We start from the raw sequence: 168944 nt of genomic DNA, 5'->3' as shown, positions 1-168944 counted from the left end.
TCCCCCACGCCCGGTCCCGTCCGGACCGTTGACGGCCCCGCGCTCCGGCCACAAGGATGTCCCCGACGCGCTTGGGAGCGCTCCCACTCCGACGCGGCGGCGCATCGGAGGGCCGAACCCCCCCCCCACGAGGAGCGGACGTTGAACCGACGCAGAACCGCCCTGCTGTCCCTGACGGCCCTGCTGGCGGCCGGCCTGAGCGCCGTGCCCGCGGGCACGGCCGGGGCGGACGAGGTGGAGCAGATCGTGAACGGCACCTTCGACGACGGCACCGCCCCCTGGTGGACGAGCGGCGTCACCGCCGGCCCGGCCGACGGCGGGCTCTGCGCCGACGTGCCGGGCGGCACCGTGAACCGCTGGGACGCCGGGGTCGGCCAGAACGACCTCACGCTCGCCGCGGGCGAGACGTACCGCATCGCCTTCCGCGCCACCGGTACCCCCGCCGGACACTCCGTCCGCGCCGTCGTCGGACTCCAAGTCGCCCCGTACGACGCCTACTACGAGGTCGTGCCGCAGCTCAGCGTCTCCGGCGACAGCTACGCGTACACCTTCACCTCCCCGGTCGACACCACCCAGGGGCAGGTCGCCTTCCAGCTCGGCGGCGCCGCCGACGCCTGGCGGTTCTGCCTCGACGACGTCTCCCTCCTCGGCGGGGTGCCGCCGGAGAAGTACGAGCCCGACACCGGCCCCCGCGTGCGGGTCAACCAGGTCGGCTATCTGCCCCGGGGCCCCAAGAACGCCACCCTCGTCACCGAGGCGACCACCCGGCTCCCCTGGCGCCTCGACGACGCGGACGGCACCGCCGTCGCGCGCGGCTGGACCGTCCCGCGCGGAGTCGACGCCTCCTCCGGGCAGAACGTCCACTCCATCGACTTCGGCCGGCACCGGTCGCGCGGCACGGACTTCACCCTCACCGTCGACGGCGAGACCAGCCACCCCTTCGACATCGGCACCGCCGCGTACGACCGACTGCGCCTGGACGCCGCGAAGTTCTACTACACCCAGCGCAGCGGCACCCCCATCCGCGAGGACCTGCGCCCCGGTTACGGCCGCGCGGCCGGCCACGTCGGCACCGCCCCCAACCAGGGCGACACCCGAGTGCCCTGCCAGCCCGGCGTCTGCGACTACACCCTCGACGTCTCCGGCGGCTGGTACGACGCGGGTGACCACGGCAAGTACGTCGTCAACGGCGGCATCTCGGTCTGGCAGCTGCTCTCCACCTACGAACGCGCCCTGCACGCCCGCACCGGCGACTCCGAGGCGCTCGGCGACGGCACCCTCGCCCTCCCCGAGAGCGGCAACGGCGTCCCCGACCTCCTCGACGAGGCCCGCTGGGAGCTGGACTTCCTCCTGAAGATGCAGGTCCCCGACGGCGAACCGCTCGCCGGCATGGCCCACCACAAGATCCACGACGAGCAGTGGACCGGCCTGCCGCTGCTGCCCGCCGACGACCCGCAGAAGCGCGAACTCCACCCGCCGACCACGGCCGCCACCCTCAACCTCGCCGCCACCGCCGCCCAGGCGGCCCGCGTCTACGAGGAGTTCGACCCCGCGTTCGCGGCCACCGCCCTGACCGCCGCCCGCAAGGCCTATGCCGCGGCCCTCGCCCACCCCGACGTCCTCGCCTCCGACAGCGACGGCGTCGGCGGCGGCACCTACGCCGACACCGACGTCTCCGACGAGTTCTACTGGGCCGCCGCCGAGCTCTACCTCACCACCGGGGAACGGCGGTTCAAGAACCACGTCCTCGGCTCGCCCGTCCACACCGCCGACCTCTTCGGCCCCGTGAGCTTCGACTGGGCGAGGACGGCCGTCCCCGCCCGCCTCGACCTCGCCACCGTCCCCAGCCGCCTCCCCGGCCGCAACCGGGTCCGCGCCTCGGTCCGCGCCGGAGCCGACCGCTACCTGGCCACCCTCAAGGCCCACCCCTACGGCATGCCGTACGCCCCCGAGGGCCAGCGGTACGACTGGGGCTCCACCCACCAGATCCTCAACAACGCCGTCGTCCTCGCCACCGCCTACGACCTCACCGGCGCCGCCGCCTACCGCGACGGCGCGGTCCAGAGCATGGACTACGTCCTCGGCCGCAACGCCCTGAACCTCTCCTACGTCACCGGCTACGGCGAGGTCAGCGCCCGGAACCAGCACAGCCGCTGGTACGCCCACCAGCTCGACCCCAACCTGCCGCACCCGCCCGCCGGTTCGCTCTCCGGCGGCCCGAACTCCGACATCCAGGACCCGCTGGCCCAGTCCAAACTCCAGGGCTGCACCGGCCAGTTCTGCTACATCGACGACATCCAGTCCTGGTCCACCAACGAACTCACCATCAACTGGAACTCCGCCCTGACCTGGATGGCGTCCTTCGTCGCCGACCAGGGCTAGTCGGCCCCCGCCGCCCGCCCCCGCCCCCTGTGCCCGGAAGGCGCGCCGGTAGGCGGCGGGGGTGGTGCGCAGACCCGCACCCCCGCCGCGGGTCCTACTCCTCCCCGGCGGGCGGCTCGTCCCAGTCCCAGGCGCCGATGTACGCGGCCGTGCCCGTGCGCCGGGCCTCCGCGAAGGCGGTGAGGCGGGCGAAGTCGCGCGGGGGCATCAGCGGGCGCCAGTCGGGGAGCGGCAGGACACGCACCTCGTCGTGTTCGTCCGGGTCGAGGACGAGGCCCGCGATCTGCCGGTCGGTGAGGCGCCCGCCGTCGAAGACGTACCCGGCGGTCGCCAGCGGCCACGCGGTCCCCGGCAGCCCGAAGACGGCGGCGAGGAGCCGGGGCGGGCCGGGCACCACGAGCCCCGTCTCCTCCTCCGTCTCCCGCACGGCCGTCCGCCACGGCCGTTCCCCCGCCTCGGCGGTGCCGCCCGGCAGCTGCCAGGGGTGGCCGGGGCTGTAGACGGCGTGGAGCTGCACGGGCCGGTCGTCCAGGTCGGTGAAGTACACGGCGCCGAAGAGGGTCGCCTTCGGCAGCGTCGCGACGAACTCGTCGACCGGGAGCATCGCCCGGCACCCCGCCGCGGCGGCGGCGGGGGCGGGGGAGGGCAGGGGGTGCATGTCGGGCCTCCGGGGTGGGGGAGTACGGGGCGGCTTCGCCGGGTTCAACGAGCCCGCCCCGTCCCGCGTGCACAGCGATTTCGGCCGCGCGGCCGCCCGCCACCTGCGCATACCGGAGAGTAGGGTGGAGGGCGCGTCCGACCCGCCACGACTCCGAAAGGCCGCCCATGAGCGAGCAGACCGTCGCCCCCGTCGTCCGCCGCGTCGACGAGCGCCACCGGTACGAGATCCTCGTCGACGGCGCCCGCGCCGGGCTGACCGCCTACCGGGACCGCGACGACCGCCGCGTCTTCTTCCACACCGAGGTCGACGAGGCCTACGCGGGCCAGGGCCTGGCGGCGATCCTCGTCAAGGAGGCCCTGGACGACGTACGCGCCTCCGGCATGCGGATCGTGCCGGTCTGCCCGTACGTCGCCAAGTTCCTGAAGAAGCACGAGGAGTACACCGACATCACCGACCCGGTCACCCCCGAGGTCCTCCAGTGGCTGGACGCCCGCCTGGGCCGCCAGTCCTGATGCGGACGGCGGTGGCGGCTCAGGCCCCGCCCGGGCCCGGGATCAGCCGGGCGCGTTCGTTGCGGTCCCAGCCGGACCACAGTTCGTCGTCACCGCAGTGGACGCAGTCCGGGCCGAAGAAGTACCCGCGCGCGTTCTCGTCGGCCATCAGCCAGAACCGCAGCCACGCCGTGGTCGGGGCGCGGAAGGCGCCGCCGTCGCCGATGGACGACAGGTGTCCGGCGCCCCGCACCTCCCCGTACACGGCCGGCAGGTGGTCCGAGTCGCGGTACAGCGCCTTCACCAGCGCCGGCCACACCGTCAGGTTGCGTTCACCGGCCAGGTAGAAGACCGGTACGCCCGTGAGGTCGGGGTCCGTCAGCGGCCCCGGCTGGATCGGGACCGCCGTGTCCACGCGCGCGTCGACCGCCGCGTTCAGCGCCGCAGCCCCGCCCTGCGAGTGCCCCGCCGAGCCGATGCGCGCCAGGTCGACCCGGCCGAAGTACGGGCTGCCCGGGTCGGCGTTCCGCCGCTCCAGGACGTCGATGCCGGCCCGCATGCTGATCGCGAAGTTCGAGGTGGGCGTGTTGGCCGCCGCGACGATGAAGCCGTGGCTCGCCCAGTGCCGCAGCAGCGAGCTGTAGATCCCGGGCACGGCCCCCGTACCGTTCCCCCAGATCACCACCGGGTGCCGCTCGCCCGACGCGCCCATCGCGCGCGGGTGGTAGAAGGTGTGCACCGCCTCGATGTCGACGTCCACCTCGTAGGGGCCGGGCCGGTCCCAGTCGGTGCCGACCGACGGGATCCCCGACGCCGTCACCGTCGCTGCCGTCGCTGTCGCCGTCGTCGTCGTGGCGGGCTCCGCCGTCGCGCCCTGTGTCGTGCCGAGCGTCAGCAGCACGCCCAGCAGCAGACCGCCCAGCAGGCGGCTCGTTCTCCCTGGCATGGAACTCCTCCGTCGTCCGGTGGGGTCGCGCGTCCTCGCGACCGTGGCCAGGGACATGGTGGATCGTTCCGCCCCGGCTGTCTGTGCGCGCGGGCCCAGTCCTGCGGGGCCCGGACTGTGCACCCGCCCAGACGGCGGGGCGTCAGCCGCTCGCGCCGGCCCGTCGTGCCCGCAGGGTCAGCGCCGTGTACAGGCGCCGGCGACCACGAGGCCCACGAGCCACCCGTAGGCGTCGAGCGGCGCCAGGAACGACGGCAGCAGCACGAGCAGTTGGGCGATGCCGCAGTGTCCCCGGTACCGGAGCCGAACCCGATGCCCCCTGCGGCCCCGGTGCCCCCTGTGTCCCCGGTGTCCCCGGTGACCCCTGTGCGTACGGATCCGGTGAAGCGCTCACGACGCTTCCCCCACAGGCCCCTGGTCGTACTCCTGGGATCGTCCCACGAACTCCTTCCCGGGGCCCCGGAGTCCGCGTTGACGCTCGTCGTTGACTTGTGTGACGGCAGAGGCGGGTTGTCAAGAGGGGGCCGATGGAGTGGAGGTGGCCGGAACGCATGCCGTCCGATCGGGGCGCCGGGGCACCCCGACGCCCCCACCGGCCCGCTTCCCGTCCCACCCTCCCCGCACCTGGCGAGAACTCGACCGACCAGGTCGTAAACCGGCCCGCGAACAAGATCACTGCATCGAGGTAATGCCCCTCGGCTACCCGGGCGCGGCCTGCTGACGGGCCGTTACTGTTCCCCGGGTCTGGACGGACGGCATGACCACCTCCCCCAGACCACCTCCCTCCGTACCCTCTTCCTCCCCTTCGACCGGTCCGGCGTGCCGCCGTGCCCGGTCACCACCCTCGCTAAGGAGAGACCGGTCCGATGACCGTCGACACCAGCCCGGAAGCCCAGGCGGCACCCCCGCAGCAGTCCCTCAGCACCCACGCCGCGCGGAACCTCGCCTCCACCACCAAGTCCGCCCCGCAGATGCAGGAGATCACCTCCCGCTGGCTGCTGCGGATGCTCCCCTGGGTGGAGACCAAGGGCGGCGCCTACCGCGTCAACCGCAGGCTCAGCTACACCGTCGGCGACGGCCGGGTGGAGTTCGTCCAGGACGGCGCCACCGTCCGCGTGATCCCCCGCGAGCTCGGCGAACTCGCCCTGCTCCGCGGCTTCGACGACGTCGACGTGCTCACCGCGCTCGCCGACCGCTGCGTCCAGCGCGACTTCTCCGCCGGCGAGATCATCGTCACCCGCGGCAACCCGGCCGGCGAGATCCACCTCCTCGCCCACGGCCGCATCGCCCAGACCTCCGAGGGCCCCTACGACGAGGAGGTCGCCGTCGCCGTCCTCGGCGACGGCGACCGCTTCGGCGAGAACGCGCTGCTCGACGCCGACGCCACCTGGGACTACACGGCCACCGCCGAGACCTCGGGCACCCTCCTCACCCTCTCCCGCGCCGACTTCGCCGCCGTCATGGCGAACGCCCCGGCCCTCCAGGCCCACATCCACGACTTCTCCAGCCTCCCCGACCAGGCGCAGAACAAGCACGGCGAGGCCGAGATCGCCATGTCCTCCGGGCACGTCGGCGAGGCCGTCCTGCCCGGCGCCTTCGTGGACTACGAGCTCAAGCCGCGCGAGTACGAGCTCTCCGTCGCGCAGACCATCCTCAAGGTCCACACCCGCGTCGCCGACCTCTACAACGGCCCGCACAACCAGACGGAGGAGCAGCTCCGCCTGACCATCGAGGCCCTCCGCGAGCGGCAGGAGCACGAGCTCGTCAACAACCGCGAGTTCGGCCTCCTGCACAACGCCGACTTCAAGCAGCGCATCCAGACCCACTCCGGCCCGCCCACCCCGGACGACATGGACGAGCTGCTCAGCCGCCGCCGGGGCACCAAGCTCTTCCTCGCCCACCCGCGCACCATCGCCGCCATCGGCCGCGAGTTCAACGCCCGCGGGCTCTACCCGGACCACGTCGACCTCGGCGGCCAGTCCGTGCCGGCCTGGCGCGGCGTCCCGATCCTGCCCTGCAACAAGATCCCGATCACCAAGGAGCAGACCAGCTCCATCATCGCCATGCGTACCGGCGAGGAGAACCAGGGCGTCATCGGCCTGCGCCAGACCGGCATCCCGGAGGAGTTCGAGCCCGGCCTCTCCGTCCGCTTCATGGGCATCAGCGAGCAGGCGATCATGTCGTACCTCGTCACCACGTACTACTCCGCCGCCGTCCTCGTGCCCGACGCCCTCGGCGTGATGGAGAACGTGCAGATCGCCCGCCGCCGCGACTGACGCCCCCGTCCGTCCCGTTCCGGGACGGACCACCCCACCCAGCAAGGAGCTGACGGATGCCCGACCCCGGGCTCTCCCCCCTGCCGGCGCACCCGCCCGCGGCGGCGGCCCGCCTCGGGGCCGACGTCCTCGCCGCGGCCCTCGCCGGCCCGGCCGCCGAGGCGCCCGCGCCGGCCGCCGCACCCCGCTGGATCCCCGGCGGACCCAGCGGGCTCGGCACGACCGCCCTCTCCCTCGCCCGTCCGGCGGCGGTCCCGGAAGCGCTCCCCGCGCCGGTCCCGGCGCCGGACGCCCTTCCGGAGCCCGCCGGGCCGCCCTCCGCCGCCCCCTCGGCGGCGGAGGGCCGGCCCATCCCGGGCCTCTACTTCCACCCCGTCCCCGACCCCGACCCCGTCCGCGTGGACGAGGTCAGCCGCCGGATCAAGGACTGGGCCGTGGACGAGGTCCAGCTCTACCCGGAGGAGTGGGAGGGGCAGTTCGACGGCTTCTCCGTCGGGCGCTACATGGTGGCCTGCCACCCCGACGCCCCGACCGTCGACCACCTGATGCTCGCCACCCGGCTCATGGTCGCCGAGAACGCCGTCGACGACTGCTACTGCGAGGACCACGGCGGCTCGCCGATCGGCCTCGGCGGCCGTCTCCTCATGGCGCACACCGCGCTCGACCCCCTCCACACCACCCCGGAGTACGCGCCGGCGTGGGCGGAATCGCTCGGCTCGGACGCCCCGCGCCGCTCGTACCGCTCCGCCATGGACTACTTCGTCCGGGCGGCCTCCCCCTCCCAGGCCGACCGCTTCCGGCACGACATGGCCCGGCTCCACATGGGCTACCTCGCCGAGGCGGCCTGGGCCGAGACCGACCACATGCCCGAGGTGTGGGAGTACCTGGCCATGCGCCAGTTCAACAACTTCCGCCCCTGCCCCACCATCACCGACGCCGTCGGCGGCTACGAACTGCCGGCGGACCTGCACGCCAGGCCGGAGATGCAGCGGGTCATCGCCCTCGCGGGCAACGCGACGACCATCGTCAACGACCTGTACTCCTACACCAAGGAGCTCTCCAGTCCCGGTGTCCACCTCAACCTGCCGGTGGTGCTCGCCGAACGGGAGAAGCTCTCCGAGCGCGACGCCTACCTCAAGGCGATCGAGGTCCACAACGACCTCATGCACGCCTTCGAGGCCGCCGCCGCCGAGGTGGCCGCCGCCTTCCCCGCCCCCACCGTGCTGCGCTTCCTCAAGGGCGTCGCCACCTGGGTCGACGGCAACCACTACTGGCACCAGACCAACACCTTCCGATACAGCCTGCCCGACTTCTGGTAACCACCGTCCCGCAAGAAATGGATTTCTCTGTGACCATCGACGAGCTGACCACCCTCGGCGCCTCCGCCATCGTCCCCGGCCCGGCGACCCCGTACCAGGGCGACATCGCCCGCTACTGGAACGCCGAGGCCCGGCCCGTGAACCTGCGCCTCGGTGACGTGGACGGCCTCTACCACCACCACTACGGCATCGGCGCCGTCGACCACGCCGCGCTCGGCACCCCCGAGGACAGCGAGTACGAGAAGAAGCTCATCACCGAGCTGCACCGCCTGGAGTCCGCCCAGGCCGAAGTCCTCCTCGACCACCTCGGCACCGTCACCCCCGGCGACACCCTCGTCGACGCCGGCTGCGGCCGCGGCGGCTCCAGCGTCATGGCCCACCAGCGCTTCGGCTGCAAGGTCGAGGGCGTCACCCTCTCCTCCACCCAGGCGGAGTTCGGCAACAAGCGCGCCCGCGAGCTCGGCATCGACGACCACGTCCGCGCCCAGGTCTGCAACATGCTCGACACCCCGTTCGAGAAGGGCAGCATCACCGCCTCCTGGAACAACGAGTCCAGCATGTACGTCGACCTCGACGACCTGATGGCCGAGCACTCCCGCTTCCTCAAGGTCGGCGGCCGCTACGTCACCATCACCGGCTGCTGGAACCCCAGGTACGGCCAGCCCTCCAAGTGGGTCTCCCAGATCAACGCCCACTTCGAGTGCAACATCCACTCGCGCCGCGAGTACCTGAAGGCGATGGCCGACAACCGCCTGGTGCCCCAGGCCGTCATCGACCTGACGCCCGACACGCTGCCCTACTGGGAGCTGCGCGCCACCTCGTCGCTGGTCACCGGCATCGAGGAGGCGTTCATCGAGTCGTACAAGGACGGCTCCTTCCAGTACGTGCTGATCGCCGCCGACCGCGTCTGATCCCCTGCGCGGCCGGTCACCGGGCCGGGCCCGTCCACCGCGACGGGCCCGGCCCTCAGCGCTGCCCGGCCCGCGCCGCGTTCCAGCCGGCCAGCTCCGCCGGACGGTCCGTGATCACCCCGTCCACCCCCAGATCGGCCAGCGCCCGCCAGCGCGCCGGCGCGTCGACCGTCCACACGTTCACCGCCACCCCGGCCGCCCGCAGCTCCGCCACCACGCCCGGACGGGCCGACAGCCCCCGGTCGGAGACGTGGTACGCCGCCAGGCCCAGGTCCCGCGCCACCGCCACCGGATCCGCGTCGAGCCGGTCCCGCAGCAGCGCCCGCGGCAGCTCGGGCGCCAGCTCCCGCACGTACCGCAGCGACACCGCGTCGAAGCTCTGCACCACCACCCGCTCCGCCATCCGCTGCTCCCGCACGTCCCGGACGATCCGCGCCACCTCCGCCCGGGAGTGCGCGCCCTTCACCTCCAGGAGCAGCCGCCCGCCCCGCTCCCGCAGGTCCGCCAGCTGCGCGGCGAGCGTCGGCACCCGGGCCCCGGCGAAGGACGGCGCGAACCAGCCACCGGCGTCCAGGGCGTCCAGCTCCGCCGAGGTCAGCTCCCGCACCGCGCCCGAGCCGTCGGTCGTCCGGTCCACCGTCGCGTCGTGCACCACGTACGGCACCCCGTCCCGGCTCGGCCGGACGTCGTTCTCGATCCACTCCGCCCCGCCCCGGCGCGCCACCTCGCCCGCGACCAGCGTGTTCTCGGGCGCCGCCGAGGACGCGCCCCGGTGGGCGATCACCGTGAGGGTACGGGCCGGGGCCACGGCCGGCGCGGGGGCGGCCACCAGGAGCGCGGCCAGCGCGGCACCGGCGAGCGCGGCGCGGCGGCGGAGGCGTACGGGAGTCACGGCCGGAGACCCTACCCCCGGCTTCCGGGCCGCCGGGGCGCGACGCACCGGCACGGAACCCTTCGGTGATGCGTCCGGGCCTGCGGCATCGCGGGAGGGCGCCCGGAGCCGTGCCCAGTGGCGGACCGCGGAGGGCTCCGGCGGCGTCTACGTCGTCGGCCACCGCGTCGTCGGCATCTGATCACACCTCAAGAACGCCTGAGGGCCGCGCCGGTGACCCGGCACGGCCCCACCTCGTGTCCCGGCTCAGACCGCGTCGGGCGCGCGCAGCTCGCCCGAGCGGGCCACCCCCGCGTACCAGCGGGCGCTGGTCTTCGGGGTGCGCCGCAGGGTGTCGTAGTCGACGTGGACCATGCCGAACCGCTTCGCGTAGCCGTACGCCCACTCGAAGTTGTCGAGCAGCGACCACAGGAAGTAGCCGCGGACGTCGATGCCGTCGGCGATCGCCCGGTGCACCTCCGCCAGATGCGCGTGCACATAGGCGGTGCGCTCCGGGTCGTGCACCCCGCCGTCCTCGCCGACCACGTCCTCGTACGCGGCGCCGTTCTCGCTGATCACCAGTGGCAGGCCCGGGTACGCCTCCGAGGTCCGGCGCAGCAGGTCGTACAGGCCGCTCGGGTCCACCGGCCAGCCCATCGCCGTCCGCTCGCCGGGCGCGCGGTGGAAGGCGACCGAGTCGGCGCCCGGCCACGGAGAGTGGGCGCTGTCGCCGTGCCCGTCGTCCTGCGGCTTCTCCTCGCCCTCGGCGACGTGCGCCACGAGCGTGGGCGCGTAGTAGTTGATGGCGAGGAAGTCCAGCGGCTGGTGGGCCGTCGCCGTGTCACCGGCCCGCACGAAGGACCAGTCGGTGAGGTGGCGGGTGTCGGCGATCAGGTCCTCGGGGTAGGCGCCCTCCAGCATCGGGCCGAGCCAGACGCGGTTGCCGACGGCGTCGATCCGGCGGGCCGCCTCCAGGTCCTCGGCGGAGGCGCTGCGCGCCCGCACCTCGTGCAGGTTGAGCGAGACCGCGATCTGACGGTCCGCCGGCAGCGAGGCGCGCAGCGCCTGGACGGCGAGGCCGTGGCCGAGGTTGAGGTGGTGCGCGGCGCGCAGCGAGGCGACCGGGTCGGTGCGGCCGGGGGCGTGCACCCCGGAGCCGTACCCGAGGAAGGCGCTGCACCAGGGCTCGTTGAGGGTGGTCCACCGCTTGACGCGGTCGCCGACGGCGTCGGCGACGATCCCCGCGTACTCGGCGAACCGCTCGGCCGTGGCGCGCTCGGGCCAGCCGCCCGCGTCCTCCAGCTCCTGCGGGAGGTCCCAGTGGTAGAGGGTGAGGGCCGGTTCGATGCCGGCGGCGAGCAGCTCGTCGACGAGCGAGCGGTAGAAGTCGAGGCCCTTCTGGACGGCGGGGCCCCGGCCGGTGGGCTGGACGCGGGACCAGGAGACGGAGAACCGGTAGGCGTTCAGGCCGAGTTCGGCCATGAGCGCGACGTCCTCGCGGAAGCGGTGGTAGTGGTCGACGGCCACGTCCCCGGTGTGGCCCTCGAAGACCTTGCCGGGGGTGTGGGAGAAGGTGTCCCAGATGGACGGGGTGCGGCCGTCCTCACGGGCCGCCCCCTCGATCTGGTAGGCGGCGGTCGCCGCGCCCCAGAGGAAGTCGGAGGGGAACGGGCGGGTGGCGGTGAGCGGCCGGGTCTCGGACGCGGTCATAGGAGAGGGCTCCCAACGCGGGGTACGGGTCGGTCCGTTCGGGTCCGGCGACTGCGGCGGACCCGGGCGGGGCCGAGGGAATTGCGGTACGGGGAAGGGCGGGACGGTCGGTCGGCGCTCGACCGACCGGGGGCGGTCGGGTCTCGACCACGGGGTGCGGTCAGCTCTTGACCGCGCCGGCGGTGATGCCGCCCACGATGTGCTTGCCCAGGAAGGCGAAGACCAGCAGCAGCGGCACGGTCGATATCAGCGCGCCGGTCAGGACGATCGCGTGGTCGACGGTGTGGTTGCCCGCTCCGAGGCCGGCGAGCGCGACCTGGAGGGTCGGGCTGCCGTCCGGGGTGAGCGCGATGAACGGCCAGAAGAAGTCGTTCCAGGACTGCACGAAGACGAGCATGCCGAGCACCGCCATCGCCGGGCGGGCCACCGGGAAGACCACGTGCCAGATGATCCGCAGGCTGTGCGCCCCGTCCATGCGGGCCGCCTCGACCAGCTCGACGGGGAGCGCCTCGACGAGGAACTGGCGCATGAAGAAGACGCCGAAGGCCGCGACGAGGGAGGGCAGCACGACCGACTGGAGCTGGTCGAACCAGCCGAGGTCGGTGATGATCTGGTACAGCGGGATGACGCTGAGCTGCGGCGGGATGGTCATCGTGGCGACCACGAGCGAGAGCAGCATGCCGCGGCCCTTGAAGGGCAGCTTGGCGAAGGCGAAGCCGGCGAGGGTGGAGAAGAGGACGGTGGAGGCGGCCACCAGGCTCGCCACGACCGTGGTGTTGATCAGCGCCTCGCCCATGTCGACCTGGTCCCAGGCGAAGCTGAGGTTGTCGAGGAGGCGGGAGCCGGGCAGCAGCGGCGCGGGGGCCTGGACCACCCGGTCGCCGGTGTGCGAGGCGGCGACCACGTTCCAGTACAGCGGGAAGAGCGAGACCACGGTGGCGATGACGAGCAGCACGTAGGTGAGCGGTCCCGCGTGGTGCTGCCGGCCCGCCGTCTGGCGGAATCCGCGGCGCGGCGGGCGCCCTCCGGTCGTCTTCGGTTCGACGGCGGGCGTGGTGTCGAGGGTGCGGGCCATGGGTCAGTCCCCCAGCTTCTTGCGGTTGCGGCGGGAGACGAGCGCCTGGATGCCGCCGATGAGCAGCAGGAGCGCCAGCATGACCCAGGCGATCGCCGAGGCGGAGCCCAGCGCGCCGGTGATCCAGCCCTTTTCGTACATCAGGAGGCTCAGCGTCTGGAACTGGTGGCCGCTGCCGCCGCTGATGCCGACGCTGCCGCCGTAGAGCATCGGCTCGCCGAAGAGCTGGGTGGCGCCGATGGTGGAGACGATGATCGTGAAGAAGATCGTCGGCCGGATGGAGGGGATGGTGACGCTGAGGAACTGGCGCCAGCGGGAGGCGCCGTCGAGCGAGGCCGCCTCGTAGAGGTCCTGCGGCACGGCCTGCATGGCGGCCAGGTAGATCAGCGCGTTGTAGCCGGTCCAGCGCCAGGTGACGATGACGGAGATCGCGATCTGCGCCGGCCACTTGGAGGTGTTCCAGTCGATCGGCCCGATCCCCACCCAGTCGAGCAGGCTGTTGATCATGCCGTAGTCGGTGTTGAAGAGCTGGGCGAAGACCAGCGTCGCCGCCGCGATGGAGGTGGCGTACGGGGCGAGGACGGCGACCCGGAAGAAGCCGCGGCCGCGGAGCTTGTAGTTCAGCAGGTGGGCGAGGCCGAGGGCCATCAGCAGCTGCGGGACGGTGGAGATGACACCGATGGTGAAGGTGTTGAGGAGCGCGTTCCAGAAGAACTCGCTGGTGGCGAGGTCGGTGTAGTTCTCCAGACCCTTCCACTCGGCGGTTCCGCCGAGCTCGACCCGGTTGAGCGAGAGCCACCCCGTGTAGATCAGCGGGAAGAGGCCGAAGGCGGCGAAGGTGAGGAAGAAGGGGGCGATGAAGACGTACGGGATCGCCTTGACGTCCCAGCGGTACAGGGTGCTGCGCCAGCCGCCGGGGCCGGGGCGGCGGCGGCCGCGCGGGGCGGCCGGGGAGGGCGGTGCGGGGGGCGGCGGGGTGCCGCCAGGCTCCGCCCGTACGGAGGTGGCCACGGGTGGCGTCCTTCCAGGTCGATGCGTGCGGTGGTGCGGACGGCGCCGGCCCGCCGCCGGCAGGTGGCGGCGGGCCGGCACGCGGTCCCCGCTACTGGTCGATCTTGTCGTCGACCAGCTTCTTGACGTTCTCCCAGGCCTCGGCCGGGTCGGTGCCCCGCTGCTCGATGTCGAGGATGCCGTTGTCGGTGAGGAAGGTCTTCACCTGGCCGTCGTAGCGGCTGATCGCGGCGGGGGTGATGCCGGCCGCCGCCGAGGAGAAGATCTTGCCGACCGGGGTGTCGCCGAAGTACGGCATCTTCGCGTCCTGCACGGCGGGCGAGAGGAGGGTGTCCTTGGTGGACGGGATGTTGCCGTTCACCGCGAAGACCTTGGCGTGCTGCTCGGGGGCGGTCAGCCAGGCGGCCAGCTCGGCGGCCTCCTTGGTGTGCTTGCCCGCCTTGGGCACGGCGAGGAAGGAGCCGCCCCAGTTGCCGGCGACGGGCGGCGCGGCGATGTCCCACTTGCCCTGGTTGGCGGGGCCGGCCTGGTCCTTGATGATGCCGGTCATCCAGGAGGGGCAGGCGACGGTGGCGAACCTGGAGTTCTTGAAGGCGGCGTTCCAGGTGCCCTTCTCGTCGAACTGGCGCAGCTTGGCGGTGAGTCCGCCCTGGGCGGCCTTGACGCCGAGCTCCCAGGCCTTCTTCACGCCGGGGCTGTTCTCCCAGTCGAGCCGGCCGCTGGAGTTCGCGTACTGGACGGGGTCGCTGGAGAGCACCGCGTTGAAGAGGCCGCTCGCGGAGTCGTGGAAGGCGGTGCCGGCGGGGGCGTTCTTCTTGTACGTCTCGCCGGTCGCGACGAACTTCGACCAGTCGCCGGCCCACAGCTTGGCGACTTCTTCGCGGGTGGTGGGCAGCTTGGCCTTGGCGAAGAGGTCCTTGTTGTAGCAGATGGCCATCGGGCCGATGTCGGTGCCGAGGGCGATGATCTTGCCGTCGCCGGTGGAGGCCTGCTTGATCTTCCAGTCGAGGAACGTGGAGGTGTCGGCACCGCCCTCCTTGCCGAGGTCGACCCACTTGTCGGCCATGCTGGCGCCGGTGGCCTCCGCGATGTAGCCGACCTCGATCGCCTGGATGTCGGCGACGCCGCTGTTCTGGGAGAGGCGCAGCTTCAGGGTGTCCCAGTACTTCTGACCGTCGGAGACGTTCGACTCCTCGATCCTGATGTTCGGGTGGAGCCGCTCGTACTCGGCGTAGAGCTTCGCGCCGGTCTTGTTGTCGTAGCCGAACGAGCCGAAGGTGCCGACGCGCAGGGTGATCTTCTTGCCGTCCTTCCCGGCCTCGTCGTCCTCGTCGCTTCCGCAACCGGTGAGCAGGACCGTCCCGGTCACCACTGCGGCGACCGCCGCGGCGGCCGTGCGGCGTCCGCGTCTGCTGCTGGAAGTGCCCATTCCACTCTCCTCGTCCAAGGTGGTGCTCGTTGTGCGCCAAGAGGTCCGGCCGGCTGCTCGCGGCTCGGCGGGCCCTGCCCGGACCTGATGCAGGCTGTGCCGCCCCCCGATGGGAGCGCTCCCACGTCGTTGCCGGAAGGTTGCCGCCGGGTGGGTGGGGGTGTCAAGACATGAACGCGGATTCGTTACCGGAAGGTGTTCGCCGGGTTTCCCGGGCCCCCGATGCCGGTCTTCACGTCATCTCCTGAACGCGCGCGTGGCGGATTCGCGTCGCCGTACTCTAGGGTGGGAGCGCTCCCATTCCGGTGTGCCGGCTCTGGCGAGCGGCACGAGGTCCGACGAGGGGAGCACGGCGACGGTGAACGGACGGCAGAACAGCAGACCCACCCTGGAACAGGTCGCGGCCCGCGCCGGAGTCGGCCGGGGCACCGTCTCTCGGGTCATCAACGGCTCCCCGCGCGTCAGCGAACAGACCCGCGCCGCCGTGGCCCGGGCCGTCGCGGAACTCGGCTACGTACCCAACCAGGCCGCCCGCGCCCTCGCCGGCAGCCGCACGGACGCCGTCGCCCTCGTCATCCCCGAGGCCGAGGCGCGGCTCTTCGCCGAGCCCTACTTCCTCGACCTCATCCGCGGCGTCAGCGCCGAACTGGCCGAGGCCGACAAGCAGTTGCTGCTCACCCTGGTCCGCAGCGAACAGGAGCGGCAGCGCTTCGAGCAGTACCTCGCCGCCCAGCGCGTCGACGGCGTCCTGCTCGCCTCCGTGCACGGCGACGACCCGCTCCCCGACCGCGTCCGCGAGCTCGGCATCCCGGTCGTCATGAACGGCCGCCGCTCCGAGGCCGAATCCGTCCCGTACGTCGACTCCGACAACATCGGCGCGGGGCGCGCCGCCGTCGCCCACCTCGTCGGCCGCGGCCGGCAGCGCATCGCCACCGTCACCGGGCCGCTGGACATGTACGTGGCCCGGGCCCGCCTCGGCGGCTACCGCGCCGGTCTGGCGGAGGCGGGCCACGCGCCCGACGAGGGTCTGGTCGCCGCCGGCGACTTCACCGAGGACGGCGGCCGCGCGGCCATGCGCGAGCTCCTGGAGCGCCGCCCCGGCCTGGACGCCGTCTTCGCCGCCTCCGACGTGATGGCCGCCGGCGCCCGCGCCGCCCTCCGCGAGGCCGGCCGCCGCGTCCCGGACGACGTGGCGCTCGTCGGCGTCGACGACTCCCCGGTCGCCCGCCTCATGGACCCGCCGCTCACCAGCGTCCGCCAGCCCATCGAGGAGATGGGCCGCACCATGGCCCGCATGCTCCTCGACGCCGCCGCGGACACCCGGGAGGACGTCCCGAAGCGCGTCCTGCCGACGGAACTGGTGGTGCGGGAGTCCTGCTGACGGACGCCTCGCCGATTCTCGTCCCGCTGACGGCATGCGAGGGGCCGGACGGGGTTCCCGGGCCCGTCCGGCCTGTGGTCGCTTCCCCACGGGGGGCGCCGTCCCGGTCCCGCCGGGCCGGGACGGCGCCCCCGGTGAGGGGTGTGTGAGGGGTTACAGCGCGGGGTGCGCGTTCCTCATGAGCTCCTGGAACTGGGCCGAGAACCACTTGCCCGCGATCGGGGCGTCGGGCAGGGCGCCGGACATGCTGTTGCCGTTACGGACGTTGCCCGTGTAGGTCGGGTCGCACATGCGGTCGAAGCCCTTGCCCTCGTCGTTCGGGATCTCCTTCGACGCGCCGTCGGACTCGCCCGGGGGCTTCATCCAGACGTACGCGTCGATGCCCGCGGCGGGAGCCGCCTGAGGCCGCTCGCCGAGGCCGGCGCCGGCCTGGTTGCACCAGTTGCCGGGGTTGATGCGCCGGTCGTAGCGGCCGCCGTCGATGTAGGTGTCGACGTTGGTCAGGGCGCCCGGGCCGGAGGGACGCGCGGTGCCGCCCCAGCCGTTGCGCGAGGTGTCGATCAGCATGCCGAGGTTGCTGTCGAAGCCGATGGAGACGAGCTTGTCGCGCATCGCCTGGGCGTAGGACAGCTCGTCGGCGTACTGGTTCCAGTCGATCCACTTCGACGTGCGCACGGAGGTGCCGTTGACGCTGTCGGAGATCTTGAAGTTGTCCTCCTTCAGGGCGCTGTAGTTGGCCGTGTTCACGATGAAGCCGTGGACGTTGGCGACCGTGGAGCCCTCGGCGGTCGCGGCCGTCTTGAACAGCTCGGCGGAGGGGTCGAAGTTGGAGTCCCAGCCCAGCCAGCCGTGGTGGCCCGCGTCGACGTAGTTGTAGACGTTCGGGATCGCGCCGAGCTTGTTGAGCGCGTAGCCGACGCCCTTGATGTAGTTGCCGTTCGCCTTCATCACGTCGCAGTTCGGGGTCGCGGTGTCGCGCCCGGAGACGTTGGTGACGAGGTTCGGGAGCGAGTCGATCTCGACCGTGGTGACGATCCGCAGGCCCGCGTACTTCGGGTCGGCGAGGATCGCGGCGATCGGGTCGATGTACTCCGTCTTGTAGCGGTCGATCTCCGTCGGGCCCAGCTCGCCGTTGGAGGCGAGCGCGGCGCAGTCGCGGCCGGGCAGGTTGTAGATGACGAACTGGACGACCAACTCGCCGGAGCCCTTCTGCTTCAGGGCCTCGTCGAGGTGGGCGCGCAGGCCCATGCCGCCGTTGACGCCGGCGATGGCCGCGGTGCGGTCCAGCCAGACGCCCGTGGGCTGGTCGGCGATCCGGCTGCCGCCCGGCTCGGCGGCGGCGTTGGCGGACCACTCCGGGTTGACGTACACCTTGGCGCCGGCGTACGGGTTGTCGGCCTTCGTGCCCGGCGTCGTGGGCGGGGTCGTCGGAGGCGTGGTGGGCGGGGTGGTGGGCGGTGTGGTCGGCGGGTCGGTCGGCTGGGTGGCGGTGTTGCAGGTGACGCCGTTCAGCTTGAAGGCGGCCGGGACCGCGTTGGTGCCGCTGTAGGAGGCGTTGAAGCCGAAGGAGGTCGAACCGCCGGTCGCGAGCGCCCCGTTGTAGGACATGCTCTTGGCGGTGACGGCGGCGCCGGACTGGGTGATGGTGGCGTTCCAGCCCTGGGTCACCTGCTGGTTGCCGGCGTAGGACCACTCCAGGGTCCACGAGGACGTCGGGTCGCCGGTGTTGGTGACGACGACGTTGGCACCGAAGCCGGTGCTCCACTGGTTGGTGACGGAGTAGTCCACCTTGCAGCCGGGGGCGGCTGCGCCGGCGGTGGAGCCGAAGACCGTGGCGGTCGCTCCGGACGCTGCGATGAGGCCGAGGGCCGCCAGGAGGGCGGTACGGCTGGTGCGGCTCATGGGGGTGGGGATTCCTTTCCGGGGATTCTTCGGATGTACGGGAGCGGCGGAGGTCACGGGGCGAGGGCGCGCAGGTGGTCGCGCAGCCCGGTGCCGAACGCGGTGGGAGTGCCGTCGTACGAGGTGATCAGCGCGGGACCGGAGTTGCAGTTCCAGGTGTTCCAGGTCCAGCCCAGGTACGAGAGCCCGCGGTCGTCGAACCACTTCATGACGCGGTCGATGAACGCGTGTCCGCAGGTGTTCTCGCCGATCTCGCCCGCGAGGAGGGGCACTTGGGCGGCCACGGGGGCGAGGGTGTCGTTCCAGCACGTCTCGGTGGAGCAGGTGTTGAAGTTGTAGACGTGCCAGGCGGCGGCCAGGTTCGCCGCCGGATCCGTGGGGCGGTACGTCAGCCACTGGCTGAGGTCGTTGGAGTACGCGATGCCCGGGACGAGGACGAGGTTCTTCGCCCCCGTGGCGCGGACCGCGTCCACCAGGTCCTGCATGCCGGCGACCTCGTACCCGATGCCGGGACAGGTGCCGCCGTCGCGCCAGCAGGTCCATGCCTGCGTCGCGGTGGAGGTCGCCCGGTCCGGATAGGGCTCGTTGAAGAGGTCGAGGACGACCCGCTCGTCGTTCTTGAAGGTGTTCGCCACCGAGGTCCAGAACGCCGGGGTGTACTGGGCGTTCGGCATCGGCTTCTGACAGCTGGCGTGCACGTCGGCGCAGCCCGAGGAGTTGCCGGTGTACTGGCCGTGCGTCCAGTGCAGTTCGAGGACCGGGGTCATGCCGTGGGCGAGGACCTTGGTCACCAGGTCCTCGACGGCGTCGACGTAGTTGTCGCCCCGGTACTCGGGCTTGATGTTGTCCAGGCCCAGCCAGCACTCCTCGTTGAGGGGGATGCGGACCGTGTTGGCCTTCCAGTCGGCGATCGCCTTCACGGAGGCGTCGTCGACCGGACCGTCCCAGATGCCGTAGCCCTGTACGCACATGAACTCGCCGCCGGAGCGGTTGACGCCGAGGAGCCGGCGGACCGCGCCGTTCTGGTCGGTGAACGTGTTGCCGGTGACGGAGAGTTCGGGCGCGCCGGAGACCGGGGTGGGCGGCGGCGAGGTGGGCGGGGTGGTGGGCGGTGTCGTCGGGGGAGTGGTGGGCGGGGTGGTCGGAGGGTCGGTCGGGGGAGTGGTGGGCGGGGTGGTCGGAGGCGTACCGGTGGGCGGGGTGGTCGGCCCGTCGTCGGTGCAGGGCACACCGCCGAGCGTGAACGCGGTCGGGGCCGTGTTGGCCCCCGTCCACGAGGCGATGAAGCCCGTCGTCACCTGTGCGCCGGAGCCGAGCTGGGCGTTCCAGCTCTCGTTGACGACGGTCACGGCGGCGCCGGACTGGGTCCACTTGCCGCCCCAGCCCTGGCTGACCTGCTGGCCGGCCGGGAAGGAGAAGCCGAGGCTCCAACCATTCAGCGCCGTGCTGTTGTTGGTGACGGTGACGGCACCCTGGAAGCCACCGGTCCACTGGTTGGTGACCGCGTACTCCACGGTGCAGACGGGTGCGGCCGCGGCTCCTGAGGCCGTACCCACGACGGCGAGCGCGGTGCTCGCCATCGTGACCGCTGCCCCTGCGAGCAGCGCGGTGAGACGTGGGGGTCGTCGCATGAGCGAGTCCTCGCAGCGAGGGCACGCCCCCTACGGCGTGCCGACTGGATGGAATCGCTCCCACTGGTCGGGCAGACCGTAGCGGCAACGGAGGCCAAGCAAAAGAGGAGTTGAGGAAATTGCTCGTCGTTTGCCTTCGACTCTTCACGCATCTTGACGTGGTTGCGTCACGCTTGCACAGTGGGAGCGCTCCCACTGGTTCATGGCTTGTTCACGCACCCCCCGTACGGCCCGCATTCCCGCACCACGACCGCGCTCCGTACGGCTGCTCTTCGCACCACCCGACCTCCCCCGAGCCGCGAGGAGACCCACCCGCATGCAACGCCTGAGACCACGCCGCCCACGCAGGCATGTGACCGCCCTGACCGCAGCGCTCGCACTTCCCCTCGGCCTGCTGGCCGCCGGAGCCGGAGCCGGCACCGCGCAGGCCGCCGCCCTCGCGTGCAGCGTCGACTACAAGACCAACGACTGGGGTTCGGGCTTCACCGCCGAACTCACCCTCACCAACCGGGGCACCGCCGCCATCGACGGCTGGACCCTCACCTACTCCTACGCCGGTGACCAGAAGCTCACCAACGGCTGGAGCGGGGTCTGGTCCCAGTCCGGCAAGAACGTCACCGTCACCGACGCCGGCTGGAACGGCACGATCGCCGCCGGCGCCGCCGTCACGGCCGGCGGCCAGTTCACGTACAGCGGCGCCAACGCCGCCCCGACGGACTTCGCCGTCAACGGCACGTTCTGCGCCGGGGCCCACCAGCCGCCGGTCGCCGTCCTCACCAGCCCCGCCGCCGGCGCGGTCTACGCCCAGGGCGACGCCGTCCCGCTCGCCGCCACCGCCGCCGCGGCCGACGGCGCCACCGTCGACAAGGTCGAGTTCTACAGCGACACGACCCTGCTCGGCACCGACACCACCGCGCCGTTCACCTACAGCGCCGCGGGCCTCGCCACCGGCGCCCACTCGCTCTACGCCAAGGCGTACGACAGCCAGGGCGCCTCCGGCGAGTCCGCCCCGGTCGGCATCACGGTCGCCGCCGGCCCCGCGCTCGTCGCCACCCCCGGCCAGCTGGCCGTCCGCCAGGGCTCCACCGGCACCTTCGACCTCAAGCTGTCGAAGGCCCCGACGGCGAACGTCACCGTCACGGTGGCCCGTACCTCCGGGAACACCGACCTGACGGCCTCCCCGGCCACCCTCACCTTCACCCCGGCGAACTGGAACACCGCCCAGAAGGTGACCGTCACCGCCGCCGCGACCGGCACGGGCGTCGCCGTCTTCACCGCGACCGCCCCCGGCCACGCCAAGGCCGAGGTCCAGGCCACCCAGCTCGCCGCGGACTCCACCTACGACGCCCGCTTCCTCGACCTGTACGGGAAGATCACCAACCCGGCCAACGGCTACTTCTCGCCCGAGGGCATCCCGTACCACTCCGTCGAGACCCTGATCGTCGAGGCCCCCGACCACGGGCACGAGACGACCTCGGAGGCGTACAGCTACCTCATCTGGCTCCAGGCCATGTACGGCAAGATCAGCGGGGACTGGACCAAGTTCAACGGCGCGTGGGAGACCATGGAGAAATTCATGATCCCGACCCACGCCGACCAGCCGACGAACTCCTCCTACAACGCGTCGAAGCCGGCCACCTACGCCCCCGAGTGGGACCTCCCCTCGCAGTACCCGGCGAGGCTGGACTCCGGCGTCGCCTCCGGCTCCGACCCCATCGCGGCCGAGCTGAAGAGCGCCTACGGCACCGACGACATCTACGGCATGCACTGGATCCAGGACGTCGACAACGTCTACGGCTTCGGCAACGAACCCGGCAAGTGCTCCGCCGGACCGACGGCGACCGGCCCGTCGTACATCAACACCTTCCAGCGCGGCCCGCAGGAGTCCGTCTGGGAGACCGTCACCCACCCGACCTGCGACAACTTCTCCTACGGCGGCAAGAACGGCTACCTGGACATCTTCACCGGGGACGCCTCCTACGCCAAGCAGTGGAAGTACACCAACGCCCCCGACGCCGACGCCCGCGCCGTCCAGGCCGCCTACTGGGCCGACCTCTGGGCCAAGGAGCAGGGCAAGGGCGCGCAGGTCTCGGCCACCGTCGGCAAGGCCGCCAAGATGGGCGACTACCTGCGGTACTCGATGTTCGACAAGTACTTCAAGAAGATCGGGAACTGCGTCGGCCCGACCGCCTGCCCGGCCGGCACCGGCAAGGACAGCGCCCACTACCTGATGTCCTGGTACTACGCCTGGGGCGGCGCCGTCGACACCTCCGCCGGCTGGTCCTGGCGGATCGGATCCAGTCACAACCACAGCGGCTACCAGAACCCGCTCGCCGCGTACGCGCTCAGCGAGTACGCCCCGCTCAAGCCCAAGTCGGCCACCGGGCAGGCGGACTGGGCGACCAGCCTCGACCGGCAGCTGGAGTTCTACCGCTGGCTCCAGTCCAGCGAGGGCGCCATCGCGGGCGGCGCCACCAACAGCTGGCAGGGCCGCTACGCCACCCCGCCGGCCGGCACCCCCACCTTCCACGGCATGTACTACGACGAGAAGCCCGTCTACCACGACCCCGCGTCGAACCAGTGGTTCGGCTTCCAGGCCTGGTCCATGGAGCGCGTCGCCGAGTACTACCAGCAGACCGGTGACACCGCCGCGAAGACCGTCCTCGACAAGTGGGTCGCGTGGGCGCTCTCGGAGACCACGGTCAACCCCGACGGCACCTACCGCATCCCGTCCACCCTCCAGTGGTCCGGCGCGCCCGACACCTGGAACGCGGCGAACCCCGGCGCCAACAACGGCCTCCACGTCACCGTCGCCGACTACACCAACGACGTCGGCGTCGCCGCCGCCTACGCCAAGACCCTCACCTACTACGCGGCCAAGTCCGGCCACGCGGAGGCCAAGCGGGTCGCCAAGGCCCTGCTCGACGGCATGTGGGACCACCACCAGGACCCGCTCGGCATCGCCGTCGAGGAGACCCGCGCCGACTACAACCGCTTCGACGACCCCGTCTACGTCCCGAGCGGCTGGACCGGCGCCATGCCGAACGGCGACACCGTGAACTCCACCTCCACCTTCGCCTCGATCCGCTCCTTCTACCAGGACGACCCGGCCTGGCCGAAGATCGAGGCCTACCTGGCGGGCGGCGCCGCCCCCGTCTTCACCTACCACCGGTTCTGGGCCCAGGCGGACATCGCCCTGGCCATGGGCTCGTACGCGGAGCTGCTCGAATAACAGCCCGCCCCGCGAGAGCGGGCTCCGCGTACGACGAGGCCGGGCGGTCCCCGAAGGGGGCCCGCCCGGCCTTCGGGTTGGGCAGGCTTGGATCCAACCTCTTGGATCCAACCTCTTGGATCCAGCCTTCTGGATCCAGTCGCCTGGATCCTGGATCCAACCTCCCGGATCTTGGATGCAGTCCGTCGGTCGTCCATTGACCCGGCGCCGACCCCCCTCTTACGTTCTCGTTCGGACATGCGGCCACTGGTCGAAATCTCGAACGAGAGGATTCTCCGTGTCACTTCCCGAGCGCACCGCCCGCTTCACCCTCGACCCCGACTTCACCGTCGGCCCCGTCGACCCCCGCCTCTTCGGCTCCTTCGTCGAGCACCTCGGGCGCTGCGTCTACACCGGCGTGTACGAGCCCGGCCACCCCGCCGCCGACGCCGACGGCATCCGCACCGACGTCCTCGACCTCGTGCGGGAGCTGGGGGTGACCACCGTCCGGTACCCCGGCGGGAACTTCGTCTCGGGGTACCGGTGGGAGGACGGCGTGGGGCCGGCCGAGGAGCGGCCGCGGCGGCTGGACGTCGCCTGGCGGTCCACCGAGTCGAACCGGTTCGGGCTGAGCGAGTTCATGGGGTTCCTGCGGAAGCTGGGGCCGCGGGCCGAGCCGATGATGGCCGTGAACCTCGGCACCCGGGGCATCGCGGAGGCGATGGACCTCGTCGAGTACGCGAACCACCCCGGCGGCACGGCCCTCTCCGACCTGCGGGTGAGCCACGGCGACAAGGACCCCTTCGGCATCCGCCTGTGGTGTCTGGGGAACGAGATGGACGGCACCTGGCAGACCGGGCAGAAGACCGCCGAGGAGTACGGCCGGCTCGCCGCCCAGACCGCCCGCGCGCTGCGCCAGATCGACCCGGACCTGGAGCTCGTCGCCTGCGGCAGCTCCGCCCGCGACCTGCCGACCTTCGCGGCCTGGGAGGCGACGGTGCTGGCGGAGACGTACGAGGTCGTCGACCACGTCTCGCTGCACGCCTACTACGAGGAGACCGACGGCGACCGGGACTCCTTCCTCGCCTCCGCCGTCCACATGGAGGCGTTCATCGAGGAGGTCGTCGCCACCTGCGACCACGTGGCGGCCCGGCTGAAGTCGGAGAAGCGGCTCACGCTCTCCTTCGACGAGTGGAACGTCTGGTACCAGCGCCGCCCCAACCCCCACCCGTTCGAGGACTGGCAGGAGGCGCCGCGGCTCCTGGAGGACGTCTACACGGTCACCGACGCGGTCGTCTTCGGCTCGCTCGTCATCACGCTGCTCCGTCACGCCGACCGGATCGCCGTGGCCTGTCTGGCCCAGCTGGTGAACGTGATCGCGCCGATCATGACCGAGCCCGGCGGTCCGGCGTGGCGGCAGACGACGTTCTACCCGTTCGCCCAGGCGGCGCGGTACGGCCGCGGGACCGTGCTCGACGTGCGCCCGGTGTCGCCGGCGTACCGGACCGAGAAGTACGGAGAGGTGCCGCTGCTGCACGCGACCGCCGTGCGGGCCGAGGACGGGAGCGTGACGGTCTTCGCGGTCAACCGCGACCGGCACCGGGCGCTGCCGCTCGACGTGACGCTGCGCGGCTTCGGCCTGACGGAGGTGGTGGAGCACAGCGCGCTCGCCGACGCCGACCCCGAGGCGCGCAACACCCTCGCCGCGCCCGACCGGGTGGTGCCCCACGCGGTGGCCGGCGCGGAGCTGGTGGACGGGGTGCTGCGGGCGGTCCTGGAGCCGATGTCCTGGAACGTCGTCCGGCTGGCCTGACCGGCCCTTTGGGGATCCTCTTTTGAATCCTTTCACTGTGGTGGCGTCCGTCCGCCGTTCGAAGCGCTTCGAAAGATCCTGTCCGAAGCGTTGACGTGGCTGACGGGCGAACCTACGGTGACCCAGCAAGCGCTTTCCTGAAACGTTCTAATCACGCGCGGGAGGACGAACTGTGCGTACTCATGGCACTGTCGACCGTCGGAGTCTGCTGAAGATCACGGGTGGCTCGGTGGCGGCACTCGGCCTGACCGCGGCCGGCTGCGGAGGCGGCTCCGACTCCGCCGACGGCACCGTCACCATCCGGTACACCTGGTGGGGTTCCGACGACCGCGCCAAGCGGATCAACCAGTCGATCGCCCTCTTCGAGAAGAAGTACCCGAAGATCAAGGTGAAGACCGACTTCCAGCCGTACGCCGACTTCTGGAAGAAGTTCAACACCCAGGCGTCCGGCGGCAACACGCCCGACGTCTTCCAGAACGCCATCGGCTTCCTGCGCAAGTACGACGCCAAGAACGTCCTCCTCGACCTGCGCGAGCAGGTCGAGGCCGGGAACCTCCGTCTGGAGGGCTTCCGGGCCGGCCTGGAGAAGTTCGGCGAGGTCGACGGCAAGCTCGTCGGCGTCCCCGTCGGCTCCAACTCCATGGCCCTCGTCATCGACGAGACGGTCTTCGCCAAGGCCAAGGTCACCCCCAGGCCCGGCTGGACCTGGGACGAGTACCACGACGCCCTGGCGAGGATCCAGGAGACGGCCGGCCGGGCCGGCGACGCCGGACCCTACGGGATCATGTACCTGTACGACCTCTACCTGCGCCAGCAGGGCAAGGCCTTCTTCACCGCCTCCGGACTCGGCTTCACCGAGGCCGATCTGACGGACTGGTGGAACAAGGCCGCCGAGCGGGTGAAGTCCGGCGCCTACGCCGACCCGAAGAAGACCATCCAGGCCAAGCCGAAGTCGGCCGTCACCGCCGAACTCGCCGGCTGCGAGTTCACCTGGGACAACTTCACCGTCCGCTACACCTCCGAGGGCAAGAGCCGGTACGGCCTCGCGCCCATCCCCACCACCGACGGCAAGCGCACCGGCCAGTACCTCGGCTCGCTCATGCTCAGCGCCTCCAAGCGCACCAAGCACCCCAAGGAAGTGGCCCAGTTCATCGACTTCATGGTCCACGACCCCGAGGTCGGCAAGATCATGGGCTACGACCGGGGCGTCCCCGCCACCGAGGCGCAGAACGCGGCCTACGTCCCCACCGACGAGGTCGGCAAGCAGATCGCCGCGTACGAGAAGCAGCTCGTCGAGAACCGCGTCCTGGAGCCGATCACCCCGCACCCGGCCGGCGCCGACGTCTGCGAGGCGGCCTTCCTGCGGCTGTCCGAGGAGATGTCCCTCGGCACCCGTTCCGTCGCCGACGCGGTGAAGCAGTACTTCACCGAGGCGAACACGGCCCTCTCGGCCTGATGGACGCCGCCGTGACCACCGTACCGAACCCCGCCGCGCCGCGGACCCCGGCGGCGGCCCCGCCGGGGGAGGAGGCCGCGTCCGCGGTGCCCGCCCCCCGGGGCGGGCACCCCCGCCGGCCGGCGGGCCGCGCCCCCGGGCTCCGCAACGCCCGCGAGAACCTCGCCGGTTACCTCTTCATGTCCCCCTGGATCACCGGCTTCCTGCTGCTGACCGCGGGGCCCATGGCCGTCTCCCTCTACTTCGCCTTCACCGACTACAACCTCTTCGACGCCCCCCGCTGGATCGGGCTCGACAACTTCACCGAGATGTTCGGCGACCCCCGCTGGCACACCTCCGTCGAGGTCACCGGCTGGTACGTGGTCCTCGGCACCCCGCTGAAGCTGGCCGCCGCCCTCGGCGTCGCCGTCCTCCTCAACCAGAGCCGGCGCGGACAGGGCTTCTACCGGGCCGCGTTCTACGCCCCCTCGCTCATCGGCGCCAGCGTCTCCATCGCCATCGTCTGGCGCGCCCTCTTCGCCGACGACGCCCCCGTCGACCGGGCGCAGCAGTGGATCGGCCTCGACCCGGGCGGCTGGATCGGCGACCCCGACAAGATCATCTACGCTCTGGTGGCGCTCACCGTCTGGCAGTTCGGCGCGCCCATGGTCATCTTCCTCGCCGGGCTCAAGCAGGTGCCCCGCGAGCTGTACGAGGCCGCGCAGATGGACGGCGCGGGACCGTGGCGCAGGTTCTGGAACATCACGCTGCCGATGATCTCCCCGGTGCTCTTCTTCAACGTGCTCCTGGAGACCATCCACTCCTTCCAGATCTTCGGCTCCGCCTACATCATCGGCAGCCAGGGCAACGCCTGCGGCCCGGCCGACGGCACCCTCGTCTACACCTGCTACCTGTACGTCCAGGGCTTCGAGAACAGCCGGATGGGCCTCGCCTCCGCCATGGCCTGGATGCTGCTGCTCGCCGTCGGCCTGGTCACGGCGGTCCTGTTCTGGTCCCAGCGGCGCTGGGTGCACTACGAGGAGGGGGGCCGATGAGCCTCGTCCGTACCGGGGCGCGGGGCGTCCGCGCCGGGTCGCTCGCCTGGCACCTCGGCTCGCTCGCCGTCCTCGCGGTGGTGCTCTACCCGGTGATGTGGGTGATCGGCGGGTCGTTCAAGCCGAACGACGAGATCGTCGGCAGCCTGAACGTCCTCCCGACGGACCCCATCACCGACAACTACCGGCGGCTCGCCGACGGCATCGCCGACATCCCCATCTCCACCTTCTTCGGCAACTCCCTCTTCCTGGCGCTCGCTTCGGTCGTCGGCGTGCTGGTCTCCAGCTCCCTCGCCGCCTACGCCTTCGCCAAGATCGGCTTCGCGGGCCGCAATCTGCTCTTCACGCTGATGATCGGCACCCTGCTGCTGCCGTACCACGTGCTGCTCATCCCGCAGTACGTGCTGTTCCAGAAGCTCGAACTCATCAACACGTACACGCCGTTGCTGCTCGGCAAGTACCTCGCCACGGACGCCTTCTTCGTCTTCCTGATGGTGCAGTTCATGCGCGGACTGCCGAAGGAGCTGGACGAGGCGGCGCGGCTCGACGGGTGCGGGCACCTGCGGACGTACTGGTCGATCGTCCTGCCGCTGTGCCGGCCGGCGCTCATCACCAGCGCGATCTTCACCTTCATCAACGCGTGGAACGACTTCATGGGCCCGCTGATCTACCTCAACGAACCCGAGAAGTACACCGTGTCGCTGGGGCTCAAGATGTTCGTCGACCAGGACGGCGTCGCCAACTACGGCGGCATGATCGCGATGTCGCTGGTGGCGCTGCTGCCCGTGGTCGCCTTCTTCCTCGCCTTCCAGCGGTACCTCATCGACGGCATGGCCACGTCGGGGCTCAAGTGAGCCGGGACCGCTTCCTCGCCCGGTTCGGCGTCTTCGCCGAGTGCCTGCTGACGGGGGTGTGGATCGCCGTCGCCGCGCTCCCGCTCGTCACCCTGCCGGCGGCGCTCGCCGCCGCCGCGGGGCACCTGCGGCGCACGATCGAGGGCGAGGAGACCGGGCTGCGCGGGTACGCGGGGGAGCTGCGCGCCGCGCTCCGGGGCGGCGGCTGGGCGGTCGGCCCGGCCTACTGGGCCGTACTCGCCCTGGTGTGGGCCGATCTCGCGCTCGTACGGGCGCTGCCGGTGCCCGGCGGCCGTGCGGCCGGGGCCCTCGCGATCCTCGCGGCGCTCTGGGCGACGGTCACCGTGCTCCGGGCGGCCACCGCATGGCGGCCCGGAGCCGCCTGGAGGGCGCTGCTCCCGGGCGCCTGGCGCCGCTCGCTGCGGGACCCGGCCGGCTCCCTGCTCGTCGTCTGCGGTCTGGCGGTCGTCGCCGCCTCCGCCTGGTTCTCCGCCCCGCTGGCGCTGCCCGCCCTGGGCCTCCTGGTCGCCGGGACCCTCGCCGCCGAGCGCCGTACCGGCGCCCTCGCGGCCGCCTGACCCCGGGACCGCCGCGCCGGACGCCCGGCCCTCGCCCCGTGCGCCGGCGCTCCGTCCGCGGGCGGCGCCGGCCCGCCGGACCGCGCGCCCGGCTCCGTACCCCCGTGCCTCCCCTCCCCTCTCCCCCTCCCTCGGGCGTGCCGTAGGCGTGCCCTCGAAAGGAGTTCATGTGTCCTCGATACCTCGTCGTTCTCTCCTCAAGGCGGCGGCCGTCGCCGGTGCCGCCGCCCCGTTCAGCTGGGTGCTGGGGCGGAGCGAGGCGCAGGCGGCGCCCGCCGCCGAACCGGCCGCCGAGGAGCGGCCCGCGAGCATCACGTGGCTGGAGCCGGGCGGGCTCGGGGCGGCCGGCGGGTCGACCTTCGGGGTCGCCTGGCCGAAGGGCGTGCATCCGGGCGACCGGGAGTTCGCGCTCACCACCGCCGACGGCGCCCCCGTGCCCGTACAGACGTGGACCACGGCCCGCTGGCCCGACGGGTCGCTGAAGTGGACCGCGCACGCGGTCGGGCCCGAGGCGGCCGGGGCCGAGCGGTACGCGCTGGCGCCCGGCACGCCCGCGGCCGGGGCGAAGACCGTCACCGTCACCGAGACCCACCGCAAGGTCACCGTCGACACCGGTGTCGTCAAGGCCGTGCTGTGGAAGGACGGCGGCAAGCTCGTCGAGTCCCTCACCCGCGACGGCGTGAAGATCGCCACCGACGGGCGGCTCGTGCTGCTGCGGCAGAGCGACCTCGACGACGGCGACCAGGGCAACGCCAGGTGGGAGCGGTTCGACGGCGAGATCTCCGGCGCCGTCGTCGAACAGTCCGGACCCGTCCGGGCCGTGGTCAGGATCGACGGCAAGCACCGCAAGGGGAGCCGGAGTTGGTTGCCCTTCTCCGTGCGGCTGTACTTCTACGCCGGGTCCGAGGCCCTCCGGATGATCCACACGATCACCTACGACGGCGACCAGAACAAGGACTTCATCCGCGGCCTCGGCGTCCGCTTCACCGTCCCGATGCGCGACGCCTTCTACGACCGGCACGTCCGCCTCGCCGGCGAGGGCGCGGGCTTCCTCACCGAGGCCGTCCAGGGCATCACCGGCCTGCGCCGCGACCCCGGCGCCGCCGTCCGCGCCGCGCAGGTCAAGGGAGAGAAACTGCCCGACCCGGCCACCTGGGACCAGCGGGTCACCAGCCGGCTCCAGTACATCCCCACGTGGGGCGACTACACGCTCTCGCAGCTCACCGCCGACGGGTTCGGCATCCGCAAGCGCACCAAGGACGGTCACGGCTGGATCCCCGCCGGCGGCGGGCGGCGCGCCAACGGCTTCGGCTACGTCGGCGGCGTCAGCGGCGGACTCTCCTTCGGGCTGCGGGACTTCTGGCAGAAGCACCCCGCCCAGCTCGACGTCCGCGGCGCCGCCGGGGACGAGGCCGAGGTCACCCTCTGGCTCTGGTCGCCCGAGGCGCAGCCCATGGACCTGCGCTTCTACCACGACGGCATGGGGCAGGACACCTTCCCCGAGCAGCTCGAAGGCCTCAACATCACCTACGAGGACTACGAGCCCGGCTTCGGCACCCCCTACGGCATCGCCCGCACCAGCGAGCTGATGTTCTGGGCCAACGCCGCCACCCCGACCGCGACCGCCCTCGTCGCCCAGGCCGCCGCCGTCCGCGTCCCGCCGCAGCTCGCCGCGAGCCCCGAGGACCTGGTCCGCGCCCGCGTCTTCGGCGGACTCTTCTCGCCGGTCGACCGCTCCACCCCCGCCAAGGCGCGGATCGAGGACCGGCTCGACTACCTCTTCGCCTACTACAAGGACCAGGCCGAGCAGCGCCGTTGGTACGGCTTCTGGGATTACGGCGACATCATGCACACGTACGACGAGGACCGGCACCAGTGGCGGTACGACGTCGGCGGCTACGCCTGGGACAACTCCGAACTCTCGCCCGACCTGTGGCTCTGGTACGCCTACCTGCGCTCCGGCCGCTCCGACGTCTTCCGCTTCGCCGAGGCCATGACCCGGCACACCGGCGAGGTCGACGTCTACCACCTGGGCCAGTGGGCCGGACTCGGCACCCGCCACGGCGTCCAGCACTTCGCCGACAGCGCCAAGCAGCAGCGGATCTCGACCGCCGTCTACCGCCGTCCCTACTACTTCCTCACCGCCGACGAGCGCGTCGGCGACCTCATGCACGACCTGGTCGACTCCGACGAGACCTTCCTCGTCCTCGACCCCATCCGCAAGATCCGCACCGAGCCCTACACCCCCGACCGCCACGCCCTCTCCATCGGCTTCGGCACCGACTGGAGCGGTCTCGCCGCCGCCTGGCTCACCGAGTGGGAGCGCGGCGGGCCCAAGGCGGCGAAGGCGGAGGCGCGGCTGCGCTCCACCATGGAGACCATCGCCGCCCAGCCCAACGGCTTCGTCCAGGGCACCGGCCTGTACGACCTCGACACCGGCCGCTTCGCGATCGCCGAGCAGCCCGTCGTCGGCGTCTCCCACCTCTCCGCCATGTTCGGCCTCGTCGAGATGTGCGCCGAACTCATCGACCTCGTCGACATGCCGGCGTTCAAGAGCGCGTGGCTCGACTACTGCCGCTACTTCAACGCCTCCAAGACCGAACAGGCCGCCCGCTACGGCAAGAACTTCGGCACCCTGCTCCTCTTCCAGGGCCACTCCCGCCAGGACGCCTACGCCGCGGCCCAGTTGAACGACGCCAAGCTCGCCCAGCGCGCCTGGGCCAAGTTCGACAAGAGCGACGGCTACACGTCCGCGATGGTGTGGGACAAGACGCCCGTCCAGGGGCCGGCCGCCCTCGAACCGGGCTACGAGCACCTCTGGATCAGCACCAACACCACCGCCCTCTACGGCCTCGCCGCAATCCAGAACCTCGCCCTCGTCGGCGACCACCTCCCCAAGTGACGTACAGGAGAAGCCCGATGAAGAGAACCGTGGTCCTCGCGGCGAGCCTGCTCGCGCTCCTCGCCGCCACCGCACCCGCCACCGCCACCCCCGGCACCCCGTACGGCCAGGGCCTCGACCACTGCGCCCCCGTCGCCGAAAGCACCGCCCTCCCCTGCCACTTCGACCTGCCGCCCGGCACGTACGACGTCACCGCCACCCTCGGCGGCGACACCGCCGGCGCGACCGCGATCAGCGGCGAGACCCGGCGCGCCCTGCTCGCCGAGACCCCGACCGGGGCCGGCGAGCGGGTCCGCCGCTCCTTCACCGTCGACGTCCGCGACCCCGAGGGCGAGCCCACCGGCGCCACCGGCACCCCCGGCCTCGACCTGCTGCTCGGCGGCGCCGCCCCGAGGGTGGAGTCCCTCCGGGTCACGCCCGCCCCCACGGCCACCCGCCTGTTCCTGATCGGCGACTCCACCGTCTGCGACCAGCCCGGCGACCCGTACACCGGCTGGGGCCAGCGGCTCCCCGTCCATCTGAGGCGGGGGGTGGCCGTCGCCAACCACGCCGACGGCGGCGAGAGCACCGTCACCTTCCTCGCCGACCCGGCGCTCTTCGACCGGGTGGAGGCCGCGATCCGGCCCGGCGACCCGGTCCTGATCCAGCTCGCCCACAACGACAAGCAGACCGACGCCGCCGCCTACCGGGCCAACCTCACCACCCTGGTGGAGCGGGTACGGGCCCGGGGCGGCGAGCCCGTCCTCGTCACCCCGATCGTCCGCCGCTGGTTCAACGCGGACGGCACCCTGGACAACGGCATCGCCCTGCTCGTCAACGGCCTCGGCGTCGACCACCCGGCCGAGATCCGCTCCCTCGCCGACTCCCTCTCCACCCCGCTGATCGACCTCACGGCCCTCACCAAGGCCCGCGTCGAACAGCTCGGCCCCGAGCCCTCCAAGGCGCTCTACCTGACGGCCGAGAAGCGGGACAACACCCACACCTCGGTCCGCGGCGCCACCGAGTACGCGGCGCTCGTCGCCGCCGAGTTGAAGGCCCAGGGCCTGCTGCCCGAGCGGGCCTTCCGCTGACGCCAGGGCCGGCTCAGACGTCGCGGTGGCGGACCGCCGCCACCGCGACGGCCAGCCCGGCCACCGCCCAGGCACCGAGGACGATCCACGCCTCCGTCACCGTCGCCGGGTACTTCTCCGTCACCGGCAGCGCCGGGTCGCGGACGAGCGTCGACCAGGCGTCCAGGGGCAGCAGATGACCCGTCTCCCGCACCCAGCGGTACGTGTCGCCCTGGAACAGCGCGGGCAGCAGCACGAGCACCCCGATCACCGTGACGGCCGCCCCGGCCGCGTGGCGTACCAGCGCCCCCGCCGCCACGCCCACGAGCCCGCACACCGGCGCGAGCAGCGCGGACGCGGCGACGGCCCGCGCCGCGCCCGCATCCGACAGCGACAGGCCGCCGTGGTCCCGCAGCAGGGCCTGGGTCGCCGCGAACGACGTCAGGGCCACACAGGCGCCGAAGACCAGCAGCACCGCCGTCACCACGACCGCCTTCGCCGCGACGACCGACCGCCGGTCCGGCACGGCGGCGAACGTGGTCCGCGCCAGGCCCGTCGCGTACTCGCCGGAGAGCGCCGCCGCGCCGAGGCAGGCGGCCAGCACCATCAGCAACTGCCAGGCGGGATCGACGAACGCGGTCCCGAGCGCGTCGAACGCGAAGCGCACGACGTCGGGGGCGGCGTCGCCCCCCACCCCGGTGCGCACCCCCGCCCCGGGCCCCGGGCCCCGGTCGAGCCGGTCCGCGTTCGACCGCGCCGCGTTGGCGCAGATCCCGGTCACCACGAGGCCGCCCGCACCGAGGACGTACGGGGTCGAGCGCAGCGACCACAGTTTGATCCACTCCGAGCGGAGCAGGTGCCGGAAGCGCGCCGGCACCTCCGGCGCGGTGAGGCCGAGGACGGGTGCGGTGGCGTTCATCGGGCGGACTCCCCACGGCCGGGCACGGGTACGAGCGGGGACGCGACGGGGCGGTCCGGGCGGTCCGGCTGCGGCCCGGTCGTCCCGGTGGCGCCGAACTCGACGCGGTCGGCGGTCAGTTCCAGGAACACCTCCTCCAGCGAGGCGGTCCGGGCGGTCAGCGCGTGCAGCCGTACCCGGTGCGCGTGCGCGAGGTCGCCGACGCGCTCGGCGCTCACGCCGGTCACCGTCAAGCCGCCGTCGCCCGCCTCCCGGAGCGCCGCCCCCGGCTCGGCCCGCAGCGCGCCGGCGAGGGCCGCCGGGTCCGGGGTGCGGACCGTGACGGTCGTCCCCCCGCCCCGGGCGGCGAAGTCGGCGAGCGGCTCCGCGGCGACGACCCGGCCCCGGCCCACCACGAGCAGGTCGTCGGCGGTGTGCTCCATCTCGCGCATGAGGTGACTGGAGACCAGGACCGTCCGGCCCTCGCCGGCCAGCGACCGGAACAGGCCGCGCACCCAGTGCACGCCCTCCGGGTCGAGGCCGTTGAGCGGTTCGTCGAAGAGGAGGACCGGCGGGTCGCCGAGGAGCGCGGCGGCGATCCCGAGCCGCTGCTTCATGCCCAGGGAGAAGCCGCCGATCCGCCGGCCGGCCGCCGCGGCGAGCCCGACCGTCCCGAGGACCTCCTCGACCCGGCGGGCCGGCAGGCCGTTGCCGTGGGCCAGCGCGGCGAGGTGCGCGCGGGCGGTACGGCCTCCGTGCACCTCGTGGGCGTCGAGGAGGGCGCCGACGTGCCGCAGTCCGCGCGGTCGGTCGCGGAACGGCCGCCCGCCGACCGTGACCGTGCCGGAGGTCGGCGCGGTCAGGCCCAGGATCATGCGCAGGGTGGTGGACTTGCCCGCCCCGTTGGGTCCGAGGAAACCGGTCACCCGGCCCGGCCGGACGGTGAAGGACAGCCGGTCGACGGCCGTGACGGTTCCATAGCGTCTGGTGAGTGCGTTCGCTTCGATCACGCCGTTCACCCTGCCGCCGGACCGCCCCGCCCGGCATCGGCCGGCGGGCGCGCTCCGGGGCCCGCCGTGTCGCCCACGGGCGTAAGCCCCCGGGCCGACGCGCCGTCCCGGGGGCACTTCCTAGGATTCCCGCATGACCCTTCCCCCGGCCGTGACCCGTGCGCTCACCTGGGCCGCCGCCCTCGCCTACCTCGCGGTGCCGACCGTCGTGGTCCTGCACACCGCGGAGCCCACCGGGTCGCGCCTCGTGCTCCCGGTGCTGTCGGCGGCGCTGGTCGTCCCGCTCTTCCCGCGCCGCCCGGGGATCGCGCTCGCCCTGTTCCTCGCCGGCTCGGCCTCGGCCTCGGTCACGGCCTCCTCGCGGATCGCCGCCGTGTACTCGCCCGGCACGACCGCCGGCTGGCAGCTCGGTCAGGCGCAGGCGCTCCTCGCGGCCCTCGCCGTGGCGTACGTGGCCGCCACCCGCCGCCCCCGCGCGGCCGCCGCGGCGGCCGCCGCGGCCCTCGCCGTCCAGGCCTTCTCCCTGGGGTTCGCGCGCACGGGCGCGGACGCGTACGTCTCCCGCCTCGTCGTCCTCGTGCTCACCACCGCGCTGGCCTGGACGGCCGGCCACCTGCTGCGCGAGCGCCGCCGGCACGACCGGGAACTGCGGTCCAGGGAGGCGGCCGAGGCCGTCACGGCGGAACGGCTCCGCATCGCCCGCGAGCTGCACGACATGGTGGCCCACAGCATCGGCGTCATCACCATCCAGGCCGGGGTCGGCCGCCGGGTCGCCGGATCCCGGCCCGAGGAGGCCCGACGGGCGCTCGCCGCGATCGAGAGCACCGGGAAGGACACCCTGGCCGGGCTCCGCCGGATGCTCGTCGCCCTCCGCGCGGACGCCCCCGAGGCCGCCCCGCGCGAACCCGCCCCCGGTCTCGCGGACCTCGACCGGCTCGTCGCGGCCACCGCCGACGCGGGCGTGCGGGTCGGCCTGGAGCGGCGCGGCACGGCCCGCGGGCTTCCGCCGGACGTCGAACTCGCCGCGTACCGGATCGTGCAGGAAGGAGTCACCAACGTGGTGCGGCACGCGCACACCGACGCCTGCCGGGTCGTCGTCGACCTGAGCGGCGACGCGGTCAGCGTCGAGATCACCGACGACGGCCCCGGCCCCCCGGCCCGGGGCGGCGCCGCCCCGGGCGACGGCCACCGGGGATCCGGCGCCGGCTACGGCATCACCGGCATGCGCGAGCGGGCCGCGCTGCTGCGCGGCGAGTTCACGGCCGGACCGCGACCGGGCGGCGGCTTCCGCGTCGCGGCCCGGCTGCCCGTCCCGGAGGAGGCCCGATGACGGCCGCCCCGGTCCGCCTCCTCCTCGTCGACGACCAGCCCCTCATCAGGGCGGGCCTGCGCCTGCTCGCCGCCGAGACGCCCGACCTCGACGTGGTCGGCGAGGCCGCCGACGGCGCCGAGGCGGTCGCCCTGGCCGAGCGGACCCGGCCCGACGTGGTGCTCATGGACGTACGGATGCCGGGCATGGACGGCATCGAGGCGACCCGGCTCATCACCGAAGGCCCCAGCGGCGCCCGGGTGCTGGTCCTGACCACCTTCGACGACGACGAGAACGTGTACGGGGCGCTGCGCGCCGGCGCGTGCGGCTTCCTCGTCAAGGACATGGACCTCGACGACATCCTCGGCGCCGTGCGGGTGGTCGCGGGCGGGGACGCGCTGATCGCCCCGGCCGTGACCACCCGTCTGATCGCCGCCTTCGCCCGGCCGCCCGCCCCCGTCGCCCCCGCTCCCCGGCCCCTCCCGGAGGCCGTCACCGACCGCGAACGGGAGGTGCTCACCCTGGTGGGGCGCGGACTGTCCAACCAGGAGATCGCCGGGGAGCTCTTCATCAGCCCGGCCACCGCCAAGGCCCATGTGGCCCGGCTGCTCACCCGGCTCGCCGCCCGCGACCGCATCCACCTGGTCATTCTGGCCTACGAGTTCGGCCTGGTCGCCCCGGGGCGGTGAGCCGCGGGCGGCCGTAGGATGCGGCTGATCACCGCCGCCGTGCAGGTCACGGCGGCGACACCGCATCCCGGGGGGGGAACAGCCCATGGACGCCTACAACATTCCCGTCGGGCCCGCCGCCGTGCGCGGGCCCCGCTACAGATTCCGCAATCCGGCGGGGCCCGCGCTCGTCGTCCAGTCGCTGATCGCCACCCAGGCGCTCGCCGACGTGTACGTCATCGCGACCGGCGGCAAGAACTCGCCCTGGGTCGCGGAGGACCTGGTCCCCCTCCCGGCGTTGCTCCAGGTGGCGTGCTGGATCTCCTTCCTGGTCTGGTTCCACCGCGTGCGCTGCAACGCCGAGGTGCTCGCCCCCGGCAGCCACACGTACACCCCGCCCTTCGCGCTCGGCGCCTGGATCATCCCGCTCGCCATGTGGTGGCTGCCGCGCCGCATCACCCTCGACATCCGCCGGGCCGGCGGGCCGCCCCGCGACGCCTGGCTGATCAACGCCTGGTGGTTCGTCTGGCTCTGCGACGGGCCCCTCACGGTCGCCTTCCACTTCCTGGTCCTCGGCCACTTCGACTACTACAACCCGGTCGACCAGAGCATCAGCGTCCTCTGCGCGGTCCTCGCCCTCGCGGTGATCCGGCGGGTGACGGAGGGTCAGCCCGCCGGTCCGCTGCCCTACTTCAACATGACCTGAGCGGCGCGAAGGACAGCGAGAAGGACGCCGGGGCCGCCTCCAGGCGGTGCTCCGGAAGGACGCCCGGGCCGCAGGACTGGGACCCGATGCCGTGCAGCCGGTGGTCCAGGTTCAGCCACAGCGTGTCGCCCGGCACCAGGTCCGGGCGGTGCGCGGCGGCGTCAAGGCCGGCGTGCGTCCAGCGGCGGGCGGTGAACCAGAACGACGGCTCGCCCTCGACCCGCAGCCCCGCGCCGCCGCCCGAGAGCTCCAGCCACCGGGTGTCGATCCGGGCACCGTTCTCCTGCGGACGCACGTACGGGGTCTGCAGGCCGTCCACCGTGGACCCCCAGATCCCGAGGCGGGCCGCCGCGCGCGTGTCCGGGTACGCCTCGCCGGGGCCGCCGCCGTACCAGTCGGCCCGGTCGAGCGCGGCCGGAAGGCCGAGCCGGACGCCGAGCCGGGGGAGCGGCACCGGCCACTCGCCCTCGGGCACCACGTCCACGCCGAGCCGCACCGCCGTGCCGTCCGAGCTCCAGCGGTACGTCACGGAGAGCCCGACGTCGCGGGCCGCGGGCGCCACCCGGGCCCGTACCGTCACCCCCTCCCCGTCCACGGCCACCCCGTCCACGCGGTGCCGCATCCGGTGCAGACCGAGCTCCCGCCACAGCCGGCCGAAGCGCGCGTCGGGCTGCCAGGGCGCGCCCTCGTCGTTGTCCGTCGGCGCCCGCCACACGTCGAGGCCGAGGCCCGTGACCGGCTGCCCCGCCAGGAGCAGGGGCGCGCCGGTGCGCGCGTCGAGGACGGCCGGGCCGAGGGAGATCCGGCCCCCGTCCGCGACGGCCGCGACCCGCGCGCCGAGGACCGGGGACCGCCTCGGCGCCGTCACCGGCAGCTGGCCCCAGGCGACCTCGTGTCCGGCCGGCGCCCAGGCCGTGGCCTTCGCGAGCAGCGCGCGTACCGTCCACACGCCCTCCGCGCCGGCCGGGTGCTCCGGCAGGGCCGGCACGGCGGGCAGCTCCACTTCCGCCTGACCGCCGGGGTCCAACGGCGGTACGTCCAGGGCTCCTTCCGCCGCCACCACGCCGTCCGCCAGGAACTCCCACACGAAGGCGAGCCCCGACAGGTCCGCCACGTCGTGGAGGTTGGTGATCCGGGCCGTGCCCGGCCGGCCGCCGGGCACGATCCGCACCGGCTCGATCACCTTCTTGTACTCGACCAGGCCCGGCGAGGGCGTGCGGTCGGGGAAGAGCAGGCCGTCGCAGACGAAGTTCCCGTCGTGCTGCTCCTCGCCGAAGTCGCCGCCGTAGCCGTACCCGTGGACCGGGTGCGCCAGGCCGTGGTCGATCCACTCCCACACGAAGCCGCCCTGGCAGCGCTCGTACCGCTCGAAGAGCCGCTGGTACTCGCTCAGCCCGCCGGGCCCGTTGCCCATCGCGTGCGCGTACTCGCAGAGGACGAAGGGGAGTTCGCGGCGGCGCTCCGGGCCCTCGTCCGCGCGACGGCCGATCTCCTCGACCTCGGCGTGCGGCGGGTACATCCGGGAGTACACGTCGACGTCGGCGCAGGAGCGGTCGCCCTCGTAGTGCACCGGCCGCGACGGGTCCCGGTCGCGGATCCAGCGGGCCATCGCGCCGAGACCGGCGCCCGTGCCGCACTCGTTGCCGAGCGACCACAGCACCACCGACGGATGGTTCTTGTCCCGCTCGACGAGCCGGGCCGCCCGGTCGAGCAGCGCGGGCGTCCACCGCTCGTCGTCCACCGGGTTCCCCCGCCAGCCCAGCACCTCGAAGCCGTGCGTCTCCAGGTCTCCCTCGTCGATCACCCAGAGCCCGTAGGCGTCGCACAGGTCGAGGAAGGCCGGATGCGGCGGGTAGTGCGAGGTCCGTACGGCGTTGATGTTGTGACGCTTCATCGACTCGACGTCCGTGCGCATCGCTTCGAGGTCCAGAGCCCGTCCGGTGTCGGGGTGGAACTCGTGGCGGTTCACGCCCCGGAAGAGGATCCGCCGCCCGTTCGCCTTCAGGACGCCGTCCTCCACGTACACCGAGCGGAAGCCGATCCGCAGCCCGATCCGCTCCCCGCCGGCCGTCAGCTCCCCCTCGTACAGCCGGGGCACCTCGGCGCTCCACGGCTCCACCGGCACCGTCACGGACTCCCCGGCCGCCAGGTCGAGCCCCAGCTCCGGCACCCGCACCCGGGCGGGCACGTCGCAGTCGACCCGCAGCTCGCCGGTCCCCGCCGTGTGGTCGTACGAGGCGTGCACGAAGAAGTCGCCGGGCGCGCCGGACGGCCGGTGCAGCAGCGTCACCTCCCGGAAGATGCCGGGCAGCCACCACTGGTCCTGGTCCTCCAGGTACGACCCCGAGGACCACTGGTGCACGCGGACCGCGAGCACGTTGTCCCGCTCCCGCAGCAGCTCACCGACCGCGAACTCGTGCGCGAGCCGCGACCCCTTGAACCAGCCGAGCTCCGTGCCGTTCAGCCACACCCTGGCGCAGGACTCGACGCCGTCGAAGCGGAGCACCGCCCCGCCCTCCGCGGGCCAGTCGTCCGGCAGGTCGAACCGGCGCAGATGGTCCCCGGTCGGGTTCTCGTCCGGCACGTGCGGCGGGTCGACCGGGAAGGGGTAGAGGACGTTCGTGTACGCGGGCCCGCCGAACTCCCCGCCCTCGCCCTGGAGCACCCAGTGCCCCGGCACGGAGACGGTCCGCCAGCCGCCCGCGTCGAAGCCCGGCTCGGCGAAGGAGGTGTCGGCCGCGCCCGCCGAGGGGGAGAGGCGGAACGACCAGTCGCCGCCGAGCGGCAGGCGCGCGGCGTCCGACGCCGCCCCCGTCCAGGCGCGTGGCGGCAGCGTGCCCCGCTCGGGGGCGAAGGAGGTGTACCAGGGCAGCTCGGTCATGGCGATCCCAGGGAGAGACGGAGGAAGGGAGAGGGGCGGGGGAGAGAGAACACCCGCCGGAAAGCGCTTGCGCGACCGGTTCCATCCCACCGCGCCGCACGCCCCCGCACAACCCCACCCGGGCCACCGGCCCTTGGACTCTTCGCGCCCCGCCTGGACAGTCCGACGAGCGGCCGCTTAGGGTCGGGGGTCCCCGTCGTCGACGGGCACGCCCATCCGTCACGGCCGAGGAGCGCGCACGTGGTCACCCTCGCCGACGTCGCCCGTCACGCCGGTGTCTCCGCCAGCACCGTCAGCTACGTCCTCAGCGGCAAGCGCTCCATCTCCGCCGCCACCCGCGAGCGCATCCAGCTCGCCATCGACGAGCTCGGCTACCGCCCGCACGCCGGGGCCCGCGCCCTCGCCGGCGGCCGGACCAGCATCCTCGCCCTGATGATGCCGCTGCGCACCGGCCTCTACGTGCCGGTGATGATGGAGATCGCCATGGCCGTCACCACCACGGCCCGCGCCCACGGCTACGACGTGCTGCTGCTCACCGGCGAGGAGGGCCCCGAGGCCGTCCGCCGCGTCGAGGGCAGCGCCGTCGCCGACGGCATGATCGTCATGGACGTCGAACTCGACGACCCGCGCCTGCCCCTGCTCCGGGAGGCCGAGCGGCCCTCCGTCCTCATCGGCCTGCCCGCCGACACCGCCGGACTCGACTGCGTCGACCTCGACTTCGCCGCCGCCGGAGCCCGCTGCGTCGACCACCTCGCCGGCCTCGGCCACCGCCGCCTCGCCGTCCTCGGCGAACCCCCCGCCGTCTACGCCCGCGGTACGGGCTACGCCGAGCGCACCCTCGCCGGCGTCCGCGACGCCGCCGCAGGCCACGGCCTCGACCTGCTCCACCGGCCCGTCGACGGCACCTACGCGGCCGTCTCCGCCGCCGTCACCCGGATCTTCGAGGAACGCCCGGGCACCACCGCCCTCCTCGTGCAGAACGAGGCCGCCGTCGAACCGCTCCTCGCCGTCCTGCGCCACCAGGGCCGGGCCGTCCCCGAGGACGTCTCCGTCGCCGCCGTCTGCCCCGACCAGGTCGCCGCGCACGCCTCCGTACCGCTCACCGCCGTCGCCGTGCCCGCCCAGGACATGGGGCGGATCGCCGTCGAGCGGCTCGTCGCCCGGCTGCGCGGCGAACCCGCCCGCGGCACCGAACTCCTCGCCCCCCGCCTCACCGTCCGCGCCGCCACCGCCCCGGCACCCACCGCACCGGGGGACGGCCGTGACCGCCGCTGACCCCGACGGGGAGCGCGACGGCGCCGCCGAGTTCCGGGACTTCTTCGACCGCCACTACGCCGAACTCGCCCGCCTCGCCCACCTCCTCACCGGCGAGACCGACGCCGCCGACGACCTCGCCGCCGACGCCATGCTCGCCCTCTGGCACCGCTGGGACCGGGTCCGCGCCGCCGACCACCCCGCCGCCTACGCCCGGGGCGTCGTCGCCAACCTCGTCCGCACCCGCATCCGCGGCACCGTCCGCGAGCGCCGCCGCATCGCCGCCTTCTGGGACCGCCGCCCCGAGCACACCGAGGACCCGGACGTGCCCGCCGTCGTCGACGTGCGGACCGCGCTGCGCGCCCTGCCCTTCCGCAAGCGCGCCTGCGTCGTCCTGCGCCACGCCTTCGACCTCTCCGAGCGCGACACCGCCCTGGCCCTCGGCGTCTCCGTCGGCACGGTCAAGAGCCAGACCGCCAAGGGCATGGCCGAACTCCAGAGGCTGCTCGGCGGACGGGCCGCCACCGAACTCGCCGCGGGGAGGCGCTGATGGACGAGACGCGTCTGCGCGGCGAACTGCGCGAGGCGGCGGCCGCGCACCGCCCCGACCACGCCCGGATGCTGGCCCGCGTCGAACGCGGCATGGCCGCCCCGGCGCCCCGCCGCGCCGGGCGGCCCCGGCGCCGCTGGACGGTCGCGGCCGCCGTGGCGGCCACCGTCGCCGGGGTCCTCGGCCTCGGCGGCCTGGCCGTCACCGCCCTCCAGGACCGCCCCGCGCCCCCGGCGGGAGCCGCCCCCGCGCCCGGCCCGGCGGCCCGCGCGGCCGGCACCATCGACGCCGGCAGCAACCGCTGGTGGGCACAGAGCGACCTCGCCGTCACCACGGAGACCGAGGTCACCGCCCTCACCGTCGAGCTGCGGGTCGCCCTCACCGGCGGGATCGCGGACACCGGCCACTGGCAGACCCGCCCCGCCGACGACTTCACGGCCACCGTCGCGGAGGAGGACGGCGCCCTCGTCTACCGCTGGACCCTGAAGGAGGGCCGCGCGGTGCCGCCGGGGCCGCACACCTTCGCCGCCCAGTACAACCACGCGGAGGGCACCCGGGACGCCTCGGCCGACGCGTACACCGTCGTCCTCACCGCCCGCGACGGCGGCCGCACCATCCTCAGGGGCGGCTTCGGCTGACCCCGACCGGCCCGGCTCCGGGCGCGCCCGGAAACTCTCTTGAATCGTTTCGATCGACGGGGCAACCCTTTCCCGTCCCGCGGCGACCTACGGCTACCCCCCCCACAGCCACCGAAGGAGCCGCACATGCACGCTCGTCCCGTCCGCCGCCGGACCGTCCTCGGCGCCGCCGTCGCCGCCTCCGCCCTCGCCGCCACCGCCGCCGGGACCGCCGCCGCGGCCGGCTTCGGCTGGAGCGACGACGGCGCGAACTACGTCCTCGACACCGGCGCCGGACTCGTCTTCAAGGTCTCCAAGACCAACGGCGACCTCACCTCCCTCGTCTACAAGGGCAAGGAGTACGAGAGCTACGGCGGCAAGCACTCCCACGTCGAGTCGGGCCTCGGCGCCTCCACCGTCACCCTCAAGCAGGTCGGCGCGACCATCCTCGTCACCGTCGTCCACGGCACCCTGCGCCACTACTACGCGGCCCGCTCCGGCCGCAACAACGTCTACCTGTGGACCGACAAGGCCGACACGTCCTTCACCGCCACCCGCTTCATCGCCCGCCTCAGGCCCGGCGTCTTCCCCAACCAGGGCCCGGACTCCTGGGTCGAGGGCGCCGACACCGTCATCGAGGCCGGCGACGTCTGGCGGCGCGCCGACGGGCAGACCCGCTCCAAGCACTACTCCGGCGTCCGCGTCATGGACTACGACCACGTCGGCTACACCACCGGCTCCGTCGGCCTCTGGATGGTCCGCTCCAACCACGAGAAGGCCTCCGGCGGCCCCTTCTACCGCTCGCTGCTGCGCCACTCCAACGAACTGGGCGTCGGACTCTACGAGATCCTCCACTACAACCAGTCGCAGACCGAGCCCATGCGCTTCGGCCTCCAGGGGCCGTACCTGCTCGCCTTCACCGACGGCGGCGCCCCCGCCCCCTCGCTCTTCCCCGACGCCCACGACACGAGCTGGGTCGACGCCCTCGGCATCCCCGGCTGGGTCGGCGCCGCCGGACGCGGCCGGGTCGCGGGCGTCGGCCTCAGGAACATGGACCCGAACCACCCGTACACCATCGGCTTCGCCAACGCCGACGCCCAGTACTGGACCCGGGCGGCCGCCGGCACCGGCGCGTACTCCTGCCGCGGCATGCTGCCCGGCACGTACACGCTCACCGTGTACAAGGGCGAACTCGCCGTCCACACCACGACGGTGACGGTCACCGCGGGCGCCGCCACCGCCCTGCACACGCTCACGATCACCGGCGACCCGAGCACCGCGCCCGCCGTCTGGCGGCTCGGCGACTGGGACGGCACCCCCGCCGGCTTCAAGAACGCGCAGCTCATGACCGTCGCCCACCCGGCCGACGTGCGGGCCGCCGCCTGGACGGGGAACGTCGTCGTCGACGGCGCGAACCCGTCCGCCGCCGTCCCCTGCTACCTCTGGAAGGGCGTCAACGACGGCTTCCTGATCTACTTCCGGCTCACCGCCGCCCAGGCCGCCGCCGCGCACACCCTGCGGATCGGCGTCACGACCGCCTTCCTCAACGGCCGCCCCCGGGTCACCGTCAACGACACCTGGGTCTCCACGATCCCGTCACCGCCCGCCCAGCCGTCCACCCGCTCCCTCACCACCGGCTCCTACCGGGGCAACAACCACACCTTCACCTACAGCGTCCCCGCGAGCGCGTGGAGGGCGGACCCGTCCCAGTACAACGTGGTCCGGCTGAACGTCGTCAGTGGTTCGACCGGAACAGGCTTCCTGAGCCCGGGCACCGCCCTCGACTGCGTGGACCTGCTCATCTGATCCGCACGTCACATCCCGCCGCGCTCCTCGGTGTCGCGGGCGACGACCGTGTCGTCCGCCTCGACCTCGATGCGCTCCTTGCGGATCTGACCGGTGACCGTCTGCTCCTCGGTCACCTCGTCCGTCACCAGACGGACCCGCTCCATGGGAACCGCCCGGGTCTCGACGACCGGGCGCTCCTCGTGGAGGGTCACCTCGTGTTCGGCCTCGGTGATCTCGGGGCCGGACAGGGCCTCGTCGCGGTTGGCCCCGGTGATCGGCTCACGCACCACGCGCACCTCTTCGTGGTGCACCGGCACGGTCTCCTGGACCTCCTCCGTGTCGATGTACTTGCGCAGCCGGACGCGGCCGGTCTCGACCTGCTCGGTGCCGATGTGCAGCCGCTCCTCGGAGCGGGTCATCGCGTCGGCGGAGGGCCCGAGGTCGCCCTTCATGCCCGTGGCCCCGGCCGTCCCTGCCGCACCGGTCATCCCGGCAGCGCCCGCGGCGCCCGCGGCGCCCGCCGTGCCCGCCGTGCCCGCCATGCCCGTGCCCGCGGCGCCGCCGTGCGCCCAGCCTTCCTCGCCGGGCTGGTTGGCCCGCTGCCAGGCTTCGTCCCAGGCGATGCCGTAGTACTCGTACAGGCGCTGTTCCTCGTGTTCGTCGAGGTGCCCCCGGTCGTCGACGTCGACGTCCGGCGCTCCCTTGACCCGGTCCTTGGGGTACGGGACCTGCAGATGGTCGTGGATCAGGGAAGCGTCCTTGATCGGCACGAAGGACTCGCCGGTGCCGAACAGGCCGGTCTTGACGGTGACCCATTCAGGACGGCCGGTGGCGTCGTCGAGGTAGACGCGCTTGGCGTCACCGATCTTCTGGCCCTCGGTGTCGTAGACGGGATGGTCCAGCACGGTCGGTATCTGTTCCTTGGCGATCATGTCCACCCTCCAGGGGTTGTCGCGGTCTCTCCGGCGACTGTCCGGAGCATCGAGGCGAAAACCCCTTCCGGAGCGGTAAAAATGGTTGGTCCATGACCGGTTGACCATTGAATCGAAACAGGCGGCGGCTGTCAGTCCATCGTCGAGCCGATGGTCGTCGAGCCGGTCGTGAGGAACGTCGTCGCCGGGAGCGAGCCGTCCGCGTCGCGCGCCCCGTACGCGGCGGTCGCGTCGGTGCTCAGGAACCGCGGGGTCGCGACGCCGGCGTCCCAGTTGTTGCCCGCCGAGACCACCGAGGAGCCCTTGTTCACCAGGCCCGAACCGTTGGAGACGGCCAGGTTCTTGCCGAGCCGGGCCGCGCCCGTGGCGAAGTAGTAGCCCCACTTGGCGTTGGCGTAGGCGGTCGTCCGGTTGATGACGATGGCGCCCTTGTTGCTGTTCTCGGTGAAGCCGTTGCCCGCGTTGTCCCAGGCCGCCGAGTTGTTGACGACATGGGCCACGATCTCGCCGTCGCCGCCCAGCTTGTAGCCGTTGCCGTCGCCCGCGAAGGCGGAGTCCGACCAGCGGTTCTTGCCGTTGCCGAAGGCCCAGGTGTGCTCGATCGTCACCGGCGCCGACCAGGACCACAGGTCCACGCCGTCGTCGGAGTTGTTGTAGAGCCGGGCGCCGGTGATGAGGTTGTTGCTCCCGGAGCCGTACTTGATCGCGAGGCCGTCGGCGTTCTCGCCGTGGTTGGCGGCGTCGTAGTGGCCGTACGAGTCGAGGTTCCGCACCACGTTGTCGTGGGTGTCGTCGCCGGTGAGCGTGAAGCCGGAGTCGCCGCCGTTGATCGTACGGATCCGGTTCCACTCGGTGCCCGCGCACGAGGTGCAGACGACCGCGCTGTCGGGGGAGTTCTGGAAGGTGAGGTCGTTCACCGTCCAGTGGTTGGCCGTCAGTTTGAAGATCCACGACCCGGCCGGCAGGTTCGAGCCGTCGATCTTGACGGTCTCCGTCCCGTACGGCCGGAGCGTGATGCGGCTCGACGCCGTGCCGTTCGCGGTCGACTGGAGGGTGGCCGTCGGGTAGTAGGTGCCGCCCCGGATCTGGATGACGGTGCCGGGGGTGGCGTTCCTCAGCGCGTTCGCCAGGTCCGTCGACGTCGAGACGGTGACGGTGGCGGCCTGCGCGGGGGAGGCGAGGGCGGTGAGTCCGGCCGCCGCCAGGACGGCGGCCATGAGGAGCTTCGGGCTACGAGACATGACGTGCGGGTCCTCTCGTACGGGGGGAAAGGGAAGGAAAGGGAAGGAAGGTGTCAGGGGCAGAGGGTGCGGTCCGGGGTCCAGTCGCCCAGGTATGCGGCCGGGGTCGCGGCGGCGGCCTGCGCGGCCGTCAGGAGCGGGCGGTTCTCCGGGACGGCGACCTCCGCGCCCCGGCCCGTGTTGCGGTACTCCGCGAAGCGCTGCTGCTGCCACGGGTACGCGGCCCGCATGTTCGCGTACGGCGCCGCCGCGTCGATCCCCGCGGACAGCACGCTCTCCCGGACCACCAGCGACGGCCAGGCCGTCGTGTCCGAACCGGGCACCCACGGACGGGCCAGCTTGTAGTAGCCGTCCGGGGCCTCGCTGGTCACCCGGCAGCGGGTGGCGAGGAAGCCGTACGGGTTGGCGCGGGCCGTGGAGGGCGCGAAGACGAAGCCGTACGGGGCGCCGGCCAGGTCCGGGCGGACCAGCGTCCGGAAGTGGCAGTGCTCGAAGACGGCCGTGGCCCGCCCGAAGACGAAGTCCACGTCGCCCTCGACGTAGCAGTGCGCGTAGTACTGCCGGGCGAAGGCCGCCAGGGACATCGAGTCCGCGTACAGGGTGTCCTGGTGGCCCAGGAAGCGGCAGTGGAAGAAGGCCGAGCGGTCGCCCTGCGCCTTCAGCGCCACCGCCTGCGTGCCCGGGTTGCCCGGCAGGTCGGTGCGGAGGAAGTCGTTGGCGAAGGTGACGGCGTGCGCGGTGAAGTCCGCCGCCTGCAGGGTGACCGTCGCCGAACCGGTGGTGCCGTACGGGCCGGAGCCGTCCGGCTTCGGGGTGCCCGCGGCGTTGTCGTGGACCACGACCACGTCCTCGGCGTTCCCGCTCGCCCCGATCCACGTCATGCCCGTCCGGGCGGCGGTCACCACGACCGTCTCCCGGTACGTGCCCGGCGCCAGGACCAGCGTCCAGCCGGTGCCGGACGCGGCGCTCACCGCGGCCTGGACGGAGGTGTGGTCGCCGAGGCCGCCGGGGTGGACGTACAGCGTCTTCGCGGAGAGCCGCGCGGCGGGCGAACCGTACCGGCCGAACGGACCGGCGGACACGGAGGCGGCGGCGGGTGCCGCCGGCAGGGCGAGGGCGGCGAGCGCCGCGCCGGCGCCGGTGAGGAACGCACGGCGGCCGGGGGAGGTGCGGGGGTGGTGCGCGGGCATGCGGAAGCTCCTTCGGGGGCTGGGGAGGGAGTGAGGGACCGGGCCGGGGCGGGCGCGACGGGACGGGGGTGCCGCGCTCCGCCCCGGCCCGGGGCAGGGTGGCCCGCTCAGCGCAGGCGGCCGGCGCCGGCGTGGACGCCGACGAGGAACGGGACGGCCCTCGGGTGGTCCACCCGGGTGCGCAGCGTGGGCGTCCAGCCCGCGTCGCCGCGCAGGGTCTCCTCGGGGAACTGCTCGTTGTGGACGGCGAGGAGGTCCACCGGGCGTCCGTTGACGTGGTTGCCGGTGGTGGTGACGGGCGCGTCCTTCCACTTCTTCAGGATCTTCCCGGCGGGCACCTCGGAGCCGAGCGTGAACGCGTTCTTCTCCGCGTACAGCTGCGACTCCTGGCCGATGCCCAGGCTGTACACGTAGTTCGCGTCCGGCACCCTGAAGTGGTTGTTGTACGCGTCGACCTGGCCGAAGCGGACCCGCGGCGCCCGCTCCACCACGTCGTCGAAGAGGTTGTGGTGGAGGGTGACGCGGAGCTTGCCGCGGTCGGTGGCGCCCGCGCTGTCGCTGTTGCCGATCATCAGCGTCTTGTCGTGGTCGGTGAAGACGTTCCACGAGACGGTGACGAGGTCGGCGCCGCGCACCACGTCCAGCTCGCCGTCGTGCTGCTGGTACACCTCGCCGTAGTACCGCGGCAGCGAACTGTCCGGGTGGCGGCCGTCGGTGAAGGTGTCGTGGTCGATCCAGACGTGGGTGGAGCCGTACACGACCAGGCTGTCGTACTCCGAGTTCCAGGCGCCGGTGGCGCCGTCCGTCGGGTCCCACTGCGGGAAGCAGTCGAGCGGGCTCTCCAGCGTCAGGTTGCGGATCACCACGTTGTCGACGCCGGTGACCTGGAGGCTGCCGCCGAGGATCGTCGCGTCCCGGCCGACGCCGACGAGGGTGGTGTTGGCGGGCACCTTGACCTTGATGGCCCGGCCCTGGGCGGTGGCGGAGGCGGCGCGCAGCTCCTCCTGCGGGCCGCTGACCTCGTCCTCGTACCCCCACACGGCGGGGTCGTAGTCGGCGAGGTACCGCTGGAAGTCGTAGCCGGGGGCCTCGAAGGCGGCGCAGCCGGTCTCGACGGCGTCCAGGGTGCCGGCGACCTTGACGATCCGGGGCTCGGTGCCGGGGACGGCGAGGGCGGCCCGCAGCTCGGCCCAGGTGGTGACGGTGAAGACGCGGGAGGCGTCGGCGGCGGCGCCGCCGGTGGTGCCGGCGCCGGCGGAGGCCCAGCCGTCACCGGCGGGGAGGGTGGCGCGGGCCGGGTCGGCGCCCGCGGGGCGGCCGGAGTGGGCGCCGGCGGCGGGGGCGGTGACGGTGAGGACGAGGGCGGCGGCGGCCACCGCCCCGAGCTTCGTGGATCTGTTCACGCGCGGTTCTCCTCAGGATGCGGACGGGACGGCCGGAGGCCAGGTGATCCGGTCGGTGGGGATGTCGTCGTCGAGCCGGCGGGTCTCGCGCGGGGCGAGGACCCGGGTGCGGAGCAGTTCACGGGCCACGAGCCGGGCCACCTCGATCGCGCCGGGCGGGTTGAAGTGGGTGTTGTCCTGCTCGGTGGCGGTCCAGTTGAAGTACGTCTTGGTCGCCTCGGGCCCGAGCCGCTGCCAGAGCGCGAGGGACAGCGCCTCGATGTCGAGGAGCGGTACGCCGGAGGCGGCGGCCACCGCGCGGGCGGCGGCCGGGTAGTCGCCGAGCGAGCGCCGGGCGGTGCCGGCGGCGTCGAAGCGGCGCCGCTCGACGGAGGTCGCGATCACCGGGAACGCGCCCCGGGAGCGGGCGGCCTCGACGAAGACCCGAAGGTTGTCCTGGTAGGCGCCCCAGGGGTCGGCGTACCGGGCGGGGTCGGTGGACTTGGAGTCGTTGTGGCCGAACTGCGCGAGCAGCACGTCTCCCGGGCGCAGCGCGTCCGTGATCGGGTCGAGCCGGCCCTCGTCGAGGAAGCTCTTGGTGGAGCGCCCGTTGACGGCGTGGTTGGAGACGGCGACGTCCCGGTGCAGGAAGAACGGGAGGGCCATGCCCCAGCCGGTCTCGGGGGCCGCGTCGGCGTACTTCTGCGCGGCGGTGGAGTCCCCGGCGATGAACAGCGTGCGGGGGCGGGGGCGGGGGCGGGGGCTTCGGGCGGAGGAGCCGGTGGTGGTGGCGTCCTCGGTACGGGCGGCGGCCGGCCGGGCGGCCAGGGCGAGCACCAGGCCCGCCCCGGCCGCGACCGCCTCACGGCGGCCGAGCGTCACTTCTGCTGCTCCTTCCACTCGGCCTGGGCCGCGTTCAGCTGCTCGGCGAGGCTGTCGGCGAACTCCTTCGCCGTCATCGAACCCAGCAGCACCTTCTGGAAGTCGGCCTCGTTGTCGGCCTTGGAGATGGTGTTCCAGTCGGGCAGGTAGTAGGGCAGCTGGACGATGGTCGCCTTGCCGCTGAAGAGGACCTCGGCGGCGAGCTTGGTCGGCTCGGCCTCCTTGAGCCACGGGTCCTGCGCGGCCTCGGTGTTGGCGGGGATGGCGCCGGCGGACCTGTTCCACTTGGAGTTGGACTCGTGGGAGGCGGCGAACTCGATGAACTTCCAGGCGGCGGCCTTGTTCTTGCTGCTGGAGAAGAGGCCGAGGCCGTCGACCGGGTTGGACACCATCACCCGGGTGCCGTCGTCGAGCGTCGGGTTCGGTATGCCGCGGAACTTCTCGGTGGTGAGGGCCTTCACGTGGTCCTGGTACGAGCCGAGGTTGTGGTTCAGCATGCCGATCTGCCCGCTGTCCCACTGGGCGACCATCTTGGTGAAGTCGTTGTTGACGTCGGCCGCCGGGGTGGTCTTCTTGAACAGGGCGGCGTACTTCTCCAACGCGGCCACGTTCTTCGGGTCGTTGACGGTGGTCTTGTCGCCCTCCCAGAAGCTCTGGATGCCGCTCTGCCCGTACATGGCGTCGAGGGCCTGGGCGATGGAGCCGGCGCCGCCGCGGATCGTGTAGCCGAACCGGTTCTTGTCCTTGGCGGTCAGCTTCTCGGCCGCCGCGTAGAACGCCGACCAGGTGGACGGCTCCTGCAGACCGGCCGCCTCGAAGAGGTCTGTGCGGTAGTAGAGGACGCCGTTGCTGGCGGAGGTCGGGACGGTGAAGAGCTTGTCCTGGCCGCCGGCCGCCTTCACGGACTCGACCATGCCGGGGTTCAGCTTCCCGAACAGGGCGCTCTTCTCGATCCGCTGGTCCAGCGGCTCCAGCGCGTTCTGCGCGGCGATCCCGGCGAGCATCGCCGCGCCGACGCCGCCGACGTCCGGCAGCGCGCCGCCCTGGATGGCGGTGTCGTACTTGGACTGCACCTCCTTGGAGGCGACGCCGACGTACTCGACGTCGATGTCCGGGTTGGCCTTCTCGAAGTCGGCGATGATCTCCTTCCAGACGTCGGTGCGGACACCGCCGTTGTTGTCCCAGAAGGTGATCTTGCCCTTGCCGGATCCCTCGGCGCCTGCGCCGCCCGCGCCGCCACTGCCGTCGTCACCGCAGGCGGTGGCGGTCAGCGCGAGGACGCCGGAGACGGCGAGGGCGAGGGCGGCTCTGCGCCGTCCGGGGAAGATGGTCATCGTCGGCTCTCTTCTCTCGGGGTGGTGCGGGGGGATGGAGGTGTGGGGGAGTGCGAGGGCTCGCCGGGGTTCAGCGAGCGGCGGCGGTGGAAGCGACACGGGACCCGGGGGTGACGCGGAAGTCGGCGAACACGCCCGTCCCGGCGTGCCCTTCACCCTCCGGCGCCGCGGCGAACAGTCCGAGCAGCGCGCCCACCCACCGCCGGGGGGTGGCCGCGAACTCGGGTCCGAGCCGGACGGGTCCCTCGCCGGCGTCGTAGGAGAAGCGGCAGCGGGCGTCGGCGGTGACCTCGATCCGCAGCAGCACCTCGCCGGAGTCCAGGGGTCGGGCGCGGGCCGCGTCCCGCTCCCGGTCGGCGTTGCCCGGGGCGAAGCGGTGCACGAGCAGCAGCCCGCCGTCCGCGGCGCGCTCCAGACCGATCCAGGCGTACGCGTCGCCCAGGACGACCAGTCCGGCGTGCGCCCCGGGCGCCTCGGAGTCGAGCCGCAGCCGGACCTCCACGGCCAGGGCACCGGCCGGCAGCCGCTGCGTCAGCACGTGCGGTACGGACCGCAGGTCGTCGGCGGCCCGCTCGGACCGCAGACAGGCCAGGCGCAGCCCCCGCCCCGCGTGCGAACGCGTCCACCCCGCACCGGGGTTGGCCGTCCACTGCCACTGCGGACCGAACGCACCGCCCGGGAAGGCGTCGTCGACGGCCGGCCGCGAGGGCGCCGCCTCCGGCAGGGCCGGCTTGCGGTGGACGCGTACGGGGAAGCCCTCGTCGCCCATCACCGGCCAGCCGTCCGCGTCCCAGCGCATCGGCTGGAGGTGGACGAGCCGGCCGTGCGCGCCGGTCTGCTGGAAGTGCAGGAACCAGTCCTCGCCCGCGCCGGTGCGCACCCAGCCGCCCTGGTGGGGGCCGTTGACGTCGGTGTCGCCCTGGGAGAGGACGATCCGCTCCTCGTACGGGCCGAAGAAGGAGTCCGCGCGGAAGGCGCCCTGCCAGCCGGTGGCGACGCCGCCGGCCGGGGCGAGGATCCAGTAACGGCCCTCGTGCCGGTACAGCTTGGGCCCCTCCAGGGTGAACCAGCCGGGCAGGAGGTCGGCGTCGACGAGGGTCCGGCCCTCGTCGAGGACCTTGGTGCCGTCGGGGCTCATCCGGTGCCCGGTGAGCCGGTTGTTGAACCCGGCCCGGGACTTCGCCCAGCCGTGCACCAGATACGCCTCGCCGGTCTCCTCGTCCCACAGCGGGCAGGCGTCGATGAGCCCGAGGCCCTCCTTCACCAGGTGCGGAGGACTCCAAGGGCCGTCGATCGACGGCGAGTCGACCTGGAAGATCCCGTGGTCCGGGTCGCCCCAGAAGATCCAGAACCGGCCGTCGTGGTGGCGGAACGAGGGCGCCCACACCCCGCGGTCGTGGCGCGGCAGGGTGAACGCCTCCTCCGGCACGAGCCGTTCGAGGGCGTGCCCGACGAGCGTCCAGTTGACGAGGTCGCGGGAGTGCAGCAGTGGCAGCCCCGGGGCACGGCCGAAGCTGGAGGCGGTGAGGTAGTAGTCCTCGCCGACCCGCACCACGTCCGGGTCCGACCAGTCGGCGGCGAGCACCGGATTGCGGTACGTGCCGTCCCCCAGGTCGCCGGTGACCCCGAGCGGTACGGCCCGGGGCATCACGCCCGCCGTCACGACGCCACCGCCTTGCGGACCAGGGCGGCGGCCCCGTCACGGTCGAGCCGCCCGTCGGCGACGACGGTGACCACGCGCCGTACGAAGGTGTCGCCGGCCGGGACCGCGAGCCGCTCCCCGTACGCGAGGGAGGAGCCGACGCCCGGGTACTCGGCGGCCCGCACGAACCACGGGTCGCGCCGGGTCGTCCCGGTCGCCCCGGCGAAGACCAGCGTCCAGCCGTCGCCGCACATCGCCACCCAGTCGGCGCGGGCGCCGTGCACGGCCTCCTCTCCGGTGGCGTCGGGGCCGAAGACCCCGGGCACTCCGGCCTCCTTGGGGGCGCGCCAGAAGAAGCCGCCGTAGGCGGCGCCCGGGCGTCCGTTGGTGGCGGGGCTGCCGATGGACAGGTCGCGGCCGGAGACGTTGGCGACGGAGAAGGTGAGGTCCAGGGCCCAGGCCGTGTCGGTGAGGGCGACGGCGGCGACCGTGCGGTGCTCGGCGAACAGCCGCTCGCCTCCGCCGGTCCAGGTCAGCTCCTCGACGAAGCCGTCCGGGTCGCACAGCTTGAAGCCGTCGTGGCGCTGCGTGCCGTGGTTGTCGAGCTCGACCGAGCCTCGGCCCCGGACGAAGGTCCGCCCGCCCCAGAAGTTGTGCCCCGCCACGTCCGGGACGGCGACGGAGGCGCCCAGGTGGTGCACGTGGTCCTCGGGCAGCACCTCGGTGACCGCCCGCCCGGCGAGCGTCGTCACCGGGTGCAGGTAGGGGCGCGGGGAGTGGTCGGCGGCGAGCGCGGGCCGGGTCGCGTACCGGGCGACGGTGCGCCCCGCGACCCTCAGCGCGGTGCCGGTCGTCGTGTCGGCGCTCATCGGACCACCGCCGGTGCCGACGACGTCCAGGGGGCGCCCAGCTCCGAATAGAGCCGCAGCCGCTCGGCGCTCGCGTCGACGAGCGCCTCCACGCCTTCCACGACCCGCCGTTCGGCGTTCTCCCCGGGCTCGGTACGCCAGTGGGCGGCGTCCATCGGCAGCGGGTCGGGCGCGGTGCGGACCGCCTCGACGACCCGCATGAACGCGCCGGTCGCGTCCGGCGGGACGAGCAGGTCGGTGCCGTCGGCGACGTGGGCGAGGAGGTTCTCCAGGAGGTCGGTGCGGCCGTACAGGATCTCCTCCGGGCCGTGGCCGGCGCGCTGGAGGAGGATCCGGTCCTCGCGGTACCAGAAGGTGATCCGGCCGCGGGTGCCGTGCACGACCACGTACGGCTCTCCGGTCTTCTCGGCGCAGAGCGTCGCCGCCACGGTCACCGGGAGGCCCGCGGCGGTGGTGACCCGGACGGCCGAGGTGTCGTCGGACTCGATGGCGTGGGCGTGGAAGAGCTCCGTCTCGATGCCGGTGACGTCCTCGGCGCGGGTGGTCCCGGCGAGCGCGAGGGCGGTGGCGACGGCGTGGGCGAGCGGGTTGGTCAGCGCTCCGTCGACGACGTCGAGGCCGTCGAGGCGGCGCCGGCCGGCCCAGGGGGCGCGCCGGAAGTACGCCTCGTCGCGGACCCAGGCGCCGGCCGCGCCGACGCCCCTGACCTCGCCGATCGCGCCGTCGGCGACGAGCGCGCGGACGGCGGGGACGGCGTGCGAGCCGAGCGACTGGAAGCCGATCTGGCAGGCGCGGCCGGTCTCCGCGACCCCGTCGGCCATCCGCCGGAACTCCGCGTAGGACGGGGCGGGCGGCTTCTCCAGGAGGATGTCGGCGCCGTGCCGGGCGGCGGCGAGCGTCATGTCGGTGTGGGTCTGGATGGGGGTGCTGAGCACCGCGAGCTTCGCGCCGGTGGAGGCGAGGAGCGCCTCGAAGTCGTCGGACTGGGCGGGCTCGCCGAGCCCGTCGAGCTCGGCGGCGTCGAGCGGGCGGAGCTCGCAGACGCCGGCGAGGCGGACCAGGCCGAGCCGTTCGAGGCGGTGGATGTTGAGGAGGTGGCTGCGGCCGTGGCCGCGGGCGCCCGCGAGGACGACGGGCAGGGGTTCGCGTACGGACAGAGGTGCGGGGGACAGAGGTGCGGGCATGGGGTTCATCCCTTCACCGCCCCGGCGCTGAAGCCGGTGACGAGCCACTTCTGGATGAAGGCGAAGACGATCACGACGGGGACGGCGGCGATGACACCGCCGGCGGCGAGCGCGCCGAGGTCGACGCTGTCGGCGCCCATCAGGGTGTTGAGGCCGACGGGGATGGTCTGCTTGTCCTGGCTGCTGAGGAACATCAGGGCGAAGAGGAAGTGGTTCCAGGCGTGCACGAAGGCGAAGGAGCCGACGGCGACGAGGCCGGGCCGCAGCAGCGGCAGCACCACGATGAGGAAGCCGCGGAAGCGTCCGCAGCCGTCGACCCAGGCGGCCTCCTCCAGGGAGGGCGGCACGTTCCGGATGAAGCCGCTGATGAGGATCATCGACAGCGGCAGCTGGAAGACCGTCTCGGCGAGGATGACGCTGCCGATCGAGTTGATCATCTTCAGCTCGGCGAAGATCTGGAAGAGCGGTACGAGGAGTAGGGCGCCCGGCACGAACTGGGAGCAGAGCAGGGCCAGCATGAAGCCCTTCTTGATCCGGAAGTCGAAGCGGGCGAGGGCGTATCCGCCGGCCAGCGCGACCACCGTGGTGCAGATGAGCACCGCGATCCCGATGAGCAGGCTGTTCTGGAAGAAGACCCCGAAGCTGCGCTCGGTCCACACCTTCTCGAAGTGCGCGGTCGTCATCGGCCAGGGCAGCAGCGAGGTCGATCCGGCCGGGCGGACGGCGAAGAGGAGGATCCAGTAGAAGGGGACCAGGGTGAAGACGAGGTAGATGCCGAGCGGCAGGTAGATCTGCCAGCGCGGGACCTCGTCCCAGGCCCGGTGCCGGGTGCGGGCGGCGGCGGGCGGGGTGCCCTCCGGTGGCCGCGAGGAGGACACGGGCCCGTCCTCGGGGGCGGTGCGGGTGCGGGTGGCCGCGGCGGTCACTTGCTGTCGCCTCCGAACTTGCTCAGGCGCAGATAGACGATCGAGCAGAAGAGAAGGATCACGAACGCCACCGTGGTGAGGGCGGAGGCGTAACCGAAGTTGTGGGCGTCGACGCTGGTCTCGGCGACGTACAGCGGCAGGGTCGTGGTGACGCCCGCGGGTCCGCCGCCGGTCAGCGTGTAGAGGAGGTCGACGTTGTTGAACTCCCACACCGCGCGCAGCAGCGTGGAGAGCACGATCGCGTCCCGGAGATGGGGGAGCGTGATGTGGAAGAACTGCCGCAGCCGGCCCGCCCCGTCGACCTCGGCGGCCTCGTACAGGTCCTTCGGCACCGACTGGAGGTCGGCGAGGATGAGGATGGCGAAGAAGGGCACGCCGCGCCAGAGGTCGGCGACGATCGCCGCCGGGAAGACGGTGGCGGTGTCGGAGAGCAGCGAGGTGCCGTACTCGCCGATGCCGAGGTCCGCCAGATAACGGGTGATACCGGTCTGGGAGTTGTAGAGCAGCACCCAGATCGCGGAGGTCAGCACGCCCGAGACGGCCCACGGGGAGAAGACCAGGGCCCGGCCGAGGGCGCGGCCGACGAAGGTCTGGTTGACGATGAGGGCGAGCGCCAGGCCGAAGAGCAGCTGGAGCGTCACCTCCACCACGACCCACTTGAGGCTGAAGGTCAGCGTGCCCCAGAAGTGCGGGTCGTCCGTGAAGATCTTCGTGAAGTTGTCGAAGCCGGCGAAGCCGTTCCGCCAGGGCTTGGTCGGGTTGTAGTGCTGGAGGCTGTAGTAGAAGACGCTCAGCACGGGGTAGGCGATGAAGCCCAGCATCAGCAGGCCTGCGGGGGCTATCAGCAGATACGGCAGCCGGCGGGGGGTCGCTCCCGTGCGGCGGCGCCCCCGTGCCGTGGCGGCTCGGGGCGGTTTGGTCACAGCTGTGGCCATGACGGCGGCTCCGTTCTCGGGCGGGTGGTGCGGGGTCCGCGCGCGCTCCACCGTGGGGTGAAGCGCTTCGCGAACGATGTTCGATATGCCGAACAAGGGGGTCGGTGGTCGGGTGGGGCGGGGTGCTCAGCCCGCGTACGGATCGGGAGTCGTCCCCGGCCGCGCCAGGAACTCGAAGTCGCAGCCGGTGTCGGCCTGGGAGATCTGCTCCATGTACAGCGCGCCGTAGCCGCGCTCGTACCGGGCCGGCGGCGGGGTCCACTCGGCCCCGCGGCGCTCCAGCTCCTCGTCCGTGACGTGCAGGTGGAGGGAGCGGGCCGCGACGTCGAGGGTGATCGTATCGCCCGTACGGACCAGGGCAAGAGGCCCGCCGACATGCGATTCGGGCGCCACGTGCAGCACGCACGCCCCGTAGCTCGTACCGCTCATCCGGGCGTCCGAGATCCGGACCATGTCCCGCACCCCCTGCTCCAGGAGGTACTTGGGGATCGGCAGCATCCCGTACTCGGGCATGCCGGGACCGCCCTTGGGGCCCGAGCCGCGCAGCACGAGGACGTGGTCGGCGGTGATGCCGAGCGCCGGGTCGTCGATTGTCCGCTGCATCGTCCGGTAGTCGTCGAAGACGACCGCGGGACCGGTGTGCTGGAGGAACTTCTGCTCCATGGCCACGTGCTTGATCACCGCGCCGTCCGGGCAGAGGTTGCCCCGCAGGACCGCGAGCCCGCCCTCGGCGGCCAGCGGCCGGTGCCGCTCCCGGATCACCTCGTCGTCGTGGACGAGCGCGCCGTCGAGCTGCTCGCGCAGGGTGGCGTGCGCGACCGTCGGCCGGTCGAGGTGGAGCACGTCGGCGATCCGCGACAGGAAGCCGGGCATCCCGCCGGCGAAGTGGAAGTCCTCCATGAGGTACGCCCCGCCGGGCCGCAGGTTCGCGAGGACCGGCACCGTCCGCGCGATCCGGTCGAAGTCGTCGAGGGTCAGCTTCACCCCCGAGCGCCCCGCCATCGCGATCAGGTGGATCACCGCGTTGGTGGACCCGCCGAGCGCCAGGACAGCGGCGACGGCGTCCTCGTACGCCTCCCGGGTCAGCAGCTCCGAGAGCCGCAGGTCCCGGCGGACGAGCTCCACGATCCGCAGCCCCGACGCGGCGGCCATCCGGTCGTGCCCGGAGTCCACCGCCGGCACCGAGGAGGCGCCCGGCACGGTCACGCCCAGGGTCTCCGCCGCCGCCGTCAGCGTCGACGCCGTGCCCATCGTCATGCAGTGGCCGGGGGAGCGGGCGAGCCCGTTCTCCAGCTCGGCCAGCTCGCAGTCGCCGATGGTGCCGGCCCGCCGCTCGTCCCAGTACTTCCACATGTCGGTGCCGGAGCCGAGGGTCTCCCCGCGCCAGTGCCCCGGCAGCATGGGACCGGCCGGCACGAAGACCGTCGGCAGGTCCACCGAGGCCGCGCCCATCAGCAGCGCGGGCGTCGTCTTGTCGCAGCCGCCCATCAGCACCGCCCCGTCCACCGGGTACGAGCGCAGCAGCTCCTCCGTCTCCATGGCGAGGAGGTTGCGGTAGAGCATGGGCGTCGGCTTCTGGAAGGTCTCCGACAGCGTGGACACCGGGAATTCGAGCGGGAAGCCGCCCGCCTGCCACACCCCGCGCTTCACGGCCTGCGCGCGGTCGCGCAGGTGGACGTGGCAAGGATTGATGTCGGACCAGGTGTTGAGGATGGCGATGACCGGCTTGCCGAGGTGCTCCTCGGGAAGGTAGCCGAGCTGCCGGGTCCGGGCCCGGTGGCTGAACGACCGCAGCCCGTCGGTGCCGTACCACTGGTGGCTGCGCAGCTCGTGGGGCTGCTTCTCCGGGTGGCGGTCCGGCTCGTGGGGCCGCTTCTCCGGGTGGCGGTCCGGCTCGTGGCGCCGGCTCGCCTGCTCGCCGGGGTCGCTCATATCGGCCACCCGCCGGCGATCGCCGCGACCTCGGCCCGCGCGTCCTCGGGGAGTTCGCGGCTCGGCGGCCGGATGTCCCGGCGGCACAGCCCGAGCGAGGCCAGCGCCTCCTTCACCACCGTCACGTTGTCCGCGCTGCCGTTGGCGGCGCGCAGCTCCTCGAAGCGGCGGATCCGCTCCCACACCTTCATCGCGGTGCCGTAGTCGCCCGCCCGCAGCGCCGCCAGCATCTCCAGGGAGAGCGCGGGCGCCACGTTCACGAGGCCGGAGGTGAAGCCGGTGGCGCCGGCCGAGAAGTACGAGGGGGCGTACGGCTCCGCGAGCCCGGCCACCCACACGAAGCGGTCGAGCCCCGCGTCCCGGGCGAAGCCCGCGAACCGCGCCGCGTCCGGCACCGCGTACTTGACGCCCACCACGTTCGGGCAGTCCGCGCCGAGCTCGGCGAGCCGCTCCCCGCTCAGCAGCGGGTTGCGGATGTAGGGGACGACGCCGAGCTCCGGCACCGCCTGGGCGATGGCCCGGTGGTAGTCGACCCAGCCGCTCTCGGCGACGTACGGGTGCACCGGCTGATGGACCATCACCATGTGCGCCCCGGAGTCCCGGGCGTGCCGCGCCGCCGCGACGGCGGTCGGCAGGTCGTGCCCGACGCCGACCAGGATCGTGGCGCGGCCGGCCGCCTCCGCGACCGTCGCCTCGGTGAGCGAGCGGCGCTCCTCGGGGGTCAGGGCGTAGAACTCGCCGGTGTTGCCGTTGGGGGTGAGGGTGCGCACCCCGCCGTCGAGCAGCCGGCGCAGCAGCGCCCGGTGGGCGGCGGAGTCCACCCGGCCGTCCTCGGCGAACGGCGTGACCGGGATGGCCACGACGTCGGCGAGGGCGGCCCGAAGGGTCTGATGGGTCATTGTCACTCACTGTCCAGGGGGTTCAGGGGGTTCAGGGGGTTCGCGGGGAAGGCCCGGTCCACGAACGAGGCGATGTGGGCGTGCACCGCCCGACGCGCCCCGTCGGCGTCGCCGGCGGCGGCGAGCCGCAGGATCTCGTCGTGTTCGGCGGCTTCCCGCTCCCAGGAGGGGACGGCGGCCCAGGCGACGGTGGAGACCAGCGCCGCCTGGTCGCGCACCTCGTCGAGCATCCGCCCGAGCAGCGGGTTGCCGCAGGGGAGGTAGAGCGCGCGGTGGAAGGCCCGGTTGGCGAGGGACCGCTGGGCGGGATCCTCGGCCTCGGCGGCCCGGGCGAGCGCCTCGTGGGCCGCGTCGAGGGAGGCCCCGGAGGCGACCGTCCGGCGGACGGCCTCCGGCTCCAGGAGCAGCCGGACGTCGTACACGGCCCTGGCCATGTCCGCGTCCACCATCCGTACGGTGACGCCCTTGTACTGGTTCATCACCACGAGGCCGCTGCCGGCGAGGGTCTTCAGCGCCTCGCGCACCGGAGTCTTGGACACCCCGAAGCGCGCGGCGAGTTCGGCCTCCACGAGGGCCTGCCCGGGTCTGAGGCCCCCGGTGAGGATGTCGTGCTTGATCGCCTCCAGGACGTACTGGGTCCGGGAGGGGATGGGGCTGGGGGCATAGGGCATGGAGCACTCTCAGATCTCGTGTACGACGTCTCGTGTATCGCGTCTCATATATGACGTACGAAGTGCAACGGGCATGAAGCTAGGGCGGCGCCGATGTTTCGTCAATGCTTCGCGCAGGGTTGATAGAAAGCGTTTTCCGTGACGGGTCGTCCTGAGGGGACGGAGGGGCCGATGGGGCCCCCTTTTCGACGAGGTCGCCGCCGGATTCCTGGTGCGGCGGCCGAACGGCGACGTCTGGCAGCGGGACCTCCGGCAGCCCGGCATGGCCCTCGTCGACTTCACGAACCCCGCCGCCCGCACCTGGTTCCAGGGCAAGCTCCGCCCCCTCCTCGACCGGGGCGTCGACTCCTTCGAGACCGACTTCGGCGAGCGGATCCCCACCGACGTCGCCTGGCACGACGGCTCCGACCCCGAGCGCATGCGCAACCACCGCACGCACCTCTACAACCGCACCGACTTCGAACTCCTGGAGAAGGAACGCGGCCCCGACGAGGCCGTCCTCTTCGCCCGCTCGGCGTCCGCCGGCGGCCAGCAGTTCGCCGTCCCCCCTGGGGCGGCGACTGCTGGGCCTCCTTCGAGGCCATGGCCGAGTCCCTGCGCGGCGGCCTCTCCCTCTCCCTCAGCGGCTTCGGCTTCTGGAGCCACGACATCGACGGCTTCGAGGGCACCCGCGAACCCGAGGTCTTCACCCGCTGGCTCGCCTTCGACCAACTCTCCTCCCACAGCCGCCTGCACGGCGGCGACTCCTACCGCGCCCCCTGGGAGTTCGGCGAGGAGGCGGTCGCCGTGGAGGCCCACACGACGGGCGTCCCCGAGCGGCGAGGTCGAGGTGTACGTCCCCGAGGACACCTGGACGCAGTTCCTCACCGGCGAGCGGGTCACCGGCCCGTGCTGGCGCCGCGAGACCCACGCGCTGGACAGCCTCCCCTGTACGTCCGCCCCGACGCCGACCGCCCCGACGACCACGGTCGCGGTCCCCGACCACCGCGTCCTGACGGGCGACTGGGGATCCGCGATGGATCGACCGTGCCGTAGCCGCCCCTAGCCGCGCCTAGGTTCTGTCCGGCGGATCACGACGTCGTAGGCTGCGGCGCATGCATAGGACGCTGACCGAGCACGCCCGGTGTCTTTACGGAGATGAGTACCGTCCGACACCGGAGTGCGAGCAGTCGCACGACGAGCACTACTTCCTGGAGGAGCTCACCTTCGCCGACCCGGACGCCATCCTCGCGATGCTGCGCGAGCTCTGTCCCCACATCGCAGACGGCAACCTCCCCGTGCGAATCCGCAACCTCGCCTACCGGCTCGTCCTCCTCCAGCGTCCAGACGACCCGGCCTTGCTACGGGAGGCGGCCGAAAGCCTGTGGCTGCACGGTCCGGACTGGGACGGCATAGCGGCGGAGCTCACGGAAAGGGCTGAGGAGCTGGAGGCGCGCTGACGGAACCAGCTCGTCAGGGCTTGAGCCACAGGCGGATCGAGGCCACGGTCGCGGTGCCCGTGAACACGTAGGCACGCTTGTCGTATCGAGTGGCCACGGCCCTGGAGTGCTTGAGTTGGTTGATCGTGCGCTCGACCTCGTTGCGGCGTTTGTAGATCTCCTTGTCGAACCCGACCGGCCTGCCGCCTCGACCACCTCGGCGACGGCGATTGGCCCGCTCGTCCCTCGGTTCCGGGATGGTGTGCTTGATCTGCCGTCTGCGCAGGTGGCACCGGCTCCGGCGGGAGCTGTGGGCCTTGTCGCCGCCGAGGTGATCGGGGCGGGTGCGCGGGTGGCCTCCGCCGGGCCGCTCGACCCGAATCCGTTCCAGCCCCTGGATCAGCCGCGGGCTGTCGCCCCACTGGCCGGGCGCGATCAGCAGGGTCAGTGGCCGGCGTCCGCCTTCACCGGCGAGATGGATTTCGCAGCTCAGGCCACCCCGGGAGCGTCCGAGTCCTTCGTCGGGGCGGTGCTGCCGAGGCGTTGATCTTTTTGCGGGACTCGCGGTGTTCTTCGTGAGGCTCCGGCCGCATGCCGGTGGGCCAGGCACACGGTCGAGTCGACGCTGACCATGCTCCAGCCCACCCGACCGTGGGCATCGGCATCGGCATCGGCATCGGTACCGGTATCGGCCAGGACCGCCTGGACGATCCTGTCCCGGATCCCGTCCGCGGACCAGCGCCGATGCCGTTCATAGACGGTCTTCCAGCTCCCGAAGCGCTCGGGCAGATCACGCCACGGAACCCCGGTGCGGACCCGGAGCAAGATCCCGTCGGTCACCCGACGGTGTCGCACCACCGCCGGCCCCGGGCATCGGACTTCGGCAGATGCGGTTCAAGCCGCACCCACTCGTCGTTCGTCAGATCTCCCCGCCCCGCGACCAGAACAACGACCCATCGTCAGACGGTCACAGGATTCGCCGGGCAGAACCTAGTCCCTGACCCGCCTGGACACGGCAGCGGCCCCCGCACGCTGCGGGCTGCTGCCGGGGTCCCGATGGCGCCGTTACGGCTTCGCGCAGATGACGAACAGCTCGAAGTCGGCGTTGCTGCGGCTGTCGGTGGACTGGGCCCACCAGCCGTCCCTCCTGCCGGTCTCCGCGGCCTTGGCGGGCCGGCTGGCGGACAGCGAGGCCCCCACCTCCTCGCGGCCGTTCATCCCGCCGCCGATGACGATCTTCCCGTCCGGGCACGTGAGCAGCCCGCCGACCGGGTTCTCGCCCGATCCGGAGTAGCGGCCGACCGACAGCTCGGGCACGGGTGAGGAGCAGACCGCGTAGGCCGTGGTGGTCACTTGGGCGCCGTAGTCGCTGTGGAGGTTGTAGCCGTCGACCTTCCACTGGTTCGCGGCGGTCGCCCCGGACCCGTAGGCCGGGTAGGACGAGCTGACGCCGGCCGCTTCGCCCTCGGCCCGGCTGCCCCCGCCGAGGATGACCTTCCCGGCCGGGCAGGTCGCCGCGGTGCCCTGCGAAGGGACGGCCGAGGTCACACTGTTGCTGACCACCTCGTACCCGCCGGGCAGCATGGCGCATACGGCGTAGGTCGTGACCGTCATGGGCGCCACGTCACTCCAGAGCCATCGGACGGAGGAGGTCCACCCTGTCGCGTAGCCGGGCTCCCCGCCGCCCATCCGGGGGACGGACTCGACGATGCTCAGATTTTGTGCGGTCGATTCCGCCTTCGCCTCCGTGCCGCCGCTGATGGCCACCCTGCCGCTGGGGCAGGTGACTTCCTGCTGCTCGAAGCTGCCGATCTGCCCGCTGGTCGTGACGATCTGGACGTCGTGGAGACCGTCGTCCCCCGGCTCCCCCGGCGCCGCCGGCGCCGGGGCGCCGGCGGTCAGGACCAGCGTCCCCGCGGCGGCGGTGAGAGCGGCGGCGGACTTGAGCCGTTGCAGAACACCCATGGATTCCCCTCTGAATGATCACAGTTCGAATGCGGGCGTGATCATTGCATGACTCTCCGTGTCCGGCGTCCCTGTTCGAAAGCCCCTGGGGCAGCGCTCATCGCCGGTTCAGCCTCTCGAAGCCCCGCGCGTCGAACGCGGACGGTTTACCCGCTCGAATGCCCGCCCGGCCTACGGCCCCGAGCATGAGAACCCGACCTGGCGCAGCGTCAGGACGCGACAGCGGCCGCCGTGTACCGCAGTGGTCGAGCCGAGCCGGCCCGACGCCCGGACGCTTGTCGACCGCTTCCGGTGCGTGGGAGCATCCGGGCGTGAGCCGAAAGGACTGGGGGGTGCGGGTCGCGGCGCGGGGCGTGGTGCTGCTGTCGACGGCGGTGCTGCTGGCCGGGGTGCCGGCGTGCGCGAGCGTCTCCGTGCGTTGCGGCGAGAGCTGCGCCGGGAAGGAATATCCCCCCGCGGGGCACGAGGTCAGGTATGACGACGGGCTGATCGTCAGCACATACCCCGGTGAATGGGACGAAGACAAGAAGAAGCTCAGGTTCCGCATCGACCTGAGGAACTCAGGGACCGTGCCGATCCCCGGCGGAAGGACGGAGGTCCGACTGTTCGAGTCGAAACGAGCCTGGACCCTGCGGCAACACACCCACGACCACAGCCTTGATCAGGAGATCCCGGCCGGTGCTGTCGTCACGGGTTACGTCGTACTGCGCACCGGAGGGCTGAAGCACCTGGACGTCAACGTCATGGTTCGCCCGCGCGACGGTGACGACATGGCCCGCTGGTCCGTCGTCGTCTGAGCCGGACCGGTGCGGCCGTGGTGCCCGACCGGGCGGCGTCGAGGAGGCCGGCCAAGGCGCGTACGACGGTGACGACATACGACGATGTACGGGAACGGGAACGGGAACGGGGACGGGGACGACGGCGACGGCTTCGAGACCAGCGGGAGGCAGCACCATGGAACAGGCCGACATCGGCGGCCAGGCGGACTTCTTCGCGGCGTACGACGAGATGCTGCGACGCTGGCCCGCGGACGTCACCGGCATCGACGTGCCGTCGCCGTACGGCAGTACCAGGGTCCACGCCTGCGGCCCGGCGACCGGCGCCCCGCTCGTGCTGCTGCCCGGAGGCGGAACCACCTCCATGGTGTGGTTCGGCAACGTCGCGGACCTCGCCCGCGACCACCGGGTGTACGCGGTCGACCTGATGGGCGACATCGGCCGCAGTGTCCACGACGGGGCGCCACTGCGCGGCGCCAAGGATCTGATGGTGTGGCTGGACGCGGTCCTGGAGGGGCTCGGCCTCGGGGAGACGAGGCTGTGCGGCCACTCGTACGGCGCCGCGATCGCGCTGCGCTACGCACTGCACGCGCCCCGCCGCGTCAGCAGACTGGCTCTGCTCGACCCCACCGACACCTTCGCCGGGCTGAGCCCGCGCTATCTGCTGCGCGCGCTCCCCACCCTCCTCAGACCCACCCCCGCGCGACAGCGGGCCTTCCTGTCCTGGGAGACCGGCCGGCCTCCCGAGGACCCCGCGTGGCAGGACTTCCTGGACAGCACCACGTCGGCGGCGCGGTCCAAGGTCGTCGCCCTGCGCCGCCCCCGGCCGGAGGACCTGAGGGCCTGCACCGTTCCGACCCTGGTCCTCCTGGCCGGACGCAGCCGGGCCCACGACGCGCGACGGGTGGCGGCCACGGCCCGCGACCTGCTTCCCGAGGCCGACGTCACCATCCTGCCCACCGCCACCCACCACTCCATCCCCACCGAGCAGCCGGCCGAACTCAACCGCCTGCTGGCGCGGTTCCTGGTCTGAGCGGAGCGCCCGGCGCGCCACGACGCCCACCCGGGTGGCGGGCGGGCGTCTGCGCGAGGGCGGTACGGGTGGTACGGGTGGCGCGGATCAGCAGTTCTTGATCTTCCAGATCGGATCCCAGTTCCACCAGGAGGGAGCGATGGCGGGCGCGGTCGAACTGTGGACGACGCCGCCGGAGGAGTTGTAGAAGCGGGCGACCGTGCCGTTGGTCTGGGAGTTCTTGAAGCCGCCGCCGTCACCGCCGCCGCTCCAGTAGGACAGCGAGTACGTGTTGCAGCGGTACAGGTCGAAGACCTTGTACTTGCCCCGGGTCGGATCCCATACGCGGGCGCACAGGCGCCCGGTCGGGCAACTGTAGGTGCCGTCGGTGACGTAACGGACGCGCTCGGCGGCCGGAGAGATAGTCGGCGCCGTCGCCCTCACGCCCACCTCGGCCGGCGTGTCGGCCGGAACGACGGTGACCGTCGCCGCGGTGTCGCTCACCGACCGGTCGGCGGGAGCGGCGGCCTGGGCCGGCACGGTGGCCAGGAGGCCACCGACGGCCAGCCCCACCCCCGCGACGAGCGCTGCGAGCCTTCGACGTAACTGCATGCGTGGTCCTCCGTGTCATCGTCGGAAGAAGATGCGTACGCGGACCATTGTGTGACGAAACCACCGGACCAACAGGGAAAGTCGGGAGATATGGCGAGAAGGCGCCAGGCGGGCTCGTAGGCCGCGCCCGCGCCCCCATGGCGACCTGGAGCGTGTCTCTTTGATCAACTGATCGGCTGATCGGATGTGTCCGTACGGTTAGTGATCACTGATCCGATCCGTGGACGACGGTGGGCCAACCGCTGCCGAACCGCAGGTGGGCTGGACGGTCTCGGCGGACCCCACCGTCTGCCGGGCTCACCGGCATTCCGCCGGAGCCAGGGGAAAGGGGCGCCCGAGGTTCACCTGGCCAGTGACAGCCGGGCACGACCTGTGTCCGTCCATGTCGCTGCCGGCCAGGCCGGTGACGCGCCGGCCTTCGAGGCGGTCAGGGCCGGCATCCGGATTCCACGAAGCGAGGTCGGCGGACCAAGAACCCGGCCCGCGTTCGTCCTCGCTGAGCGAGCCTGTTCTTCCCGCGAGATCCGTGGGGCGTCTCCGGCGCCGAGGGATCCGGGCCGTCATGCCGCAGCCCGCGGACCAGGTCGGCCACCACTTACGCCGAGGCCGCGCCGGAGGCCGCCCGCCCGGCTTCGCCGTCAAGACGTACAAGGAGCGCAACACCGTTGGACGGTGCATCGCCCGGCTCAAGCAGCGGCGAAACGCGGTGGTCCCGGTCTGGAGACACCCATAGCATCCGCCTGTGACCGAGAACATCAGGATCGAAGGCGACGAGCATGACGCAGAGGCCGAAAGGGAGCTTTCCTGGCGGGCCGAGTCCGTCGGCCTCGCAGCACTCGACATAGGCGACGCCGAACTCATGCACAGCTGGAGATCCGACCCCGTAGCCGCCCACCACATAGGCATCTGGCCACGCTCACTCACCGCCGTGCGCGACCGCATCGAGCGTGACATCGAAGACGACGATCGCGACGACTTCCTCATCTACCCTTCTGGGAGCGCCCCCGTTGGCTACGTCGCACTGACCAGCCAGAACATCGTCAACGGCACAGCCCAGGTCGAGCTGATGCTCGCTGCTCGACATCGCGGGCAAGGCCACGGCACCGCTGCCCTGGACGCCGTGGTGGACCTGGCCTTCGGTGAACTTCCGATGTATCGGCTCACGGCGGAAACGCACACCGACAACGTCCCCGCGCTCGCCGTCCTCGCCAAGTCCGGCTTCACCCAGGAAGGAGTCAGCCGCGCCGCCTGCCTCCACCGCGGCCGCCGCCACGACCTCGCCGTGTTCTCGCTACTCCGCCCCGAGTGGGAAGAGCTGAACCGCCCTCGTGCCTGGGACGCCTGACCGGCGGGGCGCTTGTTCGACACCCGGCCCAGCCACGCGCCACACTCCTCAGAGCATCAAGGAGTCGGGCTCCAGTCCCGGGCCGTCACCGCACCGCCCGGTGAGCCGCGCTCCCGGCCTCCGCCCCCGTGTGTGCGGGTGCGACAGGCGGGGCGGGCAGGCGGGTCGTGTGCCAGTGCCACAGGAGGGCGAGGACGGTGACGGCGGCGGCCACCGGACCGAGCGACGCCGGGGCGAGCCCGAACCAGTCCTGCGCGAGGCCGCCGAGCCCACCGCCGAGCGCGATCCCGACGTACAGCGCCGACGAGTTGAGGCCGAGCAGGACCGGCGCGGAGGCCGGGCCGAGGGCGATGAGCCGGTGCTGCTGCGGTACGACGATGATCCCGACGGTGACACCCCAGACCGCGCCCCAGACCAGGGTGGACGGAAGGGTGCGGACCGCCGGCGGGGTCAGCGCCAGGGCGAGGGCGGCGACGGCCAGGGTGCCGGTGAGGACGCGGGCGGGGGAGTGCCGGTCGACCAGACGGCCCGCCGCGACGTTCCCGGCGAGGGTGCCGAAGCCCATGACCAGCAGGACCAGCGTCGTCCACGACGCGCTGCCGCCGGTGGCGTCCCGCAGGGTCGGGGCGATGTACGTGTAGAGCGTGTACGTGCCGAGGAGGGCGAGCGAGGTGACCGCGAGCAGCCCGAGGACCCGCCCCTGCCCGAGCGGGCGCATCCGGTCGGCCAGGGAGGCGGCGGGCAGTTCCACCCGGGGCAGCGCGACGGCGATCCCGATCGCCGCGAGCAGACCGACCCCGGCGACGGCCCACAGCGCCAGCTGCCAGCCGGCACTCCCGACCAGCGTCCCGAGCGGCAGCCCCAGCGCCGTCGCCAGCGTGAGCCCGCCCAGGACGAACGCCAGCGCCCGGCCCCGGCGTTCCGGCGGCGCGAGGGCCGCCGCCGTGCTGGACGCGGCGGCGGTGATCGCGCTCGCGCCCACGGCGGTGACGACACGCGCCGCCATCACCACCCCGTAACTCGTCCCCAGCGCGGTCACGGCGTTCCCGACCACGAACACGCCCAGCGCGACCAGCAGCGCCGACCGCCGGTCCAGACCGCCGGTCAGCGCGCCCGTGACCGGCGCCGACAGCGCCAGCGTCAGCGCGAAGACCGTGACCAGCTGCCCCGCCGCCGGGGTCGACACGTCCAGGTCCTCCGCGATGGACGGGAGCAGGCCCGCGATGACGTAACCGTCGGTGCCGACGGCGAACGTCGCCAGGGCCAAGGGGAGGAGTCTCTTCAGCACGGGCGCGTGCCGCCTTTCCGGAGCGGTGCGGAGACGGGGACCACCGGCACTGTAGGCAACACATGGATGCTTGTCCATGTATCCATGTATGGCTAGGCTGGAACCCGCCACGGGCGGAGGGAGGAGAGCGATGCGCGAGGTCACCCACCCGGCGACCGGGGCGATCCGGCTGGTCGAGGTGCTGCGCGCCCTCGCCGACCCGGTACGCCTGGAGATCGTGCAACGGCTCGCCGAGACCGGCGAGGAGAGCTGCAACGCCCTCGCCGGGGACCTGGACGTCCACCAGACGACCCTCTCCCACCACTACCGCGTCCTCCGCGAGGCCGGCGTCACTTGGACCACCGTCCAGGGCCGGTCCCGCCTGGTCCGCCTCCGCCGCGACGACCTGGACGCGCGCTTCCCCGGCCTGCTGGCCGCCGTCCTGGCCGGGGCCGGGGCCATCTGAGCCCGCTTCAGCGGCCGCCCTCGGCGGTGACGAGCGCGATGTACTCCAGACACACGGCGAACGTCCTGTGCCCCGTCGCCGCCGCGTGCGCCTCGCACCCCGTCGCGGCGCTCGCCGGCACGGGCTCCGACTCCCACGCGCACCCGCCGTCCATGCAGCACGCCGTCACGGTGACCTCGGACTCCGGCCCGGGGTGCGGCCGCAGCGGGTAGACCGGCAGGGTGCTCACGGCCGCGCGTCCGGGAGCGTCAACTTCGGTGTGGTGTGCGGGTGGTTGCGGATCTCGACCCGGCAGTCCGCGGCGGCGGAGTGGTCCTCCCGGTGGCGGTGGTGCCGCTCCCACTCCGCTGCGAGCGCGCACGGTGCGCAGCCCGGTGCGGGCAGGGCGGGCGGAGGCGGCTCGGCCGACAGCACGACCGGCGGCTCCGGCCAGGTCTGCGGTGCGGGTGGCGGCTCCATGGCCGTGACCGGGCGGGTGAGGATGCGGATCAGTGCGCTCTCCCTCTCGCTCGGCCGCCGCAGGCCTGCGGGCGCGGCCGTCCACTCGGTGCCGCCGCCGGGCGGCTGCAGGTGGAGGAGGGACCCGTCCCAGGCGGTGACTCTGCCGAGCCGAGGGGTTCCCTCGGTGGTGTCTTCCGCCAGGTAGGTGCCGAGGGTGGGGAGGGGGGTTGGGGGGTCGGTTGCGGGCATGAGCTTCCTCTCTGTAGTGAATCCACTACGGGGTGCACCCAGCGTGGCGTACAGTCGAAGAGTCCTCAACGGACGGTTTTCTGGGGGAGAAGCATGGGCTACCGCAAGAAGCTCGATCCGGACGGCGGGCCCCTGGCGGCGTACGGGGCACGTCTGCGCAGGCTGCGTGAGGAGCGCGGCTGGACGCAGGAGGAGTTGGCCGCGCGCACGGGGTACTCAAGTAAGCACATTTCGGGCGTCGAAATTGGTAATCGATCCGCAACTCTCAAATTTTCGGGAGCGGTTGACGAGGCGTTCGGACTGGCGGGAAGCGGGCAGTCGTTCGATCGCGAGTGTCGACGGGTGCGGCACGGCGTGCTGCTGGAGGGCTTTCCCGAGTACGTCGCCCAGGAACGCAAGGCAGTCGAGATCCGGATGTTCGAGATCGGGATCATCCCGGGACTTCTTCAGACACCCGAGTACGCACAGGTTGTGGCGGACAGCTCCGTCGCGCGTGGCGCCACCACGGTGGATCAGGCCGCGGAACGAGTGAGGGTCCTGGCGGAGCGCCAACAGATCCTGGCGCGGGATCGACCGCCGATGCTCTTCGTCGTGATGGACGAGAGCTGCATCCGTCAGTCGGTCGGCGGCCCCGAGGTGATGGCCGCGCAGCTCGACCGGCTCGTCGAGTTCGCGGGACAGCCGAACACCGTCCTTCAGTTGGCGCCGTTCGCCATGGGGGAGAGGCGCTCCCTCAATCGGCCCGTCACCCTCGTGAGCCTGGCTGATCGATCCGTGCTCTCGTATGTCGAATCGCAGGCCCAGGGCCACCTGGAGCGGGGAAGCGGCCCGGTGGCGTCCATGCTCGTGCTCTACCATCAACTAGCAGCGGAATCGCTCTCCCAGGCGGACACCGTGGCCATGATCAAGGAAGCACGAAAGGGCATGCCGTGACGACCGAGTCCCCCCGCTGGTTCAAGTCCTCCTACAGCGCCGACGGCGGGCAGTGCGTCGAAGTCGCCCACAACCTCGTCCCCACCCTCGGTCTCGTCCCCCTCCGTGACTCGAAGGTGCCCGCCGGACCGAGCCTCTCCCTCTCCGCCGCCGCCTTCGTCGACTTCATCGAGTCCGTCAAGCAGTGATACGCGACAGCGCGCAGCGCATCCGTGAAGTCCGGGAGCGGCTGGCGCGCGAGATGGACGTCTGGGTCGCCTCCGCAGGTGCGGACGGTGGGCCGTACCTCGTGCCGTTGTCGTTCTACTGGGACGGGACGGACGTCTGGCTCGTGACGCGGTACGGGAATCCCACCGGGCGGAACCTCGCCGGGAACTCCAGGGCGCGGCTCGCACTCGGGGACACTCGGGACGTCGTGCTGGTGGACGGCGAGGTCACTGCGTACACGCAGGACGAGGTGCCGGGGGACGCGGCGGACGGGTTCCGGGAGAAGACCGGGTGGGACGCGCGCAAGGCGGGGCCGGCGTACCGGTGGTTCCGGGTGCGGCCCGTGGCGGTGCAGGCGTGGCACGAGGAGCCGGAGCTGGCGGGACGGCAGGTGATGACGGGCGGTGAGTGGGCGGACGGCTGACGGGCGCGACGAGTCTGGTAGAACACGCGTATGACCTACAGATTCGTGGCGAACATCGCCTACGGCTGGCACGACGAGCTTCCGCCGGGCGCGTACTGCCCGTCGGCCGGCGTCATCGAATCGGAGGACGAGGAGAGCTTCGCACTCGAATTCCAGAGCTTGATCGAGGAGCCGGACGAGCAGAACGTCCGCCTCGGCTTGGACTCCTACTGCGTCGTGACCCCCGACCAGAACACCGCGTACGGCTGCGTGCGCACGGTGGAGCTGTCAGGAGACCTCCTGCGGGTCACGTTCGACCCCGCGCGCTTGGACGACCTCGGCCTGGACGACCCGGTGGTCGAGGCCGTCCTGAACGCGCCGCCCGAGGACGTCGCCCGCATGCGCGAGGCCCTCGTCCGCATCCTCGCCTACGGCCGCTCCGACGCGCTGCCGATCGTGCTGGCGAGCTGAGTCCGCGGAATTCAGGTGCGGGGAAGCGAGGGGCGGGCATAGCGTGCCCGGCATGGCAAGCCCCGAGGCATCCAGAGCGGGGGGCTCGCGGTCACACCGCCAGCCCCTGGACCTCCGCACACTCTGAGCCGGTGAACAACCGCCGACCGCCGCAGCGCCCCGCGCCGTGCGGCCGGTCGGGCATGCCCGCGCTCTCGCGGAGCGGGCCCGGCGGTGGTGACGCGACGACATCGACGTCCTTCGTCCCTCTCGCCCCGCCTCGGAGCATTCGTGTCCCTTCCGCTTCCTCTGTATCCGCTCGCCCTGGCCGTCTTCGCCATGGGCACCTCGGAGTTCATGCTCTCCGGGCTGCTGCCGGAACTCGCCCGTGACCTGGGGGTGGGGCTCGGCGCAGCCGGTTCGCTCACGTCCGCCTTCGCCGTCGGCATGGTCGTCGGCGCGCCGGCCACGGCTCTCCTCGCCCGGCGGTGGTCGGGGCGGGCCGGGCTGCTCGTGTGCGTACTGGTCTTCCTCGCCGCGCACGTCGTCGGCGCCGTGACGGCCGGCTTCCCGCTGCTCCTCCTCAGCCGGGTCGTCGCCGCCCTCGCCAACGCCGGGTTCCTCGCGCTCGCGCTCGCCGCGGCCACCGCCATGGTCCCGGCGGACCGGAAGGGGCGGGCGCTCGCCGTGCTCCTCGGCGGGACGACCGTCGCCACCGTCGTCGGCGTGCCGGGCGGCGCGCTGCTCGGCGAACTCGCCGGGTGGCGGGCCGCGTTCTGGGCCGTCGCCGTGCTGTGCGTGCCCGCCGTGCTCGGGATCCTGTGGGGCGTGCCCGGCGGAGGCAGTGCCGAACAGGTTTCACCACGCGGCGAGTTGCGCGTCCTCCGGGCGCCCCGCCTCCTGCGGGTCATCGTGCTCGCCGCGCTCGTGAACGCCGCCACCTTCGGCGCGTTCACCTACCTCGCGCCGGTCGTCACCGGGACGGCCGGGCTCTCCGCGGCCTGGGTCTCCGTGGCGCTCGTGGTGTTCGGGGCGGGGTCCTTCGCCGGGGTCACCGTCGCGGGGCGGTTCGCGGACCGGCGGGCCCGGCGGCTGCTCGCCGTGGGCGGGCCCGCGCTGCTGGGCGGGTGGGTCGGGCTCGCCGTGCTCGCCCACCGGCCGACGGCGCTGCTCGGACTGCTGCTCGTGCAGGGCGCGCTGTGCTTCGCCGTCGGCGGGACGCTCGTCGCGCGGATCCTGTACGAGGCGGCCGGAGCGCCCGTGCTCGGCGGGGCCTGCGCCACGGCCGCGCTCAACGTGGGGGCCGTGGCCGGTCCGCTGGTCGCCGCACTGGTCCTGGAACAGCCCACCGGGCCGTTCCGGTCGGCCGCGGCGCTCGTCGCCGTCGCGCTGGTGTGGGCCGTCGTCAGCGGTAGTCGTCGGGGTGGTCCTGCATCCAGGTGTTGATGAAGTCCCGGGTGCCGATGAGCTCCTTCTGGTGCTTCTTCAGGTTCGGGTAGGAGGCGTCGCCGGCGAGCGTCTCGTTCAGCTCCGCCATCCGCGCGATGGGCTCCGGGAAGTGGCCGGGGCCCTTCGGATCGGCCTTCATCGCCATGTCGAGCTCCTGGAGCTCCTTGTGGACGCGGCCGAGGAAGTACGAGCAGTCCGTCGCACAGGAGTCGTTGAGCGTGGCCTGGAGGGTCGCGAAGGCATCGCGGACCTTCTCGCCGGAGGCGGGCGCGGACGGGTCGTACGCGGGCGTGGCGGTGGCGGGCGTGGCATCGTCGGGCAGGGCGTCGGGGCCGTCCGGCGCGGCCGTGGGCTCGGCGGCCTCGGTCGCCTCCGGTGCCGCCGAGGTCGCCGCCGTCGTCGTGGGCCTCGCCAGGTCCTCCGCCGCGGCGTCCGACTCGGGGGTCGCGCCGCAGGAGACGGCCAGGGCCGCCAGGGCGGCGGCGACCAGCGCGGCCCGGCGTACGGGCGACTTGTGGATCATGTGGGTTCCCTCCCCTGTGGCATGGACCGGGCGAGCCTAGCCGGGCCGTGACACAGGGGAGCCGCCCGGGCCCGTCACCCGGCGAAGGCGAGGTGCGCGAGGCGCAGCGGACCGCGCAGCTCGACGCGCAGGTCTGTCACGTCGCGGACGTGACAGGGGGCGCCGACGGTGGTGCAGCTGTACCGGCCGCCGGTCGGAGGCAGCGTCAGGCGGGCGAGTTCGCGGTCACCGGCGGAGAGGATCACCTCTCCCTCCCCGGCCGCCGTCACCGCCACCTCCGTCACCCCGTCGCCGAAGTCGCACGCCCGGTAGAGGAGCGTGCCCGGCACGCCGGGGTCCGCCGGGGTCAGCGCGTCGCCGGAGACGCGGCTGCGGTCGACGATCACCGTGCCGGTCTGCTCGTCGTAGTCGGCGGCCTCCAGGCCCGCCTCCCGGACCGGGCGCGGGCCCGGCGCCTCGCCGGCCAGCTCCACGCGGACGGTGCGGCGGACGTCCGCCGAGGACGGGCCCGCCAGGAACTCGTACGCGCCCGGCTCCACCGCCCACCGGCCGTGCGCCACGTCCCAGTACGCCAGCGCCGACAGCGGCACCGTGAAGGCGAGCGCGGCGGTGGCACCGGGCGCCAGGTGGATCCGCTCGTGGGCGACGAGCGCGCGGTGCGGGCGCGGCACGCTCGGGGCGACGGGCCGCACGTACACCTGGACGACCTCGTCCGAGGCGGCGGCGCCCGTGTTGGTGACGGTGCAGGAGATCCGTACCTCCTCCGCGCCCACCGCCGCCGTCAGGGCCTCGTAGCCGAAGCGCGTGTACGTCAGGCCGTGGCCGAAGGGGAAGAGCGGGGTGCCGTCGAAGTAGAGGTACGTCTGCCGGCTTCCGATGACGTCGTAGTCGAGGAGGTCCGGGAGGTCGGCGTCGGAGGCGTACCAGGTCTGCGGCAGCCGCCCGGCGGGGGAGACGTCCCCGGCGAGGGCGCGCGCGAGCGCCGTCCCGGCGGCCTGGCCGCCGTGCGCGGTCCACAGGAGCGCCGGGAGCGCGGCGGCCGCGTCGGGGACCGCGTACGGGTAGGAGGAGACGAGGACGAGGGCCGTGCGCGGGTTGGCGGCGTGCGCGGCCCGCCACAGGCGGTCCTGGTGCGGCGGGAGCGCGAGGGTCGTGCGGTCCTCGGTCTCGCGGCCGTTGATGTGCGGGTCGTTGCCGGCGACGACGATCACCGTCCCGGCCCCGGCCGCCGCCCGGGCGACCGCGTCCTCGCCCCGCTCGACGGTCTCCACCGTGAGGACTTCGGCGGATTCGCGCGCGGCGGCAACCTTAACGCCGTCGGCGGCGACAGAGACGTAGCCACCCGTCCCGAGGTGCCGAAGGAGGAGCCCGCCCTGTCCGCCGTCGTCATGGGTCTCGAAGCCATGGGTCTCGAAGCGGAACGTCTCCTGGACGACCCAGCCGCCCGGCTCGTCCGCGGAGGCGCGCACCAGGCCGTCCTCGGCCACCGACAGGTACCGGCCGTCGGGGGCGCGCAGCGTCAGCACCCCGTCGCCCCAGTCGATCAGGTCGAGGATCGAACCCTCGGCGTCCGTCGTCAGCGGCGGCAGGTCGGTACGGCCGGCGAGCAGCGCCGGGTCGAGCGCGACCTCCGCTTCCCGTGCGGACTCCCCGGCCGCGGCCGCGGCCGGGGGCTCGGGGACGCGCAGCGCCCGGCCGTCGGCGGTGCGCAGCCGGATCCGGTCCACGCCCTCCGCGAAGTCCACCCGGTCCGCGCCGAACCGCTCCCGGATGCCGTCCAGCGGAGACGAGCGGCGCAGCAGCGCGCCGCTGTACCAGTCGAGCTTGGCGGCGTCGGCGAGCAGCCCGACGACCGCGATCCGGCCGTCCTCCCGCAGGGGCAACAGGGGTGTCTCACCGGCGGGTTCGTTGCGGAGGAGGACGAGCGCCGCCTCCGCCGCCTCGCGCGCCAGCTCGCGGTGGTCCACCGTGTCGTACGCCGTGCCGTACGCCGACTCCTGTGCGTACGGGTCGAGTTCGGGGTCGAACTCGCCGAGCAGCATCCGTACGGTCAACTGGCGGCGGACCGCGCGGTCCACGTCCGCCTGGTCGATCAGGCCCCGCTCCAGGGCCCGTTCCAGCCGTCCCAGGACGATCGTGCTGTCGGTGCCGTGGTCGGTGAAGGAGTCGACGCCCGCGCGCAGCGCCGCCGCGAGGGCCTCCTCGTGGGTGTCGAAGTACGCCTGCGAGTCGCCGAGGTTGCTGGGCGCGCCCGCGTCGGAGCAGACGAGCAGCTCCTGCTCCGTCCACGTCCGCAGCTCCGACTCCAAGTACGGGGAGAGGTGGTTGGGGCGGCCGTTGACCAGGTTGTACGCGGGCATGACGCCGGCCACCGCGCCCGCCTCGACGGCGCCGCGGAAGGCCCGGAGGTCGTACTCGTGGAGCACGCGCGGGCGGACGGAGGCCGAGGAGGTGTCGCGGGCCGTCTCGTTGTTGTGCGCGAGCCAGTGCTTGAGGACCGGCGCCGTGCGCCAGTACGTGGGATGGTCGCCGCGCAGGCCGCGGGTGAAGGCGACGGCGATCGCGGAGGTGAGCGCCGGGTCCTCCGCGTAGCCCTCCTCGCCGCGGCCCCACAGCGGGTTGCGCAACAGGTTCACGGTGGGCGCCCACACGTTGAGGCCGACGCGGTCGTCCTTGGCGCGCATGACCCGCGCCTCGCGGGAGACGGCCTCGCCGACCCGGCGCACCAGCTCCGGGTGCCAGCTCGCGCCGAGGCCCACGGCCTGCGGGAAGACGGTGGCCGGGCCCATCCAGGCGACGCCGTGCAGCGCCTCCTGGCCGGTGCGGAAGGGGGCGAGCCCGAGACGTTCGACGCCGGGCGCGAACTGGTGGAGGAGAGCGAGGCGTTCGCCGGGGGTGAGGCGGCCGACGAGGTCGGCGACGCGTGCGTCGACGGGGAGGGCAGGGTCGCGGAAGGGCGGCCGGTCTGCGGTCACGTACGAGTCCCTTGGACGGCGGCCGCCGACGGGCGGCCGGAGGTTTCGAAGCGCTTCGATGCTTCAGCCCTCCGGAGTGGGTGTCAAGGCGTGGGCTCCCGCCACTTCCCGTCGAATCCACGGGAGTCGAAGGCATCCGGCCCCCTCCGCCTCGGCCCCCGCGTCGCCGGCAGCCGCCTCCCCGCAGGCGGGATCGCCGTCCTCCACGACCGGGACTCCTGGTGGGTCCAGCGCCACGGAGGCGCCCTCTCCGACCGCCTCGACCAGGGCGACCTCGTCCGCATCCGGCACCGCGCCCTCTGGGAGGCCGGCCTCCCCGCCACCCTCGCCCACCCCCGCCACGACCTCACCGCCCACCCCCTCGGCGTCGTCCCCCACCTCCACCTCCTCGACGACGCGGCCCTCGACAACCTGGAGCGGTACGTCGCGGGACGCTGCCGGCTCGTCTGCGGCCCCGGCGAGCACGCCGACGGCGGCACCTTCCACGGCACCCTCTGGTCGAAGGAGCTGGTCCCCACCCGCGGCGCCGAGGGCCTCGCCGCCTACCGGGGCGGCGAGCTCGACAGCCGCCCCGCCGTCCTCCGCCACGGCCGCACCCGCTACCTCTCCACCCTCCCCGAACCCGCCGCGCTCCGCGCCCTCCTCGCGGAAACCGCCGCAGAGGCGGGCGTCGGGCCGGTCCTCGCCGGACTCCCCGACGGCGTCGAGGCCGTCCGCCGCGGAGACCTCCTCTTCCTCCTCCACCACGGCCACGAGCCCGTCACCGTCACCGTCACCGTCGACGTCACCGTCCCGGGCCGCCAGCGCGACCTGCTCACCGGCACCACCGTCGACTCCGCCCTCACCCTCGACCGCTTCGGCGCCGCCGTCCTGGAGGAGCACCCATGACCGGAAGGGCACCCATGACCGGAGGAGCACCCGTGACCGGACCCGTGCACGGCACCTGGGAACCCGCCCCCGCCACCCGCTGGGAGGACGCCTTCCTCACCGGGAACGGCCGGCACGGCGCCCTGGTGTACGGCGACCCCGCCGACGACCGGGTGATCGTCACCCACCACACCCTCGTACGTCCCCACCACCGGCCCGGCGACACCGACCCGCCCCGCCTCGCCGACCGGCTCCCCGCCCTCCAGGACGCCCTCCTCGCCGGCGACCTCACCGCCGCCGAGACCTTCACCGACGGTCGCCCGCTGCGCTGGATCCAGCCCTTCCACCCGGGCTTCCTCACCCGCCTCCGCGCCGCGACCCGCCGGGGGGACGGCGCGACCCGACGCGACGTGGACTTTTCCACCGGCGTCGCCACCGCCACCGCCGGGACCCGCGTCAGCCGGGTGTTCGCCTCCCGCGCCGACGACGTCCTCGTCCAGTACGTGACGGAGCCCGGGCCCCGCGTCGCCGTCGAGCTCGACCACCGCCTCGACGGCGTCCCGCCCGGCCTCGCCACCGGCCGCGGCATCGCCACCGCCCTCGGCGAGAGCCTCCTCACCCTCCACGCCCGCTATCCCGGCTCCGCCCTCGGCTACACCGGCGTCACCCTCGTCGTCGCCGACGGCGGCCGCACCACCCTCACCGACCGCGGCATCCGCGTCGACGGCGCCCGCGGACTCCTCCTCCTCACCCGCGTCCACCGCCACGACGGCCCGTACGACCCCGCCGAGGAAGCCGCCGCCCTCCGCGCCCTCGCCGGGGACGACGGCCCCGCCGCCGCGTACGCCCGCCTTCTCGACCGGCACACCGCCCGCCACACCGCCGCCTACCACCGGGTCGCCCTCGACCTCGACGCCGATCCCGTCGAACGGGCCCTTCCCGGCTCGGAGTTGCTCGCCCGGCCCGCCGGGACCGCCCTCCTCGAACGGCTCTTCGCCGCCGGCCGGCACCACCTGCTCTCCTCCTCCGGCCTCTACCCGCCCCGGCTCTGCGGACTGTGGACCGGAGACTGGGACACCGCCTGGTCCGGCGGCTTCACCACCGACGCCAACCTCGCCCTCCAGACCGCCTCCGCCGTCGCCGCCGACCTCCCCGAGGTCCTCGACGCCCACCGGAACCTCATCCGGGGACAGTTCGCCGACTGGCGGGACAACGCCCGCGCCGTCTTCGGCACCCGGGGCGTCGTCGCCCCCGCCCACACCGACGGCGAGAGCGGCCACACGTACCACTTCGACCGCGAGTACCCCCTGCACCTGTGGACCGCCGCCGCCGACTGGCTCCTCGCCCCGCTCCTCGAAGCCGACGAGGCCGACGGCCGCCGCGACCCCTGGCTCACCGGACTCCTCCTCGAACTCGCCGACTTCTACGAGGACTTCCTCACCCGCACCGGCCCCGACGGGAACCTCGCCGTCGTCCCCTCCTACTCCCCGGAGAACCGGCCGCGCGGCGGCAGCTGGGGCGCCGTCAACGCCACCATGGACCTCGCCGCCGCCCGGCACGCCCTCACCGCCGCCGCCGACCGCGCCCCCGCCGACCGGGCCGCCCGGCTGCGGGCCCTCGCCGACCGGCTCCCGCCCTACCGCGTCAACGGCGACGGAGCCCTCGCCGAATGGGCCTGGCCCGGCCTCGGCGACCGCTACGACCACCGGCACCTCAGCCACCTCTACCCCGTCTGGCCGCTCGACGCCATCACCCCGTACGACACCCCGGGCCTCGCCCGCGCCGCCGCCCGCGCCCTCGCCCTGCGCGGCAGCGAGAACGACTCCGCCCACGGCCACCTCCACCAGGGGCTCATCGCCGCCCGGCTCGGCGACCCGGCCCGCACCGGTGACGCCCTCCGCCGGGTTCTCGACGGCGACTACTTCCACGCCTCCCTGATGAGCGCCCACTATCCGAAGCGGGACGTCTACAACGCCGACGCCGCCCACGCCCTGCCCGCCCTGCTCGTCGAGGCCCTGGTCCGCTCCACCCCCGGGCGGCTCGTCCTGCTGCCCGCGCCGCCGCCCGGGCTCTGCGCCCGCGGCCGGCTCACCGGGGTGCGCACCCGCTTCGGCGCCCGGATCGACCTGACCTGGGCCCCGGGGACGTACCGGGTCGTGCTCCGCCCCGCCCGCGACGCCGCGATCGAACTCTGCGCCCCCGAGGGGAGGCGGCGGCTCGCGCTGCGGGCGGGCGAGGAACACGTCCTCGTCAGTCCGTGAACCGGCGGGCCGGCGGCGGACCCGAACTCTCCCGCACCGTCAGCACCGGGGCGAGCAGCGGCTCCACCGTCGTCTCGTTCGGCACTACGAAGGCGCTGACCGCCGGGCGCTCGTCGAGGATCCGGGCGAGCACCCCGGCGACCGCGATCTCCCGGTGCCCGAGCCCGGCCAGGTGGTCCACGCAGAGCGCCCCGGCGGCGAAGTCCAGGTCCACGCAGTTCAGTCCGGCCGGGCCAGCGGGCAGTCCGACGAGGACGGCCGGCGGCGCGGCCCCCCGCAGCACCGGCAGCTATCCGTCGTCGAGCTGTGGCCCCGGCGCGCGGCTGGTAGCCGAGCTGTTCGATGCCGGCCCGCACGCGCCGCCGGCGACGCGAGATCGAAGCGCTTCGACGCGGTGCTTGTGAGGGGGAGTTCACCCGTGAGCGGACCGAACTGTTCAGTCTTGACAGTGAACCGGTCGGTGTAGTTCCTTCGTGCGAAGCATATGACGAGGCATATGACGAGGGGGTCGGCGGATGTTCGCGGTGGTGTACCGGTGGCGGGTGAGGCCCGGCCGGGAGCAGCAGCTCATGGACGGCTGGCACCGGGTGACCGTGGCCATCCACGAGGAGTGCGGGAGCTACGGCTCCCGGCTCCACCGGGCCGACGACGGCACCTGGGTGGCGTACGCCCGCTGGCCCGACCGGGAGACCCGGGAGAAGTGCGGGACGCCCGACCCCGAGGGCGAGGCGATGATGCGCGAGGCCATCGTGGAGTACTACCCCGAGACCCGCCTCACCCTCGTCGACGACCTCCTCGCCGAACCGGAGGCCGTGGCCGGCTGACGGCCGGGGCCGGTCAGGCGGCACCGGAGGGCAGCAGCTCCGCGGCGAGGAAGGCCCCCGCGAGGGCGCTGCCCGTCGATCCGAGGCCGATCACGGTGACCCTGGAGCAGATCGAGCGGCTCAGTCCGTGACCGGGAAGCGGGCCAGCGGGCCCGGGTCGTGGGAGCCGGGCGGGGACATGGCGGGGGCGCCGTGCCGGGCCAGCTGGTCGAGCACGAGGCGCCCCCGGCGCACCCGTTCGCGCGCCGTGGCGAGCGCGTGCTCGCGCAGATGGGCCCCGTAGGGATAGATGCCCGCGGCCCGGCTCAGGCCGAACTTCAGGTACAAGGGCGCGGCGCGGCGCACCAGTTCGGCGACCTCGTGCAGGCGCACATAGCCGCCCAGGTCGTCCGGGGACTCCACGTACAGGTCCATCGGCGCGCGGCTGACCCGGCGGATCTCGGTGAGGTGGGCCGTCGTCAGATCCGACGGCACGTTGAGGGAGTCGGCGCCGAGCCGCTCGTACACGGCGTACGACGCGGGGTTCACCGGGCCGACGAGGGCCGACACCTTGAACCGCGTCGCCGCCGGAAGGACTCCCGCGGTACGGAGCCGGTGCAGCACCCAGAGCACGCCCTCGTCCGCCACGAGCAGCGACCGCACCCCGAGCCCGGTCGCCCGCAGGGCGTCCTCGACGCACCCCGCGAGCGCGGCGTGACCCCGGGCGCGCGGACCCGCGCCGCCCGAGTCGGTACGGGTCGCCGCCCCTGTGTCCCAGGTGCCGCGCGGGCCCGTGAACAGGCAGAGCTCCACGGCCCGTTCGGCGCAGGCCGCCACCATCTCGGTGATCTCGGCGTCGGTGAGCATCCACACGCCGCTGCCCTGACTCACCCGGTGCACCGGCACGTCGAGCCGCGCGCTCTCCGCGAGGACCGCCTCCAGCGCCTCCGGCCCCTCCACGGACGGCACCTCGGTGCGCCACCGGCCGCCGTCCGGGAAGGCGTGCGGGGAGGCGTCGGCCGGATCGGGCGGCGGGGCGGGGTGGCCGACGAGGCGGAGGGCTTCGGTTCCCGGATGGAGCATCGGAACTCCTCTGTTCGGTGGGTCGGGCGTCGTGCGGAGATGCGGAGATGCGGAGGTGAGGCCACGAGGTCATGAGGACATACGCGTGCCGGCGGGGGCGTACGGCGGGCGGTCAGGGCCGCAGCAGGACCTTGCCGACCGCCGGGTCGCCGCCGCCGACCAGGGCCAGCGCCTCGGCGAAGCCGTCGAGCGGGAACTCGTGGGTGATCAGCGGCGCCGGGGCCAGCACCCCGGTCGCGAAGGCCCGCACCGCCTCCGCCCACGCCGCCGAGGAGGCGCCGAAGACGCTCCGCAGCTCCAGCTGGCTCACCGACAGGTGCACCGGATCGATGCCCGTGGCGCCCTCCGCGAACATCCCGGTGAGCACCACCCGGCCGCCGCGGCGGGCCAGCAGACACGACGAGGCGGCCGTCGGCGGCGCCCCGGCCGTCTCCACCACCAGGTCGAACTCCCCGTGCGCGCCGGTGGCCGCCGCCGGATCCAGGGCGCGGGTCGCGCCGAAGTCCAGGGCCCGGGCCGCGCGGGCCGCGCGCGGGTCGACCGCGGCCAGTTCGGCGGGGGAGTGGGCGGCCAGCCACTGCACGGCGAGCAGCCCCAGCGTGCCGGCGCCCACGACCGCGATCCGCTCCCCGGGGCGGGGCCGCCCGGCCCGTACCGCCGCGGCGACCACCGCCGCGGGTTCGAGCAGCGCCGCCGCCCGCAGGTCCGCGCCCTCCGGCAGGAGGTGCAGGAGCGGGGCGGGCACGAGCAGCCGGTCGGCGAAGGCGCCCGGTTCGGTGAAGCCGGTCTCCGCGTACCCGGCCGTGCACAGGCTCGTCTCGCCGGACCGGCACCGCTCGCAGGTCCCGCAGCGGCGGAATCCCTCGGCGACGCACGGCCGGCCGAGCAGCGCCGGGTCCACGCCGGGGCCGACCGCCTCGACGGTGCCCGACCACTCGTGCCCCGGCACCACCGGGTAGCGCACGAAGCCGGGCGTCCGCCTCCCCTCGTACAACTCCCGGTCGCTGAGGCAGATCCCGGCGGCGGCGACCCGCACCAGGACTTCACCCGGACCGGGTTCGGGGCGGGGGCGGAGCATCAGGCGGTGCGCACCCGGCCGTTCGACGAGCACGGCACGGTCTCTTCCGCCTCTCACTTCGGCCGCCTCTGCTCCCAACCGTCGGCCCACAGGTCGAACCTGGCCTGCTGCTGCGGGAACGCGGCCGCCGCGTCCACGTCGAGCTCGACGCCGAGGCCGGGGGCGTACGAGACAGTGAAGCAGCCGGTCTCCGGGTCGATCTCCGGGGCCCCGCGCACGACCTTCTTGATCTCCGCGTCGGCGAAGTCGTTGAAGTGCTCCAGGATCTTGAAGTTCGGTGTGCAGGCGGCAAGTTGGAGGGAGGCGGCGGTGAGGACCGAACCGCCGACGTTGTGCGGGGCGACGGTCACGTAGTGGGTCTCGGCGGTCGCGGCGAGCTTGCGGGCCTCCAGGATGCCGCCGATGTGCCCCACGTCCGGCTGGATGACGTCGGCGGCCTGGGACTCGAACAGTTCCCGGAACTCGATCCGGTCGTGGATCCGCTCCCCGGTGGCGATCGGCAGCTCGGTCTTCCCGGCCACCTTGGCCAGCGCCTTCAGGTTCTCCGGCGGCACCGGCTCCTCCAGCCACGCCGGGCGGAACGGGGCCAGCTCGCGGGCGAGCCGGATCGCCGTCGCGGGGGAGAAGCGGCCGTGCATCTCCACCATGAGCTCGGTGTCCGGGCCGATGGCGTCCCGGACGGCCTCGACGAGCGAGATCGCGTACCGGGAGGCGGCCGGGTCGAGTTCGAGCCTGCCCGCGCCGAACGGGTCCAGCTTCAGGGCCCGGTAGCCGCGCGCCACGACCGCGCGGGCCGCCTCGTGGTAGCCCTCCGGCGTCCGCTCGGTCGTGTACCAGCCGTTCGCGTACGCGGGCACCCGCTCCGTCACCCGCCCGCCGAGCAGCTGCCAGACCGGCACGCCGAGCGCCTTGCCCTTGATGTCCCAGCAGGCCGTCTCGACGACCGCGATCCCGGACATCACGATCTCGCCCGCCCGCCCGAAGTCCCCGTACTTCATCCGCCGGACGAGGTCCTCGACCGCGAACGGGTCCGAGCCCGCGATGTGGTTCGCCTCCGCCTCGCGCAGATAGCCGAGCAGCGCGTCGGTGTGACCGAGCATCCGGGTCTCGCCGACGCCCGTCAGCCCCTCGTCCGTGTGCACCAGGACATAGGTGAGATTGCGCCAGGGAGTGCCGACGACATGAGTGGTGATGCCCGTGATGCGCACGGTGGATACTCCCGGGATGTTCGTCATGCCGAACAGCGTTCGGCGGTGTGGCGTGACCGTAGGCAGCGGCGCTCCGGGGCGTCAAGCGTCACGGAGGCCGCTCCGGGCCCGTTGCCCGGCTTCCGGTCCGGGGCTAGTCTCTGTCCGCGATTTCGGTCGCGGTACGGCATATCGAACGGCGCGAGGGTGAGGTGGGGGGCCATGGGACGACTCGTACCAGCGGTGACCAGGGCATTCGACATTCTGGAACTCTTCCTCCAGGGGGACGGCACGCTCTCCGCCCCCGAGATCACCCGCAGCCTCCAGCTGCCCCGCACCACCACCCACGAGCTGGTCTCCACGCTCGCCGCCCGCAATTACCTCGTCCCCGTGCCGGAACAGCCCGGCCGCTACCGGCTCGGGGTGCGCACGTACCAGCTCGGCAGCCGGTACGCCGAGCAGCTCGACCTCGCGGCGGAGGGGCGGCAGGTCGCCCACGAGATCGCCGAGACCTGCGGCGAGACCGTGCACGTGGCGCTCCTGGAGGACGCGGACGTCATCTACGTCGCCAAGGTGGACTCCACCCACGCCGTCCGCATGGTGTCGGCGGCCGGCCGGCGGCTCCCCGCCCACTGCACGGCCGTCGGCAAGATGCTCCTCGCAATGCTGCCGGCCGACGAGCTCGACGCGCTCCTCGACGGGCGCGAGCTGGCCCGCATGACCCCGAACAGCATCACGGACCCGGACGTGCTGCGCGCCGCGCTCGCCGAGATCGCCATCCTCGGCGTCGCCGTCGAACAGCGCGAGTCCAACCCCGACGTCTCCTGCGTCGCCGCCCCCGTCCGCGACCGCACCGGCCGCGTCGTCGCCGCGCTCTCCATCTCCGTCCCGGTCATCCGCTGGGACGAGGCCCGCGAGAACGAACTCACCGCCCTCGCCGTCCACGGCGCCACCGACCTCTCCACCCGCCTCGGCCACCGCGGCACGCGCTGACGCGCGGGCGGGTGGGGGTGAGGGCGAGGGTGCGGGTACGGGTGCCAGCGGAGGCACTGCCTTGCACTGCCCGCGCGCGCCCATGCGTGCGTACGCCGGCGCCGGCCCGCCCACCGGCCACGGCCGGAACGGGCCGAACGGCCCGCGCGCGAACACGGCGTGGCCCGCCGGCGTCAGCAGGCCCGCCGCCGCCGTCTTCGGCCGGCAGGCGCCGAACGACCCTCGCGCGCCCACGGTTCCGTACGCCGACGCCGACGCCGACGCCGACGCCGACGCCGACGCCGACGCCGACGCCGTCCCGCGCTCCCGCCGGGCCCCATGGCCGGCCGTGGGCGTCGGCCCGCGCACGGGCCGGGGCTCTGGTCGGGCCTCCGGCTGGGGACCGGGTCGTGGCTCGGGCCGTGGCTCGGGTCGGGGCCGCGGGCGGGGCTCGTGCTCAGCCACCGGCGGCTCCGCCGCCCTTCGTGGCCTTGCGCATGCGGCTGACCGGGCCGAAGACCTCGCGGTCGTCGAGGAAGCCCTCCAGGGCGAAGGTCGCCGCGCCCCGGGTCACGGGGTTGTGCGGGACGGCGCTGCGGCGCAGGGTGGCCGCCCGGTACGGCAGGGCGAGGGCGTGCCGGCCCACCGCCTCGTACGCCGCCGGGAGCAGCCGTTCGCCGAGCAGGTCGACGACCTGGTTGCCGACCACGACGACCTGCGGGTTGACCAGGTTCACGAGGTTCGCGACGGCCGCGCCGAGGTACCGGGCCGTGCGGTCCACCGCGGCCGCGGCCACCGGGTCGCCCGCGTCGGCCGCGCGGGCCAGCGCCGCGACCGTCGCCGCGTCGTCGGGCCCGGTCGCCCGCCCGTCGCCGGGGGCGAGCTCGCGCCAGGTCTCGGCGATCCCGCGCAGCGACACGTACGCCTCGACGCAGCCCCGGTTGCCGCAGGTGCAGAGCCGTCCGTCGAGGGCGAGGCAGGTGTGGCCCCACTCGCCCGCGCTGTTGGTGAAGCCGCGGTACAGCTGCCCGCCGATCGCGATGCCCGCGCCGACACCGGCGCGCAGCGTCAGCACCACCAGGTCGTCGACCTCGCGGCCCGCGCCGAACCACATCTCCGCGACCGTGCTGGCCCGCAGCGGGTTGTCGAGCCACAGCGGCAGCCCGAGCCGCTCGTCGAGCAGCGCCCGCAGCGGCACCTCGTGCCAGGACCAGTACGGCGAGAAGGACGAGACCCCGCCCTCGCGCTCGACCATGCCCGGCACGCTCACCCCCGCGCCGAGGATCCGCGCGCGGTCCGTCCCGGAGGCGGCGAGCAGCTCCTCCACGGCCCCGGCGAGCGTGTCGACGACGTCGGCGGGCCGTACGTCGCCCGGTGGCAGCGGCCGCTCCACGGAGTGCCGGACCGTCAGGGCCAGGTCGAACAGCTCGGCGTGGACGGAGGTCTCGGCGATGTCGACGCCGATCAGCGCGCCGCGCTCGGCGTTCACGGCGAGCCGTGCGCGCGGCCGTCCGCCGCCGGACTCCTCGTGCCCGGCCTCGACGAGGACCCCGGCCTCCAGGAGTTCGGCGGTGAGGTTGGCGACCGTCGCGAAGGAGAGGCCGGTGGCGGCGGCGACGTCCTGCCGGCTCATCGCGCCCGGGCCCGCGTAGACCCGGCGCAGCACCTCGAAGCGGTTGAGGCGGCGAATGTCCTGCGAGGTGCGCCTGATCATCTCTGCTGCCTCCGTCGGTGCGCGGTCATCACCCCCGGATCTTATTCGAAGGGTTGGAAGAAGACGTCCGGGGGTTATTTACAACCGTTAGACGAACCCGTAGTTTTTCCTCCGACCGTGCTGCCGTCCCCCCGCCCCCCGAGGAGAAGCGATGCTCCAGCTCAGCGCCGTGCCCTGCACCCCCGCACCCGGCCGGCTGCCCGAGGGCCCCGTCTGGGACGCCGCCCGCCGGGAACTCCTCTGGGTCGACATCACCGAGGGCCTCGTCCACCGCGCCGCCCTCACCCGGGAGGACGGCCGCACCGACGTCGTGCCGACCGCCGCCCTCCGCTTCGACCGCCCCGTGGGCGCGGCCGTCCCCTGCGCCTCCGGGGCCCTCCTCGTCGCCGCCGGCACCGCCTTCGTCCGCCTGGAGGACGGCCGGCCCCCGGCCGAGGCCGTCGCGCTCGCCGCGCCCGCCCTCCCCGACGACGGCGTCCCGCGCCGCCTGAACGACGCCTCCGTCGACCCCGCCGGACGCCTCCTCGGCGGCACCATGGCCTTCGACGAGCGGCCCGGCGCCGGCGCCCTCTACCGCCTCGACGGCGACGGCCTCACCACCCTCGTCGAGCCCGTCACCATCTCCAACGGCCTCGGCTGGAGCCCCGACGGCACCCTCCTCTACTACGCCGACAGCCCCACCCGCCGCGTCGACGTCTTCGACTACGCCCCCGCCACCGGCACCCTCTCCGGCCGCCGCCCCTTCGCCGTCCTCGACCGCGGCTACCCCGACGGCCTCACCGTCGACGCCGAGGGCAACGTCTGGGTCGCCGTCTGGGGCGGCGGCGAAGTCCTCGCGTTCACCCCCGGAGGCGCCCCGCACGCGCGCGTGGAGCTGCCCGCCTCCCACGTCACCAGCTGCGCCTTCGCCGGACCCGACCTCGACGTCCTCGTCATCACCACGGCCACCCACCACCTCCCCGAGGCCCGCCGCCGCGCCGAACCCGACGCCGGCCGCCTCTTCCTCTGCCGCCCCGGCGTCACGGGCCTGCCCGCCACCCCGTACGCCGACCACCAGTGACCCACCCTCAGGAACCCACCATGACCAGCCCGTACGAGGGGCTGCGCGCCGCCCTGGCCGCCGCCCCCGTCATCGCGATCCTCCGCTCCGCCTCCGCCTCCCGCTTCGCCGAGGTCACCGACACCCTCCTCGCCTCCGGCGTCCGCGCCGCCGAGTTCACCCTCACCACCCCCGGGGTCCTCGACGCGCTCCGCGAGTACGCCGCCGACGCCCCGCCCGGCCTCGCCCTCGGCGCCGGCACGGTCACCACCCCCACCGAGGCCCAGGCCGCCGTCGAAGCCGGCGCCACCTACCTCATCACCCCCGCCACCTGCACCGACGTCATCGCCGAGGCCGTCCGCCTCGACGTGCCGGTGCTGCCGGGCGCGTACACCCCGACCGAGATCCTCACCGCCTGGCGGGCCGGCGCGACCATGGTCAAGCTGTTCCCCGCCGCCACCGGCGGCCCCGCGTACCTCAAGGCCGTCCGCGCCCCGCTCCCCGACGTCCCGCTCGTCCCCACCGGCGGCATCGGCGCCGCCGACGCCCCCGCCTACCTCGCCGCCGGCGCCACCGCCCTCGGCATCGGCGGCCCCCTCGTCGGCGACGCCTGCGAGGGCGGCTCCCTCGCGGCCCTCACCGAGCGGGCGGCGGCCTTCCTGGACGGGATACGGCTCCGATGACGCACCCCGCACGCGCGCGTGGACCGGTCTCCGCATCCGCCCCGGCCCTGGTGACCCTCGGCGAGGCCATGGCCGTCGCCGCCGCCACCACCCCCGGACCGTTCGCCAACGGCGCCCCGCTGCGGCTCGGCTGGGCCGGCGCCGAGGCCACCGTCGCCGTCGGCGTCAGCAGGCTCGGCCACACCGCCGCCTGGACCGGGCGGGTCGGCGACGACGCGGCCGGCGCGATGATCCTGGCCGGACTGCGCGCCGAGGGCGTCGACGTCACCGGCGCTCGCACCGACCCCGACGCCCCCACCGGCCTGATGCTCCGCGAGCGCCGCACCGCCGACCGGCTCCGCGTCGGCTACTACCGGGCCGGCCTCGCCGGCTCCCGCCTCGCCCCCGGCGACCTCGACGAGGCCCGCATCACCGGCGCCCGGATCCTCCACGTCACCGGCATCACCCCCGCCCTGAGCGCCACCGCCCGCGCCGCCGTCGAGCACGCCGTGGCCCTCGCCCGGGCCGCCGGCGTCACCGTCTCCCTCGACGTCAACCACCGCGAGCGCCTGTGGAGCCGCGCCGAGGCCGCCGAGGTCCTCGGCCGCCTCCTCCCGTACACCGACCTGGTCTTCGCCGGCCCCGAGGAGGCCGCCCTCTTCGTCCCCGACGGCGAACCGGAGGAGATGGCCCGCGCCCTCACCCGGCTCGGCCCCGCCGAGGCCGTCCTCAAACTCGGCGCCGACGGCGCCCTGACCGTCACCGGAGGCGCCTTCCACATCCGGGCCGCGATCCCCGTCACCGCCGTCGACCCGGTCGGCGCGGGCGACGCCTTCGTCTCCGGCTACCTCGCTGCCCTCCTCGACGGCTCCCCGGTCCCGGAGCGGCTCCGGCTCGCCGCCCTCTGCGGCGCCTTCGCCGTCTCCGTCCCCGGCGACTGGGAGGGCATCCCGCACCGCACCGAACTCGGCCTGCTCGCCGCCCAGGACATCACCCGCTGAACCCCCCTTCCGAGAAAGCCCCTCCCATGAACCGTTTCTCCGGGCAGACCGCCGTCGTCACCGGCGCCGCCTCCGGAATCGGCGCGGCCAGCGCCGCCCGGCTGGCCCGCGAAGGCGCCGCCGTCGTCGTCGCCGACATCGCCGCGACCGCCGGCGAGGCCGTCGCCGCCCGCATCCGCGAGGACGGCGGCCGCGCCGCGTACATCAGGTGCGACGTCTCCTCCGAGGCCGACTGGACCGCGCTGCGCGAGGAGACCCACGAGCGCTTCGGCCCCGTCTCCGTCCTCCACAGCAACGCCTTCGTCCACACCCCGGCCGCCGCCCACGAACTCCCCGTCGACTCCTGGGACCGCGAGCTCGCCGTCAACCTGCGCTCCCTCTACCTCGCCGCCCGCACCTTCCTCGACGACCTGCGCGCCGCGGGCGGCAGCCTCGTCGCCACCTCCAGCGTCCACGCCGACTTCGGCCTCCCCGGCTACCCCGCCTACGCGGCCTCCAAGGGCGGCATGTGCGCGCTGATCCGCCAGTTCGCCGTCGAGTACGGCCCCGACGTGCGCTTCAACTCGGTGCTGCCCGGCCCGATCCTCACCGACGTCTGGAACGACGTCGACGAGGAGGGCCGCCGCCTCTCCGCCGACGCCACCGCCCTCGCCCGCCTCGGCCGCCCCGAGGAGGTCGCCGCCGCCGTCGCCTTCCTCGCCTCGGCCGACGCCGCCTACATCACCGGCACCAACCTCGTCGTCGACGGCGGCTGGACCGTCAAGAAGGACTCCAAGTGAAGGACCACCAGTGAAGGACCACCAGTGAAGATCACCTCCCTGAAGACGTACCTCGTCGCCCCCCGCTGGTGCTTCCTGCGGATCGACACCGACGAGGGCGTCACCGGCTGGGGCGAACCCGTCGTCGAGGGCCGCGCCCACACCGTCGCCGCCGCCGTCGACGAACTCTCCGACTACCTGATCGGGCAGGACCCGATGCGGATCGAGGACCACTGGCAGGTCCTCACCAAGGGCGGCTTCTACCGGGGCGGCCCGATCCTCTCCAGCGCCGTCGCCGGCATCGACCAGGCCCTGTGGGACATCAAGGGCAAGGCCCTCGGCGTCCCCGTCTGGGAACTCCTCGGCGGCCACGTCCGCGACCGCGTCCGCGTCTACAGCTGGATCGGCGGCGACCGCCCCGACGAGGTCGCGAGCGAGGCCCTGGCCCGCAAGGACGAGGGCTTCACCGCCATCAAGATGAACGCCTCCGCCCAGCTGAGGCTCATCGACACCCCCGCCGCCACCCAGGGCATCGTCGACCGGGTCGCCTCCATCCGCGAGGCCGTCGGCGACGCGTTCGACATCGCCATCGACTTCCACGGCCGGCTCACCCTCCCCATGGCCCGCCGGGTCCTGCCGCTCCTGGAGCCGTACCTCCCCTTCTTCGTGGAGGAGCCCGTCGTCCCCGAGCTGAGCGACCACATCGGCGAGATCGTCCGCGCCACCTCGATCCCCATCGCCACCGGCGAACGCCTCTACTCCCGCTGGGACTTCAAGAAGGTCCTCGGCCAGGGCATCGCCGTCGCCCAGCCCGACCTCTCGCACGCCGGCGGCATCTCCGAGACCCGCCGGATCGCCGCCATGGCGGAGGCGTACGACGTCTCCCTCGCCCCGCACTGCCCGCTCGGCCCGATCGCCCTCGCCTCCTGCCTCCAGGTCGGCTTCGCCACGCCCAACCTGCTCATCCAGGAACAGAGCCTCGGCATCCACTACAACACCGGCTCCGACCTCCTCGACTACCTCGTCGACCCCTCGGTCTTCCGGTACGAGGACGGGCACGTGGCCCTGCCCACCGGCCCCGGCCTCGGCATCCAGGTCGACGCGAAGGCCGTGGAACGGGCCGCCGAGACCGGACACCGCTGGCGCAACCCGGCCTGGCGCCGCGACGACGGCTCCCTGGCGGAGTGGTAGCACACGGATGAAGGGCCGGACTCCGTCGAGGAGTCCGGCCCTTCAGGGGCGGGCGGGCCTACCGGTGGGCGAACCAGCCCGCCGCCGGCAGCAGCCTGCTGTCGTAGCCGAACAGGGCCTGGTTCTCCCAGGCGTTGCCCGACGACGGGTCCGTCGGGTCCCAGCCGTTGCCGGTCACCGCGGTCCAGGCCGGCTCCCAGTAGACGACGCCGAGGCCCCGGCCGCTCGGGACGGCCTCCACCACGTTCATCACGTCACGCAGCCACGCCGACTGGCCCGCCGAGGACGCCGGGTAGCCCGAGACCAGCTCCGACGGCAGGTCGATGATGTTCTCGTGTGCGTCCTTGCTGTCCAGCCGGAAGGGGTACGCCGTCTCCGCGACCATCACCTTCTTGCCGTAACGGGCCGAGATGTCGTCCAGGTTGGCCTGGAGCGAGGACAGCGCCCCGTGCCAGTAGCCGTAGAAGGACAGCGCGATCACGTCGTAACTCACGCCCTGCGCCGTGGCGTTGTCGAACCACGTGCGGTACAGCGTGTTGTCGCCGCCGTTCGCCAGGTGCAGCGCGATCTGGGTCGACGACGACACCGCCTTCGCCGCCGAGATGCCGGAGTTCAGCAGCCCCGCGAGCTGCATCCAGTTGCTCGTCGACCCCTCGGGCCACAGCATGCCCGTGTTGATCTCGTTGCCGATCTGCACCATGTCGGCCGTGGTGCCCTGCGCCTTCAGCGCGTTGAGGACGTCGTACGTGTGGTTGTACACGTCCGTCTTCAGCTGCGTGTACGAGTGCCCCGCCCACGCCGCAGGCTTGGACTGGGCGCCCGGGTCGGCCCAGACGTCCGAGTAGTGGAAGTCCACCAGCAGCTTCATGCCCTGCGCCTTGATCCGCTTCGCGGTGGCGAGGACCTGCGCCTTGGTGTTGTAGCCGTCGGCCGGGTTCACCCACACCTTCAGGCGCCCGTAGTTGGCGCCCGCGCCCTTGAGGAGCGCGACCGGATCGCCGGCCGTCCCCGAGGCGTTCTTGTACGCGGCGCCGAAGTCCTCGTTCTTCTTCAGCGCGGACAGGTCCACGCCCTTCACGGTGAGCCCGGTCGAGCCCGAGGTGAAGGCCAGGTCGTCCACGTTGAGCCAATTGCCCGCGTTGGCATCGGAGTTGATGCTGACGGTGCAGCCGCCGCCGACCACCCTGACCGAGGTCACGACCCGTATCCAGGAACTGGTGGTCACCGGCAGGTCGGTGCGCTGCTCGGCGGACCCGCAGTTGCGCAGGGCGAGATACGCGGAGTTCTGACCGCCGCCGGAACGCACCCAGGCGCTCAGCGTGTACGTGCCGTCGGCGAGCCCGCTGAGGTACTGGTACGTCTCGACCTTGTACGCGGACGACGACCAGTGCGAGAGGCGGTAGCCGCCGCTGCGGCCGCCGGCCTCCGTGAACGAGGCGGCGTTCTGCCCGGCCGCGGAGTACGTCGACCAGCCGGACGGCGTCGCCGTACCGGTGCCGTCGGCCTCGAAGCCGGTGTTGGTGAGCGTGCTCGCGGCCACGGCCTGCTGCGCGGGCAGCGGGGCGAGCAGCAGCCCCGCGCCGAGCGCGGTGGCGAGAGCGGCGGAACGAAGCCGGAACCGGCCTCTGGTGGTACGCATCGTCGAGTCCCTTCGACGGTGACGGACGGGGGAGTGGTGGTGCGGTGGCGCTGTTCCTCGGGGACGGGGACCGGGGTGGTACGGCTCGCCCGGGGGCGGCGCAGCGGGTGCGGGCCGCCCCCGGGGAGATCGGGGGGGAGAGAGCGGTCGTCAGCCGTCGAGGCGGACGACCCGGACACCGCCCGCAGGGACGGTGAGGGTGCCGTGCACCTCGCCGCCGGCGAGCAGCTCCGTGCCGCCGCCGTCCAGCGGCACCTTCGCCTCCTCGGCGGTGTGGTTGAGGACGAAGACGTAGTGGCCGTGGGCGCCGGCGCGGCGGACGACCTCCACGTCGCGCGGGAGCGCGGGGCGGCTCGGCACGCCGGCGTCCTCCGCGGCCGCCGCCACGATCGCGTCCAGCGAGGCCGCGTCCAGGCGGGTGGAGACGTACCAGGCGGTGCCGCGCCCGAGCCGGTGCCGGGTGACGGCGGGCCCGCCGGCGGCGGGGCCGTCCGCGTACGTCCACACGGTCTCGGCGCCGCGCGGGCGGACGAACTCGGTCCACACGTCGCCGGTGAGCGCCGCGCCGCCGGGGCCGGCGAGGCCGACCCGCTCGTGGTCGAGGAGCGGCGACCACTCGTCGACGGTCAGCCCGAGGACGTCCCGCAGGGCGCCCGGGTAGGCGCCGGGGTGGACGGCGTCGTGCTCGTCGACGATCCCGGAGAAGTACGAGACGACGAGCGTGCCGCCGTTCTCCACGTACTCCCGCAGGTTCTGACCGGCCGCCTCCGTCATCAGGTACAGCGCGGGGACGACGACCAGCGGGTAGGCGGACAGGTCGGCCTCGGGGTGCGCGAAGTCCACCGTGAGGTGCCGGTCGTAGAGGGTCTCGTAGAAGCTGTCGGCGCGCTCGCGGGCGTCGTGCGCCTCGTTCGGCCGCCACTCCAGCTTCTGCGCCCACCAGGACTGCCAGTCCCACAGCATCGCCACGTCCGGGACGGTCCGGCTGCCCCGGACCTCCTCCAACGCGCCCAGGTCCGCGCCCAGTTCGACGACCTCGCGCCAGATCCGGGTGTCGGTGCCGCCGTGCGGGACCATCGCCGAGTGGAACTTCTCGGCGCCGCGCCGGCCCTGCCGCCACTGGAAGAACATGGCGCCCTCGGAGCCGCGGGCCACGTGCGCGAGGGAGTTGCGGGCCATCTCGCCGGGCCGCTTCGCCGGGTTGCGCGGCTGCCAGTTGACGCCCGAGGTGGAGTGCTCCAGGAGCAGCCAGGGCGCGCCGCCGGCGACGGAGCGGGTGAGGTCGGCGGCCATCGCGAGGTTGACGTGGGTGCGGCGGCCGTCGGTGATCAGGTAGTGGTCGTTGGTGACGAGGTCGACCTCGCGGCCCCACGCCCAGTAGTCGATCGAGTCGCACTGGCTGAGCGCGGTCATGAAGTTGGTGGTCACCGGGATCCCCGGGGACAGCTCGTGGAGGATGTCCCGCTCCGCGCGGAAGTTCTCGCGGATGGTGGCGTCGGCGAAGCGCCGGTAGTCCAGCTGCTGGGCCGGGTTGCCGACGGTCGGGGTGGTGCGGGGCGGCAGGATCTCCTCGTACGAGCCGTACCGCTGGCCCCAGAAGGCGGTGCCCCACGCCTCGTTCACGGCCTCGACGGAGCCGTACGTGCGGTCCAGCCAGCGCCGGAAGTGCGCGGCGCAGCCGTCGCAGTAGCAGGCGCTGACGGGGACGCCGTACTCGTTGTGGACGTGCCAGAGCGCGAGCGCCGGGTGGCCGGCGTAGCGGCGGGCCAGTTCGGTGGTGATCCGGGCGGCGGACTCCCGGTAGGCGGGGGAGCTGTGGCAGATCGCCCCGCGCGAGCCGTACGCGAGGCGGACGCCGTCCGGGGTGACGGGCAGCGCCTCGGGGTGGGCGCGGTAGAACCAGGCGGGCGGGGCGACCGTCGGGGTGCCGAGGTCGACGCGGACGCCGTGGGCGTGCAGCAGGTCGAGGACCCGGTCGAGCCAGCCGAAGTCGTACCGGCCCGGCTCGGGCTCCAGGAGCGCCCAGGAGAAGATCCCGACGCTCACCATGGTGACGCCGGCCTCCCGCATCAGCCGCACGTCCTCCTGCCAGACGCTTTCCGGCCATTGTTCGGGGTTGTAGTCCCCGCCGAACGCGAGCCGGGTCAGGCCCTTGGGGGTCGTGGCAGACATGAGTCTCTCCTGAGCACCTGTGAAACGGAAGGGGGTGTTCGATCGCCGCAGCTGTGAACGTACACACATCAGATTTCGAAGTGGCAACGCAACATAACCGCACAGGAACAACCATTGACAAGTGTCCGGAACGTTTCTCTACTGTGAACGCTCACAGATGCATGGTCGGCCTCTCCGTCCGATGGAGAGGCCCCTTTCGGTCAGGGAGAACCACCCATGCCCCAGCTCACGCGCCGCAGCCTCGCCGCCGCCACCGCCGTGCTCCTCGGTGCCACCGCGCTCACCGCCTGTGGATCCGACTCCGGCGACGGGACGGGCGCCTCCTCCGGCCCCGTCAAGCTCACCTACTGGGCCTGGGCGCCCGGCATGGACAAGGTCGCCGCCCTCTGGAACGCCAAGCACCCCGACATCCAGGTCACGGTGCAGAAGCAGGCCTCCGGCGACGACCTCGTCACCAAGATCATCACCGCCGCGAAGGCCCACAAGGGGCCGGACCTGGTCCAGGCCGAGTACCAGGCCCTGCCCACCCTCGTCACCAACGACGCCCTCGCCGACATAGGCCGCGAGGTCCAGGGCGCCGAGAAGCAGTTCGCCCCCGGCATCTGGCAGCAGACCACCCTCGGCGGCGACGCGGTCTACGCCCTCCCGCAGGACTCCGGCCCGCTGATGTTCTTCTACCGCGAGGACCTCTTCAAGCAGTACGGCCTCACCGTCCCCACCACCTGGGACGCCTTCGCCGAGACCGCCCGCGCGCTGAAGAAGAAGGCCCCCGAGAAGTCCCTCACCACCTTCTCCGCCAACGACGCCGGCCTCTTCGCCGGCCTCTCCCAGCAGGCCGGCGCCCAGTGGTGGACCTTCGAGGGCGACACCTGGAAGGTCGGCATCGACGACGCCGCCACCAAGAAGGTCACCGACTTCTGGGGCGGCCTCGTCGCCGAGGGCGCCATCGACAACCAGCCCATGTACACCCCCGCCTGGAACAAGGCCCTCGACACCGGCGAGCAGATCGCCTGGGTCTCCGCCGTCTGGGCCCCCGGCACCCTCACCACCGCCGCCCCCGCCACCAAGGGCAAGTGGGCCATGGCCCCCCTCCCGCAGTGGACCGAGGGCGACAACGCCACCGGCAGCTGGGGCGGCTCCTCCACCGCCGTCACCAGCGACTCCAAGCACAAGGAAGCCGCCGCGAAGTTCGCCGTCTGGCTGAACACCGACCCCGAGGCCCTCGCCGCCCTCGTCAAGGAGAGCGGCATCTACCCGGCCGCCACCGCCGCCCAGACCAGCGGCGCCCTCGCCAAGGCCCCCGACTACTTCGCCAACCAGCCCGACTTCTACACGAAGGCCGCCGAGATCGCGAAGACCACCGCCCCCGCCGCCTGGGGCCCCAACGTGAACGTCGCCTACACCGCCTTCAAGGACGAGTTCGGCAAGGCCGCCAAGGCCAAGACCGCCCCCGCCTTCGACAAGGCCCTCACCGCCGTCCGCGACACCACGGTCGACGACCTCGACAAGCAGGGCTTCGAGGTCGCCAAGTGACGCAGCCCCCCAAGGGCGCGCGCCGGTCGTACGGGGTCAAGGCGGCCCCGTACGGCTTTCTCCTGCCGGCCGCCGTCCTCTTCGTCCTCTTCTTCGCGCTGCCCATCGGCTACGCGGTCCGGCTCAGCTTCCACAAGGTCGAGATCAAGGGTCTCGGCCTCGGCAAGGGCGCCAGGTCCGAGGTCTGGGCCGGCCTGGAGAACTACGCCTCCGCCCTCACCGACTCCGAGTTCCTCGCGAGCTCCCTGCGCGTCCTCGGCTACGGCGCCATCGTCGTCCCCGTCATGCTCGGCCTCGCCCTCCTCTTCGCGCTCCTGCTCGACGCCGAGCGCGTCCGGGGCCGCTCCTTCGCCCGGCTCGCGATCTTCCTCCCGTACGCCGTCCCCGGCGTCATCGCCGCCGTCCTCTGGGGCTTCCTCTACCTCCCCGACGTCAGCCCCTTCCACTACCTCCTGGAGAAGGCCGGCCTCCCGCAGCCCGACCTCATGGACGGCGGCCCGCTCTACCTCGCGATGTCCAACATCGCCGTCTGGGGCGGCACCGGCTTCAACATGATCGTCATCTACACCGCGCTGCGCGCCCTGCCCGCCGAGGTGTACGAGGCCGCCAAGCTCGACGGCTGCTCCGAGCTCCAGATCGCGCTCCGCGTCAAGATCCCGATGGTGGTGCCCTCCCTGGTCCTCACCTTCTTCTTCTCCATCATCGCCACCCTCCAGGTCTTCAACGAGCCGATGACGCTCAAGCCGCTCACCAACGGCATCCCCTCCACCTGGAGCCCCCTGATGAAGGTCTACAACGACGCGTTCACCGGCGGGAACATCCACGCCGCCTCCGCCACGGCCGTCGTCCTCGCCCTGGCCACCTTCGCGTTCTCCTTCGCCCTCCTCAGGATCTCCAACCGCCGCACCACGCAAGGAGCCAGCCGATGACCGGGCTCGCCTCCCCGACGCTCCGCGAGGCCGCCCCGGCCGCCGGCAGCACCCCCGGCGTCCCGCAGGGACCCCCGCGCCCCCGCCGCACCGCGCTGCTGCCCACCGCCGCCCTGATCCTCGGCGCCCTCTACTGCCTGCTCCCCGTCGCCTGGGTCGTCGTCGCCGCCACCAAGGCCGACGACGAACTCTTCTCCACCTTCACCTTCCTCCCCGGCAGCGGCCTCGCCGACAACCTCGGCGAACTCACCTCCTACCGCGACGGCATCTACTGGAAGTGGATGGGCAACTCCGTCCTCTACGCCGGCCTCGGCGCCCTCCTGTCGACCGTCGTCTCCGCCTTCGCCGGCTACGCCCTCGCCGTCTACCGCTTCCGCGGCCGCGAGCTCTTCTTCAACGTCATGCTCACCGGCGTCCTCATGCCCCCGGTCATCCTCGCCATCCCCCAGTACCTGCTCATGGCCGAGGCCGACCTCACCGGCAGCTACGCCTCCGTGCTGCTGCCGCTGATCCTCTCCCCGTACGGCGTCTACCTCGGCCGCATCTACGCCGAGGCCGCCATCCCGATGGAGCTCGTCGAGGCCGGCCGCGTCGACGGCGCCGGCGAATGGCGGATCTTCAGCCGGATCGCCGTCCCCATGCTCGCCCCCGGCCTGGTGACGATCTTCCTCTTCCAGTTCGTCGCCATCTGGAACAACTTCCTGCTGCCGTTCATCATGCTCGGCGACGACGAGAAGTTCCCCATGACCGTCGGCCTCTTCACCCTCCTCAAGCAGGGCGCCAGCCAGCCCGCCCTCTACACCCTCGTCATCACCGGCGCGCTCCTCGCCGTCGTCCCCCTGATCGCCCTCTTCCTCGTCATCCAGCGGTTCTGGAGCCTCGACCTGCTGTCCGGCGCCGTAAAGTCCTGAGCACAGGGGATCGAGGGGAAACACACAGCATGAGCACAGCAGCGAGCAGACGCCGACCCGCGACCATCCACGACGTGGCCCGCGAGGCCGGAGTCTCGCGCGGCACCGTCTCCCGCGTCCTCAACGGCGGCCACTACGTCAGCCCCGCGGCCAAGGCGGCCGTCGACGCCGCGATCCGCAGAACGGGGTACGTCGTCAACCGGCACGCCCGCTCGCTGATCACCGGCAAGTCCGACTCCGTCGCCTTCCTCCTCACCGAGCCGCAGGAGCGCTTCTTCGAGGACCCCAACTTCAACGTCCTCCTGCGCGCCTGCACCCAGGCCCTCGCCGACCGCGACATCCCCCTGATCCTGATGATCGCCGGCACCGAGGACGAACGCCGCCGCAACCTCCGCTACATCGAGGCCGGCCACGTCGACGGCGTCCTCCTCGTCTCCAGCCACTCCGGCGACCCCGTCGTCGCGCGGCTCCACGAGGCGGGCGTCCCCGTCGTCGCCTGCGGCAAACCGCTCGGCCAGACCACCCGCGTCGGCTACGTCGCCGCCGACGACCGCGACGGCGCCCGTGAGATGGTCCGCCACCTGTACGCCACCGGGCGCCGCCGCATCGCCACCGTCACCGGCCCGCTCGACACCCCCGGCGGCGTCGAACGGCTCGCCGGCTACCGCGAGACCCTCGCCGAGTGCGGCCTCCCCGCCGACGAGGACCTGATCGTCACGGGCGACTACAGCCGCGCCAGCGGCGCCGAAGGCGCCCGCACCCTTCTGGAGCGGGCGCCCGACGTCGACGCCGTCTTCGTCGCCTCCGACCTGATGGCCCAGGGCGTCCTCGACATCCTCGCCCGCGCGGGCCGGCGGGTCCCCGAGGACATCGCCGTCGGCGGCTTCGACGACTCCCCGGCCGCGCACAACTCCCAGCCGCCGCTGACCACCATCCGGCAGCCCTGGGACCGGATCAGCACCGAGATGGTCCGCACCCTCCTCGCCCGGATAGCGGGCGAGGACCCGGCGACCGTCATCCTCCCCACGGAACTGGTGATCCGCGACTCCGCCTGACCACTGCCGCCTGACCACTGCCGCCTGACCACTCCGCCGTACGTCACGCGCCCCGGACCAGGACGACCTCCAGGGTCCGGGGCCCGTGCACGCCCTCCACCCGGTCCAGCTCGATGTCGCTCGTCGCCGACGGCCCCGAGATCCAGGTCAGCGGCCGCCGCGGGTCGAGCCGCGGCAGCGCCTCCGGTACGGACGCGACGACCTGGTCCTCGCGGACGACGCACACGTGCAGATCCGGTACGAGGGTGAGCGCGCGCCGCCCCTGCCCCGGGCCGCCGTCCAGGACGATCGTGCCGGTCTCGGCGACCGCGAGCGCGCAGCCCGTGACCACGGCGTCGACGGCGTCCAGGGCGGCGGGGGTCAGAGCCGTGTCCGGTACGCGTTCCACGCCCGCTCCAGCCAGCCATCCGTCCGGCAGCCCGTCCGGCACCGCGACGCTCCGCGCCCCGCGCTCCTCCAGCAACCGGGCGATCAGCGCGGGCAGTCCGTCCCGGTCGGCGCGGTGGACGTGGGCCCGGTAGTCGGCGAGGTTCTCGTGGAGCAGGTCGAGGACCGCGTCCGGGTCGTCCGGGGTGTGGCGGGTGAGGTACGTACGGGGTACCTCCGGCGCCTCGGGGGCGTCCGCGACGGCGGAGCGGATCCTGGCGAGGATCCGCTCGCGGGAGTTCTGGCTCATGAGCGGTCTCCTGTGCGGTCTTCCGTGCGGTCTCCCGTGCGGTTCTTCTTCCACCAGTCACGGAAGGGTTCGGCGGGCAGGACGGGCAGGTCCCTGTGGTCCGTCCACGGGCCGACACCAGGCCCCGGCAGCTTCCTGGGGTGCAGCTTGCGGGTCTTCGACGCGACCCGCTCGCCCGCCGCCAGGACGCCGGGGTGGTCGAGCACCCAGCCGGCCGCCCTCATCCCGGCCCGCTCCAGTCGGTGCCCCTTCCCGCCCCGGTCGGCGACCTTCTCCCGCAGGTGCACGAGCACCTCCGGGATGTCGATGGCGACCGGGCACACCTCGTAGCAGGCCCCGCACAGCGAGGAGGCGTACGGCAGGGAGGCGTCCACCTCGCTCGCGGTGCCGCGCAGCTGCGGGGTGAGGATCGCGCCGATCGGCCCCGGGTAGACGGAGCCGTACGCGTGCCCGCCCGCCCGCTCGTACACCGGGCACACGTTCAGGCAGGCCGAGCAGCGGATGCAGCGCAGCGCCTGCCGGCCGACCTCGTCGGCGAGGACGTCGGTGCGGCCGTTGTCGAGAAGGACCAGGTGGAAGGTCCGCGGCCCGTCGGCGTCCGTCGTCCCCGTCCACATGCTCGTGTACGGGTTCATCCGCTCGGCCGTCGAGGAGCGGGGGAGCGTCTGCAGGAAGACCTCCAGGTCCCGCCACTCCGGCACCACCTTCTCCACGCCCACCACCGAGATCAGCGTCTCGGGGAGGGTGAGGCACATCCGTCCGTTGCCCTCCGACTCCACGACCACGAGCGTGCCGGTCTCGGCGACCATGAAGTTCGCCCCGGAGATCCCGACCTTCGCCCGCAGGAACTTCTCCCGCAGGTGCAGCCGGGCCGCCTCCGCGAGCTCGGCGGGGGAGTCGGACAGCCCCTCCGGCGCCGGACGTCCCCAACGGCCCATCTCCGTACGGAAGATGTCGCGGATCTCGCCCCGGTTGCGATGGATGGCGGGAACGAGGATGTGCGAGGGCCGGTCCTCGCCCAGCTGCACGATCAGCTCGGCCAGGTCGGTCTCGTACGCGCGGATCCCCTCGGCCTCAAGTGCCTCGTTGAGCCCGATCTCCTGCGTGGCCATCGACTTGACCTTCACGACCTCCGTCTCGCCGGTCGCCCTCACCAGCTCGGCGACGATCCGATTGGCCTCCGCCGCGTCCGCCGCCCAGTGCACCGTGCCGCCCGCCGCCGTCACCGCCTCCTCCAACCGCAGGAGATGCGTGTCGAGGTGACGGAGCGTCCGGTCCTTGATCCGCTTCCCCGCCTCCCGCAGCTCGGCCCAGTCGTCCAACTCCGCGACCGCCCGCGCCCGCTTGTCGCGGATCGTGTGCGTGGCGTGCCGCAGATTGCGCCGCAGCCGCTCGTCCCGCACCGCCGACCGCGCGGCCTCCGGGAAGGCCGGCATTCCGACGAACACACCGCTCACGTCCAGGGCTCCTCTTCCGTGCTCGCCAGGATCTCCGCCAGGTGCACCGCCCGCAGCGGCGCCCCCTGCCGGCTCAGCATGCCGCCGACGTGCAGCAGACACGAGTTGTCCGCGCCGCACAGCACCCCGGCGCCGGTCGACACCGCGTTCGCCACCTTGTCCGCTCCCATCGCCGCCGACACGTCCGGGTTCTTCACCGCGAAGGTGCCGCCGAAGCCGCAGCACTCCTCCGCCCCCGGCAGCTCCACCAGCTCCAGGCCCTTCACCGCCTCCAGGAGCCGGCGCGGCCGCTCGCCCAGGCCCAGCGTCCGCAGGCCGTGACAGGACGGGTGGTACGTGACCCTGTGCGGGAACCAGGCGCCGACGTCCGTCACGCCCAGCACGTCGACCAGGAACTCCGTCAGCTCGTACGTGCGCGGCCCGAGCGCCGCCGCCTCCGGACCGAAGGCCGGGTAGTGGTGGCGGACCATCGCCGCGCACGAACCCGACGGGACGACCACGTGGTCGTACCCCTCGAAGGCGCGGACCGTGCGCCGCACCAGCGGCCCGGTCTCCCGCCGGTAGCCGGTGTTGAACTGGGGCTGCCCGCAGCAGGTCTGCGCCGCCGGGAAGTCCACGTCCACGCCCAGCCGTTCGAGCAGCCGTACCGTGGCCACCCCCGTCGACGGGAAGACGGCGTCGTTGACGCAGGTGACGAAGAGGGCGACGCGCATCAGCAGTTCCTCGGGGACGGGTCGAATCGGGCGGCGGCCCGGTCCCAGGCGGAACCGTCGCCCTGCGGCTCGTAGTGTCGCAGGGGCTGCGTCCCGACGACCAGGCGACGCACGGACGCCAGATCCCCCACCAGGCCCGCGGCCCGCGCCTGCACCAGCACGTTCCCCAGTGCCGTGGCCTCCACCGGGCCGGCCGTCACCGGCAGCCCGGTCGCGTCCGCCGTCCACTGGCACAGCAGCGCGTTCCGTGCCCCGCCGCCCACGAGGTGGACCCGGCGGACCTCCCGCCCGGCCAGCGCGCCCGCCTCCCGCAGGGCGCGCCGGTGCGCCACGGCCAGCGACTCCAGGACACAGCGCAGCACCGCCGCCGGGGACTCCGGCACCGGCTGCCCGGTGCGCCGGCAGTACGCCGCGATCCTCCCCGGCATGTCCCCGGGCGCCAGGAACTCCGGCGCGTCCGGATCGACCAGCGACCGGAACGGCCGCTCCTGGGCGGCCCGTTCGAGCAGTGCCGGCAGGTCCACCCGGTGCCCCCGCCCCTCCCAGGTCCGGCGGCACTCCTCCCACAGCCACAGGCCCATCACGTTCCGCAGGAACCGCACCGTGCCGTCGACGCCCCGCTCGTTGGTGAAGTTCGCCGCCCGGGCCTCCTCCGTCAGCACCGGGCCCGGCAGTTCGAGCCCGGCGAGCGACCAGGTGCCGCACGACACGAACGCGACGGCCCCGGCCCCGGTGGCGGGCACCGCCACCACCGCCGACGCCGTGTCGTGCGAGGCGACCGCCGTGACCGGCGTGCCCGCCGGAAGCCCGGTGTGCGCCGACACGTACGGCAGCAGCGTCCCCGCCGGATCGCCGGGCGCCCGCAGCACCGGCAGCAGCCCCGGATCGACGCCCAGGCGGCCGAGCAGCCCCGTCGCCCAGGTGCCGGTGCGGACGTCGAACAAGCCGGTCGTCGACGCGTTCGTCTCCTCCGCCCCGACCGTCCCCGCCAGCCAGTACGTGAACAGATCAGGCATGAGCAACAGCGTCCGAGCCGCCGCGAGTTGGGCGGAACCGGCGGCTGCGGCCAACTGGAAGACCGTGTTGAACGGCAGGTGCTGGAGCCCGGTCGTACGGTACAGCTCCGCCGCACCCCCGACCCGCTCCCACACCCCCTCCGCGACCCCGTCCGTCCGCGCGTCCCGGTAGTGGAACGGGGCGCCGAGCAGCGCCCCGTCGGCGTCGAGCAGCCCGTGGTCGACCGCCCAGGTGTCCACCCCGACGGAGTCCACCGGTCCCGAGCGGGCCGCCGTCCGCAACCCGTCCAGGATCCCCTGGAAGAGGCCGAGCGCGTCCCAGCGCAACCCGTCCGGCAGCCGGACCGGCACGTTGGGGAAGCGGTGCGCCTCGGTGAGTTCGAGGACGCCGGGACCGACCCGGCCGACCATGACCCGCCCGCTGGTGGCCCCCAGATCGGCCGCCGCGAACCGGCCCGTGCGTCCGCTCGTCGCAGGAAGGGCGCTCGCAGGAAGAGCGCTCATCGCAGGAAGGCCGCGGCGACGCCCGCGTCGACGGGCACGTGCAGACCGGTCGTGTGGGTGAGGTCCCCGCCGGTGAGCGCGAAGACGGCGTTCGCCACGTGCTCCGGCAGCACCTCCCGCTTCAGCAGCGTCCGCTGGGCGTAGAACTCGCCCAGCTTCTCCTCCTCGATGCCGTACGTCGCCGCCCGCCGCGCCCCCCAGCCGCCGGCGAAGATCCCCGAACCGCGCACCACCCCGTCCGGGTTCACGCCGTTCACCCGGATCCCGTGCTCACCCAACTCGGCGGCCAGCAGCCGTACTTGATGGGCCTGGTCGGCCTTGGTGGCGGAGTAGGCGATGTTGTTCGGGCCGGCGAAGACCGCGTTCTTCGACGCGATGTACACGATGTCGCCGCCCAGGCCCTGGGCGGTCATCACCCGGGCCGCCTCGCGGGAGACCAGGAAGGAGCCCCTGGCCATGATGGCGTGCTGGAGGTCCCAGTCCTCCGCCGTGGTCTCCAGGAGCGGCTTGGAGATCGAGATCCCGGCGTTGTTGACCACCAGGTCGACGCCGCCGAAGGCCAACACCGCCTCCCGGAAAGCGGCTTCGATCGCCGTCTCGTCCGTGACGTCCACCGTCACGGCCACCGCCCGGTCGGGCCCGCCGAGTTCGGCCGCGACCTCCGCCGCGCTGCCGGCGTTCACGTCCGCCACGACCACGCACGCTCCCTCGGCCGCGAGCCGCGCCGCGATCGCCCGCCCGATGCCGCTGCCCGCGCCGGTCACCAGCGCCACCCGGGTCGCCAGGGGCTTCGGCCTCGGCAGCCGCCGCAGCTTGGCCTCCTCCAGCTCCCAGTACTCGATGCGGAACTTCTCCGCCTCCTCGATCGGGGAGTACGCCGACACCGCCTCGGCGCCGCGCATCACGTTGATCGCGTTGACGTAGAACTCGCCCGCCACGCGGGCCGTCTGCTTGTCCTTGCCGAAGGAGAACATGCCGACCCCGGGCACGAGCACGATCGCCGGGTCGGCGCCCCGCATCGGCGGCGAGTCCGGCAGCGCGTGCCGGTGGTAGTAGGCGGCGTACTCCTCGCGGTAGTCGGCGTGCAGCTCCCGCAGCCTGGCCACCGTCTCGTCGAGGGGGGCGGTGGGCGGCAGGTCGAGGACGAGCGGCCGCACCTTGGTGCGCAGGAAGTGGTCGGGGCAGGAGGTGCCGAGGGCGGCGAGGCGCGGGTGTCCGGCGCGGGACACGAAGTCGAGGACGGTCCCGGAGTCGGTGAAGTGGCCGACCTGCGGCCGGTCCTGGGAGGCGAGGGCGCGGACGTACGGGGCGAGCGCGGCGGCCCGCTCCCGGCGCAGCCGCTCCGGCAGCGGCTCGTACCCGTCGACGACCGGCCCGAACGGCTCCGGGCGGCCCCGCTCGGCGAGGAAGGCCTCGGCGGTGCGGACGATGTGCAGCGCGTTGCGCTCGCACTCCTCGGAGGTGGCGCCCCAGGCGGTGATGCCGTGCCCGCCGAGGACGCAGCCGACGGCCTCCGGGTGGGCGGCCCGGACGGCGGCGATGTCGAGCCCGAGCTGGAATCCGGGCCGCCGCCACGGCACCCACGCCACCGTGGCGCCGAAGCACTCCGCCGTCAGCTTCTCGCCGTCGGCGGCGCAGGCCAGGGCGATGCCCGCGTCGGGGTGGAGATGGTCGACGTGGGGCGCGTCGACCAGGCCGTGCATGGCGGTGTCGATGGAGGGGGCCGCGCCGCCCCTCCCGTACAGGCAGTGGTCGAAGGCGGCGACCATCTCGTCCTCGCGCTCCACCCCCGGGTAGACGGAGGCGAGGGCGCGCAGCCGGTCGAGCCGGAGGACGGCGAGCCCGTCCTCGGTGAGGGTGCCGAGGTCGCCCCCGGAGCCCTTCACCCACATCAGCTCCACGTCCCCGCCGGTGGCCGGGTCGGTGGCGGAGCCCTTCGCCGAGGCGTTGCCGCCGGCGTAGTTGGTGACGGTCGGGTCGGCGCCGAGGCGGTGGGCGCGCGCGAGGAGGGCGGCGACCTCGGGGTGGGTGCCGGAAGTCATGAGGGTCTTCTTTCGCGGAGGCGGGGTGGAGGAGGGGGTGCGGGGTCAGGCGCCCCAGCCGGCCTGGGCGCCGCCGACGCGCTCGGCGGCGACGCGCTCCAGGCGTCCGGAGCGGAGGGTGGCGGCCACCGGGTCGGGGTCGAGGCCCTGCTCCTCGCGGAGCTCGCGGAGCAGCGGGCGCACGTCGGTGTCGTACGCGTCCATGAGGACGGCGTTGGCGGCGAGCACGTCGCCGGAGCGCTGGGCGGCGGCGAGCGCGTCGGTGTCGACGAGGAGGGCCTTGGCGGTGGCCTCCTGGACGTTCATCACGGAGCGGATGACGGCCGGGACCTTCGCCTCGATGTTGTGGCACTGGTCGAGCATGAAGGCCACGTTCGTCGCCGGGTCCAGGCCGCCGTTCCCGACGACCTCGTGCATGATCCGGAAGAGCTGGAAGGGGTCGGAGGAGCCGACCATCAGGTCGTCGTCCGCGTAGAAGCGGGAGTTGAAGTCGAAGCCGCCGAGCTTCCCCTCCCGCAGGAGGAACGCGACGATGAACTCGATGTTGGTGCCCGGCGCGTGGTGCCCGGTGTCGACCACGACGCGCGCCTTCGGCCCGAGCCGGAGGCAGTGGGCGTACGCCGTGCCCCAGTCCGGGACGTCGGTGGTGTAGAAGGCCGGCTCGAAGAACTTGTACTCCAGGAGCAGGCGCTGCTCGTCGCCGAGCCGCGCGTACACCTCGGCGAGGCACTCGGCGAGCCGGTCCTGGCGGGCGGTGATGTCGTCCTGGCCGGGGTAGTTGGTGCCGTCGGCGAACCACAGCTTCAGGTCCGTCGACCCGGTGGCGTCCATGATGTCGACGCACTCCAGGAGGTGGCCGACGGCCTTGCGGCGCACCTTCGGGTCGGGGTGGCAGACGCTGCCGAGCCGGTAGTCGTCCTCCTGGAAGGTGTTGGAGTTGATGGCGCCGAGCTCCAGGCCGCGCTCCTTCGCGTACGCGCCGAGGGCTGCGTAGTCGTCGACCCGGTCCCACGGGATGTGCAGGGAGACCTTCGGGGCGACGCCGGTGCGGGCGTGCACCTCGGCGGCGTCGTCGAGCTTCTCGTACGGGTCCCGGGGCACGCCGGGCTGCGCGAAGACCTTGAAGCGGGTGCCGGAGTTCCCGTAGCCCCAGGACGGGGTCTCGATCCGCTGGGCGGCGAGGGCGGCCTTCACGGCGGCGATGTCGGGCATGTCCACCTCGGTGCGTTCAGTAAAGTTCAATGAATCGATTCACTCTGCTCGGAAGCTAACCCGCACCCAAGGTGCCGTCAAGGTTCTTGACCGCGACAGCCACGGGCCCTAGCGTCCAGGACCACGGAAAACTGAAACATTTCAACCCAAGGAGTCGTCATGCAGAGGGTCTGCTTCCTCCTGAAGGTCCGCGCCGACCGCTCCGAGGAGTACCGGGCCCGCCACGCCGAGGTCTGGCAGGAGATGCGCGAGGCGCTCACCGCCTCCGGCTGGCACAACTACTCGCTCTTCCTCCGCGAGGACGGCCTCCTCGTCGGCTACCTGGAGACGCGGGACTTCGAGCGCGCGAAGGCGGCCATGGAGGCCACCGAGGTCAACGCCCGCTGGCAGGCCGAGATGGCCGGCTTCTTCGAGGAACTCGACGGCCGGCGCCCGGACGAGGCGATGCGCCCGCTGACCGAGGTCTTCCATCTCGCGTGAGCGGAGCCGCATAGGATGCGACAGGCGGCGGCGACCCCGGGCGGACGGGTCGGAACGGGCAGCACGAGCAGGACGGACGACCAGGTGGCACGCAGGTGGAACGGGTGACGGACCCCACGCACAACACCGACCCGGCCGAATCGGCACGACCGGCCGCCGGCCGGACGCCCCCCGGGGGCGGGTCCGTCGGGCAGGGGCCCGTCGGGCAGGTGGCCATCGGGCGGACGGTCGGGATCAAGGACGTGGCGCGCGAGGCCGGGGTCTCCGTCGGCACCGTCTCCAACGTGATCAACCAGCCGGACCGGGTCTCCCCGTCCACCCTGGAGCACGTCCGCAGGGTGATCGACCGCCTCGGCTACGTGCGCAGCGAATCCGCCCGCCAGCTCAGGGCCGGCCGCAGCCGGATCGTGGCGCTGCTCGTCCTCGACATGGGCAACCCCTTCTTCGTCGACATCGCGCGCGGCGCCGAACGCACCGCCCGCGCCGCCGGGCTCGGCGTCATGGTCTGCAACAGCGACCAGAACCCCGGCGACGAGGCCTACTACCTCTCCCTCTTCGCCGAACAGCGGGTCCGCGGCGTCCTCGTCACCCCCGCCGACGCGGGCGGCGGCAACCTCCGCGACTTCCGCCGCCACGGCATCCCGTACGTCCTCGTCGACCGGGTCGGCGGGGACGGCGGCGGCTGCTCGGTCTCCGTCGACGACGTCGTCGGCGGCTCGCTCGCGATCCGCCACCTCGTCGCCACCGGCCACCGCACCTTCGCGTACGTCAGCGGCCCCGCCCACCTCCAGCAGGTGCGGGACCGCCGCGAGGGCGCGCTGCTCGCCCTGGCCGAGGCCGGACTGCCCGCGACCGCGCTCCGGGAGCTCCCGGCGGAGCGGCTCGACGTGGCCTCGGGCCGGGACGCCGGCTCCCGGCTCCTCGGCCTCGCCGACCGCCCCACCGCCGTCTTCTGCGCCAACGACCTGCTGGCCCTCGGCGTCCTCCAGGCGCTGTACGCGGCCGGGGTGCGGGTCCCGGAGGACATGGCGATCGTCGGCTACGACGACATCGAGTTCGCCGCGGCCGCGACCGTACCGCTCACCTCCGTGCGCCAGCCGGCCCTGACCCTGGGGGCCCGGGCCGCCGAACTGCTCCTGGAGGAGACCGGCGAGGCGGCGGCCGACCACCGGCACCAGCAGGTGGTGCTCCAGCCGGAGCTGGTCGTCCGCCGCTCCACCCTCACCACCCGCTGACACGCCCCGGGGGGCGCCGCGCTCAGCGCCGTACGCCGAGCAGGTGCTCCAGGGCGAGCTGGTCGAGCCGCTCGAAGGCCATCGAGCGGCTCGCCGCCGCGTCGACGTCGAAGGTCTCGTACGCGGTCGGGTCGGCCAGCAGCTCCGCGAGGCCCTCGGGCGCGGTCGGCACGGCGAGCTCCGGCAGCCGGGAGGCGGCGAGCGCCTCCCGCACCTCGGCGTCGGCGCGGAAGGCGGCGGCCCGCTCCTTCAGCACCAGATAGTTCCGCATGCAGTTCTTCGCCGACTCCCAGACACCGTCGAAACCGTCGGTGCGGACCGGCTTGAAGTCGAAGTGCCTCGGGCCCGTGTATCCGGCCGACTCCAGCAGGTCGACCAGCCAGAACGCCTGCCGCAGATCGCCCGCGCCGAACCGGAAGTCCTGGTCGTACTTGATCCCGGACTGGCCGTTGAGGTCGATGTGGAAGAGCTTGCCCGCCCACAGCGCCTGCGCGATCCCGTGCGGGAAGTTGAGGCCGGCCATCTGCTCGTGCCCCGTCTCCGGGTTCACGCCCACGAGTTCGGGCCGCTCCAGGCGCTCGATGAAGGCGAGGGCGTGCCCGACGGTGGGCAGCAGGATGTCGCCGCGCGGCTCGTTCGGCTTGGGCTCGATCGCGAACCGCAGGTCGTACCCCTGCTCGGTGACGTACTGGCCGAGCAGGTCGAAGGCCTCCTTCATCCGGTCCAGGGCCACCCGCACGTCCTTCGCCGCGCCCGACTCGGCGCCCTCGCGCCCGCCCCAGGCGACGTACACCTTCGCGCCGAGCTCCACGGCCAGGTCGATGTTCCGGATCGTCTTGCGGAGCGCGTAACGGCGGACGTCCCGGTCGTTGGCGGTGAAGGCGCCGTCCTTGAAGACCGGGTGGGTGAAGAGGTTGGTGGTCGCCATGGGGACCTTGAGGCCGGTGCGGTCGAGGGCGTCCCGGAACCGCTTCACGACGGCCTCGCGCTCCGCCTCCGGCGCGCCGAACGGGATCAGGTCGTCGTCGTGGAAGGTGACGCCGTACGCCCCGAGCTCGGCCAGCCGTTCGACCGACTCGACCGGGTCGAGCGCGGGCCGGGTGGCATCGCCGAACGGATCGCGGCCCTGCCAGCCGACGGTCCAGAGGCCGAAGGTGAAACGGTCCTCGGGGGTGGGGGAGAAACGCTCGGACATGGGCGGATCCTTCTCTGGCGGTCGGATTTGTTTTCTGAGATAACTAATACGCCACGGGTGCCCGGGCACGCCAGCCCCCACAGGGCGACGGAGACGAGAGAAAGAGGTGCGGCGCATGCCCGCGAACCGCTCGGCCGCGAACGGCTCAGCCACGGACGGCCCGGTCGTGACCGGCCCGGTCGTGATCGGCGTGGACAGCTCCACGCAGTCCACCAAGGCCGTCGTCGTGGACACCGCCACCGGCGAGGTACTCGGCCTGGGCCGCGCCCCGCACACCGTCACCGGCACGGACGGAGCCCGCGAGAGCGACCCCGAGGAGTGGTGGACCGCCCTGGTCACCGCCGTCCGCACGGCCGTACGCGAAGCGGGCGTCGCCCCCACGAGGGTCACCGCCCTCGCCGTGGCGGGACAGCAGCACGGCCTCGTCGCCCTCGGTGCCGACCACCGCCCGCTGCGCCCCGCCCTCCTCTGGAACGACACCCGCTCCGCCCCCCAGGCGGCGGCCCTCACCGACGCCCTCGGCGGCCCGAAGCCCTGGCTGGACCGCACCGGCTCCGTCCCCGTCGCCTCGATGACCGCGGCCAAATGGCAGTGGCTGCGCGAGCACGAACCCCACCACGCCGAGGCCACCGCCGCCGTCCGCCTCCCGCACGACCTGCTCACCGAACGCCTCTCCGGCGAGGCCGTCACGGACCCCGGCGACGCCTCGGGCACCTGCTGGTACGCCCCCGCCGGCGCCTACGCCCCCGAGGTCCTCGACCTCCTCGGCCTCACCCCCGCGCAGCTCCCGACGGTGGCCCCCACCGGCGCCACCCGCGCGGGAACCCTCACGGCCGCCGCCGCAGAAGCCCTGGGCCTGCCCCGCACGGTCGCGGTCGCGGCCGGTACCGGCGACAACATGGCGGCCGCCGTCGGTCTCGGCCTCGGTGCCGCCGGCCTCCTCGACCACCCCGTCGTCAGCCTCGGCACCTCCGGCACCGTCTTTGCCGCCACCCGCGCCCGCCCCGCCGACCCCGCCCTCGCCGGCTTCGCCGCCACCGACGGCACCCGCCTCCCCCTGGGCTGCACCCTCAACTGCACGCTCGCCGTCGACCGCTTCGCCACCCTCCTCGGCCTCGACCGCGAGAACGCCCTCCCCGGCGGCGAGACCGTCGTCCTCCCGTACCTCGACGGCGAACGCACCCCCGACCTCCCCGCCGCCTCCGGCCTCCTCACCGGCCTGCGCCACGCCACCGACCCCCGCGCCGTCCTCGGCGCCGCCTACGAAGGCGCCGCCTTCACCGTCCTGCGCGCCCTCGACGGCCTCCTCAACGCCTGCGGCCTCGACCCCGCCGACCCCTCCGTACGCACCCGTCCCCTCCGCCTCATCGGCGGCGGCGCCCAAGGCCGCACCTGGACCGACACCGTCCGCCGCCTCTCCGGCCGCCCCCTCGTCCTCCCCACCGCCACCGAACTCGTCGCCCTCGGCGCCGCCGCCCTCGCCGCCGCCACGACCACCGGAGAGGACCCCGTGGCCATCGCCACGACCTGGGGCACCGGAACGGGCACCACTCTGGAGGCGATCCCCCGCGACACCGAGACCTGGGACCGGATCGAGGGGGTGCTGGCGGCAGCGAGGACGGGATTGCTGGCCTGACAGGCGCCTGGATCCAACCTCCACGCTCCTGGATCCAATCTCCACAGGCCTGGATCCAAAATCCCGGATCCAACATCCCGGATCCAACATCCCGGATCCAACATCCCGGATCCGACGTCTTGGATCCAACATCCTGGATCCCGCCTCAACTGGCACCTCTCCCCGCCCCGGCGTGACCATGGGACGGGAAGGAACGACCCGTTCGGGGGCCCGCACACCCTGGAGGCGCCGTACGGCTCCGTCCTCGACGGGTTCGAGCCGGATCCGGACGGGGTCACCGCCCGGCTCCCGAGGGGTACGGCGTGCGTTCGATGCTGCTCGACGACGCCGGGGCCGTCGCCGACGTCCTCGTCTGCGTCCGCTGCCCGGCCGGCGTCGCTACCGCATGTCGATGCGGGTCCCGGGCACCGCGCCCGGAGGGTCCGCCCGGCAGGGGTACGCGGCCGACGGGATCGCGCACGGGCTCGACGGCGACGGCGCCGCACCCGGTCTCGCCGACATCCAGGCCGTGCTCGACCGGCTCTCGCCGCAGCGCACCACGGCGTCCGCGCTCCGCTGGGCCTCGGTGTTCCGGATCAGCCACCGGATCGTGGACCGGTACGGCGAGGGCCGGATGTTCGTCGCCGGGGACGCCGCCCACATCCATCCGCCGACCGGCGCCCAGGGCATGAACACTGGCGTCCAGGACGCGTACGACCTCGCCTGGCGGCTCGTGCTCGCCGTCGAGGGCCGTGCCGCCCCCGGCCTGCTCGCCGATTACGAAGCCGAGCGCCGCCCCGTCGGGGAGGAGGTCGTCGGCCGCACCGTGCGGCACGCCACCGCCGGTGGCGTACAGGCCGCCGCGGACGACTCCGAGACCCTGATGCTCTGTGAGGCGCGGCTGCTCGTCGGATACCGGGGCAGCCCCTTCGTCGATCCGTCGGACGACGGCCCGGGTCCCGGCCCGGGGGACCGCGCCGCCGACTGCGGCGGCCTGCGCGGTCCCACCGCCACCTACCCCGTCCGGCTCTTCGACGTCCTCCGCGACCGGCCGACCGTCCTTCTCCTGTACGGGACGGGGTACGGCTCCGGGGGCGTGGCCGGCCGCGACGAACTGGCGGCGACGGCGTGGCGCGCCACCGGCGTCGCCCGCTAGGCGACCGGAGGGGGCCGGAGCGTCGCCTTCGTGGTCCGCCCCGACGGCCACCTCGGCGCCCGGCTGACCGCGCACCTGGCCCGCGCCTTCGTCGCCCCCGACGGCGCGGCGGCGGCCGGGGCCGTGTCTTCCGGATCATGCCGGGCTCGCGGCGCCTGGGACCGCGCCTCGCCGCGTTGTCGTCAGTCGCCGATGCTCCGCATGGACTCTCTCCTCCGCCTTGCGACGCACGGCACCGGACGCCGCGAGCTGAACCGACCTGATCCGGAAGACGCGGCCTAGGCCTCCTTGCCGCCGTCAGGTTCCGCCGAGTCCTTCTCGGCGTCCTTCTCGTCCTTCTCGTCCGTGTCGTCGGGGCGTTCTTCCGCCTTCGCCGCGGCGAACTCGGCTGCCGCCGAGTAGGTCTCCGGTACCGACAGGAGCGCCCCTACGCCGCGCGCCGCCGCGCCGGCCACACGCACCACGGCCTCCGCCAGTTCCTCCACCATCACGGCCCCCTTGCTGTTCGGCGCTGGTCGGTCGTACTCGGTAGTACGACGTGCTTCACCCCTACTGACGTGCGGAGACGTCGAAAGGTTGAGCGGGCGGGGCGGATTTCGCGGCGGTCACGAAGGCGCGGACCAGGGCGTGGTCCTTGACGCCGGGTGCGGACTCGACGCCGCTGGAGACGTCGACGCCCCAGGGGCGGGCGGTGGCGATGGCCTCGGCGACGTTGCCGGGGGCGAGGCCGCCGGCGAGGAGCCAGTGGCCCTCGGGGCGGGCGGTGTCCAGGAGGGAGAGGTCCCAGCGCGAACCCGAGCCCGCCTTGGGCGAGTCGAGCAGCAGGACCTCCTCGCCCAGCGCGCCCACGCGCGTGTCGGGCGCGTCGGCGAGGGCGGTCGCCCGCCACAGGCGCGGGTGGACGGCCGCGGCGGCCTCGAACTCCGCGGGGCCGTAGGCGCGGCCGTGCAGCTGGAGCGCGTCGAAGCCCAGGTCGGCGGCGATCCGGGCGGCCTCGGCGGCCGGGGTGTCGTTGACGACGAGGACCGACACCACCCCGTCCGGCACCCGCCCGACGAGCGCCGGCACCCGGCCCCGGTCCAGGCCCCGGACGCTGGTCCCGCTGATGACGAGGCCGATCGCGTCCGCGCCCGCCTCGGCGGCCACGGCGATGTCGGCGGTCGTGGCGAGCCCGCACACCTTGACGAACACTCTGTCGCTCCTCTGCTCCCGTCCCGGCGCCGCCGAGCCTACTGACCGTGTCCGGCGGCGTCGATCCGGCGCTGGTGGACCCGCAGATGGAGGGTGGCCAGGTCGAGCAGCGGGGTCGGCACGCCCAGGGCGCGGGCCCGCGCGGTCAGGTCGCCGAAGAGGTGCTCGACCTCCGTCGGCCGGCCCGCCACCAGGTCCCGGTACAGGGACGGCACCATGGGGGAGCCGGGCGCCGACACGATGGCGAGGGCCGCCGCCCGCTCCTCCTCCGGCAGCGGGTGCCCGGCCGCCGCGGCCACCGCCGCGCCCTCGGCGAGGAGCGCGGGGCCGAGGTCCGGGCCGCCGGGCGCGTCGTACACCTCGCCGACGGTGCCGCGCATCAGGCTCGTCACCGCGCCGATCGTGGTGATGAAGACCCACTTGTGCCACATCGCGGTGACGATCGACGCGGGTACCGGCGCGTCGATGCCGGCGTCCTCCAGGACCGTACGGATCTCCTTCACGCGCGGCGAGACCGTGCCGTCGCGCTCGCCGAGGGCGAGGTGCGCCAGCGGCGCGAGCCGCCGGATGGTCCCCGCTTCGTCGAGCGTCGTGACCACCTTCGCGACGCCGCCGAGGACCGCGCCGGCGCCGAAGCGGGCGTCCAGCGCGTCGAGATGGGCCATGCCGTTGAGCAGCGGCAGTACCGCCGTGCCCGGGGAGACGAAGGGGGCGAGGTCCGTCAGGGCCGCGTCGAGGGCGGTCGACTTCACGCCGAGCAGGACGAGGCCGTACGGGCCTCCCGACGGTTCCTCGCCGGCCGTGACGAGCCGGGGCGCGTCCAGGACCCACTCCTCGTCCCGGCCGGCCACCCGCAGCCCGCCCGCGCGGAGCGCCGCCGCGCGGCCCGGCCGCACCAGGAAGGTGACGTCCTGCCCGGAGCGGGCCAGCATCGTGCCGAAGTATCCACCGGTGGCACCGGCGCCGACGACCAGGATCTTCATGGGGTTCCTCTCGTGGGGAGCAACGGGTGAGCGAAGGGGGGGCTATGGGGCCTATGGGGCCTGCGGGGTGTGCGCGGGGGCGAGCAGCGGGGTGAGCAGGCGGTGCGGGCGGGTCAGGGCCGCCGTGACCGGGTCGGGGTCGTCGCCGGGCGGGGCAAGGCCCGGCCCCGGGGCGACCAGGAGGTCCCCGGGCGGGACGGCGGCCCCGCAGCCGGAACAGCGCCCGTCCGGGCCGGTCGGCGCCCCGTCGGCGTGGTGCAGGAAGATCCGGCGGGGGCCGTCGCCGTTCGCCGGGTACTGCGCCTCGCCCCAGTCGGTGAGGGCCCGGACGGCCGGCCAGAGCCCGAGGCCCTTCTCCGTGAGGACGTACACCTCGCGCCGGCCGCCGCCCGGTTCCCGGCGGCGGTCGAGGACGCCGGCCCCGGTCAGCCCGGCCAGCCGCTCGGTGAGCACCGACCGGGGTACGGCGAGGTGCGCGGCGAACTCGCCGAACCTCCGCACTCCGTAGAACGCGTCCCGCAGGATCAGCAGCGTCCAGCGCTCGCCGACGACCTCCATCGCACGGGCGAGGGAGCAGCTCTGGCCGCGGTAGTCGCGCGGAAGGGTCATGGCGGCAGCCTAGCCTGAAAGAGTTCGGTGACCGAACTCTTTTTTGCGGGAGCCGTACGAGCCGGATCGCCGCCGTCCGGGGCGTTTCTGTTCGAGCGACCGGGGTGTTTCTGTTCGAGTGAAAGGGGCGACTAGGCTCTCGCTCACCATGAACCAGCCCACGGAACCCAAGGCCGACAAGTCGGGCGTGCGCCGGCACAACCTGAGCCTCGTCCTCAGGACCGTCCACGACGCCGGCGAGACCACCCGGGCCGCCGTCGCCGCCCGCGTCGGGCTCACCCGGCCCGCCGTCTCCTCGCTCGTGGAGCAGCTCCTCGACCTCGGGTTCCTGGTCGAGTCGGGGAAGACCTTCAGCGGCCAGGCGGGCCGCCCCGGGACCGTCCTCAAGCCGGCCGGGACCGGGCCCGCGGGGCTCGGCGTCGAGATCAACGTCGCGTACGTCTCCGTCTGCCTCGTGGACCTCACCGGCACCGACCGGATCCGCCGCACCGTGCGCCTGGACAACCGCGCCGACGCGCCCGCCGTCCTCGCTCGCGCGGCCGGCGTCGCCGCCGAGGCGCTCGCCGAGGCCGACGCCCTCGGCCTCGCCCCGGCGGGCGCCGCGCTGGCCCTGCCGGGCCTGGTCTCCGACGGCACCGTCCGCCAGGCCCCCAACCTCGGCTGGCACGACACCCCCGCCGAGCGCCTCTTCGGCGAGGCGCTCACCGCGCTGCGCCCCGCCGCCGGCCCGCTCCCCGTCGCCTCCGACAACGAGGCCAACATGGCGGCCCTCGCCGAACTCCGCTTCGGCGCCCCCGGCACGCCCCGCACCTTCCTCCACCTCACCGGCGAGACCGGCGTCGGCGGCGCCGTCGTCGTCCACGGCGAACTCCTGCGCGGCGCCCACGGCTTCGCCGGCGAGATCGGCCACCTCGTCGTCGACGCCGAGGGCCCCCGCTGCCGCTGCGGCTCGCGCGGCTGCCTGGAGCAGTACGCCGGCCAGGCGGCGCTGCTGCGCGCCGCGGACGCGGCCGACGTGGACGAGCTTGCGGCCCTTGCCGCGCGCGGGGAGCCGTGCGCGCTCGCGGCCCTCGCCGAGGCCGGCCGGATGCTCGGCCGGGCCCTCTCGGGCGCGGTCAACCTCCTCGACCCCGAGGCCGTCGTCCTCGGCGGGATCTACCCGCGCCTGATGCCCTGGCTGGCCCCCGCCGTCACCGCCGAACTCGCCGAGCGAATCGTCTCCGGCCTCTGGCCCGCCGACGCCGGCCGGCTGCGGGCCGCCTCCCCGGCCACCGACGCGGCCCGCGGCGCCGCCGCCCTCGTCCTCCACGACATCCTCACCGACCCCCTCGCCCACACCTCCTGAGCCCACACCTCCCGAGCTCACGCGCGCGTGGCCCGTGAAAATGACCGGGCGACCGCGCCCGGACCCCCGCTAGGGTGCGGAGATGTCGCAGATCGTCCTACCGCCCAAGCCGCGCCCCGGCGACCGGATCGCCGTGCTCTCGCCCGCCGCCGGGCTGCCCGAAGTGCTGCCGCTCCCCTTCGACCTCGGCCTGCGGCGGCTGTCCGAGGAGTACGGGCTCGTGCCCGTCGAGTACCCGACCACGCGCAGGCTCGGCGCGTCCGCCCGGGACCGCGCCGCGGATCTGCACGCGGCCTTCGCCGACCCGACGGTCACGGCGATCGTCGCCAGCATCGGCGGCGACGACCAGATCACCGTCCTGCCGCACCTCGACGACGAGGTGATCCGCGCGAACCCGAAGCCGTTCTTCGGCTTCAGCGACAACACCAACCTCCTGATGCGGCTGTGGAACCTCGGCGTGGTCGGCTACCACGGGGCCTCGGTGATGACCCAGTTCGGCCGGCCCGGCGCCGTCCACCCCGTCACCGACGCCTCCGTCCGGGCCGCGCTGTTCGGCTCCGGACCGTACGAACTCCCCGCCCCGACCGAGACCAACGACGTCGAACGGACCTGGGAGGACCCGCGCACCTTCGACTCCGCGCCCGTCATGGAACCGGCCGGCCCCTGGCACTGGCACCGCGCCGAGCGGGTCGTCGAGGGCCGCTCCTGGGGCGGCTGCCTGGAGGTCGTCTCGCAGCTCCTCATGGCCGGGCGGGAGATCGCGGAGCCCGCGGCCTACGAGGGCGGGGTGCTGTTCCTGGAGACCTCCGAGCTGCTGCTCTCCGCCGACGAGGTCTTCCGGATCCTGCGGGCCATGGGGGAGCGCGGGCTGCTCGCCCGCTTCTCCGCCCTCCTCATGGGCCGGGCCCGCGCCTGGTCCTTCGAGAAGCCGAACGACGCCGCCGCCCGGGCCGCCCACCGGGAGGCCCAGCGCGCCGCCGTGCTGCGCGCGCTCGACGCGTACGCCCCCGACACCATGGCCGTCCTCGACGTGGATCTCGGGCACACCGACCCGCAGGTGGTGATCCCGTACGGCGGCACCGTCCGCGTCGACGGCCCCGCCCGCCGTATCACCGTCACCTACTGACGGCGTCACCTCCTGACGGCCTACCGCCCGGTCGCCCGCTCGTGCCGCACCAGATGGTCCCGGACCAGCGCCACGTGCGCGTGCGCCGGCGGGCCCGGCCGGTGCACCAGGAACCCGGTGTTGATCGGCGGGTCCTCCGGCAGGTGGAGCGGTACGAGGGCACCCGAGGCCAGCTCCGCCGCGCACAGGTAGCGGGGCAGCACGCTCACCCCGACGCCGCCCGCCACCGCGGCCCGCACCGCCCGCAGGTCGGGGACGGTGACCGCGGGCACGGCCGTCAGGCGGCGGCCGAAGACGTGGCGCCAGTAGCGGCGCAGGATCGGCAGGTCCTCGGCGTACGCGACGAGCGGGACGCCGTGCAGCGCGGCGGGCCCCTCCGCGGCGATCCGGTCGCCGAGCCGCTCCGCCCACACCGGCGCGCCGACGAGGACGAACTCCTCGTCGGAGAGCGGCAGCCACGCGAGGCTCCGGCCCCGGGGCCGTACCGTCGACACGACCAGGTCGTGCCGTCCGGCCCGCAGCTCGTCGAGCAGCCCGTCGGTCAGGCCGAAGGCGACACGCAGCCGCACCCCGCGCTCCACCAGCGGCGCGAGCGTCGGCAGCACGCTGTGCGCGAGGAACTCGGCCGGGCCCGCGAGATGGACCGGCTCGGCCGGTCCCTCCTCGCCGGGCGGGCCGACCGCCGCACCGGCGGCGCCCAGCGCGTCCAGCGGGACCGCGATCCGTGCCGCGAGGTCGTCCGCGAACGGCGTCGGCGTCACCCCGCGCGGCCCCCGCTCGAACAGCTCCCGCCCGAGCCGCCCCTCCAGCGCCCTGATCTGAGCGGTCACCGTCGGCTGCGAGACCCCCAGGACCCGTGCCCCCGCGGTGAAGGCCCCTGCCCGGTACACGGCGAGAAAGGTCCGCAGCTGATTCAGATCCGGCAACCCGCCGTTCCCATCGGATTTCCTATCGTCCACATGCTCGAGCCTATTGGATTCCCATGGGTCGTCGCGCCTACGGTCGACCCCATCGCCGGTCCGGCGGTCCCCGGAACGGGGCCCGGGCCGGCCCGCTCCCACGATCGAGAGGCCCGCAGACCCATGTCGAAGATCCTTTTCGTGCTGACCGGTGCCGACCACTGGACTCTGGCCGACGGCACGAAGCACCCCACCGGCTTCTGGGCCGAGGAGGCCGCCGCGCCGTACGAGGCGTTCACCGCGGCCGGTCACGAGGTCGTCGTCGCCACCCCCGGCGGCGTCGTCCCCACCGTCGACCGGGGCAGCCTCGCCCCCGAGTTCAACGGCGGCCCCGAGGGCGCCGACCGCGTCGCCGCCACCCTCGACGCCTTCGCGGCGCTGCGGAAGCCGCTCCGCCTGGAGGACGTCGACCCCGCCGAGTACGACGCCGTCTTCTACCCCGGCGGCCACGGCCCCATGGAGGACCTCGCCGTGAACGCCGAATCGGGCCGGCTGCTGATCGACGTCCTCGACTCCGGCAAGCCGCTCGCCGTCGTCTGCCACGGCTCGGCCGCCCTCCTCGCCGCCGTGGGCGAGGACGGCGCCAACGCCTTCGCCGGCCGCCGCGTCGCCGCGTTCACCGACGCCGAGGAGGTCCAGGCCGGTCTCGGCGAGCGGGCGAAGTGGCTCCTGGAGACCCGGCTCCGCGAGGCCGGCGTCGACGTCGACGCCGGTGAGCCGTGGGCCCCGCACGTCATCGTCGACGGCAACCTCGTCACCGGCCAGAACCCCGCCTCCTCCACCGCCCTCGCGGACGAGGTCCTGAAGAAGCTGTCCTGACGCCCGCGGGCGCCCCGCTCGGGCCCCGGCCGCCCGCTCAGGCCCCCGCCGCCTCGGCAGCCTCCTGCGCGATCCGGTCGAACTGGGCGCCCATCGCGGCGGCGAGGGCCTGCGCGGCGGAGAGCGGGCGGACCATGACGGTGAAGTCGTCGATCAGCCCGTCCTCGTCGAAGTGCAGGAAGTCGCACCCCTGGATCCGCTTGCCGTCGACGGTCGCGGTGAAGACGAAGGCGTGGTCGCGCCCGTCCGGGTTCGCGATCTCGCGGACGTAGGCGAAGTCCTCGAAGACGCGCAGGACCCCGCGGAGGATCGCCGCGGTCATCGCCCTCCCGGCGTACGGCTTGAAGGCGACCGGGCTGGTGAAGACGACGTCCTCGGCGAGCAGCGCCTCGACGGCGGCGGTGTCACGGCTCTCGACGGCGGTGCGGAAGGGGTGCACGGGGCCTCCACGGCATCCATGAAGATACAGAGATACTCAACGAATTGAATAGGTGTACTGGAGGGTAGGTTCCGGGCGGGGGCTTGTCCAGAGGTCTCATCCCGCTCTCACACGAGCCTTATCCCGGCCTCACACGGCGCCCCTACCTTCGCGCCCATGTTCTTCACCTACCTCCGGCGCGAACTGCGCCGCCGCAGAAAGGCGGCGCTCGTCGTCGCCTCCGGGCTCGCGCTCGGCATCGCGCTGGTCATCGTCGTGACCTCGGTCTCCGCCGGCATGAAGCAGGCCCAGGGCAAGGTCCTCGAATCCCTCTACGGGCTCGGCACGGACCTGACGGTGACGAAGGCTCAGGAGCGTCCCGCCGAGGGCGCGCAGCCCGTCCGGCCCCGGTTCGAGTTCCAGGGCGGCGAGGACGGTGAGGAGCAGAGCAGCGACCGGCTCATGGTCCAGGGCTTCCAGACCCTCGCCGACTCGACCGTCGCCACCGTCGCGAAGCAGGCCGGGGTCGACCGCGCGGTCGGCGGCCTCAGCCTCGTCAACCTGAAGATCGACGGCGAGTTCCGGCGCGGCCGGATCCAGCGCGGCGAGGGCCAGGGTCAGGGGCAGCCCCAGGGTGAGGGACAGTCTCAGGGCCGGGGCGGGACCGGCGCCGGTCCCGGCGACACCGTCACCGGCGGCGGCGCCGCCTTCGACGTCGACTCCTTCACCCTCTACGGCACCGACGTCACCACCCCCGACCTCGGCCCCCTCACCACCTCCACCGTCACCGACGGCCGCACCTTCAGGACCACCGAGACCGACGCCGCCGTCGTCGTGGTCGACAGCGCCTACGCCCAGCAGCAGGACCTCGCCGTCGGCGACGAACTCACCGTCAAGGGCGTGAAGTTCGAGGTCATCGGCATCGCCACCGCCGACAGCGGCCAGTCCACCGCGCAGGTCTACCTCCCGCTCAGGCGGGCGCAGACCCTCTCCGGCTCGGCCGGCAAGGTCACGACCGTCTACGTCAAGGCCGCCGACTCGACGCGGATCGACGCCGTCAAGGCCGCCATCCAGAAGAACGTCCCCGGCACCACCGTCACCACCTCCGCCGACCTCGCCCGGACCGTGTCCGGCTCCCTCGACACCGCCGCCGGTCTCGCCTCCAGCGTCGGCCGGTGGCTCTCGTACGCCGTCCTCCTCGCCGCCGTCCTCGTCGCGGGCCTCCTCACCTCCTCCGCCGTCAGCCGCCGCGTCCGCGAGTTCGGCACCCTCAAGGCCCTCGGCTGGAAGAGCGGCCGCGTCACCCGCCAGGTCGTCGGCGAGGCCCTCGTCCACGGCGTCATCGGCGGCGCCCTCGGCATCGCCGCCGGCCTCGCCGGCGCGTACGCCGTCACCGCCGTCAGCCCCACGCTCACCGCCGAACTCGGCGCGAGCGCGAGCGGGTTCGCCGGTCGCGGCGGCGGTGGCATGCTCTTCGGAGGCGGACCCGGCGCGGCGCGCACCGCCGCCGGCCGCAGCGTCGACATCGCGCTCACCGCCCCCGTCAGCCTCACCACGGTCGGCCTCGCCGTGCTCCTCGCCCTCGTCGGCGGCCTCGTCGCCGGAGCCTTCGGCGCCTGGCGCGCCTCCCGGCTGCGCCCCGCCGACGCGCTGCGCCGCGTCGAGTAGCCACCCCGCACCTCCCCGCACCCCCAGGAGTCCCCTCCATGTACGAACTCATCGGCGTCACCAAGCAGTACCGGCGCGGCCAGGCGAGAGTCGACGCCCTCGCCGGGATCGACCTGACGATCGCCCAGGGCGACCGCCTGGTCATCCAGGGCCCCACCGGCGGCGGCAAGTCCACCCTCCTCCAGATGCTCGGCGGACTCGACCGCCCCACCGCCGGAAGCGTCCTGCTCGACGGCACCGACCTCGCCAAGCTGCCCGAGAGCCGGCTCACGGCCGTCCGCAGCCAGTACATCGGCTTCGTCTTCCAGAGCTTCAACCTCATCCCCACGCTCACCGCCCAGGAGAACGTGGAGACGGCGCTCGTCCCGCTCGGCGTCAAGGCCGCCGAGCGCCGCCGCCGGGCCGCCGAGGCGCTGGAGTCGGTCGGCCTCGGCGAGCGCCTCGCCCATCTGCCGTCCGAACTGTCCGGCGGCCAGCAGCAGCGCGTCGCCATCGCCCGCGCGCTGGTCAAGCGGCCCCAGGTGCTGCTCGCCGACGAACCCACCGGCAACCTCGACGAGTCCACCCGCGACGAGATCGCCGACCTCCTCGAAGGACTCTGGAAGGAACACGGCCTGACGTTCGTCATGGTCACCCACGACAGCACCCTCGCCCGCCGCGCCCCGCGCCTCGCGACCCTCCGCAAGGGCCGCGTCACGGTCACGGAGAACCCGAAGGCGGCCGCACCGGCGCGGACGTGACGCGCGAGAATCGCTCAGATCCGGACGCCGTGCCCGCGCAGGTACGCCAGCGGGTTCACGTCCGAGCCGAAGGAGGGCCCGGCACGCTCTGCCCGGCGGAGACGTCGATACGGGAGAGGTGGGCGTACTGCGTGTAGCGGCCGTCCGGGTGACGGAGCACCACCTCGTAGCCGTACGCGCCCGCGTACCCGGCCCGCACCACACGCCCCGGCCCCACGGCCCGCACCGGCGTCCCGCTCGGCACCGCGAAGTCCTGCCCCGTGTGGTAGCCCCGCGACCAGGCGCCGCGCTCCCCGTAGACGCCGGTGAAGACGTACGACTCCACCGGCGCCGCCTCCACCTGCTCCCGCAGATAGCCGAGGTGGTCGTCGACGGCGTACAGCGCCCGGGCCGTGTCCCGCACCGACCACACCACGAGCACCACCACCCGCAGCGCCGAACCCTCCGCGTCCACGGCCGCGATGGGCTCGCTGCGCCAGTGCCGCAGCCGCACGTCGACCCGGCGGCGCAGCACGAAGGGGCTGATCCAGGTGAGCCCGGTGCGGCGCACGCTGCCCCGGTAGCGGCCGAACAGGGACAGGACCCACGCGGAGCCGGTGCGGCCGCGCGTGAGGCCGCCGAAGCAGACGACGGCGAGGCCGCCGAGGACGGCGAGCGCCGCCCACTCCCAGGGGAGCAGGTGCGCGGCGCGCAGCGGCCGGGCCCGCCACAGCAGGGCGGCGGCGCTGCCCAGGGCGGCCGTCCCGGTGAGGACGGCGAGCCGGCCGGGGGCGGCGGGGCCGGGGCGTTCGACCAGGCCGGCGTCGGCGGGCGGGTGGCGGCGCGGGGGCGCGCCGGCGTCGGCGAGGGGGTGATCGGGGGCGGGTTCCGACCGGAAGAGGTCGTCCATGGCGATGCCGTCCGGGTGCCGGCGCACGCGGACGGGCAGGGCCCGCGGGGGTTGCTCGGTCATGAGGCCCTTCCGGCCGCACGGGAGGTGACGGCGCGTCGGATGATCTTCGAACTCCATCGTCACAGCGGTGTATGTCCGAATTTCCGTGGCAAAGGTCCTGAATGCCCGGGACCTTGATCCCTTGGCCAGAGCTTCACGGTCGGACGAGGGGCCGTTGTCAGTGGCAGCCCCTACCGTTCGGATCATGACGACGACCTATCTGGAGCTGTCGCAGGACGGCGGCGGTGCCCACAAGTTCTACGAAGTGACCGTCGACGGCCTGGAGGTGTCGGTCCGCTACGGCCGGATCGGCGCGGCCGGCCAGACCCAGCGCTCCACCTTCGCCACCGCCGACAAGGCCCGGGCCGCCGCGGCCAAGAAGATCGGCGAGAAGGTCCGCAAGGGATACGCCCCCGCAGTGCCCGGGCAGCGCGCGGCCCGCGCCGTCACCCGCCGGGCGGTCGGCTCCGCCCCCTCCACGGCCCGCGCCGTCGCGCCCGTCCTCTGGCGCTTCCGTACCGGCTCCGCCGCCTTCGGCATCCACGTCGACGAGGAGCGGATCTGGGTCGGCAACCAGGCGGGGGACGTCTTCACCCTGGACCACGGCGGCGAGGTGCTGGCCCGCTTCGGCCTGCCCGACGGCGTGAAGTGCCTGGTCGCCGACGACTTCTGGATCTACGCGGGCTGCGACGACGGCAAGGTCTACGACCTCTCCTCCAAACTGCCCTTCGCCGCCTACGAGATCGGCGCCGACGTCGACATCTTCTGGCTCGACATCCACGAGGGCGTCCTCGACGTCGCCGACCGCTCCGGCCGGCTCACCGTCATCGACCACGAGGACGAGCACCAGTGGTCCCGCACCGGCCGCGGCGAGTACGCCTGGATGGTCCGGGCGGACAGCCGCGCCGTCTACTACGGCGACACCAGCGGCGTCACCGCCTACGCGGCGGACGGCACCGGCGAGCTGTGGCAGACCGCCACCGACGGCGCGGTCCTCTTCGGCTGGCAGGAGACCCGCTCCGTCTACGCGGGCACCGGCCACCGCAAGGTGCAGCGCCTCGCCAAGGCCGACGGCCGCGTCGAGGCCGTCTACGCCTGCGACGCGAGCGTGTACTCCTGCGCCACCTCGCCCGGCGGCCGGTTCGTCTTCGCCGGCGACTCCGCCTCCTCCGTCTACTGCTTCGCCGAGGACGGCACCCGGCTGTGGAAGCTCTCCACCGGCGGCGGCTCCGCGCTCTCCATGCAGTACCGCGACGAGCGCCTCTACCTGGTGACCACCGACGGCTCGCTGGTCTGCGTGGACGCGAGCGAGGCGGCGATCGCGGCCGCGCAGCAGGGCAGCGTGCCCGTCGTACGGGACGTCAAGCTGGCCGCCGCGCTGCCCACCTACACCCCGGCGACCACCGCCTCCGCCGTCGCCACCGTCGTCTCCGTGAGCGAGGCGCCGAGCGGCTCCATCGTCGTCGAGTGCGTCCGCGAGGGCGGCCGGAGCCGCGTCCGGGTCGTCAGCCACGGCTACGAGCAGTCGTGGAACGTGCAGTTCCCGCGCGCCATCCGCGAGCCCGGCGCCCGGTACGTCGTCGAGGCGCTGCATCCGGCGGCCGGCGGCTTCTACCGGGTGCGCGGCGAGATCCGGCGGCTGCTGTGAGCCGGGACCCGGGCGGCAAGGGCGCCTTCGAGGCGGCGACGGGCGACGGGCCACCGCTCACGGGAGACCCCGAGCAGCGCTCCCGCGAGGTCCGGTCCGCGCTCGACGGACTCCGCCAGATCCGGCGCCTGACCGCCGGCCGGGACGGCGCCGGGGGAGCCGTACCCGCCGAGTGGGAGCGGCGGCGGCCCGTACGGGCCGTGGCCCTGGCCCTGGAGGCCGGCGGGCTCGCCCCGTCGGCGGTGGACGACGGCGGAGCCAGGACGGCGGCCGGCTACCGGGTGCGGGCGGGGGAGCGGCCGGCCACCGCCGTCGTCGAGTGGCTGGGGCCGCCCGGCTCCGGCGCCGCAGGACAGGAGGCCGCCGCCCTGGCGGAGTGCGCCGAGGTCCTCGCCCGGCTCGGCTGGGAGGCCCTGCTCTACAAGGGTCCGCGCGGCCGCCGCTTCCTGGAGGTGGAACCGGCCACGACGGCCCCCGGCCCGGCCCCGTCCTGAACGGACGGGCACCGGGCCGGGACGGGGGCGCTCACGCGCGCGCGGCGCGTCAGGCGATCGAGGCCGAGACGATCGCGGAGACGGCGATGTTGCAGGACGCGGTCACCCAGACCGCCGGGTGCGGCTCCGGGTCCACCAGCGTCGCGCCCAGCTTGCCGGGCGTCACCAGGTCCACCACGAGGAAGGCGACCGCCATCATCACCAGGCCGAGGAGACCGAAGGCGGCGGTGGAGACCAGGCCCTTGCCGAAGTTGTCGTAGGTGGTCCAGATGGAGGTGAAGACGATCCCGCCGATGCCGAGCAGGGCGGAGCTGAGCAGGATGGACGCGTTGCGGTTGCGGTCCTCCCATATCTGCCGGCCCAGCTTGCCGGGCGTCAGGATGTCCACCAGGACGATGCCGAGGATCAGCAGGACCACGCCGAGGGCGCCGTAGGCGGTGGCACGGCCGAGGCCGTTGACGATGTCGGTCATGGGAAGCCGGCTCCGGAGAGTGGTGATCGCGAGCGATCGACGGTCGAGGACCGGCAAAATCTAGCGCACGGAACGCGCCGGTCCGCCGCCCGCCCGGAGATCGGGCCGACGGCGGACCGCGAGGGCCACCGGAGAACGGATCGGAAGGGCCCCGGCGAAGTTCCGGACGAGCCGGCCGGTCCGGCCCGGACGAGCCGGACCGGCCGGGACGGATCAGGCGCCCGTCGGCAGGCGCTTGGCCCGCGAACGGAGCTGGAACGCGGTGACGATCTCCGCCGCGCCGACCGCGATCAGCCAGATCCCGCCGAGCAGGGTCAGCACCGCGACCGACTCCAGCGGCGACACGATCAGCACCACCCCGGCGACCGCGCTCACGATCCCGAGGAAGACCTGCCAGCCCCGGGCCGGCATCGCCGGGTCGGAGGCCGCCGCCACCGTCTGCGTGATGCCGCGGAAGAGCCAGCCGATGCCGATCCACAGCGCGAGCAGCAGGATCGACTGCGTCGCGCCCCGGAAGCAGAACAGGCCGAGCAGGATCGACAGGGCGCCGCTGATGAAGGCGAGGACCCGCAGCGAGGTCGTGGCGTGCGTGCCGAAGGCGGCGACCAGTTGCATCACACCGCTGAAGAGCAGATAGAGGCCGAAGAGCACCCCGGCCGCCACCAGCGAGGCGCCCGGCCACGCCAGCACGAGCACCCCGAGGACGAGCGCCACCACACCGGCGAGCAGCAGGGCCTGCCAGGCCGCGCCGGCCAGCATCGTGAGCGGCCCCCGCGGGAGACCGGACCGGTCGTGTGCTCCGTCCTGCGGCCCGTCGTACGGCCGTTCATGCGTCTGCGTCATGGGAACCCCTCGCCTCTCGGTTTCCGGCCGAGCGCGCGAACGCCTCGGCACAGGAGCGGAGGAAGAGCGCCTCTGCCGGCGCCATCCGCTCGATCTCCGCCGCCGGGAAGTGGTCCGCGAGCACGGTGCACAGCGGGATCGAACCGCCCTGCCCCGACTGCACCGTGGACGTCCCGTACGCCTCGCGCAGCGCGGCGGTGCCGGTGGACTCGGCGGTCATGCGCACCCACTTCCCTCGGGCCGCTCCCGGACGGCCGGGACGGCGACGGCCACCCCAGTCAAGCAACACGGGGCAAACGCCGCAAAACATGACTCGGGTGGAGTATCGGGCGGGCTTCCGGGCGGCGGCGGGCGGTCGGCGCGCCGACAGTGGAGCCGTACGCGCCCCTCTTTCCCGCACCTGGAGAACCCCATGAACCGACGCGACCTCGGGCTGCTCGTGCTGAGGGTCGGCACCGGCGCCGTGCTCGCCGCGCACGGCACCCAGAAGCTCTTCGGCTGGTTCGGCGGCGGCGGGATCGAGGGCACCGCCCAGGGGATGGCGGCCATGGGCTTCCACCCGCCCCGCGAATCCGCCATCGCCGCCGGGCTCGGCGAAGCCGGCGGCGGCGTCCTGCTCGCCCTCGGCCTGGCCACCCCCGCCGCCGGCGCGGCCGCCGCCGGCGCGATGGCGGGCGCCGTCTCCGTGCACGCCCCGGCCGGCTTCTTCGCCCAGGCCGGAGGCTACGAGTACCCGGCCTTCCTCGGCTTCACCGCCGCCGCCATCGGCGTCACCGGCGCCGGCCGCTACTCCCTGGACCACGCCACCTGCCACGTCCTCGACCGCCCCTGGGTGGTGGCCACCGCCTTCCTCGGCTCGGCGGTCGCCGCCGCGGCCGTCGTCGGCCGCCGGGCCCAGTCCAGGGCCGCCGCCGAAGCCGGCGGCGGCGAGGAGCCGGACGACGACCACTGAACCCCGCGCGGGGCGTTAGGCTCGCCGCAGAGGAAGGGACGGACTCCGGGCAATGAAGATCGATCTCACGGACACCAACTCCAGCGCGATCAACAAGGCGATCCTGGACGGCCGGAGGGCCGTCGGCACCCCGGCCGTGGGCGTCGTCCTCACCCTGGTGATCGTCACCGACGAGGAGCACGCCTACGACGCGGTGAAGGCGGCCAACGAGGCGTCGAAGGAACACCCTTCGCGGACCCTCGTCGTCATCCGCCGCCGGGCGCTCTCCCCGCGCGAGCGGAACGTGACCCGGCTCGACGCCGAGGTCCGGCTCGGCACCGACGCCGGCTCGGGCGAGACGGTGCTGCTCCGCCTGCACGGCGAACTCGGCACCCGCGCCGACTCGGTGGTGCTGCCGCTGCTCCTTCCCGACGCCCCCGTCGTCGTCTGGTGGCCGGTCGACGCCCCGGCGGTCCCCTCCAAGGACCCGCTCGGCGCCCTCGCCCAGCGGCGGATCACCGACGCGTACGCGGTCGAGGACCCGCTCGGCGCGCTGGCCGCCCGGGCCGCCTCGTACGCCCCCGGCGACACCGACCTGGCCTGGACCCGGCTCACCCCCTGGCGTTCCATGCTCGCCGCCGCCCTCGACCAGGCCGGCACGGACGTCGTCTCGGCGGCGGTGGAGGCCGAGGAGGCCAACCCCAGCGCGGAGCTCCTCGCCCGCTGGTTCGAGGTCAGGCTCGGCGTCCCGGTCGACCGGATCGTCTCCGAGGGACCGGTCGTCACCGCCGTCCGGATGGGCACCCCGAACGGCGAGGTCCGGATCGACCGCCCCGAGGGCCCGGTCGCCCGGCTCGCCATCCCCGGCCAGCCCAGCCGCGTCATGGCCCTGAAGGTCCGCTCGACCGCGGAGCTGATCGCCGAGGAGCTGCGCCACCTCGACCCCGACGACGCCTACGCGGCGGCCCTGGAGGGACGTTCCTCCTGAGCCGCCGCGCGGACGCCATCCGCCGTCGGACCGCCGTCAGACCCGCTGCCAGAGCGCCGGCACGTTCGGCGGCTCCCAGCCGGTCTGCGCCTGGTGGCCCTGGAGGCAGCGGTAGGTGGCGCCGCCGTACGTGACCGTGGCACCGGTCGCGTACACCGTGCCCGCCTTCCACGTGCCGCCCGGCTCCGGCTCGCCCGGGCCGGGGCCCGGGCCCGGGTCGGAGCCGGTGGTCCTCAGCGTCAGGCCGTAGTTCGACAGGATCGGGTTCAGCGGCTGGAAGTACGTGGTGCCGCCGCTGGAGCAGTTGCCGGAACCGCCCGAGGTGACGCCCTGCGCCTGGCTGCCGGAGATGTACGAGCCGCCCGAGTCGCCGGGCTCGGCGCACACCGTCGTCCGGGTCACGCCGGAGATCGTGCCCTCCGGGTACGTCACGCTCGTGTTGTGCTGCTGGATGGTGCCGCAGTGCCAGCCGGTGGTGGAGCCCGAGCGGCAGACGGAGGCGCCCACGGGCTGCAGCACGGAGCCGGTGACCTGGACGTTCGCGCCGCCCGCGCCCTTCACGTACGGGGTCGCCGTCCAGCTGCTGTTGGCCGCGACCCACGCCATGTCGTTGCCGGGGAAGACCGAGCCCTGGAAGCTGCCCTGGGCGACCTGGTTGTAGCCGCTGGTGGTCTGCCCGGCCCGGCCGCAGTGCCCGGCCGTGGCGAAGCCCTGGGTGGTGCCCCGGGTCACCGGGAAGCCGACCGAGCAGCGCCCGCCGCCGCCCATGTAGTACGCGTCGCCGCCCCGGAGGTCGTACAGCGGGCGCGGCGCCTCGGCGCTCCGCTCCACCCGCACCAGCTCCCGCGGCACCCCGGTGGCCGCCGCCAGGCGCGCCCCGGCGCCGGCCCGGACCTCCTCGACGACCAGCGCGTTGGCGCGCACGTCCACGTACCGCACCGGCGCGTCGGCGCCCGCGGCCCGGTCGAGGGCGGCCTTCGCCCGCTCCAGCGAGGCCAGGTCGTGCCGGACGAGCCGGGCCGTCGCCCCGGCCGCCCGGATCGCGCCGAGGTCGGCGGCGCGGGTGGTGGCCACGGTCAGGGAGCCGGACTCGGCCCCCTCGACCCAGGCCCCGGCGAAGGAGCCGCCGATCCGGTCGCGGAGCCGGGCGGCGGTGGCGCCCGCCTCGGCCTCGTTCACAAGGCGGTGCTCTGCCTGGGCCCGGGTCAGGCCCAGGTCGCGGCCCATCGCGGCGAGCAGCTCGGGCTGCGCCTCGGCGGCGCCGAGCGCCCGCGCGGCGCTCCGCGCGGCGGGCGCGGTCCCGGGGGAGGGCTGCGCGGCGGTCGCGGACCCGGCCTGAAGCCCGGCAAGGACCATCCCGGCGGCGGCCAGCGCGGTACACGCCGCACGGGCGTGTCGTCGGAGCATGGGGAGTCTCCTCGGTTCTCGGTGGGGGATCTGTCGAGAACCGTAGGAACCGACCCCGGTCCCCGGGCACCCTCCGATCCGCCCCCTCCCCGGCGATATGGCCCCCGGGGACCGCCGGTGGCGGCGGCCACGGGCGGTCACCGCCGCCCTGCCCGGGGGCACGACGGGCGGCGACCGGCAGCGGACAGGCGCCGGCACGTACGACGCCCGACCGCGCCCGGGCGGACCCGCGTCAGGCCCCCGCCGCCCCCGTCCGGCCCGCGCTGCGGGCCAGGGCCTCCGTGTGGGCCTCCCGGGTGTGGGCGAGGACGGCGGCGGCGTGGGCGGCGGCACGGCCCTCGGGGTGCCAGCCGAGGAGGTGGCGCCAGACGAGGGGGGCGCCGGCGAGGGGCCGGGTGACGATGCCGGGGGTGGCGGGGAAGGTCGCCCGGCAGAGGCCCACGGCCCGGCCCACCTGGACCAGGTGGACGCAGGAGGCGGTGTCCGTCTCGTACACCCGGGCCGGGGTGAAGCCGGCCCGCACGCACGCGGCGGCGAAGCAGTCGCCGAAGCAGCCGTCCCCCGGCACGTCCGTCCAGTCCGCGGCGGCCAGTTCGGCGAGGGCGACCTGCGGGCGGGCGGCCAGCGGATGGCCGGTCGCCAGCATCACGTACACGGGATCGCGGGCCACCTCCGTCCAGGCGAGCCGTCCCGCCTCCGGCGGGGAGCTCTCCCCGCAGGCCCCGACGAGCGCGAAGTCGAGCCGCCCCGCGGCCACTCCGCGCGCGAGCTCCCGCTCCGACCAGGAGGTGTACGTGGTCACCGGCGCGTCCGGCTCCGCCCGCGCGAGCCGGTCCACCAGGCCGCCGAGCAGCGGGCCGTGGGTGCCGCCGAGCCGGTGCCCGGCGGCGCCGTCGCGGGCGAACCGCACGGCCTCCTCCTGGAGTTCGCAGACGGCGGGCAGCACCACCCGCGCCCGGTCGAGGACCAGATCGCCGAGCGCGGTGGCCCGCACGCCGTCCCGGCCGCGCACGAACAGGGCGCCGCCCAGGGCCCGTTCGATCCGTTTGAGCTGGGCGCTCAGCGCCGGCTGCGCCAGTCCGAGGGCGGTCGCCGCGCGCGTGAGGCTGCCGGCCTCGGCGATCGCCCGGACCGTCTTCAGATGGCGCAACTCCAAGTCCATGCGGCCAGCTTGACGCCCCCCGCATGACAGGTCCAGACCAAGGGTGGGGGTATTCGGGTCAGCGGGCGCGGAGCCGCTCCGGCAGCCAGGCCAGCTGCGCCGCCTGCTGGAACGCTTCGCCGCCCTCGTGGTCGTTGAAGTCGTAGACCTCGATCGCCTTGTCCTCGTGCGCGTACGCGTTGAACGCCGCGAACACCGTCGACGGCGGGCACGTCAGGTCCTCCAGGGCGGTGGAGAACAGCGCCGGAGCCGTCGCGCGGGCCGCGAAGTGTACCCCGTCGAAGTAGGCGAGGGTCTCCCGCACCTTCTCCGTCCGACCCCGGTGCGTCTTCAGGTAGTTGCCGATCTCCCGGTACGGCGTCCGGTCCGTGACCGTCGTCGCGCGCGGGAAGTCGCACAGGAACGGCACGTCGGGCGCCACCGCCGCCAGGTCCGGCACGAGCCCCGACACGGCGACGGTGATGCCGCCGCCCTGGCTGACCCCGGTCACCGCGGTGCGCGCCGGGTCCACCAGCGGATGCGACCTCGCCGCCTCCACCGCGCGCACCGCGTCCGTGTAGACCCGCCGGTAGTAGTACGTCTCCGGGTCCTCGACGCCCCGCGTCATGAACCCGGGGAAGGCCGGCGCGCTGCCCACCGGGTCCGCGGTGTCGCCCGGCGCCCAACCGCTGCCCTGGCCGCGGGTGTCCATCACGAAGTGCGCGAACCCGGCCGAGGCCCACAGCAGATGGCTGTGCGCGAGCCCGCGCCCGCCGCCGTACCCGATGAACTCCACGACGACCGGCAGCGGCTCGGTGGCGCCGGCCGGAATCACGAACCAGCCCTTGACCGGCTGCCCGTCGAAACCGGAATATGTCACGTCGTACGTCTCCACCGTCGCGAGACCGGTCGCCACCCGCTCGAACCGGGCGTCGAGGTCGTGCTTCCGCGCCTCGTCGAGGGTCCCGGCCCAGAAGGCGTCGAAGTCGCCCGGCTCCACGGACGCGCTGCGGTACTCGCGGAGCTGGTCGAGGGGCAGGTCGAAGAGGGTCATGCGCACCACCTGGTCGGTCGTCACGTTCGAAATGTCGACCGGTCGGACCCGGCCCGACCCACCCTAACGTGCACATACGTGAGTGCGATCCTCGATCTTCTGTCCAGACCCGAGCGAGCCTTGTTTCCCCGGGGCGCCTCCTGGAGTCAAGGTGGGGGCCGACAGCGACGAACGGAGGGGTGTGGTGATTGTCGGAGTCCTCAAGGAGGCCCGGGACGGCGAGCGGCGGGTGGCCGCGACGCCTGTCACCGTCGAGAAGATCCGCGGGTTGGGATACGAGGTCGTCGTCGACCCGGGCGCGGGTGCCGCGGCCGGTTTCGCCGACACCGCGTACGAGGAGGCCGGCGCCCGCGTCGGCAGGGCGATCGAGGCGGACGTCGTCCTGGGGGTGAACGCCCCGCCGTCCGACCAGTTGGACCAGGCGAACCCCGGGGCCAAGGTCATCGCCCTGTTCGCCCCCGCGTCCGACCCGACGATGGTCGAGGACCTGGCCCGGCGCCCCCTCACCGTCCTGTCCATGGACGCCGTGCCCCGCATCAGCCGGGCCCAGTCCATGGACGTCCTGTCCTCGATGGCGAACATCGCCGGCTACCGCGCCGTCGTCGAGGCGGCCCACGAGTTCGGCCGCTTCTTCACCGGCCAGGTGACCGCCGCCGGCAAGGTGCCGCCGGCCCGGGTCCTCGTCGCCGGCGCGGGCGTCGCCGGTCTGGCCGCGATCGGCACCGCGGGCTCGCTCGGCGCGATCGTCCGCGCCACCGACCCGCGCCCCGAAGTCGCCGACCAGGTCCGCTCGATGGGCGGCGAGTACCTGTCGATCGAGTCCGCCGAGGCGGAGGTCTCGGCGACCGGCTACGCCAAGGAGATGGGCGACGACTACAAGGCCCGCGAGGCCGCCCTCTACGCCGCCCAGTGCCGCGAGGCCGACATCGTCATCACCACCGCGCTGATCCCGGGCCGCCCCGCGCCCCGGCTCCTCACGGCGGAGATGGTCGCCACCATGAAGCCCGGCTCGGTCATCGTGGACATGGCCGCGTCCAACGGCGGCAACGTCGAGGGCTCCGTCGCGGGCAAGCGCGTCGTCACCGCGAACGGCGTCACCATCCTCGGCTACACCGACCTCGCCGGCCGGCTCCCCGCCCAGGCCTCCCAGCTCTACGGCACCAACCTGCTCAACCTCCTGAAGCTGATGACCCCCGGCAAGGACGGCGCGCTCGTCCTCGACTGGGACGACCCGGTGCAGCGCTCCGTCACCATCGTGCGCGACGGCGAGACGACCTGGCCGCCGCCGCCGGTCCAGGTCTCGGCGGCCCCCGCGGCCGCCGCCGCGAGCACGCCGGCGCCGGTCTCGCCGGTGAAGACCCCGATGAGCCCGGGGCGCCGCTTCACGGCCGTCGCCCTCTCGGCCCTCGCGCTCTTCCTCGTCGTCGGCTTCGCCCCGGCCGCACTGCTGCCGCACGTGACCGTCTTCGTGCTGGCGATCGTGATCGGCTACTACGTGATCGGGCACGTCCACCACGCCCTGCACACCCCGCTGATGTCCGTCACGAACGCGATCTCCGGGATCATCGTCGTCGGCGCGCTGCTGCAGATCGGACACGGCGGCACCGTCGTCACCGTGCTCTCCGCCGCAGCCATCCTGCTGGCGAGCATCAACGTCTTCGGCGGCTTCGCGGTGACGCGTCGCATGCTTGCAATGTTCAACAGGAGCTGACATGTCCGCCACACACGCTGCACAGGCGGCCTACCTCATCGCCGCCGTCCTCTTCATCCTCGCCCTCGCCGGACTCTCCAAGCACGAATCCGCCCGGCTCGGCAACGCCTTCGGCATGTTCGGCATGGGCGTCGCCCTCGTCGCCACCATCGTCCTCGCCGCCGACCGGGGCATCGCCGCCGGCGCCGCCGGACTGCTCGCCGTCGCGATGCTCGCCGGCGCGGTCATCGGCTTCTGGCGGGCCCGCGGCGTCGAGATGACCGGCATGCCCGAACTCATCGCCCTGCTCCACTCCTTCGTCGGTCTCGCCGCCGTCCTCGTCGGCTGGAACGGCTACCTGGAGGTGGAGCACCACCCGGGCGGCTCCGAGGCCGCCGCGCTCGACGCGCTCGGCACCCTCGGCATCCACCACGCCGAGGTCCTCATCGGGGTCTTCATCGGCGCCGTCACCTTCACCGGCTCCGTCGTCGCCTACCTCAAGCTCGCGGCCCGCATCAACTCCAAGCCGCTCGTGCTCCCCGGCAAGAACGTCCTCAACCTCGGCGCGCTCGCCGTCTTCCTGGTCCTCACCGTCCTGTTCACCATCGAGCCCAACCTCTGGCTGCTCGTCGCCGCCACGGCCGTGGCCCTGGCCCTCGGCTGGCACCTCGTCGCCTCCATCGGCGGCGGCGACATGCCGGTCGTCGTCTCGATGCTCAACAGCTACTCCGGCTGGGCCGCCGCCGCCTCCGGCTTCCTCCTCGGCAACGACCTGCTGATCGTCACCGGCGCCCTCGTCGGCTCCTCCGGTGCCTACCTCAGCTACATCATGTGCAAGGCGATGAACCGGTCGTTCCTGTCCGTGATCGCCGGAGGCTTCGGCATCGAGGCCCCGTCGAGCTCCGACGTCGACTACGGCGAGCACCAGGAGATCACCGCCCAGGGCGCCGCCGAGGCCCTCGCCGCCGCCCGCTCGGTCGTCATCACCCCCGGCTACGGCATGGCCGTCGCCCAGGCCCAGTACCCGGTCGCGGAACTCGCCTCCAAGCTGCGGGCCCGGGGCGTCGAGGTCCGCTTCGGCATCCACCCCGTAGCCGGCCGGCTCCCCGGCCACATGAACGTCCTGCTGGCCGAGGCCAAGGTCCCGTACGACGTCGTCCTGGAGATGGACGAGATCAACGACGACTTCGCCGACACCGACGTCGTCCTCGTCATCGGCGCCAACGACACGGTCAACCCGGCCGGCGCGGAGGACCCCTCCAGCCCCATCGCCGGCATGCCCGTCCTCACCGTCTGGGAGGCCGGGCAGGTCATCGTCTTCAAGCGCTCGATGGCCTCCGGCTACGCGGGCGTCCAGAACCCGCTGTTCTTCCGCGAGAACACCGCCATGCTCTTCGGCGACGCCAAGGACCGGGTCGAGGCCATCGTCAGCGCGCTCTGACCCCGGCCCACCCCCACCCCCCACCGCCGCCCGCTGTCAGCGGGCGGCGGTATCGTCGTCCACGGCCGAGGGGACGGCGAGGGGGAGAGCGGCGCGATGGGCGTGAGGACGGTGGGCCCGGCGTGGGCCGAGGAAGGGCTCGGGCGCGGAAGCCTCAAGTCACCGCTGTCCGTCGAAGGACCCGTCTGGCGGCTGGTCGACCGGCTCGTGCCCGGCGTCTCCAGCGTCACCAAGTACGTCCGCTACTACACCCTCTACGCCGCCGTCGCCGCCGAGGCCGAGCGGCGGAGCCTCGGCACCGAGGAGTGCCGCACCCTGCTGCGCCGCGCGGAGGCGCTGCTCGCCGCCGCCCAGATCGCCCGCTCGCCCGACGGCATCCCCGCCGGGCTCGTTCCCCACGGCCACGACCGCGTCCAGCCGGCCCTCGCCGCCGACGACGGCCTCGACCTGGACCGGGCGGCGCGGGACTACTCGCCCCGCACCTGGGGCTTCTGGTCCCAGTACACCGCGCCCGCCCAGATCCTCGGCATCGTCACGTCCGGCCGGGACGGGCTCCGGCCCGGACGGCACGCCTGCCCCGCCGACGTACGCGCGCTCTTCGCGCCCCTGCTCGCCGTCGCCGGCTCCGGGCGGCCCGAGGCCCGGCCCGCCGAACTCGCCGAGGCCGGGGCCGCCGCGCTCGGCGAACCCTGCGAGGCCGAACGGGAGTGGCTCGCCGGCCTGCTGACCGCCACCGCCGGAGGCACGCACCGGCCGGAGGCCTGGGAGGCCACCGACCGGACACGACGCGCCACCCTGCGGGTGCTCGCCCGGTCCGTCGCCCTGCACGCCGGGGACTCGTACACCGACCGCCTGCGGGAGACCGTCGCCTTCGGCCCGCTCCTCGCCGAGGACCCGTTCCTCTCCGCCATACCCGAGGCCGCCCGTTGGCGGGGACTGCTCCTTCGCCACTACTCCGTCTCCGCCTGGCGCCGCCTCTGGGCCGACCTCGTGGCCCAAGTCGGCACCGAGGACGGGCCGGACGGCGGACGGGACCGCTCGGCCGCCGACCTCCGCGCCTGGCTCTGCGACCACATGCCGGACGGCACGGTCGACCGCGAGCTCGCCGCCCTCGGCCCCGTCCACGACGCCTCCGGACACCCCCTCCCCGTGGAGCGGGAGCTCATGGACGACCGGGACCGGCCGGCGCCGTGGCGGGACGTCCTCGTCCTCCTCACCGGCGGCCTCCGCGCCCACCGGGCCGACGACGGCACCCACCCCGCCGACCCGCTCGCCGCCCACGCCCGGCGCGCCTTCCTCGGCGACCGCCAGGAGTTCCTCGACCCGAGATGGATGGCCGGCCTGCTGCGCGAGTACGGCCCCCGGCCCGTGCGCGACCTGGGCTCCCGCCTCGTCGACGACATGCTGGCCCAGTCCCGGCGGGTCGCCCTCCGCAAACTCCGCTACGACCCCCGGACCGGCCGCCACCGCGTCTTCTCGCGCCTGCACATGCGCAACGACCGCTACTTCAGGCTCGGCGAGGAGTCCAGCGCGGAGATCGGCATCCGCGTCCACCAACTCGCCTCCGTCGCCCGGCAGCTCGGCCTCTTCGCCGCCGACGACGCCCGGGGCGGCGCACCGACCCTGACGGACCACGCACGCACGAGCCTGGACGTGATGCCATGACCACAGCGGTGCACACCGGATTCGCCTCCCCCGTCTCCCTCCTGTGGGACTGGGAGCAGCAGGGCAAGGGGCCCCTGCGGGAGTTCCTCGTCCTCGGCTACACCACCGACCTCCCCTTCCTCGAAGCCGTCGCCGTGCCCAGGGCCCGCGCCCTCGGCGCCCGCGTCGCGATCCTCGGCGACGCCGGACACGCTCTGTACGAGGCCGTCGACGTCCGCCTCGCCGGGCGCGGCTACCTCCACGGCGTCGCCGCGTGCCACGGCGCCTTCCACCCCAAACTCGCCCTGCTCCTCGGCGACGACGCCTGCCGCGTCGCCATCGGCTCCGGCAACCCCACCCAGTCCGGCTGGGGCACCAACGACGAACTGTGGACCGTCGTCACCACCGACGACGGCGCCTCCCACCCGCTGCTCGCCGACCTCGCCGACTGGCTGGAGCAGCTCCCGGACGCCGTCGCCCTGACCTCCTGGTGGGCGGAGTACCTGCGCCACCTCGCCGAGCTCCTGACCGTCCTGCACTGCGAGGCCCCGCCCACCGAGACCGAAGGGCCGGAGGTGGAACTGGCGCACAACCTGCGTACGCCCCTCATCGACCGCCTCCCCGGGACACCGGTGGACGAACTCCGCCTGTACGCCCCCTTCGTGGACCCCTCGGGAGAGCTCCTGCGCCTGCTGCGCGAGCGACTGACCCCCGGGGAGATCACCCTCGGCATCCAGCGCCGCTGGACCAGCTACGACTCCGACGGCGTCCGCAAGGCCTTCGACGGACACGACGCCGCCCGGGTGCGCGAACTCGCCGAGACCCGGATGCGCCACGGCAAGCTCGTCGAATGGCGCGTCGGCGACACCTGGCACGCCCTCACCGGAAGCCCCAACCTGACCCGGGCCGCCCTCGCCCGCGCGGTCGGCGACGCCACCGGCGGCACGGCCGAAGGCCCCGCCCGCAACTGCGAACTCGCCGTCATCGCCCACGACACCACCCCGCTGCTGCCCGACGAAGGCCCCGTCGGACCCGTCCAGGAACTCACCGGATCCACCGTGGCACCCCGGGACGCGACGGACGCGCCCCCGGCGCTCGTCCTCCTCGGCGTCCGCGAGCACGGCCCCCTCCTGGAGGCCGTCCTCGGCCGCCGCCCCGCCGGCGCGGAGGTCACCGTCGAGATCTCCACCGACGGCGGCGCGCCCGGCTCGTGGCACCCGATCGGCCCGATCCCCGCCGACCGGAACACCGGCACCTTCCCGTGGACCGCCGCCCCCGGAGCGGCCGTACGCGCGAGCTGCCGACTCGCCGACGGGACGTACGTCGAATCCGCCGCAGCCTTCCTCTACGACGCCGAGGGCTGCGCACCGCGCGGCGCCGCCGACACCGTGCCGCGCCTCTCCGGCGGCTACGCGGTCGACGACCTGTTCCAGGACCCGGCGGCCGCGCGCCGCTTCGAGCAGGACATCGCCCGACTGCGCGAACTCGTCGTCACGGACGCGGGCACACCGGGCACGGCGTCCCCGACGCCGGCCGAGTGCGCCCGGACACTGGGACCGGAGCTCACCGAGGTGGCCTACGGCCCGCTCGCGACGGACCTCCCGGAGCTGACACGGATCCCGGCACCGCGCCGCTGGCAGCTCTCGGAGTACGCCACGAGGGACGAGGAGCACGAGGAGTACGACGGGGAGGACGGGTCCGGGTCCGAGTACGCGGCGGAGGAGGCCGCCCCTGAGGCGGGGGAGGGCCCGCTCCCCGACAGCGCCCGCGAGCAGGCCCGCGCCTGGATGACCCGACTGGCCCGGCGACTCGCGTCGGAGGAATCGGATCACCCCTGGTCGCCGCCGACGACCCTGCTGGTCACCGCCCTGCACCTCCAGCTGCTCGCCGCCGGTGCCTGGGACGAGGACGACTACGCGTGGCGCACCGTCACCGCCGACCTCCTCCACGCCCTCGGCGCCACGGACGAGGACCCCGCAGGGCCCCAGCGGCAGCGGCTCGACGCGGTGATCGCCGTCTGCGTGTCCCTCCTCGGGCTGCACGGCGAGTTCGAGGGGCCGGAGGCCGAGCCGGTCGCGGCGGCCGCCTGGAGGACCGGCCGGGGCGCGGTCGCCCGCGCCGAGCCGGAGCACGCGACGGACCTCTACCTCCCGGCGGGCCGCCGGGGCGCCCCCGTGGCCACCGAGACCGACGTCGAGGCCCTCGGCAAGCGGGCCCGCGCCGTGCCGGACCCCATGGCCGAGGCGCACCGCGCGCTCGCCGCCGCCCACCTGGGCGCCCGCCACGAGTCCGGGGTCTGGGAGCTCACGGGCGAGTTCGCCAACCCGCAGGCGGCCTGCGCGAAGGCGGTCACGGTCCTGGCCGGCCTGCCCGACGGCCAGTGGCCGGGGCCCGTACTCGTCCGCGCCCACGCCCGGGGCACCGGCGTCCCCTGCTTCATGGCCTGGAGCCGTCCCCTCCTCGTCCGCCGACGGGGCAGGGTGTGGAGCAGTTTCCGCATCCTCGCCCCGGCGACCCCGTACGCCACCTTCCAGAACGGCGCCCCGCGCCCCACGGCCCAGGGCGCCCAGGCCGAACGCGACCTCGGCGACCTCCTGGCCGCGGCCGGCCTGGACCCCGTGTCCGTCTTCCTCCACCTCCAGACCTGACCGGACGGCCCCTGGAAGCGGCCGCGCGTCCTCCACGTGCGGCGGCACGAAGCCGAAGCGAGAGGCGCTCGTCGAGGAGGCCGTCGGCCGCGACCCGGGCGGGCGGGTCTCCCCGTACGTCTCGCTCAGCTCGGTGACTTCGCGACGGCGACGGGACGTAGCCGACTCACCGCACGGGAGGCCTCCTTCATCGCCGCCGGCCCCGCGGCGCATGCATGGGCGGAGGGTGGGAAGTTGCCTGGTGGACGACCGGTGTCGCGGCGAACGGCGCGGACCGGGGTCCGAGGAGGTGGCGTCATGGTTCCGATTCTGCTTGTCCTGCTTCTGATCCTCGTGCTCTTCGGGGCCGGGTTCGCGGTCGAAGTCCTGTGGTACATCGCCCTGGCCGTCCTGGTGCTGTGGGTGCTGGGCTTCTTCTTCCGGGGTGCGCAGGGGCGCTGGTACCGCTGGTGACCGGGAGGCGTCGTCAGCCCTCGACGCCGGTCGTGGTGTGGGCGGATCCGACCGGCTTGGACTCCGGTGAGCCGCGCTGGCGGAGATAGACCGACAGGATGGCCATCGCGGCGACGGCGAGGAGCTCCGACTGCCAGTTCTGCAGCGAACGGCTCCAGAAGTCGGAGGACGCGAGGTAGGCACCCCAGTCGAGCGGTGCCTGGAGCTGTCGCAGCCGCCCGCCGTTGTACGCCGCGGCTCCGGTGACGGACTGGGCGAACCACGAAAGGAGGAAGAGCGCCGCCATGGCCAGGCCCAGGGACCGGGAGTAGGCGCCCTGACGCCAGTCCTTGGTGCCGGCCCAGCGCGGCGAGTCGGGGCGGGCATGGTCGCCCATGTGCTGGTCGCGGTCGCTCTCGGTGCCCGCCCGTTCCAGGGGCTTCGACTCCGGCGAGCCGCGCTGCAAGAGGTGGACGGTGCCGAACACGTACAGGAAGAACTGCAGGAACTCCGACTGCCAGTTCTCGGTGACGTCGACGGCGAAGTCCGAGGACATCAGGTAGGCGCCGAACCCGATCTGCTGGAGTCCTTCGACGGCCAGCTGTTCGTTGAACTCGGCTCGTCCGTCGACCGCGGGACGCACCCCGCCGCGGTCACCTTCCACCCGTCGTCGAACTGCGACAGGAACAGGGTGTCGCCCGTCATGCGCAGCAGCGCGTCGCGCCCGTACACGTCGACGCCGCGCGCGGCACCGGACGGCGGCAGGCCGAGCTCCCGCAGGGCCGGGCCGCACGGGCCCTTGGCGTCCTCCTCGACCGCGTCGCGGGTCTCGGGGGCGAGGAGCGCGCAGGCGGCGCGGTGGTCCCCGGCGGCCAGCGCCGCGGCGAAGCCGCGACCGGCGGCGGAGGCGCCGTCCTCGCGCGCCGCGGACGCTCCGCAGCCGGACAGGACGCCCGCGATCAGCAGGACACCGGCCGCACGCACCGGTGCCGCACGCAGAGGTGTCGACATGGGCTCACTCTGCCCGTGCGGTCCGCCGCGGGCCGCCCCGCGCCGCCGCAGGCACCGCGGCCTTCACCCGTTCGCGCCCTCCCGCCGCGCGGCGTCGCCCGCGCCGAGCCCCGCCGTGACGCGGAGCAGTCCTCCGGGGTCGGGGAGCGGGAGGAGGTCGGCGGCCTGGAAGACGCTGGTCAGGGCGGTCTGGAGGGCGGTGCGCAGACCGGGGATCCCGGCCGCGATCCCGACGTCGGGATCACCGGCGTGGGCGGTGATGATGGGCCGGATCAGATGGTCGGCGTGCCAGAAGACGACCACGGCCGGCCCGTCGCGGGTGGTGGTCAGACCGCTGTCCGGTCCGAACCCGGCCTCGGCGAGCAGGATCTGGACGTCGTGGAGCAGGTCACGGGGCATGATCGTCTCCGCCGGGAGGGGCCTCGGCGGCCGGGAACCCCAGGAGGTCGGCGGTGCGCGTGAGGTCGAGCAGACGGGCGACCCGGGCGCTCGCCGAGACGACCGACAGTCGGCTGTGCCGGGCCTCGGCCAGCAGACGGACGTGCAGCAGCGTGTTCAGTCCGGTGGAGTCGCAGAAGGAGACCTCGGACAGGTCCAGCGTGAGCGGGGCGCCGTGCCCTGCGAGGGACAGGGCGGCCGTGAGTACGGTCTCCAGCTCGCCGGCGTTGTCCAGGTCGATCTCGCCGCCCAGACGCACGACCGTTCCGGCCCCGCGCGCCTCCGTCCGGTGCCGCAGCCGTTCGCCGGCGCGGTCCCCGGGGGACGCGGGAGGTGGTGGGGCGGGAGAACGTGTCATGCCTCCTCCTGGGAGGGAGGGCCTGTCCTCCGAGTCTGCGCCTCGGCCGCATACCGGTCAACAGTTACGTGAAACGTTCTTCGCATGATCGGGCGGCGAGGGGGAAGAATCCCGTCATGCAGGGCAACGGAGCAAGCCCGGGATGGACCTTCCTCACCAGCCACGCGCGGGTGCTGCTGGCGATCGCCCGGGACCCGGGCATCCGGTTGCGGGACGTCGCGGCCCACTGCGGCATCACCGAGCGCACCGTGCAGAACATCGTCGCCGACCTCGAAGCGGGCGGATACCTCACCCGGACCCGGGCCACCGACGGCCGCCGCAACGTGTACCGCATCGACCCCGCCGCGCCCTTCCGGCACCCGGCCGAGGCCGGCCACGAGATCGCCGGGCTTCTCGAACTCCTCGGCCCCCGGCCGGATCGAGCGCCGCGCGACGACGTGTACGAGCACGCCCCGAGGGGCCGGTGACGCGCGGCGGGCGTCAGCCGGGGTGTCGGGCGAGGCCGGCGTCGGCGCGGTCGGCCGCGAGGGCGAGCACCTGGTCGGTGCCCGTCAGCTCGAAGAGGCGCCGGATCTGCCCGGTGAAGGGCCCCACGAGCACGAGCTGCCCCGGGTGGCCGTGCGCCTCCAGGAGCTCGTTGAGGAAGGAGGAGTCGCCGAACGTCACGCCCGAGAGGTCGAGGGCGATCCGCTCCGCGTCCGCCGCGTACGCGTCGTCGAGCGCCGCGCGCAGACACGGCAGCGTGTCCCGGTCGAACTCCCCGCGGACGACCAGCAGCCATGTGTCCGGGGGAGCGGAGAGGTCACGGGTGACCGTCGCGACGCCCCGGGACTTGTACGTGTGCGCGCCCGACGCCACGAAGCCCTGCGGAATTCCGTCCTCGGCGAACTCTGCGCTCTTCGTCATCTGCGGATCGCCTGGTTCCCGGAGGGGTCGTGTCGGTACACGCTGTCCCTCCAGTATGCGCCCGGCTCCGCTCGGATCGAGGAGGGCGCCTCAGCCGGGCGGGCACTCGGTGTCGACGTGAGCCCGGACGACGGCGCCCGAGGCGGGCGTGCTGCGCCGGACGGTGACGTCCCGGGCGAGGAGCGTGACCAGATCCCACCAGAACACGTACGGCCCATGGGCGGTCGCGGCCTCGGACGGCGGCCGGGCACCCATGACCAGGATGTCGAGGCCGTCGGAGGCGAGCCGCAGCTCCAGCACGCACAAGCCGCCCGCGTGGGCGACGAGCTCGCTGGCGATCAGCGCGGCGTCGTCCTCCGACGCCTGGCGGACGACCTGGCCGAAGAACAGGGCCTGGTCGGCCAGCCGGTGCACCTCGCGCCGGGCGTACGCCGCCGCCCCGGGCCCTCCCACGGGCTGGGACCGCTGCCGCAGGCAGACCTCCATCCGTAGCACCTCCTCGCCCTGCGTTCCTGCCCTGCCTCTGCCCCGCACGGTGCCACCCACGCACCCTTACGCCTCCCGAACTTCCCTCGCGCGGGAGTGGGCGCGTCCTGCGCGGAGCGGGCCCCCGGCGGAAGGGGATCGCCGGGGGCCCTGTCGTGTCCGCGGAAGGCGGTGGCCTCCGTCGCGGCGACGACCCGCTCGTGCCTGCGGATCTCAGGTGTGCCGCTTCATCGCGTCACGGGCCTTCTCGGCCGCCTCGCGGACCTTGCCTTCGGCCTGCTCCGCCTTGCCCTCCGCTTCCATGCGCCGGTCGCCCGTCGCCTTGCCCAGGGCCTCCTTGGCCTTGCCCTTGCCCTTGTGCATCGCGCTCTTGCCCATCACACGTTCCTTTCCGTCACTCACGGCTCCCGCCGTCGTCGAGGGCCCGGACGATCGCCGCCGAGAAGGCGTCGAGGTCGCGCGGCCTGCGGGAGGTGATCAGGGGATGCGGCCCCGAGGTGTCGACGACGACCGCGTGGTCCGTCCAGGTGCCCCCGGCGTTCTCCAGATCGGGACGGAGCGAGGGGTACGAGGTGAGTTCCCGGCCCTTGGCGAGCCCGCTGTCGACGAGCAGCCACGGCCCGTGGCAGATGGCGGCCACCGGTTTTCCGGCGGCGGCGAAGGCCGAGACGAGACGGCGTGCGTCGGCGTCCGTCCGCAGCCGGTCGGCGTTGAGCGTGCCTCCGGGCACGACCACGGCGTCGTAACCCTCCGCGGTCTCCCGCGCGAGGGTCGTGTCCGGTCGGACGACGGCACCGGGATCGCGGTCGGAGACGAGGGTCCGTACGGGTTCGTCCTTCCGCGCGGCGATCACGACGCGGGCCCCGCTCTCGCGGAGGGCGGCGACCGGTCTCGTCAACTCATCCTGTTCCGTACCGTAGTTGGTGGTCAGGACCAGCACGTTCCGTCCATCGAGCGACACGGTTCGTCTCCTCTCCGGTAGCCGGTGCGGCCGGGGCGGCCGCTGTCGTCGGTGCGGCTCCCCGCTTCGGCGCCTCACCGCCCGGGCGGGTCCTCAAACGTGCCCTCGCCGCCCGATCCCGGCCGGCCGGCCGCGTCGAGGACCGCGCGGATCACCACCAGCTGCTCCGTACGGGCCTTCGGCGGGATCAGCCCCCGTTCCCTCAGCCACCCGGCGCGCGCCGTCGTGACCGGCCCGAACGGCTGGGTCCTGCGCGCCGCCACGTACGCCCGAAGCCCCCTGCGTTCCAGGGCCGCCAGGCTGTCGGAGACACCGCTCAGCGACGACTGGACGAGCAGCAGCACGCCGTGGGCCACGAGGAGCGCGGGGGCGGCGTGGCAGATCCGGTCGAGCAGCAGCCGGCCGTCGGGGCCCGCGTCCCAGGCCAGGCCCGGGCCCCGGGGCGGCCCGCGCGACGGGAGGGCGGGCACGTAGGGCGGGTTGACGGTGACGAGGTCGAACCGTTCGCCGGTCACCGGCGCCGTGAGGTCGCCGCGGAGGACCCGGATCCGGCAGCGGTGGAGCGTGGCGTTGACCCGTGCCGTGGCCGCGGAGACGCCGGAGACGTCGACCGCCGTCGCCTCCGCGCCCCTGCGGGCCGCGGCGATGGCGAGGACGCCCGTCCCCGTGCACAGATCCAGCGTGCGCGCGCTCGGCCCCAGCTCCTCCCGGGCGAGGCTCTCCATCAGCAGGGCCGTGTCGCCCTGCGGGGCGTACACGCCCGGCGGCCTGACCACGCGCATGCCGACCCTCCCTCCGTTCATGCCGTGGCGGTCGTCTCCGCGAGGGAGTCGACCACGTCGGTGAGGCGCCGGTGCCGGCGGTAGACGGCCCGCTGCCGTGCCGCGCCCGCGCCCCGGGCGCGGATGCGCCGCCACTGGCACAGGGCGCGTCCGGTGTCGCCGACGGCGTCGAGCCCCGGCCGCGCCCGGTCCACCAGCCGGTCGCCAAGGTCGGCGGCGGGCACCTCCCGGCCCGTGCGGGGATCGAGGCCGAAGCCGGAGAGGCCGTAGCGGGCGGCCAGCTCGTGGGCGAGGAGCAGCCGGCGGTGGGGCACCCGCGGGGCCGGGCGGCCGTCGAGCACCTCCGGAAGCAGCGCCATGGCCAACCCCCGTACCAGACACGCCAGCAGGACGACGGTGTCCACGTCGGCGTTGGCGTCGGCGACCCGGATCTCCAGGGTCGGGACGTGCTCGGAGGGGCGGGCGTACCAGTAGACCATCCGCCGGTCGAGCAGGGTGCCGGTCCGCACCAGCTCCGCCACGCGGGAGAGGTAGCGCGGCTCGTCGAGGTCCGGGGCGGGGCCGACGGTGGGCCACCTGGCGTACTCCACCGAACGCCAGCTGTCGAAGCCCGTGTCGCGGCTCCGCGCGTACGGCGAGTTGGCGGTGATCGCCTGAAGCACCGGCAGCCAGGGCGCCATGCGCCGGGAGAGTCCGAGCGCGGCGTCCCGCTCCAGGGTCCCCACGTGGATGTGACAGCCGCAGACCAGGCCGTCGACGCGGCCGAAGTGGGACGCGTACCGGCGCGCCATGCGTCGGTACCGTTCCGTGTCGGTGACCGTCAGCGGACGCGTGGGCGGCAGCACCGAGGTGCCGGTGGCGACCGGGCGGCAGCGTGCCGTACGGGCCGCTTCCCCCAGCACCGCGCGCATCCAGGACAGCTCGTCGCGCAGGTCGCGGCACGAGGCCGTGGGCCGAGTGGCGGTCTCCACCTGGGCGTTGAAGAACTCCCGCTGCACCTGCTCCCCGAGCACCCGACCGGCCGAGGCGAGCACCTCGGGAGCCCGGTCCACGGGGGTCCGGCTGACGCGGTCGACGAGCATGAACTCCTCCTCGACCCCCATCGTCAGGATCTTCATGGCCGGCTCCTCGCGTCGGCAGGCGGCTACCCGGCACGGGCTCGCGCACTCGCCCGGTCGCGGCGCGCGGTTCGAGCCCGGCGGGGCGGGCAGTCGCGCCGTATCGACGCTGTCGACGCGACGGAGGGTGTGTGATGTCGGCTTCCCCGAACGCCCATGGTTGTCCGCCGGTGCCGTGCCGTGAGGACGACGGAGCGGGACGCCCCGGCTCCGCACGCTCCCGCACGGATCCGCCCCGCCTCCGGCCGCTGCCGGAGGGGCCGCTGCTCGTCGAGGGGCCCGCGGAGATCGTCATGCCCGACGGGACGGTGATCCGCTGCGAGCGGCCCGTGATGGCCCTCTGCACCTGCCGGCGGAGCCTGCGGGCCCCCTTCTGCGACACCAGCCACCGGCGCCGCACCCGCAGATCGCCCGGGAAGGCGGCGAAGGGGGAGAAGGCAGAAAAGGTGGAGAAGGCGGAGAAGGCGGGGTCGTCATGACTCCGCTGCCGACGTCTTCCGCCACCGAGCCCGAATCCGCCAGGGCTCCCGGGACCCCCGAGGCCCCCGAGGCGCGGGGCGAGGTGTCCGGGGCGATACGGAGCCGACTGCTCGACGGCGGCGGCGCGCGGCTGCCGCGGCCCGCGGAGATCGCACGCTGCTCCCCGTACGGCGAGGATCTCCAGCTCGCCCTCCACCTCTGCTACGAGCTCCACTACCGCGGCTTCGCCGGCGTCCCCGACACCCTGGAATGGGACCCCGGCCTCCTTGGGGTGCGAGCCCTGCTGGAACACCGCTTCGAGAGCGCGCTGCGCCACGACTGCAGCCCCCTCCCGGACGTCGGCGAGGCCCTGGACGCCCTGCTCGTCGAACCGGCCGACGGCACCGGCGTCCCGGACTTCCTGATGTCCCGGGGCGAGTCGTGGCACCTCCGCGAGTACGCCGCCCTGCGCTCCGTCCACCAGCTGCGCGAGGCCGATCCGCACCTGTGGGTCGTGCCCCGGCTGCTCGGGCGCGCCAAGGCGGCGATGGTGGCCGTCGAGTACGACGAGTACGGCTGCGGGCGGCCGGAGCGGATGCACTCCCGGTTGTACGCGGACCTGATGGCCGCCCTCGACCTCGACCCCTCGTACGGGCGGTACACCGACGCCGCCGGCGCGGAACTCCTGGCGGCCTCGAACCTGATGTCGCTCTTCGGCCTGCACCGGAGACTGCGCGGGGCGCTCGTGGGCCACTTCGCCGTCCTGGAGACGACCTCGCCGCCCGCCGCCTCCCGCATCGCCGCGGCGACGCGCAGGACCGGGGCGGGCGCGGCCGCCGGGCGGTACTTCGACGAGCACGTGGAGGCCGACGCCGTCCACGAGCAGGTGGTGCGCCGGGACGTCGTGGGCGGCCTCCTGGACGCCGAGCCCGCGCTCGCCCCCGAGGTCGCCTTCGGCATCACCGCGACCTGCCTCCTGGAGGACCGGCTGGCCGCCCACGTCGTGGACGCCTGGTCCCGCTCCGCAAGCGCCCTGCGCACGCCCCTGTCGCCCGCCACCGCGCCCCACATGCGCTGATACGGCCCTTGAACTGCGAAAACGCTGGCAGAGAAGGGCCCCCGGGCCAGGCAGTACCGGACCGGCCGGCGCACCCGGCCCGCGCCGCCCGGTCCGGCTGACGCCGGGGACGTACGCACCGCCCTCCTGCTCAGGGGGTGAGCACGAGGCGGATGGGGTCTCCGATCTTCTTCTCCAGGCGGGCGACGGCGTCCGCGGCCTCCGCCAGCGGGACGTGGGCGCTGACGGAGGGGCCGAGGTCGATCCGTCCGGCGGCCGCCAGTCCGACGAGCTGTTCCACGTGCTCCGGCTCGGAGCCGTAGTGCCCGCGGATCTGCCGGACGTTGAAGCAGAAGTCGATGCTGTCGGCGACGGTGACCGGCTCGGGGGTGAGGCCGGCGAGCACCAGGACACCGTTCGGGCCGAGCACGGTGGTGGCCTGGGCGCGGGCCGCTCCGACGCCCGCGAAGTCGAAGGCGACGTCGATGCCCCGGCCCGCCGTGGCCTCGCGCACCGCCTCGGCGAAGTCTCCGGCCATGGGGTCGAGCGCGTGGTCGGCGCCGAAGAGGAGGGCGCGCTCGCGTGCGGAGGGCAGCGGGTCGACGGCGATGACGGGGGCGGCTCCGACCAGGCGGGCGAGCCGGATGCCGTGGGCGCCGAGGCCTCCGGCTCCCCAGATGCCGACGGCCTGGGCGGGGCGGACCGCGCCGGTCTCCACGATCGCGGCGTACGGGGTGGAGACGGCGTCGGGGATGATCGCGGCCTGGTCGAACGGCAGGTGGTCCGGGATGGGGAGCAGGGTGTCCTCGCGGGCGAGGGCGTACTGCGCCCAACCCCCGTCGTAGTCCACTCCCCGGGTCAGGGGCCGGCGGCAGAGCATGTGGCGCAGGCAGTCGGCGCAGTCGCCGCATGCCTGTCCGGCCTGGAGCACGACCCGCCGGCCGGGGGTCCAGTCGCCCTTCACGTCGGGGCCCACGGTGTGGACGACGCCTGCCACCTCGTGGCCGGGGGTGATGGCGCCGGAGTCCCTGACGGCGTCGACGGGGTAGAAGGGGCTCAGGCTGCCGTCGATCAGATGGATGTCGGACAGGCAGACGCCGGCGGCCCGCACCTCGACGAGGACCTCGCCCGGGCCGGGAACCGGGATCGGGACCTCTTCGACGGCGAAGGTACGGGTGTCCAGGCGCAGCCGTCCGGCCAGCATGGTGTTCATGCGGAAACCTCGATGTGTGCTCGGTGAATAGCGCGCACGCAGCTCGTGCGCTCGACATGGTCGGTTGACCATGTCGCTCAACCGTGTCCAGTGACGAGGTCGCCTGTCAAGCCGTTTCCGCCGGACGTTCGCAGGGCTCGTCGAGTTCCGTCGATCGACTGTGTCCTTCAATACAGTCAACCGACATGTTCACTCGACAAAGTCGCATGTAGGTTGGTGGGCGACTGCTGGAGTGCGACGAAAGGCACGCTCATGACTCAGGTGTCCGTAGGTGCGGCGCGGGCGATCCCCGAGCGCCCCCCGCTGCCCCTCGTAGGCCACGCGTTCAACGTTCCCGCGGGCGCGGACTTCCTGGCCTACCTGTTGAAGGAGTTCAGGGAGTTCGGACCCGTGTACCGGCTGCGCATCTTCGGGAGGGACACCGTCATGGTCGGCGGTCTGGACCTCGTGACCGAACTGTCGGACGAGAGCCGGTTCCGCAAGCACGTCCACGCCGACCTGGTCGAGGTCCGGGCCCTGGCCGGGGACGGTCTGTTCACCGCCTACAACCACGAACCGAACTGGCGCAAGGCCCACGACATCCTGATGCCCGCGTTCTCACTCGGCGCGATGCGCAGCTACCACGCCCCCATGCTCACGGTCGCCCGCTCGCTGATCGGCAAGTGGGACCGGCTGGCCGGGGTCCAGTCGGTGGACGTGCCCGACGAGATGACCCGGCTGACCTTCGACACGATCGGCCTGTGCGGCTTCGGCTACGACTTCGAGTCCTTCCGCCGCGACGACCTGCATCCGTTCGTCGAGGCGATGGCCCGGGCCCTCGTCTTCGCCCAGGAGAAGGGCGAGTCCATCCCGGGCTCCGAGCTGTTCAAGAGGAAGAAGGTCGAGCAGTTCCGCGAGGACGTCGACCTGATGACGGACCTCGTGGACGACGTGATCAGGGAGCGCCGCGCCTCCGGTGACACCGGCACGGACGACCTGATGGGGCTGATGCTGCACACCAAGGATCCCGTCACGGGCGAGCCGCTGGACGACGTCAACATCCGGCACCAGGTGATCACCTTCCTCATCGCCGGCCACGAGACCACCAGCAGCGCGCTCTCCTTCGCCCTGTACTACCTGACCAAGCACCCCGAGGTGCTCGCCAGGGCCCAGGCCGAGGTGGACGCCCTGTGGGGCGACACCGAATCCCCGGACCCCCAGTACGGTGACATCGGCAAGCTCACCTACATCCGCCAGATACTCAACGAGAGCCTGCGGCTGTGGCCGACGGCGCCCGCGTACGCCGTCGAGCCGATCGAGGACACCGTCATCGGGGGCAAGTACCCCGTACGCAAGGGCGATTCGCTGATGGTGATCGCCTCGGCCCTTCACCGCGACGCCGCCTGGGGGGAGAACGTCGAGCTGTTCGATCCCGAGCGCTTCACGCCCGAGCGGGAGGCGGCCCGCTCGGTCCACGCCTTCAAGCCGTTCGGCAACGGCGAACGGGCCTGCATCGGCCGCCAGTTCGCGCTGCACGAGGCCACCTTGCTGCTCGGCCTGCTGGTGCACCGCTACCGCCTGATCGACCACACCGACTACCAGCTGAAGATCAAGTCGACGCTGACCATCAAGCCCGACGGGTTCAGCCTGCGGCTCGCCCGCCGCACCGGCGACGAGCGGCGCCGGCCCGCCGCGACGGCGGCGGACCCGGCCACGAGCCGGACCGCGACCGTGGCGCGCCGGGCGAGCGGCACCGCGCTGACCCTGCTGCACGGCTCCAACCTCGGCACCTGCGCCGGCATCGCCCGCGACCTCGGCACGGACGGCGAGGAGCACGGTTTCACCCCGTCCGTCGCCTCCCTCGACCAGTACACGGAGAGGCTGGCCGGCTCCAAGGGCCCCGTCGTCATCGTCGCCGCTTCCTACAACGGCCGCCCCACCGACGACGCCGCCGAGTTCGTCGCCTCGCTGGAGCACCTCGCCCCCGGCTCGCTCGCCGGGCTGCGGTACGCCGTCCTCGGTGTCGGCGACCGCAACTGGGCGGCCACCTACCAGCGGATCCCCACCCTGATCGACGAGCGTCTGACCGCCGCCGGCGCCGTCCCGCTCCTGGAGCGCGGCAGCGCCGACGCCTCCGGCGACTTCGGCGGTGTGGTCGACCAGTGGACGGAAGACCTGTGGAAGGCGCTTCTGGACGAGTACGGCGAGGCCGCCGCCGGTGAGACGGCCGCCCCCGCGCCCGAGGCGGAAGGGGGAGGGCTTTACGAGCTGGAGGACACCTCGGAGTCGGTCCTCGGCGGTCTCGCCGAGCGCCACGGAGTCCGGCCGATGGAGGTCCTCGACGCGTACGAACTCGTCGACACCGACCACGAACTGGGGCGCTCCAAGCGGTTCCTGCGGCTCCGGCTGCCCGAGGGCGTCACCTACCGCACCGCCGACCACCTGGCCGTCCTGCCGAGCAACCCCGAGGCCCTCGTCCAGCGCGTCGCCGACCGCTTCGGCCTCGACCTGGACCGCACCGTCCGGCTGCGTGCCCGCCGCCGCAGCCGGGGCGCCCTGCCCGTCGACCGGCCGCTGACCCTGCGCCGCCTGCTCACCGACTTCGTCGAGCTCCAGGACGCGGCCACCCAGGAGCAGATCGCCGTGCTCGCCGAACACACCCCCTGCCCGCCCGAGAAGCAGCCGCTCCTCGCCTTCGCCACCGCCGAACCCGAGACCTTCCGGGAGCAGGTGACCGTCGCGGGGCTCAGCGTCCTGGACCTCCTGGAGCGCTACCGCGCGTGCGAACTGCCCTTCGAGCGCTTCCTGGAGCTGCTGCCCGTACTGCGTCCCCGGCACTACTCGATCTCGTCGTCCGCCGCGGCCCGGCCCGGCGAGGCCGACCTGATGGTGTCACTGCTCGCCGCGCCCCACCGCTCGGGAGAGGGCACCTTCCGGGGCATCGCCTCGCACTTCCTGCAGACCGTGGACGCGGGTGACGTGATCCAGGCCCGGGTGCTGCCGTGCAGCGAGTCCTTCCGCCTCCCCGAGGACACCTCCGTGCCGGTGATCCTGGTCAGCGCGGGCACCGGCCTCGCGCCCTTCCGCGGCGCGGTCCTCGACCGTCACCACAGCGGCTCGACCGGCACCCTGCTCTGCTACTTCGGCTGCGACCACCCGGACGTGGACTACCTCCACCGGGACGAGTTCGAGGCGGCCGAGGCGGCCGGCGCGGTGAGCATGCGCCCCACCTTCATGCACGCGCCCGAGAACGGCGCCCGCTTCGTCCAGGAGCGCATCGCCCGCGAGAGCGAGGAGGTGTGGGCGGTCCTGGAGGCCGGCGGACGCGTCTACATCTGCGGCGACGGCCGCCGGATGGCTCCCGCCGTCCGGGAGGCGTTCATGGCGATCCACCGTGAGCGGACCGGTGCGAGCGACGAGGAGGCCGTGGCCTGGCTCGCGGCCCTGGTCGCGTCCGGACGCTACGTCGAGGACGTCTGGGCCGGCTGATTCCCCCGCGGAAACGGTGGTGGGCACGCCTTCCCGGGTGTGCCCGCCACCGTTTCGCGTGGTGTCAGCCCACCGGTACGTCCGGGAGGTCGAGGTCCCCCTTCGCCAGCGCCACGGTCGCGGCCACGAGCGCCCGGAGCCCCGTCCGCTCGGTGGCCTCGTCCGGCAGGCACTGGAGGACCTGCATGGTGAGTCCGTCGAAGCCGGAGAGGAAGAAGCGCGCCACCGTCTCCGGGGACTCGGCCAGTTCCTGCCCCGTCCTCTCCGCCGTCTCCGTGATCACCTGCGCGGTCACCTCTATGACCCGCCGGTAGTGGCTCTGCCGGGCCTCGTTGAGACCGGGCACGCGCAGGGCGAACATGGTGAGCTCGCTGAGCAGCTGGTGGTGCGACGACGGCTCGCGCACGGTGCCCCACAGGGCACCCGCCAGGGCGCTGAAGGTCTCCTCGAAGCCCGCGTCCTGCGGCGCCGCCCGCTGCACCTGCGCGACCAGCTCGTCGGTGATCTGGTCCATGACGGCTCGGTACAGGTCCTCCTTCGTACCGAAGGTGTAGTGGACGGTGGCCTGCGCGACGCCGAGCTCCGCGGCGATGGCGCGGGTGCTCCCCGCGGCGACGCCCTCCCGGGTCATGAGGTCGATGGCCGCCTTGATCAACTGGGGGCGGCGCTCCGCCGCGGAAACATGAGCCATAGGCCCACTATATCGACTTAGTCGATCGATCAAGTCGGCGCGGAGCAGGCATTACGTCACTTCGGCGGTCGACGCGCCGGCCGCGGGGAGAGCCTGCTCGGCCCAGATGACCTTTCCCTCGCGGCCGTGTCGCGTCCCCCAGCGCTCCGCGCACTGGGCCACGAGGAGCAGGCCGCGGCCGCCTTCGTCGAAGGTCCGGGCGTGGCGCAGGTGCGGGGCGGTGCTGCTGGCGTCGGAGACCTCGCAGGTGAGCGTCGACTGGAGGATCAAGCGCAGCTGGATCGGGCTCTTGCCGTAGCGGATCGCGTTCGTCACCAGTTCGCTGACGACCAGCTCCGTGGTGAAGGAAAGATCTTCCAGCCCCCAGGCCGCCAGGACGTCGGAGGCGAAGCGGCGGGCCCCGGACACGGCCGCCGGATCGGACGGGAGGTCCATCGTGGCCACGTGGTCCGGGTCGAGGGCATGGGTCCGGGCGACGAGCAGGGCGACGTCATCGGCGGGGCGGCCGGGTAGCAGCGCGGCCAGCAGCCGGTCGCAGATCTCCTCCAGCGAGTCCGGCGCCGAGGCGAGGACGTCGTGCAGCGTGGCGAGTCCCAGGTCCACGTCACGCGTGCGGCCGGCGATCAGCCCATCGGTGTGCAGGACCAGCAGGCTGTCCTCCGCCAGCTCGAACTCGGCCGTCTCGAAAGGGAGTCCGCCCAGGCCGAGGGGCGGTCCGATCGGCACCTCGGGCGACTCGACCACCCTGGAGGACCGGGGGGTCTCGCCGGTGGCCGGGGAGGTCACCACGGTCGGCGGGAGATGGCCGGCACTGGCGAGGGAACACCGGCGGGAGACGGGGTCGTAGATCGCGTACAGGCAGGTGGCGCTGGTCTCGCCCTCGTCCGGCGACTCCTCGCGCTGCATCCGGATGACCACGTCGTCCAGATGCGTGAGGAGTTCGTCGGGCATGAGATCGATGTCGGCGAAGGCGCGGACGGCCGTGCGGAGTCGGCCCATGGTGGCGGCGGCGTGGAGGCCGCGACCGACCACGTCGCCGACGACCAGCGCGACGCGGGCCCCGGACAAGGGGATGACGTCGTACCAGTCGCCGCCCACACCCGTGCGGGAACCGGCGGGCAGGTATCGCGAAGCCGTATCGACGGCCGACTGCTTCGCCGTGTGCCGCGGCAGCAGGGTCCGCTGGAGGGTGAGCGCGGTGGAACGCTCCTGGGTGTACCGGCGGGCGTTGTCGATGGACACCGCCGCCCTGGAGGCGATCTCCTGGGCCAGCAGGAGATCGTCGTCGTCGAAGGGGACCGAGGTGCGATGGCGTACGAACTGCACCAGGCCCAGGGTGTCCCCGCGGGCGTGCAGGGGCACGAGGAGTACGGAGTGGAGGCCGAGGTCGCGCAGGACCCGGCCGTGGGACGCGGACGGAGCCACCCACGGGGGCAGCTCGGTTCCCGCGATGTGCTTCAGGACGGACCGTCCGGTGGCCAGTGCGCGCACCGGCTCCGAGTCGTCGGGGTAGGCGTGGGTCTCACCGACGCGGAGCCGGGACTCCGGACAGCCGTCGAGGACGGAACGCTGCGCGACGCGGCGCTGCGTCCGGGCCTCCGGCGAGCCCGTGCCCGTCTCGTCGAGGGCGGAGTCGAGGAGGTCGACGGTGACGAGGTCGGCGAAGTCCTCGGTGCAGACCTCCGTCAGCTCCTCGGCGGTGCGGGTGATGTCGAGTGTGGTCCCGACGAGCTTGCTCGCCCTGTCGGTGAGGGCGAACCGACCCTCCAGCAGACGGTCGCGTTCCTCCTGGTAGGCGGCGACGACCTCTTCCGAGGAGTGGTCCACGTAGTCGAAACCGAGCGTCACCAGCCTCATGGAGGCCAGGTGGATCAGGTGCCGGTCGGCGGTGAGACGGGCGGCCTCGGCCTGCACCTGTTCGAACAGACCGAGGTGGCCGAGCCGGTAGGAGCGCAGGAGCCGGCTCACCGGGATCCCCTGCCGGGCGTAGAGGCGGCCCAGGGCCAGGGCGGCCGGGGGAGCCTTCGACCCGCTCGCGCCGGGGCGGTTCTCCAGGAGATCCAGAAGGGCGGTGACGTGCTGGGCCGTCTCCTCCAGGGACAGGGCCCCGATGTCCGCGTTCTCCCACAGCTCGGGGAGCTCGCCGTTCATGCGCCGGAGCAGCAGGACGGCCAGCGTCGTCACCTGTGGTCTGAGGTGGCGGGCCAGCTGACCAAGGAACGCATCGACCTCGGTTCCCATAGGGCGAATGTACGGGAAAGCCATGACGTGCGCTCCTTGGACAACCGCGGCGGCTCCGGCCGGTCCGGGGCTCAGAGGCCGAGGTGGTCGCCCAGATCGGCGTAGTCGACCTGCCACAGGCCGGGAGAGCCCGTGGGGTACTGGGAGCGGAAGCCGAGCATGCGCTGGACACGCGGCGAGAGCGTCCTGGCGAGCTCCCTGTCGACCAGGAAGGGGTACGCCTCCTCGCCGGTGAGGAAGCCCGCGTTGAACGTGAAGGCGAGGCCACGCCGGTACTCGTCGCCGGTCCGGTTCGCGCCACCGCCGTGCGCGGTCTTGCCGCTGATCAGAAGGACGTCACCCGCGTTCATGACCGCGGGAATCGTCTGCTCGGGCGTCCCGCGGTCCTCGAAGTCGCTCCAGTGGTTGCTCCCGGGGATGACGCGGGTGGCGCCGTTCTCCTCCGTGAAGTCGGTCAGCGCGACCAGGAAGTTGATGGTGACCTCCGGGCCGGCGGGCCCCATGCCGATGAACGGGAACCAGTTCTCCAGGTCACGGTGGAGCATCTGCGCCTGGTTGCCGGGGCCGATCTCGATCACCTGGGCGGTGGTCATCCAGTACGTGCCCGACTCCTGGAGGAAGACGAGGTCGCTGATCTCGTGGACCAGGGGATGATCGATGACCTCGCCGCGGAACGTGGCGCTGTGCGTCACCAGGTTCGTGAGGCGCTTGGTGTTGCTGCCGTGGAACGCGGCCACGACCTCGTTCTCGTGGGTCGACCCCGGGTCGAGCGCCCGCAGCGGCTGCTCGATCTCGGTGTTGAAGCGCGCGATCTGCTCCCGCGTCAGGAAGCCCTTGACGATGACGCCACCGTCACGGGTCACGATCCTGAGGATCTCCTCCGCCGACGTGTCGTTCGCCACGGACGTCAGGGGCTGGGCCTTGTTCTGTGTCGTCATGGGCGTCCTCTCCCTCGATGTGCGTCGCGGTCGATCGACCGCGCGTTTCCCTGTGGTTCCTGTGATGTCGGTCCTACTGTCGCCAGCCGGGACCGTGGGCGAGAACGACAGCGGGCACCTGCTTCGCCCGGGCCCGGTGCACGATGCACAGGTGTGGTCCGCTCCCAGGGACGCGCGCTGCCGAGCCATCCCAGGAGGAAGGCTCCCGGGACGGAGACCAGCCCGGGGGTGTGGAGCGGGAACAGGGCGAAATCCTGGTCCGGCGACAGCGCCCCCTCCGTTCCGGACACGGCGGGGGAGGCGAGGGTCAGGAGTACGCAGAGGGACAGCCCTCCGTAGACCAGCCACAGCAGCCCCCGGCGGTCGAAGCCGGTCCAGAAGAAGGAGTAGACGAGCGCGGGGAACACGCACGAGGCCGCGAGGCCCAGCGAGAAGGCGAAGAGGAACTCGATGGGGTAGCGATGGACGGCGGTGGTGAGGACGAGACTCACGGCGCAGAGCGCGACGACGGACAGCCGCAGGACGGCCGGCTCCCCGATCCCGACCCTGGTACGCCCCTTGCGCCCGACCAGGTCGCGGGTCACGGAGACGGCGGCGGCGAAGGTCACGCTCGCCACGGCCGTGAGGACGGCGAGGAAGGCGACACAAGCCACGAGGGTGATGAGCACGACCCGGCCCGTGGAGTCGTGGGGGAGCACCTCCGAGGCCAGGAGGATCGGGGCTCCTTGTCCCTTCGCGTCGACCGCCCCGATCTGCGCGCCGCCCACCACCGCCGCCGCGGCGAGGCCGGTCGTGATCAGGAGGAGGTAGAACAGGCCGGTCAGCCCTACGGCGACGCTCAGCGAGCGCCGGGCGGCGGACGCGTCCCGGCCGGCGCCGACGCGCAGGAGCAGGTGGGGCATCATCGCCGTGCCGAGGACGACGACGATGTGGTCACTGAGCGTGCCGAGCGGACCGAGGTCGGCGATGTGCGCCCACAGGCCGGGGCCGAGGTACTCGCCCGGAGACATGCTCGTGTCCGCGGCTGCCGACAGCAGGGACGAGGGACTCCAGTCGAACAGGCGGAGAGCCAGCAGAATCACCGCGGCCAGCGTCACCAGGGCGACAGGCACCTTGGCGACCTGCACGAAACTGGTGCCCCGCAGGTCGGCCACCGCCGCGAAGCACGTGATGAGGCAACCCATCATCACCGTGCACACCACCTGGGCCTGCTCGGTGGGCATGCCGATCAGAAGAGCGGCGGTGATGCCGCCGGCCCGCAGCTGGACCATGAGCAGGGGCACGGCGATACACAGCGTCACCACGGCACCGGCGATCCGCGTGCCCGGCCCCTCGGCCCGCAAGGAGAACAGCTCCCCCAGCGTGTAGCGGCCGGTCGCGCGGACCCTGGCGGCGAGGAGCAGGAAGACGCCGAGGGCGAGCGCGCTGTCGACGGCGGCCGAGACCCCGTCGTAGCCGAAGAGGGCGATCGATCCCGGCAACGAGACCAGGATGACGACCGTGATCTGTTCCCCCGCCATCGCGACGCCGTTGAAGACGGGCGGGAGGGACCGGCCGGCGACGTGGAGGCGTTCCGGGTCGTCGTCCTGGGTGGCGAGCGTGAAGACCCACAGCAGGCAGAGGCCGATGAAGACGAGGAAGGAGCTGATGACCGCGCCCCTCGCGGCGGGGCCGATGAGGTCGGGCGAGCCGGCGCCCAGGAGGTACGTCGTCACCACGCGCCCCCGGCCGAACGGGCCGCGGCGGTCGTCCCCGGGGCCGGCTCGGAGGAGGAGGCGGCCCGGTTCTCGTACCACCATGTCCCGGCGACGAGGACGACGAGCTGTGCGAGCGCCCACACCATGCCGAGCGTGAGGCGTCCGTACACGGAGACCCCTCCGAGGGACGTGGAACAGGACAGCAGGACACCGACGGCGAGCGGCAGCCCGTTGACGGCGACCAGCACCCGTGTGTCACGGGGGGAGCGCCGGGAGGAAGCGGAGGGCACGGGACCTCTCTCTGGAGGAACAGGGAAGGTGGACACGGCGTGGGGCGGGCGGAACGGTCGCGGCCGCGCACCCCGCCCATGGGCCCGTCAGGGGTCAGCGGCGCGCGGCCGCCGACACGCCGGCGTACTGCCCGGCCCGCTCCAGCAGGCGGGGGACACCCGAGGCGAGCGACGGTCCGAAGGACGTGTCGTGGGGGCGCTCACCCCGCTGCCAGCGGGTGTGGATGGCCTCGCAGAAGATCGCCGCTTTCCAGAGCGCGAGGGTCTGGTACCAGGGCAGCGGGGTCAGATCGAGGCCCGTGCGGGACTGGTAGCGCTCTGCCAGTCGGCGCCGGGTGGGGTATCCGGGCGACCGGGTCACCGGGGTGAGTTCGAGCGGGGTGGCAGGGCTGCCGGCCTCGGACCAGGTGGCGGTGAGGTAGCCCAGGTCCGCGAGCGGGTCGCCGAGGGTGGCCATCTCCCAGTCCAGGATCGCGAGGACCCTGGCCGGAGCCCGGGGCGCGAACATGAGGTTGCCCATGCGGTAGTCGCCGTGCACCACCGAGGCGGCCTGACTCGTCGGCAGGTTGCGGGCGAGCCAGTCCCCGATGCGCTCCACGGCGGGCAGGTCGCGGGTGGTGTTGACCTCCCACAGGCCGCGGAAACGGTCGACCTGGCGTCGCAGATACCCCTCGGGGCGGCCCAGGGAGGCGAGTTCTCCTCCGGAGACGTCGAGGCCGTGCAGGGCGACGAGGGTGTCGACGACGGCCTCGCCGGTGGCCCGGCGCTGGTCGGCGGGGGAGAGGTGCGGCGGGACGGTGTCGGTGACGACCGTCCCGTCGACCCGTGACATGAGGTAGAACGGCACGCCCAGCAGCGACTCGTCCTCGCACACGGCGATGATCTCCGGTACCGGTACCCCGTGTTCGCCGAGGATCTTTTGGATGCGGGCCTCGCGCACCATGTCGTGCGTCGACTTCGGCAGCGGTGGGCGCGGGCCGCGGCGCAGGACGACGGACGCGCCGTCGCGCTCGATGAGGTACGTGATGTTGGACTGGCCGTCGCCGACGCGTTGCCAGGCGAGCGGGCCGCTGCCGATGCCGTGTGCGTCGAGGAAGCCGGCGACCGCGTCGACGACCAGCAGCGGAGGGCTGTCGAGGTGGCCGGTCCGCTCCCCACTCGCGACGACTTCCACCCCGTCGGGGACGGTGAGCATCACGCGTCTCCGTCCCGGCCCACGACAGCGTCGCCCCGGTACGGTTCCCCGGCCCGGACAGCGGCGCTGCGCCCGGCCGAGGCCCGGCGGGCGATGGCCCACCTGTGGGTCTCGTTGGAGCCGTCGTAGATGCGGAACGGGCGGACCTCGTTCAGGTACTGGGCGAGCGGGAGTCCGTCGGAGACGCCGTCGCCGCCGCAGATCTGGAGGGCGCGGTCGATCACCCGGAAGATCGCCTCCGAGCAGTGCACCTTCGCGACCGAGGACAACGCGGACCCCGCCTTCGGGTCGCTGTGCAGCAACGCGGCGGTCCTGGTGATGATCGCGTCGGACGTCTCGATGTCGATGACGGATTCGGCGATCAGGTGCTGTGCCAGGCCGAGCGTGTCGATCGGGCCGCCGAACAGCTCCCTCTTCCCGGCCCGGTCGAGCGCGATGTCGTGCGCCCGCCGCGCCAGCCCCAGCCACCGCATGCAGTGCGTGAGACGGGCCGGCCCGAGCCGTACCTGCGCGTACCGGAAGCCGAGTCCGACCTCGCCGAGGACCGCGTCGTCGGGGACGAAGCAGTTCTCGAGGTACACGTGCGGGTGGCCGCCGTCGATGGAACGGTCGACGGTGTGGATCGCCTCGCCGATGCGGATGCCGGGGTCGGTCATGTCGACCAGGAACATGGTGGCGCCCTCGGGGGAGCCGTCGACGGCCGGGGTCCGCGCCATGACGATGCAGAACGCGGCACCCACGGCGCCGCTGGTGAACCGCTTGTGGCCGTCGACGACCCAGCCGCCGTCGGCGCGCACGGCCGTGGTCCGCAGCGCCGCCGGGTCGGATCCCGCTCCGGGGTGGGGCTCGGTCATGCCGAAGCAGGACCGGATCTCGCCCGCGCCCAGCGGCGCCAGCCAGTGCTTCTTCTGCTCCTCGGTCGCGATGAGGTTGAGCATGTGCATGTTTCCCTCGTCGGGGGCCATGCAGTTGAGCGCGACGGGACCGATCGGCGAGTAGCCGGCCTCCTGGAGGATCGGCGACCAGTGCTCGATGGGCAGACCCTGCCCGCCGTACTCCTTCGGTACGAGCGGCGCGAAGACGCCGGCCGCCTTCGCCGCGGCCCGCAGCCGGTCGCGGGCGGCCTGGTCGAGGCGTCCGCCCGGTACGGGCTCCGCGTCGATGACGACCTCGCGGATGAACCGGCGCGTGCGTCCACGCAGTTCCTCCACCTCGGGAGGGAGATCACTGAAGGTCATGACGGTCCTTTCGGGGGTGGGCTCGGTCGTCAGGCGGTGCCGCCGGCGACCGTGAGGCCGCCGTCGACGGTGAGGACGTGACCGGTGACCCAGGAGGCGTCCTCCGAGGCCAGGTACGCCACGGCGGAGGCGATGTCCGAGGGCACGCCCAGGCGCCGCAGGGGGTAGTCGGCGGCCACCTCGGCTTCCCTGCCCTCGTACAGGGCCTCGGCGAACCGCGTCTTCACCACGGCGGGGGCCACGGCGTTGACCCGGATCTCCGGGCCGAGTTCGACGGCCAGGGTCCTGGTCAGGTGGGACACCGCCGCCTTGCTCACTCCGTAGAGGCCGATGCCGGGCGACGGGGTGTCGCCGGTGACGGAGGAGAGGTTCACGACGGTGCCGCGGCGTTCGGCGAAGCCGAGCTTCGGGTGGGCCACGGCGTCCTGCACCCAGGCGAGGGTGGCGAGGACGTTGACCTCAAGGACCTTGCGGGCGACGTCGAGGTCCAGGCCGACGACGGGACCGTACGCCGGATTGATGCCCGCGTTGTTCACGAGGACGTCGAGGCCGCCGAACTCGCGCGCGACGGTGTCGAAGACCTCGCGGCGGTGCTCGGGGTCGTCCGCCTTGCCGGCGACGGTGAGGACGCTGCCCGGGGGAAGCGTGGCGGCGGCCTCTTCGAGCGGTCCGGCCTTGCGGGCCGTGAGGCACACGCGGGCCCCTTCGGCGACGAGCCGTTCCGCGACGGCGAGACCGATGCCCCGGCTCGCGCCGGTCACGACGGCGGCACGGCCCGAGAAGCGGCCCTGGTCGGTGTGGTTGTCGCTCATGGATCAGTCCTTCGAGGGGGAATCCGGCCCCGGGCCGTCGAGGCCGCGGAGCTCGGCGCGCCGGATCTTGCCGCTCTGGGTCTTGGGCAGGTCGGCGAGGAAACGGATCGCGCGGGGACACTTGTAGGCGGCCAGCCGATCGCGGGAGAAGGCGATCAGCTCTTCCGCCGTGGCGTTCCGCCCCGCCTTGAGCGAGACGTAGGCGACGACGGTCTCGCCGCGGTACGCGTCCGGCTGTCCGACGACCGCGGCCTCCAGGACCGACGGGTGCTCGTACAGGGCGTCCTCGACCTCACGCGGCCAGACCTTGTACCCCGACACGTTGATCTGGTCCTTGAGCCGGTCCACCAGGTAGACCCAGCCCTGCTCGTCGATGACGGCGACGTCGCCGGTGCGGAGCCGGCCCTCCGGCATGGTCCGGCGGGTGGCCTCGGGTCTGTCCCAGTAGCCGGGTACGACCTGCGGCCCGCTCAGTTCCAGTTCGCCCTGCTGCCCGCTCGGCACCGGGTCGCCGTGCGGGTCGACGACGCGCGCGGTGAGGTGCGGCAGGGGTTTGCCGATGGACAGCGTCCCGCTCGGCGGATGCACCGGCGCCCGCTCACCCGGCGGCACGGCGATGACGGCGGACGTCGTCTCGGTCATCCCGTAGCCGTTGTGGAGGTAGACGCCGAACCGCTCCCGGAACCGCTCGACGGTGGCCGGCGGGATCGGCGCGCCGCCCGAGTACAGGGCCTTCGCCGACGCGAAGTGCTCCGGGCCGGCCTGCGGCAGCTCGTAGATCGCGTGGTACGCCGTGATGGAGCCGATCGTGTAGGTCACCCCGTGCTCGGCGAAGGCCTCCAGGGCGACCTCGGGGTGGAACCGGCCCGCCAGGACCAGCGTGGTGTCGGTGAGCAGGGAGATCGTCGCGTTGACCACGGCGCCGGTGATGTGGAACAGCGGGGCCATGGCGAACACGACGTCCCCGTCGCCCACACCCATCCACGACGCGCAGGTCCCCACCACGCTCAGGACGTTGCCGTGGGTGTTCATGGCGCCCTTCGGCGGCCCCGTCGTTCCCGAGGTGTACGTCAGGAACGCGACGTCGTCGCGGGTCGGCTCCACGGACGCGGGACGGCGGCCCTCGAATTCGCCGATCAGCTCCACCAGGTCGCCGTCCGGGGCCGGGGCGTGGCGTCGCGTCGCCGCGAAGACCCGCGGATCGTCGCGGGACCGGTAGTCCAGCGCCGACGTGCTGACCAGCCAGCGCACCGTGCTGCCCGCCAGCGTGCCGAGCGTCTCGTGGACGTCCTCGTCCGCGCAGACGACGCCGACCGCCCCGGAGTCCTCGATGATCCGGCGGAGTTCCTGACGCCGGTACATCGGGTTGAGTCCCAGTGCCGTGGCCCCGAGCTTCCACAGGGCGAGCAGCACCAGCGGGTACTGCGGAATGTTCTGCAGGTACACCCCGACGCGGTCGCCCCGGCCGGTTCCGCGGGCCTCGAACGCGGCGGCCAGGGCGTCCGACGCCGCGTCCACCTCCCGTGCGGACAGAGCGCCGCCGAAGTAGCGGAGCGCCGTGCCCTCCGGGTTCCTCGCCACGCGTGCCTTCCAGGCGGCCACCAGCGAGGCGGGTGCCGCGTCCGTCCTCGTACCGAACCCGTCGGGGAGCGCGTCCCGCCGTCGGCCCTCGTCCACTGTCATCTGCCGTCCCTTCCACCCATGTCCATGCGCTTGGCGTGCGGTCACGTGAGTTCGCGCTTGAGGATCTTTCCGGTGGACGTCATCGGCAGCGTCTGCACGATCTCCACGATGCGCGGGTACTTGTAGGCGGCCATCTGCTCCCTGCCCCAGGCGATCAGCTCGTCGGGACGGGCCTCGGCGCCGCGGTCGAGGATGACGAACGCCTTGATCTCCTCGCCGTGGCTCTCGTGCGGCACGCCGACGACCGCGGCCAGACCGACCGCCGGGTGCATCATCAGGACCTCCTCGATCTCGCGCGGGTACACGTTGAAGCCACCGCGGATGATCAGGTCCTTCGCCCGGTCGACGATGTAGTAGAAACCGTCCTTGTCCCTGCGGGCCAGGTCACCGGTGCGGAACCAGCCGTCCCGGATCGCTTCGGCGGTGGCCTCGGGGCGGCCGTGGTAGCGCTTCATCACGTTGTGGCCCTTGACCGCGATCTCCCCGACGGCGCTGCCCGTGCCGTCGTCCTCGACCTCCGACCAGTCCGACGTGACGAGCTTGAGCTCCACGCCCCAGATCGGCACGCCGATCGACCCGGGCCGGGGCTCCCGCGCCGGATCGCTGAAGGTCACCACGGGCGAGGTCTCGGAGAGGCCGTAGCCCTCCAGGACCTGGACGCCCAGCCTCTCCCCGACCTGCTTGACGAGTTCCGCGGGGAGCGCGGCGCCACCGGAGACGCCGACGCGCAGGTTCCTCGCGATCCTTTCGACGTCGACGTCGACGTCGTCGGTGAGCGCCTGCAGCAGTCCCCACCACATGGTGGGGACGCCCGCGAAGAAGGTGATGTCCTCCTGCCGCATCAGGGCCACCGCCTGCCGGGCGTCGAACCGTGGCAGCAGCACCAGCGTGCTCGCCGTCGAGAAGCCGGCGTTCATCTGCACGGTCGCGCCGAACGAGTGGAACAGCGGCAGCACGACCAGATGGGTGTCCTGGGCCGGCCGGTTCTCCAACAGCCGGTTGCACGCGAGGGCGTTGAGCACCAGGTTGGCGTGGCTGAGTTCGGCGCCCTTCGCCTGTCCCGTCGTACCGCTCGTGTAGAGCAGCACGGCCGGGTCGTCCCCCGAGGTCCCGATGCTGTCGAAGGTCGTCGCGGTGCCCCGCAGCGCGGCGCCCATGGTCTCGGCGCCCTCGATCGGGCTCTCCGCCGCGGGGTCGGCGGTGATGACGAAGAAGTGCTCGCAGCCCGGGGTCTCGCCGAAACCGGCGTGGCCCTCCGCGCCCATCGGCAGGCCGTCGCCGCCCTCGAAGCAGAAGTACGCCTTCGCCTCCGAGTCGGCGAGGTGGTAGGCGATCTCCCGGCCCTTGAGCAGGATGTTGAGCGGTACGACGACGGCGCCGGCCTTGAGGATCCCGTAGTAGACGATCGGGAACCAGGGCAGGTTCGGGCAGCTGAGCGCGACCTTGTCGCCGGGCCAGACGCCGCGGTCGACCAGGAGGTTGGCCACCTGGTTGGCGGCGGCCTCGACCTGGGCGTAGGTCAGACGCGTCCCGCCGAGGACGACGGCGTCCCGGTCCGGGTGCGTGCGGGCGGAGTCCTCGAGCAGGACCGAGAGGTTCAGCATGGTGTGTCTTCCGGAAGGTGGACCGGGCCAGGCCGCGGGGAACAGGACACGCGGCCTGGCTCGGAGCGGGTGGGGGGTTACGCGTGGCGTGCCGCGGCGGTCATGACCGCCGCAGCAGCCGGTCGAGGGCCTCGGCCGTCGCCTCGATGTCGCCGGTGGTGTGTGCCGTGCTGAGGAAGACCTTGCCGGACGGCATGAACAGGAAGCCCTGACGCAGCATCCCTTCGAGAATCACCGACCAGAGCCCGCTGGTTCCGTGAAGCCCCGTGGCGCCGCCGGCGGGGACGTACTGGAGGAGCGAGCCGATCCGGTGGAAGCGGCCGAAGTCGGGAGACGAGCCGAGGACGCCACCGACGAGGGTCTCGAACTCGGACGAGGTCCGTTCGAGTCGCTCGTAGACGGCGGGATCGGCCAGGACGCGCATCGTCGCCGCGACGGCCGCCAGGGCGATCGGATTGGCGTTGAAGGTTCCGGCGTGGACGACGCCGGACGTCACCTGATCGACCAGCTCCGCCCGGCCGACCACGGCGCTCTGGGTGAAGCCGCCGGCCATCGCCTTCCCGAAGACGGACAGGTCGGGCAGCACGCCGTACTTCTCGGCCGCCCCGCCCCGGGCGATCCGGAACCCGGCGATCACCTCGTCGAAGACGAGGACGACGCCGTGCCGGTCGCAGAGGCTCCGCAGCGTCGACAGGAACCGTGGCGAGGGCGCTTCGACGCCGGCGTTGCTCATCACCGGGTCGACGAGCACCGCCGCGATGTCCCGCTCGACGGCTTCACCCAGCAGGCGCTCCGCCAGCCGCACGTCGTTGAAGCGCGCCACGACCAGGTCGTCGAGGACGCTGGCCGACTGCCCCGGCCCGCCGGGGGTGGCGGGGCGATCGCAGTCGTCCTCGGACATCCCGGCGTACACGGTGTCGTGCCAGCCGTGGTAGCTCTTGGCGAACTTGACGACGCGGCGCCGGCCGGTGGCGGCGCGCGCGAGGCGCAGCGCCACCTGTACCGCTTCGGTCCCCGTGTTGCTCCACAGCAGTCGCTCGCCGTGCGGCACGGCTTCGAGGACCGCTTCGGCCGCGAGGTACTCGAGCGGGTGTCCGGTGCCGACGACCTGCATCTTCGTCGCGACCTCGGACACCGCCGACAGCACGCGCGGGTCACCGTGACCGAGGACGAGCGGCCCCCAGGCCATCACGTAGTCGACGTACCGGTCGCCGTCCAGGTCCCAGACGTGTGCGCCCCGTGCCTCGCGCACGAAGAGCGGATGGGGTGGCATCGCGGCGCGCAGGCCGGACCCCACACCCCCGCCGACGCTGCGGCGGGCGCGCTCGAAGGCCGAGCGTGATGATTCCAGGGCCATGGGATCGCCCCTGCCTTTCAGTACGTGATCACCGAGCGGATGCCGATGCCGCGCTTCATCTGGTCGAACGCCTCGTTGATGTCCTGCAGACCGATCACACTCGTCACCAGGGAGTCCAGATCGATGCGGTGGTTCATGTAGTGGTCGATCAGCAGCGGGAAGTCGGAAGCCGGCTTGCTGGAGCCGTAGTTCGAGCCGATGAGCGAGAGCTCCTGATCGGACATGACGAAGGGGTCGATGGAGACCTTCAGGCCGTCCGCCACCTGCCCGGCGACCACCGCCGTGCCGCCCCGGGCCAGGACCTCGTAGGCCGACTCGATGGTGCGGGGCAGCCCGATGGCCTCGATGGCGATCTCCACACCGCGTCCGTCGGTGAGCTGTCGCACCCGGTCCGCGAGATCCTCGCGGCCGTTGTCGATCAGGTCGGTCGCGCCGAAGACGCGCGCCTGCTCCAGCTTCTCGCCGGAGATGTCCGCGGCGATGATCTTCCGCGCGCCGGCGAGCCGGGCGCCCTGGATCGCGTTCAGGCCGACGCCTCCGCAGCCGAGGACCAGCACGGTGTCGCTCGGACGCACGCCGGCCGTGTTGACGGCCGCGCCGACACCGGTCGTGACGGCGCATCCGACCAGAGCCGACTGCGGGAACGGGGCGTCGTCCCGGATGGCGATCGCACCCGATTCGGGCACGAGGGTGTACTCGCCGAACGTTCCGAGGCCCGCGAAGCTGAGGACGTCGCCCCCGCCGGCGGACGTGACCCGGGACCGGCCGTCGAACGACAGGTGGTTCGCCGAGTGCCGGCTGACCATGTCGCAGAGGACGGGCCTGCCACTGACGCAGTAGCGGCAGCGGCGACACGAGGGCGTCCAGGACAGCACGACGTGGTCGCCCTTCTTCAGCGTCGTGACGCCTTCGCCGACGCTCTCGACGACCCCGGCGCCCTCATGGCCGAGGATCATCGGCGAAGGAACCTCCCATTCGCCCAGGAGGACGTGCAGGTCGCTGTGGCACACTCCGCTCGCCTTGAGCCGTACGAGCACCTCGCCGGGCGGAGGCGTCGAGGGGATCGTCACTCTCTCGACGGTCAGCGGTTCGTTCGGCGTCCTGAAGACGGCTGCGTCGAATTCGATGGTCATGAAAGGTTTTCCTCCTTGCTCTGGGGCGATCACGTCCGAGCGGTGCGGATGAGCTTCTTGTTGGCGAACTCGTCGATTCCCGCCCGGCCCAGCTCGCGGCCGAAGCCGGACAACTTGACCCCGCCGAAGGGGAGTTCCGCGCCTTCGAGGCCGACGCCGTTGATGAAGACCATGCCGGCCTCGATCCGGTCGGCGACGCGCAGCGCCTGCTCGGGATCCGTCGTGAACACGTAGGAGCCAAGGCCGTACGGCGTGCTGTTCGCCAGCTCGACGGCCTCGTCCTCGGAACCGACCCGGTAGACGGTCGCGACGGGGCCGAAGAGCTCCTCGGCGGCCGACGGCGACGCCGGGGAGACGCCCGTCAGCACGCCGGGCGGGAAGTACGCCCCCTCCCGCTGCCGTGCGGAGACGAAGGTCGCCCCCTCGTCGACGGCTCGCCCGACCTGTTCCTCGACGTACTCGGCGGCGGCGACCGAGGACAGCGGCGCCACCCCGTCGGTCAGGGCGAGCACCTCCTCGGTGAACTTGTCGAGGAAGGCGTCGTAGACGTCCTCGGCGACGATGAAGCGCTTCCCGGCGTTGCACGCCTGACCGGCGTTCTCGAACCGCGTCTCGACCGCCGCCCGGACCGTGGCGTCGAGGTCGTCGGCCGACAGCACGATGAAGGGGTCCGAGCCGCCCAGTTCGAGCACCACCTTCTTGAGGCTGCGCCCGGCCTTCTCCGCGACCTCCGCGCCGGCCCGCTCCGAACCGGTGAAGGAGACGCCCTGCACGCGGGGGTCCGCGATGGCGCGGCCGATCTGCTCGCCGGTGGCGTGGACGTTGACGTAACAGCCCGCGGGGAAGCCCGCGTCCGTGAACAGCTGCTGGAGAGCCGCGGACGACTCCGGACACTGCGACGCGTGCTTGAGCACGATGGTGTTGCCCAGCGCGAGGTTGGGCGCGG

General features: G+C 73.3%; 148 protein-coding genes and 5 pseudogenes (1 of these 153 cut by a window edge). 68 read left to right on the top strand and 85 right to left on the bottom strand.

Annotated features, from left to right (window positions below; translation table 11 throughout):
* The first annotated feature begins 141 nt into the window (after positions 1–141).
* Positions 142–2382 (top strand): glycoside hydrolase family 9 protein, encoded by a 2241-nt coding sequence (locus HHL19_RS20895; RefSeq protein WP_169091807.1) that lies wholly within the window; start codon positions 142–144, stop codon positions 2380–2382.
* 94 nt (positions 2383–2476) lie between these two features.
* Here the strand turns inward: HHL19_RS20895 and HHL19_RS20890 are convergent, their stop codons facing one another.
* Complete coding sequence (locus tag HHL19_RS20890; protein ID WP_169091806.1) at positions 2477–3040, bottom strand: NUDIX hydrolase; 564 nt, start codon at positions 3038–3040, stop codon at positions 2477–2479.
* 167 nt (positions 3041–3207) lie between these two features.
* Between HHL19_RS20890 and HHL19_RS20885 the strand changes: the two genes are divergently transcribed.
* Positions 3208–3555 carry a GNAT family N-acetyltransferase gene (locus HHL19_RS20885; protein WP_169091805.1) on the top strand — a complete coding sequence of 116 codons (348 nt, stop codon included), beginning with the start codon at positions 3208–3210 and terminating at the stop codon, positions 3553–3555.
* 19 nt (positions 3556–3574) lie between these two features.
* Here the strand turns inward: HHL19_RS20885 and HHL19_RS20880 are convergent, their stop codons facing one another.
* On the bottom strand, positions 3575–4480 hold the full coding sequence (locus tag HHL19_RS20880; protein WP_169091804.1) for an acetylxylan esterase: 906 nt from the start codon (positions 4478–4480) through the stop codon (positions 3575–3577).
* Positions 4481–5346: 866 nt separating this feature from the next.
* On the opposite strand from HHL19_RS20880, the gene HHL19_RS20875 reads away from it, so the two are divergent.
* From HHL19_RS20875 to HHL19_RS20865, 3 genes are read left to right on the top strand one after another with little or no spacing between them, the layout of a single operon-like run.
* Positions 5347–6756 (top strand): family 2B encapsulin nanocompartment shell protein, encoded by a 1410-nt coding sequence (locus HHL19_RS20875; RefSeq protein WP_169091803.1) that lies wholly within the window; start codon positions 5347–5349, stop codon positions 6754–6756.
* Between the two features lie 56 nt (positions 6757–6812).
* On the top strand, positions 6813–8075 hold the full coding sequence (locus HHL19_RS20870) for a family 2 encapsulin nanocompartment cargo protein terpene cyclase (protein WP_169091802.1): 1263 nt from the start codon (positions 6813–6815) through the stop codon (positions 8073–8075).
* Between the two features lie 29 nt (positions 8076–8104).
* Positions 8105–8986, top strand: coding sequence for a geranyl diphosphate 2-C-methyltransferase (locus HHL19_RS20865; protein ID WP_169091984.1), 882 nt, complete (start codon positions 8105–8107; stop codon positions 8984–8986).
* A gap of 55 nt (positions 8987–9041) precedes the next feature.
* On the opposite strand, the gene HHL19_RS20860 is transcribed toward HHL19_RS20865, so the two are convergent.
* From HHL19_RS20860 to HHL19_RS20840, 5 genes are all read right to left on the bottom strand, one after another.
* Positions 9042–9878, bottom strand: coding sequence for a glycerophosphodiester phosphodiesterase family protein (locus tag HHL19_RS20860; RefSeq protein WP_346768320.1), 837 nt, complete (start codon positions 9876–9878; stop codon positions 9042–9044).
* 246 nt (positions 9879–10124) lie between these two features.
* A complete protein-coding gene (locus tag HHL19_RS20855; RefSeq protein ID WP_169091800.1) occupies positions 10125–11567 on the bottom strand; it encodes a GH1 family beta-glucosidase in 1443 nt (480 codons plus the stop codon).
* A gap of 160 nt (positions 11568–11727) precedes the next feature.
* The gene (locus tag HHL19_RS20850) at positions 11728–12642 is read right to left on the bottom strand and encodes a carbohydrate ABC transporter permease (RefSeq protein ID WP_169091798.1); all 915 of its coding nucleotides are present in this window, start codon (positions 12640–12642) and stop codon (positions 11728–11730) included.
* 3 nt (positions 12643–12645) lie between these two features.
* Positions 12646–13653 carry a sugar ABC transporter permease gene (locus HHL19_RS20845; protein ID WP_169091796.1) on the bottom strand — a complete coding sequence of 336 codons (1008 nt, stop codon included), beginning with the start codon at positions 13651–13653 and terminating at the stop codon, positions 12646–12648.
* 91 nt (positions 13654–13744) lie between these two features.
* Positions 13745–15082, bottom strand: a complete 1338-nt coding sequence (locus HHL19_RS20840) for an ABC transporter substrate-binding protein (RefSeq protein WP_169091795.1) — start codon at positions 15080–15082, stop codon at positions 13745–13747.
* 358 nt (positions 15083–15440) lie between these two features.
* Between HHL19_RS20840 and HHL19_RS20835 the strand changes: the two genes are divergently transcribed.
* On the top strand, positions 15441–16463 hold the full coding sequence (locus HHL19_RS20835) for a LacI family DNA-binding transcriptional regulator (RefSeq protein ID WP_169091793.1): 1023 nt from the start codon (positions 15441–15443) through the stop codon (positions 16461–16463).
* 153 nt (positions 16464–16616) lie between these two features.
* On the opposite strand, the gene HHL19_RS20830 is transcribed toward HHL19_RS20835, so the two are convergent.
* Complete coding sequence (locus tag HHL19_RS20830) at positions 16617–18365, bottom strand: glycoside hydrolase family 6 protein (RefSeq protein WP_169091791.1); 1749 nt, start codon at positions 18363–18365, stop codon at positions 16617–16619.
* Between the two features lie 53 nt (positions 18366–18418).
* The gene (locus HHL19_RS20825) at positions 18419–19996 is read right to left on the bottom strand and encodes a cellulase family glycosylhydrolase (protein ID WP_169091789.1); all 1578 of its coding nucleotides are present in this window, start codon (positions 19994–19996) and stop codon (positions 18419–18421) included.
* Between the two features lie 316 nt (positions 19997–20312).
* Here HHL19_RS20825 and HHL19_RS20820 point away from each other — a divergent pair, with 316 nt between their 5' ends.
* The 8 genes from HHL19_RS20820 (at position 20313) to HHL19_RS20785 (ending at position 32914) form a co-directional block, all read left to right on the top strand.
* Entirely contained in the window at positions 20313–23228 is a 2916-nt protein-coding gene (locus tag HHL19_RS20820) for a glycoside hydrolase family 48 protein (protein ID WP_206324909.1), read from the top strand.
* A 277-nt stretch (positions 23229–23505) separates the two neighbouring features.
* Positions 23506–25020, top strand: a complete 1515-nt coding sequence (locus HHL19_RS20815; protein ID WP_346768319.1) for an alpha-N-arabinofuranosidase — start codon at positions 23506–23508, stop codon at positions 25018–25020.
* Positions 25021–25192: 172 nt separating this feature from the next.
* Positions 25193–26476 carry an ABC transporter substrate-binding protein gene (locus tag HHL19_RS20810; protein ID WP_169091785.1) on the top strand — a complete coding sequence of 428 codons (1284 nt, stop codon included), beginning with the start codon at positions 25193–25195 and terminating at the stop codon, positions 26474–26476.
* Positions 26476–27510: a sugar ABC transporter permease gene (locus tag HHL19_RS20805; RefSeq protein ID WP_169091782.1), complete on the top strand. Its 1035-nt coding sequence runs from the start codon at positions 26476–26478 to the stop codon at positions 27508–27510. The genes HHL19_RS20810 and HHL19_RS20805 overlap by 1 nt, the downstream gene beginning before the upstream one ends.
* Positions 27507–28364 carry a carbohydrate ABC transporter permease gene (locus tag HHL19_RS20800; protein WP_206324908.1) on the top strand — a complete coding sequence of 286 codons (858 nt, stop codon included), beginning with the start codon at positions 27507–27509 and terminating at the stop codon, positions 28362–28364. The genes HHL19_RS20805 and HHL19_RS20800 overlap by 4 nt, the downstream gene beginning before the upstream one ends.
* The gene (locus tag HHL19_RS20795; protein WP_169091780.1) at positions 28361–28942 is read left to right on the top strand and encodes a hypothetical protein; all 582 of its coding nucleotides are present in this window, start codon (positions 28361–28363) and stop codon (positions 28940–28942) included. The genes HHL19_RS20800 and HHL19_RS20795 overlap by 4 nt, the downstream gene beginning before the upstream one ends.
* Positions 28943–29111: 169 nt before the next feature.
* The gene (locus tag HHL19_RS20790; RefSeq protein ID WP_169091778.1) at positions 29112–31844 is read left to right on the top strand and encodes a Tat pathway signal sequence domain protein; all 2733 of its coding nucleotides are present in this window, start codon (positions 29112–29114) and stop codon (positions 31842–31844) included.
* A 17-nt stretch (positions 31845–31861) separates the two neighbouring features.
* The gene (locus HHL19_RS20785) at positions 31862–32914 is read left to right on the top strand and encodes a rhamnogalacturonan acetylesterase (protein ID WP_169091776.1); all 1053 of its coding nucleotides are present in this window, start codon (positions 31862–31864) and stop codon (positions 32912–32914) included.
* 13 nt (positions 32915–32927) lie between these two features.
* Here the strand turns inward: HHL19_RS20785 and HHL19_RS20780 are convergent, their stop codons facing one another.
* Both HHL19_RS20780 and HHL19_RS20775 read right to left on the bottom strand, forming a co-directional pair.
* Entirely contained in the window at positions 32928–33812 is an 885-nt protein-coding gene (locus tag HHL19_RS20780; protein WP_169091774.1) for an ABC transporter permease, read from the bottom strand.
* The gene (locus HHL19_RS20775; RefSeq protein WP_169091772.1) at positions 33809–34801 is read right to left on the bottom strand and encodes an ATP-binding cassette domain-containing protein; all 993 of its coding nucleotides are present in this window, start codon (positions 34799–34801) and stop codon (positions 33809–33811) included. The genes HHL19_RS20780 and HHL19_RS20775 overlap by 4 nt, the downstream gene beginning before the upstream one ends.
* 133 nt (positions 34802–34934) lie before the next feature.
* Between HHL19_RS20775 and HHL19_RS20770 the strand changes: the two genes are divergently transcribed.
* The 3 genes from HHL19_RS20770 to HHL19_RS20760 all read left to right on the top strand — a co-directional run bounded on the left by HHL19_RS20770 (position 34935) and on the right by HHL19_RS20760 (position 37484).
* A complete protein-coding gene (locus HHL19_RS20770; protein WP_169091770.1) occupies positions 34935–36131 on the top strand; it encodes a sensor histidine kinase in 1197 nt (398 codons plus the stop codon).
* Complete coding sequence (locus HHL19_RS20765; protein WP_169091768.1) at positions 36128–36799, top strand: response regulator transcription factor; 672 nt, start codon at positions 36128–36130, stop codon at positions 36797–36799. Before HHL19_RS20770 ends, HHL19_RS20765 begins: the two co-directional genes overlap by 4 nt.
* 85 nt (positions 36800–36884) lie before the next feature.
* Positions 36885–37484, top strand: coding sequence for a DUF4328 domain-containing protein (locus HHL19_RS20760; RefSeq protein ID WP_169091766.1), 600 nt, complete (start codon positions 36885–36887; stop codon positions 37482–37484).
* Here the strand turns inward: HHL19_RS20760 and HHL19_RS20755 are convergent.
* Entirely contained in the window at positions 37471–40365 is a 2895-nt protein-coding gene (locus tag HHL19_RS20755; protein WP_169091763.1) for a glycoside hydrolase family 2 TIM barrel-domain containing protein, read from the bottom strand. The two genes, HHL19_RS20760 and HHL19_RS20755, sit on opposite strands and share 14 nt — an antisense overlap.
* Before the next feature lie 240 nt (positions 40366–40605).
* Between HHL19_RS20755 and HHL19_RS20750 the strand changes: the two genes are divergently transcribed.
* The 4 genes from HHL19_RS20750 (at position 40606) to HHL19_RS20735 (ending at position 44592) form a co-directional block, all read left to right on the top strand.
* Positions 40606–41640, top strand: coding sequence for a LacI family DNA-binding transcriptional regulator (locus HHL19_RS20750; RefSeq protein ID WP_169091761.1), 1035 nt, complete (start codon positions 40606–40608; stop codon positions 41638–41640).
* The gene (locus HHL19_RS20745; protein WP_169091759.1) at positions 41627–42169 is read left to right on the top strand and encodes a SigE family RNA polymerase sigma factor; all 543 of its coding nucleotides are present in this window, start codon (positions 41627–41629) and stop codon (positions 42167–42169) included. Before HHL19_RS20750 ends, HHL19_RS20745 begins: the two co-directional genes overlap by 14 nt.
* On the top strand, positions 42169–42807 hold the full coding sequence (locus tag HHL19_RS20740; RefSeq protein ID WP_169091756.1) for a hypothetical protein: 639 nt from the start codon (positions 42169–42171) through the stop codon (positions 42805–42807). The genes HHL19_RS20745 and HHL19_RS20740 overlap by 1 nt, the downstream gene beginning before the upstream one ends.
* A gap of 126 nt (positions 42808–42933) precedes the next feature.
* Positions 42934–44592, top strand: coding sequence for a rhamnogalacturonan lyase B N-terminal domain-containing protein (locus tag HHL19_RS20735; RefSeq protein ID WP_169091754.1), 1659 nt, complete (start codon positions 42934–42936; stop codon positions 44590–44592).
* 8 nt (positions 44593–44600) lie between these two features.
* Here the strand turns inward: HHL19_RS20735 and HHL19_RS20730 are convergent, their stop codons facing one another.
* The 14 genes from HHL19_RS20730 to HHL19_RS20665 all read right to left on the bottom strand — a co-directional run bounded on the left by HHL19_RS20730 (position 44601) and on the right by HHL19_RS20665 (position 60593).
* A complete protein-coding gene (locus HHL19_RS20730) occupies positions 44601–45506 on the bottom strand; it encodes a PRC and DUF2382 domain-containing protein (RefSeq protein WP_169091752.1) in 906 nt (301 codons plus the stop codon).
* Positions 45507–45637: 131 nt separating this feature from the next.
* Positions 45638–46747: a pectate lyase gene (locus HHL19_RS20725; protein WP_169091750.1), complete on the bottom strand. Its 1110-nt coding sequence runs from the start codon at positions 46745–46747 to the stop codon at positions 45638–45640.
* A gap of 53 nt (positions 46748–46800) precedes the next feature.
* A complete protein-coding gene (locus HHL19_RS20720; RefSeq protein ID WP_169091748.1) occupies positions 46801–47937 on the bottom strand; it encodes a pectinesterase family protein in 1137 nt (378 codons plus the stop codon).
* 107 nt (positions 47938–48044) lie between these two features.
* Positions 48045–49340, bottom strand: a complete 1296-nt coding sequence (locus HHL19_RS20715; RefSeq protein ID WP_169091746.1) for a polysaccharide lyase family 1 protein — start codon at positions 49338–49340, stop codon at positions 48045–48047.
* Between the two features lie 12 nt (positions 49341–49352).
* Positions 49353–50054: a rhamnogalacturonan acetylesterase gene (locus tag HHL19_RS20710; protein ID WP_240981773.1), complete on the bottom strand. Its 702-nt coding sequence runs from the start codon at positions 50052–50054 to the stop codon at positions 49353–49355.
* 143 nt (positions 50055–50197) lie between these two features.
* Entirely contained in the window at positions 50198–51535 is a 1338-nt protein-coding gene (locus tag HHL19_RS20705; protein ID WP_169091744.1) for a sugar ABC transporter substrate-binding protein, read from the bottom strand.
* Between the two features lie 70 nt (positions 51536–51605).
* Positions 51606–53183, bottom strand: coding sequence for a glycoside hydrolase 43 family protein (locus HHL19_RS20700; RefSeq protein WP_169091980.1), 1578 nt, complete (start codon positions 53181–53183; stop codon positions 51606–51608).
* Positions 53184–53194: 11 nt separating this feature from the next.
* On the bottom strand, positions 53195–54046 hold the full coding sequence (locus tag HHL19_RS20695; RefSeq protein WP_169091742.1) for a PmoA family protein: 852 nt from the start codon (positions 54044–54046) through the stop codon (positions 53195–53197).
* Positions 54043–55230, bottom strand: coding sequence for a Gfo/Idh/MocA family oxidoreductase (locus tag HHL19_RS20690; RefSeq protein WP_169091740.1), 1188 nt, complete (start codon positions 55228–55230; stop codon positions 54043–54045). The genes HHL19_RS20695 and HHL19_RS20690 overlap by 4 nt, the downstream gene beginning before the upstream one ends.
* Positions 55231–55235: 5 nt before the next feature.
* On the bottom strand, positions 55236–56108 hold the full coding sequence (locus tag HHL19_RS20685; RefSeq protein ID WP_169091979.1) for a carbohydrate ABC transporter permease: 873 nt from the start codon (positions 56106–56108) through the stop codon (positions 55236–55238).
* A 44-nt stretch (positions 56109–56152) separates the two neighbouring features.
* Positions 56153–57091, bottom strand: coding sequence for a sugar ABC transporter permease (locus HHL19_RS20680; RefSeq protein WP_169091738.1), 939 nt, complete (start codon positions 57089–57091; stop codon positions 56153–56155).
* A gap of 126 nt (positions 57092–57217) precedes the next feature.
* Positions 57218–59023 carry an L-arabinonate dehydratase gene (gene araD, locus HHL19_RS20675; protein WP_240981743.1) on the bottom strand — a complete coding sequence of 602 codons (1806 nt, stop codon included), beginning with the start codon at positions 59021–59023 and terminating at the stop codon, positions 57218–57220.
* Complete coding sequence (locus HHL19_RS20670; protein WP_169091736.1) at positions 59020–59922, bottom strand: dihydrodipicolinate synthase family protein; 903 nt, start codon at positions 59920–59922, stop codon at positions 59020–59022. The genes araD and HHL19_RS20670 overlap by 4 nt, the downstream gene beginning before the upstream one ends.
* 2 nt (positions 59923–59924) lie before the next feature.
* Positions 59925–60593, bottom strand: coding sequence for a GntR family transcriptional regulator (locus HHL19_RS20665; RefSeq protein WP_169091734.1), 669 nt, complete (start codon positions 60591–60593; stop codon positions 59925–59927).
* 178 nt (positions 60594–60771) lie between these two features.
* Between HHL19_RS20665 and HHL19_RS20660 the strand changes: the two are divergent.
* Positions 60772–61521: pseudogene (locus tag HHL19_RS20660) on the top strand (TIM-barrel domain-containing protein); the annotation flags it as partial.
* Positions 61522–61687: 166 nt separating this feature from the next.
* The gene (locus HHL19_RS20655) at positions 61688–62032 is read left to right on the top strand and encodes a hypothetical protein (RefSeq protein ID WP_169091732.1); all 345 of its coding nucleotides are present in this window, start codon (positions 61688–61690) and stop codon (positions 62030–62032) included.
* Positions 62033–62045: 13 nt separating this feature from the next.
* Here the strand turns inward: HHL19_RS20655 and HHL19_RS20650 are convergent.
* Positions 62046–62955 (bottom strand): annotated as a pseudogene (locus HHL19_RS20650) (IS5 family transposase).
* A 121-nt stretch (positions 62956–63076) separates the two neighbouring features.
* On the bottom strand, positions 63077–63976 hold the full coding sequence (locus HHL19_RS20645) for a hypothetical protein (protein ID WP_169091730.1): 900 nt from the start codon (positions 63974–63976) through the stop codon (positions 63077–63079).
* A gap of 275 nt (positions 63977–64251) precedes the next feature.
* Here HHL19_RS20645 and HHL19_RS20640 point away from each other — a divergent pair, with 275 nt between their 5' ends.
* Positions 64252–64773 carry a hypothetical protein gene (locus HHL19_RS20640; protein ID WP_169091728.1) on the top strand — a complete coding sequence of 174 codons (522 nt, stop codon included), beginning with the start codon at positions 64252–64254 and terminating at the stop codon, positions 64771–64773.
* A 157-nt stretch (positions 64774–64930) separates the two neighbouring features.
* Positions 64931–65785 carry an alpha/beta hydrolase gene (locus HHL19_RS20635; protein ID WP_169091726.1) on the top strand — a complete coding sequence of 285 codons (855 nt, stop codon included), beginning with the start codon at positions 64931–64933 and terminating at the stop codon, positions 65783–65785.
* Positions 65786–65872: 87 nt separating this feature from the next.
* Here the strand turns inward: HHL19_RS20635 and HHL19_RS20630 are convergent, their stop codons facing one another.
* Positions 65873–66376, bottom strand: coding sequence for a hypothetical protein (locus tag HHL19_RS20630; protein WP_169091724.1), 504 nt, complete (start codon positions 66374–66376; stop codon positions 65873–65875).
* 253 nt (positions 66377–66629) lie between these two features.
* Here HHL19_RS20630 and HHL19_RS37490 point away from each other — a divergent pair.
* Positions 66630–67076: pseudogene (locus tag HHL19_RS37490) on the top strand (transposase); the annotation flags it as partial.
* Positions 67077–67118: 42 nt separating this feature from the next.
* Complete coding sequence (locus tag HHL19_RS20625) at positions 67119–67721, top strand: GNAT family protein (RefSeq protein WP_346768318.1); 603 nt, start codon at positions 67119–67121, stop codon at positions 67719–67721.
* Positions 67722–67806: 85 nt separating this feature from the next.
* Here the strand turns inward: HHL19_RS20625 and HHL19_RS20620 are convergent, their stop codons facing one another.
* On the bottom strand, positions 67807–68988 hold the full coding sequence (locus HHL19_RS20620; protein ID WP_240981742.1) for an MFS transporter: 1182 nt from the start codon (positions 68986–68988) through the stop codon (positions 67807–67809).
* 151 nt (positions 68989–69139) lie between these two features.
* Between HHL19_RS20620 and HHL19_RS20615 the strand changes: the two genes are divergently transcribed.
* Positions 69140–69454, top strand: a complete 315-nt coding sequence (locus tag HHL19_RS20615; protein ID WP_169091720.1) for a metalloregulator ArsR/SmtB family transcription factor — start codon at positions 69140–69142, stop codon at positions 69452–69454.
* 7 nt (positions 69455–69461) lie between these two features.
* Here HHL19_RS20615 and HHL19_RS20610 read toward each other — a convergent pair whose 3' ends face one another.
* Positions 69462–69683: a hypothetical protein gene (locus tag HHL19_RS20610; RefSeq protein WP_169091718.1), complete on the bottom strand. Its 222-nt coding sequence runs from the start codon at positions 69681–69683 to the stop codon at positions 69462–69464.
* Entirely contained in the window at positions 69680–70144 is a 465-nt protein-coding gene (locus tag HHL19_RS20605; protein ID WP_169091716.1) for a hypothetical protein, read from the bottom strand. Before HHL19_RS20605 ends, HHL19_RS20610 begins: the two co-directional genes overlap by 4 nt.
* Positions 70145–70237: 93 nt before the next feature.
* On the opposite strand from HHL19_RS20605, the gene HHL19_RS20600 reads away from it, so the two are divergent.
* The 5 genes from HHL19_RS20600 to HHL19_RS20580 all read left to right on the top strand — a co-directional run bounded on the left by HHL19_RS20600 (position 70238) and on the right by HHL19_RS20580 (position 73583).
* The gene (locus tag HHL19_RS20600) at positions 70238–71077 is read left to right on the top strand and encodes a helix-turn-helix transcriptional regulator (protein ID WP_169091714.1); all 840 of its coding nucleotides are present in this window, start codon (positions 70238–70240) and stop codon (positions 71075–71077) included.
* A complete protein-coding gene (locus HHL19_RS20595) occupies positions 71074–71265 on the top strand; it encodes a DUF397 domain-containing protein (RefSeq protein WP_169091712.1) in 192 nt (63 codons plus the stop codon). Before HHL19_RS20600 ends, HHL19_RS20595 begins: the two co-directional genes overlap by 4 nt.
* The gene (locus HHL19_RS20590; RefSeq protein ID WP_346768317.1) at positions 71262–71708 is read left to right on the top strand and encodes a pyridoxamine 5'-phosphate oxidase family protein; all 447 of its coding nucleotides are present in this window, start codon (positions 71262–71264) and stop codon (positions 71706–71708) included. Before HHL19_RS20595 ends, HHL19_RS20590 begins: the two co-directional genes overlap by 4 nt.
* A gap of 30 nt (positions 71709–71738) precedes the next feature.
* Positions 71739–72158, top strand: coding sequence for an Imm10 family immunity protein (locus HHL19_RS20585; protein WP_169091710.1), 420 nt, complete (start codon positions 71739–71741; stop codon positions 72156–72158).
* Positions 72159–72428: 270 nt separating this feature from the next.
* The gene (locus HHL19_RS20580) at positions 72429–73583 is read left to right on the top strand and encodes a Cmx/CmrA family chloramphenicol efflux MFS transporter (RefSeq protein ID WP_346768316.1); all 1155 of its coding nucleotides are present in this window, start codon (positions 72429–72431) and stop codon (positions 73581–73583) included.
* Here HHL19_RS20580 and HHL19_RS20575 read toward each other — a convergent pair.
* Positions 73543–74109 (bottom strand): hypothetical protein, encoded by a 567-nt coding sequence (locus HHL19_RS20575; RefSeq protein WP_169091708.1) that lies wholly within the window; start codon positions 74107–74109, stop codon positions 73543–73545. The genes HHL19_RS20580 and HHL19_RS20575 overlap by 41 nt on opposite strands.
* 74 nt (positions 74110–74183) lie before the next feature.
* A complete protein-coding gene (locus HHL19_RS20570) occupies positions 74184–77084 on the bottom strand; it encodes a glycoside hydrolase family 3 C-terminal domain-containing protein (RefSeq protein WP_169091706.1) in 2901 nt (966 codons plus the stop codon).
* A gap of 90 nt (positions 77085–77174) precedes the next feature.
* Here HHL19_RS20570 and HHL19_RS20565 point away from each other — a divergent pair, with 90 nt between their 5' ends.
* Positions 77175–77972 (top strand): beta-galactosidase trimerization domain-containing protein, encoded by a 798-nt coding sequence (locus tag HHL19_RS20565; protein WP_346768315.1) that lies wholly within the window; start codon positions 77175–77177, stop codon positions 77970–77972.
* A gap of 14 nt (positions 77973–77986) precedes the next feature.
* Positions 77987–80212: a glycoside hydrolase N-terminal domain-containing protein gene (locus tag HHL19_RS20560; RefSeq protein ID WP_169091973.1), complete on the top strand. Its 2226-nt coding sequence runs from the start codon at positions 77987–77989 to the stop codon at positions 80210–80212.
* 49 nt (positions 80213–80261) lie between these two features.
* Here HHL19_RS20560 and HHL19_RS20555 read toward each other — a convergent pair.
* Positions 80262–80519, bottom strand: a pseudogene (locus HHL19_RS20555) (LacI family transcriptional regulator); the annotation flags it as partial.
* Between the two features lie 208 nt (positions 80520–80727).
* Here HHL19_RS20555 and HHL19_RS20550 point away from each other — a divergent pair.
* Complete coding sequence (locus HHL19_RS20550; protein WP_169091705.1) at positions 80728–81036, top strand: antibiotic biosynthesis monooxygenase; 309 nt, start codon at positions 80728–80730, stop codon at positions 81034–81036.
* A gap of 120 nt (positions 81037–81156) precedes the next feature.
* On the opposite strand, the gene HHL19_RS20545 is transcribed toward HHL19_RS20550, so the two are convergent.
* From HHL19_RS20545 to HHL19_RS20535, 3 genes are all read right to left on the bottom strand, one after another.
* A complete protein-coding gene (locus HHL19_RS20545; protein WP_169091703.1) occupies positions 81157–82098 on the bottom strand; it encodes a hypothetical protein in 942 nt (313 codons plus the stop codon).
* 112 nt (positions 82099–82210) lie between these two features.
* A complete protein-coding gene (locus HHL19_RS20540; protein WP_169091972.1) occupies positions 82211–83176 on the bottom strand; it encodes an alcohol dehydrogenase catalytic domain-containing protein in 966 nt (321 codons plus the stop codon).
* 53 nt (positions 83177–83229) lie between these two features.
* Entirely contained in the window at positions 83230–84384 is a 1155-nt protein-coding gene (locus HHL19_RS20535; protein WP_169091971.1) for a mandelate racemase/muconate lactonizing enzyme family protein, read from the bottom strand.
* 201 nt (positions 84385–84585) lie between these two features.
* On the opposite strand from HHL19_RS20535, the gene HHL19_RS20530 reads away from it, so the two are divergent.
* Entirely contained in the window at positions 84586–85356 is a 771-nt protein-coding gene (locus tag HHL19_RS20530; protein WP_169091701.1) for an IclR family transcriptional regulator, read from the top strand.
* A 436-nt stretch (positions 85357–85792) separates the two neighbouring features.
* Here the strand turns inward: HHL19_RS20530 and HHL19_RS20525 are convergent, their stop codons facing one another.
* Positions 85793–87049 (bottom strand): ROK family protein, encoded by a 1257-nt coding sequence (locus HHL19_RS20525; RefSeq protein ID WP_169091699.1) that lies wholly within the window; start codon positions 87047–87049, stop codon positions 85793–85795.
* Between the two features lie 151 nt (positions 87050–87200).
* Between HHL19_RS20525 and HHL19_RS20520 the strand changes: the two genes are divergently transcribed.
* The 5 genes from HHL19_RS20520 to dgoD are packed head-to-tail and all read left to right on the top strand — an operon-like array spanning position 87201 to position 91700.
* Positions 87201–88109, top strand: a complete 909-nt coding sequence (locus tag HHL19_RS20520) for an SMP-30/gluconolactonase/LRE family protein (RefSeq protein ID WP_169091697.1) — start codon at positions 87201–87203, stop codon at positions 88107–88109.
* 20 nt (positions 88110–88129) lie between these two features.
* Positions 88130–88771 (top strand): bifunctional 4-hydroxy-2-oxoglutarate aldolase/2-dehydro-3-deoxy-phosphogluconate aldolase, encoded by a 642-nt coding sequence (locus tag HHL19_RS20515; protein ID WP_169091695.1) that lies wholly within the window; start codon positions 88130–88132, stop codon positions 88769–88771.
* Complete coding sequence (locus HHL19_RS20510; RefSeq protein ID WP_169091693.1) at positions 88768–89751, top strand: sugar kinase; 984 nt, start codon at positions 88768–88770, stop codon at positions 89749–89751. Before HHL19_RS20515 ends, HHL19_RS20510 begins: the two co-directional genes overlap by 4 nt.
* Before the next feature lie 26 nt (positions 89752–89777).
* Positions 89778–90530 (top strand): SDR family oxidoreductase, encoded by a 753-nt coding sequence (locus HHL19_RS20505; RefSeq protein WP_169091691.1) that lies wholly within the window; start codon positions 89778–89780, stop codon positions 90528–90530.
* Between the two features lie 24 nt (positions 90531–90554).
* Positions 90555–91700 (top strand): galactonate dehydratase, encoded by a 1146-nt coding sequence (dgoD, locus tag HHL19_RS20500; RefSeq protein WP_169091689.1) that lies wholly within the window; start codon positions 90555–90557, stop codon positions 91698–91700.
* A gap of 58 nt (positions 91701–91758) precedes the next feature.
* Here dgoD and HHL19_RS20495 read toward each other — a convergent pair whose 3' ends face one another.
* Positions 91759–93339 carry an arabinogalactan endo-1,4-beta-galactosidase gene (locus HHL19_RS20495; protein ID WP_169091687.1) on the bottom strand — a complete coding sequence of 527 codons (1581 nt, stop codon included), beginning with the start codon at positions 93337–93339 and terminating at the stop codon, positions 91759–91761.
* 150 nt (positions 93340–93489) lie between these two features.
* The gene (locus HHL19_RS20490; RefSeq protein ID WP_169091685.1) at positions 93490–95511 is read right to left on the bottom strand and encodes a beta-galactosidase; all 2022 of its coding nucleotides are present in this window, start codon (positions 95509–95511) and stop codon (positions 93490–93492) included.
* Positions 95512–95727: 216 nt separating this feature from the next.
* On the opposite strand from HHL19_RS20490, the gene HHL19_RS20485 reads away from it, so the two are divergent.
* The 4 genes from HHL19_RS20485 to HHL19_RS20470 are packed head-to-tail and all read left to right on the top strand — an operon-like array spanning position 95728 to position 99939.
* Positions 95728–97044, top strand: a complete 1317-nt coding sequence (locus tag HHL19_RS20485) for an extracellular solute-binding protein (RefSeq protein ID WP_169091683.1) — start codon at positions 95728–95730, stop codon at positions 97042–97044.
* Positions 97041–97973, top strand: coding sequence for a sugar ABC transporter permease (locus tag HHL19_RS20480; protein ID WP_169091681.1), 933 nt, complete (start codon positions 97041–97043; stop codon positions 97971–97973). Before HHL19_RS20485 ends, HHL19_RS20480 begins: the two co-directional genes overlap by 4 nt.
* Positions 97970–98884, top strand: a complete 915-nt coding sequence (locus HHL19_RS20475) for a carbohydrate ABC transporter permease (protein ID WP_169091679.1) — start codon at positions 97970–97972, stop codon at positions 98882–98884. Before HHL19_RS20480 ends, HHL19_RS20475 begins: the two co-directional genes overlap by 4 nt.
* A 29-nt stretch (positions 98885–98913) precedes the next feature.
* A complete protein-coding gene (locus HHL19_RS20470; protein ID WP_169091677.1) occupies positions 98914–99939 on the top strand; it encodes a LacI family DNA-binding transcriptional regulator in 1026 nt (341 codons plus the stop codon).
* Between the two features lie 43 nt (positions 99940–99982).
* Here the strand turns inward: HHL19_RS20470 and HHL19_RS20465 are convergent, their stop codons facing one another.
* From HHL19_RS20465 to rhaI, 6 genes are read right to left on the bottom strand one after another with little or no spacing between them, the layout of a single operon-like run.
* A complete protein-coding gene (locus HHL19_RS20465) occupies positions 99983–100615 on the bottom strand; it encodes a lactate utilization protein C (protein WP_169091675.1) in 633 nt (210 codons plus the stop codon).
* The gene (locus HHL19_RS20460) at positions 100612–102072 is read right to left on the bottom strand and encodes a lactate utilization protein B (RefSeq protein ID WP_169091673.1); all 1461 of its coding nucleotides are present in this window, start codon (positions 102070–102072) and stop codon (positions 100612–100614) included. The genes HHL19_RS20465 and HHL19_RS20460 overlap by 4 nt, the downstream gene beginning before the upstream one ends.
* Entirely contained in the window at positions 102069–102785 is a 717-nt protein-coding gene (locus HHL19_RS20455) for a (Fe-S)-binding protein (protein ID WP_169091671.1), read from the bottom strand. The genes HHL19_RS20460 and HHL19_RS20455 overlap by 4 nt, the downstream gene beginning before the upstream one ends.
* Positions 102785–104305, bottom strand: a complete 1521-nt coding sequence (locus HHL19_RS20450; protein ID WP_169091669.1) for a rhamnulokinase family protein — start codon at positions 104303–104305, stop codon at positions 102785–102787. The genes HHL19_RS20455 and HHL19_RS20450 overlap by 1 nt, the downstream gene beginning before the upstream one ends.
* Positions 104302–106347 (bottom strand): bifunctional aldolase/short-chain dehydrogenase, encoded by a 2046-nt coding sequence (locus HHL19_RS20445; protein ID WP_169091667.1) that lies wholly within the window; start codon positions 106345–106347, stop codon positions 104302–104304. The genes HHL19_RS20450 and HHL19_RS20445 overlap by 4 nt, the downstream gene beginning before the upstream one ends.
* Positions 106348–106392: 45 nt before the next feature.
* The gene (gene rhaI, locus HHL19_RS20440) at positions 106393–107559 is read right to left on the bottom strand and encodes an L-rhamnose isomerase (RefSeq protein WP_169091664.1); all 1167 of its coding nucleotides are present in this window, start codon (positions 107557–107559) and stop codon (positions 106393–106395) included.
* Positions 107560–107718: 159 nt separating this feature from the next.
* On the opposite strand from rhaI, the gene HHL19_RS20435 reads away from it, so the two are divergent.
* Positions 107719–108039 (top strand): L-rhamnose mutarotase, encoded by a 321-nt coding sequence (locus tag HHL19_RS20435; RefSeq protein ID WP_169091662.1) that lies wholly within the window; start codon positions 107719–107721, stop codon positions 108037–108039.
* 215 nt (positions 108040–108254) lie between these two features.
* Positions 108255–109274, top strand: coding sequence for a LacI family DNA-binding transcriptional regulator (locus HHL19_RS20430; protein ID WP_169091970.1), 1020 nt, complete (start codon positions 108255–108257; stop codon positions 109272–109274).
* A 22-nt stretch (positions 109275–109296) separates the two neighbouring features.
* Here the strand turns inward: HHL19_RS20430 and xylA are convergent, their stop codons facing one another.
* Complete coding sequence (gene xylA / locus HHL19_RS20425; protein WP_169091660.1) at positions 109297–110469, bottom strand: xylose isomerase; 1173 nt, start codon at positions 110467–110469, stop codon at positions 109297–109299.
* A gap of 115 nt (positions 110470–110584) precedes the next feature.
* On the opposite strand from xylA, the gene xylB reads away from it, so the two are divergent.
* Both xylB and HHL19_RS20415 read left to right on the top strand, forming a co-directional pair.
* A complete protein-coding gene (xylB, locus tag HHL19_RS20420; RefSeq protein ID WP_169091658.1) occupies positions 110585–112105 on the top strand; it encodes a xylulokinase in 1521 nt (506 codons plus the stop codon).
* Positions 112106–112392: 287 nt separating this feature from the next.
* Positions 112393–113159, top strand: a pseudogene (locus HHL19_RS20415) (FAD-dependent monooxygenase); the annotation flags it as partial.
* Between the two features lie 359 nt (positions 113160–113518).
* Here HHL19_RS20415 and HHL19_RS20410 read toward each other — a convergent pair.
* The 4 genes from HHL19_RS20410 to HHL19_RS20395 all read right to left on the bottom strand — a co-directional run bounded on the left by HHL19_RS20410 (position 113519) and on the right by HHL19_RS20395 (position 116023).
* A complete protein-coding gene (locus HHL19_RS20410; RefSeq protein ID WP_169091656.1) occupies positions 113519–113728 on the bottom strand; it encodes a hypothetical protein in 210 nt (69 codons plus the stop codon).
* Between the two features lie 61 nt (positions 113729–113789).
* Positions 113790–114431, bottom strand: coding sequence for a phosphoribosylanthranilate isomerase (locus tag HHL19_RS20405; RefSeq protein WP_169091654.1), 642 nt, complete (start codon positions 114429–114431; stop codon positions 113790–113792).
* A gap of 38 nt (positions 114432–114469) precedes the next feature.
* On the bottom strand, positions 114470–115414 hold the full coding sequence (locus tag HHL19_RS20400) for a ketopantoate reductase family protein (RefSeq protein WP_169091652.1): 945 nt from the start codon (positions 115412–115414) through the stop codon (positions 114470–114472).
* Between the two features lie 51 nt (positions 115415–115465).
* A complete protein-coding gene (locus tag HHL19_RS20395; RefSeq protein ID WP_169091650.1) occupies positions 115466–116023 on the bottom strand; it encodes a helix-turn-helix domain-containing protein in 558 nt (185 codons plus the stop codon).
* Between the two features lie 148 nt (positions 116024–116171).
* Between HHL19_RS20395 and HHL19_RS20390 the strand changes: the two genes are divergently transcribed.
* Together HHL19_RS20390 and HHL19_RS20385 are read left to right on the top strand one after the other, a co-directional pair.
* Complete coding sequence (locus HHL19_RS20390) at positions 116172–117368, top strand: ROK family transcriptional regulator (RefSeq protein WP_169091648.1); 1197 nt, start codon at positions 116172–116174, stop codon at positions 117366–117368.
* A gap of 82 nt (positions 117369–117450) precedes the next feature.
* The gene (locus HHL19_RS20385) at positions 117451–118494 is read left to right on the top strand and encodes a S66 peptidase family protein (protein ID WP_169091646.1); all 1044 of its coding nucleotides are present in this window, start codon (positions 117451–117453) and stop codon (positions 118492–118494) included.
* Positions 118495–118514: 20 nt separating this feature from the next.
* Here HHL19_RS20385 and HHL19_RS20380 read toward each other — a convergent pair whose 3' ends face one another.
* Positions 118515–119453, bottom strand: a complete 939-nt coding sequence (locus HHL19_RS20380) for a LysR family transcriptional regulator (protein WP_169091644.1) — start codon at positions 119451–119453, stop codon at positions 118515–118517.
* Positions 119454–119576: 123 nt separating this feature from the next.
* Here HHL19_RS20380 and HHL19_RS20375 point away from each other — a divergent pair, with 123 nt between their 5' ends.
* Entirely contained in the window at positions 119577–120272 is a 696-nt protein-coding gene (locus HHL19_RS20375) for a type 1 glutamine amidotransferase domain-containing protein (RefSeq protein ID WP_169091642.1), read from the top strand.
* A gap of 37 nt (positions 120273–120309) precedes the next feature.
* Here HHL19_RS20375 and HHL19_RS20370 read toward each other — a convergent pair whose 3' ends face one another.
* Positions 120310–120711: a nuclear transport factor 2 family protein gene (locus HHL19_RS20370; RefSeq protein WP_169091640.1), complete on the bottom strand. Its 402-nt coding sequence runs from the start codon at positions 120709–120711 to the stop codon at positions 120310–120312.
* A 156-nt stretch (positions 120712–120867) separates the two neighbouring features.
* Between HHL19_RS20370 and HHL19_RS20365 the strand changes: the two genes are divergently transcribed.
* Positions 120868–122358 (top strand): ABC transporter permease, encoded by a 1491-nt coding sequence (locus tag HHL19_RS20365; RefSeq protein ID WP_169091638.1) that lies wholly within the window; start codon positions 120868–120870, stop codon positions 122356–122358.
* 38 nt (positions 122359–122396) lie between these two features.
* Positions 122397–123098 carry an ABC transporter ATP-binding protein gene (locus tag HHL19_RS20360; protein WP_169091636.1) on the top strand — a complete coding sequence of 234 codons (702 nt, stop codon included), beginning with the start codon at positions 122397–122399 and terminating at the stop codon, positions 123096–123098.
* A 55-nt stretch (positions 123099–123153) separates the two neighbouring features.
* Here the strand turns inward: HHL19_RS20360 and HHL19_RS20355 are convergent, their stop codons facing one another.
* Positions 123154–124050 (bottom strand): peptidoglycan DD-metalloendopeptidase family protein, encoded by an 897-nt coding sequence (locus HHL19_RS20355; RefSeq protein WP_240981741.1) that lies wholly within the window; start codon positions 124048–124050, stop codon positions 123154–123156.
* 184 nt (positions 124051–124234) lie between these two features.
* Between HHL19_RS20355 and HHL19_RS20350 the strand changes: the two genes are divergently transcribed.
* Together HHL19_RS20350 and HHL19_RS20345 are read left to right on the top strand one after the other, a co-directional pair.
* Complete coding sequence (locus HHL19_RS20350; RefSeq protein ID WP_169091632.1) at positions 124235–125677, top strand: WGR domain-containing protein; 1443 nt, start codon at positions 124235–124237, stop codon at positions 125675–125677.
* The gene (locus HHL19_RS20345) at positions 125674–126171 is read left to right on the top strand and encodes a hypothetical protein (RefSeq protein WP_169091630.1); all 498 of its coding nucleotides are present in this window, start codon (positions 125674–125676) and stop codon (positions 126169–126171) included. The genes HHL19_RS20350 and HHL19_RS20345 overlap by 4 nt, the downstream gene beginning before the upstream one ends.
* A 49-nt stretch (positions 126172–126220) precedes the next feature.
* Here HHL19_RS20345 and HHL19_RS20340 read toward each other — a convergent pair whose 3' ends face one another.
* The 3 genes from HHL19_RS20340 to HHL19_RS37485 all read right to left on the bottom strand — a co-directional run bounded on the left by HHL19_RS20340 (position 126221) and on the right by HHL19_RS37485 (position 127706).
* Complete coding sequence (locus HHL19_RS20340) at positions 126221–126643, bottom strand: DUF350 domain-containing protein (RefSeq protein ID WP_169091628.1); 423 nt, start codon at positions 126641–126643, stop codon at positions 126221–126223.
* A gap of 213 nt (positions 126644–126856) precedes the next feature.
* The gene (locus tag HHL19_RS20335; RefSeq protein ID WP_169091626.1) at positions 126857–127486 is read right to left on the bottom strand and encodes an HdeD family acid-resistance protein; all 630 of its coding nucleotides are present in this window, start codon (positions 127484–127486) and stop codon (positions 126857–126859) included.
* On the bottom strand, positions 127470–127706 hold the full coding sequence (locus HHL19_RS37485) for a hypothetical protein (protein ID WP_169091221.1): 237 nt from the start codon (positions 127704–127706) through the stop codon (positions 127470–127472). The genes HHL19_RS20335 and HHL19_RS37485 overlap by 17 nt, the downstream gene beginning before the upstream one ends.
* Positions 127707–127898: 192 nt before the next feature.
* Here HHL19_RS37485 and HHL19_RS20325 point away from each other — a divergent pair, with 192 nt between their 5' ends.
* Together HHL19_RS20325 and opcA are read left to right on the top strand one after the other, a co-directional pair.
* Positions 127899–128438: a DoxX family protein gene (locus HHL19_RS20325; protein WP_169091624.1), complete on the top strand. Its 540-nt coding sequence runs from the start codon at positions 127899–127901 to the stop codon at positions 128436–128438.
* Between the two features lie 52 nt (positions 128439–128490).
* Positions 128491–129405 (top strand): glucose-6-phosphate dehydrogenase assembly protein OpcA, encoded by a 915-nt coding sequence (gene opcA / locus HHL19_RS20320; RefSeq protein WP_169091622.1) that lies wholly within the window; start codon positions 128491–128493, stop codon positions 129403–129405.
* 36 nt (positions 129406–129441) lie between these two features.
* Here the strand turns inward: opcA and HHL19_RS20315 are convergent, their stop codons facing one another.
* The 3 genes from HHL19_RS20315 to HHL19_RS20305 all read right to left on the bottom strand — a co-directional run bounded on the left by HHL19_RS20315 (position 129442) and on the right by HHL19_RS20305 (position 133007).
* Positions 129442–130812 (bottom strand): carbohydrate-binding protein, encoded by a 1371-nt coding sequence (locus HHL19_RS20315; RefSeq protein ID WP_169091620.1) that lies wholly within the window; start codon positions 130810–130812, stop codon positions 129442–129444.
* 232 nt (positions 130813–131044) lie between these two features.
* Positions 131045–131974 (bottom strand): LysR family transcriptional regulator, encoded by a 930-nt coding sequence (locus HHL19_RS20310; protein ID WP_169091618.1) that lies wholly within the window; start codon positions 131972–131974, stop codon positions 131045–131047.
* 58 nt (positions 131975–132032) lie between these two features.
* Positions 132033–133007, bottom strand: a complete 975-nt coding sequence (locus HHL19_RS20305; protein WP_169091969.1) for an acetylxylan esterase — start codon at positions 133005–133007, stop codon at positions 132033–132035.
* A 184-nt stretch (positions 133008–133191) separates the two neighbouring features.
* Here HHL19_RS20305 and HHL19_RS20300 point away from each other — a divergent pair, with 184 nt between their 5' ends.
* The 5 genes from HHL19_RS20300 (at position 133192) to HHL19_RS20280 (ending at position 140883) form a co-directional block, all read left to right on the top strand.
* Positions 133192–134718: a Re/Si-specific NAD(P)(+) transhydrogenase subunit alpha gene (locus HHL19_RS20300; protein WP_169091616.1), complete on the top strand. Its 1527-nt coding sequence runs from the start codon at positions 133192–133194 to the stop codon at positions 134716–134718.
* A gap of 1 nt (position 134719) precedes the next feature.
* Positions 134720–136138, top strand: a complete 1419-nt coding sequence (pntB, locus tag HHL19_RS20295) for a Re/Si-specific NAD(P)(+) transhydrogenase subunit beta (RefSeq protein WP_169091614.1) — start codon at positions 134720–134722, stop codon at positions 136136–136138.
* A gap of 96 nt (positions 136139–136234) precedes the next feature.
* Positions 136235–137803: a hypothetical protein gene (locus HHL19_RS20290; protein ID WP_169091612.1), complete on the top strand. Its 1569-nt coding sequence runs from the start codon at positions 136235–136237 to the stop codon at positions 137801–137803.
* Positions 137800–140430, top strand: coding sequence for a hypothetical protein (locus HHL19_RS20285; RefSeq protein WP_169091610.1), 2631 nt, complete (start codon positions 137800–137802; stop codon positions 140428–140430). The genes HHL19_RS20290 and HHL19_RS20285 overlap by 4 nt, the downstream gene beginning before the upstream one ends.
* A 297-nt stretch (positions 140431–140727) precedes the next feature.
* Positions 140728–140883, top strand: a complete 156-nt coding sequence (locus HHL19_RS20280) for a hydrophobic protein (RefSeq protein WP_169091608.1) — start codon at positions 140728–140730, stop codon at positions 140881–140883.
* Between the two features lie 13 nt (positions 140884–140896).
* Here the strand turns inward: HHL19_RS20280 and HHL19_RS20275 are convergent, their stop codons facing one another.
* The 4 genes from HHL19_RS20275 to HHL19_RS20265 form a co-directional block, all read right to left on the bottom strand.
* Entirely contained in the window at positions 140897–141505 is a 609-nt protein-coding gene (locus HHL19_RS20275) for a DUF6766 family protein (protein ID WP_346768314.1), read from the bottom strand.
* The gene (locus HHL19_RS37480; protein WP_240981740.1) at positions 141418–141873 is read right to left on the bottom strand and encodes a hypothetical protein; all 456 of its coding nucleotides are present in this window, start codon (positions 141871–141873) and stop codon (positions 141418–141420) included. Before HHL19_RS37480 ends, HHL19_RS20275 begins: the two co-directional genes overlap by 88 nt.
* A gap of 63 nt (positions 141874–141936) precedes the next feature.
* Positions 141937–142272 carry a hypothetical protein gene (locus HHL19_RS20270; protein WP_169091606.1) on the bottom strand — a complete coding sequence of 112 codons (336 nt, stop codon included), beginning with the start codon at positions 142270–142272 and terminating at the stop codon, positions 141937–141939.
* Positions 142262–142669 (bottom strand): STAS domain-containing protein, encoded by a 408-nt coding sequence (locus HHL19_RS20265; protein WP_169091604.1) that lies wholly within the window; start codon positions 142667–142669, stop codon positions 142262–142264. The genes HHL19_RS20270 and HHL19_RS20265 overlap by 11 nt, the downstream gene beginning before the upstream one ends.
* A 116-nt stretch (positions 142670–142785) precedes the next feature.
* Between HHL19_RS20265 and HHL19_RS20260 the strand changes: the two genes are divergently transcribed.
* On the top strand, positions 142786–143136 hold the full coding sequence (locus HHL19_RS20260; protein ID WP_169091602.1) for a helix-turn-helix domain-containing protein: 351 nt from the start codon (positions 142786–142788) through the stop codon (positions 143134–143136).
* 13 nt (positions 143137–143149) lie between these two features.
* Here the strand turns inward: HHL19_RS20260 and HHL19_RS20255 are convergent, their stop codons facing one another.
* From HHL19_RS20255 to HHL19_RS20230, 6 genes are all read right to left on the bottom strand, one after another.
* A complete protein-coding gene (locus tag HHL19_RS20255; protein ID WP_169091600.1) occupies positions 143150–143575 on the bottom strand; it encodes an STAS domain-containing protein in 426 nt (141 codons plus the stop codon).
* 90 nt (positions 143576–143665) lie between these two features.
* On the bottom strand, positions 143666–144061 hold the full coding sequence (locus tag HHL19_RS20250) for a hypothetical protein (protein WP_169091598.1): 396 nt from the start codon (positions 144059–144061) through the stop codon (positions 143666–143668).
* 213 nt (positions 144062–144274) lie between these two features.
* The gene (locus HHL19_RS20245; RefSeq protein ID WP_169091596.1) at positions 144275–144439 is read right to left on the bottom strand and encodes a CsbD family protein; all 165 of its coding nucleotides are present in this window, start codon (positions 144437–144439) and stop codon (positions 144275–144277) included.
* A 16-nt stretch (positions 144440–144455) separates the two neighbouring features.
* A complete protein-coding gene (locus HHL19_RS20240) occupies positions 144456–145022 on the bottom strand; it encodes a type 1 glutamine amidotransferase domain-containing protein (RefSeq protein ID WP_169091594.1) in 567 nt (188 codons plus the stop codon).
* A gap of 74 nt (positions 145023–145096) precedes the next feature.
* Positions 145097–145804, bottom strand: a complete 708-nt coding sequence (locus tag HHL19_RS20235; protein WP_169091593.1) for a HemK2/MTQ2 family protein methyltransferase — start codon at positions 145802–145804, stop codon at positions 145097–145099.
* Positions 145805–145821: 17 nt separating this feature from the next.
* Positions 145822–146922, bottom strand: coding sequence for a glutamate--cysteine ligase (locus HHL19_RS20230; protein ID WP_169091591.1), 1101 nt, complete (start codon positions 146920–146922; stop codon positions 145822–145824).
* 134 nt (positions 146923–147056) lie between these two features.
* On the opposite strand from HHL19_RS20230, the gene HHL19_RS20225 reads away from it, so the two are divergent.
* Together HHL19_RS20225 and HHL19_RS20220 are read left to right on the top strand one after the other, a co-directional pair.
* Complete coding sequence (locus tag HHL19_RS20225) at positions 147057–147401, top strand: CDGSH iron-sulfur domain-containing protein (RefSeq protein ID WP_169091589.1); 345 nt, start codon at positions 147057–147059, stop codon at positions 147399–147401.
* Positions 147398–148459 (top strand): iron-containing redox enzyme family protein, encoded by a 1062-nt coding sequence (locus tag HHL19_RS20220; protein ID WP_169091587.1) that lies wholly within the window; start codon positions 147398–147400, stop codon positions 148457–148459. Before HHL19_RS20225 ends, HHL19_RS20220 begins: the two co-directional genes overlap by 4 nt.
* 130 nt (positions 148460–148589) lie before the next feature.
* On the opposite strand, the gene HHL19_RS20215 is transcribed toward HHL19_RS20220, so the two are convergent.
* Entirely contained in the window at positions 148590–149651 is a 1062-nt protein-coding gene (locus tag HHL19_RS20215) for a zinc-binding dehydrogenase (RefSeq protein ID WP_169091585.1), read from the bottom strand.
* A 252-nt stretch (positions 149652–149903) separates the two neighbouring features.
* On the opposite strand from HHL19_RS20215, the gene HHL19_RS20210 reads away from it, so the two are divergent.
* The gene (locus HHL19_RS20210; RefSeq protein WP_169091582.1) at positions 149904–153119 is read left to right on the top strand and encodes a cytochrome P450; all 3216 of its coding nucleotides are present in this window, start codon (positions 149904–149906) and stop codon (positions 153117–153119) included.
* Between the two features lie 64 nt (positions 153120–153183).
* On the opposite strand, the gene HHL19_RS20205 is transcribed toward HHL19_RS20210, so the two are convergent.
* The 13 genes from HHL19_RS20205 to HHL19_RS20145 form a co-directional block, all read right to left on the bottom strand.
* Positions 153184–153810 carry a TetR/AcrR family transcriptional regulator gene (locus tag HHL19_RS20205; protein WP_169091580.1) on the bottom strand — a complete coding sequence of 209 codons (627 nt, stop codon included), beginning with the start codon at positions 153808–153810 and terminating at the stop codon, positions 153184–153186.
* A gap of 51 nt (positions 153811–153861) precedes the next feature.
* Positions 153862–156075: a SpoIIE family protein phosphatase gene (locus tag HHL19_RS20200; protein ID WP_169091578.1), complete on the bottom strand. Its 2214-nt coding sequence runs from the start codon at positions 156073–156075 to the stop codon at positions 153862–153864.
* A gap of 47 nt (positions 156076–156122) precedes the next feature.
* The gene (locus tag HHL19_RS20195; protein WP_169091576.1) at positions 156123–156989 is read right to left on the bottom strand and encodes a phytanoyl-CoA dioxygenase family protein; all 867 of its coding nucleotides are present in this window, start codon (positions 156987–156989) and stop codon (positions 156123–156125) included.
* Positions 156986–158704, bottom strand: a complete 1719-nt coding sequence (locus HHL19_RS20190) for a transporter (protein WP_346768313.1) — start codon at positions 158702–158704, stop codon at positions 156986–156988. The genes HHL19_RS20195 and HHL19_RS20190 overlap by 4 nt, the downstream gene beginning before the upstream one ends.
* On the bottom strand, positions 158701–158976 hold the full coding sequence (locus tag HHL19_RS20185; protein ID WP_169091572.1) for a hypothetical protein: 276 nt from the start codon (positions 158974–158976) through the stop codon (positions 158701–158703). The genes HHL19_RS20190 and HHL19_RS20185 overlap by 4 nt, the downstream gene beginning before the upstream one ends.
* Positions 158977–159070: 94 nt before the next feature.
* Positions 159071–160171 (bottom strand): phosphotransferase family protein, encoded by a 1101-nt coding sequence (locus HHL19_RS20180; RefSeq protein WP_206324904.1) that lies wholly within the window; start codon positions 160169–160171, stop codon positions 159071–159073.
* On the bottom strand, positions 160171–161409 hold the full coding sequence (locus HHL19_RS20175) for an acyl-CoA dehydrogenase family protein (RefSeq protein WP_169091568.1): 1239 nt from the start codon (positions 161407–161409) through the stop codon (positions 160171–160173). Before HHL19_RS20175 ends, HHL19_RS20180 begins: the two co-directional genes overlap by 1 nt.
* 29 nt (positions 161410–161438) lie before the next feature.
* Positions 161439–162221, bottom strand: a complete 783-nt coding sequence (locus HHL19_RS20170) for an SDR family oxidoreductase (RefSeq protein WP_169091566.1) — start codon at positions 162219–162221, stop codon at positions 161439–161441.
* 3 nt (positions 162222–162224) lie between these two features.
* Complete coding sequence (locus tag HHL19_RS20165; RefSeq protein ID WP_206324903.1) at positions 162225–163904, bottom strand: AMP-binding protein; 1680 nt, start codon at positions 163902–163904, stop codon at positions 162225–162227.
* Positions 163905–163945: 41 nt separating this feature from the next.
* Positions 163946–165508: a long-chain fatty acid--CoA ligase gene (locus HHL19_RS20160; RefSeq protein ID WP_169091564.1), complete on the bottom strand. Its 1563-nt coding sequence runs from the start codon at positions 165506–165508 to the stop codon at positions 163946–163948.
* 100 nt (positions 165509–165608) lie between these two features.
* Entirely contained in the window at positions 165609–166865 is a 1257-nt protein-coding gene (locus HHL19_RS20155) for an aminotransferase class III-fold pyridoxal phosphate-dependent enzyme (RefSeq protein ID WP_169091562.1), read from the bottom strand.
* Positions 166866–166882: 17 nt separating this feature from the next.
* Positions 166883–167998: a Zn-dependent alcohol dehydrogenase gene (locus HHL19_RS20150; protein ID WP_169091560.1), complete on the bottom strand. Its 1116-nt coding sequence runs from the start codon at positions 167996–167998 to the stop codon at positions 166883–166885.
* 29 nt (positions 167999–168027) lie between these two features.
* A protein-coding gene (locus HHL19_RS20145) for an NAD-dependent succinate-semialdehyde dehydrogenase (protein WP_169091558.1) crosses the window boundary here: on the bottom strand, positions 168028–168944 show its 3' portion. Its footprint extends 442 nt past the window's final position; only the last 917 of its 1359 coding nucleotides appear in the window; the start codon falls outside the window, past its right edge — the gene reads right to left on this strand; it ends in the stop codon at positions 168028–168030.

It is taken from the genome of Streptomyces sp. R302 (genome assembly GCF_012927245.1).
Classification (GTDB): Bacteria; Actinomycetota; Actinomycetes; order Streptomycetales; family Streptomycetaceae; genus Streptomyces.
Note: the sequence above shows the minus strand (reverse complement) of the source record. Positions and strands in the feature narration are given on the sequence as shown.

Bases quoted from the DNA above. Each gene is read 5' to 3' on its own strand.
- HHL19_RS20520 (WP_169091697.1), top strand. From the start codon at position 87,201: ATGCTCCAGCTCAGCGCCGTGCCCTGCACCCCCGCACCCGGCCGGCTG.
- HHL19_RS20820 (WP_206324909.1), top strand. From the start codon at position 20,313: ATGCAACGCCTGAGACCACGCCGCCCACGCAGGCATGTGACCGCCCTG.
- HHL19_RS20630 (WP_169091724.1), bottom strand. From the start codon at position 66,376: ATGCAGTTACGTCGAAGGCTCGCAGCGCTCGTCGCGGGGGTGGGGCTG.
- opcA (WP_169091622.1), top strand. From the start codon at position 128,491: ATGAAGATCGATCTCACGGACACCAACTCCAGCGCGATCAACAAGGCG.
- HHL19_RS20530 (WP_169091701.1), top strand. From the start codon at position 84,586: ATGGGACGACTCGTACCAGCGGTGACCAGGGCATTCGACATTCTGGAA.
- HHL19_RS20510 (WP_169091693.1), top strand. From the start codon at position 88,768: ATGACGCACCCCGCACGCGCGCGTGGACCGGTCTCCGCATCCGCCCCG.
- HHL19_RS20830 (WP_169091791.1), bottom strand. From the start codon at position 18,365: ATGAGCCGCACCAGCCGTACCGCCCTCCTGGCGGCCCTCGGCCTCATC.
- HHL19_RS20700 (WP_169091980.1), bottom strand. From the start codon at position 53,183: ATGCCCCGGGCCGTACCGCTCGGGGTCACCGGCGACCTGGGGGACGGC.
- HHL19_RS20250 (WP_169091598.1), bottom strand. From the start codon at position 144,061: ATGGAGGTCTGCCTGCGGCAGCGGTCCCAGCCCGTGGGAGGGCCCGGG.
- HHL19_RS20210 (WP_169091582.1), top strand. From the start codon at position 149,904: ATGACTCAGGTGTCCGTAGGTGCGGCGCGGGCGATCCCCGAGCGCCCC.
- HHL19_RS20385 (WP_169091646.1), top strand. From the start codon at position 117,451: ATGTCGCAGATCGTCCTACCGCCCAAGCCGCGCCCCGGCGACCGGATC.
- HHL19_RS20260 (WP_169091602.1), top strand. From the start codon at position 142,786: ATGCAGGGCAACGGAGCAAGCCCGGGATGGACCTTCCTCACCAGCCAC.
- HHL19_RS20170 (WP_169091566.1), bottom strand. From the start codon at position 162,221: ATGAGCGACAACCACACCGACCAGGGCCGCTTCTCGGGCCGTGCCGCC.
- HHL19_RS20885 (WP_169091805.1), top strand. From the start codon at position 3,208: ATGAGCGAGCAGACCGTCGCCCCCGTCGTCCGCCGCGTCGACGAGCGC.
- HHL19_RS20705 (WP_169091744.1), bottom strand. From the start codon at position 51,535: ATGACCATCTTCCCCGGACGGCGCAGAGCCGCCCTCGCCCTCGCCGTC.
- HHL19_RS20165 (WP_206324903.1), bottom strand. From the start codon at position 163,904: ATGACAGTGGACGAGGGCCGACGGCGGGACGCGCTCCCCGACGGGTTC.
- HHL19_RS20525 (WP_169091699.1), bottom strand. From the start codon at position 87,049: ATGATCAGGCGCACCTCGCAGGACATTCGCCGCCTCAACCGCTTCGAG.
- HHL19_RS20730 (WP_169091752.1), bottom strand. From the start codon at position 45,506: ATGATCGCCAAGGAACAGATACCGACCGTGCTGGACCATCCCGTCTAC.
- HHL19_RS20575 (WP_169091708.1), bottom strand. From the start codon at position 74,109: ATGATCCACAAGTCGCCCGTACGCCGGGCCGCGCTGGTCGCCGCCGCC.
- HHL19_RS20485 (WP_169091683.1), top strand. From the start codon at position 95,728: ATGCCCCAGCTCACGCGCCGCAGCCTCGCCGCCGCCACCGCCGTGCTC.
- HHL19_RS20770 (WP_169091770.1), top strand. From the start codon at position 34,935: ATGACCCTTCCCCCGGCCGTGACCCGTGCGCTCACCTGGGCCGCCGCC.
- HHL19_RS20545 (WP_169091703.1), bottom strand. From the start codon at position 82,098: ATGCTCCATCCGGGAACCGAAGCCCTCCGCCTCGTCGGCCACCCCGCC.
- HHL19_RS37480 (WP_240981740.1), bottom strand. From the start codon at position 141,873: ATGTCGACACCTCTGCGTGCGGCACCGGTGCGTGCGGCCGGTGTCCTG.
- HHL19_RS20840 (WP_169091795.1), bottom strand. From the start codon at position 15,082: ATGGGCACTTCCAGCAGCAGACGCGGACGCCGCACGGCCGCCGCGGCG.
- HHL19_RS20355 (WP_240981741.1), bottom strand. From the start codon at position 124,050: ATGACCGAGCAACCCCCGCGGGCCCTGCCCGTCCGCGTGCGCCGGCAC.
- HHL19_RS20225 (WP_169091589.1), top strand. From the start codon at position 147,057: ATGTCGGCTTCCCCGAACGCCCATGGTTGTCCGCCGGTGCCGTGCCGT.
- HHL19_RS20395 (WP_169091650.1), bottom strand. From the start codon at position 116,023: ATGACCCTTCCGCGCGACTACCGCGGCCAGAGCTGCTCCCTCGCCCGT.
- HHL19_RS20195 (WP_169091576.1), bottom strand. From the start codon at position 156,989: ATGACGACACAGAACAAGGCCCAGCCCCTGACGTCCGTGGCGAACGAC.
- HHL19_RS20280 (WP_169091608.1), top strand. From the start codon at position 140,728: ATGGTTCCGATTCTGCTTGTCCTGCTTCTGATCCTCGTGCTCTTCGGG.
- HHL19_RS20725 (WP_169091750.1), bottom strand. From the start codon at position 46,747: ATGTCTCGTAGCCCGAAGCTCCTCATGGCCGCCGTCCTGGCGGCGGCC.
- HHL19_RS20605 (WP_169091716.1), bottom strand. From the start codon at position 70,144: ATGCCCGCAACCGACCCCCCAACCCCCCTCCCCACCCTCGGCACCTAC.
- HHL19_RS20310 (WP_169091618.1), bottom strand. From the start codon at position 131,974: ATGGACTTGGAGTTGCGCCATCTGAAGACGGTCCGGGCGATCGCCGAG.
- HHL19_RS20230 (WP_169091591.1), bottom strand. From the start codon at position 146,922: ATGAAGATCCTGACGATGGGGGTCGAGGAGGAGTTCATGCTCGTCGAC.
- HHL19_RS20335 (WP_169091626.1), bottom strand. From the start codon at position 127,486: ATGACGCAGACGCATGAACGGCCGTACGACGGGCCGCAGGACGGAGCA.
- HHL19_RS20550 (WP_169091705.1), top strand. From the start codon at position 80,728: ATGTTCGCGGTGGTGTACCGGTGGCGGGTGAGGCCCGGCCGGGAGCAG.
- HHL19_RS20360 (WP_169091636.1), top strand. From the start codon at position 122,397: ATGTACGAACTCATCGGCGTCACCAAGCAGTACCGGCGCGGCCAGGCG.
- HHL19_RS20235 (WP_169091593.1), bottom strand. From the start codon at position 145,804: ATGCGCGTGGTCAGGCCGCCGGGCGTGTACGCCCCGCAGGGCGACACG.
- HHL19_RS20635 (WP_169091726.1), top strand. From the start codon at position 64,931: ATGGAACAGGCCGACATCGGCGGCCAGGCGGACTTCTTCGCGGCGTAC.
- HHL19_RS20455 (WP_169091671.1), bottom strand. From the start codon at position 102,785: ATGCGCGTCGCCCTCTTCGTCACCTGCGTCAACGACGCCGTCTTCCCG.
- HHL19_RS20490 (WP_169091685.1), bottom strand. From the start codon at position 95,511: ATGTCTGCCACGACCCCCAAGGGCCTGACCCGGCTCGCGTTCGGCGGG.
- HHL19_RS20890 (WP_169091806.1), bottom strand. From the start codon at position 3,040: ATGCACCCCCTGCCCTCCCCCGCCCCCGCCGCCGCCGCGGCGGGGTGC.
- HHL19_RS20255 (WP_169091600.1), bottom strand. From the start codon at position 143,575: ATGACGAAGAGCGCAGAGTTCGCCGAGGACGGAATTCCGCAGGGCTTC.
- HHL19_RS20760 (WP_169091766.1), top strand. From the start codon at position 36,885: ATGGACGCCTACAACATTCCCGTCGGGCCCGCCGCCGTGCGCGGGCCC.
- HHL19_RS20400 (WP_169091652.1), bottom strand. From the start codon at position 115,414: ATGAAGATCCTGGTCGTCGGCGCCGGTGCCACCGGTGGATACTTCGGC.
- HHL19_RS20175 (WP_169091568.1), bottom strand. From the start codon at position 161,409: ATGACCTTCAGTGATCTCCCTCCCGAGGTGGAGGAACTGCGTGGACGC.
- HHL19_RS20445 (WP_169091667.1), bottom strand. From the start codon at position 106,347: ATGACTTCCGGCACCCACCCCGAGGTCGCCGCCCTCCTCGCGCGCGCC.
- HHL19_RS20200 (WP_169091578.1), bottom strand. From the start codon at position 156,075: ATGGCTTTCCCGTACATTCGCCCTATGGGAACCGAGGTCGATGCGTTC.
- HHL19_RS20475 (WP_169091679.1), top strand. From the start codon at position 97,970: ATGACCGGGCTCGCCTCCCCGACGCTCCGCGAGGCCGCCCCGGCCGCC.
- HHL19_RS20350 (WP_169091632.1), top strand. From the start codon at position 124,235: ATGACGACGACCTATCTGGAGCTGTCGCAGGACGGCGGCGGTGCCCAC.
- HHL19_RS20870 (WP_169091802.1), top strand. From the start codon at position 6,813: ATGCCCGACCCCGGGCTCTCCCCCCTGCCGGCGCACCCGCCCGCGGCG.
- HHL19_RS20600 (WP_169091714.1), top strand. From the start codon at position 70,238: ATGGGCTACCGCAAGAAGCTCGATCCGGACGGCGGGCCCCTGGCGGCG.
- HHL19_RS20495 (WP_169091687.1), bottom strand. From the start codon at position 93,339: ATGCGTACCACCAGAGGCCGGTTCCGGCTTCGTTCCGCCGCTCTCGCC.
- HHL19_RS20220 (WP_169091587.1), top strand. From the start codon at position 147,398: ATGACTCCGCTGCCGACGTCTTCCGCCACCGAGCCCGAATCCGCCAGG.
- xylA (WP_169091660.1), bottom strand. From the start codon at position 110,469: ATGTCCGAGCGTTTCTCCCCCACCCCCGAGGACCGTTTCACCTTCGGC.
- HHL19_RS20150 (WP_169091560.1), bottom strand. From the start codon at position 167,998: ATGACCATCGAATTCGACGCAGCCGTCTTCAGGACGCCGAACGAACCG.
- HHL19_RS20365 (WP_169091638.1), top strand. From the start codon at position 120,868: ATGTTCTTCACCTACCTCCGGCGCGAACTGCGCCGCCGCAGAAAGGCG.
- HHL19_RS20785 (WP_169091776.1), top strand. From the start codon at position 31,862: ATGAAGAGAACCGTGGTCCTCGCGGCGAGCCTGCTCGCGCTCCTCGCC.
- HHL19_RS20410 (WP_169091656.1), bottom strand. From the start codon at position 113,728: ATGGTGGAGGAACTGGCGGAGGCCGTGGTGCGTGTGGCCGGCGCGGCG.
- HHL19_RS20290 (WP_169091612.1), top strand. From the start codon at position 136,235: ATGGGCGTGAGGACGGTGGGCCCGGCGTGGGCCGAGGAAGGGCTCGGG.
- HHL19_RS20765 (WP_169091768.1), top strand. From the start codon at position 36,128: ATGACGGCCGCCCCGGTCCGCCTCCTCCTCGTCGACGACCAGCCCCTC.
- HHL19_RS20850 (WP_169091798.1), bottom strand. From the start codon at position 12,642: ATGGCCCGCACCCTCGACACCACGCCCGCCGTCGAACCGAAGACGACC.
- HHL19_RS20390 (WP_169091648.1), top strand. From the start codon at position 116,172: ATGAACCAGCCCACGGAACCCAAGGCCGACAAGTCGGGCGTGCGCCGG.
- HHL19_RS20615 (WP_169091720.1), top strand. From the start codon at position 69,140: ATGCGCGAGGTCACCCACCCGGCGACCGGGGCGATCCGGCTGGTCGAG.
- HHL19_RS20180 (WP_206324904.1), bottom strand. From the start codon at position 160,171: ATGCTCACCGTCCCCGACGGGGTGGAAGTCGTCGCGAGTGGGGAGCGG.
- HHL19_RS20305 (WP_169091969.1), bottom strand. From the start codon at position 133,007: ATGACCCTCTTCGACCTGCCCCTCGACCAGCTCCGCGAGTACCGCAGC.
- HHL19_RS20325 (WP_169091624.1), top strand. From the start codon at position 127,899: ATGAACCGACGCGACCTCGGGCTGCTCGTGCTGAGGGTCGGCACCGGC.
- HHL19_RS20340 (WP_169091628.1), bottom strand. From the start codon at position 126,643: ATGACCGACATCGTCAACGGCCTCGGCCGTGCCACCGCCTACGGCGCC.
- HHL19_RS20800 (WP_206324908.1), top strand. From the start codon at position 27,507: ATGAGCCTCGTCCGTACCGGGGCGCGGGGCGTCCGCGCCGGGTCGCTC.
- HHL19_RS20665 (WP_169091734.1), bottom strand. From the start codon at position 60,593: ATGCCCTATGCCCCCAGCCCCATCCCCTCCCGGACCCAGTACGTCCTG.
- HHL19_RS20680 (WP_169091738.1), bottom strand. From the start codon at position 57,091: ATGGCCACAGCTGTGACCAAACCGCCCCGAGCCGCCACGGCACGGGGG.
- HHL19_RS20805 (WP_169091782.1), top strand. From the start codon at position 26,476: ATGGACGCCGCCGTGACCACCGTACCGAACCCCGCCGCGCCGCGGACC.
- HHL19_RS20505 (WP_169091691.1), top strand. From the start codon at position 89,778: ATGAACCGTTTCTCCGGGCAGACCGCCGTCGTCACCGGCGCCGCCTCC.
- HHL19_RS20540 (WP_169091972.1), bottom strand. From the start codon at position 83,176: ATGCTCCGCCCCCGCCCCGAACCCGGTCCGGGTGAAGTCCTGGTGCGG.
- HHL19_RS20585 (WP_169091710.1), top strand. From the start codon at position 71,739: ATGACCTACAGATTCGTGGCGAACATCGCCTACGGCTGGCACGACGAG.
- HHL19_RS20375 (WP_169091642.1), top strand. From the start codon at position 119,577: ATGTCGAAGATCCTTTTCGTGCTGACCGGTGCCGACCACTGGACTCTG.
- HHL19_RS20450 (WP_169091669.1), bottom strand. From the start codon at position 104,305: ATGAGCGCTCTTCCTGCGAGCGCCCTTCCTGCGACGAGCGGACGCACG.
- HHL19_RS20270 (WP_169091606.1), bottom strand. From the start codon at position 142,272: ATGCCCCGTGACCTGCTCCACGACGTCCAGATCCTGCTCGCCGAGGCC.
- HHL19_RS20435 (WP_169091662.1), top strand. From the start codon at position 107,719: ATGCAGAGGGTCTGCTTCCTCCTGAAGGTCCGCGCCGACCGCTCCGAG.
- xylB (WP_169091658.1), top strand. From the start codon at position 110,585: ATGCCCGCGAACCGCTCGGCCGCGAACGGCTCAGCCACGGACGGCCCG.
- HHL19_RS20780 (WP_169091774.1), bottom strand. From the start codon at position 33,812: ATGAACGCCACCGCACCCGTCCTCGGCCTCACCGCGCCGGAGGTGCCG.
- HHL19_RS20470 (WP_169091677.1), top strand. From the start codon at position 98,914: ATGAGCACAGCAGCGAGCAGACGCCGACCCGCGACCATCCACGACGTG.
- HHL19_RS20655 (WP_169091732.1), top strand. From the start codon at position 61,688: ATGCATAGGACGCTGACCGAGCACGCCCGGTGTCTTTACGGAGATGAG.
- HHL19_RS20755 (WP_169091763.1), bottom strand. From the start codon at position 40,365: ATGACCGAGCTGCCCTGGTACACCTCCTTCGCCCCCGAGCGGGGCACG.
- HHL19_RS20670 (WP_169091736.1), bottom strand. From the start codon at position 59,922: ATGACCCATCAGACCCTTCGGGCCGCCCTCGCCGACGTCGTGGCCATC.
- HHL19_RS20155 (WP_169091562.1), bottom strand. From the start codon at position 166,865: ATGGCCCTGGAATCATCACGCTCGGCCTTCGAGCGCGCCCGCCGCAGC.
- HHL19_RS20215 (WP_169091585.1), bottom strand. From the start codon at position 149,651: ATGAACACCATGCTGGCCGGACGGCTGCGCCTGGACACCCGTACCTTC.
- rhaI (WP_169091664.1), bottom strand. From the start codon at position 107,559: ATGCCCGACATCGCCGCCGTGAAGGCCGCCCTCGCCGCCCAGCGGATC.
- HHL19_RS20720 (WP_169091748.1), bottom strand. From the start codon at position 47,937: ATGCCCGCGCACCACCCCCGCACCTCCCCCGGCCGCCGTGCGTTCCTC.
- HHL19_RS37485 (WP_169091221.1), bottom strand. From the start codon at position 127,706: ATGACCGCCGAGTCCACCGGCACCGCCGCGCTGCGCGAGGCGTACGGG.
- HHL19_RS20740 (WP_169091756.1), top strand. From the start codon at position 42,169: ATGGACGAGACGCGTCTGCGCGGCGAACTGCGCGAGGCGGCGGCCGCG.
- HHL19_RS20735 (WP_169091754.1), top strand. From the start codon at position 42,934: ATGCACGCTCGTCCCGTCCGCCGCCGGACCGTCCTCGGCGCCGCCGTC.
- HHL19_RS20245 (WP_169091596.1), bottom strand. From the start codon at position 144,439: ATGGGCAAGAGCGCGATGCACAAGGGCAAGGGCAAGGCCAAGGAGGCC.
- HHL19_RS20560 (WP_169091973.1), top strand. From the start codon at position 77,987: ATGACCGGAGGAGCACCCGTGACCGGACCCGTGCACGGCACCTGGGAA.
- HHL19_RS20875 (WP_169091803.1), top strand. From the start codon at position 5,347: ATGACCGTCGACACCAGCCCGGAAGCCCAGGCGGCACCCCCGCAGCAG.
- araD (WP_240981743.1), bottom strand. From the start codon at position 59,023: ATGAGCGACCCCGGCGAGCAGGCGAGCCGGCGCCACGAGCCGGACCGC.
- HHL19_RS20855 (WP_169091800.1), bottom strand. From the start codon at position 11,567: ATGACCGCGTCCGAGACCCGGCCGCTCACCGCCACCCGCCCGTTCCCC.
- HHL19_RS20880 (WP_169091804.1), bottom strand. From the start codon at position 4,480: ATGCCAGGGAGAACGAGCCGCCTGCTGGGCGGTCTGCTGCTGGGCGTG.
- HHL19_RS20645 (WP_169091730.1), bottom strand. From the start codon at position 63,976: ATGGGTGTTCTGCAACGGCTCAAGTCCGCCGCCGCTCTCACCGCCGCC.
- HHL19_RS20695 (WP_169091742.1), bottom strand. From the start codon at position 54,046: ATGAGCGCCGACACGACGACCGGCACCGCGCTGAGGGTCGCGGGGCGC.
- HHL19_RS20160 (WP_169091564.1), bottom strand. From the start codon at position 165,508: ATGCTGAACCTCTCGGTCCTGCTCGAGGACTCCGCCCGCACGCACCCG.
- HHL19_RS20515 (WP_169091695.1), top strand. From the start codon at position 88,130: ATGACCAGCCCGTACGAGGGGCTGCGCGCCGCCCTGGCCGCCGCCCCC.
- HHL19_RS20465 (WP_169091675.1), bottom strand. From the start codon at position 100,615: ATGAGCCAGAACTCCCGCGAGCGGATCCTCGCCAGGATCCGCTCCGCC.
- HHL19_RS20825 (WP_169091789.1), bottom strand. From the start codon at position 19,996: ATGCGACGACCCCCACGTCTCACCGCGCTGCTCGCAGGGGCAGCGGTC.
- HHL19_RS20265 (WP_169091604.1), bottom strand. From the start codon at position 142,669: ATGACACGTTCTCCCGCCCCACCACCTCCCGCGTCCCCCGGGGACCGC.
- HHL19_RS20285 (WP_169091610.1), top strand. From the start codon at position 137,800: ATGACCACAGCGGTGCACACCGGATTCGCCTCCCCCGTCTCCCTCCTG.
- HHL19_RS20315 (WP_169091620.1), bottom strand. From the start codon at position 130,812: ATGCTCCGACGACACGCCCGTGCGGCGTGTACCGCGCTGGCCGCCGCC.
- pntB (WP_169091614.1), top strand. From the start codon at position 134,720: ATGTCCGCCACACACGCTGCACAGGCGGCCTACCTCATCGCCGCCGTC.
- HHL19_RS20205 (WP_169091580.1), bottom strand. From the start codon at position 153,810: ATGGCTCATGTTTCCGCGGCGGAGCGCCGCCCCCAGTTGATCAAGGCG.
- HHL19_RS20690 (WP_169091740.1), bottom strand. From the start codon at position 55,230: ATGCCCGCACCTCTGTCCCCCGCACCTCTGTCCGTACGCGAACCCCTG.